At 60.2% G+C, this 230686-nt stretch carries 216 protein-coding genes and 11 pseudogenes (1 of these 227 cut by a window edge); 119 read left to right on the top strand and 108 right to left on the bottom strand.

Annotation, left to right across the window (positions count from 1 at the left end):
• A protein-coding gene (locus EEB12_RS29235) for an SDR family NAD(P)-dependent oxidoreductase (RefSeq protein ID WP_141489100.1) crosses the window boundary here: on the bottom strand, positions 1-629 show its 5' portion. The gene continues 145 nt to the left of window position 1, outside the view; the window shows 629 of its 774 coding nt (coding positions 1-629); its start codon is at positions 627-629; the stop codon falls past the left edge of the window.
• 87 nt (positions 630-716) lie between these two features.
• Here EEB12_RS29235 and EEB12_RS29230 point away from each other — a divergent pair, with 87 nt between their 5' ends.
• Positions 717-1316 (top strand): TetR/AcrR family transcriptional regulator, encoded by a 600-nt coding sequence (locus EEB12_RS29230; RefSeq protein WP_141489099.1) that lies wholly within the window; start codon positions 717-719, stop codon positions 1314-1316.
• 357 nt (positions 1317-1673) lie between these two features.
• Here EEB12_RS29230 and EEB12_RS29225 read toward each other — a convergent pair whose 3' ends face one another.
• The gene (locus tag EEB12_RS29225) at positions 1674-2390 is read right to left on the bottom strand and encodes a TetR/AcrR family transcriptional regulator (RefSeq protein ID WP_141489098.1); all 717 of its coding nucleotides are present in this window, start codon (positions 2388-2390) and stop codon (positions 1674-1676) included.
• Positions 2391-2614: 224 nt separating this feature from the next.
• Here EEB12_RS29225 and EEB12_RS31010 point away from each other — a divergent pair, with 224 nt between their 5' ends.
• From EEB12_RS31010 to EEB12_RS29210, 4 genes are all read left to right on the top strand, one after another.
• Positions 2615-3085, top strand: a complete 471-nt coding sequence (locus EEB12_RS31010; protein WP_258537455.1) for an ice-binding family protein — start codon at positions 2615-2617, stop codon at positions 3083-3085.
• Positions 2997-4019: an ice-binding family protein gene (locus tag EEB12_RS29220; protein WP_258537454.1), complete on the top strand. Its 1023-nt coding sequence runs from the start codon at positions 2997-2999 to the stop codon at positions 4017-4019. The genes EEB12_RS31010 and EEB12_RS29220 overlap by 89 nt, the downstream gene beginning before the upstream one ends.
• Positions 4020-4673 (top strand): class F sortase, encoded by a 654-nt coding sequence (locus EEB12_RS29215; RefSeq protein WP_141489097.1) that lies wholly within the window; start codon positions 4020-4022, stop codon positions 4671-4673.
• A gap of 260 nt (positions 4674-4933) precedes the next feature.
• On the top strand, positions 4934-6091 hold the full coding sequence (locus EEB12_RS29210) for an alkane 1-monooxygenase (protein ID WP_141489096.1): 1158 nt from the start codon (positions 4934-4936) through the stop codon (positions 6089-6091).
• Here EEB12_RS29210 and EEB12_RS31005 read toward each other — a convergent pair.
• The 6 genes from EEB12_RS31005 to EEB12_RS29180 all read right to left on the bottom strand — a co-directional run bounded on the left by EEB12_RS31005 (position 6046) and on the right by EEB12_RS29180 (position 12218).
• On the bottom strand, positions 6046-6627 hold the full coding sequence (locus tag EEB12_RS31005; RefSeq protein ID WP_258537453.1) for a hypothetical protein: 582 nt from the start codon (positions 6625-6627) through the stop codon (positions 6046-6048). The two genes, EEB12_RS29210 and EEB12_RS31005, sit on opposite strands and share 46 nt — an antisense overlap.
• Position 6628: 1 nt before the next feature.
• Positions 6629-7021, bottom strand: a complete 393-nt coding sequence (locus EEB12_RS29200) for a recombinase family protein (RefSeq protein ID WP_258537452.1) — start codon at positions 7019-7021, stop codon at positions 6629-6631.
• Positions 7022-8159: 1138 nt separating this feature from the next.
• Entirely contained in the window at positions 8160-8756 is a 597-nt protein-coding gene (locus tag EEB12_RS29195; protein ID WP_181447608.1) for a VOC family protein, read from the bottom strand.
• Positions 8753-9673 carry a TIGR03619 family F420-dependent LLM class oxidoreductase gene (locus EEB12_RS29190; protein ID WP_181447607.1) on the bottom strand — a complete coding sequence of 307 codons (921 nt, stop codon included), beginning with the start codon at positions 9671-9673 and terminating at the stop codon, positions 8753-8755. Before EEB12_RS29190 ends, EEB12_RS29195 begins: the two co-directional genes overlap by 4 nt.
• Before the next feature lie 184 nt (positions 9674-9857).
• Positions 9858-10664 carry an SDR family NAD(P)-dependent oxidoreductase gene (locus EEB12_RS29185; protein ID WP_141489093.1) on the bottom strand — a complete coding sequence of 269 codons (807 nt, stop codon included), beginning with the start codon at positions 10662-10664 and terminating at the stop codon, positions 9858-9860.
• Positions 10665-10733: 69 nt separating this feature from the next.
• Complete coding sequence (locus EEB12_RS29180) at positions 10734-12218, bottom strand: aldehyde dehydrogenase family protein (protein ID WP_141489092.1); 1485 nt, start codon at positions 12216-12218, stop codon at positions 10734-10736.
• Between the two features lie 871 nt (positions 12219-13089).
• Here EEB12_RS29180 and EEB12_RS29175 point away from each other — a divergent pair.
• From EEB12_RS29175 to EEB12_RS29160, 5 genes are all read left to right on the top strand, one after another.
• Positions 13090-14448 carry an MFS transporter gene (locus EEB12_RS29175; protein WP_141489091.1) on the top strand — a complete coding sequence of 453 codons (1359 nt, stop codon included), beginning with the start codon at positions 13090-13092 and terminating at the stop codon, positions 14446-14448.
• 364 nt (positions 14449-14812) lie between these two features.
• A complete protein-coding gene (locus EEB12_RS31095) occupies positions 14813-15217 on the top strand; it encodes an alcohol dehydrogenase catalytic domain-containing protein (RefSeq protein ID WP_306461762.1) in 405 nt (134 codons plus the stop codon).
• Complete coding sequence (locus EEB12_RS31090) at positions 15214-15729, top strand: zinc-binding dehydrogenase (RefSeq protein ID WP_315985412.1); 516 nt, start codon at positions 15214-15216, stop codon at positions 15727-15729. The genes EEB12_RS31095 and EEB12_RS31090 overlap by 4 nt, the downstream gene beginning before the upstream one ends.
• 270 nt (positions 15730-15999) lie before the next feature.
• The gene (locus tag EEB12_RS29165; RefSeq protein WP_181447606.1) at positions 16000-16704 is read left to right on the top strand and encodes an IclR family transcriptional regulator; all 705 of its coding nucleotides are present in this window, start codon (positions 16000-16002) and stop codon (positions 16702-16704) included.
• Between the two features lie 296 nt (positions 16705-17000).
• Positions 17001-17708, top strand: a complete 708-nt coding sequence (locus EEB12_RS29160) for a hypothetical protein (protein WP_141489089.1) — start codon at positions 17001-17003, stop codon at positions 17706-17708.
• Between the two features lie 449 nt (positions 17709-18157).
• Here EEB12_RS29160 and EEB12_RS29155 read toward each other — a convergent pair whose 3' ends face one another.
• Positions 18158-18523 carry an ArsR/SmtB family transcription factor gene (locus EEB12_RS29155; RefSeq protein WP_258537451.1) on the bottom strand — a complete coding sequence of 122 codons (366 nt, stop codon included), beginning with the start codon at positions 18521-18523 and terminating at the stop codon, positions 18158-18160.
• A 151-nt stretch (positions 18524-18674) separates the two neighbouring features.
• Here EEB12_RS29155 and EEB12_RS29150 point away from each other — a divergent pair, with 151 nt between their 5' ends.
• Complete coding sequence (locus EEB12_RS29150) at positions 18675-19676, top strand: zinc-dependent alcohol dehydrogenase family protein (protein ID WP_141489088.1); 1002 nt, start codon at positions 18675-18677, stop codon at positions 19674-19676.
• A 330-nt stretch (positions 19677-20006) separates the two neighbouring features.
• Here EEB12_RS29150 and EEB12_RS29145 read toward each other — a convergent pair whose 3' ends face one another.
• Entirely contained in the window at positions 20007-20441 is a 435-nt protein-coding gene (locus tag EEB12_RS29145) for a cupin domain-containing protein (protein ID WP_141489087.1), read from the bottom strand.
• Positions 20442-20857: 416 nt separating this feature from the next.
• Between EEB12_RS29145 and EEB12_RS29140 the strand changes: the two genes are divergently transcribed.
• Both EEB12_RS29140 and EEB12_RS31185 read left to right on the top strand, forming a co-directional pair.
• Entirely contained in the window at positions 20858-22324 is a 1467-nt protein-coding gene (locus EEB12_RS29140; protein WP_141489086.1) for an aldehyde dehydrogenase, read from the top strand.
• A 226-nt stretch (positions 22325-22550) separates the two neighbouring features.
• A pseudogene (locus EEB12_RS31185) lies at positions 22551-23482 on the top strand (integrase core domain-containing protein).
• 76 nt (positions 23483-23558) lie between these two features.
• Here the strand turns inward: EEB12_RS31185 and EEB12_RS29135 are convergent.
• From EEB12_RS29135 to EEB12_RS29100, 8 genes are all read right to left on the bottom strand, one after another.
• A complete protein-coding gene (locus EEB12_RS29135) occupies positions 23559-24182 on the bottom strand; it encodes a hypothetical protein (RefSeq protein WP_141489085.1) in 624 nt (207 codons plus the stop codon).
• 61 nt (positions 24183-24243) lie between these two features.
• Entirely contained in the window at positions 24244-25281 is a 1038-nt protein-coding gene (locus EEB12_RS29130) for an ABC transporter permease (protein ID WP_141489084.1), read from the bottom strand.
• Positions 25282-25357: 76 nt separating this feature from the next.
• The gene (locus tag EEB12_RS29125; RefSeq protein ID WP_141489083.1) at positions 25358-27907 is read right to left on the bottom strand and encodes an ATP-binding cassette domain-containing protein; all 2550 of its coding nucleotides are present in this window, start codon (positions 27905-27907) and stop codon (positions 25358-25360) included.
• Between the two features lie 31 nt (positions 27908-27938).
• Positions 27939-29222 (bottom strand): substrate-binding domain-containing protein, encoded by a 1284-nt coding sequence (locus EEB12_RS29120; RefSeq protein WP_141489082.1) that lies wholly within the window; start codon positions 29220-29222, stop codon positions 27939-27941.
• 237 nt (positions 29223-29459) lie between these two features.
• Entirely contained in the window at positions 29460-30311 is an 852-nt protein-coding gene (locus EEB12_RS29115; RefSeq protein ID WP_141489081.1) for a mycofactocin-coupled SDR family oxidoreductase, read from the bottom strand.
• Positions 30312-30412: 101 nt separating this feature from the next.
• Complete coding sequence (locus EEB12_RS29110) at positions 30413-30937, bottom strand: cupin domain-containing protein (protein WP_141489080.1); 525 nt, start codon at positions 30935-30937, stop codon at positions 30413-30415.
• 612 nt (positions 30938-31549) lie between these two features.
• On the bottom strand, positions 31550-32278 hold the full coding sequence (locus tag EEB12_RS29105) for an IclR family transcriptional regulator (RefSeq protein WP_181447605.1): 729 nt from the start codon (positions 32276-32278) through the stop codon (positions 31550-31552).
• Between the two features lie 1102 nt (positions 32279-33380).
• Positions 33381-34133 (bottom strand): SDR family NAD(P)-dependent oxidoreductase, encoded by a 753-nt coding sequence (locus EEB12_RS29100; protein ID WP_181447604.1) that lies wholly within the window; start codon positions 34131-34133, stop codon positions 33381-33383.
• 742 nt (positions 34134-34875) lie between these two features.
• Here EEB12_RS29100 and EEB12_RS29095 point away from each other — a divergent pair.
• Positions 34876-35952: a substrate-binding domain-containing protein gene (locus EEB12_RS29095; RefSeq protein WP_181447603.1), complete on the top strand. Its 1077-nt coding sequence runs from the start codon at positions 34876-34878 to the stop codon at positions 35950-35952.
• Positions 35953-36068: 116 nt separating this feature from the next.
• Here EEB12_RS29095 and EEB12_RS29090 read toward each other — a convergent pair.
• From EEB12_RS29090 to EEB12_RS29075, 3 genes and pseudogenes are all read right to left on the bottom strand, one after another.
• Positions 36069-37218 (bottom strand): annotated as a pseudogene (locus tag EEB12_RS29090) (IS3 family transposase).
• Between the two features lie 921 nt (positions 37219-38139).
• Positions 38140-38601, bottom strand: coding sequence for a nuclear transport factor 2 family protein (locus EEB12_RS29080; protein WP_141489075.1), 462 nt, complete (start codon positions 38599-38601; stop codon positions 38140-38142).
• Positions 38602-39486: 885 nt separating this feature from the next.
• Entirely contained in the window at positions 39487-40515 is a 1029-nt protein-coding gene (locus tag EEB12_RS29075) for an SDR family NAD(P)-dependent oxidoreductase (protein ID WP_220095789.1), read from the bottom strand.
• 64 nt (positions 40516-40579) lie between these two features.
• On the opposite strand from EEB12_RS29075, the gene EEB12_RS29070 reads away from it, so the two are divergent.
• A complete protein-coding gene (locus EEB12_RS29070; protein WP_141489074.1) occupies positions 40580-41134 on the top strand; it encodes a TetR/AcrR family transcriptional regulator in 555 nt (184 codons plus the stop codon).
• A 102-nt stretch (positions 41135-41236) separates the two neighbouring features.
• Here the strand turns inward: EEB12_RS29070 and EEB12_RS29065 are convergent.
• The 3 genes and pseudogenes from EEB12_RS29065 to EEB12_RS31180 all read right to left on the bottom strand — a co-directional run bounded on the left by EEB12_RS29065 (position 41237) and on the right by EEB12_RS31180 (position 43269).
• Positions 41237-42324, bottom strand: a pseudogene (locus EEB12_RS29065) (IS3 family transposase).
• A gap of 67 nt (positions 42325-42391) precedes the next feature.
• Positions 42392-42856, bottom strand: coding sequence for a hypothetical protein (locus tag EEB12_RS29060; RefSeq protein ID WP_141489073.1), 465 nt, complete (start codon positions 42854-42856; stop codon positions 42392-42394).
• Positions 42857-43062: 206 nt separating this feature from the next.
• Positions 43063-43269: a LysR family transcriptional regulator gene (locus EEB12_RS31180; RefSeq protein ID WP_141489072.1), complete on the bottom strand. Its 207-nt coding sequence runs from the start codon at positions 43267-43269 to the stop codon at positions 43063-43065.
• Between the two features lie 18 nt (positions 43270-43287).
• Here EEB12_RS31180 and EEB12_RS29050 point away from each other — a divergent pair, with 18 nt between their 5' ends.
• Positions 43288-43734, top strand: a complete 447-nt coding sequence (locus EEB12_RS29050; protein WP_141489071.1) for an NAD(P)H-dependent oxidoreductase — start codon at positions 43288-43290, stop codon at positions 43732-43734.
• Between the two features lie 378 nt (positions 43735-44112).
• Here EEB12_RS29050 and EEB12_RS29045 read toward each other — a convergent pair whose 3' ends face one another.
• Positions 44113-44754, bottom strand: a complete 642-nt coding sequence (locus tag EEB12_RS29045) for a cysteine hydrolase family protein (RefSeq protein ID WP_141489070.1) — start codon at positions 44752-44754, stop codon at positions 44113-44115.
• The gene (locus EEB12_RS29040; protein ID WP_181447600.1) at positions 44751-45881 is read right to left on the bottom strand and encodes an alcohol dehydrogenase catalytic domain-containing protein; all 1131 of its coding nucleotides are present in this window, start codon (positions 45879-45881) and stop codon (positions 44751-44753) included. The genes EEB12_RS29045 and EEB12_RS29040 overlap by 4 nt, the downstream gene beginning before the upstream one ends.
• Positions 45882-46018: 137 nt before the next feature.
• On the opposite strand from EEB12_RS29040, the gene EEB12_RS29035 reads away from it, so the two are divergent.
• Positions 46019-46861: an IclR family transcriptional regulator gene (locus EEB12_RS29035; protein WP_181447599.1), complete on the top strand. Its 843-nt coding sequence runs from the start codon at positions 46019-46021 to the stop codon at positions 46859-46861.
• A 13-nt stretch (positions 46862-46874) separates the two neighbouring features.
• Here the strand turns inward: EEB12_RS29035 and EEB12_RS29030 are convergent, their stop codons facing one another.
• On the bottom strand, positions 46875-47360 hold the full coding sequence (locus tag EEB12_RS29030; RefSeq protein ID WP_181447598.1) for a MarR family winged helix-turn-helix transcriptional regulator: 486 nt from the start codon (positions 47358-47360) through the stop codon (positions 46875-46877).
• Between the two features lie 120 nt (positions 47361-47480).
• Between EEB12_RS29030 and EEB12_RS29025 the strand changes: the two genes are divergently transcribed.
• The 8 genes from EEB12_RS29025 to EEB12_RS28990 all read left to right on the top strand — a co-directional run bounded on the left by EEB12_RS29025 (position 47481) and on the right by EEB12_RS28990 (position 57907).
• Positions 47481-48326, top strand: a complete 846-nt coding sequence (locus tag EEB12_RS29025) for a p-hydroxycinnamoyl CoA hydratase/lyase (protein ID WP_141489067.1) — start codon at positions 47481-47483, stop codon at positions 48324-48326.
• 11 nt (positions 48327-48337) lie between these two features.
• The gene (locus EEB12_RS29020; RefSeq protein WP_141489066.1) at positions 48338-49810 is read left to right on the top strand and encodes an aldehyde dehydrogenase family protein; all 1473 of its coding nucleotides are present in this window, start codon (positions 48338-48340) and stop codon (positions 49808-49810) included.
• A 12-nt stretch (positions 49811-49822) separates the two neighbouring features.
• A complete protein-coding gene (locus EEB12_RS29015; RefSeq protein WP_141489065.1) occupies positions 49823-51370 on the top strand; it encodes a class I adenylate-forming enzyme family protein in 1548 nt (515 codons plus the stop codon).
• A 147-nt stretch (positions 51371-51517) separates the two neighbouring features.
• The gene (locus tag EEB12_RS29010; RefSeq protein WP_141489064.1) at positions 51518-52723 is read left to right on the top strand and encodes an FAD-dependent monooxygenase; all 1206 of its coding nucleotides are present in this window, start codon (positions 51518-51520) and stop codon (positions 52721-52723) included.
• Positions 52720-53796 carry a maleylacetate reductase gene (locus tag EEB12_RS29005; RefSeq protein ID WP_141489063.1) on the top strand — a complete coding sequence of 359 codons (1077 nt, stop codon included), beginning with the start codon at positions 52720-52722 and terminating at the stop codon, positions 53794-53796. The genes EEB12_RS29010 and EEB12_RS29005 overlap by 4 nt, the downstream gene beginning before the upstream one ends.
• Complete coding sequence (locus EEB12_RS29000; RefSeq protein WP_141489062.1) at positions 53793-54686, top strand: dioxygenase; 894 nt, start codon at positions 53793-53795, stop codon at positions 54684-54686. Before EEB12_RS29005 ends, EEB12_RS29000 begins: the two co-directional genes overlap by 4 nt.
• A gap of 36 nt (positions 54687-54722) precedes the next feature.
• Positions 54723-56555: an acyl-CoA dehydrogenase gene (locus EEB12_RS28995; protein WP_141489061.1), complete on the top strand. Its 1833-nt coding sequence runs from the start codon at positions 54723-54725 to the stop codon at positions 56553-56555.
• 50 nt (positions 56556-56605) lie between these two features.
• Positions 56606-57907, top strand: coding sequence for an MFS transporter (locus EEB12_RS28990; RefSeq protein ID WP_181447597.1), 1302 nt, complete (start codon positions 56606-56608; stop codon positions 57905-57907).
• A gap of 1067 nt (positions 57908-58974) precedes the next feature.
• Here the strand turns inward: EEB12_RS28990 and EEB12_RS28985 are convergent.
• The gene (locus EEB12_RS28985) at positions 58975-59859 is read right to left on the bottom strand and encodes a helix-turn-helix transcriptional regulator (RefSeq protein WP_141489059.1); all 885 of its coding nucleotides are present in this window, start codon (positions 59857-59859) and stop codon (positions 58975-58977) included.
• Positions 59860-60038: 179 nt separating this feature from the next.
• Here EEB12_RS28985 and EEB12_RS28980 point away from each other — a divergent pair, with 179 nt between their 5' ends.
• The 7 genes from EEB12_RS28980 (at position 60039) to EEB12_RS28950 (ending at position 66005) form a co-directional block, all read left to right on the top strand.
• Complete coding sequence (locus tag EEB12_RS28980; RefSeq protein ID WP_141489058.1) at positions 60039-60878, top strand: SDR family NAD(P)-dependent oxidoreductase; 840 nt, start codon at positions 60039-60041, stop codon at positions 60876-60878.
• A gap of 30 nt (positions 60879-60908) precedes the next feature.
• Positions 60909-61667 carry an SDR family oxidoreductase gene (locus EEB12_RS28975; RefSeq protein WP_220095788.1) on the top strand — a complete coding sequence of 253 codons (759 nt, stop codon included), beginning with the start codon at positions 60909-60911 and terminating at the stop codon, positions 61665-61667.
• Positions 61668-61772: 105 nt separating this feature from the next.
• Complete coding sequence (locus EEB12_RS30995) at positions 61773-62162, top strand: aldo/keto reductase (protein WP_258537449.1); 390 nt, start codon at positions 61773-61775, stop codon at positions 62160-62162.
• A 56-nt stretch (positions 62163-62218) separates the two neighbouring features.
• Entirely contained in the window at positions 62219-63217 is a 999-nt protein-coding gene (locus EEB12_RS28965; protein WP_141489056.1) for an aldo/keto reductase, read from the top strand.
• A gap of 45 nt (positions 63218-63262) precedes the next feature.
• A complete protein-coding gene (locus tag EEB12_RS28960; RefSeq protein ID WP_181447596.1) occupies positions 63263-64051 on the top strand; it encodes an SDR family NAD(P)-dependent oxidoreductase in 789 nt (262 codons plus the stop codon).
• Positions 64052-64145: 94 nt separating this feature from the next.
• The gene (locus EEB12_RS28955) at positions 64146-64913 is read left to right on the top strand and encodes an SDR family NAD(P)-dependent oxidoreductase (RefSeq protein ID WP_141489054.1); all 768 of its coding nucleotides are present in this window, start codon (positions 64146-64148) and stop codon (positions 64911-64913) included.
• A gap of 648 nt (positions 64914-65561) precedes the next feature.
• Complete coding sequence (locus EEB12_RS28950) at positions 65562-66005, top strand: nitroreductase family deazaflavin-dependent oxidoreductase (protein WP_141489053.1); 444 nt, start codon at positions 65562-65564, stop codon at positions 66003-66005.
• Positions 66006-66273: 268 nt separating this feature from the next.
• Here the strand turns inward: EEB12_RS28950 and EEB12_RS28945 are convergent, their stop codons facing one another.
• The 6 genes from EEB12_RS28945 to EEB12_RS28920 all read right to left on the bottom strand — a co-directional run bounded on the left by EEB12_RS28945 (position 66274) and on the right by EEB12_RS28920 (position 75160).
• Positions 66274-67296, bottom strand: a complete 1023-nt coding sequence (locus tag EEB12_RS28945) for a zinc-dependent alcohol dehydrogenase family protein (RefSeq protein ID WP_141489052.1) — start codon at positions 67294-67296, stop codon at positions 66274-66276.
• Positions 67297-67511: 215 nt separating this feature from the next.
• On the bottom strand, positions 67512-68984 hold the full coding sequence (locus EEB12_RS28940; RefSeq protein ID WP_141489051.1) for an aldehyde dehydrogenase: 1473 nt from the start codon (positions 68982-68984) through the stop codon (positions 67512-67514).
• Positions 68985-69149: 165 nt separating this feature from the next.
• On the bottom strand, positions 69150-70571 hold the full coding sequence (locus EEB12_RS28935; RefSeq protein WP_306461760.1) for an aldehyde dehydrogenase: 1422 nt from the start codon (positions 70569-70571) through the stop codon (positions 69150-69152).
• A 729-nt stretch (positions 70572-71300) separates the two neighbouring features.
• Entirely contained in the window at positions 71301-72149 is an 849-nt protein-coding gene (locus EEB12_RS28930) for an alpha/beta fold hydrolase (RefSeq protein ID WP_181447595.1), read from the bottom strand.
• 104 nt (positions 72150-72253) lie between these two features.
• Positions 72254-73423 carry a thiolase family protein gene (locus EEB12_RS28925; RefSeq protein ID WP_141489048.1) on the bottom strand — a complete coding sequence of 390 codons (1170 nt, stop codon included), beginning with the start codon at positions 73421-73423 and terminating at the stop codon, positions 72254-72256.
• A 159-nt stretch (positions 73424-73582) separates the two neighbouring features.
• On the bottom strand, positions 73583-75160 hold the full coding sequence (locus EEB12_RS28920) for an AMP-binding protein (protein WP_181447594.1): 1578 nt from the start codon (positions 75158-75160) through the stop codon (positions 73583-73585).
• Positions 75161-76182: 1022 nt separating this feature from the next.
• Between EEB12_RS28920 and EEB12_RS28915 the strand changes: the two genes are divergently transcribed.
• From EEB12_RS28915 to EEB12_RS30645, 7 genes are all read left to right on the top strand, one after another.
• Positions 76183-77511, top strand: a complete 1329-nt coding sequence (locus EEB12_RS28915) for an MFS transporter (RefSeq protein WP_141489046.1) — start codon at positions 76183-76185, stop codon at positions 77509-77511.
• Between the two features lie 90 nt (positions 77512-77601).
• The gene (locus EEB12_RS28910; protein ID WP_141489045.1) at positions 77602-78015 is read left to right on the top strand and encodes a VOC family protein; all 414 of its coding nucleotides are present in this window, start codon (positions 77602-77604) and stop codon (positions 78013-78015) included.
• An 85-nt stretch (positions 78016-78100) separates the two neighbouring features.
• Entirely contained in the window at positions 78101-78667 is a 567-nt protein-coding gene (locus tag EEB12_RS28905; RefSeq protein ID WP_141489044.1) for a carboxymuconolactone decarboxylase family protein, read from the top strand.
• A 112-nt stretch (positions 78668-78779) separates the two neighbouring features.
• Positions 78780-79655, top strand: a complete 876-nt coding sequence (locus EEB12_RS28900) for an SDR family NAD(P)-dependent oxidoreductase (RefSeq protein ID WP_222839062.1) — start codon at positions 78780-78782, stop codon at positions 79653-79655.
• The gene (locus EEB12_RS28895; RefSeq protein ID WP_306461759.1) at positions 79652-80749 is read left to right on the top strand and encodes a CaiB/BaiF CoA transferase family protein; all 1098 of its coding nucleotides are present in this window, start codon (positions 79652-79654) and stop codon (positions 80747-80749) included. The genes EEB12_RS28900 and EEB12_RS28895 overlap by 4 nt, the downstream gene beginning before the upstream one ends.
• Positions 80750-81165: 416 nt before the next feature.
• Positions 81166-82224 (top strand): hypothetical protein, encoded by a 1059-nt coding sequence (locus tag EEB12_RS30650; protein ID WP_181447593.1) that lies wholly within the window; start codon positions 81166-81168, stop codon positions 82222-82224.
• Positions 82181-83068 carry an IclR family transcriptional regulator gene (locus EEB12_RS30645; RefSeq protein ID WP_258537448.1) on the top strand — a complete coding sequence of 296 codons (888 nt, stop codon included), beginning with the start codon at positions 82181-82183 and terminating at the stop codon, positions 83066-83068. The genes EEB12_RS30650 and EEB12_RS30645 overlap by 44 nt, the downstream gene beginning before the upstream one ends.
• 334 nt (positions 83069-83402) lie before the next feature.
• Here EEB12_RS30645 and EEB12_RS31175 read toward each other — a convergent pair whose 3' ends face one another.
• From EEB12_RS31175 to EEB12_RS28870, 4 genes are all read right to left on the bottom strand, one after another.
• A complete protein-coding gene (locus EEB12_RS31175; protein ID WP_369021483.1) occupies positions 83403-83681 on the bottom strand; it encodes a PaaI family thioesterase in 279 nt (92 codons plus the stop codon).
• A 753-nt stretch (positions 83682-84434) separates the two neighbouring features.
• Positions 84435-85868 carry an MmgE/PrpD family protein gene (locus EEB12_RS28880; protein ID WP_141489040.1) on the bottom strand — a complete coding sequence of 478 codons (1434 nt, stop codon included), beginning with the start codon at positions 85866-85868 and terminating at the stop codon, positions 84435-84437.
• Positions 85869-85959: 91 nt separating this feature from the next.
• Positions 85960-87390: an MFS transporter gene (locus EEB12_RS28875; RefSeq protein WP_141489039.1), complete on the bottom strand. Its 1431-nt coding sequence runs from the start codon at positions 87388-87390 to the stop codon at positions 85960-85962.
• Positions 87391-88680: 1290 nt separating this feature from the next.
• Complete coding sequence (locus tag EEB12_RS28870; protein WP_141489038.1) at positions 88681-89661, bottom strand: threonine/serine dehydratase; 981 nt, start codon at positions 89659-89661, stop codon at positions 88681-88683.
• A 131-nt stretch (positions 89662-89792) separates the two neighbouring features.
• Between EEB12_RS28870 and EEB12_RS28865 the strand changes: the two genes are divergently transcribed.
• The 6 genes from EEB12_RS28865 (at position 89793) to EEB12_RS28840 (ending at position 95990) form a co-directional block, all read left to right on the top strand.
• Positions 89793-90206, top strand: coding sequence for a RidA family protein (locus tag EEB12_RS28865; protein WP_141489037.1), 414 nt, complete (start codon positions 89793-89795; stop codon positions 90204-90206).
• Complete coding sequence (gene argE, locus EEB12_RS28860) at positions 90203-91408, top strand: acetylornithine deacetylase (RefSeq protein ID WP_141489036.1); 1206 nt, start codon at positions 90203-90205, stop codon at positions 91406-91408. The genes EEB12_RS28865 and argE overlap by 4 nt, the downstream gene beginning before the upstream one ends.
• A gap of 13 nt (positions 91409-91421) precedes the next feature.
• Positions 91422-92732 (top strand): MFS transporter, encoded by a 1311-nt coding sequence (locus EEB12_RS28855; protein ID WP_141489035.1) that lies wholly within the window; start codon positions 91422-91424, stop codon positions 92730-92732.
• Positions 92733-92801: 69 nt separating this feature from the next.
• Positions 92802-93359, top strand: a complete 558-nt coding sequence (locus EEB12_RS28850; protein WP_141489034.1) for a helix-turn-helix domain-containing protein — start codon at positions 92802-92804, stop codon at positions 93357-93359.
• Between the two features lie 374 nt (positions 93360-93733).
• On the top strand, positions 93734-95098 hold the full coding sequence (locus tag EEB12_RS28845; RefSeq protein WP_258537447.1) for an amino acid permease: 1365 nt from the start codon (positions 93734-93736) through the stop codon (positions 95096-95098).
• A gap of 163 nt (positions 95099-95261) precedes the next feature.
• On the top strand, positions 95262-95990 hold the full coding sequence (locus EEB12_RS28840) for a metal-dependent hydrolase (RefSeq protein WP_141489032.1): 729 nt from the start codon (positions 95262-95264) through the stop codon (positions 95988-95990).
• A gap of 480 nt (positions 95991-96470) precedes the next feature.
• On the opposite strand, the gene EEB12_RS31170 is transcribed toward EEB12_RS28840, so the two are convergent.
• Entirely contained in the window at positions 96471-97037 is a 567-nt protein-coding gene (locus tag EEB12_RS31170) for a transposase (RefSeq protein ID WP_410055720.1), read from the bottom strand.
• Positions 97038-97463: 426 nt separating this feature from the next.
• Between EEB12_RS31170 and EEB12_RS28825 the strand changes: the two genes are divergently transcribed.
• Positions 97464-97847, top strand: coding sequence for a hypothetical protein (locus EEB12_RS28825; protein ID WP_141489029.1), 384 nt, complete (start codon positions 97464-97466; stop codon positions 97845-97847).
• Here the strand turns inward: EEB12_RS28825 and EEB12_RS28820 are convergent.
• Complete coding sequence (locus tag EEB12_RS28820) at positions 97823-99097, bottom strand: sugar ABC transporter substrate-binding protein (RefSeq protein WP_141489028.1); 1275 nt, start codon at positions 99095-99097, stop codon at positions 97823-97825. The two genes, EEB12_RS28825 and EEB12_RS28820, sit on opposite strands and share 25 nt — an antisense overlap.
• A gap of 561 nt (positions 99098-99658) precedes the next feature.
• Here EEB12_RS28820 and EEB12_RS28815 point away from each other — a divergent pair.
• Positions 99659-100405, top strand: a complete 747-nt coding sequence (locus EEB12_RS28815) for an IclR family transcriptional regulator (protein ID WP_141489027.1) — start codon at positions 99659-99661, stop codon at positions 100403-100405.
• Positions 100406-100734: 329 nt separating this feature from the next.
• Here EEB12_RS28815 and EEB12_RS28810 read toward each other — a convergent pair whose 3' ends face one another.
• Positions 100735-101397: a cupin domain-containing protein gene (locus tag EEB12_RS28810; protein ID WP_141489026.1), complete on the bottom strand. Its 663-nt coding sequence runs from the start codon at positions 101395-101397 to the stop codon at positions 100735-100737.
• Positions 101398-103299: 1902 nt separating this feature from the next.
• Here EEB12_RS28810 and EEB12_RS28805 point away from each other — a divergent pair.
• The 3 genes from EEB12_RS28805 (at position 103300) to EEB12_RS28795 (ending at position 107622) form a co-directional block, all read left to right on the top strand.
• Positions 103300-104793, top strand: a complete 1494-nt coding sequence (locus EEB12_RS28805) for an aldehyde dehydrogenase family protein (protein WP_141489025.1) — start codon at positions 103300-103302, stop codon at positions 104791-104793.
• Between the two features lie 192 nt (positions 104794-104985).
• On the top strand, positions 104986-105999 hold the full coding sequence (locus EEB12_RS28800) for an NAD-dependent epimerase/dehydratase family protein (protein WP_181447590.1): 1014 nt from the start codon (positions 104986-104988) through the stop codon (positions 105997-105999).
• 255 nt (positions 106000-106254) lie between these two features.
• Positions 106255-107622, top strand: coding sequence for an MFS transporter (locus tag EEB12_RS28795; protein ID WP_141489023.1), 1368 nt, complete (start codon positions 106255-106257; stop codon positions 107620-107622).
• Between the two features lie 291 nt (positions 107623-107913).
• Here the strand turns inward: EEB12_RS28795 and EEB12_RS28785 are convergent, their stop codons facing one another.
• Entirely contained in the window at positions 107914-108042 is a 129-nt protein-coding gene (locus EEB12_RS28785; protein ID WP_258537446.1) for a hypothetical protein, read from the bottom strand.
• A 145-nt stretch (positions 108043-108187) separates the two neighbouring features.
• Here EEB12_RS28785 and EEB12_RS28780 point away from each other — a divergent pair, with 145 nt between their 5' ends.
• A complete protein-coding gene (locus EEB12_RS28780; protein ID WP_141489021.1) occupies positions 108188-109258 on the top strand; it encodes a YhcG family protein in 1071 nt (356 codons plus the stop codon).
• A 142-nt stretch (positions 109259-109400) separates the two neighbouring features.
• Here the strand turns inward: EEB12_RS28780 and EEB12_RS30705 are convergent, their stop codons facing one another.
• From EEB12_RS30705 to EEB12_RS28760, 4 genes are read right to left on the bottom strand one after another with little or no spacing between them, the layout of a single operon-like run.
• Positions 109401-110198, bottom strand: a complete 798-nt coding sequence (locus EEB12_RS30705) for a hypothetical protein (RefSeq protein ID WP_141489020.1) — start codon at positions 110196-110198, stop codon at positions 109401-109403.
• Positions 110198-112132 carry a hypothetical protein gene (locus tag EEB12_RS28770; RefSeq protein ID WP_141489019.1) on the bottom strand — a complete coding sequence of 645 codons (1935 nt, stop codon included), beginning with the start codon at positions 112130-112132 and terminating at the stop codon, positions 110198-110200. The genes EEB12_RS30705 and EEB12_RS28770 overlap by 1 nt, the downstream gene beginning before the upstream one ends.
• A 52-nt stretch (positions 112133-112184) precedes the next feature.
• Complete coding sequence (locus EEB12_RS28765) at positions 112185-112487, bottom strand: type II toxin-antitoxin system PemK/MazF family toxin (RefSeq protein WP_141489018.1); 303 nt, start codon at positions 112485-112487, stop codon at positions 112185-112187.
• The gene (locus EEB12_RS28760) at positions 112488-112709 is read right to left on the bottom strand and encodes a hypothetical protein (protein WP_141489017.1); all 222 of its coding nucleotides are present in this window, start codon (positions 112707-112709) and stop codon (positions 112488-112490) included. It lies immediately after the preceding gene.
• A gap of 103 nt (positions 112710-112812) precedes the next feature.
• Here EEB12_RS28760 and EEB12_RS30985 point away from each other — a divergent pair, with 103 nt between their 5' ends.
• Positions 112813-112944, top strand: a complete 132-nt coding sequence (locus EEB12_RS30985) for a hypothetical protein (RefSeq protein WP_258537445.1) — start codon at positions 112813-112815, stop codon at positions 112942-112944.
• A gap of 186 nt (positions 112945-113130) precedes the next feature.
• On the opposite strand, the gene EEB12_RS28755 is transcribed toward EEB12_RS30985, so the two are convergent.
• The gene (locus tag EEB12_RS28755) at positions 113131-114495 is read right to left on the bottom strand and encodes a GTP pyrophosphokinase family protein (RefSeq protein WP_141489016.1); all 1365 of its coding nucleotides are present in this window, start codon (positions 114493-114495) and stop codon (positions 113131-113133) included.
• Positions 114496-114734: 239 nt separating this feature from the next.
• Here EEB12_RS28755 and EEB12_RS28750 point away from each other — a divergent pair.
• Positions 114735-115061 (top strand): annotated as a pseudogene (locus tag EEB12_RS28750) (ATP-binding cassette domain-containing protein); the annotation flags it as partial.
• A gap of 280 nt (positions 115062-115341) precedes the next feature.
• Here the strand turns inward: EEB12_RS28750 and EEB12_RS28745 are convergent.
• The 4 genes and pseudogenes from EEB12_RS28745 to EEB12_RS28730 form a co-directional block, all read right to left on the bottom strand.
• Positions 115342-115842 carry a TetR/AcrR family transcriptional regulator gene (locus EEB12_RS28745; protein WP_258537443.1) on the bottom strand — a complete coding sequence of 167 codons (501 nt, stop codon included), beginning with the start codon at positions 115840-115842 and terminating at the stop codon, positions 115342-115344.
• A gap of 255 nt (positions 115843-116097) precedes the next feature.
• A pseudogene (locus EEB12_RS31085) lies at positions 116098-117118 on the bottom strand (DUF2637 domain-containing protein).
• Positions 117119-117752: 634 nt separating this feature from the next.
• Positions 117753-117905 (bottom strand): hypothetical protein, encoded by a 153-nt coding sequence (locus tag EEB12_RS30970; RefSeq protein ID WP_258537441.1) that lies wholly within the window; start codon positions 117903-117905, stop codon positions 117753-117755.
• A 158-nt stretch (positions 117906-118063) separates the two neighbouring features.
• A complete protein-coding gene (locus tag EEB12_RS28730) occupies positions 118064-118846 on the bottom strand; it encodes a ParA family protein (RefSeq protein ID WP_141489163.1) in 783 nt (260 codons plus the stop codon).
• A gap of 3096 nt (positions 118847-121942) precedes the next feature.
• On the opposite strand from EEB12_RS28730, the gene EEB12_RS30965 reads away from it, so the two are divergent.
• Complete coding sequence (locus EEB12_RS30965) at positions 121943-122077, top strand: hypothetical protein (RefSeq protein WP_256670376.1); 135 nt, start codon at positions 121943-121945, stop codon at positions 122075-122077.
• A 1043-nt stretch (positions 122078-123120) separates the two neighbouring features.
• Here EEB12_RS30965 and EEB12_RS28725 read toward each other — a convergent pair.
• The 5 genes from EEB12_RS28725 to EEB12_RS28705 form a co-directional block, all read right to left on the bottom strand.
• Positions 123121-123378, bottom strand: coding sequence for a hypothetical protein (locus EEB12_RS28725; protein WP_007733695.1), 258 nt, complete (start codon positions 123376-123378; stop codon positions 123121-123123).
• 777 nt (positions 123379-124155) lie between these two features.
• Positions 124156-125103 carry a phospholipase D family protein gene (locus EEB12_RS28720; RefSeq protein WP_141489014.1) on the bottom strand — a complete coding sequence of 316 codons (948 nt, stop codon included), beginning with the start codon at positions 125101-125103 and terminating at the stop codon, positions 124156-124158.
• Positions 125104-127215: 2112 nt separating this feature from the next.
• Entirely contained in the window at positions 127216-127530 is a 315-nt protein-coding gene (locus tag EEB12_RS28715) for a hypothetical protein (RefSeq protein ID WP_141489013.1), read from the bottom strand.
• Positions 127527-128024 carry a hypothetical protein gene (locus EEB12_RS28710; RefSeq protein ID WP_141489012.1) on the bottom strand — a complete coding sequence of 166 codons (498 nt, stop codon included), beginning with the start codon at positions 128022-128024 and terminating at the stop codon, positions 127527-127529. The genes EEB12_RS28715 and EEB12_RS28710 overlap by 4 nt, the downstream gene beginning before the upstream one ends.
• The gene (locus EEB12_RS28705) at positions 128021-128848 is read right to left on the bottom strand and encodes a hypothetical protein (protein ID WP_258537440.1); all 828 of its coding nucleotides are present in this window, start codon (positions 128846-128848) and stop codon (positions 128021-128023) included. The genes EEB12_RS28710 and EEB12_RS28705 overlap by 4 nt, the downstream gene beginning before the upstream one ends.
• Positions 128849-129139: 291 nt before the next feature.
• Between EEB12_RS28705 and EEB12_RS28700 the strand changes: the two genes are divergently transcribed.
• The gene (locus EEB12_RS28700; RefSeq protein ID WP_258537439.1) at positions 129140-129586 is read left to right on the top strand and encodes a helix-turn-helix domain-containing protein; all 447 of its coding nucleotides are present in this window, start codon (positions 129140-129142) and stop codon (positions 129584-129586) included.
• 203 nt (positions 129587-129789) lie between these two features.
• Entirely contained in the window at positions 129790-130158 is a 369-nt protein-coding gene (locus EEB12_RS28695) for a helix-turn-helix domain-containing protein (RefSeq protein WP_141489010.1), read from the top strand.
• Here the strand turns inward: EEB12_RS28695 and EEB12_RS28690 are convergent.
• From EEB12_RS28690 to EEB12_RS28680, 3 genes are read right to left on the bottom strand one after another with little or no spacing between them, the layout of a single operon-like run.
• Entirely contained in the window at positions 130155-130757 is a 603-nt protein-coding gene (locus EEB12_RS28690; protein ID WP_141489009.1) for a phosphatase PAP2 family protein, read from the bottom strand. The genes EEB12_RS28695 and EEB12_RS28690 overlap by 4 nt on opposite strands.
• On the bottom strand, positions 130754-131836 hold the full coding sequence (locus EEB12_RS28685; protein ID WP_141489008.1) for a hypothetical protein: 1083 nt from the start codon (positions 131834-131836) through the stop codon (positions 130754-130756). Before EEB12_RS28685 ends, EEB12_RS28690 begins: the two co-directional genes overlap by 4 nt.
• A complete protein-coding gene (locus EEB12_RS28680; protein WP_258537438.1) occupies positions 131833-132321 on the bottom strand; it encodes a hypothetical protein in 489 nt (162 codons plus the stop codon). The genes EEB12_RS28685 and EEB12_RS28680 overlap by 4 nt, the downstream gene beginning before the upstream one ends.
• Before the next feature lie 160 nt (positions 132322-132481).
• Between EEB12_RS28680 and EEB12_RS28675 the strand changes: the two genes are divergently transcribed.
• Positions 132482-133522 (top strand): DUF3068 domain-containing protein, encoded by a 1041-nt coding sequence (locus tag EEB12_RS28675; protein WP_141489007.1) that lies wholly within the window; start codon positions 132482-132484, stop codon positions 133520-133522.
• Positions 133523-133646: 124 nt separating this feature from the next.
• On the opposite strand, the gene EEB12_RS28670 is transcribed toward EEB12_RS28675, so the two are convergent.
• From EEB12_RS28670 to EEB12_RS28635, 8 genes are all read right to left on the bottom strand, one after another.
• Positions 133647-134243, bottom strand: a complete 597-nt coding sequence (locus EEB12_RS28670; RefSeq protein WP_141489006.1) for a hypothetical protein — start codon at positions 134241-134243, stop codon at positions 133647-133649.
• A 15-nt stretch (positions 134244-134258) separates the two neighbouring features.
• Positions 134259-134843: a hypothetical protein gene (locus EEB12_RS28665; RefSeq protein WP_141489005.1), complete on the bottom strand. Its 585-nt coding sequence runs from the start codon at positions 134841-134843 to the stop codon at positions 134259-134261.
• A gap of 204 nt (positions 134844-135047) precedes the next feature.
• The gene (locus EEB12_RS28660) at positions 135048-136655 is read right to left on the bottom strand and encodes a peptidoglycan DD-metalloendopeptidase family protein (RefSeq protein ID WP_141489004.1); all 1608 of its coding nucleotides are present in this window, start codon (positions 136653-136655) and stop codon (positions 135048-135050) included.
• The gene (locus EEB12_RS28655) at positions 136652-137479 is read right to left on the bottom strand and encodes a hypothetical protein (RefSeq protein WP_141489003.1); all 828 of its coding nucleotides are present in this window, start codon (positions 137477-137479) and stop codon (positions 136652-136654) included. Before EEB12_RS28655 ends, EEB12_RS28660 begins: the two co-directional genes overlap by 4 nt.
• Positions 137479-139662 carry an acyltransferase gene (locus EEB12_RS28650; RefSeq protein WP_141489002.1) on the bottom strand — a complete coding sequence of 728 codons (2184 nt, stop codon included), beginning with the start codon at positions 139660-139662 and terminating at the stop codon, positions 137479-137481. Before EEB12_RS28650 ends, EEB12_RS28655 begins: the two co-directional genes overlap by 1 nt.
• Complete coding sequence (locus tag EEB12_RS28645; protein ID WP_141489001.1) at positions 139659-142733, bottom strand: ATP-binding protein; 3075 nt, start codon at positions 142731-142733, stop codon at positions 139659-139661. Before EEB12_RS28645 ends, EEB12_RS28650 begins: the two co-directional genes overlap by 4 nt.
• On the bottom strand, positions 142730-143128 hold the full coding sequence (locus tag EEB12_RS28640) for a hypothetical protein (RefSeq protein WP_058037157.1): 399 nt from the start codon (positions 143126-143128) through the stop codon (positions 142730-142732). Before EEB12_RS28640 ends, EEB12_RS28645 begins: the two co-directional genes overlap by 4 nt.
• A gap of 33 nt (positions 143129-143161) precedes the next feature.
• Complete coding sequence (locus tag EEB12_RS28635) at positions 143162-143470, bottom strand: hypothetical protein (protein ID WP_141489000.1); 309 nt, start codon at positions 143468-143470, stop codon at positions 143162-143164.
• A gap of 1134 nt (positions 143471-144604) precedes the next feature.
• Between EEB12_RS28635 and EEB12_RS28630 the strand changes: the two genes are divergently transcribed.
• The 6 genes from EEB12_RS28630 to EEB12_RS28605 all read left to right on the top strand — a co-directional run bounded on the left by EEB12_RS28630 (position 144605) and on the right by EEB12_RS28605 (position 151124).
• On the top strand, positions 144605-146761 hold the full coding sequence (locus EEB12_RS28630; protein ID WP_141488999.1) for an FtsK/SpoIIIE domain-containing protein: 2157 nt from the start codon (positions 144605-144607) through the stop codon (positions 146759-146761).
• A 41-nt stretch (positions 146762-146802) separates the two neighbouring features.
• Complete coding sequence (locus tag EEB12_RS28625) at positions 146803-147150, top strand: hypothetical protein (RefSeq protein WP_141488998.1); 348 nt, start codon at positions 146803-146805, stop codon at positions 147148-147150.
• Positions 147151-147152: 2 nt separating this feature from the next.
• Entirely contained in the window at positions 147153-148553 is a 1401-nt protein-coding gene (locus EEB12_RS28620) for a ParA family protein (RefSeq protein WP_141488997.1), read from the top strand.
• Positions 148554-148655: 102 nt separating this feature from the next.
• Positions 148656-149840, top strand: coding sequence for a hypothetical protein (locus EEB12_RS28615; RefSeq protein WP_058037162.1), 1185 nt, complete (start codon positions 148656-148658; stop codon positions 149838-149840).
• Between the two features lie 22 nt (positions 149841-149862).
• Positions 149863-150576 (top strand): hypothetical protein, encoded by a 714-nt coding sequence (locus EEB12_RS28610; protein WP_141488996.1) that lies wholly within the window; start codon positions 149863-149865, stop codon positions 150574-150576.
• 23 nt (positions 150577-150599) lie between these two features.
• On the top strand, positions 150600-151124 hold the full coding sequence (locus EEB12_RS28605; RefSeq protein WP_141488995.1) for a hypothetical protein: 525 nt from the start codon (positions 150600-150602) through the stop codon (positions 151122-151124).
• A gap of 160 nt (positions 151125-151284) precedes the next feature.
• Here the strand turns inward: EEB12_RS28605 and EEB12_RS28600 are convergent, their stop codons facing one another.
• Together EEB12_RS28600 and EEB12_RS28595 are read right to left on the bottom strand one after the other, a co-directional pair.
• Positions 151285-151974, bottom strand: coding sequence for a hypothetical protein (locus EEB12_RS28600; RefSeq protein ID WP_141488994.1), 690 nt, complete (start codon positions 151972-151974; stop codon positions 151285-151287).
• Entirely contained in the window at positions 151971-152228 is a 258-nt protein-coding gene (locus EEB12_RS28595; protein WP_141488993.1) for a helix-turn-helix transcriptional regulator, read from the bottom strand. Before EEB12_RS28595 ends, EEB12_RS28600 begins: the two co-directional genes overlap by 4 nt.
• 198 nt (positions 152229-152426) lie before the next feature.
• Here EEB12_RS28595 and EEB12_RS28590 point away from each other — a divergent pair, with 198 nt between their 5' ends.
• The 13 genes from EEB12_RS28590 to EEB12_RS28535 all read left to right on the top strand — a co-directional run bounded on the left by EEB12_RS28590 (position 152427) and on the right by EEB12_RS28535 (position 159772).
• Positions 152427-153014, top strand: coding sequence for a hypothetical protein (locus EEB12_RS28590; RefSeq protein ID WP_141488992.1), 588 nt, complete (start codon positions 152427-152429; stop codon positions 153012-153014).
• Between the two features lie 48 nt (positions 153015-153062).
• Entirely contained in the window at positions 153063-154082 is a 1020-nt protein-coding gene (locus tag EEB12_RS28585; RefSeq protein ID WP_141488991.1) for a DUF3560 domain-containing protein, read from the top strand.
• A gap of 152 nt (positions 154083-154234) precedes the next feature.
• Positions 154235-154444 carry a hypothetical protein gene (locus tag EEB12_RS28580; protein WP_141488990.1) on the top strand — a complete coding sequence of 70 codons (210 nt, stop codon included), beginning with the start codon at positions 154235-154237 and terminating at the stop codon, positions 154442-154444.
• A 49-nt stretch (positions 154445-154493) separates the two neighbouring features.
• Complete coding sequence (locus EEB12_RS28575; RefSeq protein ID WP_141488989.1) at positions 154494-154967, top strand: hypothetical protein; 474 nt, start codon at positions 154494-154496, stop codon at positions 154965-154967.
• Between the two features lie 75 nt (positions 154968-155042).
• Positions 155043-155567, top strand: a complete 525-nt coding sequence (locus EEB12_RS28570; RefSeq protein WP_141488988.1) for a lytic transglycosylase domain-containing protein — start codon at positions 155043-155045, stop codon at positions 155565-155567.
• 231 nt (positions 155568-155798) lie between these two features.
• Positions 155799-155984 carry a hypothetical protein gene (locus tag EEB12_RS28565; RefSeq protein ID WP_076949232.1) on the top strand — a complete coding sequence of 62 codons (186 nt, stop codon included), beginning with the start codon at positions 155799-155801 and terminating at the stop codon, positions 155982-155984.
• Between the two features lie 94 nt (positions 155985-156078).
• On the top strand, positions 156079-156525 hold the full coding sequence (locus EEB12_RS28560; RefSeq protein ID WP_258537437.1) for a helix-turn-helix domain-containing protein: 447 nt from the start codon (positions 156079-156081) through the stop codon (positions 156523-156525).
• 231 nt (positions 156526-156756) lie between these two features.
• Complete coding sequence (locus EEB12_RS30635; protein ID WP_181447589.1) at positions 156757-156903, top strand: hypothetical protein; 147 nt, start codon at positions 156757-156759, stop codon at positions 156901-156903.
• A 160-nt stretch (positions 156904-157063) separates the two neighbouring features.
• Complete coding sequence (locus EEB12_RS28555) at positions 157064-157381, top strand: hypothetical protein (protein WP_141488986.1); 318 nt, start codon at positions 157064-157066, stop codon at positions 157379-157381.
• A 178-nt stretch (positions 157382-157559) separates the two neighbouring features.
• A complete protein-coding gene (locus tag EEB12_RS30960) occupies positions 157560-158075 on the top strand; it encodes a hypothetical protein (RefSeq protein WP_258537436.1) in 516 nt (171 codons plus the stop codon).
• A 364-nt stretch (positions 158076-158439) separates the two neighbouring features.
• Positions 158440-158850: a DUF3846 domain-containing protein gene (locus tag EEB12_RS28545; RefSeq protein WP_141488985.1), complete on the top strand. Its 411-nt coding sequence runs from the start codon at positions 158440-158442 to the stop codon at positions 158848-158850.
• Positions 158850-159053 carry a hypothetical protein gene (locus tag EEB12_RS28540; protein WP_141488984.1) on the top strand — a complete coding sequence of 68 codons (204 nt, stop codon included), beginning with the start codon at positions 158850-158852 and terminating at the stop codon, positions 159051-159053. Before EEB12_RS28545 ends, EEB12_RS28540 begins: the two co-directional genes overlap by 1 nt.
• A gap of 314 nt (positions 159054-159367) precedes the next feature.
• Positions 159368-159772, top strand: a complete 405-nt coding sequence (locus EEB12_RS28535) for a hypothetical protein (protein WP_141488983.1) — start codon at positions 159368-159370, stop codon at positions 159770-159772.
• 191 nt (positions 159773-159963) lie between these two features.
• Here the strand turns inward: EEB12_RS28535 and EEB12_RS28530 are convergent, their stop codons facing one another.
• Complete coding sequence (locus tag EEB12_RS28530) at positions 159964-160248, bottom strand: hypothetical protein (protein WP_141488982.1); 285 nt, start codon at positions 160246-160248, stop codon at positions 159964-159966.
• Positions 160249-161002: 754 nt separating this feature from the next.
• Between EEB12_RS28530 and EEB12_RS30955 the strand changes: the two are divergent.
• The 3 genes and pseudogenes from EEB12_RS30955 to EEB12_RS28510 all read left to right on the top strand — a co-directional run.
• A pseudogene (locus tag EEB12_RS30955) lies at positions 161003-161335 on the top strand (type II toxin-antitoxin system HicB family antitoxin); the annotation flags it as partial.
• A 326-nt stretch (positions 161336-161661) separates the two neighbouring features.
• Positions 161662-162079: pseudogene (locus EEB12_RS28515) on the top strand (hypothetical protein); the annotation flags it as partial.
• Between the two features lie 90 nt (positions 162080-162169).
• Complete coding sequence (locus tag EEB12_RS28510; RefSeq protein ID WP_141488979.1) at positions 162170-162592, top strand: DUF6924 domain-containing protein; 423 nt, start codon at positions 162170-162172, stop codon at positions 162590-162592.
• Positions 162593-162608: 16 nt separating this feature from the next.
• On the opposite strand, the gene EEB12_RS28505 is transcribed toward EEB12_RS28510, so the two are convergent.
• Complete coding sequence (locus EEB12_RS28505) at positions 162609-163238, bottom strand: hypothetical protein (protein ID WP_141488978.1); 630 nt, start codon at positions 163236-163238, stop codon at positions 162609-162611.
• A gap of 41 nt (positions 163239-163279) precedes the next feature.
• Here EEB12_RS28505 and EEB12_RS28500 point away from each other — a divergent pair, with 41 nt between their 5' ends.
• Positions 163280-163846: a hypothetical protein gene (locus EEB12_RS28500; RefSeq protein WP_141488977.1), complete on the top strand. Its 567-nt coding sequence runs from the start codon at positions 163280-163282 to the stop codon at positions 163844-163846.
• An 84-nt stretch (positions 163847-163930) separates the two neighbouring features.
• On the opposite strand, the gene EEB12_RS28495 is transcribed toward EEB12_RS28500, so the two are convergent.
• On the bottom strand, positions 163931-166105 hold the full coding sequence (locus EEB12_RS28495; protein WP_181447654.1) for a hypothetical protein: 2175 nt from the start codon (positions 166103-166105) through the stop codon (positions 163931-163933).
• Between the two features lie 610 nt (positions 166106-166715).
• Between EEB12_RS28495 and EEB12_RS28490 the strand changes: the two genes are divergently transcribed.
• Positions 166716-168704: a cutinase family protein gene (locus EEB12_RS28490; RefSeq protein ID WP_141488975.1), complete on the top strand. Its 1989-nt coding sequence runs from the start codon at positions 166716-166718 to the stop codon at positions 168702-168704.
• A 35-nt stretch (positions 168705-168739) separates the two neighbouring features.
• On the opposite strand, the gene EEB12_RS30630 is transcribed toward EEB12_RS28490, so the two are convergent.
• Positions 168740-168976, bottom strand: a complete 237-nt coding sequence (locus EEB12_RS30630) for a hypothetical protein (RefSeq protein ID WP_181447653.1) — start codon at positions 168974-168976, stop codon at positions 168740-168742.
• Between the two features lie 49 nt (positions 168977-169025).
• On the opposite strand from EEB12_RS30630, the gene EEB12_RS28480 reads away from it, so the two are divergent.
• Both EEB12_RS28480 and EEB12_RS28475 read left to right on the top strand, forming a co-directional pair.
• The gene (locus tag EEB12_RS28480) at positions 169026-169760 is read left to right on the top strand and encodes an HNH endonuclease family protein (RefSeq protein ID WP_141488974.1); all 735 of its coding nucleotides are present in this window, start codon (positions 169026-169028) and stop codon (positions 169758-169760) included.
• Between the two features lie 36 nt (positions 169761-169796).
• Positions 169797-170324: a hypothetical protein gene (locus EEB12_RS28475; protein ID WP_141488973.1), complete on the top strand. Its 528-nt coding sequence runs from the start codon at positions 169797-169799 to the stop codon at positions 170322-170324.
• On the opposite strand, the gene EEB12_RS30625 is transcribed toward EEB12_RS28475, so the two are convergent.
• Positions 170304-170756, bottom strand: coding sequence for a hypothetical protein (locus EEB12_RS30625; protein WP_141515924.1), 453 nt, complete (start codon positions 170754-170756; stop codon positions 170304-170306). The two genes, EEB12_RS28475 and EEB12_RS30625, sit on opposite strands and share 21 nt — an antisense overlap.
• A 310-nt stretch (positions 170757-171066) precedes the next feature.
• On the opposite strand from EEB12_RS30625, the gene EEB12_RS28465 reads away from it, so the two are divergent.
• From EEB12_RS28465 to EEB12_RS28410, 13 genes are all read left to right on the top strand, one after another.
• Positions 171067-173220, top strand: a complete 2154-nt coding sequence (locus EEB12_RS28465) for an ADP-ribosyltransferase (protein WP_141488971.1) — start codon at positions 171067-171069, stop codon at positions 173218-173220.
• Positions 173221-173277: 57 nt separating this feature from the next.
• Positions 173278-173451, top strand: a complete 174-nt coding sequence (locus tag EEB12_RS30620; RefSeq protein ID WP_168798851.1) for a hypothetical protein — start codon at positions 173278-173280, stop codon at positions 173449-173451.
• Positions 173448-174527, top strand: a complete 1080-nt coding sequence (locus tag EEB12_RS28460) for an ADP-ribosylglycohydrolase family protein (protein WP_141488970.1) — start codon at positions 173448-173450, stop codon at positions 174525-174527. Before EEB12_RS30620 ends, EEB12_RS28460 begins: the two co-directional genes overlap by 4 nt.
• Positions 174528-174742: 215 nt before the next feature.
• Positions 174743-175366, top strand: coding sequence for a hypothetical protein (locus EEB12_RS28455; RefSeq protein ID WP_141488969.1), 624 nt, complete (start codon positions 174743-174745; stop codon positions 175364-175366).
• Between the two features lie 507 nt (positions 175367-175873).
• Positions 175874-176701 (top strand): DUF6884 domain-containing protein, encoded by an 828-nt coding sequence (locus EEB12_RS28450; RefSeq protein ID WP_141488968.1) that lies wholly within the window; start codon positions 175874-175876, stop codon positions 176699-176701.
• A gap of 176 nt (positions 176702-176877) precedes the next feature.
• Complete coding sequence (locus EEB12_RS28445) at positions 176878-177414, top strand: hypothetical protein (RefSeq protein WP_141488967.1); 537 nt, start codon at positions 176878-176880, stop codon at positions 177412-177414.
• A gap of 181 nt (positions 177415-177595) precedes the next feature.
• Entirely contained in the window at positions 177596-177937 is a 342-nt protein-coding gene (locus EEB12_RS28440; protein ID WP_141488966.1) for a hypothetical protein, read from the top strand.
• A 207-nt stretch (positions 177938-178144) separates the two neighbouring features.
• Positions 178145-178474 carry a hypothetical protein gene (locus EEB12_RS28435; protein WP_136471764.1) on the top strand — a complete coding sequence of 110 codons (330 nt, stop codon included), beginning with the start codon at positions 178145-178147 and terminating at the stop codon, positions 178472-178474.
• A 25-nt stretch (positions 178475-178499) separates the two neighbouring features.
• Positions 178500-179018, top strand: a complete 519-nt coding sequence (locus EEB12_RS28430; protein WP_141488965.1) for a 3'-5' exonuclease — start codon at positions 178500-178502, stop codon at positions 179016-179018.
• A gap of 185 nt (positions 179019-179203) precedes the next feature.
• Positions 179204-179461 carry a hypothetical protein gene (locus EEB12_RS28425; RefSeq protein WP_136471768.1) on the top strand — a complete coding sequence of 86 codons (258 nt, stop codon included), beginning with the start codon at positions 179204-179206 and terminating at the stop codon, positions 179459-179461.
• A 105-nt stretch (positions 179462-179566) separates the two neighbouring features.
• A complete protein-coding gene (locus tag EEB12_RS28420; RefSeq protein ID WP_141488964.1) occupies positions 179567-180193 on the top strand; it encodes a TetR/AcrR family transcriptional regulator in 627 nt (208 codons plus the stop codon).
• Positions 180194-180498: 305 nt separating this feature from the next.
• Entirely contained in the window at positions 180499-181164 is a 666-nt protein-coding gene (locus EEB12_RS28415) for a hypothetical protein (protein WP_141488963.1), read from the top strand.
• 118 nt (positions 181165-181282) lie between these two features.
• A complete protein-coding gene (locus tag EEB12_RS28410; protein WP_141488962.1) occupies positions 181283-181612 on the top strand; it encodes a hypothetical protein in 330 nt (109 codons plus the stop codon).
• Between the two features lie 54 nt (positions 181613-181666).
• Here the strand turns inward: EEB12_RS28410 and EEB12_RS28405 are convergent, their stop codons facing one another.
• The 5 genes from EEB12_RS28405 to EEB12_RS28385 all read right to left on the bottom strand — a co-directional run bounded on the left by EEB12_RS28405 (position 181667) and on the right by EEB12_RS28385 (position 185000).
• The gene (locus tag EEB12_RS28405) at positions 181667-182245 is read right to left on the bottom strand and encodes a hypothetical protein (protein ID WP_141488961.1); all 579 of its coding nucleotides are present in this window, start codon (positions 182243-182245) and stop codon (positions 181667-181669) included.
• A gap of 244 nt (positions 182246-182489) precedes the next feature.
• Positions 182490-182900 carry a hypothetical protein gene (locus tag EEB12_RS28400; RefSeq protein ID WP_141488960.1) on the bottom strand — a complete coding sequence of 137 codons (411 nt, stop codon included), beginning with the start codon at positions 182898-182900 and terminating at the stop codon, positions 182490-182492.
• Between the two features lie 2 nt (positions 182901-182902).
• Positions 182903-183289 carry a hypothetical protein gene (locus tag EEB12_RS28395; RefSeq protein WP_141488959.1) on the bottom strand — a complete coding sequence of 129 codons (387 nt, stop codon included), beginning with the start codon at positions 183287-183289 and terminating at the stop codon, positions 182903-182905.
• A gap of 41 nt (positions 183290-183330) precedes the next feature.
• Entirely contained in the window at positions 183331-184575 is a 1245-nt protein-coding gene (locus EEB12_RS28390; RefSeq protein WP_141488958.1) for a lipase family protein, read from the bottom strand.
• A gap of 230 nt (positions 184576-184805) precedes the next feature.
• Positions 184806-185000, bottom strand: coding sequence for a hypothetical protein (locus EEB12_RS28385; protein WP_141488957.1), 195 nt, complete (start codon positions 184998-185000; stop codon positions 184806-184808).
• 98 nt (positions 185001-185098) lie between these two features.
• Here EEB12_RS28385 and EEB12_RS28380 point away from each other — a divergent pair, with 98 nt between their 5' ends.
• Complete coding sequence (locus EEB12_RS28380; protein WP_258537555.1) at positions 185099-185740, top strand: RNA ligase family protein; 642 nt, start codon at positions 185099-185101, stop codon at positions 185738-185740.
• Positions 185741-185950: 210 nt separating this feature from the next.
• Here EEB12_RS28380 and EEB12_RS28375 read toward each other — a convergent pair whose 3' ends face one another.
• Genes EEB12_RS28375 through EEB12_RS28360 form a run of 4 tightly spaced genes read right to left on the bottom strand, consistent with a single transcriptional unit; the run spans position 185951 to position 189039 of the window.
• Positions 185951-186244, bottom strand: coding sequence for a BMC domain-containing protein (locus EEB12_RS28375; RefSeq protein ID WP_141488956.1), 294 nt, complete (start codon positions 186242-186244; stop codon positions 185951-185953).
• Entirely contained in the window at positions 186241-187059 is an 819-nt protein-coding gene (surE, locus tag EEB12_RS28370; RefSeq protein ID WP_141488955.1) for a 5'/3'-nucleotidase SurE, read from the bottom strand. The genes EEB12_RS28375 and surE overlap by 4 nt, the downstream gene beginning before the upstream one ends.
• The gene (locus tag EEB12_RS28365; RefSeq protein ID WP_181447652.1) at positions 187056-188042 is read right to left on the bottom strand and encodes an HAD family hydrolase; all 987 of its coding nucleotides are present in this window, start codon (positions 188040-188042) and stop codon (positions 187056-187058) included. The genes surE and EEB12_RS28365 overlap by 4 nt, the downstream gene beginning before the upstream one ends.
• A gap of 1 nt (position 188043) precedes the next feature.
• On the bottom strand, positions 188044-189039 hold the full coding sequence (locus EEB12_RS28360; protein ID WP_141488953.1) for a hypothetical protein: 996 nt from the start codon (positions 189037-189039) through the stop codon (positions 188044-188046).
• Positions 189040-189339: 300 nt separating this feature from the next.
• Here EEB12_RS28360 and EEB12_RS28355 point away from each other — a divergent pair, with 300 nt between their 5' ends.
• The 8 genes from EEB12_RS28355 to EEB12_RS28320 all read left to right on the top strand — a co-directional run bounded on the left by EEB12_RS28355 (position 189340) and on the right by EEB12_RS28320 (position 197482).
• Positions 189340-189621, top strand: coding sequence for a EutN/CcmL family microcompartment protein (locus EEB12_RS28355; protein WP_141488952.1), 282 nt, complete (start codon positions 189340-189342; stop codon positions 189619-189621).
• A gap of 61 nt (positions 189622-189682) precedes the next feature.
• Positions 189683-190006 (top strand): BMC domain-containing protein, encoded by a 324-nt coding sequence (locus tag EEB12_RS28350; RefSeq protein ID WP_141488951.1) that lies wholly within the window; start codon positions 189683-189685, stop codon positions 190004-190006.
• Positions 190007-190058: 52 nt separating this feature from the next.
• The gene (locus EEB12_RS28345) at positions 190059-191435 is read left to right on the top strand and encodes an aldehyde dehydrogenase family protein (RefSeq protein WP_141488950.1); all 1377 of its coding nucleotides are present in this window, start codon (positions 190059-190061) and stop codon (positions 191433-191435) included.
• Positions 191435-192241 carry an ethanolamine utilization protein EutJ gene (eutJ, locus tag EEB12_RS28340; protein ID WP_220095798.1) on the top strand — a complete coding sequence of 269 codons (807 nt, stop codon included), beginning with the start codon at positions 191435-191437 and terminating at the stop codon, positions 192239-192241. Before EEB12_RS28345 ends, eutJ begins: the two co-directional genes overlap by 1 nt.
• Positions 192238-192873: a hypothetical protein gene (locus EEB12_RS28335; RefSeq protein WP_141488948.1), complete on the top strand. Its 636-nt coding sequence runs from the start codon at positions 192238-192240 to the stop codon at positions 192871-192873. The genes eutJ and EEB12_RS28335 overlap by 4 nt, the downstream gene beginning before the upstream one ends.
• Before the next feature lie 368 nt (positions 192874-193241).
• Positions 193242-194201, top strand: coding sequence for a malate dehydrogenase (locus EEB12_RS28330; RefSeq protein ID WP_258537554.1), 960 nt, complete (start codon positions 193242-193244; stop codon positions 194199-194201).
• The gene (locus EEB12_RS28325; RefSeq protein ID WP_141488946.1) at positions 194198-195235 is read left to right on the top strand and encodes an alcohol dehydrogenase catalytic domain-containing protein; all 1038 of its coding nucleotides are present in this window, start codon (positions 194198-194200) and stop codon (positions 195233-195235) included. The genes EEB12_RS28330 and EEB12_RS28325 overlap by 4 nt, the downstream gene beginning before the upstream one ends.
• An 81-nt stretch (positions 195236-195316) precedes the next feature.
• Positions 195317-197482, top strand: a complete 2166-nt coding sequence (locus tag EEB12_RS28320) for a helix-turn-helix domain-containing protein (RefSeq protein WP_181447651.1) — start codon at positions 195317-195319, stop codon at positions 197480-197482.
• A gap of 87 nt (positions 197483-197569) precedes the next feature.
• On the opposite strand, the gene EEB12_RS28315 is transcribed toward EEB12_RS28320, so the two are convergent.
• From EEB12_RS28315 to EEB12_RS30950, 12 genes are all read right to left on the bottom strand, one after another.
• Positions 197570-200077, bottom strand: a complete 2508-nt coding sequence (locus tag EEB12_RS28315) for a pyruvate, phosphate dikinase (protein ID WP_141488944.1) — start codon at positions 200075-200077, stop codon at positions 197570-197572.
• A 5-nt stretch (positions 200078-200082) separates the two neighbouring features.
• Positions 200083-200703, bottom strand: coding sequence for a hypothetical protein (locus EEB12_RS28310; protein WP_141488943.1), 621 nt, complete (start codon positions 200701-200703; stop codon positions 200083-200085).
• A gap of 83 nt (positions 200704-200786) precedes the next feature.
• Positions 200787-202223 (bottom strand): hypothetical protein, encoded by a 1437-nt coding sequence (locus EEB12_RS28305; RefSeq protein ID WP_141488942.1) that lies wholly within the window; start codon positions 202221-202223, stop codon positions 200787-200789.
• Between the two features lie 29 nt (positions 202224-202252).
• A complete protein-coding gene (locus tag EEB12_RS28300; RefSeq protein WP_141488941.1) occupies positions 202253-202669 on the bottom strand; it encodes a PEP-utilizing enzyme in 417 nt (138 codons plus the stop codon).
• Between the two features lie 128 nt (positions 202670-202797).
• Entirely contained in the window at positions 202798-204363 is a 1566-nt protein-coding gene (locus tag EEB12_RS28295; RefSeq protein ID WP_141488940.1) for a class I adenylate-forming enzyme family protein, read from the bottom strand.
• Entirely contained in the window at positions 204363-205493 is a 1131-nt protein-coding gene (locus EEB12_RS28290; RefSeq protein WP_141488939.1) for an NAD(P)-dependent alcohol dehydrogenase, read from the bottom strand. The genes EEB12_RS28295 and EEB12_RS28290 overlap by 1 nt, the downstream gene beginning before the upstream one ends.
• Positions 205493-206953, bottom strand: a complete 1461-nt coding sequence (locus EEB12_RS28285; protein WP_141488938.1) for an aldehyde dehydrogenase family protein — start codon at positions 206951-206953, stop codon at positions 205493-205495. The genes EEB12_RS28290 and EEB12_RS28285 overlap by 1 nt, the downstream gene beginning before the upstream one ends.
• Before the next feature lie 833 nt (positions 206954-207786).
• Complete coding sequence (locus tag EEB12_RS28280) at positions 207787-208023, bottom strand: hypothetical protein (RefSeq protein WP_141488937.1); 237 nt, start codon at positions 208021-208023, stop codon at positions 207787-207789.
• Between the two features lie 614 nt (positions 208024-208637).
• Complete coding sequence (locus tag EEB12_RS28275; RefSeq protein ID WP_141488936.1) at positions 208638-210332, bottom strand: hypothetical protein; 1695 nt, start codon at positions 210330-210332, stop codon at positions 208638-208640.
• Entirely contained in the window at positions 210332-210664 is a 333-nt protein-coding gene (locus tag EEB12_RS28270; RefSeq protein ID WP_042953673.1) for a helix-turn-helix domain-containing protein, read from the bottom strand. The genes EEB12_RS28275 and EEB12_RS28270 overlap by 1 nt, the downstream gene beginning before the upstream one ends.
• A complete protein-coding gene (locus EEB12_RS28265) occupies positions 210661-211641 on the bottom strand; it encodes a tyrosine-type recombinase/integrase (protein WP_258537553.1) in 981 nt (326 codons plus the stop codon). Before EEB12_RS28265 ends, EEB12_RS28270 begins: the two co-directional genes overlap by 4 nt.
• Positions 211642-211644: 3 nt before the next feature.
• Positions 211645-211779 carry a hypothetical protein gene (locus EEB12_RS30950; RefSeq protein WP_258537552.1) on the bottom strand — a complete coding sequence of 45 codons (135 nt, stop codon included), beginning with the start codon at positions 211777-211779 and terminating at the stop codon, positions 211645-211647.
• A gap of 174 nt (positions 211780-211953) precedes the next feature.
• Between EEB12_RS30950 and EEB12_RS28260 the strand changes: the two are divergent.
• Positions 211954-212223, top strand: a pseudogene (locus EEB12_RS28260) (ATP-dependent DNA ligase); the annotation flags it as partial.
• 343 nt (positions 212224-212566) lie between these two features.
• Here the strand turns inward: EEB12_RS28260 and EEB12_RS28255 are convergent.
• Positions 212567-212758, bottom strand: coding sequence for a hypothetical protein (locus EEB12_RS28255; protein WP_141488935.1), 192 nt, complete (start codon positions 212756-212758; stop codon positions 212567-212569).
• 100 nt (positions 212759-212858) lie between these two features.
• Between EEB12_RS28255 and EEB12_RS28250 the strand changes: the two are divergent.
• A pseudogene (locus EEB12_RS28250) lies at positions 212859-213131 on the top strand (SOS response-associated peptidase family protein); the annotation flags it as partial.
• 326 nt (positions 213132-213457) lie between these two features.
• Here EEB12_RS28250 and EEB12_RS28245 read toward each other — a convergent pair.
• Together EEB12_RS28245 and EEB12_RS28240 are read right to left on the bottom strand one after the other, a co-directional pair.
• Positions 213458-214000: a group I truncated hemoglobin gene (locus EEB12_RS28245; RefSeq protein ID WP_141488934.1), complete on the bottom strand. Its 543-nt coding sequence runs from the start codon at positions 213998-214000 to the stop codon at positions 213458-213460.
• Between the two features lie 12 nt (positions 214001-214012).
• The gene (locus EEB12_RS28240; RefSeq protein WP_141488933.1) at positions 214013-215026 is read right to left on the bottom strand and encodes a carbon-nitrogen hydrolase family protein; all 1014 of its coding nucleotides are present in this window, start codon (positions 215024-215026) and stop codon (positions 214013-214015) included.
• 233 nt (positions 215027-215259) lie between these two features.
• Between EEB12_RS28240 and EEB12_RS28235 the strand changes: the two genes are divergently transcribed.
• The gene (locus EEB12_RS28235) at positions 215260-216174 is read left to right on the top strand and encodes a helix-turn-helix domain-containing protein (protein WP_141488932.1); all 915 of its coding nucleotides are present in this window, start codon (positions 215260-215262) and stop codon (positions 216172-216174) included.
• A 217-nt stretch (positions 216175-216391) separates the two neighbouring features.
• Here EEB12_RS28235 and EEB12_RS30945 read toward each other — a convergent pair.
• The 3 genes and pseudogenes from EEB12_RS30945 to EEB12_RS28220 form a co-directional block, all read right to left on the bottom strand.
• Positions 216392-216571: pseudogene (locus EEB12_RS30945) on the bottom strand (transcriptional regulator); the annotation flags it as partial.
• A 56-nt stretch (positions 216572-216627) separates the two neighbouring features.
• On the bottom strand, positions 216628-217203 hold the full coding sequence (locus tag EEB12_RS28225) for a DUF6262 family protein (protein WP_141488931.1): 576 nt from the start codon (positions 217201-217203) through the stop codon (positions 216628-216630).
• Positions 217200-219203 carry a site-specific integrase gene (locus tag EEB12_RS28220; protein ID WP_181447650.1) on the bottom strand — a complete coding sequence of 668 codons (2004 nt, stop codon included), beginning with the start codon at positions 219201-219203 and terminating at the stop codon, positions 217200-217202. The genes EEB12_RS28225 and EEB12_RS28220 overlap by 4 nt, the downstream gene beginning before the upstream one ends.
• Before the next feature lie 99 nt (positions 219204-219302).
• On the opposite strand from EEB12_RS28220, the gene EEB12_RS30615 reads away from it, so the two are divergent.
• Complete coding sequence (locus EEB12_RS30615; RefSeq protein ID WP_181447649.1) at positions 219303-219452, top strand: hypothetical protein; 150 nt, start codon at positions 219303-219305, stop codon at positions 219450-219452.
• Between the two features lie 235 nt (positions 219453-219687).
• Here the strand turns inward: EEB12_RS30615 and EEB12_RS28215 are convergent, their stop codons facing one another.
• Positions 219688-220827: a tyrosine-type recombinase/integrase gene (locus EEB12_RS28215; RefSeq protein WP_258537551.1), complete on the bottom strand. Its 1140-nt coding sequence runs from the start codon at positions 220825-220827 to the stop codon at positions 219688-219690.
• A 103-nt stretch (positions 220828-220930) separates the two neighbouring features.
• Between EEB12_RS28215 and EEB12_RS28210 the strand changes: the two are divergent.
• Positions 220931-221380: pseudogene (locus EEB12_RS28210) on the top strand (SOS response-associated peptidase); the annotation flags it as partial.
• A gap of 29 nt (positions 221381-221409) precedes the next feature.
• Here the strand turns inward: EEB12_RS28210 and EEB12_RS28205 are convergent.
• Entirely contained in the window at positions 221410-221697 is a 288-nt protein-coding gene (locus tag EEB12_RS28205; RefSeq protein ID WP_141488929.1) for a hypothetical protein, read from the bottom strand.
• Between the two features lie 190 nt (positions 221698-221887).
• On the opposite strand from EEB12_RS28205, the gene EEB12_RS28200 reads away from it, so the two are divergent.
• The 7 genes from EEB12_RS28200 (at position 221888) to EEB12_RS30610 (ending at position 224585) form a co-directional block, all read left to right on the top strand.
• Positions 221888-222358, top strand: a complete 471-nt coding sequence (locus EEB12_RS28200; RefSeq protein ID WP_141488928.1) for a DUF1272 domain-containing protein — start codon at positions 221888-221890, stop codon at positions 222356-222358.
• A gap of 14 nt (positions 222359-222372) precedes the next feature.
• Entirely contained in the window at positions 222373-222858 is a 486-nt protein-coding gene (locus EEB12_RS28195) for a hypothetical protein (RefSeq protein WP_141488927.1), read from the top strand.
• A 27-nt stretch (positions 222859-222885) separates the two neighbouring features.
• Positions 222886-223089: a hypothetical protein gene (locus EEB12_RS28190; RefSeq protein WP_141488926.1), complete on the top strand. Its 204-nt coding sequence runs from the start codon at positions 222886-222888 to the stop codon at positions 223087-223089.
• Positions 223086-223352 carry a hypothetical protein gene (locus tag EEB12_RS28185; RefSeq protein WP_141488925.1) on the top strand — a complete coding sequence of 89 codons (267 nt, stop codon included), beginning with the start codon at positions 223086-223088 and terminating at the stop codon, positions 223350-223352. Before EEB12_RS28190 ends, EEB12_RS28185 begins: the two co-directional genes overlap by 4 nt.
• Positions 223337-223648 carry a hypothetical protein gene (locus tag EEB12_RS28180; RefSeq protein ID WP_141488924.1) on the top strand — a complete coding sequence of 104 codons (312 nt, stop codon included), beginning with the start codon at positions 223337-223339 and terminating at the stop codon, positions 223646-223648. Before EEB12_RS28185 ends, EEB12_RS28180 begins: the two co-directional genes overlap by 16 nt.
• Before the next feature lie 119 nt (positions 223649-223767).
• Entirely contained in the window at positions 223768-224379 is a 612-nt protein-coding gene (locus EEB12_RS28175; protein WP_141488923.1) for a hypothetical protein, read from the top strand.
• Positions 224380-224420: 41 nt separating this feature from the next.
• Positions 224421-224585 carry a hypothetical protein gene (locus EEB12_RS30610; protein WP_181447647.1) on the top strand — a complete coding sequence of 55 codons (165 nt, stop codon included), beginning with the start codon at positions 224421-224423 and terminating at the stop codon, positions 224583-224585.
• A 67-nt stretch (positions 224586-224652) separates the two neighbouring features.
• Here the strand turns inward: EEB12_RS30610 and EEB12_RS28170 are convergent, their stop codons facing one another.
• A complete protein-coding gene (locus EEB12_RS28170) occupies positions 224653-226908 on the bottom strand; it encodes a hypothetical protein (RefSeq protein ID WP_141488922.1) in 2256 nt (751 codons plus the stop codon).
• Between the two features lie 60 nt (positions 226909-226968).
• On the opposite strand from EEB12_RS28170, the gene EEB12_RS28165 reads away from it, so the two are divergent.
• Complete coding sequence (locus EEB12_RS28165) at positions 226969-227148, top strand: hypothetical protein (protein WP_141488921.1); 180 nt, start codon at positions 226969-226971, stop codon at positions 227146-227148.
• 182 nt (positions 227149-227330) lie between these two features.
• On the opposite strand, the gene EEB12_RS28160 is transcribed toward EEB12_RS28165, so the two are convergent.
• Entirely contained in the window at positions 227331-227537 is a 207-nt protein-coding gene (locus tag EEB12_RS28160; RefSeq protein ID WP_141488920.1) for a hypothetical protein, read from the bottom strand.
• Between the two features lie 50 nt (positions 227538-227587).
• Positions 227588-228454 (bottom strand): hypothetical protein, encoded by an 867-nt coding sequence (locus EEB12_RS28155; RefSeq protein ID WP_141488919.1) that lies wholly within the window; start codon positions 228452-228454, stop codon positions 227588-227590.
• A 407-nt stretch (positions 228455-228861) separates the two neighbouring features.
• On the opposite strand from EEB12_RS28155, the gene EEB12_RS28150 reads away from it, so the two are divergent.
• Positions 228862-229578, top strand: a complete 717-nt coding sequence (locus tag EEB12_RS28150; protein WP_181447646.1) for a YfbU family protein — start codon at positions 228862-228864, stop codon at positions 229576-229578.
• Positions 229579-229726: 148 nt separating this feature from the next.
• Here EEB12_RS28150 and EEB12_RS30605 read toward each other — a convergent pair whose 3' ends face one another.
• Together EEB12_RS30605 and EEB12_RS30700 are read right to left on the bottom strand one after the other, a co-directional pair.
• Positions 229727-229900 carry a hypothetical protein gene (locus EEB12_RS30605; RefSeq protein WP_181447645.1) on the bottom strand — a complete coding sequence of 58 codons (174 nt, stop codon included), beginning with the start codon at positions 229898-229900 and terminating at the stop codon, positions 229727-229729.
• 536 nt (positions 229901-230436) lie between these two features.
• The coding region (locus tag EEB12_RS30700) for a hypothetical protein (RefSeq protein ID WP_222839061.1) at positions 230437-230686 on the bottom strand (250 nt) is incomplete at its 5' end.

Here is a 230686-nt window from a genome sequence, read left to right as displayed (position 1 = left end):
TGCTGCAACTCGACGTCGTTATGCTTGCGCTGCAGTTCTCCCATTACATAACCGGGCATGACCCCGTTGCAACGGATACCTTTCGGTCCCCAGTTCCGTGCGATGTGACGGGTGAGAGAGTTCACTCCGGCCTTCGATGCCGAGTACGCCGGACGTTTCCCGTCTGAGCTGCTAACTGCCGCTCCCGATGAGGTGTTGACAATGCTTCCGCCACCTTGATCGAGTAGATGTGGAAGCGCCGCACGGCAAGTGCGTACGTATCCGACGACGTTGACATCCATGGTCCGTGTCCAGACGTCCAGGTCGGTGTCGACGAGGGTTTTGTCGCGCCCGAGATTGTTCGGGGACAAGTCGGCACCGACGTTGTGGAGTCCATGTAACCCACCGAACTCTGCTACGGCTCGCGCGATGAGTTCTCGGACGGAATCGTCGTCTGCAAGATCGAAGCCGACAGCCAGCGCAACGCCGCCGTTCTCTCGGATCTTCTCCGCCGTCGCTACTGCGCCGGTGATATTGATGTCACCGATCACGACGTTGGCGCCTTCCTCGGCCAATCGTTCCGCGGTTCCGGCTCCGATACCTGTAGCTCCTCCGGCGACGATGAACGTCTTGCCTGCAAGTCCACGCATATTGAATCTCCAATTCTAGTTTGACACTCAGTATCATCATAGGTTTATCGTTTCTCGCTTGCAAGTGTTGGTCGGTATGCTGACGCGATGCCTGAAGACATCACTCCAAGGAACTCGATGCGCGACGTCGCTCGAGCTGCGGTCCGTGCAGAGCTGGCGAAGTCCACTGTTGATCTGATCCTGCGAGAGGGCTACGAGGCAGTGACGGTGACGGATCTTGCAGCCGCTGCCGGAGTCTCCCGGAGTACCTTTTTGCGCTACCTCGGGAGTAAGGAAGCGGCTGTCGTCGATGCGCTCATCATGCAGCGGGACAAGTTGGCCGAGGACGTACTTGCGCGTCCTGCCGACGAAACAGCTTGGAATGCTGTCACCAGGTCTCTCGCTGCAGCGACGGAGAGATACGAAAACGAGCCTGTGAACGCATTGAAGCTCGCCCAATTAGTAAGCAAAATAACAACACTCAAAGCGGCAACGCTTGAGCGTCAGGCTTTGTTGCAGGCAGAGATTGCGGCAGCGTTGATGTTACGGCCGATTCCGCCTCCCTCGCGATTGGCGGCCGATTCCATTGCTGCTGCCGCGGTCGCATGTTTTGCTGTCGCACTGGATCATTGGATGACAGCGGAAGCTTCTGTTCCGATGCGTGACTTCTTCGAGGATGCTCTGGCTGCGCTCGGGCATGGTTCCTGACTCTCCGAGTGTCGAGTCGGACGCGGAGTCCAGGCCGGTTCAGTTGCCAGTTGGTTGCCGCTTCGTTAGCAGTGCGACGTGACGGAGGAGTTGGAGGCCGACCACGGCCCAGGGCTGCCTTGCGGAACTCCAGTGATACGCCGCGCCACCCCACTTGAATGCGCATCCCAACCTCGAAGAACACAACTCGCCGAAGTCCGACGCACCAATACAGAGCTACGACAAGCGCATGCGCGGGAGCATGCCAAATGGCCCGCCCACGGGCGAATGGCCGCCATCCATGCATGTGTGTGCATTTGTCAGCAAACCTGAAAGCCATTGCAGATAGAGTGCAAACTCTCTTCCGGATCTGAGTGGTCAGGCTTCTGTACCCGACGGCGGCGAGGCCGTCGCCAGACCCTCCAGAAGGATTGCCAGTCCGCGTTCGAGTTCGTCCTGACCGTCGTAGTGAGCCATGATCGTAGCCATCGACCGTAGCCTCGGGAACTCGGCGAGCGGAAGCCGGTGCAGGCCGAGCCGTAGGAGATCGTCGGTCTCCTCTGGGTTTTCGACAATTTCTTGAAGCTCGTTGAGTATGTGCCCGTTGAGGAAACCGAACACCGCTCTGTAGATGTGCAGAGCGTCTTCGGGGGTGAAACCGGCGCGTATCAACAGTTCGAGAATCGCCTCGAGGTAGCGCAACGTCCCGGGAGGACGCAATCCGAGCGGCGTCGACAACGGCCGAGTGACCAGCAATGGAACCACGTTGGGGTGCGCGAGCGCGAGGCTGCGATACCCGTACGCAACCGCGTGCAGTTGCCCTCTCCAGTCGCGATCGGACGGGTCGACGACCAGTTGTTCGAGCACGGTCTCCACGACCCCGTCCAGCAGTGCCGCCTTGTTTGCCGCATACCGGTAGAGGGTCATGGGATTTCTGTCGAGCGCTTTCCCCAGTCGGCGCATGGAAAGGCCTTCGGCACCTTCCTCGTCGATGATCGCCAGTGCCGTCGAGAGCACAAGTGCCCTGGTGAGAGGCTCCTCGCGGTCCGCGGCGGGAATCAAACCCTTAGTGCGATCTGGCGAATGTCCGGTCATTCACAGAACATACATCGTATGCCTACGCATTGACAGAACCGCACGGCTGGTTTACTGTTCGAAGACGCCTGATATATACAACGTATACACACATCGTATACCCGGAATGTCCGGATCTACGCAGGCGCTCATCGATACGTCCTGGCGCCCGGAGTCGGCGCGGACGTACGGACTCACTTTCGTCGCATGAGTCCCTTCTTCAAAGGATCGAAGATGAACAGAATATGACAGCACCTACCGCAACACGACGCTCGCGGTTCTTTCAATTCTCAGGTATTGCAACGATTTCCGTTTTCTCTGTCGGCCTTCTCGTCCTGCCGGCCGGCACTGCCGGCGCGGAAGCGACTGCTGTCGGACTCGGCACCGCTGAGCCCTTTGCAGTCCTTGCCGGAGCGGGAATCACCAACACCGGACCGACAACACTCGGAGGCGATATCGGCACGTATCCGACGCCGACCATCACCGGTGTATCGGACCTGACGATCACCGGCACCAATCATGGTGGCGACGCGGTATCGCAGGGAGCGAAACCCGACGTGTGGACTGCCTACAACACTCTTGCCGGTCAGGGACCCACACAACCGACGGGAGCCGACGGGAGCCGACTTGACCGGTCGGACACTGGTTTCGGGTGTCTACAACTCCGGTTCGTCGATCGCACTGTCGGGAACCGTCACCCTCGACGCGCAAGGTGACCCCGATGCAGTCTTCGTCTTCCAAGCCGGATCAACACTGATCACATCGTCGTCCAGCACCGTTGCACTGATCAACGGGACGCAGGCGTGCAATGTCTTCTGGCAGGTTGGTAGCTCCGCCACTCTCGGCACCAACTCTGTGTTCCGAGGAAACCTCCTGGCGCTGACAGACATTACTGCCACAACCGAGGCAACCGTCGAGGGTCGACTGTTGGCGATCAACGGCGCGGTCACTCTCGATACGAACACCGTAATGATCCCCACCTGCGCACCTCCGGTCACAACTACAACCCCGACTGCCACTACGACGACTACGGTTCCGCCTGACACGACGACAACCACGACGGCGGTCCCGCCTGAGGTGACCACAACCACGACTGGCGCACCGGCGGAAACAACGACCACCACGGCGGTCCCGCCTGAGGTGACCACCACCACGGCGGTCCCGCCTGAAGTGACCACCACCACGACAGCCCCACCCGAGGCGACCACAACCACGACTGGCGCACCGGCGGAAACAACGACCACCACCGTCCAGTCCGGCACGACCACGACCACGACGACGACCACGGTGGGCGTACCTCCGGTCATCACGACCAGCCGAAACATTCCGTCGATACCCGTGATTCCCGGTTTACCGCCACTACCGGGAACGCCTCCGACTGTGCCCGGGACAGTAACCATCTCGTCTCAGGTGCCGACGACCTCGGCTTCTCGAACGAGTGTCCCGACCACTCAACCTGTAGGACCGGAATCCCCGACTGGCCGAACCCCTCAGGTGCCGCAGGTACCTCGAGGCTCGGTCGACACCGGCGACGGAAGCACTCGATCGCAAAGTGCCGGGCAGTCGAGTGAAGGGTGGATTGCCTTGCTGGTCTGCGCCTTCGCCGTCGTGGCAACATCGGTCCTCGTCATCCGTCGGACCAGTCGATAGATGAAAGACAGCAACTTCGTGATGGCTCCGCGATCTCGCCGAGCCATCACGGCTATCGCCCTTGCTGTTTCGGCACTCTTGACAGTCGTCGGATGCGCCGGCGGACAGGTCGACGCCGGAAACTCACAACCTCACCCGCCGTCTCGACAAAGTGCCCCATCCGCGCCGAGCGCCCCTGATTCTGTACAGCTGGAAAAGGTGCCGGTAACGGCAGCACAGCGCCCCGTGCGACTCGAAATCCCGTCCATCGGCGTCGACACCATCATCATCGATCTCGGACTCGATACCGATGGAACCCTCGAAGTCCCACCGGACGGGAAGGCTGCAGGGTGGTACACCGGGGCTCCCGCTCCCGGCGAGGTCGGACCAGCGATCATCGCCGGCCACGTCGACTGGGAAGGCGTAGACGGGGTCTTTTTCGATCTGAGGAATCTCGAACCAGGAGCCGACATCATCGTCACCCGCGGAGACGGAAGTCGCGCAGTGTTCACCGCCACCAGCATCGAGCACTTCCCCAAAGAGAACTTCCCCACCAACGTCGTATACGGCGACCTCGACCATCCCGGACTCCGGATCATCACGTGCGGTGGATCCTTCGACGAAACCGCCCGCAGCTACAACGACAACAACATCGCATTCGCCGACATCGCCTGATCAGGACGATTGCCGCGCATCATCACAACGTCTCCGTTGCAGGCCACCGCCAACAGTGCCCAGAGCACGAACGCACCACAATCGGATACGTCACTCTCACAAAGCGCAGCCGGAATGAACAGCACAGCTACATGTGACTCTGGTTCTCTGTAACTTATTGCGGTAGAACGCTATACACATCTCGTACAGACGACTAACCATCGAGAGAACGTCACAATGCCTTTGCCGCTGCTCCACCCGCCCGTGTCTGTGGTGTGTTCATGACCGCTGTCAACCGCGCCCACGACAACCTCCACCCCGAATCCGGTCGCGTTGCGCCTACGTGGCGGGATCGGAAACGTTACTTGTGGCCGTTGGGATTGCTGATCCCGCTGAGCCCCTTCCTGTCCTGGCTACTCGTCGAACATTTGCACCTCGGCCTGTTCTGGGCGACCGGTGCTTGGATCCTGATTCTCGTCATCCCGATTGTCGACCTCGCAGTCGGCGCCGACGGCCACAGTCCGCCCGACAGCGCGATCGCGGCATTGCAGGATGACCGCTACTACCGATGGTGCACCTACCTGTTCGTGCCGCTGCAATACGGGGGCCTAGTCTTCGCCGCCTGGTGCTGGTCGTATGCCCCGATGGCAACTGGAGAGAAGATCGCACTGGCGATGACCGTCGGAGTCGTGGCCGGTGTCGGTATCAATGCCGCACACGAACTCGGCCACAAGAACAATCGTCACGAGCGACGATTGGCGAAAATTGTTCTTGCTCAATCCTTCTACGGACACTTTTACATCGAGCACAATCACGGTCACCACATCAAGGTCGCGACGCCTCGCGATCCGGCCAGTGCCCGTTTCGGGGAATCTTTTTGGATATTCCTGCCCCGCAGTGTGTTCGGAGGTCTGAGGTCGGGTTGGCGGATCGAATCAGCACGTCTGCGCCGACAAGGTTCACCGGTACTGTCGCCTCGGAACAGCATCATGCAGGCGTGGTCACTCTCGGCCGCTCTGTTCGGGACGTTGATCTCCGTGTTCGGGTGGCAGGTACTGCCCTGGCTGTTCCTGCAAGCCTTGGCTGGGATAACTTTCCTCGAGGCGGCCAACTACCTCGAACACTACGGATTGCTCCGTGCGCGCAGAGAAGACGGCAGCTTTGTCAAGGCCAGGCCCGAAGACAGCTGGAACAGCGATCACCTCGTGTCCAACTTGTTCCTGTACCAGTTGCAACGACACAGCGACCATCACGCGAATCCGCGACTACGCTACCAATCCTTGCGCAGCGCTCCCACCGCTCCGCAGTTGCCGGCCGGGTACGCGGTGATGATCGTGTGCGCTGCCGTACCACCGTTGTGGAGGCGGATCATGGATCACCGTGTCCTCGACTACTACAACGGCAACGTCGAGCTGATACACACCAAGGCCACCGTATGAACAACACTGCCCGAGAAGATGATCGCAGCGACGGGCATTACACCGCCATCGGACCGCTCCAGAACGCCCGAGCCGATTACCAGCCGGCCCGTACCCGATTTGAGCGAGCCGCACCGAGTCCGGAGGCCGCCGCCGCCGCAGAGTACCTCTTGACCTAGCCCGACGCATACCTCCATCGCCGCGGCTACCTCGACCTGATCACCCAAACCCCCGGCCCCGGCCCCGGCCCCGACAGCACCATCAACGATTACACCGCCGCCGAAAATTAGCTCCTCACCACCGACGCGAAACCACACCGCCAAGCACACACCGAACCCTGACGCCTCATTCACAAAGACCAGCGAACGAATCACGAGCACGAAGAACAGCAAAACTGCGGTGCACACACCGCCATCATCGACCCCTCGGTTCGTGACCAGGAAGTAGATCTGTTGAATGGCTGTCAGGAGTGCGCGGCCGACGGAGGATCGACCGACGCCGAGTGTCGAGGCGATGGCTTCGAGACTCTTTCTTTGTTCGCGGAGGGGTGCGGACAAGTTAGGTGCGTTCGGGGGCCATGCCGGTGGGCCGGCCGCCGTGTCGGCCTTGTCGGCGGGCGGCTTCGAGGCCGGCGTAAGTGCGTTCGACAATCATGCGGCGTTCCATTTGAGCAAGAGCTGCCACGATGTGGAAAAGAAACTCGCCACCTGCGGTGGTTGTGTCGAATCCTTCGGCGAAGGAACAGAATGTGATGCCGCGTTCACCAAGGGTGTGGACGGTATCGATGACTTGGCGGACGGATCGTCCGAGTCGATCGGGTTTCCAGACGACGAGGACATCGCCGTCATTCTCGCGTAGGTACGTCACGCATTCGCTGAGCTGTGGAAGCTGCGTTTTCAAGCCGGATTCGTAGTCGGCGAAGATACGGATCGCTCCGGCGGATGGCGACATACCCCGCTGCCCCGGACAACGGGGTGACTTAAAGGTTCCTGTTCTCGCGGATCGACCGAAGCAACGGCGCCCGTATGGTCACACCGGGAATGCTGCCGCGGCACACATGCCCTTCGAAAGGATCGGCTTTCGTCAGTGTTCGGATGACACCTATACGTCCGCCGGCATCGAACGGCCACCACGACCTGCGCTCACCCGTGCCATGTGCAGAGGGTGGGCAGTGCTCGTGGCGGGCGGCGAACGGCAGAGCCCAGACTGTGCCGGTGCCGTCCTGATCAGTTTTCGAGCGCCGCAGCCGAACATGCGCACCGTCGAGTCGATCGAGTGTGACGTCCCCGCACTGTAGTGCGACGAGTTCACTGTGCCGGAACACCCCGGTGTAGCCGATCAGGATCAGGGCTCTGTCGCGGCGTTCGAGAATCTCGCCCGCCCAGCCCGCGGCAGAATCTCGAGCAGCGGTGATGATTGTCCACCGAATCTCACGTACACGTCCACATCAGCCTCCCCAACTTCCCCGATGAATGATATTCGGAGGTCGTTGCCGCCCCGAGTTGCGATACCACGAGATTGCGTCAGAATGTTCGGCGAAAATCAAGCGTTCAAAATAATTTCAGTATATTCGAATTCACTTGCCAACGTTGATAATTGGGATGGGCATTGCAAACAAAAGTAGCCAGGCGCGATTCGACGGAATCCCTGAGCGCGGAGACCTCATTGAGGGTCGGCCTCGGTCACGTGTAGCGACTCCGGCCCACATGCGGCCTTTCGGCTGGTGGCGTTTCCTGTTGCAAGTCGAGTCTCACCCATGCGCCTGAAACTTTCACAATGGGCGCTGCCCGATCCATTCTGGCCTGCCGTCTCCACCTCGGGTGGGTGTGCAAGCTTCAGTTGTGCATCCGTCGAAAATATCTTCCACGGATGCGTGGTTCCTCCTTCAGTCACGGGGGAGTCGAAGCTGCGTTGACCATCCGAGAACGCGCCTGAGACACCATTATGAAGCCGAGTACCACGTTCCGACGTGTAGAAATCCTCCAGGAGAGACGAGTTCGACATCGAACGAACAGGTTTTCCGGTCGGCGGTTTACCAGCGATCCGCACAAGCTGACTGAATGTATCCCGAAAATCAGAAACGTACCCGCTAAACTCGACAGAGTTCAGAATTTAAGAAATCTTCGCGCGTAGCAAAGCGCCATACAGGCTTATTTCCGTCCCAGTCTTCAGAGAGCTTTTTAATAGCGCCTAGATACATTCTCCTCATTGGAGTCATAGGCGTAATCTCGAACACTGTTCCTATGTGATGCGGACTTCCATAGTAGCTAGCATTTTTTGAACCGTCGCTTGCCAGAATATAACTAACTTCTTCGAACCCCATGGTTTTCAACCTTCTGCACGTCGAATCATAGTCGTCAGGCATGAAAGCAACATGTTGAAGCCCTTCGCTTCCGCGCGCGTAAAACTCGGCGTAGGGCGATGGCTCAGAGTTCAGCTGGCAGATCAGCTCGATCTGAACGTCGCCAAGATACGCGAGCGCTAGAGACATTTTAACCTCAGATACTTTGCCTCGGTGAATGAATGGTCGATCTCCCAAGGAATCCTCCATGACAACGAATGGACCAACATCAAGAGATTCTGTCCAGAAATTCAACGCTTCTTCGAAATCTCTGACAACGAAGCTCAGCTGTGCAACCTTTCCAAGAAACGTTGGATACTTCTTGATATCAAATTGGTCACTCAACGAGATCTCCTGACACTTGGGGGGTGAACTTCCCCGAACTCTTTCGGTTCCAATCCAATTTCTTTCGCTACCGCCGTCAAGGAATCGAGCCGCGCATCTAAGGATAAATCTGCGCTGATAGCGGGGTGAATTGCCTCGAACGGTATGACCAGGTCTTCGAAACCCTCCGCACGATATCGGTCCAAGCTTTCCGCAATGGGACGGCCAGTAATCCTATTGTAATAAGAGAATGGCAGGTAGTCACGCCCAGCTTCACGCCTGAGCCGCTCTATTTCGTCGCGGATTCGAACAGTTTCCTCCAGTGGCACAGTGGTGCCGTACCATCCGTCTCCGCGCCGCGCAGCTCTACGAATGGCAGGGCCTTTCGTTCCACCCATGACCATGGGCACTTGGATGGCTTCGTTGATCAGCGCAAGAAGAGGGAAAGAATAGAAATCGCCTTTGTGCTCGACTGGGCCTCCACGGAAGAGTTTATCTAATATATCTAAACACTCGTCGTAACGTCTCCCTCGATCTTTGAAGCTCACACCCAAAGCTTCGAACTCGGTCCCCAGCCACCCCGCCCCTACCCCGAAGACGAACCTACCGTTCGAAATCTGTTGCGCCGTTATACACGCCCTTGCAGAAATAATAGGATGCCGAAGAGGCAATAAGGATATCCCGGTAATTATTCGAGCATTGGTGGTAGCTGCGGATATCGCACCGATCATCGTCCATAGATCATACATGCGCTGGTCTGCGCTCACCACCGCAGGTTTCGACCATCCGCCTTCGTAGGGATGCTCGGCATTCATTACTTCAGGTGCAACGATGTGCTCACCCACCCAGATGCTATCGAATCCCAGGTCGTCAGCCAACCGAGCAATTGGAACTAGAAAGCGCGGATCACTACCGTATAACGAAATTCCAAGCGACACACTCACTCCATTCCGGTATGGGAATAAACTAGACAAGATCGAGCAATGAACTCGCTGTCAACCGAACGCCTCGGCCGCTCCCTCGTCCCCTCTGCACCGACCTGCACTCGGCTGGTTCAGTCCTCGCACAACCGAGCAATCAGGCAGCATGAGCAGGATCACATTGACTGTTTCAACATGCGTCTCAGGAGCTGTGGGCTGCGCCCGAATTCCGCGGCGCACTGTGTCCTGAGGACAAAGCAAGCTGTCCACCATCCATGTTCATGATGAGTCCACTCGCGTAACTCGCATCCTCGGAAGCGAGGAAGAGCGCTGCTTTGGCCTGGACTTCCGGCTGCGCGGCCTGCCCGAGCGGGATGCGACTTTCGCGTTCAACGAAGTGGTCTGGGTTCTTTATCACGTCGGCCCTTGAAAGTTCACTCCCCCATGTCATTCCAGGGCAAAGTGCGTTGACCCTGATGTTGTATTTGCCCCAATCCACGGCCAGGATTTTGGTCAATCCAATTACGCCGTGTTTAGACGCGACGTACGGAGCAGCCGTGGGAAACGCCACAATTCCGCCGATTGAAGCAATATTGACGATAGAGCCCTTGAGGTTAGGAATCATTGACCTCACCGCCACCGCCTGCGCCCAGTAGAATGGACCGTCTAGGTTCACAGTCAGCACCCTTCTCCATGCGTCTCGTGGCATTTCCTCAGTCGGGGCGCGATGCATTATTCCGGCATTATTGACTAGGACGTCCACCCGTCCGAATCGGTCCATAATTTCTTCGACGTTTGCATCCACGTGGGACGGATCGCTCACGTCGCCTGTAAGACCGAGTGCGTGACCTCCTTCCTTATCAACTTGGCGAACTGCATCTGCCACCGAATCGGGTTTCAGGTCAGTAATGACTACCTGTGCGCCCTCACTCGCGAACGCTTTTGCAGTGGCTAATCCGATACCTCCCGCAGCCCCGGTGATGACGACGACTTGATTTCGAAAACGCATGTCTTAGATTTACCTTTCCGTTGAGATGCGAAATAATATCAGCGGCAACGCAACGTTGTTTCGAATTAGCTACTCCACATTCATATAAAGCGCTTTCTCATACAAGAAACTTTGCACATGCTGAGCACCGCCTTTCCAACCGTACCCGCTCATTTTATAGCCCCCGAATCCCACATTGGCATCCCATGCTCCGTAGCAATTAACCCAGACGGTTCCAGCTTTTATGGACTGGACCATTCTGTGCGCTGTTGACAAGTTTTTCGTCCAAACTCCGCCCGCCAATCCGAAGTCCGTATCATTCGCCAAGCGAATTGCCTCGTCCTCGTCTTCGAAAGGAATTACGGCAATGACAGGACCGAATATCTCCTCTTGCGCAATCTTCATGTTGTTTTTAACGTCAGCAAAAACCGTCGGCTCGACGAAGAACCCATTTTCAGCCTCGGCTACGACCTTTTTCCCTCCACAAACTAGACGCGCCCCTTCGCACTGTCCGATGTCTATGTACCTCATCACGCGATCTAACTGCTTCTTTGATACAAGTGGACCGAGATCGACGTCGTCGAGTCCATTTCCAACTGTCAATGTCCGACTGAAGTCTGCGAGCCTTTTAACAAATTCATCGTAAATACTTCGTTGAACCAATACTCGCGTACCCGCGATGCAAACTTGACCACTGTTCGCGTAGACACCCATTGCTGCTCCGGGGACAGCCTTGTCAAGATCGGCATCCGCAAAGATAATGTCCGGCGACTTCCCGCCTAGTTCCAGTTGAACCCGCTTCATATTGCTTGCGGATGCTTGCACGATTTTTCGGCCAGTTTCAGTGGACCCGGTGAACGAAATTCGATCAACGTCAGGGTGCTCGGCCAGTGCAGCACCAGCGGTTGTTCCGTAACCGGTCACGACATTCACGACACCGCTCGGCACCCCGGCCTCGACCAGCAGTTCAGCAACTCGCAGAACAGCAAGGGACGCGTCCTCCGCAGGCTTCAAAACAGCAGTGCATCCTGTTGCCAGGGTCGGGCCCAGGATCCACCACTGACTGACCAGTGGTCCATTCCACGGGATCACTCCCCCAACGACCCCAACCGGCGCCTTGAGAACAGCATTGAACTGACCCGCTATCGAGCTTTGGAGGGTTTCAGTGCTGGCTACGGCCGTTTGCGAGGCGTACAGCTGGATTACTTGCGAGACAACATCTTTCAGCGCCGTTGTGCGAGCAAGAGGAGCTCCCATATCCAAGGTCGTCAGGAGCGCAAGTTCATCGAAGTTGGCCATGATGAGATCGTGGATTCGCAGAAGGAGCTGCCGTCTCGAATGAGGTGTCCATCGGCTCCAGTCACTGTTAAAAGCGCGACGTGCAGCGAGCACTGCCAGATCTACGTCTTCGCGCTGACCGGAAGCCAGGCGGGCGATGACCTCACCGGTGGCTGGATTAACGGTCTCGAACTCCGCCGACGACATCGCCGGCTGCCAACGACCATCGATCAGCATCTGCTTAGAACGATTATCGAGGAAGCCGGTTAGTGCGAGCGAATTGCTGGTCACGGACATCAGGTTCCTCGTCTCTGTGGCGTCTGACTACTTGCAGTGTCAACGGCCGGCTCCGCGCTCGCTCCTCGATGGGGCCGGCTCACCGTTAACGGAAATTCCGAATTGATTCACGCGAATCTGCGCAAATGAACGGCATTACCTGCGTCCTGCATATAGGACAACTATCTGTAATGTAGGACACAATGACCCTACGATAGTGGTTTCTGCCACGTCAAGCCATCCGCTCGATCTGCGTTCTTACCGGGCCCTAGGCCCTAGGCCCTACACCCTGACTTTGAAATCGGCGACACACCCGAAAGTGCACAACGTCGAACCGAAAGGCGACCGCATCCAGGAGACAACCGTCGGGCAGTATTGCGCCCACAATCAGCCGTAGGGCGGAGTGATCAAGCCGGACTGCTTCGCTCACCACCTCGCCGAGCCGCTCAGGCGAGCGCCTCTCGTGCCAAAGCCGCGTCCTTGATGCTCAAGCAATGACCACTCTTGACGTGATCTACGCCACGTTCTAAGGTCTATCTGTCCAATAACACGGACTTTCGTCCGCGATGCAAGACGCATTGCGTATCGACACCCCGTCATCACCCGTCGCTCCAACGGTCGCGAAGCCTCCATAGGCGGTCCGAAGCACAGGCAACCCAGACTGTGCGTCTTGGTAACGCGTCGCGCCAGATTGGCACCGCTACCACTTCTAACATCCATCGTGCACTTCAAATTTCCGCGTGACCGTCGGAGATCGAACCGGTTCTCCACAGGAAATTGAAGTCCGGTGAGGTTGTACCGCTCTCTGCGAACAAATTGAGATGACGAGCAGTCTGCTGGCAAGCATCACGCTCTTGACGAGAAATTCGATTCAACGAATACAGGAGGCAACATGCCGGACACACAGGACAGCGCCATCACCGAATCACCTCATGTTCTGGAACCTGCCACGCCATCCCCCCACCGGCCATCTGAGCAACATAAGCCTAAGCTCAACAGGAGGGTCGCTTTTTCCAGTCTTGTAGGCACTTTTGTCGACGGCTACGACCTTGTGCTGTACGGTCTCGCCGCAGCACTTGTATTCCCCCAGGTGTTTTTCCCAGCCCTCGGCGAAGCCGCCGGAATCGTTGCCTCATTGGGCACGCTTGGCGTAGCTTTCGTGGCCAGACCATTCGGAGCGATCATCTGCGGCCACTTCGGTGACCGCTACGGCCGGAAGCGAACATTGGTGGCAACACTACTGGCCATGGGAGTTTCGTCGACCATAATCGGCCTTGTTCCATCAGCAGCTCAGATCGGCGTGGCAGCACCGATCCTTGTCGTCATGATGCGAATCGTCCAAGGACTAGCAGCAGGTGGCGAATGGGGTGGTTCGACATCGTTCGTCGCCGAGCACGCGCCCCCTGGCCAACGCGGACTTTACGCAATGTTCCCGCAACTCGGTCACGCATTGCCCCAAACTGCCGCCAGCGCGTTGTTCCTCGTTCTTGGACTGACCATGAACGACGATGCATTCCTCAGTTGGGGCTGGAGAATACCTTTCGTGCTCAGTATCGGTTTGATCGGAATCGGACTATACATCCGATTGAAAGTGGAAGAAACACCGGTTTTCAAAAAGGCGGCGCTCCACGGAACCTCCACCTCACCCCTGCTAGAAGCATTTAAGACGCAACCTCTTGCGATGGCCAAGGGTGTCGGCGTATCTCTGACGATGTTTGTCCTCTTTTACCTCGCAACCTCGTACCTAGCTGTATATGGCACAAATACCCTCGGTTTCTCGAGGAATCAAGTATTGGTCGTCGGACTGCTCGCCGGAGTCTGCTACGCCGTCTCGACAGCACTTAGCGCGATATACTCTGACCGTATCGGTCGACGACGGCTTATCGGACTAGGGCATATCATCGGAGGTTTATGGATTTTCCTTCTTTTCCCGATACTGAATTCTGGGCTGCTCGTTTGGTATGCAGTGGGCATCTGCTTAACAACCACAATCGCGGGCATAGTACACGGCCCGATTGCCGCCTTTCTTCCAGAACAGTTCCATACCCGATACCGTTACTCTGCAACAGGTTTCACTTACAGCATGACCGGCGTCATCGGAGGCGGACTCGTCCCACTGTTAGCTCCGATCATTATCGAAACGGCCGGCACCGTCGCCTTCGGCACATTTGTGGCTGCATTGCTTTTTGCAGCGGCAGCCTGCACATTCTCACTCCGCCAAACACAAGAACAAAACCTTGATTCGGTTTAAAATCAAGACTCCTTCGAATTAACAGGCACGCAAACATTGACCGGATCCGATTCCCACCCACGTCTGGATCACGAGAATAGCGAGCGTCTGGATCACGAGAATAGCGAGAAAAATATTGACGGGCCGGCCTCAGATTTCAAGCAAGACCTGAATTTCTCGATATCTCCCAGCAGAAGGACTCCTGAAGGAAACTGCATTCACGATACTATAAAATCGTTTAGCTATCAGAATACCCGTCCCATTCGACATTGGAGAAGATATTAAAGGAATCGTCTTTCTCGGAGATCGAAAGCTGGAGCTTCGCGAATTCCCGGATCCGGTGCCTGGTCCCGGAGAAGTCGTAATACGAGTACGCGCATCTGGGATGTGCGGCAGCGACCTTCACTTTTACAGGGACGGCCCAGCTGGGCCTGCTGGATCGACCATTCAAGGCCATGAGCCCTGCGGGGAGGTTCACGCGCGGGGTGCTGGTGTAACGAACGACGTCGCAGTGGTTGGTGACCGGGTGATGATTCACCACTATTGGGGCTGCAGTTTCTGCGAAGAGTGCAGATCTGGCTGGCCCCAGCTGTGCCATCGGATAGACATTCATACTTTATGCGTCAATGCCCACGGCGGGCACGCGCCCTACCTCGTCGTGCCTGCACGTACCCTAATCCCCTACCGGATTCACTCAGCTTCAAAGCTGGGGCTGCCATCGGATGCGGGACTGGTACTGCATGGGGTGGTCTCAAGAGGCTCGGCGACATCGGGGGTTCAACCTTGGTGATATTCGGGCAAGGGCCTGTCGGCGCGTCGGCAACAATATTGGGCACGGCACTGGGTGCGCGTGTAATCGCAGTCGACATCGAGAACAGTCGATTGGCAGCTGCACGCAAATTCGGTGCAGCTGCCACCATCAACCCGCGCGAGCTCGATGCAGTCGACGCCGTTTACGAACTGACCGGCGGTCGGGGAACGCCGCTGGCACTCGAAACGTCCGGAGCAACCATCGCTGCCCAGACAGCACAAGATGTCCTGGCCACGTGGGGGCGGGCATGCTTCATCGGTTTGGGTTCGGAAGTCAGCTTCAGCACCGCTCAGTCCTACAAGCGCCAGATGACGCTCCTGACGTCATGGACTTTATCCATAGTAGAACAGAAGCGCTGTGCAGATTTCATTGCGGATAGAAATCTTCCAATCGACGACCTCTACTCGAATAGCTGGGCACTCGACGACGCGATTGCCGCCTACGAGTGGTTCGATAAGCAATCAGAGGGAAAAGGAGTCTTCATATTTTAAAACTCATGGTCAATGTCTTGTCCACGGAGAAGAATCAATCAGCTAGGCACCCATGAGACATGGATGCTGGCCGGTGTTTAACTATTTACGTAAACGGCCCTGTTACCTTGAGCTCGAATTCGAGTCTCAAAACGCGGCACCGATACTCTTCAATGTCAGTTTCGGTGGAAGATGCTTGCGATGCACCCGACTAGTCGGGTGCATCGCACTACCCGTGGACGAATGATTTGCAGCAGAGAAGGCGGGACGTTGGCAAACTCACATCCGACTGTGGACCGCATAGCGACGATCCTGGAGGCCATCGCACTGGATCCGAAAGGCACGTCCGTCTCCGGCCTTGCGCACCTTATCGACCTCCCCAAGTCCACGATCTACTCGCTGGTGCATGGCCTGCTTTCTGTTGGTCTTCTAAAGGAGGAAGCGGGCCTACTCACCGTCGGCCCCACTGTGGCACAGATTGCCTCGACACAGAAAAGGCGCAGGCTAAGTCAACTAGCCCACCACGAACTTTCCACTCTGGCGGCCCAGACCCAGGAAACTGCACAACTCTGTGTAAAAGACGGCTATAACATCTTTATCGTCGAACAGGTCGAATCAGGGGAATCTATCCGCTGCTCAATTCCTCTTCGCACGCCTCGCTCCCTGCTTAGCAGCGCGTCTGGAAAGCTATTTCTCGCAGAGATGGAACCGTCTGAGTTGGAGAGAGTGCTCAAGCATCTCGGCCAGGCGGCGTCGAACGCCGCCAACACCATCAGATCTCAACGCCTTACCATCCGGCAGAGCGGCGTCGCATTCAATTGCGAGGAGACCCTAGTGGGCGTTACTACTCTAGGGGCATCCGTCCGGGGTGGCAAAGATACACTTTTGGCAGGCCTCGTTGTTGCTGGGCCGACGGAACGCATGCACACGAAGATCGATCGAATTGAACATTGCCTATATGCCGCCGCACAGAGGCTTCGCACAAGGTTGTACTGATCGGACGCTGTTACAGCATCCGACGTGTGTCCGACACACCGCGATGCGGACAACTTGAACCGTCCGGACTGGTGGAGAGCGCGATCCCACACCATTCGCGCGCCGAAGAAGCGACTTTCTGTTCACGTGAAACACGCTTGGTACACCAGTCCGATGCCAGATCAAGATGCACGCTTCGATCTGCTACCTATCAGCCGCAATCTCCAAAACAAGTACCTTCAGCAACGCGCCACCACCACCGAGGCGTGGCTCGAATCAGATCTTCGTAACCAAACACGTCTGTAGTTTGTCAATGAATGTCTTTGAAAGCAGGTCTTGCGTGGCTGGATGTGAGAGTAAATGTGCTCAGTTTGCACGCTTGCCGATTGTGGCGCTGGGCGCGTCGTGTTCCGCGAGCACGTTCCGTCGACGAACCCGTCCGCACCACCCGCGCGGCAGTTGGCCAGATAGTCAAAGCGGCGGGCGTCGGCGGCATCACCGACAATGAGACATTGCACCTGTGTGTCAGGGCCTCGACATCGAAAGTTCTTGGCGAGGAGGGCGCGGCGGATAATTCATTGCCAGCGGCGAAAAAATGGATGGCTCGCATGCGGCGGGTGCGACACGGCTTGGGCGAGAATCGGCAAGTCAGTGCGGTTCGCGAACACCAGCAGATCCGCCATCAGGACGTCAATCAGCTGCGGTGGCGGGCAAGAACAGCGTGTAGGCGCTGCACCCGATCCAGTTTCCGCCCCTCGCAGACGGCACTGGCAATTGCGGAAGACGTAGAAGTCTGCTCCGGACAGCAGGCGGTTGGCATCTATCCGGGTGGCCAGCACGATCACGAGGATCGCGGCGCCGGCGGCGCGATCCTCGTGATCAGCGCATTCACAGCGGCGAACTGGGGCTTGACCGCGGCACCGGCCTTCCGCCGGCCAGAGCCTTGCCAGCCTGCATCGATTTGCTCGATTGTCGACGACGCCACTGACCCTCTGCGCAGCAGGAAACCTGACGGTGAAATATGAAAGTCGCTAAGACAGAACTGAAGAGGTGGCAGTATCGGTTCCAGCGGCGCCGCCGGAGGCTGATTGGGAAGGTCGACATTTCACGCCAAAACACCGTCCGCCACTGCCACGCCGGGTGGACTCAACACTTCGATGAACCGAATCCACGTAGTCAGACAGGAACCGAACCGCTCGTCAGCGGGTTCCGGCGCGCAATAGCGGATGCATCCAAGCCAAACACTCACCGGGAAGCCCTTGAACTCGGCTCCCGCAATGGCCCGACCCTGGACGAACGGACCACTATCTTCGACTCGTGGCGCACAAACTGAGCAAGTGGCGCACTCACGCGCACTGCTCGGTGTGATCCAGGCGAGAGACAGCGGTGGTCGTGGCCTGTCATCGCTTTCCCGATTCAGCGCATTTGCAGCCTCGACGGTCTCAACATTTTCCCAAGTCGACGAACCGTTGTGTCAGCGGACCGGTGAATCCCGCGGCACAGCCTTCAAAAGTGCGTCGAGCAAACCCGGAAACTCGCGATCAAGGTCCGCGCGACGCAGCGTGTTCAGATGCGACGTGCCACGGTAGTACTGGGAGATTAGACCGGCTCTACGCAGAACCTTGAAATGGTGGGTCGCGGTCGATCGTGCTACGGACAGCACGAAGTCACCACAGCTGATGTCCTCCCCGCGCACGGCGAGTTGGTGCACGATGCTGCGGCGTACCGGGTCCACCAGTGCTTCGAGAAGCCTCTGAAGATCGAGCTCGACCAATTCGACCACAGATTGGTCGGCCGCCCTGGGCCGACTACGGGTCGACACCTTCACTTCTTCTGCCACGACGCAAAAACTAGCACTAAGACCGTATTATGTCGATCGCGATCAAAGTTTGACAGTCATCGAAATATCGCGTGAGATTGTCAGCGCGATCCCTGATCGGCGTCTGGGCGGATATTGCCCAGGGGCCGGATACCCACGAAAGTAGGAACACATGAGCAAAGCTGTCCGCTTCCACGCCATCGGCGACCCGGAGGTCCTGAGCATCGATGATGTCGAGGTGCCCGCTCCTCGCGAGGGTGAAGTTCTTATTCGCACCAGGGCGCTGGGACTTAATCGCGCCGACGTGATGTTCAGAACCGGCAACCATTTCGCGGAACCGACGTTTCCCCAGGCCTTCGGCCTCGAAGCGGCGGGAACGGTCCAGGCTGTCGGTTCCGACGTGACACACGTGACTGTCGGCGATGCGGTGAGCGTCGTACCGGCCACGCCGTTGACGGAGTATCCCCTGCACGGTGACCTGGTTCTCGCGCCAGCTCGCGCCGTGGTCAAGCATGCGTCCACACTGTCCTGGGAAGCTGCCGCCTCTCTGTGGATGGCGTACGTCACCGCATACGGCGGTCTGATTGACCTCGGCAATCTCCAGAAGGGTGATGCTGTCGCTATCACCGCCGGTTCGAGCAGCGTCGGCCTCGCTGCGATTCAGATCGCAAACATGGTTGGTGCGAAGCCAATTGCCATTACGCGCTCGGCGGACAAACGGCAACGCCTTCTGGACGCCGGCGCTGCGGGCGTGATCGCCACCGAGACGGAGGACGTCACCGCGACCCTGAACGAGCTGACCGGTGGAACCGGTGTAAAGCTGATCTTCGATCCCGTCGCAGGACCGCAGGTCGAGCAGCTGCTCGGGGCGACCGCGCCCGATGCTACCGTGTTGATCTACGGCGCCCTTAGCTCCGAACCGATCACTCTTCCGGTCCTGCCGCTGTTGAAGAACCGCTTGACGATTCGTGGATATGACATGGCCGCGGTCACCACCGACGATGGGCGCCTGCAGAAGGCAGTGTCGTTCATCAACGACGGCGTCGAGCGCGGCCTGCTGGCCCCGATCATCGACAGGACATACACGTTTGAAGATGCCGTCCAGGCCTACCAGTATTTGGAATCGAACGTCCAGTTCGGCAAAGTTGTCATGACTGTGCCGCAGTCCACGTAGTCGAAAGCCACGAACTCCGACCGAGTCGCCATACCCGCTGACTCTGTGGCCACAATGCGGGGTTGGGTGCCGAGGCTGACTCGGTCGGTGTTGTTGTTCAGGCTGCCCCTTCCGGTTGGGGGTTCCGCCGGCCGAAGTTCGCCGAACGAAGACCTTGCTCTCGCCACACAAGAGCAAGGTTTGCAACCGGTCCGAACGAACCTTCCTCGGCCTTCGACGTCTGTCGACATCAGGCAGTACGGGCGGCGACCTCAACCACTCGCTCGGATGTGCCGACGCCGAATAGCCACACCTACCGATAGAGGGCAATGGTAGGGGCCTCGCTTGTTCTCACACCTGCGTGGTCTCGTCCCAGGACCGCCGCCGCGGGCCCGTGTACTCGGCATCGGACACAGGTTCACCCCACTCGACCTCCGGGCCCGTCCCTGGCTCGGGCGCTTCGGTCACACTCAAGTGCGTCATGTATCGATCGCTCGCTGCCCCATGCCAATGCCATTCGCCGGGCGGTGTGTAGATGGTGTCTCCGGGGTGGGCCTCGATCACCTCGCCGCCGCGACTCTGAACCAGCGCGATACCCTGCAGAATATGAAGGGTCTGTCCGACTGCGTGGGTATGCCATCCGGTCCGCGCACAGGGCGCGAAGTGGGCGATGACAGCTCGTACGCGAGACGGTTCCTCGCCCTTGACGATGTTGTCGAACCACACGTCTCCGCTGACGATCTCCGAAGGACCTTTCGCTGACGGCTGGCTGGGCAGAATCTCCATGATGTGTCCTGTTCTTTGCTGGTTGTTCGGTTGTCCACAGGCGAGCTCCTGGGGCAAAGCGCGAGACCGCACCTCTCAACGAAACCGTGGACACAAGATACAACTATCTGGACAAACATCTTGCATTCCGGACGGCCTCCTGAGGCTAGGTCGACGATTGAAGTCAGTCAAGAACCCATAAATTTCGCAGTAGCCCTCTATATGCGCGATTTGACCGCAGTTTGGGCCGCAATACCTGGCCAGTCTTGACTGTCTATCGACGAAACACCTAGTATAATTGTGTCGCAATACGGACAGTCGTCCAATATAATGGATGTGCCATTGAGTCTGCACAAGGACAGCAGCCGTGAGAGCAAGACAACTCGCGCACTCGACCCGTCGAGCGAAAATCACCGTCACCGGCAGGAGAACCTCACATGGTCTGGCAAGGCAACTACTCGCAGGTTTTCATCGGCGGCCGATGGATCAACTCGGATTCCCGCGACACGCTCGAGGTCGTATCCCCGTTCACCGAACAGGTGATCGCCACGGTGCCGGCGGGTTCAAAAGGCGACATAGACGCAGCGGTGACCGCCGCGCGGACAGCCTTAGAAACCGGCCCGTGGTCCAGGTCAACAGTAGAGGACCGGATTGCAGTGCTGCAGCGGCTCAGCTCCCTCTTCGAAAGGAACGAAGACCTGCTGGCCACACTCGTCACTGATGAGATGGGCTGCCCCATCACGTTGTCGACGACTTTGCAGTCGCGAGGGCCGCGCAACAATATCGACAACTACATAGACGTGGCTCGAACCTACCCGTTCACCAGCCTGACACGTTCGTCGAACGGAAACGCACTGGTGGTGCGAGAGCCAGTCGGAGTGGTTGCGGCAGTCATTCCGTGGAACGCCCCGCAGCTGGTCGCCACGCAGAAAATCATTCCCGCGTTGCTTGCCGGTTGCACAGTCATCCTCAAGCCTTCCCCCGAAACGCCGCTGGATTCCTATTTGCTCGCTGAAATGGTGGCCGAAGCGGGGTTCCCGGACGGTGTCGTCAATATCGTTCCGGCCGACCGAGATGTCAGCGAGTACCTCGTTTCTCATCCGGGTGTCGACAAGGTTACGTTCACGGGCTCTACCGCCGCCGGCCGACGGATTGCCTCGGTGTGCGGTAATGACCTCCGTCGCGTCACTCTGGAACTGGGTGGAAAGTCGGCTGCCGTCGTGCTGAACGACGCGGATCTGGACACGACCATCGAGTCCTTGCGGACGGTGTCTTTCCGCAACTCCGGACAGATTTGTAGCAACAAGACACGCATCATCGTCTCGAAGTCGCGAGAGTCGGAGCTGCTCGACCGCCTGAGGGCCATGGTGGAGTCGTACGTGGTCGGGGATCCGACCGACCCGGCGACTCAGATCGGTCCTCTCGTCACCGCGACCCAACGCAGCCGGGTAGAGGGCTACATCGCAAGTGGACGGTCGCAAGGTGCCACGCTTGTGGCAGGCGGTGGGCGGCCAGCGGGTCTAAACACTGGCTGGTTCGTCGAGCCGACCATCTTCACCGGTGTAGACCCATCCATGGTCATCGCTCGAGAAGAGATCTTCGGCCCGGTCGTATCCGTGTTGACCTACGAAGACGAGGACCAGGCTGTCGCCCTGGCCAACGACTCAGACTACGGACTGAACGGATCGGTCTTCACCACCGACATCGACAGAGGCCTTTCCGTCGCTCGCCGGCTCCGCACTGGAGTCGTGGAGCTGAACGGACACCCCGCGGGCATCAACGCTCCCATCGGTGGTTTCAAATGCAGTGGCATCGGTCGCGAACAAGGATCCGAGGGATTCGGTGCATACACCGAGATCAAGTCCATCGGGATATCCCAGGCCCTTGCAGACACATACGCCTGATCAACAGACACGAACGCCGCGGTCCGGTTTCCCCGGACCGCGGCGTTCACCGTCGAGCGCGGGAATCGACGCTCCCACAAGTGATTCAAATGCAGTGGCATACGTCGCGAACAAGGATCCGAGGGATTCGGTGCATACACCGAGCTCAACACCTAGGTGTTGAGATATAGACGTTGCTGACGCGGGACTGAAGGGGACGGGCTGCTCCTCAGCGCGAGAATAGGAATTGCGGTTTCACGACCGCTCGATCGCCCACGAAGACGCCGAAATGGGTGGCTCCCGCCAATGCGCCTCCCCCTGGTCAACCGGTACCGCAAGTACGGTGAACTGGGACTACAGGACCCGATCGAGCACACCGAAGCCTCAACCGACCGTCACAGCAGCAGAGATCGTGGACGAGATCGAATCGATCCGACGAACTCGGAGATGGTCGGCCTCGCGAATCATGTTCGAACTACGCATTGACGGCGCCACTACTGCTCGTCGAACGTCACCAACATCCTGGGGATCCTCGGTCTGCATCGTCGCCGGTTCATCGACCCGAATGGCGAAACCAATCGTAAACCGCAGTTCATCGTGCGAAGCGACCGGGCCAGATGGTGCACGTCGACGTGAAGAAGGTCGGCCGCATCATTGACGGTACGGTTGGCGCGCCCACGGCTCCGAGCAAGCCAAACGATCACAGCCCCGCAAGACCCGAGCGAAGCAACCCCGGATCGGGTGCACCCACCTGCAATCCGTTATCGCCGGTAACACTTGTTTGGTGTACACCGAGGCACGTGACAACGAAACCGCATCAACATCGATTTCATGAACACGCCCGAGTCTTTTTCGCGGCGCACTGCATCACCCGGATCGAGCGCGTAGTCACCGACAACGGATCATGCTACCGGGCAGCATTATTTCACAGCTTCACTCGAAAAAAGCTCGCCACCAACGGATTAGGCCGTACACACCGAAACACAACGGAAAAGCCGAACGCTACAGCCGCATCCTCGCCGAAGAATTGTTGTATACCAGCGAGCAAACCCCGCTCCGCCGTCGAGATCTGGAACATTCACTACAATTATCACCGACCGCATCCAGTACACGGAGGACGATCGCCCGCCGCTTTACCGCCGGCACTGCGTCACCAATGTCCGTTTCTCATACCCCTAGGCCTAATCAACAGAAACCAACGCCGCCGCCGGCTACTCCGGACGGCGGCGTTGGACAACGAGCGTAGGAACGGAATCTACGAGTTCGGGCTCGCTACCGGGACGAAGGTTTGAGCGAAATCGCATTTATCGCTGTCCGTGTCGAATCGACCGGCGCTCGTAACGTCGACGGGTAGTGCGATGCTGGACTCGACAACCGCGACGTAGTCGAAGCCCACGCCGTTCTCGCCGACGAATAGGCGAATTCTGTCCACTCCTGGCACATCTTCCACCGCTGATTGGACTACCGCCGCGTGAGCACGGTCACGGCGTTCCGAAACTCCCTGCCATCGCACCATCAAAATCTGCACGACATTCTCGTGGCTGCCAGCAATCGGTTCATCGGGGCTCTCCGGTGAGCGGATACCGGTGAACCGCCAGTGTGCGCTGGAGACCGCGTTCATTCGACGCGACCAGGGCGATAGGTTCGCGCCCGAGACCGCTGCGTACTCCGGCCCGCGCAGCACTGAAATGTCGTCGACGTCGTACAGGCAGAGAGACTGAGGCGTTCCCGTTTTGTTCTCGTACCGAAGTGTCGTCTGGAATCCCGAAATTCGAATACGCTCCGGAAAATGTTCGTCGTGAATCCAAGCATCGAACTCTGCGTCGCTGATACCGTCGGGAGTCCGCATACTGAGCAGCAACGCCGTGGCTTCGGTCATGTTTTCGTTTCCTTGTCGCATTTGGGTATTTGTTCGACTTCGCGCAAAGTCTGCGTGCGGCCTACTTGCCTCTGAGAGAACCAAGAGATCTCAGGCGTGTGAAACCAGACCGCCCGAATTGCATGAGCGTGTTCGCCGCGACTGCCAGGATGAGCACCACCCCCTGAACCATGAGTCGTACTCCGGGGCTGAAGTTCTCGATGGCGAGCGCCTGATCTAGGACCTGCAGCAGCAGACATGCCGCGATCAACGAGGACACGCTGACCGGGCCACCGGCGAACACTGCACCTGCCATGGCCACCGTGGTAACCGTCAAAAGCATGTACGGGGTACCCAGATCCGCGTTGGGGACTCGAACGAATCCGGCAAGCAACGACCCCGCCACGGCGTAGAAGGCGCCCGCCGCAACAAATGTCAGCAGAGACAGTCGGTTGATCCGAACACCCAGAACATGCGCAGCGCGACGGTTGGCGCCCGTGGCCACCAAGCGGCGGCCCGCCCGGGTACGTCCGAGGAAGAACGCGGTCGATACGGCAAAGACCACTGCGACGACGAAGATCGCGCTCACGTTCCATTTGTAGCTTGTGGCTATACTGCGCAGCCACGGTGGTGCCTGCCCGTCGGTGGAGAATGTTTGACCCATCCACAGCAGTAACGACGCGGAGACGATCGTGTTCATCGCTAATGTCACGATCAACGAATTCAGATGGAAGAAAGTGATCAGCACGCCGCTGATCAGGCTGATTCCCATACACATCGCAATAGCCAGGGCGAACGAGCCCGCACTCCCAAGCGAATCGAGGTAGTGCACATTCACCGCTGCGGCGAGCGTGATCATCGAGGCGACCGACAGATCGATCGCCCCCAGCATTACCAGCAACAGTTGACCGATGCTCGCCAGCACCAGCACCCCCGCTATGGCCGTGATCAGGCTGACCGAGGGTCCAGCAAATGTGGCCGGTTGCATCACCGCAACGCCGGCACCCACTGCGATCAAAGCGACCCAACTCACAAGATACCGGCTCGGGAACCTGTACTTCGCATCCACGATCCAATTGCCCCGAGGCGCCATCACGGCGTCTGATTCGAGAGCCGTCATAGCAAGTCTCCAATTTCGGTTCGCAGTACAGGGAGGATGCCCGTCGGGTAAGAAATGCACGTGAACGGGTCCATGGTCATGCCCGCCGCGCAGCGAGGGCGTAGGTGGCAACGGCAGCGAGGAGGATGCCGCCGTACATGAGTTGGCTCGTCTCGAACGGCACTCCCAGGAATTGGGTCGCGTTGCTGAGCACGGTAAGGAAGAGTGCACCGAGCATTGCGCCGAGAAATGTTCCGCGCCCGCCGGTGAGCGTGGCGCCGCCCAGGAAACATGCTGTAAAGGTCGGCAGAGCCAGTCCAAGCGCCACAGCGTTGCTACCGATACCAACCTGCGTCGACAGAAAGATGCCACCCGCGGCAGCACCGACCGCTGCTGCGATATAGCCGAGTGCCTTGGTTCGGTTCGCGCGCACCCCGATTCGATGACTTGATTCGTAGTCCAGCCCAACCGCGCGCGCGGCCAGTCCCGATCCGGTCCGATGCAGCCAGAAGTCGAGCGCGATGCCGATGACGACGATCCCGATGAAGACGTACGGCACCGGTCCGAGACCGGTGTATGTCGCTTCGGACAGCTCCGGCGCAATTGTCCCATCTGGTCGAGGTCGCAGGAGGACCGCTACGCCCGTGAGAATTCCCATCGTGGCGATCGTGGCGACGATGGGGTTGACGTTTAGTACCCGAGTAAGAAATGCGTTGAGAAGGCCGACGGCGATTCCGACGCCGAGAATGAGTAGCACGCCGAGGATCAGATGGCCGGCTACGAAATCCGAGAGGACGAATGATGCGATACACACCGCTACCGTCATGGACGCGCCGACGGATATGTCGAACTCTCCAGTCAGCAGGGCGAATTGCTGTCCCAGGGCAACGCAAATCAGCGGTAAGGCGAGAACGAGCATGTTTCCGACGTTGAAGGAACTCAGGAAAAACGGCACGCTGGCCGTGGTGATAATGCCCGCCAGTGCGATGAGGGCGAGTAGTACCACGACGGGCACCTGAGGGGATGCTAGCGCACGGGCCACCCGACTGGTATCCGGTTTACGTTGTGGTGCACCGATTCCCGCATCTTTCTTGCTGTTGTTGCTGACAAACCGCCGGACGATGTCGGCCTCGTTGATTGTCCCGGTGCATTCGTCGATGACCACACCGTCGGCCATAACGTACACGCGGTCGCACAGCCCGGCGAGCTCGGACGAATCCGAGGAATTGATCAACACCGCGACCCCGGCATCAGCGGCCTCGACAAGAGAGGCGTAGATATCGAGTCGAGCGCGCGCGTCGACACCCTGCGACGGTTCGTCGACGATCAAGACTTTGGGTCGGCGCTGCAGTGGGCGAGACAGGACGATTTTCTGCTGGTTGCCGCCTGACAGAGCAGCAATCGGTTGGTAAGGCGACGCCGCGACGATGCCGAGCTTTGCTACCGCTGCACGAAAGCGCGGCAGCATAACCTTCGGCAGAGACAACCCGGCAGGGCCGGCCTCCCGACCCTGCTGCAGCATCCCGTTGTCCATGATTGACATGCTGGGGAACACCGACTCCGCTGACCGATCGCCGCTCTGGAAACTGATGCCTGACCGCAGAGACTCCGTCGGCGTGGCCGGATGTACGGGCCGGCCGGCGAGATGGACCTCGCCGGATCTGCGGTTCAATCCAATGATCGCCCGGAGTAGGTTACGCTGCCCGCTCCCTTCCGCCCCCGCGATGCCCACTATCTCGCCAGGGCCGACGGTGATGGACACGGGACCGACACCGTGGCCCTCGATGTCCCGCACCTCCAGAAGCGGAGCGCCCCCTGATCCAGCGGCCGTGCGCTGCGGAAACTCGAGATCGACCGGAGCACCGACCATCAACTCGACGATATCCTCGATCTCCCAGTTCATCTGGGCGTGCGTGCCCTGAATGACACCGTCCCGCAGCACCGTCAGTCGATCGGCCAGCCGGCGTACCTCCTCGAGTCGATGACTCACGTACACGATGGCCATCCCCGAGTCTCGTGCATCGATAATGAGGTTCTGTAGCTGCTCAGCCGTCTGCATGTCCAGCGCAGCGGTCGGTTCGTCGAGCACCAACACTGACGGTGAGTGCACCAGTGCCCGAACGACTTCGAGCATGGCTCGGCCACCGGGGCCGAGCGATTTGACCGTGTCGTTCGCACGGAACGGCAGGTCGTATTGCGCGAGAATCTTTTTGATGTCCCCAGGCGCGCGATCACCGTGCGTGTGAAACGACAGTTCGATGTTCTCGGCGACTGTCAGCTCAGCAACCAACGAGGTGTCCTGATATGCGGTCATCAGTCCACGTCGGCGGGCCTCGCGCGGATCACCCCCCCGGATTGCGGTCCCTCCAATCTGCACCGTGCCCGCGTCCGGGACGAGAACTCCCGCAGCCACTTTGATCAAGGTCGACTTTCCCGACCCGTTTTCACCGACCAGGGCGTGCACCTCGCCGGCGCAGCATTCGAAGTCGATATTGTCGAGTGCAGTGACACCTGGATAGGTCTTGGTGACTCCAGAGAGGCTAAGTGCAACTTCACCGATATTCGCGGTGCGTGCACCCAACGACTCAGGAACGACCATGGGTTCAGGACCGGTTCGCCCTGGTGAGGATGCGTTGTCGATAGTCATGTCAGGCGCCTTTCGCCGTCACGAGAATGGGTCAGTTTTCGAGCGCCTCGACCTGGTCGGCACTGTCTATCAGGGTGCCGTTGATGGCGACGTCCGGAAGCGAGAGGTCCGACTGGTCGAGAACGTCCGCAGCGGAGACGATGCCCATGGGATAGTCGAGCACGGGAGCCGACGGTTCCCGGCCGTCCACGATCTCGAGCGCGGCTCCGAGCGCGGCTCCGTAGAGCCAATGGGTACCGGGCATCATGAACACATCGGCGTCGTAACCGTCCTGCTCGGCTTGGTGGTACGCCTTGAGAGTTCCGAGAGTGGTGCTGCCGGAGAGCATCAAGGTGGGGATGTTTCGGTCACCGGCGGCGATATATGCGTTGAGGAAGTCAGCAGCCGACTCGTCGTAAGCGATCAACGACGGATTCTTGCCCGATGCGCGCAACTGACCGGCGGCCTGCACGGTCCCTTGCGGAGTCCAGTCCGTGGTGCCGTCGTACACCTTGGTGAAACCGGCAGCATCGAGCGCTTCCTGTGCGCACGGTTGCCATGTAGGGGCGTACACGTTACCCGGCACGCCGGTGAACATCGCGTATGTCGCGTCGGTCTGGCCCTTTTCCTGCAAGTGCTGCTTCAGAATTGGCGCTGCCGACTTCCACATCCCACAGAGGTCGAACTTGATGTTGACGGACAATTGTTCGGATACAGCGGGATCGAGTTGAACGGCGCCGTTGATTATCGGGATACCTGCGGCCTTGGCTTGTGCGATAACCGGTCCCAGTTGATTGCCCACCGCGCTGAATTGCGGTGCGATCAGGTCTACACCCTGCCCGATGGCCGTTCGCCAGTCGGTCATGTGACGCTGAACGTCCGCGCCACTGTTGGAATACGTGATTTTGGCGATCTCGCCACTCTTGATGGCGTACGACACTATCTCCGCGCGAGCGATCGCGCTGAATGAATGCACCAGGTCAGACAAGATTGCCAAAGTGTACGAACCCTGGCCTGTTTCGCATGACGTGTTCGCCATACAGTCGTCGAATATGGTGCGCTGAGCGTCTGTGAGAGGAACCGACCCTGCCATCAGTGCGGTTTGTAATTCCGGAGCGAGCGCGCTGGGGTCGATACTCGGATTGAATACCTTCTTTGCCATTGCCGTGAGCGTGGCCGGGTCGGTGGCGGGAATAGTGCTGACTACAGTTCCGTCCCCACCATTGGATGATCCGGCGCGAGTGCCGGCACTGCACGCCGACACCGACATGGCTAGCCCGACCACAGCCAACACCACGGCGATACAATTGGGGCGGAACGACTTCGAGCTGAACACGAGCAGATCCTTAGAGGTCGTCTACTTCACCGGCGTGGAGTCGGTGGAGGAGTGCCGATGAGGGCGAGCAGAGTTTGGTTGCACGCCGCGCGAGCCGGATGGAACCCGGCGAGCTCTAAACCATGCGAGGCAAAGAGGGCGGCGCGTGTGACGAACCGACATCCGTCGGCGGTGATGGCTGAAAACAAGTTTGACTTTGGCCCGGTGGGCCGACAGCTCACCGCCGACGGTGCCGATTTATGCGGGGTTGAAGTTGTGTCCGCGCAGAAGCATGTGACCGGCATCGACAGGAAGGGCGACGCCGGTGATGTACGCAGAAGCATCCGAAGCGAGCCAGAGCGCAGCTTCAGCCATTGCCTCCGCCGGGATTGCGGCGACACCAGCGAGAGCATGGTCGTGCTTGGATGCGTCCAAGAGGTGTTGCCTCGTTCCCCCCGGGTGCCCGGCGTACATGTCGTACGCCCCTTGCCAGTTCAGCATCGGCGTGTCGACGATGCCGGGCGAGATTGCATTGCAGCGAATGCCGTACTGGCTGAGGTCGAGTGCCGCGCCCTTCATGAGTCCGATCACTCCGGCCTTGGACGATGTGTAATGCGAGTAGTGCAGCCCCGGCTGTTCGCCGTTCATCGACGCAGTCACGACGATGGCGCCGCGCCGTGCATCGATCATCGGCTTCGAGACGGCGCGAATGGTCCGGAAAACGCCGTTTAGGTTCACGTCGTGAACGTCGAGCCACTGCTGCTCGGTCATTTCCCAGATCGGCGCGAGCTGCCAGATGCCTGCATTGGCAATGCAGATGTCGATACTGCCCAGTTCGGACAGACCGCGCGCAACTGCGGCGTCGAGTTGCTCTTGCGACCGCACATCGGCTTGCACGGCGATGACTCGCCGCCCGAGGTCTTTGACCAGGCGTTCGGTCTCCTCCAAGTCCTCAAGTGTTGCCATCGGGAACGGAACCGTGTCGATCTGATCGGCGATGTCCAGAGCGACGATGTCCGCGCCCTCACGCGCCAATGCCAGCGCATGCGCTCGGCCCTGTCCTCGTGCCGCTCCGGTGATTAGAGCGACCCTTCCATCCAAGATTCCCATCGAAATTCCTTCTGATAGTTAAAGATCGGGATTTTGCGTCCGAGGCCGAACCGAAAGGAGCCGCGCTACGCAACCTCCCTGGCGCTTCCAGCGGAGGCGATTCAGCGCTTTGCGGGGATAGTGCAAGCGACATACGTGGCGGGAATATTGCCGCGGTTGCTCCAGCTGTGCTTCCCGCCGCGCTGAACGAAGGTGTCTCCGGGGCGCAGAAGGGTTTCGGTGGTTTCGAGAACGGCGTACAGCTCACCGGACAGCATCGTGATTAGGTCAATGCTGTCGGTCTGGTGGAGGCCGGCGATTTCGCTGTCGGTGTCGTGAGAATCCCCGCTCTCTAGGGCGCTCAGCGACTTTTGGTAGTCCGCGGAGTCCCATTCGCTATCGGGGGGGAAGCTGGCGATGCGGTAGATCAGGCTTCCCATGGGCGGCATGAGGGTGACCTGTCCTAGCCCGTCCTCGTCGTCGACGTGAACAGGCAGTTGGTCGACCTGCCAGAGATTCATGACGGTGAAAGTCGGTGCGGCAACACGTGCAGTGGTGTTCTCGTCGCTGATGATGGTGGACTTGCCGTCTGCGTCGAGGCCAGCCACGACTCGGCGTGCCTGGGCGTTGAGATGTTCTCCAGTCAACTTCTTCTCCGTTGGTCGATGACGTCGGCGATTCCAACGAAATTGCGCCGATCGTCTGTTGGGCGATGTGTCGTCGTGATGCGCTCTGTAGCTACACCTCTAGGCGTCCAGTATTCTAAACACGCGTCCAGATTGCGACACAGGTCATGTTATGTGGGTCACTGTCGGCGAGTCAAGTGTCGAGGGTCATCGAATTTCGATACACGAAAAGCGCAGGTCCGCGATGCGACCCTGCAGGTAAGGCTTCACTCAGCGGACGCACCAAACATGGCTGCGCGCACCGCGGCCTCGATGCGTGATCGAGCCTCACATTCGTGCAGGATGCTGGCCACGTGAAATTTGACGGGCGCCGACGAAGGTCAACCGATTTACTGTGATCTCCGGACTAACCTGAGCCGCTTCGGACCCGAGAGAATTCATGCGCACGTGGGCATGAAGGCGTGCACCTCGAAACATCAGAGACGTCTCCCGCGGCACTCGCGGATGACGTTGATTGGGATTTACTTCCACCGAATAGACCGAGCGCAGTCACGGAGATCCGAAGCATCGTTACTCTAATTATTCGAGGATCGAGGCAAGAAGCAACCGTCAGCACGAGGTCGCAGGATGTCGCTAACGCAGCCGGTCCGACAGTCGCTGCGCCGCTTGCCGCAACATGGGCTCGATCTTGTCGAGCTTGGGGCGCACCCGGTCCGCCGGTCCTGCCACTACCAGCCCGCCAACCAGCGAACCGCTTGCTCCGCGAACGGCCGCCCCGACGGTGCACACCCCAGACACCGACTCCTCGAGGTTGTAGGCCACGCCGCGGCTACGGATGTCGTTGCGTTGTTCTCGAATCACTGCGCCGGCTGGCGATTTCGTCTGTCCCAGATCCGCTAGAACGGTCTCGAGCTCGGCCGGGCCGAGCTCGGCCAGAAACAATTTACCGGTCGACGTGGTCAGTAGCGGACGTGGCGCACGTAGAGCTACGGTGTAGCGAATCGGCTGTGTCGACTCCACCTGGTCGATGATAATGACACTGTCGCCGGCCCGAATGGACATATGCGCGGTCTCGTCGGTATTCGCGGAAAGCGTCAACAGCTCTTCGTGAGCAAGGCGACGCAGCTGCTGATGACCACCACGGGACGATGCAAGCTGCTCTACGGCCGGCCCCAACGACAGCAGGCCAGTCTGCTCCTCGAGAAAGCTAGTCGACAGGAGCCCATTTACCAACGTGTGCACCGTGGACTTAGGTACATCGATATGGCGAGCGAGCGCAGACAGGGTCAAGCCGTTGGGTTCGGCCGCAACGGTCTCCAATATCAGCACCACCCGGTTGACGGTTGGATGCGGCTTGGGCAACGGTCCTCCTCCTCGCGCACGTAGACCGGTTCGGTCGAGAATATTGATCCTCATTCGCCCGGTTCCCGAGCGATCATACGGTTCACCGATCTCAAGTGAACCGTATACCTGTCACCGCTTTACCGTGGTCTCCTCATATGTCGATCAGGTTCAACCCAACGTCCCTACTTCATACGATGTCGAAGGTCGGCAATAACTGTCTGTATGAATAGACATACTAGTACTATTATGGACAAACAAGTCCTGCTATTTCGTACCGGGCATGTCGAGCCGACTCCGAACAGCACCTCGGAATGGATCGTCGCAGCTCGGAATCAGTCTGACAGATAGCCTCGCAGGCGTGGCTACCCCACAAGACCGATTCAATACCCGCCCATCCTCTGCTGCGCGCGATATGAACAGGTCGCCGACCAGGAGCGGTTTGGATTACGATCGGGGTACTCGAAATCGGTGATGCTCTTCGACCGAAAGCGCGCACTCAAACAGTTTCAAACCAGTCGTAGCACTGCCCGGCGAACTCGGCGGTTGCTAGCCAACGGAGAATTCCATCGAACTCGGCCGTGCCGGGCGGACTAAAGTACGGTCAAACATACTGTAACGGAATGGATTTCATTGCTCACGTCGTTGCCTTTACTCCTCCGGACCTACGAGACCGGCGTCGCGGAATTGTTCGCAGCACTCGCTTAGATGGAAGCGTCGAGTGCAGATCTGGCAGCTGCCAACCATATTGATGAGCACATTGCGACGTCGGGCTGGCCTACTACCCGCACACCCACAGTCCATGACATCAAAGTCGCTGTTCGCCAAGCCACCGACTTTCATCGGACGATACTCCACGGCATTGGAAACCAGCTTGCTCCCCATTCCTGGGTCACCTGTGTACCAAGTACTTCCCAATACTTCTTAGATCCCGGGTGCCCCAGCTATCACCTCGGCACTCGACCATCACGCCCTCATCTATCCGAATCGGACAGCGCGACCGCCGGACGTACGAGAACGAACACCCACGCGAGTGAAACGAACCGTCACCCCAACCAACCCGTCAGGCCCCGTATCGCCGACGCCGAACTGCCGACGACCGCCCACCGGCATCTTTCCGGTTTCACCAGGCAGTCCACCCACCCTCCACCGGGACGACCGCACCTGTCATGAACGACGATTCGGCACTCACGAGGAAGACTATGACGTCGGCGATCTCGCGGGGATCAGCGTAGCGCTTGAGCATCTGCCGACCCGCCAACGTCGCAATCGCCTCCTCACGGGTGGAAAAACTCTTGATGTGTTCCTCCGCCATCTCCGTCTCGATGCCTCCGGGACAGATAGCGTTCGCACGAATGCCGGGAGCGTGCTCCAACGCGAGTGAACGGGTGAACCCCACCACAGCCGCCTTCGATGCGCAGTACACACCAACAAGCGGAATCGCGGCCAACGCGCCAATCGACGCGACGTTCACAACTGAGCCACCTCCCGATTTCAGCATCTCTGGCACCACGCGTTTCGCTGTGACCAGGCAGGCCATCGCGTTGACATGCATCAGTCGATCGAAGTCCGCCACTGTGTGATCGAGAATCGGTTTAGCGATTACGATGCCCGCGTTGTTCACCAAGCCGTCGACCCGACCGTAATTGTCTAAGACCTTGGTTGTCAGCGCATCGATAGTGCGCTCGGAAACGATATCCCCCGTCTCAGATACCACTTGGCCCCCCGTATCACGGACTAGCGCTACAGTTTCCGACAGCGCAGGCCCGTCCAGATCCGTCAAGCCCAGTCGCGAACCTTCCTCCGCAAGCCGGAGAGCGGCTGCCCTCCCCACACCGCCGCCCGCCCCGGTGACGATCGTGACGGCGTTTTCCAATCGAGTCATGTGTCTCTTTCTTTTCCGGATGGTCAAGCTGCTGCGAGCGTCGAGATGTCGCGCGAACCAGCACGAATTTCAAGTTTCGATGATCATCAAACTATCAACCCGGACGACTATTTATCCGCGATTCGACGAAACGCATCGGAGCAGCTGCATCACGGGTGCAGTCGACAACCGAAAGTCTCTATCTCAGAGCAATTTCGACAACCACGTCGTCTCAGACGCCCACTCACCCTTCGACACAAGCTGACACGCAGATGCTTCATTAATGTCTGACAATGTCCTGGACAAGCAACTGCGACGCTGATAACGTCCCGATCGCCGCACAGTTCGGCTCGCCTTCACCACCCGGTAGACCTGGTGTGAGTCCAGATTCTTGGCGGGATGGTGCCTGTTCTCGCGACGCACTCGATTTACCCGCTTGCCTCAAGCTTGCAAGCACACGAACATATTTCGGCCCTCAGGCCCTTCTTCGTCGGATGCGGTTATGTACACCCGGAACTGCGCCGACAGACAGCGCACCACTCAAACAGGAGAAAACTCTATGTCGGTAACTCCACGCGGTCGGGGCCTCGCCTTGGCCCTCGCCGCAGCCACGATGGCTCTATCCGTCACCGCATGCGCAGCCGAAACATCGTCCGGCGGCGACCGCAACGCCAGTGCGAACAGCACTATCCCCGCGACCGACACTGCGACTCTCAAACAGATGGCCACAAAGGTCCTGAACCCTGACATCGACGTGGACGCACTGGCGCCAGAGTTTCAGAAAGTGTTGATGGCCGGTTCGGTCCCCCTCACCGAAGCCCAGCGCGCCATCTTCAACGATTGCATGACGAAGACGACATGCGAAACTGGCCAGGGCACGCACACTATCGCCTTGCTGTCCGATCTGGTGCACCCGTATTGGTCACAAGCACGCGCGGAAATCGTCTCGTACGCCATCAAAAGCGGTGAGGTCGCCAAGATCACGTACTCGGACAGTGGCGACGATGTCCAGCGACATATGACCAACTGGCGCAACGCAATCGGACAGGGTTCCGATTTGCTGATTCCGTGGTGGAGCACTGTCGGCAATCAGCTTGGCCCCGTGATCGACCAGGCCAAATCGGCTGGCATTCCGGTGGTAAACAGCTTCGTCAGCCTCGAGCCTGCCGTCGCGGACAAGTTGACCGTCGAGATCAAACTGGACCTGTGCGGAATGTGGGAGTCGGCAGCTTCGACACTCAAGCAGCACCTCGCCGATAAGGGCGTCACCGATTTCACCTACGCCATGTTCACGGGCGTCCCCGGCAACACCTACGCCCCCACGTGGCAGCCCTGCGCGCAGGAAGCGCTGGACGGCGCGGGCTTCACCAAGGTCTACGACGGGACCACTGACTGGTCACCTCAAGGGACGATCCAGGCTGCCTCAGCCTTGCGCGCCTCCGGAAGGAAACCCGCCTTGATTGCATATGACGAGTCGGCCGCAGACTTCATCAATGCGTATACCGCCGCGGGCGATCGGGACATTCCGACCATCATGCTTACGGGCAGCACCACGCTCGGAACACTCAACACGTATCAGCGAGCAAAGACGGAAGGGTTCGAGCCGGACGTGTTTCTGCCGCCGAGTCACGCATGGATCAACGCGGTGCCCGTCGCTGTAGGCCTTGAAATCAAAAATGGCGGGAAACCATCGTCCGATACCCTCGAGTATCCGATGGGGATCGTCAATGCTTCCGATATTGTTGCACAGTCTGATCTTTCATTGCCTGATGTGGCGTGCAATGGGTCGCTGCTGGAATCTCGCGATACCGTCGAAGCTCTGAAGAACTGAGCTTCAAATGACGTGTGAGTAGGGCCGCAACTACGTTGGCCCTACTCACACCGAACCGCTCCTGCGAGCCCGGAGACTGATGTTCCCCGAGTTTTGTGGAGTCGTCATATTTGACTTCAGGCTACGGGTTGACGTGTGAAGTGTACGTTCTCGAACTCGATCGGTGTCAGCATCCCTAGGGCACTGTGCCGGCGTTGCCGGTTGTGGAAGATCTCGAGATACTCGAACATGGCGTTGGCCAATTCGATCCTCGTTTTCCATCGTTTCCGGTTCAAGAGTTCGGTTTGCATTCTGCCCCAGAAAGATTCGATCACGGCGTTGTCATAGCAATCACCGATCGATCCCATCGACGGGACCAGTCCGGAGTCGTGTGCCCGGCCGGTGAATGCCCACGATGTGAACTGCACTCCGTGGTCGGAATGAATCAAAGCACCGGGCGTTGGGCCTCGATTCGAAATGGCCATTCCCAGAGCGTTTGTCACCAATCTCGCAGTCTGCGAGCTGTCGATCGACCAACCGACGACTCGCCTCGAAAACGTATCCAGGACAACAGCGCAATATATTTCGCCTTCACGGGTGGGATTTTCCGTGATATCTGTGACCCACAGCTCGTTCGGCTCGTCGCGGGTGAATTTACGGTCGACGAGATCGTTCGCGGTCGGGGTTTGATGCTTGGAACGTGCACGCTTGTTTCCCGGAAGTCCTTTCACACCAGCAGCTCTCATCAACATTTCGATGCAGCCGTGCCCAACAGCAATGCCGTGGCCAAGGGTGAGTTCGGTGTGGACCCGGCGGGCACCGTAGGTGCCATGCGAGGCGGTGTGAACCTCGGTGATCAGCTGGGTCAGCCAGCATGACGTAGTGAGCGTTCCGAGGGTGGGCGATTGCGCCACTCGTAGAAGCCGGACTCCGACACCTCCAGAACGCGACATGAGGTCTGTACTGCTAGTCCCTCCTTGGCCATCACCTCGATCGCTTCGAACCGCCTTTTGGGAGCACCACCGACTTCAGCAATTCCGTGGAGCGCGTGGCTATGGCGAGCTCGGTCTCCAACTCGGCGATACGACGGCGGGCAGCGGCGAGTTCGGCGCTCTCGATCGAGCTCAGCCCCGGCTTCTGGCCGGTATCGATGAGCTCCTGGTCACGCCAGTTGTAGATGGCCTGTTCGGTTACATCGAGACCTGCGGCGACCTCGGCGACCGTGCGTCCTGACTTCAACAGATCTAGGACTTTCCGGCGGAACTCGGGCGGATAACGTCGGGGCATCGTGAACCTCTCTCGGGTGCATCAATGCCTGAAGTAAAACAAACGAACTCCGGAAAACTCGGGGAACATCAGAAACTCCGGTGCGATTCACACTGTCGCGTGAGTCGCGGAACGGACATACCTGACCATTCGGTCATCAAACACGAAACGCGGTGTGCCGTCTTCTTATCGACATGACGACATACCGCGTTTCGTTCTACCGTACGTAGAGGTTGCCGCGGACGATAGTTACGCGCCGGACCGGTCTCGCACGGCGGGGATAGTGAGAGTGACAAACGTGACAGGCTCACCACTTCGGTTGCTCCAAGTGTGATTACCTCCGCGCTGAACGAACGTGTCACCCGGGCGTAAGGCCGTTTCTCCGTTTTCTAGGACCGCGTACAGTTCGCCGGTCAAGACCGTACTGATATCGATGCTGTCCGTCGCGTGAAGACCAACCACGTCGCTCGAGTCGTCCTGGTCGCTCGAGTCGTCCTGACTGTCCCCTCCCCCGATTGCCGCCAAGGACTCTTTGAATCCAGCCTCATCGCATTGGCCGTCCGGCGGGAAGGTAGTGATTCTGTACATCGCACTTCCCAACGGCGGTAACAGGGTCACGGCGCCGAGCCCATCGACATCGTCGAGGCGGGGCGGCAGTCGGTCAGTCTGCCACAGGTTCATGACAGTAAAGGCCGGGGCGGCCACTCTCGCGCGGGTGTTCTCATCGCTGATGATCGTCGATCTACCATCGGCATCCAGACCCGCAACTACACGTCGCGCCTGAATTTTCATGTGTTCGGCGGTCAATTCGCACTCCGATCGGTCAAGAATGTATGACATCGTCCTGCTCCACACTCGAGCCATACCAATGCGTCATCCATACCAACAATTTGCACTTCGTTCTCGACGGGTCCGAAACTCGGCCGTCGTGTTGCCGCACCACTATTCAAGAACGATGATGGGCAGCAAAGCGGTCTCAGCGAGCTGAGTATCCATGAACTCGTTTGTGCGACAGATTTTCCCATCGCGGAACCGAAAGAGATGAAGGTATTCGTTGTTGTACTCCAGCCCATTGACGAGCGTGCACGTGACCCTGGACTCGCAAGCGACACGGTCTCCTTCCGCAGTCATACTCAGGATTTCGAAGTTGAGGCCCGTGACGAACATTTTGGGAATCGCTCGTACGAAGGCGAGGTGCTGTTCACGGCTGAGGGTCCCCGAAATCTTGCTCTGTCCAGTGAGGATCACCTCGTAGTCGTCGGCCAAAGTCGTCTCAAACAAGTCGACATCTCCACGGCCGGCCATCGCACCGAGGTACGTTTTGGCCACAATCTTGTTTATGTCGACGGGAAGAATTGCTTCGATACCGCTTGACCTGCCAGTTGCTTTCATGGACATCGTCATGACTTTCCTCTACTGAGACGGTGAGATTCGGGTTCGACTGCACTCCGAACGGTGCTGCGGTGCTCGATCGGCGCGCCAGGCCAAGCTGGATTTCTTTGGTGCTCTGTCACCGCACCAGCCCTGAGGACGACCCCTGTCCCATATTTGCGACGATCGTGCAGCATTCAAGATGAAGACTAACAGCGAGGGCGTATTGTGTCTACAGTCACAGTTCGTCCATCTCATGTTCCATCCCATACACAAGAAGGCATAGGCGTCCAATCAGCAGACCCGAACGTCGCCGCTTAGGTGGCGGCAGAACCGGACCCGCGAGAACACAAGCCGCGTGCACGACAGGTGGAATTACGCGAAGGAGCGTGGTCCCGCGACAGTCTCTCCCGCTTCAGCTGACGCACACGTGCGAGGCACATCTCGTGCCCGACCGCATCGCCCACCGAGCAGCGTACCCAGATGCAGGAAGGCGGGATTGACCGGCGAAGGCAGAGGTCCTCAAAATTGTTCGACACCATGGAAAATCCGGCTATGGGACTTTTCGCGCAGCACATTTGCGGTGGTCGTCGTGCCTCGGACCAATGCTGACCACGGCACCACCCCTGCAAGACCAACGAAGGGCGAAGTTGTAAAAGGCGGCCGCAAACTATCTAATCGCGTGTGCGCGACAGTCCTCGGGTGAGGCACGTCAATCAACGTTGATCAGCCCGATCGAACCTTTCGACTTTGATCGGGTGCGCTCGATGCGACTGGGAAAAGCGCAATTGTTGGACCGACCTCGCCCGTCGGTGCACATAGGTCTGCGGTCAGCGAAGGCCCAATCTCGGCCCGATCACACCACTACGGGCGCACGTCTGCCGCAATCCGCGATCGACCAGCATCTTGGCGCCTCGCTCAGAATTCTATTCGCTCGGCAATTGGGCGGTACCCCGTAAGCAGGCGCGCTGGCACTGCCGATCGAAGATCACTAAATGTCCATGGGGCGCCGCGCTTTTCGATATGTGCAATGTGTTCGAGCTCGTTGTACAAAGCGATGTCGCCGCCGCCTGAGACCGAAAACACTGCACCGTTGATGTGCGACGCTTCGTCCGATGCGAGGTACGCCAGCATGGTCAGGTTTTCCGCCGGACCGTGCGCTTCCTCGGACCTACGCATCCGGTCTTCATCGACCTTGATCTCAATACCCTGCCTGGCCAGCATCATTTTGAAAGCGGCGTTGAAGCTCATATGGCCTGGAGATGCGGCCTGTGGACAGAAGGCGTTTACCGTCACTCCGTGTCGATCAACCTCTTTCGCAACCGATTTGGTGAGCGCGACGACGGCGGCGTTCGCTGCAGCATACGGCGCCATCATCGCAATCCCGGTCAAAGCGTCGGACGAGGCGTTAAGGATTCGGCCTGATCCCCGCGCCACCATGAGTGGTACCGCATGCGACATACAGTTGTAAGTACCATCCAGTTTGGCCGATACCTGATATTTCCAGTCGTCGGGCGTTAAGGAGACAAACGGCCCGAAGCCGAGCCCTGCCGCATTGTTGACCAGGATATCGATGTGCCCGAAAGAATCGACAGCCGTATGAATCAACCGGCCAGCGGCATCATGATCCGTCACGTCCGCATAGAGCGCCACGGCCTCACCACCGAGGTCAACGATGGCTTGCGCTGTCGTGTCCGCATCCCCTTGCGCAACGAGGTAATCCGTCTCTTCCTCAGCACTCATTAAAGGGGCGTCGCCGGCGAGTGCCGTCGCCCGAAACTTCATGTCCACCTCGTCCGTCGAACGGGGCTTCAAGTCGTTGGTGATGACCTTCGCGCCAAAGCTCGCGAGCATCAATGCAATACCACGCCCTATCCCCTGGCCTGAGCCAGTGACGACCGCGACTTTCCCTGCGAGAGGGCGTATTTGTTCCATTGCTGTTCCCATAAAATAAACGTACATCACTGTCCGCTTAGGGCGGGCCTCCCACCGAACTTGGTAATCTAGACGAGTGAAGCCTTCAACGACACAGCGTCAAGACGCTTCTCGAAACCGTGAACAACTCATGATCGCGTCGCGGAGAGTGTTCGCACGGGACGGTGCCAACGTCTCGGTCGGCAAGATCGCGAAGGAGGCGTCGGTGAGCAGAGCGACCTTCTACCGGAATTTCGCTACGCTAGATGACCTGGCTGCCACGCTGATGGAAGACAATGTCGAACTCGTCGAACAGTTCGCTTCCAAAGAGCCGGATTCGATGGCCACCCTTTACCACCTGTTGCTCGACATCGCGCTCAGAGACGGCCTCATCGCGAAGATGTTCGCACATAGCCGTTCCCCTCGATTCAAAGAATACGCGGACCGCCTTGACGCCGCGATGACGCCCGCCCTAGAGCGCGCACATGACGCAGGCCAGGTGCACGCAGGTGTAACTGTTCGTGATGTCATGTCCACACTACCGATGGCAGCAGCGGGGAAGGCAGAAAATGAGTCGGCCGGTCGCAACGACGGCGACACCCGCATCCATCAAATTTTTCACCGAGCATTGTTCACGACGACAGCTCCCTAGAACCCTCGCCACGGCAAGCGCGTTATTGCATCACGACGAAGACACGTGCAAGTACAACTATGGGACTGCACCCACTTCAGTTGACACGTGGGGTTGATAGTTTCAGGCCGCGAGGGCGGTCTGATTGATTGTCTCAAACTCGATCGGGGTGAGTTTCCCGAGGCACCGTTGTCGGCGTTTGCGATGGTAAGTCTTCTCGATCCAGGTCACGATCGCCAGCCGTAGCTGTTCCCGAGTAGACCAGCATTGTCGGTCAAGGACGTTCTTTTGCAACATGGAACCTTGTAAACCGTTGTCGGACAATGTTTGTACGAATTTTCTTGACCGAAATTGGCTACCCCGGCCGCTGTGAACGATGGTTCCGGTCGGATCCCGGAGAGCGACGGCATTGGTCAGCGCGCGGACAGCCAGCGACGCTTTCATTCGCAAGTCGATCGAATAGCCGGCCTTGTTCGAGTGCACGTCCTTGATCGCGCACAGGTACAGCTTTCCGGTGTCGGTCCAGCGTTCGGTAATGTCGTTGAGCCACAACTGGTTCGGCTTCTGTGCCGTGAACTTGCGTGCCACAAGATCGTCGTGAATCGGTGGGCCCGACTTCCTGTTCAGTCCTTTCTTCTTCGCAAACACCGACCAGATACGTTGCTGCGAGCACAACCGGGCGACGCGATTCTCGCCGGTGATGATGCCTCACCCAGGTAATTCGTCGGCGATGAATCGGTATCCGAAAGCCGGGTCGTCGGCGCGAATGCCGTAAGCGGCGTTGATCAGATGCGCATCGTCCCAATCCCTTTGTGTCACAGGGCTATCACGCCATTTGTAGAATGCTCGTGTGGAGAAACCGAGCACCCGACAGGTCACCGTGACCGGAATTCCGTCGCCAGCGAGGTCGCGGACCAGCGGGAACATCATTTTGGGTTGCCGTCCCGAGACAGGTAGGCGACAGCTCGTCGCATCACTTCCGCTTCCTGCTCGAGCAAACGAATTCATTTCTTGGCTTCGCGGAGTTCGGCGGATTCGTCCTTGGTCATTCTGGGCAGGTTGCCGTCTTCGATGTCTGCTTTCTTGAGCCAGTTGTGCAGGGTCGGCTCGGAGATCCCGAAGTCTCTCGCGATCTGGGTCAGCGGGGCTTCACGTTTGCGGGCAACCGCGACCACGTCGCGGCGGAACTCCTCGGGGAACGACTTCGGCATAGCAGGATCCTTTCACCGTGAGGAGCGATCCTCACAGGTTAGGTATCAACCAAACCGAGTGCAGACCCTATTCACTAGCACCAGTCGTCCCTTGTTCTGCACCTCCGCCGTTGCATCGATCTTCAACACGCGGGTAGGCATACGACACACGCCGCGCGGCAGTAACCAGAGCGCGGCAATGCGCATTCACCGTTCGAGAGTCCATGGCGAATGCAAGGCGAATCGGCGGCGCGTCGAGAATCGACACCATTTCAACCCCAACCCCGACTCGATCGGCAATGTCACCGGTCGCCAACACGACCGCCTTTTGAAGTGCAACAAGGTCGATGAGCTGATCGAGGGAGACTTCGGGATATCCATGACGAAAGCCCGGCAGACGCTCTACCTGTTGCAACGTCAACGCGCCCACGCTGATTCCGACACGGCGGGGCACCAGCGTGACGGTAGTCAGTTCCATCAATTCTTCGACCTCCAAGCCGAGCAGGTTCTGATCCCCACACACCAGCGCCAGGTCGGCAATACCCTCTTGCACAACAGATTCCGGCGAGAGACTGAACCGCACATCCACATTCACCGAACCTGATGTCGCAGCGTAGGCGGTGAGAACGGTTCGCAAGAAACCTGAGCCAGTCCTCGGGCGAGCAGCGAGAACAATCGATCTCGCCGCCGCTCGGCGGCTGAGCTCGTCTAGGTCGCTAAGAATTCTCCTACTCCGCTCGACGACCTGGGCTCCTTGTTCTATGACACGGACACCCCTTGTTCTGTGACACGGACACCCCGACTAGTTCGATCAAATAACCTCACACCAAGACGGCGTTCAAACCGGCTGATTGCTCGCGAGAGCGGAGGCTGAGCTATGCCGAGCCATGCCGCCGCCCCAGTGAAACTTAGATTGTCCGCAACAGCGATCACGTACTCGAGTTCGCGGACTTGGGGACGCTCCATACTCAAGGGCATAGAGCAATGCCTATGTGTGCATCGCGCATCTTCGAGAGTGCCTGCACACTCGGGGTTGTCACAACTACTGCGAAGGTAATCATGAGCACTCTTCTTCACATCGATGTCTCACCGAGAATCGATCAATCCGTTTCAAGATCAGTGGCTTCGGCGTTTGTCGCGAGCTGGCGAAAGGCGAATCCTGATAGTGAAGTCATGACTCGCGACCTAGCCCTGCATCCGATCCCTCACGTGGGCCTCGAACTCGTCGACGAGTCAATCCGGAAAGACGTCCAACCTGGCAGCCCGGACGCACTTCGCAATGAACTGATCGACGAGCTCACCTCCGCTGAAGTCATGCCAGAGCAGGCCGAACTCATTCCGCTCGCCACACAGTCCTTAGAACACGGATACGCAGCGGCAGCGCACCACGGACTCAGATCTGGACCCCGACAATCACCAAAGCCCGCCTGACAGGCTGCAAATCGCCGTCGCCCCGGCTTCACCCAGATATCCACCACACAGAAAATTTCGGCCTCCGCGTACGTACTAAGGCCTAGATCCTGGTCGACGACTACGCCTCCTATGCCGGTCTCGGAGATACGTCGGCTACTGGCGGAGGCATCGACACCTCAGTGGGTGCCGCGAGGACGCGAATCTTACTAAACCGTCGCCGTCCCCTTGAACAAGATATCTCGATACCTCACGGGGAACTCAAACATCGGGTTCGGACGGCTCAGATCCAGTCCGGGACGGCTAGCGCAGGTCGATGGACTCGGCCTCAAGACCACATAGCTGCAACTCGTGGTTTGATCAGGCGTACGCGCTCGATTCGTCAGTTCGGCGACTACGTCAGCTTTGACTCCTCGCCTGGTGCAGAGGTCCAGTGAGAGTCGCGGTCACCTCGGAAGCGGTCAAAACACTCCCAAGAAGCCTGAAGGTCGACAGAGTCGCTTCGTGTGCGGCGTCGGAGTCGGCGGTGCAACCATCCGACACAATCACAACTTTGTAACCCAGGTTAAGCGCGTCCCGTGCGGTCCCTTCGACTGTCACATTGGTGGATACGCCGGTGAAAACTACAGTGTCAATTTCGCTTCGGCGCAGAATTGAGTCCAGGGTGGAGTCGGGGAACGCCGAAGTGCCTGGGTGACTGACGATGGGCTCGCCGAAGGCGGGTTCGAGCTCGGGAATGATTGCTGCGCCGGGCGAGCCCTCGACCAGTGCTCCTAGTTTTTTGATGGCGACGTTCAATCCAGTGTTGAGGATCAATTCGGGGTAGCCGGGTTGAAATGCTGCGCGGGCCCACACGACGAGCGAACCCGTTGCGCGAAAGTGCTCTACCAGTTGAGCAGCGACGTCGATGACGCCGTGCTTATGGACCTGCTCAGCGAAAAACGGTGCGAATGCACCCTCCTTGGTGACGATGTCTTGTTGCCAGTGCACGTTCATCAGAGCTGTTGTTGCCGGGTTTAACGCCGAAGCGGGGCTATTCACGAGTGGGTTTCCTCGGGGTCGGTTGGTGTGATGACGAAGTTGGTGAAACCGCCGTGCCGGTTCTCGATGCCGGTGATCGCGTCGTTGACATTTGCGAGGGGGAAGTTGACGTTTTCGAAGATCGACAGGTCGACTAGGCCTGCTTCTGCCATCGCCGCCATGTCTTGGCCTTCGCCGGCTGTGAACCAGCATGAACCGAGCAACCGGATCTGTTGGTCCATGAAGTGGTGAACGTCGATGGGGACCTCGCCTGAGGTCGCTCCGACATTGACCGCGCAGCCGCCACGGCGAACCGCGCGCAGACCCTGCTGGAACGGGGCATGCGGTGCACCTGGGCCCAGAGCGTCGATGAAGACGTCGATGCCGCCGGGAACGGTGTCCTTGACCCATTCATCGATGTCTCCATCGTGGGAGGAGAAAACATCGATTCGAGTCGGTGCCAGCGCTTTCACTCGTTCCAGCAGTGCCCGGTCGCGGCCCGTCCCGAGGATAGTCGTGGCCCCCATGGCGAGTGCATAGAGGGCAACTCCGAGTCCGAGTGTTCCGCTGATTCCATTGATCAGGACTGTTGTATCGGTGCCGACGTGCGCTTTCCGCAAGGCAGCATACGCGGTTCCGAGATAACCGAAGCGGGCCGCGACGTCGAATCCGATGGAGTCGGGCAGTTTCACGAGTGCGTATTGGGGTGCGAGCGTGTATTCGGCGAGCCCTCCATAGGGGTAACGGTCGAGCATGTTCGATGAACTGGCCGTGAACCCGAAGTAGCCGGCGAACGCGAAGCTGGTGCAGTTGATGTGTTCGCCGCGTCGGCACGATCGGCAGTCTCCGCAGTGACGTCCAGGGTTGACGTAGACACGGTCCCCTGGTGCAAATCCGTGCACATCGCTACCTACCGCGTCGATTACGCCGGCGGGGTCGAGACCGAAAATGGCGGGAAGTGCAGGCAGCGGATTCTGAGGGAACCACGTGGTCCAGTTCGCCAGAATATTTGCGAGGTTCGGGACAATGTTGCATGCGTGGACCGCAACTCGGACATCTGTCGGTCCAGGTTCCGGTAGCGGAACCTGCTCGAGCACCATCGGTTCTCCGACGACGTGCATGCGGGCAGCGAGCATGGTGTCAGACATGTGAGCACTCCTGTTCATACGGCGGTGGGTGTTCTTCGCCCGCGTTCTATGTAAGACTCTCTTATGTGACTGGTAACACAAGATTCCCGCTCAGTGGGCAACGAGTGTCAGTCAAGGACGAGGGAGCAGGAGGTGACATGTCGGGCGGAAACTCGACAGCCGGGCGCTCGGTGACCGAGAAATCCCTGGCCATTCTCGACGTCTTCGCCGGCGAAAGAACCGAACTTACGATGTCGGACATCGCGCGCGCCACGGGCCTGCCCTCAAGCACCACCCACCGTCTGATTCAAGAGCTCGAGCGGTGGGGCGGACTCGAACGCGGCACAGACGGTCGCTACAGCATCGGGTTGCGATTATGGGAAGTTGCCGCCCGTTCACGTCGAACGTACGGGATGCGCGAGAGCGCTCTGCCTTTTCTGCAGACGCTGTGGGACCTCACTCGTGCACACGTGCTGTTCGCCGTCCTGGACGGAAGTGAGGCCTTGTTGATCGAGAAGATCGCCGGGACGAAGGACGTACCCAATGCTGGCCGCGCCGGCGGTCGACTGCCATTGCATGCCAGCGCTGTCGGCAAAGTACTACTGGCGCATGCAGATCCGACTATTCAAGCCCGAACAGCGAGCGGTGAGCTCCTTGGCTATACCCCGACTACAATCGTCGACGCCCATATTCTGCGCGCCGAACTCGCACGCGTGCGACGCGAGGGATACGCCACCTCGCGAGACGAACTCACTGCTGGCTCCACATCGTGCGCTGCTCTCGTTACCGCCCGCGACGGCACCGGGGCTCCGACGATTGCGGCTGTTTCAGCACTCGGATCGACCGGTCGGCGCGATATGCACGAAATGATTGCCTTGACCCGCTCCGCCGCGCAGGGCATCACCCGCGCTTTAGCTGATCGCAGTGCCCGCCATCCCATCAGTCCGGTCCTGCCACGGACGGCGAAACGTGCTCGCACACAAAGCATTCAGGGCCATTAGCCGTTCGCCTGGATTACAAGGTCTCTGCACTGGACAGGTTGTGTACGCACTGTGACATGACATCTCGAAATCCCGCGATTTGCGAGGCGGTCAGACCGGACAGCATGCGTGCTTCCATTCGGTCCGCTTCCTCTTCGCATCGCCGGAGCACCTCAGCACCCTCGGTCGTGAGGTAGTTGCACAGGATTCGCTGGTGGTCGGGGTCGGGCCGGCGTTCGACATAGGCGTTGCGAACGAACGCAGCCACCATTACCTGCATCGACTGCGCCGTGACGAAGGAACGCCGGGCCAATTCGGCGGACGAGAGGCCCGGGGTACGGGCGAGGATGCTCAGCGCGGCGTACTGCGGGGTGGTCAAGCCTTGCGCCTGCATGCTGGCGTCGAGGTCACGTCTGACGGCGGACTCGAGCCGCTTCACCAAGTAGGTCACTCTCGCCACCGCCCCGTCCTGTCCGTCGGCATGCCCAAGCGTGTCGTCATCGCCGACCTCTACCGTCATGGTTGACATCTTATCAGAGTCACTGATATTTTCAGTGTCAGAGTTTCTGATACTCAAGAGTTCGATTCGACCGACGACATCCCCGGGCGACTTTTTCGTTCGGGTGAAATGGAGACCCCCATGACCGAGAACACGCCGGAGTTCCAGGGCGAGACGATTCGCGTCGAGATCGACGAGAACCGCATCGCGTGGCTGTACTTCGACCGGCCGGACAAGCGCAACGCGATGAACCCGACATTGAACCGGGAAATGTTCACCGCCCTCGAAGCCCTCGAAACCGACGACCGCGTGGCCGTCGTCGTGCTCACCGGCACCGGCGACGCGTTCTCCGCCGGAATGGATTTGAAGGAGTACTTCCGCGAGACCGACGGCAAGCCACGCTCGGTCCAGCACAAGGTCCGCGCCGAGGGAACTAACTGGCAGTACCGCAAACTCCTGAACTACGCCAAGCCCACCATCGCCATGGTGAACGGATGGTGCTTCGGCGGCGCGTTCGTACCGCTTGTCTCCTGCGACCTCGCAATCGCCGCCGATAGCGCCACGTTCGGTCTGTCCGAGGTGAACTGGGGCGTCACCCCAGGAAACCTGGTGACCCGCGCGCTCGCCGAGACCATCTCCACCCGCGATGCGATGTTCTACATCATGACCGGCCAGCACTTCGACGGCCAGAAAGCATCGACGATGCGCCTGGTCAACGAAAGCGTCCCCGCCGACCAGCTGCGCGACCGAGTGATCGAGCTGGCGTTGCAGTTGACCAGCTTGAGCCAGTGGGTCGTACGCGGGGCGAAGATGGGTTTCCGGCACTCGCGTCTGATGTCCTGGGAAGCAGCCGAGGACTACCTCTACGCGAAGCACGACCAGGCGATTCTGTTCGATACCGACGCCCGCGAACAGGGCATGACTCAGTTCCTCGACGACAAGACCTACCGCCCCGGACTGGGCACCTACGCCACCTCCGCAGACTAGGGACCACAGCTATGACTCTCACCGACACCGGTGTCGCCACCGTCCAGCTCTCCATCGGCGGCGCAGCCACCGAACCAGCCACCGGACGCTACATCGACAAAACCCGTCGACTGACCGGCGACCGACTCTCCCGTGTCGCCGCCGCGACAGCCGACGATGCCCGGCGCGCTGTCGATGCCGCCGCCGCCGCCGCACCGCATTGGGCCGCCACTCCCCCCGCGGCCCGACGGCAAATACTGGAAAAGGCGGCGGCCCTGTTCGACGAACGCAGTGACTCGCTCTCGGCGACGATGGGCAGAGAAATGGGAGCGGCATCGTCGTGGTGCCACTTCAACGTCATGCTTGCCGCAGGGATGCTGCGCGAAGCTGCCGCCCAGGTCTATTCCACTGTGGGACAGGTCATTCCCTCCAATGTTCCAGGACTTACCGCCCTCGCGGTTCGCGAACCGGTCGGCGTCGTGGTCGGCATCGCACCGTGGAACGCACCGCTCATCCTCGGGGTGCGGGCCGTGGCCATGCCGTTGGCGTTCGGCAACACGGTGGTCTTGAAGGCCTCCGAAGAAACCCCGGCCACCCACGCCGCGATCATCGAATGTCTCGTCGACGCGGGAATTCCAGCCGGGGTCGCGAACCTGATCACCAATGCCCCTGAGGACGCGGCCGGCGTAGTCGACGCCCTGATCGCCCACCCGAAGACCCGGGTCGTGAACTTCACCGGCTCGACCAAGGTCGGACGGATTATCGGCGAGACGGCCGGTCGCAATCTGACCCGCGCCGTCCTGGAGCTGGGCGGTAAAGCGCCCTTCGTCGTTCTGGCCGACGCCGACCTCGACGCGGCCGCGGCAGCAGCCTCCTTCGGTGCCTTCATGAACCAAGGCCAGATCTGCATGTCCACCGAACGGCTGATCGTCGACTCCTCGGTCGCAGCCGAATTCACCGAACTCTTGGCACGCCGCGCGAAAGCTCTGGTGGTCGGTGACCCGGATGATCACACGACCCAACTCGGGCCGATGGTTCACCAGGGCGCCGTCGCACACCTCGAAGCGCTCGTCGCCGACGCAGTCGAGCATGGTGCGACGGTCGTCACCGGCGGCACGTCCGACGGCCTGTACTACCCGCCCACCGTGTTGACGGGTGTCACCTCGACTGCGCGTCTCTACGCCGAGGAATCGTTCGGACCCCTGGCCCCGATCATCACGGTCGACGGAGTCGACGAAGCAATTCGTGTCGCCAACGACTCGGAGTACGGACTGTCCGCGGCCCTGTTCACCCGTGACGTAGGAAACGCGTTGACCTTGGCGCAGCGAATCGTCTCCGGCATCTGCCACATCAACGGGGCGACAGTGCACGACGAGGCTCAGATGCCGTTTGGCGGAGTGAAATCCAGCGGCTTCGGCAGATTCGGATCCACCGCTTCACTCGAAGAATTCACCGAGCTGCGTTGGATCACCGTCTCCTCCGCCGACCGCCACTACCCGATCTGACCGGAGACTTCGATGGCCACTCTTTCACCCACCGCAACCAATGCCGCCGCAGCTACTGTCGGTGTTCGCTACGGGGAACTCGTCGAGCGTCGCGCCCGCCGTCAACCGAACCGAACCGCATTCCTTTTCGGCGACAGCTCGATCACCTACGGCGAACTCCTCGGTCGGATCTCTTCTGCGGCGACACGGTTGGTCGAGAGTGGTGTCCAACCCGGCAGCCGAGTGGCGTGCTGGTCGGAAAACCGGCCAGAGGTGCTGATCGCCCTCTACGCATCCTCCCGGGTAGGGGCGATTTTCACTCCGATCGGTATCGCCGCACCGCCGAGCGACGTCGCCTTCATTCTCGACGATCTGGCGGCGACCACCTTGCTCGTCTCCGATCAGACCGCGCGATCGGTCGGCGACGTCGCTGGGATCGACCGAATCGAGGTGGTGACCCTCACTACCTTGACCGCGGCACTTCAGGGAGATTCGACGCTACCGCTCGCCGAGGTACCGGAGGTGACGCCGGCGCCGGGCAGTGAGGCGCTCGTGGTCTACACCTCCGGGACGTCGGGCCATCCGAAAGGGGTCGTGCTGACCCATGAGGCACTGTTCGCGAACAGCATCAACACCCTGATCGGCCTCGACATCGTCTCCGACGACGTCACGTTGGTGAACACTCCGCTCTCCCATGTCGCCGCTCTCAACACCCTGGCGGTCAACACCCTGCACAAGGGCGGCACCGTCGTCATCGACAGCAAATTCGACCCCGCCCGGTGCCTCGATCAGATCCGGGATCACAAAGTCACCACCATGTTCGCAGTCCCCTCGATGCTCACACTGCTCGCACGCGAGCCGGGCTTCGAGACCGCCGACATCTCCAGCGTGCGGTGGATCCTCGGCGGCGGCGCTCCGATGCCGCCCGCTCTCGTCGCACAGTGGTCGAGTCGAGGGGTCCCCGTCCTGGCCAGCTACGGACTGACCGAAGCCGGCCCCTCGGTCAGCTTCCGGCGAACGACCGATGCCGCGGATAAGCCCGAATCTTCCGGTGCCCCGGCGATGTTGACCGATGTCGTCATCGTCGACTCGACCGGAGCCGAACTGCCAGCAGGAACGGTCGGGGAAATCCGGGTCCGCGGACCCCACATCGCTGCCGGGTACTGGCACAACGACAACGCCACTGCCGCAGCATTCGATCGTGGCTGGCTCATCACCGGTGACCGCGGACTGATCGACGACGACGGTGACCTCCGGATCACAGGTCGATCCAAGGACATCATCATCACCGGAGGTGAGAACGTCGATCCTGCCGAGGTCGAACACCTCCTCGCCCGGTACCCGGACGTGGCCGACGTCGCTGTCATCGGACGACCCGACCCGGTATGGGGCGAGATCGTCGTCGCCGTCGTCGTCTCCGATCGCCCGATCGAACTCGGCGACCTGCAGGCCTTCCTGCGCCCGCATCTGGCCAAGTACAAGATCCCCCGCGCAGTCGAAAGGCGAAAAGCATTGCCTCGCAGCCCCGTCGGTAAACTACTCAGACGCGTCTTGACCGCTCCGACCGAACCTGTCGGCTGAGCAGAGGCGGCGCCCCGAGCCTGCAAGCGCCCGACCGACGGCGCCGCTACCGCACCCCACCGACTTCTCGGCTACCGCGTCGACCCCCTCCCTCGGCCCGTTTATGGACAACACCCCTGCACCACCGATGCAGAAAGGCCCCAGATAATGCCTCCCTTCCCCACCACACCGAGGATCGCCGTTGTCGGCGGCGGCATCGGCGGCCTCAGTGCCGCTGCGTTTCTGCACCGCGCCGGCTTGAAGGTCACCGTCTACGAGCAGGCGTCCCAGCTCGGTGAGGTCGGCGCCGGCCTCGTCGTCTCACCCAATGCAGTACGCATGATCAGGCGCCTCGGTCATCTAGACAGTTTCCTCGACAAAGCCGTTGCGCTGGAGATCGGTTGGGAGTTCCGGCGGTGGGAAGACGGTACCGTTCTGTCCTCGGAGCAGTTGACCGACAGGTGCGAGGCCCTCTACGGCGAGCGGTCCTACGTCGCCCACCGCGCGGATCTGCTGGACGCCATCCGCGCCGCGGTCCCGGACGACCTCGTCCACCTCGGGGCGCGTTGCGAGAGTGTCGAGGACAACGGACGATCGGTGACGCTACGATTCGCCGACGGCACGAGCGCCGAAGCCGACGTCGTAATCGGCGCCGACGGAATCCACTCCGCGATCCGCGGCGCCATCACCACACCTACTGCCGCCGAATACTCCGGGATGTGCGCCTACCGGGCCATCGTTCCCGCCGCCGATGCACCTGAGTTCGCCCGCCGTCCGGTCCAAACCCTGTGGATCGGGCCCGACCACCACCTGGTGCACTACCCGATCTCCGGTGGCAAATCCGTCAACATCGTGGCCTTCGCTCCCGCCGGAGATTTCACCGACGAATCGTGGAGCGCACGGGGCACCGTCGAGGAACTCCTCCACGAATTCGCCGGCTGGGATCCTCGGTTGACCGCGTTGATCGAGAAAGCCGGCACACCCGGCCGGTGGGCGTTGCTCGACCGAGCCCCACTCGAGCGGTGGACCCACGGCCGAGTTGCTCTGCTCGGCGACGCCGCACACCCGATGTTCCCGTTCTTCGCGCAAGGGGCCGCCCAAGCCATCGAAGACGCTGCAGCGCTCGCACAATGCTTATCGGCGGACACCTCCGATCCGGAGGCCGCGCTGGTCCGTTATGAGGGGATACGGCGCCCTCGAACCACCAGAATCCAAGAACTCAGCCGCGGGCGCAAAGACATCAACCACCTGCACGACGGTGACGCGCAGACTGCCCGGGACAGCACGCTCGGTCAAGGGGATCCATTGCTGGAGAGCGGATGGCTGTACGGCTATGACGCCGAATCGGCAGCACTGGAAGTGAGTGCACAGTGACCGCCTTCGAGCACACCACCCTCGCGCAGCGAGTTGTCTTCGGAACAGGTCAGGCGCGCAGCAACTTTCGAGCCGAGGTAGAGCGGACGGATGCACGTCGGGTGATGGTCATCGCCGCACCGTCGGAAAGCGATCTGGCGCAGACGATCACCGCCGAGACCAAGGTCGTCCTGCACTGGGACGACGTACTCCCCCACGTCCCCATCGACAAGGCCGAAGCCGCTCGCGCCGCAGCAAAAATCCATGATGTCGACCTGGTCGTCTGCATCGGCGGCGGGTCGACAACCGGCCTGGCCAAGGCTGTCGCCTTGACCACTGGACTGCCCATCGTTGCGATACCGACCACGTACGCCGGGTCCGAGGCCACGAACGTGTGGGGTCTGACGGAACATGCGCGGAAAACGACTGGCATCGACGACCGAGTGCTCCCCCGCACCATCATCTACGACGCCGAGCTCACCGCTACCCTCCCCAGCTCGCTGTCGGTGGCCTCCGGGCTGAATGCGCTCGCGCATTGCATCGACTCGATGTGGGCACCCCGCACCGACCCCATCGATCAAGCTTTCGCCGCCGAGGGAATCCGCGCTCTCGGACAGGGCCTACCGGCGATCAAGGACGCCGCCGGGCTCACCCTGGACGGACGAGAGGAAACGCTCTACGGCGCGTACCTCTCTGCAGTCGCGTTCTCCTCCGCCGGATCGGGAATGCACCACAAGATCTGCCACGTGCTCGGTGGGGCCTACAACCTGCCCCACGCACAGACCCACGCCGTCGTCCTGCCCTATGTGTTGGCCTATCTCGCCCCCGCTGCGCCCGCCGCGGAAAAACGAATCGCCGGCGCCCTCGGATCCGCGACCGCCGTCGACGGTCTCAACGACCTGCGTCGCCGCCTCGATGCGCCCACCGCACTGGCCGACCACGGCTTCGCCGAGGAATCGATCGAGGAGGCCGTCGAGCTGATCCTCCCGTCCATCCCCGCATCCACACCCCGCGCGGTCACACCGTCCGACCTTCGGACACTGCTCCGCGCAGCGTGGTCGGGCGAGTACCCCTCGACAGGACTCTTCTCATGACCAGCCACCTCCCCTCCGCCGAACAAACACGGCGAGAACACGACCTGACGCAGACCGTCATCGCGAGCTTCGGCGACACGGACAACCCACGCCTGAAGACAGTCCTGCAGTCATTGACCACGCACCTGCACGCCTTCGTGCGGGAAGTCCGTCTCACCGAAGCCGAATGGAACACCGCCATCGCCTTTCTCACCGACGTCGGACACATCACCGACGACAAACGGCAAGAGTTCATTCTGCTTTCCGATGTCTTCGGGGTGTCCATGCAGACAGTGACCGTCAATAACGAAGCAGCCGGCACGGCCACCGAGGCGACCGTGTTCGGGCCGTTCTTCGTCGACAACTCCCCCCATCTCGAACTCGGCGGCGATATCGCCGGCGGCGCTGCAGGGCAACCGTGCTGGGTCGAAGGGTTAGTCACCTCGACCGACGGCACACCGGTCACCGGCGCCCGTGTCGAAGTGTGGGAGGCCGACGAAGACGGCTTCTACGACGTTCAGTACGACACTGATCGGCTCGCCGCCCGCGGTCATCTTTTCACCGACGAGAACGGCCATTACAGCTTCTGGGGTCTGACACCGACCCCGTACCCAATCCCACACGACGGACCGGTCGGAGCGTTGTTGAACGCCGTCGGCCGTTCACCGATGCGCGCAAGTCACCTGCACTTCATGGTCACCGCGCCCGGGTACCGCACCCTCGTCACCCACATCTTCGTCGAGGGCGACGAACTCCTCGGCTCCGACAGCGTCTTCGGCGTCCGGAACTCGCTCGTCAAAGTCTTCCTCGAGCACCCGGCCGACGAACCCACCCCGGACGGCCGTGATGTCGGCGACCGCACCTGGTCCCGCACACGTTTCGACATCGTTCTCGCACCCACTGATGCCTGAACACCTCGCCCACTCGATGGCACCGGAAAGGTCACGATGAGCCACTACCGCAGCAACCTCAGAGACATCAGATTCGACCTGTTCGAGCTTCTCGAGCGGTCGGATGTGTACGGAACCGGCCTGTTCGAGGATATCGCCCCCGACCAAGCCGAGACCATTCTCACCGAAGCCGAGCGGTACGCAACCAACAAGCTCGCCCGATCCTTCTCGGACGTCGGACGTGACCGCGTCGAATTCGATCCCGCAACGAACTCCGTTCGACTGCCCGAGAACTACCATGTCGATGCAGCCGACTACCTGAACTCCGGCTGGCTCGATCTGGAATTGCCGCAAGCGTTGTCTGATCAAGCCGTCCCGCCGAGCCTGAAGTGGTGCGTGAGCGAACTGATGCTCGGCGCGAACGCCGCCATCCCCCAGGGACTCAACGTCATCCCTCAAGTCGTCCGCCTACTCCATCAGGAAGGAAACGACCAGCAACGCAGGCTCGCGGAAATCATCACCGAACGCAAATGGATGGTGACGATGATCCTGACCGAGCCCGACGCCGGTTCCGATGTCGGCGCCGGCCGTACCCGCGCGGTCCCCCAAGCCGACGGGACCTGGCACCTGAACGGAATCAAACGGTTCATCACCTACGGCGACCACGACCTGACCGAGAACATCATCCACCTCGTCCTCGCGCGGCCGAGCGGAGTCGACGACGTCGGTGGACCCGGGACCGGTGGCCTGTCGCTCTTCGTGGTTCCGAAATTCCATTTCGACGCGCAAACCGGTGAACTGGGCGAACGCAACGGTGTCTTCGCAACCGGTCTCGAACACAAAATGGGAATCACCGGCAGCCCCACCTGCGAAATGACCTTTGGGGGCACCAACCGGCCCGCCGTCGGATTCTTGCTAGGCGACAAGCACGCTGGAATTCAACAGATGTTCGAGATCATCAAACACGTCCGCATGCTCGTCGGAGTCAAAGCGATGGCCACACTGTCCACCGGCTACCTCAACGCCCGCGCCTACGCGATCGACCGGGTGCAGGGACAATCGCTCACCGATCCGGCCGCCCGCGGCCCGGTGTCGATCATCGAGCACCCGGACGTGCGGCGGTCGCTGATGACCCAAAAGGCGCATGTCGAGGGAATGCGCGCGATGATTCTCTACACCGCAACCCAGCAGGATCGGATCGAGCTCTCCCGCGCATCCGGCACGATCGACCCGGACGCCGACGCCCGCCACCAACTGATGCTGCCGATCATCAAGGGATTCTGCTCCGAAACCGCATGGCGGCTGCTCGGTCAGGAATCCCTTCAAGTTTTCGGTGGGTCCGGCTACCTGAAGGACTACCCCCTCGAGCAATACGTCCGCGACACCAAAGTCGACACCCTGTACGAGGGAACCACAGGGATCCAGGGGCTCGATCTGTTCAGCCGAAAGATCCTTCGCGACAACGGCGCTGCACTCGAACGACTGCTGATCGAGATGGACACGACCACAGAGGCAGCCGGCGAGGCGTTTGCGGTCGAGCATGCATCTCTGACGGCCGCAACCGCCGCCGTCCGCGACATGGTTACCTTGATCACCGAGCAGTGGGGTGGCCGCGGAGACAAAAGCACCCGCGCACTCGCGGCCCAGAGCACCACCAAACTCCTGTTGACGCTGGGAAATTTGGTGAGCGGATGGCTGCTCCTGCGTAGCGCCGAGATCGCTGACCGAAGCCGCCAGACCTCGACTGGAACTGATCTCGATTTCTACATCGGGAAAATCGCCACGGGCCGGTGGTTCGCCCGTCACATCCTGAGCACCATCCCCGGTGAACTTATCTCGGTGCGCAACACCAGCGCCGAGTTGACCGAACTGCCCCATTCCGCATTCTGACCAGAGAGCTCCCACACATGGATCTGCGTGAAGCGATCAGGACCCAGCCGATGCAGCGGTTTCAGATAACAACCATCGCCCTCTGCTTCGTCTTGTGTGTCATCGACGGATTCGAAATATTGATGATGGCCTTTGTCGCCCCCTATCTCGGGCGGGATTGGAATCTCGGTTCAATCGAACTCGGCTACCTACTCAGCGCGAGCATCATCGGAACGGCACTCGGCGCGATCGCTGTCAGTCCGCTCAGTGACCGAGTCGGCCGCCGCAGACTCATGATCTGGTGCCTCGCGGGAATCACGCTGGGCATGACACTCTCGGCACTCGCACAAGATATGCAGCAGTTGCTCATCTTCCGGGTATTTACCGGCTTGGGTATCGGCGGCATTGTTGCCAACCTCAACATCTTGGTGTCCGAATTCAGTTCGGACAAACGCCGTGGAACGGCCCTCGGCCTGTACGGGACAGGCCTGCCGTTGGGCAGCGCGCTCGGAGGGCTCGTCACCACGCTGCTGAGCACACACTTCGGGTGGAGAGCACCCTTCGTCTTTGGTGCCATCGCCACTGCGGCCCTGTTTTTCCTAGTCATTAAGGCTCTGCCCGAATCCGTCGACTATCTCATCGAAAAGAGACCGAAAAACGCCTTGGCACAGTACAACGCAATAGCCAGTCGCTTAGGACACCCCGCGTCCACCGCTCTACCCGCAGCCGCTCCACGTGCACAACACTCGATCCGGACCGGCATCTTCTCCGGCGTGATGCTGCGCCGAACATTCTTCCTATGGAGCGGATACTCGTGCCTGGTAGCCGCGTTCTACTTCGCCAACACGTGGACGCCGAAACTGATCACCGATTCCACCGGAGACGTCAACCTGGGGTCCACAGCAGGAATACTGATAAGTGTCGGCGGCGTCGCAGGTGCCCTGGTATTCGCCGCCCTCTCACTCGTCATTCGCCCTCGCCACGCCTTGATCATTCTGATGGTCGGCGGAGCTATCAGCTTCGTCGCGTTCGCTAACGGCTACCACGTCGTGGCAATGGCGATGGTCCTGGCCGCATGTGTCGGAATGTTCACCACAGGAGGAATGGCCGCGTACTACGCCATAAGCCCTCCGGTTTACCCCGCCGCCACCCGCGGGACCGGTGTCGGTTGGATGATCGGTTGCGGTCGGACCGTTGCGATCGTGGCCCCGATCCTCACGGGATACCTGCTCGATGCGGGATGGGCGCCCAAGAACCTTTACCTGCTCTTCAGCGCGGCCATTTTCTTTGCCGGTGTCGCCGTGTTTCTCCTGGACCTGAGCTTCCGAACGCGTGTCGAAAGACATGACCAGACCGAGATGTCCTCGACCTGAGTCCCTTCGAACCAAGAGCATCTCGGCGAAAAATCTCGCTTCGCTGATCACGGGTGTTGACTGCCGAAAGATCAACGAGCCCGAGCTCAACATATCCGGAAGGCACGCGCTGATGCCGCATACCGCCATCGAATACACAACCAATTCTGTCGGCGTAGTGGCTCCCGGTCGACTGGCACGACGCTGCCCAAAACATCGGCGTGTTCCCCACCCGGCGCGGGCACCTCATCACCCGACTGGAGTCTGGCAAGGGCAACTGCTGCGCTACGCCACGATCTGATCCTCGTTCCACGGATAAGCCCCTCGCGGCGGCGCTATGAGAGGCGTCGACTAGATGCTCTAGGCGGTGTCGCTGTGGCGAGTTCGAAAGCAATCGATCCCACGCGCGTGCACGCGTCATTCGGCCGCGATTCTCCAATTTCATGTCGACAGGTGTTCCCGCTGCAAGCGCCGAATGCATCGCGGGAATAGGACGAGAGTCGACCGAACGATATGGGCTCACCACGGAACTCGCTGCCGCCGCTCCTGCCTAAAGTCTCCCACCTGCCACTGCGCACGATGGTGCCGATCGACGTCTCATCGGCGCGATTTCCTTCGTCGTAGTGCCGGCCCGGCAGCAGCAACTTCGACCTGGTCGTTAGAGTGACAGAGCACAGCGCCGTTTCGCTCCGTGAAAATCCAACGCTAGCGCGAACTCGGTGTCTACCTGCTGAACTCTTGCACTGGAACCACGGAGCCGATCGACTTCGGCTGAGGCACAGTAATGGGGACGAAGCAATTGGCAGACACTCCTCGCGCGGCTCCCGTATTCGCCACGCCTGCATTACCGCCGGACACAGCAACGACCATCGGATAGAGCCCCCCGCTCTCGTACCACCAACACTCGTTTGAATGCGCCGTGCGCCTTGAAAACGCGGGTGGGTCGGGGAAACTCACCTTCACAGAAGCCGTCGGAGGAGTCCGCTCCAAGTAGCGGGGCAGCGCACCAGTCCTTCGATTCGCTCAGCTGTCTCACGGACACATCTACACGCTTGAGATTGACACGCGGCAGTCCCCTCAGCAGCAATCTACCTGCGTTCAGCGGACTCGTTGTCGATGTCGAGCGCGGGGGCAGCCCAACTCGCAAGCATGGCCATAGCGTCGGCCGAGGGACTGTCGGGCTCTGCGCTGTAAGTGGTGATGTATTGGCCGGGGTCCGCTGGGAGGTCGAGAACATCGAAACAAACTTCGATCAAACCCACAACCGGGTGATTGATCTCTTTCTTACCGGATTGATGAAGCACGACATCGTGCGCCGCCCAACGGATTCCGAATTCACTGCTCTTGGTAGCGAGTTCCCCGACAAGATCGGTGAGACTGCGGTCATGGGTGTTGCAGCCGGCCTCGGTGCGAAGCAATGCGACTACCCCGTCGGCAGCACCCTCCCAATCCGGGTAGAACTCGCGCGCCCGCGGATCTAGAAAGGTGAACCGCCCAAGATTCGGAGGTTGGACAGGATCGTCGAACAGTGGTGCGTACAGCGCCTTGTACATATCGTTACAGGCGATGACGTCGTTGCGGGCATTCCTGACATAAGCCGGCGTCCCGATCATCGATGCCAGAAGCCGTTCGACGCTGGGACGGATCGTCGTGCGCGCAGCCCGCCGCCGTGCACCGATTGGCCGCTTGGAGGCTCTGGCAAGGTTGAACAAGTGCGAGCGTTCGGCGTCGTCCAGACGCAGTGCACGTGCGACGGCATCCAATACCTCGTCGGAAACGCCGCTGATGTGGCCCTTCTCCAACCGAACGTACCACTCGGTGCTCACCCCTGCGAGAACTGCAACCTCTTCTCGCCTCAAACCTGGTACCCGCCGGCGGGTACCAGGAGGTAGACCGACTTGTTTGGGTGTCAACTTCGCACGACGGGTCGCGAGGAATTCGCGAATCGCGTCGCGGTTGTCGAGCTGGTCCATCCCTTGAAACTACCGGGTCTGTCGCTGTTAGGGGGGTTGCGTTTATACCCCAATAAATTAGCTCTCCCGCGTACGTAAGGGCGTTGCTTAGCTGGATGAAACGAGCGGACAGTGCCGTAGATGGGCGTGATCGCGAACGCATCGACGGCGCTTAGCCGCGAGCGGAAAGGAATCCAGGCATGGCTCAGAACGTATGGTTCATCACCGGGGCCGGCCGCGGCCTCGGCGTGGAACTCGCACGCGCAGCATTGGACACGGGACATTCCGTCGTCGCAACCGGCCGCGACGCCGCCCGCGTCGAGAGTGCAATTGGGCCGCACGAAAACCTGTTGGCAGTTGACCTCGACATCACCGACCCTGCAGCTGCAGAGTCGGCTGTTCACACCGCGGTGGGACACTTCGGCCGAATCGACGTGCTGGTCAACAACGCCGGCAACTTCTACGCCGGATTCTTCGAGACAACCAGTCCAGAACAGTTCCGTGCGCAGATCGAAACCAATCTCTTCGGCCCGCTCAATGTCACCCGTGCCGTGCTGCCAGTTCTGCGGGAGCAACGCTCGGGACAAGTCATCACTGTCACCTCGCTTGCTGGTCTGATCGGCGGCGCGTTCACTGGTGCCTACGCTGCATCGAAGTTCGCTCTCGAAGGATGGATCGAGTCATTGCGCCCCGAAGTCGCACCGTTCGGCATCGAGCTACTCGCGGTCGAGCCTGGAATGTTCCGCACCGAACTGCTCGTTGAAGGCTCATCGACCAACTGGCCGGAATTGAACATCACGGACTACGCTGCCCGCACCGCCGCGACCATCGACGAATGGAAGAGTTACAACGGCCACCAAGCCGGCGATCCCACCAAACTTGCCCACGTACTCGTGACGCTGTCCGACTCGGGCGAACTGCCGCAACGCTTCGTCGCCGGCTCGGACGCATTCGACGGAGTGCAGAACAAACTAACCATCCTCCAGCGACAGCTCGACGCACTCCGCGACCTGTCGACCTCACTGTCACACGAATCCTGATCAACCCGACATACTAAGGAACGTCCCATCGTGGCACCACTCACCGGAACCATTGCGATCGTCACCGGAGCCAGCAGCGGCATCGGACGTGCCACCGCTCAACGTCTGGCGGTCGAAGGCGCGACCGTCGCGGTCGTCGCACGCCGCGCCGACCGCCTGGTCGTCCTCGTCGACGACATCCGCAAAGCCGGAGGAACGGCATTCGCCGTCGAAACCGACATCACAGACCGCAACCAAGCTGAGAAAGCTGTGCAGACTGTCGTTGACACATACGGGAGACTCGACATCCTCGTCAACAATGCAGGCCTGATGATCCTCGGCCCATTCGCCGAGGCCAACGTAGATGACTTCGAGCGGATGATCGACGTCAACCAAAAAGGCCTGCTGTATTTGACCAAAGCAGCGCTGTCGCACTTGACCGAAGCCGTATCGGACAGCCCGCGCGGTGTCGCGGACATCGTCAACATCTCCTCCATCGCCGGCCGCGAAGCCTGGGGAAACTTCGGCGCCTACGCGATGACGAAGTTCGGTGTCAACGGTTTCACCGAAGCACTCAGGCAGGAGATCACACAAAGACATGTCCGGGTCGGTGTCATCGAACCCGGCGCCGTCGACACCGAACTGCAGTCCCACAACACCGCCGAGGTGCAGGAGAAGTACGCAGCCTTCCCAGCGGACAAGCAGCCACTGGGACCCGAGGACATCGCTGACGCCGTCGCCTATATGACTACCCGACCCGCTCACGCATCGATCAGCGAGATGTGGGTTATGCCCACAGACCAGGTTTGACAAAGGACAGGTCGGCATGGAGCACGTAAACCTGGTAGGCCCCAACGTCTCCCGCATAGGCCTAGGGACGATGACTATAGGTGGGACGTAACCAGCGAGGGCGCGTTGGATGACGAAGCAATCCGGACCATCCACCGCGCACTTGATCTTGGTGTCACACACATCGACACCGCCGAGGTCTACGGCACGTTCGGCAGCGAGACCATTGTCGGGCGCGACCGTCGGACGCCGCGACGACGTGGTGATCGCGACGAAGTTCGGTCTCGTATCCCACTCGGGCCCGCAGAGCCGCGTAGTGGACCGCCGCCCGACAAATATTCGCACTGCAGTCGAAGGATCCCTCGACCAGCGTGTACCGCCGATCCCCGGTACACGCCGAGAGCACCGCGTCAAGGAAACACCGCCGCCGACAGCATTGAGCTCACTACCGAACAACTGTGCGCCTCGATGCCCTCGCGCTGGCGGCCGGCGCACGCCACGACGACAAGAACATGACCAATATCGACCACCGGCAGTCACACCGTTGTATATAGCCAACCAAGGAGAGCATTGTGGAATACACCCGATTGGGCTCATCGGGGCTGAAAGTCAGCCGGATAGGGCTCGGAACAATGGGCTACGGCGATGGTTCCGATCCGTTCTGGAGTTGGGCAGTCCCTTACGAGCAGGCAGCCCCCTTCTTCAAACAGGCGTTAGAAATGGGCATTAACTTCTGGGACACGGCCAACGTCTACGGCAGGGGGTCATCCGAGCTTATCGTCGGGCAGGCGATCAAGGCATTCACCCGCCGCGACGACATCGTCCTGGCCACGAAGTTGAATAACCACATGCATGACGGGCCTGGTGGTCAGGGCTTGTCACGAAAAGCAATCATGGAGCAAATCGACGCCTCCCTGACACGACTGAACACAGACTATGTCGACCTATACCAAATCCACCGATTCGACAAGAACACCCCGGTCGAAGAGACGATGGATGCTCTCAACGATGTGGTCAAGTCCGGCAAGGCTCGATACATCGGTGCGTCGAGCATGTTCGCGTGGCAGTTCGCGAAGATGCAGCACGCAGCGGAAACGCACGGGTGGACAAAATTCATTTCCATGCAGAACCAGTACAACCTCGTACAGCGAGGGGACGAATTGGAGATGTTCGGACTCTTGCAGGACCAAGGCGTCGGGAGCATCCCGTGGAGTCCACTAGCCGCCGGAGTTATGGCCCGACCTTGGAACAGCACCGGCAGTGTTCGAGGGAAAACAAACCCGCGGACGGATGAGGTGGGACGACCGCTCTGGTACGACAGCGATCAGGGCACCGTCGATGCGGTAGAAAAAATTTCATCCGAGCGAGGCGTCCCTATGGCCGCCATCGCTTTGGCATGGGTGCTGCACAACCCTGTTGTCGACGCTCCGATTGTCGGTGCGTCCAAAGAGAACCACCTCGTCGACGCCGTGACGGCACTGACAATCGAACTCACCGATGCCGAAGTCAGGGCATTGGAAGAGCACTACACCCTCCGTGTACACACCTACTTCGACTACCCGGAAAAGTGAACATCACATGCGTTACGGAGGCCCAGAATGATTGAAGGTAACGCCATGACATCGAACTCACCAGTTTCACTGCACAGTCGGCTCAAGGGTAAGACTGCCATCCTCACCGGGGCCGGCAGTGGCATCGGACGTGCCACAGCTGTCCGATTTGCTCAGGAGGGCGCACGACTCGGTCTTACAGACATCAACGTAACTGGACTGGACGAAACCGCCCGCATCGTGCGGGGCCTTGGTGGCGAGGTGATCGCCCGAGCTGGAGATATCGTGGACCCTGCCACAATCGATCAACTCGCCACCGACGTAGCCACGACGTATGGCGGAATAGACGTTCTCGTCAATATTGCCGGCATCGTAGTCGCTAAACCGTTTCTGGAGCAGACAGCCGAAGACTTCGACCGGTTGATGCGCGTTAACGTGCTGGCTGCCGTGCTCGCCAGCCAGCGTGTCATCCCCGAAATGCAGGCAGCCGGGCAGGGATCTATCATCCACTTCGCATCGGTCGGTGGTCTAATCGGCCTGCCCGGACTGAGCCTTTACAACGCTTCGAAGGCGGCGGTTATCGGGCTCACTCGTGGGATGGCACTGGACCAAGCTCCACACATTCGAGTGAATGCAGTCGCCCCGGGTGGGGTCAAGACCCCGATGTCAGAGGAGCACATCGCGAGCTTCCCGACGCGGGAAGAAGCCATGAACCAGCTCGCTGGCAGACAGCTCATCAAACGATTCGCCGAACCTGAAGAGGTGACTGGCGCAGTCGTATTCTTGGCCAGCGATGACTCGGCATTCATGACCGGCGCCGTCATCCCGGTCGAGGGAGGCTGGACGGCGTGGTGAGAGCGATGCATCCAGGCGTAGTTGCTCGCCGCACCGCCGACCACCAGCGGTCGTGGGGACGATCCAGCTGCCCACCGAACTGCAGGAGAACCTGATGACCAGGAAGCTGGACGGATCGGTCGCGATCGTTACCGGAGCCTCCAGCGGGATAGGGCGCGCGACTGCAAAGCACCTTGCAGCCGCAGGGGCTACTGTGGCTACCGTAGCCAGGCGCAAGGATCGTCTCGACGTCCTCGTTGCTGAAATCATCTCCGCTGGAGGGTCTGCATTCGCTGTCGTCGCCGATATCGCGGACCAGCAACAGGCCGCTCAGGCTGTTACGCAGACCGCAGAGCAGGCGGGCAGAATCGACATCCTCGTCAACAACGCCGGATACATGATTCTCGGCGCGCTCGAGACCACTGAGCCGCAATCATGGGAGCAAATGATATCGGTGAACCAACTCGGCGTGCTCTACATGACCCGGGCAGCGTTGCCGCACTTACGACGCGCAGCTCAGAGTGACATGCGTGGGGGTGTCGCAGACATCGTGAATATCTCCTCGCTGACCGGTCGGATTGCGATGCCCAACCAGAGTGTCTACACCATGACGAAGTTCGCGGTGAACGGCTTCACCGAATCGCTCAGACAAGAACTCGCTACCAGTCACGTGAGGGTCGGCGCGCTCGAACCCGGAGTCGTGGAGAGCGAACTGACCTCCCACAACACCGACCCTGCTGTGAAGAAGCAGATCCAGGATTTCGCTGGCACCATCCGAACACTCGACCCCGAAGATATCGCCGAAGGCGTGACGTTCATGGTCACACGCCCGTGGCATGCCGCCATCGGGGAGCTGTGGATCATGCCCACTGAAGAAGCCTGACCGAAAATCGACTGCTGCGCCGATGTCCTGGCGATTTCTTCGCTGTCAAAACTCGACGTCGATGTGAGTGTCGTGCCGTCACACGAATAGTGTCGTGCCGTCACACGAATACAGACCTGTAGTGAGTGCCCAAGTTTGATTTCATGTCATCGGTGTCCCGAAGACCCGTCGATCGATTAGGTCGACTTGGTCGCCGCTAACCACGATGAGGGACGGATCCGCACCATAGCATCGGCACTGAACCGGGCAGGCGTGATGCTCTGAGTGGGGAAATACTCTCCGAGCCCCGACCGTCTCCAGATCGGGGTGTGTGAAATGGCAGTCATACCGACCGCGATCATGGAAAGGGAGCGGAGTCGATGTCATTTCGACCCTGCCGTCAGCTCCCTGATCGCCGCTCTCGCGGCTACTCACACGTACGCCCGCGTTATGATTGACGAGGCTCTCTCGGCTACTCAGATCTCGCAACCGGTGTTGACCATGGTCGAGAAAAAGCTCACTGTCCGAAGATTCGACGTAGTCGAAATTGTCGGTGACGGAACCGTGGCAGACGCGGTTGGGATTCATCAACATTGGTGTACCAAAGTCGTCATCTCCGTCTTTCGCCCCGACTGCAACTAACTCCCACCAAGACGCTAAGGATGTACTGTGCCCCTTTCCGGAGAATATGAACCGAGCGCATCGACGTTCGCGCGCGAGCAGGCTGAGACTATCGAACGCACCAACGGAGCCGAGGGGAGTACCTGGGAGGGGCATCGGGTCGTCGTTCTGACCTCGATCGGCGCCAAGACCGGGAAGCTACGTAAGACAGTCCTGATGCGTGTCGAACACAACGGTCAGTATGCCGCTGTGGCGTCCAGGGATGGTGCTCCCAAGCATCCGGTCTGGTACTGGAATCTCGTGAAACATCCACACGTCGAATTGCAGGACGGAGCAGTTCGACAGGACTACATCGCCACACTCACCGATGGCGCAGATCGAGAGTTTTGGTGGGAGCGCGCGGTGAAGGCCTGGCCGCTGTATACGGACTACCAATCCCGAACGACGCGTTCGATCCCCATCTTTCTGCTCACACCGTTTCGAACCGAGTAACGGGAGGGCGCTTCGACCTCGTGGACAAAGAAACTGTGAACACGCGTCAAGTAGGGGCACCGACGCCAGACGCCGCGCCGAACGGTACAAACGACCAACGGCCACACCATTTCACTTCGGCCACACCATTTTACGACGGGTGTGGCGACTTACGGCGGGTGTGGCGACGGGACCGTTCGGCACGGCGCAGTCCGATGCATGGGACGGAAAACAGGCTGCACGAGGTGGTTCGGCCAGTACTACGAGACAGGCCCACTGACCTGGTGAGTCAGAACTCGAAAACGCCCTTACCGTCGGTCTGCTTATCGAACCATTCATAGGCTTCTGCTGCCTCGGTGAGAGACCAGCTGTGACTATAGAGCTTGTCGACTGGGAGTTTCCGTTCGGCGACGAAGTCCGCGCAGCGCTTCTGCTCGATGATGGACATAGTCCACGAAGTCATCAGCGTCATCTGTCTTTTGTACGACCGAGTGGTATTGAACTCGACGTCGGCGCCGAGGCCGATGAAACATGCGCGCCCCCAGGTGGCCAGCATGTCCTGCGTGGCCTGAGCAGCGACGGTAGCGCCCGACGTTTCCAACGCAAACAAGGTGCCACGCCCCCCTGTTAGTTCACGCACAGCACCGACGGCGTCGTGTTCCATGGGGTTGACAGTTTCCGCTGCCCCGAACTCCTTCGCCTTGGCCAGACGAGAGTTTTCGATGTCGACAGCGATGACTCGTGCGCCCATGGCAGAGGCAAGCATTGTGGCTGACATTCCCACTGGCCCCTGACCGGAAACCACCACCGTCGATCCGCCCACGTCGCCGAGCCTCTTGAGGCCGCCCCACGCGGTTCCTGTTCCGCAACCGATGGCGGCTCCCGCCTTGAAGCTGAGTTCGTCGGGAAGTGGCATAAGGGTGTTAGCTGGAACCGCGACATAGGGGGCATGGCCACCGTGGGCATTGACGCACAGGGTTCTGACCTCGGTTTCGGTGCACAGTTGTGGCCAACCTGATCGGCACTGCTCGCAGGTATTGCAGCCCCAGTAATGATGGATCATCACTCGGTCGCCGACTTTTGCCATCAATTCGTTGACACCCGTTCCAACGGCGTGTACTTCTCCACATGGTTCGTGACCCTGGATGAATTGGCCAGGAGCCGCTGCAGGTCCACCGCGATAGAAATGAAGATCACTTCCGCACATGCCAGATGCTCGGACGCGGACGATGACCTCCCCTGGGCCGGGTTCAGGTTGTGGGAACTGCTTAAGTTCGATTTCACGGTTGCCGAAAAAGACCAGCCCTTGCATGTGTGTTCCTCGATTCAGGCATTGTTGGAGTGATGAGGCTGGACCTGTCGCAACCTCGGGTCAGACAGGAAATCCGGCGGTTTCAGTCGTATAAGGATCGGGACCGACGCGTTTTTCTCTCCGAGTGCGTACAACCAAGACTGGATGCACGACGGCACTAAAGAAAGGAGCACCGAACAGTGTTGGAACCGTGAGCAACGCTGTCACACGTGCTCTTAGACGTCGTCGGCAATGACGGTCTTGAGTTCAGTGTAGAGGCGGAAAGCTTCCCTCCCACCTTCCCTTCCAATCCCTGATTGTTTATAGCCGCCGAAAGCTATTCCGAAATCCCCACGCACCGCGTTGTGTCCAACCGTTCCCGATCGCAGCCGGGATGCGATGCTGCGGAAGCGATCTGGATCGTCGGTGAAAATCGATGCGTTCAGTCCGTAGACTGTGTCGTTTGCGATGCGGATGGCGTCGGCCTCGTCGGTGCTCGAGATGACACTGACAACGGGCCCGAAGATCTCTTCTTGCGCGATGGTGTCACCGCTGTCGACATTTGCGAATACAGTCGGCTCGACAAAGAACCCTCGATCGAGGTGTTCCGGCCGTGCACCTCCTGTAGCCACCGTTGCTCCCGCCGCAATACCTTTACCGATGAACTCCTCTACACGATCTCGCTGGCGCGCGGTTGCCAACGGCCCCAAGTCCATGTCGGTGTCGAACGGGTCTCCGATCCTGATCGAAGAGAACGCAGCGACTAAGGCGTCCACCACCTCTTTCTGGCGGCGCCCGCTCACGACAACTCTGGTCAGTGACGAACAAACCTGGCCAGAATTCGCGCACGCCGATGTCACCAATGAAGCGACAACTTTGTCGAGGTCGCCGTCATCGAGAACAAGTGCTGCCGATTTCCCGCCGAGTTCGAGGCTGCACCGAGCTATACGCTCACCACACAGCGCCCCGATTCTGCGACCGACAGCAGACGAGCCAGTGAATGAAATCTTGTCCACGCGTCTATCGCGGACAAGCATTTCCGATACTTCACGTTCAGCGGTGACCACATTGAGTACTCCGGGAGGCAACCCGATCTCTTCCGCGATCTCGGCAGCGATCAAACCTTCGCCCGGCGCCTCAGGTGAGCATTTCAGAACTACGGTACATCCGGCTAACAAAGCCGGCGCCACTTTGTGCGTGATCATCGGCAATGGTGAGTTCCAAGGGATGATGGCGCCGACCACTCCGACCGGCTCAGCGACCAGCAAGCCGTACTCACCTCCTCGCGTAGTGGGTACACGCCTCTCGAATGAATATTCATCCGCCATATCCGCATATGAAGCGAATTCTGTTGCCGCACGGCGGGAGAACGAGTCGGCAAGGGAGTAGAGAGCTCCAGATTGCCGCGGCCACAACTGTCGAACATCCTCGATGCGGGCCATCCATCCTCGTGCAAACGCTCTGACGTATTCCGCACGCTCCGCATGCTGGAGTGCGGGCCACGGCCCGTAGTCAAAGGCACTTCGCGCAGCAGCTATCGCTCTGCTCATGTCCTCGGCGCGCGCCTCAGCCACCTGTAGGAATGTCTGTTCCGTCGCCGAATCGATCACGTCGATCGTCGATGACGTCGATGGCTCGACCCATGCTCCGTCGATGAATAGGCGGCGGGGATTGCGCAGTGGAATCTCGGATTGCTTCATGTATGTCATCACACACTCAATTCGTTTCCAGGGCATTGATCGACCGCACCACGCAGTTGTGCGGCACTTCGCGTCCAAATGGAATGACTGTCTGACCGCAACGGACGTCAGGTGAGCCCAGACGTACGCTGGCAGGCTCTCGAATGGGAATCTCGCTGAGGTCCGCTTCGGGCCCTAGGAAATCAACTTCTCCGCCAGCACTGAGGGCAGCCCGATGGATTTGATTTCTGTATAGGCCGCGAGTCCCTCTGGCCCCGACTCCCGTCCCAGCCCGCTGCTCTTGAATCCACCTAGAGGGGCGTTGAGCCCGACGAGACTGCCGTTGAGTTCTACCGTGCCTGTGCGGATGCGGCGCGCAATGGACAGCCCGTGGTCGAGATCACCGGTGAACACCGCTCCACTGAGGCCATATTCGGAGTCGTTGGCGAATTCCACAGCCTGATCCTCGCTCTCGCACGCGAGCACACTGATAACCGGTCCGAAAATTTCCTCTCGTGCGATCGTCATCGACGGTGTGACACCTGAGAAAACCGTGGGTTCCACGAAATATCCGTGATCGAACCCCTGAGGACGTCCGCCTCCTGTAACGACCGCTGCACCTTCAGCGACACCGCTCGCCATATAGCCTTCCACACGACTTCGTTGGCGTGCACTGACCATGGGGCCGATTTGAGTAGCGGTGTCGCCAGGGTCACCGACCGGCATGGACTGAATCAGTGAATCGAACCTCTCGAGAAGTTCCCGCTCGCGGGATTTCGACACGATGATTCGAGTCTTGAGGCTGCAGACCTGGCCGGAGTTCCGGAACGAACCTATTCGCAGCGATTCGACAGCAGCGTCAAGATCCGCGTCGTCGAGGATCACCGCCGCCGACTTACCGCCTAGTTCGAGCGTGACTCGACGAATATCGTTGCCGCACAGCGCGGCTATGCGTCGCCCTGCGGCCGTGGATCCAGTGAACGCCACTTTGTCGACTCCTGGGTGCGTGACCAGGTACTCACTAACTTCTCGCTCGGCAGGAACAATATTCACCACACCTTCCGGCAAGCCAGCGTCTTGAAGCATTTCTGCCAGGAGATATGAGTCCAGTGGCGTTTCCGGAGCCGGTTTGAGAACAACGGTGCATCCTGCCAGCAGTGCAGGCGCGAGTTTGATGATTGTGACCAATTGAGGGGCATTCCAGGGGATGACTGCTGCGACCACTCCTACCGGCTCATGCACGACCAATGCGTTGCCGTTTCGTGACTGTCTGACGGCGCTGAAAGGAAACGCGCGCGCCACTTCGATGAAGTTGTCGATATGCTCCCGGGGCAGCCCTGATTGCATCGTCCTCGATAAACTGATCGGACAGCCCATTTGCTCCGTGACCAGTGAAGCGAGCAAGTCAGCGTTCTTGTCGAACGCCAAACTCAGGCGCTGAAGAACTTCGATTCGGTCTTCAAGCGACGTACGAGACCACGGTCCCGAATCGAACGCTTGACGCGCCGCTGACACTGCTTTGTCGACGTCGGCCTTTGTTGCCGAGGGCACAGCCGCGAGGACTTGCTCGGTGTATGGCGAGACAACCTCGATCGTGTCGTTTGAGGTGCTACTCACCCACTTCCCTCCGATGAAAAGTTTCGAGAAGTTACCTTGCCACGTCATCAATTTTCCTCAATACCATTTAGGGGCTAGTAGTTCTATCTCCTGGGTGATGCAAATGTCTTCACCGAGCGGGAGTGCTTTTCATAGGAGCGAACAGTCCTGTGAAATCGCAAGAATGAAGCGTCGTACTGTAGATGTCAGGATCGGATAGGGGCGGATCGAAGGACGTAGTCGACTCGGCTATGCCGGCGTAGTCGACCGAACCGTCGGTGTTGTCGCTTACAAAGATCCGCGTTCGCGCTATACCGGCTTGGCCTCGGAGACCCTCCTGAAACGTGGCACTGAGCACTTCGTCGGATCTCGTGGTAACACCGCGCCAACGTACTAATAGCAGTTCCCCCACGGAATTGGTTGTGTCCGTATTCTCCCGGTTCGTCCAGGAGGCGATGCACAACCCTGTGAAGCGCCACCTGTGGGTTGCCCCGGACGATATTCGCTTCGACCACGGTGAGCTGTTATCTCCGGAGATCGCAATGTAAGAAGGCGACTGAAGCACGGAAAGATCGTCGAGATCGTAGAGATTCAGAAAGCGCGGGATCGACTTAATGTTCTCGTACCGCATTGCGGTCCTAATCCCGGGCACTCGCTCGCGTTCGGGGAGGTGCTCGGTATCCGCCCAGTCGTTGTATTCATCGGCGTCAGCGGGGTGCATCATGGCCAGCAGGAGTCCTTGTGCCTCCGTCATTCGTGGCCGCCGAAAAATTCGGACAGCGTCGCTGCCAGTGCGGACGGAGCCTGGACCGATGGAATATGGCCGCCTTCGATGACGCGGTGTTGGGCACCGGGAACTTGCTGCGAGATGACGGCGATATCGGCTGGAGGTCGGACTAGATCGTATTTACCGGAGACAAAGAGCGTCTTCGTGACGATGTTGGGAAGCGTCTCTCCTAGATCTGAAACGGAGAGAGCCCGGACGATGTGAGCGTAGCTCGTCGGGTCGTTGGTCAGAAAGCGTGCAACGTATGCGTTGTAGTCATCCTCCGGTTCGCGGAGGTTCTCCGGGTAAGAGCGTGCCAGAGCTGCGTCGACGATACCGCGCATTCCGAGCTTGTCGGCCGTATCTGCTCGCGCCCGAAGGATTTCACCGCTCCGCCCCGAGGCGTTCGTCGGTGGATTGATTGCAGCCAGACGGTGGACGCGATCGGGATATCGAGAGGCCAATACCAGACCAATACAACCGCCCAGAGCCACGCCTGCGACGTCGACTGGGTCCTTAATTTTCAAGTTGTCGAGCAGCGCAATGATGTCCTCTACTAGAACATCTACCGTGACCGTCGATCTGATCTTCTCAGAGCCGCCCGAACCACGTGCGTCACATCGGAGTACGCGACGATCCAGAGCCATTTCGGCCAGTACAGGGTTCCAACTTTCGAGAGACCCGCCCATCTCGTGGAGGAGCAGCAAGGGCCTTCCGCCGCCACCAGAATCCGTATACCTCAATGAGACGTCCGGCAGGCCCGCCCAGAGAGGCGTGGAGCCTTCAGCCGTGCGCTCACTTTCGGACAGTGTTGTTTCTTCGGTGAGGGTCATCGATGTTCCTTGTCTCATGGATATGGCCGTAGTCGGGCGGACGGAGCGGCCCGGACGCAGTGCGGACGCAGTGCGGCAGTTCTGCTCAGTCGAGGAGTTTCTGCTCAGTCGAGGAGTTCGAAAATTGAGGCATTTGCCGTGCCTCCAGCCTCGCACATCGTCTGCAGTCCGTATCGAATGTTTTTGTTACGCATGTGGTTGATCAACCGTGTGGTCAAAATAGCGCCGGATGCCCCCATCGGGTGACCGACCGCTATCGCTCCACCGACAGGGTTGAGGACTTCTTCGTCGACGCCGAGTTCGGCCTGCCAAACCAGTGGAACTGGTGCAAAGGCCTCGTTTACCTCGTAGGCACCGATATCAGAAGCGGACAGGCCACTTTTTTTGAGCACCTTCTGCGTGGCTGGAATCGGTGCAGTTAGCATCAACACCGGGTCCGCGCCGACAACCGCACCGGAGTGATAACGTGCGATCGGTTTAAGGCCGAGCGCTCGGGCTTTCTCAGGCGTCATAATAAGAACTCCCGCTGCGCCGTCCGATATTTGACTGGCGTTGCCAGCGTGAATGACGCCATCGACATCGAAGACGGGTTTGAGTTTGGCCAGCGTCTCCGGTGTCGTACCGCGGCGGAGGCCCTCGTCGGCGGTGAAGTCCGGCAGTCCCGGAATCGCAATCAGCTGAGAGTCGAATGCGCCAGAATCAACGGCGGCAGCGGTCAATTCGTGACTACGCGTGGCATATTCGTCTAGCCTGCGCCGCGATAAGTTCCATTGTGCGGCGATTCGCTCGGCCCCGACGCCTTGGTTGAAGTCCTCGTTCGGAAACGAGCCGCTGGTCAGCTCATTCGCGTAACGCTCGCGAACGAGCGGCCCGAAGGGTCGTCCGAGCTCGCGACCCGCGCCCAGCGGTACGCGGCTCATCATCTCAACTCCGCCTGCGACGACGATGTCGTATTGACCGGACATCACCATACCTACGCCAAAATCCAAAGAGGACTGGCTGGATCCGCACGCACGATTGATCGTGACACCGGGGACTTCTTCGGGCCATCCCGCGGCGAGGACTGCGTACCGTCCGATTTGGGCGGCCTGGTCCCCTACCTGGGTAACACACCCCCAGAGAACATCGTCGATCAGCGATGGATCGAGTTCGGATCGCTCGGCTAGTGCCCGTAACACGTACGCCGAGAGGTCGACGGGATGAATCTGGGCGAGAGACCCACCGCGCTTACCGATAGGTGTGCGAACTGCGTCGACGATTACTGCATCAGGCACGAGCGCTCCTTGATGGAAGTGGATGTCCCGCCGGCGGACGGGAAGAGGCGTGGACGGTACATTGCCGATGATTCGGTCAACGGCCCTGCCCAGTGACTACTGACGACGATATATAGCGCTCGTCATCCGAGAGTATCGATGGGGCAATGGGATTGCATTTCAGCGCACTCCCCTCCCCTCGTTGACCCAATGAGGGGCACGCAACGCCTTCTTGTCAGGCTTTCCGAGGGGTGTCAACGGGAGTGATTCAACGAAATAGACTTGTTTGGGTGTCCAAGCAGTGCCCTTGATTGTTTTGACATGCTTACGCAAGTCAGCGGCGTCCGGTTCCTGTTCGTTGGTAGTCGAGCGTCGCACCACGTACGCAATCACTGCCTCACCCCAGTCCGCATCCGGGATCCCGATTACAGCACTTTCGCGAACACCAGAGTGGGTACTCAACGCCCGCTCGACGTCACCGGCGAAAATATTGAACCCGCCCGAAACAATCATGTCTTTGCGCCGATCTCGGATATGCACAAACCCGTCATCGTCGCGGAACCCGATATCACCTGTGCAGAGCCAGCCATCGCGAAGCGCGTCCGCCGTGTTCTCGGGGTCGTCGAGGTATCCGTCCATGACCAGCGGCCCCCGAACGCATATCTCACCGGACTGCCCTGGACCCAGGACCGAACCGTCATCGCCCCTGATTTCGAGTTCGACCATCGCTGTGGGTTTCCCGCATGAGGCCAGCCGATCCAAATCGCCAGTGACGTGGTCCCCGATCCGAAGTACTGAAATGCAGTTGGGTGCTTCGACCTGCCCGTATAGCTGCATGAAAATCTGCCCCCACCGTCCTAGCGCCTCGGAGAGGCGCTCCGGTGAGATGGCCGAGGCTCCGTACAGAACTAGTTCGAGGTCACCCAGGCTTCCCAGTGTGGGCTCGGGCTCGTTGAGCAACCTGTAGATCATTGTCGGGACCATAAATGTAGCCGTAATACGTTCGGCTGCAATGGTTTTATGGATCTCATCCACGTCGAATCCTGCGTGGATGTGAACCGTTCCTCCGCGCAATAGGACCGGCAAGCTCATCAACCCTGCCGCGTGACTGAGCGGTGCCACGGTGAGGAAACGCAACTCGATTGGCCACTCCCACTCGGACAGCATCGTGAGAATGGCAGTGGCCATCGTACTTTGAGACCGGACCACACCCTTAGGCTTTCCTGTGGTGCCACCCGTGAACGAGATAGATGCCGTGGCCGTTGGATGACTTCGTGCAATGGTTGCCGAGGACGAGAAGTCAGCGAGACTGGCAGCATCGCTGCCGTCGAGGACCGATGCATCGAGTGCGAGCAGACGCGTGGGCAAGGACTCGGCAAGATTGGCGTCGATGTGTTCGACTACCGTGCTGTCTGCGCCGGGCGCCACAACGAGCACTTCGGGGCGGAGCTGATCCAGGATCTGAACGATCTCGGGTCCGGATGCCATCGGGTGAAGACCTGTATATGTTGCACCGATCGCCGCGATGGCAAATTGTGCGGCAAGGTAATCGGAACTGTTAGGACCGTACAAGGCCACCCGCGACGAACCGTCAATTCCGTTCAAACGCAGATAACCCATGAGGGCGGCAACCTGACGATGCAGGTCGCGACCCGTCAGACGAGTCGCGCCACAGACGACCGCGGTTCGTTCGGGGAACCGGGTGAGCGCCTTGAGGACCAAGTCCTGATAAGTGGGATAGGTGGTTTGAGCGTTCACGCGGCTGACCACGTCGTTACCTACTTTCCGTCATTTGTTCGACGACACCCAACTCTCGTCGGATGTGGTCATCGCAGGTGAAATTCATGTACACAAACCCGCACCGCCCATAGATCACGGCACGGGAGCCGCCCGTCTAGTCAAGGCGAGTTCGACGTTCTTGTCGCCGGAGAAGGAACGTCGACTCTCACTTCCACCGACTTCGAAAGACATCTCGTCCGTCCAGCTAGTTTCTGATGGACGGCTCCGAACGCCATGAGCAGCAAGTGTTCATAATACTGTCCCTGGGTCTGTTATATGGGACACATTGACGATAGGGGGTCACCGGCCTGGGAGTCAAGGGCCCTCTTGCAGCACCCACAGAAAGCAGCGTCAAAATTTCGCCGCGACAGTGAGTGCCATGGGCCGTTCGTAACGACCGACGGCAAGCACCTGATCCGTGTTGCTGACATCCCAGCTCGATCGAATCGCAACACCTCCGACGGCTCCCGCTGCACTCCAGGAAAGAGGCGGTGAAAGAACTTAGCCGCGGCACGGGTGCAACCACCCTGATCAAACTTGGCGAGTCGCACCGTTCCCTGCGTCGCAGGTAAGCCGCATTTTTCGTCGGGCCTGTTCGTGATGACTTGACGTGATCCAGGACACGATCTAAGGTCATCACGTGTCCCATATGAGAGACAATAGGACATAATGATAGACATTTGCTCGAAAGGGCTCTTGAATGTCGGCAAGAAGGGCATCCACTTGCGCGGGACTGTGATGTCGAACAAACCGCGGAACCACATGCGTTCAAGCCTGACCGAGGACCACCTGGGCCGTCCGTTCTACTCCCTAAGCGGCCCAGGTCCCGCGCTAGGGCATCACCGCTCCAGTTGGTACAAAGCTGCACAGCGAGCTTCGTTCCAGCCGCCAATGGACGCCCATTACCCACACTTCATAACTGACCAGCCCGCCGTGCACCCTTCACTCAAAACTCGCTTCAAACATCCAGAGACGGGTGCACTGACAAGAAGAAGGCAACGATGTCGACCAATCCCGACAGCGTCACCGTCCAGCCGCCGAGGGCACCGGACCGTCCAGGATCGAAAAATACAAACACACGCGTTGCGATCGCAAGTCTCGTGGGCACCCTCGTCGAGGGGTACGACCTCGTGCTGTACGGACTTGCAGCGGCATTGGTGTTCCCGCACGTATTCTTCCCCGCCCTCGGTCAAGCGGCAGGCACTGTAGCATCGCTTGCCACACTCGGGGTAGCGTTCGTTGCTCGCCCTTTCGGCGCGTTGCTTTTCGGGCACTTCGGCGACAAGCTCGGACGCAAGAAAACGCTTGTTGCTACGTTGCTGATGATGGGCCTGTCGTCGGCGATCATGGGTATGATTCCGTCGGCAAACCAAATCGGTGTTATTGCTCCAATCCTCATCGTCATCCTGCGCATCTTCCAGGGACTAGCCGCAGGCGGAGAATGGGCCGGCGCGACCTCGTTCGTGGCCGAACACGCGCCTCCAGGCAAACGAGGCTTCTATGCGATGTTTCCTCAGTTGGGACATGCTCTGCCTCAGGCAGTTTCGAGCGCCACCTTTCTTCTCGTCGGTTTGACGATGAGCGAAGAGGCCTTCCTCGGGTGGGGATGGCGTCTTCCTTTCCTGTTCAGCATCGTGCTGATCGGAGTCGGCCTCTACATCCGTCTCCAGATCGAAGAAACCCCGGTCTTCAAGAAAGAAGCCGGGCTAGGCACCTCGAGAAGGCCGATCGTCGAAGCCTTCAAGACGCAACCTCGCGAGATCTTCAAGGGTATCGGTGTAGCACTCACGATGTTCAGCTTGTTCTATGTGGCCACCGCATTCCTAGCTGCCTACGGCACCAACACGCTAGGATTCTCACGCAACCAGGTACTCGTTGTCGGTTTGCTTGCAGGTGTCTGCTACGCCACCGCGACAGCGGTGAGCTCGGTAATGTCTGACCGAGTCGGCAGGAAACGCATGCTCGTGGGTGCCCAAATCGTCGGCGTGGCATGGGCGATGCTGCTCTTTCCGATCATCGGAACCGGATCGTATGTGGGATACGCCGTCGCAGTGTGCATCACCACCACAGTAGCTGGCTTCGCGTACGGCCCTGTCGGCGCGTTCTTGCCCGAGCAGTTCCATACCCGCTACAGGTACTCAGCCACTGGATTTGCCTACAGCCTCACTGGCGTGGTGGGCGGCGGAATAGTCCCACTACTGGCACCGATCATTATCGGCTCGGCAGGCACAATGGTATTTGGGGTATTCCTGGCCATGCTGTGCGGGATCTCGGCAGCATGTACCTTCTCGCTACGCGACATTGGCAATGACACGCTCGATAGTGTTTAACGCCTTCCAGGAACCTACGAACGGCTTTATCCGTATTCGGTTTCATAGCAGAACTTTCCGTCCAAATCCATCTCATATTTAGGAGAAAAAATGGGAAAAATTCAGCACCTGGCCTTTGCCACGCAGGATCCAGACAAGATGCGTGACTTCTTCGAGACCTCATTCGGTTTCGAGACAGTCACGTTCCATGACAGTGAACGGGCCACGGGATACATCATGACCGACGGCTCGATCAATATCGGAGTATTCACGTTCAAGTCCGATCAACTTGGCAAGGGCATGGACTACGTCGGGTTGCATCATTTCGGCGTCTTCGTCGACGATGCTGACGAGTGTGTAGAACGTGTCCTGGCTCAGGGATCAGAAGTATTCGTCGACGAAGTTGAGCTTTCACCGCTCACCGATGGCAGGGCGAAGCGGCCGGACAAATTCCGAGGAATCGAAGGCCTGGTTTTTGATGTCGCGGACAAGCCCTGGCCCGGCGCAGCAGCACCTGCTGAATGAATCAACGACCACTCGCCCTACCGCAATACACACCACCCGTCCGCAGTCGATCGTGACCATCGGGCGGTAGGTCAGGAAGGAAATCATGAGTGAGCTACGGTTCCCTCCGATCGGCGCAACCGAGATGACGCCTCGGCAACTGGAGGTAAACGAAGCAATCGCTGGTGGCCCCCGGGGCGGTCTGCGTGGTCCGTATCTTGCACTGATCCATCACCCGGATCTCGCAGACGTCGTACAGCAGATGGGGGCGCACCTACGGTTCAAGTCGGCTCTGCCCCTCCCGCTGATCGAGCTGGCCATCCTGGTAGTAGCCCGACACTGGACTTGCCAATACGAATGGGTGGCGCACGAACGCGTTGCGCGCACCACAACCGATCTCCCGGAGCACATTATCGAGGCGATCCAGTCCGGGACAATACCTGACCCGATGTCCGACGAACAGCGGATAGTTCACGATTTTGCAGTGCGCACAATCAAATACGGCGAACCGCGCGACAGCGTGTACGACCAAGCGGTGGAAAAATTCGGTCGAGATGGCGTATTGGATCTCCTCGCGACATGCGGGTACTACAGCATGATCGCGATGCTGCTGAACACGACGAGAGTTCCCCTGCCCTCTGGAACGTCAGCGCCGCTGCCAGAGAAAATGTGAGAACAACCGACCGGCGTGCGGCAGTTCCGCTTACGGACGTCGGATCGAAGCCAATAAATCCAAGGACCGTGGCCCGATTTCGAGGCAACTACCTCGAAATCGGAGGAGCCTTGTGAAATTAGACCTGCTGCCGTGGGTACGCAGGATCTTCAACGGAGGAATAGTGCGTTTCAAAGATCAGATCGTGGTTGTGACAGGCGCTGCCGGCGGATTGGGCCTCGCCACCGCAAAGCAATTCGCACACGAAGGTGCACAGGTCGTCATCACTGATTTGACGGAAGAATCGGTTTCCACGGCTGTGCGTGAGATCGAGAATGACGGCGGCTCTGTCCTCGGCCTGACAGGCGACGTGAGCGATCCGCAGCAGGTTGCCGACAACGTGGACGCCATTCTGGCCGCATTCGGCCGTATCGACGTACTGGTCAACAATGCTGGCATCATTGGTCGCGGACCGACCGAAACACTTCCCATCGCAGCGTGGCAAAAGGTCATGACAGTGAACCTGGACGGGGCCTTCTTCTGGGCTCAGACTGTCGCCTCACGCTCGATGATCCCACGTCGTGCAGGCACAATCGTGAATGTTGCCTCTATCGCTGGTCTGGTTGGATTTCCACATGCAGCCTCGTACGTCGCGTCAAAGCACGGGGTCGTCGGATTGACCAAAGCCCTCGCCGTGGACTGGGGACAGTACAACATTCGAGTCAACGCACTATGCCCTGGAATGACCTGGGGAAGCAATCTTTCTCAGGCAGACGTAGCCAAGAACCCTCGACATTTCATCGACCGAGAGTTGCGGATTCCGCTAGGTCACGCGGGCCAACCCGACGAGCAAGCCAGCGCTGTACTTTACCTCGCATCAGGTGAAGCCAGTTACGTCAACGGTCTCATCATGAACGTCGACGGCGGACAGATTGCCCTCTCCTCCGGACACAACGCTCCGCGAGATGGCGCTGTGACCAACGACGCAAAGCAGAAAGGCCAACAGTGATAACTCGTTCAGGACCGCTGGTCGGAGTGAAAGTCATCGAATTGGCAGGTCTTGGTCCAGGACCGCACGCAGCAATGATTCTGGCTGATCTGGGAGCAGATGTGGTGCGCGTGGATCGTCCTAGTGCGGACGGATCGACCACAGACAAGGCGCGCAATCCGACCCTGCGCGGCCGACGCACCGTGTCGGCGAATCTGAAAGAAGCAACAGGTCGCGAAACGGTTCTGCAACTTGCTGCCCGCGCCGACATCTTCATCGAAGGGTTTCGACCGGGCGTCACCGAACGTCTGGGTGTGGGACCGCAAGACTGCCATACCATAAACCCCAAACTGGTATACGCACGTATGACGGGCTGGGGCCAGGACGGACCACTGGCGCAGCGGGCAGGCCACGACATCAATTACATCGCGCTGACCGGTGCACTGCACGCGATTGGCCGCAAGGGGCAGCGCCCTGTGCCGCCGCTGAACCTCATCGGGGACTTTGGCGGTGGATCGATGCTGCTGGTAATCGGCGTGCTCTCGGCTTTGTGGGAAGCCGGTCGCTCCGGTAAGGGCCAGGTCGTCGACGCAGCAATGATCGACGGCGCCTCTGTGCTGAATCAATTGTTCTGGAGCCTTCTGGCCCGTGATTCGTGGATCGACGAACCCGACTCCAACCTGTTCGACGGACATGCACCGTTCTACGATACCTACGAGTGTTCCGACGGCCGTCACGTTGCGGTCGGCGCTCTCGAACCGCAGTTCTACGCAACACTGATCGAAGGTCTCGAACTGACCGATGCAGATCTCCCTTCACAGATGGACCGCAAGCGTTGGTCGGAGTTGCGGCGGAGGATCGGCGATGTATTCGTCACCAAAAGTCGCGACGAGTGGTCCAAAATTTTCTCAGAGACGGATGCATGCGTCACCCCTGTTCTCGCATTCGGAGAGGTCGCAAACCATCCGCACGTATCCGCGCGCAGCACTGTAATCGAGAACGGCGGGGTATGGCAGGCGGCTCCAGCACCACGTTTCTCCAGGACCGGAACTTCGATAAATCCGGTCATTTCAGAGGTTGAAACGATCGAGGAAGTGCTCGCAGCCTGGTCATAACCGGCCGATTGCTAGGCCTGGACCGCACAAAACCAATGATCCACAAACCCAATGATCATTGTGAGCACAAGCGATAACAAAGCCCGGAATACCGGCGTGACCGCGAACTTTGCCGCTCGATATGTTCCCGAGGATGTCGAACGCAAACGAAAGGGCCCCGAGGATGTCGAACGCAAACGAAAGGGCACTGCGTGGTAAATCGGTCCGAAGCTGAACACCGACCGAAGGCAACGAAATTTTTTGCCGCAGCAGTGTCTGTAGCATTCTCCGCCGTCATGGCTGGGACCAGCATCGCCAGCCCGATATTGCCCCTCTATCGGGAGAGTTTAGGGCTGTCGGTGTTTGCAATCTCGACGATGTTCAGTACATACCTGATCGTCCTCGTGGCCTTCTTCTCGGTCATGATGAGCACTAACATGACACGGATTTCTTGGCTACTGCTCCCTAGCGCGGTCATGCTACAAATTTTCTCCAGCGCTGCCATGTGGTTCGGAGCTGACCACTCCATCTGGCTTTTCGTCGGCCGCGGTATCGCTGGCGCAGCGGTCGGTTTGGCGACCGGGTCCACCGCGACTCTCGTTGTGGCAGCAATCGGTGAGAGCGGACGGACTGCTGTGGCCACCAGTGCAATTGGGGGGTCGGCAGTAGGATTGCTGACGGCCACTGCGGTCACCGCTCTCTCAGAGCAGCCAGATCACCTCGCCTATCAACTCCATATGTTCGTCCTTGCCGTAAGCCTCGTCGCGCTGGCTGCGACGACTGTTGCGGCCCGCCCGATGCTTCGTCGCTCTTTTGCCAAAGCGAGGGTTGATCCCCCTCCTCGTCGTGATGCGACGACTGTCGTCCCACGACGACAACGATTGGCGGCCCTCGGCATTGGAGCAGCAGGCTGGGCAGTCGGTGGGCTGGCGGCCGGCACAATACCCAGCATAGTCAAAGAACAGTTCTCGACCGATTTCATCCTCGTCGTGATGGCTGCGCCGTTGCTGCTGATGAGTGCGGCATGGATTAGTCCGAGGCTACTTCGCGCTGTGCGAATCGAACTCGGCGGCGGAAAAGCATTGGTGCTCATAGCATTGGGCGGCGCCGCCCTAGCGTGCGCAGTCGGCTTTCAACAACTTTGGCTCATTTTAGTGGGCGGTCTCGTTTGGGGGCTCGGTCAAGGATCTGCGTACGCGTATGGTCTTTCTGTGCTGACGAGAGGGCTACCGCCAGTTCAGCAGGGACGCACAGCGTCAGCGTATGCCGCCTGCGCCTATGCATTTACAGCGATTACCGTTATCACGACCGGGGCTGTTTCCTCGTTGGCGGGAAATACCGCCGGAATGGTCTACGCCGCAGCATTGTTGGGCGCACTCTGTCTGGCAGTGGCCTTGCTCGGCTACACCGGCGCGTCACCGGTACCGATCTATCGCGCGGAAATCACCACCGGTGAGCTTGCATCGCGCGCGCCAACCCGAGAGTCTTTGCGGTGACGGGGTTCGAAAGAGACATTCCGTCGAATGTGGTGTGCGTCGATGGGGTGCGTGGTCGGTAGCCGCGGACGCTGCCGCCCGATCCAAGTGGCGGGTTCTACACAGGAGAGGGTCTGACAAAGTGCCCAAGCCACACCCAACCGTGAATCGCTTGGTGACGATCTTGGAGACCATCGCGGCAGCACCCGGGCTAACCGTATCTGCACTGGCTCGCCACGTCGCGGTTCCAAAGTCCACAGTGCATACTCTCGTTCAAGGTCTGCTGGCGACTGATTACCTGGAGGAGGAAGCGGGCGTGCTGTCTCTCGGCCCCGGAGTCGAGTTGCTTGCCTCTACCCGCGGAGGTCACCAGCTGCGCCGCCTGGCACACGACGAGCTGATGGCCTTGGCTGGGAGTACCAAGGAGACCGCACACTTGTCGATAAAATCCGGTCACAATGTGATCATCATCGACCAAGTCGAGTCACTGCAACCGATCCGCTACTCAGTTCCACTGCGGGTGCCTCGCCCCTTACTGACCAGCGCGTCGGGCAAGTTGTTTCTTGCCGAGCTCGATCCGACAGAGCTTGAGGCCCTACTTTCCAGCCGGAACGAGTCCGAAGGCACTGCGTCAGTAGCCATTCGCAATCAACGCGAATGTATCCGATCCAACGGCATCGCCCGCAATCTCGAGGAGTCTCTAACCGGTGTCTGCACCATCGGTGCGGCCGTTCGTGGTGCCGGCGGTGCTCTGCTGGCGGGACTGATCATTGCCGGCCCCGCTGAACGTGTCCGGCCGAAGCTAGACCAGATCGAACCGTTGTTGCGCGACTCCGCGAGAAGGTTGTCAGAGCGACTGCAGTGAGGACTGATCCTCGTTGAGGCCGGGTCGGATAATTCCTGGGGCGTTCGGCCCACATTCAGGAGAGGAAAGATGAAGCTCGAACATCGGACCCGCATGAATTGCGCTTTGCTAACCGTCCTAAGGCCCGCCGCCTGGTACCAGTCGGCGGGCCTTGCTGAGCACGAGCATGATTTACGCCGAGTTGCGCAATTCCCGTATTCACGAGACCTCATGCTGTCTACTGGGCGTGAATCGAGCTTTGTTGGCAGCTCTGACGGTATGAGGACGGATCATTAGGCGTGCAGAGCACTAAATGCGCTCATCGCGCGGGATCAGAAGCTGCCGCCCGAGAGATCTATGGGGCCTTTTCCATGGGCGTGACGGTCTGCTGAACGAATGAACCAGTAGCAACGAGGCGTTCACCCTGCGTGATTTCTGCACGGACAAACGAGGTTCGTCTACCTGCGCTCAGTACTGTCGCAGAAACTTCGAGCTCTTGCGTGACATCGCCAGCGGCAAGGAAGTCGACGTGCCCTACCTTGACACGCGATGGGCCGCTAGTTGCGGCACTTGCCCCCCTCGCGGCTAGAGCGAACAGCAAGCCTCCTTGAACGGTTCCGAATCGGTTCGCCATGAGGGGGGTGGCTTGAAAGCGTAGGGATGGCGACCGGAGGGTGGCGGTGTTGAGGATGAAGTCGCCCCAGCTTTCGCTTTCAGCCGCCATTACTGTTTCAAACATCTGGAGTTCGGGGCCGCATAGGTCTTGCTTAAGCAAGGGTGCGACGGCCTCACCGCCAGATTGCTCCCACGGGAGGCGAGGTGCCTGGGCAGAACCAACTGCAAAAGCTGCTGTGCAATGGCCAATCACCGTGTGTTCGTCACGAAGTGCACCTGCGGTCGAGAGGAACCGGTCATGCACCGCTGGTGTGTCGGTAGTTACTTCGATTCGCCCTGGTGGCGGTAGCGGACGGGCAAGTTGGATTGTCATACTTAACGTCGGCATCTGTTTGTCGGCGCCACCTTCGGCGCGGGCAGACGCACCGAGTGCGAGATCAGCGAGCACTGCGATTTCCAACAGACCCGTTGGAGAGGACCATTGGAGGGGAACATCGGGAAACCCTAACCCGCCGCGTGGCGTGCGCCCTACGCCAGCAATACAGGCGAGCGCGGGCGCACCCGTTTGCCGCGCAAGCGCGAGCGCCTGCAGAAGGTGTTGCGTCGTGGAACTACTCACAGCTTAACCTCCAGCATAAGTCGGCACTTGAAGTTTTCAGTTGTAACGATCGAATTGGTGACCTCATCAAAAGGACGCCCTTTCCTACTGTCGGATGTCTACCAACGTTGGGACGACGGCGCCCTCGGCAGCTGTCGACACGTGGGCTCATGATCAACCAGTGAACTCGACCACCACCGAAACGTCTGGCAGTTGATCCAGATTCTCAATAGCTTCGATGACCTGCCCCCGGGACTGGGGACTTATCTCTTTCACCGCATGGGAGGCGCAGTCGTCGAACTTGGTCACCAGATCCGACCAACTGAGCGGCCGTTTGGCGCCGCCTGGTGCCTGATCGTGGGGCGCCTCAGCGAATAGAGTTTCACCGTTTCTGAGGGTGATCCGCACGGCGCCGGAAGGAAGCGCGCTACCCGCCCAGTTGTATTGCGGATCGTCGACAAACTCGATTTTGTCCGCCATGGCTGTGACCTGCGGGTCGCGGCGTCGTTCTTCGGAGAAATCACCGACGCCTACGGTGCCACGGACCAGCCCGAGAGCCACTGTGTACGGGAGGCTGAACTTGGCGTCGTTGGCAGTAGGAGGCCTGCGACGTAGGGCAACCGGTTCGGTGAGTCTCTTGGCGAAATCACCCCCGAACACCTCAACTTTGTCGATTTCCTCGGTACGCCCCGGAGAGCCCATCAGCCGAAGCGCAGTATCAATGTAGCCGTGAGTGTTGGCGCAACTCGGCCAGAGCTTGTAGATGATCGTGCTGCCTTCGAAGTGCGTACCGAGGCCTTCCAGCATGGTGGCGCGATCCCATTGCCTGTCGAAGTAGACCTCAAAGAAACCCGCCTCACCTTCGAACGGCTCGGTCGTTCCCTCCACTCCTGCCTCAGCTAGGAGAGCGGAAAACAGGCCGGCTTTGGCTGCGAACCCCGCATACATTCCCCTCAAGTCACCGCCCGTGCCGTAAGCCATCTGCATGGTTCCTGCTGACTGGCAGGTCGCAATTCCGAATGCATCGACGATTTGATTCTGTTGCAGTCCAAGAAGTTTCGCGCACGCAGCGGCGGCTGCGAAAGTTCCGAGAACAGGACCGAGAAGCCAATCCTGTTTCCAGGTCAAGCTCTTCCTCAGTCGAACGAAGAGGTCCTGGCCAAGTGCAAGCGCGGTGATGAATTCCTGCCCTGATACTCCACCTTTGCGCTGGGCTGCGGCGAACAGAGCCGGGATCAGCGGACTAGTCGCGTGTTGCCCCTCAGGAAGGCTGTCATCGAAGTCGAGTCCGTGCGCCATCGCCCCGTTGACGAATGCCGCATCGACTGCCGGGACCTTTCCGCCGTACCCGATCAACGTACTCTCAGGTTTTCCACCTGAGTCGCGCACAAGGCCTACCACACCAGGCATGGCTTTCATCAACCCGCTCGCGCCCAAGATCACTCCAATAGTGTCGAGGGTGCTGTACTTGGCTGACCGGACAGCTTCCGCTGTCAGATCCGAAAAATCGGTGGTGCAGATATGCCGCGCCAGCGTCAGGCCTATTTCCTCTTTCGCGGTTTTCGCGTTGGTCATTTGGTTCCCTTTCTCAATGAATTCATTGAACATCCGGGTGAGTGGCTGCGTGTGCGTGCCACCTAGGTCGTGTCCTGCAATGCAGTCGAAGGTCCACACCAGTGACGGTTCGGGTCGAAGAAGGTCACCGAGAGCTCGGACGAGCTGCGGTCCGCCTGTGATCAGGCTTGTCGGCTAGTAGTCGTTTCAGCTGGTTGATTGCAATTGCGGTAAAGACCAAGAAACATCCGATCGCGCCGAGAGCAAGGCTCAGATTTATTGCCGGGCCGGTCGGTCGCAGATCGGGTGCGATGTGGGCGGCCAAGATTGCGCCCGACAGCGCACTTCCGAACGAACCGCCGACGGTACGCAGCACTTGATTGAAGCTCACTGCGCTGCCGATCTGTTGTGCTGCTACAACTCTGGCGATGAGCACCGGCATTGCAGCGTATGTCATTCCGACTCCTACTCCGAATGACAGCATCCATATCATGATCTTCCACAGCTGGTCGTGAGCGATCCAAAGTAGGAAGGTGGACGCCGTGACCAGGAGGATGCCCAGCAGAAGTAGGTTCGGCATACGGATCCAGACGGCTACTCGTCGCACGAGCCGGTTCGCGACCAAACTGCCCAAAGATAATGGGAGCATAACGAATCCGGCCCAAAACAAGGGCAACTGCAGGCCGTACCCGGTCGGCGTCGGAGCTTGTGCGATCAGGCTGATGATGGAGAGCGTCATATACATGGTGGCGCCCAACCCGATCGCGGTTGCATTGGCGAGCAAAACGTCGCCGTTGCGGAGTACCCGCAAGTTGACGAGTGGTTGCGCCGACCGCATCTCCACCGCAGTCCACAGTGACAGGAGGATGGCGGAACTCGCGAACAAGCTTGTCGTCCCCGGCGAGCCCCAACCCCAGTTCGACCCTTCGCTGACAGCGACAAGTAACGTTGCCAACCCACCGCCGAGTAACAGCGCGCCTGGAAAGTCGAAGTGCGAAGTCACCGCGGTTTCATCAGGTCCTGTCGGAACTATCAAGCACACCGCGGCGATGGCGGTGACCAAGAAAGACGCAGAGAAGGCAAAGGCGGATCGGAATCCGAAGAGAGAAGCCATGATTCCGGTCAGGGGGTATCCGAGCCCCAATCCGGTTGATACTACGACTGATAACCCGGATATTCCTGCGGATACTTTGCTCTCCGAGAGGTATCGCCGTGCAAGAGAGATTGTCACCGGGGCGATACCGTAGGCCAGCCCTTGTAGGGCGCGACCGACCAGAAACACCGTGAAGTTGGGTGCCGCCGCCGCAATGATTGATCCGACGAGAACGATCACCAGCGAGCTGAGGAGAAGCCGTTTTTTGTGGGGCCCATCGCTCAGGCGCCCCATTATCGGAGTCGCCACTGCTCCTACAAGCAGGTTTATGGTCAGCATCCATTGCCCGGCACTCACCGGGATGTCCATTTCCTCGGAAATTGTTGGCACCAGCAACATACCGAGGGAACTAACTATTGCACTGGTCAAGGTGGCATACATCAGCACTGGCAGTAGACGAGAACGTCGAGCGGTGAGTTTCATCCGCTCCGCGCCCATGGATTTATCACCCCGCATGGGACACGACCCGCTCACTCGTAGCGCCCGCCCAGTCCGAGCGCCAGCCCGGCAGCGTTGCGGAGCGTTCTTTCAAAAGGATGGCGACACCTTTCGGGATGAACCATGCGACGTCAATGTGGGTCACAGGCCCGGTTGACTGTTGCACAGGCCGACGCGGCCCAGCCTGCCGTGCCCACCGAAACAGCTTCTAACGATCTGGTGATGGTCGCCCATCGTTCCACCCTAAAACAATCGTCTTGAATATAGTACTCACGTCCCGAATTATGGACACTGGCAGTCAGGGGACACTTGGCATCGATCCCGCCACCTGGAGCCTTGACGGGCAGACGATGACATCGAGGCGAACGTGGCAGGAGCCACAAGCTAGCGCAATTACCAGAAGGTGCATCGTCTCTAATAGTAGACAATTGTCAACGACAAATAGACGAATTCCCTGCGCGAACCCAACCTTAAGCGTCGTGAACCTCGTGGGCGCGGCAAGCTTGAAGCAAACGACCGAAACACGAAACAATCGGGATAGATCACCCATAGTGCGGCGCGTCAACCCTCGGCCAGCGCGGTTCAAGATTCTTCACACGCTCGGATTAAGCCTTGATCGTGCACGCCGATCGACGACACCGAGTTGGTCAGCCGGATACGGTCGAAGTCAATCACCTCCGGGTGTCACATCGCCCTCCTGAAAGGACCCTGCCCGATACACCTACTTGTTCGGAGATTTTGCGCCACTCACTGCCGATTCTGCTCCCGCCTCTTCCGAAGCCGAAAAGCGCGCGCAATAGCCCAAGGAAGGCCTGATCTCGATGCGTTTTCGACAAAACGAATCACTCAAATGTGTAGTGCCGATTCGGCATTGATCAAGAATCTCGAACTCTACAACAGTTTAGAATGGTGCATCGAGGTAATCGAGCGACCGCCAGAGCGAAGCCGCCACAGCCAGTATCTTCTCTGCACGCGTCGAGCAGATAGGCGGCACTTCGCCTCACATGGCCCACAAGTGCCTCAGACACTTGCTGCTATTTCAAGTCCGAGGCCTCGACGCCCCTATGATACTTCTCCAGCTGCCAATTCCCATCGTGCACAATCTTTCTCGCCGGATGGAGATTGCATGTGGAATCAGCACCACGTCGACGGGATCGAAGTTCGACGATGACTTCGCGCGGGGAAGTTTCGAGGACTGGGCGAAACTCGGCGGCCTCGCAGTCCATCGGAAAGAGCGGAGCTGAAGTTCTCTTACCGATAACGGATATCCTTCCATCACAAACGATTCGGGGCGATGAGAATCTTTTCCCTGACGTCGGCCGGTGATGAGTTGAGCGTCGAGGGGTCGGTGTTGGCGCCGCAGACCACAACGCATACCCGTTCGCCGGCCGAAGGTTCGTAGGCACCTGAAACCAGTGCCGCGTACGCGGTAGCCGCCCCGTATTCGGCGGCGATGCGGTACTCGCTCCACAACCGAATCCGCGCGGCAGCGATGTCTGCGTCGTCGACCAATACACTCGTCACACCCATTTCGGTGGCGGTGACGAATCCGACGTCGCCGATGCGTCGAGCGCCGAGTGAATCTGCCGCGACACCCGAGACAGCAATGTCGACAGGTCGTCCTGCGGCGAGGGCGGCGTGCAACGTAGGGATGGTTCGCGGTTCTGCGGCGACCACGCGGGCTCGCCCGTCGGCCCCGGCGAGGACGCCGGCGAGGAGGCCGCCGCCGCCGACGGCGACAATCAGGGTATCGATCGTCGGCTCGTCATGCAGGATTTCCTCCGCGAGGGTACCGGCACCGGCCGCGATCTCGAGCTGGTCGTAGGCGTGGCAGAAGACGGCGCCGGTCTGTGCAGCGTATTCGGTGGCCGCTTCGAAAGCCTCGGCGTACTCGGCCCCCACCTGACGCACGTCCGCACCGTACTCACGGAGCCTGGAAACCTTGATCAGTGGTGCTGTTCGAGGCACGAATACCGTGGCCGGTACCCCGGCGCGGGCGGCAGCGTAGGCATTTGCCATCCCGGCATTTCCGCCGGACGCAGCCACGATGCCCACCATAGGGTCCAACTCCCCCCGCTCTTTGGCGGAGAGCACACGATTAAATGCCCCGCGTGCCTTGAACGAACCCGTGTGCTGCATGAACTCGCATTTGAGCCACAACGGTCCGGAGCCGCTGGCGATCCGGATGAGCGGGGTGCGGCGAATGTGCTCGCGGATTCGGACGTCGGCGGCGAAGACATCGGGATGGGTAACCACAGCATTTCCTTTCAGATCGACTGTTAATTCGAACGAAACAATTGGGTCTAGCGAACGAGTTCTTCAAAACATACACTTCGTTCGTAACATCGAACTAGTGGCGGCGGTCACATAGCCGCCGAAGGAGTGTCATGCCCAAGCAAATCGTCCCTGTCCCGGTTCTGTCGGAGGCCTTGTCACACGCGCCGCTCTCACTCGTCACCCGAGCCGGGAACTTCGTCTACGTCTCCGGAACGCCGCCGTACTCCCACGTAACGGGCGAACTCGTCATCGGGGATATCCGAACCCAAACCCGTGAGGCCCTCGCGTCCTTGGAAGCGTGCCTGACCGCGGCAGGTGCCACGAAAGCCGACGTCGTCAACGTGCGAATCTACTGCGCAAACGCCGGGTGGTACTCCCTGATCAACGAGGTGTACGCCGACTTCTTCGGTAGCGACTTCCCCACCCGAACCTTCGTTCCCGTCGCATCCTGGCCGGCACAGTTCGACCTCGAAATCGACTGCGTGGCCTATCTCGGCGACTCCGACCAGGACCACCGGTCATGACCGGCAACAGCACAGCTCCGCGCACCCTGGACACGATCGTCGACCTCCTCGCCCTCGACACAACGAGTAGTCGAACGAACGTCCCATTGACAGCCCGGATCGCGGACATCCTCGAGAAGGCAGGCGTGCCCGTGGTAATCCAACAGAGTCCCGACGGCTACAAGGAGAACCTGCTCGTCACCATTCCCGATGCGGACGGGAACACCGATGGAGGAGTGCTGCTGGCCGGGCACCTGGACACCGTCCCGGTCGAGAGACAGAACTGGACCACCCCGCCGTTTCAACCACAGGTACGGAACGGTCGCCTGTACGCGCGCGGAGCGGCAGACATGAAGGCGTTCTGCGGATCGGTGCTCGCCCACCTGCCGGCCTTCCTGACAGCACCCCTGTCGGCACCGCTGAAGGTCGCGTTCACCTATGACGAGGAAACCGGTTGCGCCGGCGCCCGGCAACTGCTCGACTTGCTCACCGCAGACGGCACACCACGAGTGGGGATCGTCGGCGAACCGACCTCCATGCGCCCGGTCGTCGGGCACAAGGGATGCCGCCGATATCGAGTGGACTTCCGCGGCCGCGCGGTGCACTCGTCGCTGGCACCGACCGGAGTCAATGCCGTCTCTTACGCCGGACGCCTGGTGACCTTCCTCGCAGACCTGTCCGACCGCCTGCCCGTCGAGGGTCCGCTGTCCGATCATTTCGCCGTCCCCCACACGACGGTGAGCGTCGGACCGATCCACGGCGGAACTGAACCGAACATCGTCCCGAACGACTGCACAGTCCACCTCGAGATCCGCCCCGTTCCCGGCCACGACGCCGACGCCCTCGAACGCGAGATCCGATACCAACTCACCGCATTCGAGCGAGCAATGCACCGGATCGATCCACACACCGGAATCACCATCGAACGGGTCGTCGACGTGCCCGCGCTGGCACCGGCCCCAGCCCGGTCCGCACTAGCCTTCCTCAGCGGCCTGACCGACGACGCACCAGACGGCGGCTGGGTGTCCTACGGCACCGAGGCCGGCATCTACCGGAGCGCCGGCATCGACACGGTGGTCTGCGGCCCCGGATCGATCGAGCAAGCACACATTTCTGACGAGTACATCGAACTCGACCAGATCCGCCGATGCGACGAGTTCCTCGACCGCCTGCGAAATCGCATGCAATCCCGCACGCCCCACCCCGCTCTCCTCTGTCACTGAAGGGTTCCCGACTATGTCGCTCCAATCGCACACCTCCTCCGCGCACACCGACGTGCCCCAAACACCCCCCTCGGCTCAGGCAGTCCGCGATGCACGCAAAGCCGTCGTCGCCGCCTCAGTCGGCAACGGTCTGGAATGGTTCGACCTCACTGTCTACGGAACATTCGCGGTCACCATTTCGGCGCTGTTCTTCCCGACCGACAACCCCACCGCCTCACTGATGCTGGCGTTCCTGTCTTTCGGGATCTCGTTCATCATGCGCCCCATCGGGGCCGTCGTCATCGGTCGCTACTCCGACCGCAAGGGCCGCAAGGCGGGCTTGATGTTGTCGATCGTGCTGATGTTCGCCGGCACCCTGATCATCGTGATGGCACCCACGGCAGCTACGATCGGCGTCGCCGCCAGTGTCATTATCGTGTTGGCTCGACTTCTGCAGGGATTCTCAGCCGGAGGAGAATTCGCCAGCGCCACCACCTTCCTTGTGGAATACGCGCCCAACCGTAAGTCGTTCTACGGTAGTTGGCAGGTGGCGACTCAGGGCGCGGCGATTCTGCTCGCCGGTCTGTTCGGCTTCGTCTTGAACAACTACCTCTCCGAGCACTCGCTGGAGAGTTGGGGATGGCGGATTCCGTTCATCTTCGCCCTACTCATAGGCCCGGTCGGGATGTACATCCGCAACACCATGGAAGAAACCCCGGAGTTCCGCAGCACCACCCCTTCCAAGGCCCCGGTCATCGACACTTTCACCACCAACCGGGGCCGGATGCTGACAATCGTCGGAATCGTCGCCCTGTGCACTGTGTCGGCATACATGGCGTTGTACATGCCTACCTACGCGATCCGCTCACTCGGCATGGCCCCTGCGGGTGCCTTTGTCTCGACGCTGACCTTCGGGGCGGTTCTGTTCGTCGCCGCACCACTGTTCGGCATCGTTGCCGACCGGATCGGTGCCACCCGGGTCATGCTCCCGGCCGCCGTCGCGAGCGCCGTCGTCGCCATACCCCTGTTCGCGTTCATTGCAGCCGTTCCACATCTGGCGGTGATGGTGGGCATCGAGATCGTCTTCGGTGTGCTTGCCGCCGCCTACTTCGGGCCGGTGCCCGCCCTGATGTCGGCAGTCTTCCCCGCCGCATCTCGAACCACGGGTCTGTCGATCGCCTACAACATCGGTGTCACAGTGTTCGGTGGTTTTGCTCCCTTCATTCTCACCTGGCTGATCGACGTCACCGGCACCGTACTGGCCCCGAGTTTCTATCTGCTCGCCATTGCTATCGTGTCGGTGTGCAGCACCGTAGTAATCCGACGCCGATACGCTCAACGCTGATCGCAGGGCGAGCAGAGGCGCGGCGATGATCTACGACGTGCAGGAAGGCGCCTTCGGGAGGGTCAACCAATGGACCCGGTGAACGAACGTGTGGGCGCCGCAATCGGTCCCGAGCTCAAACGGCGACGCGAGCAACGTGGCCTCTCCGCGGCCGAACTCGCACGACGAGCAGGCATTGGAAAGGCCTCTCTGTCGAGCATCGAAGCCGGCCGGGGCAACCCGACTATCGACACACTCGCCGCGCTCGCCGCGGCTCTGCACCTGCCCCTCACCGATCTGTTCGACGACCCCGTCGCCTCAGGTACGGTCCATAGGCTCAGCACAGCACAGCCCGACGGAGAAATCAGCCGTGAACTGCTACGCCGGGTCAGCGTCGGGCACAGCACGGAAATCTGGCGACTTCGGATGCCCGCCCACACACGCATGGACGGCATCCCACACGCGTCCGGGACCACCGAGCATCTGCTGGTCGCCAGCGGCCAAGTCCTCGCCGGGCTCCTCTCCGAACCCGTCACCATCAAAACCGGTGACTTCCTCAGCTTTCCCGGCGATCTCCCACACCGCTACGAAACCTTCGACAGCGAAGCAGACGTCACCGTCTTTCTTGTTTCACCCTCGCTGACCTGACCGAACCAGGCCCCGGACCACCTCGAACGACCGGGCACCTGACGGACACATTCGCAAAATTTCGGTAGCTACCGACCATTCGCGTCGACGCGCGCAACGGGAAGCCGTTCACACCCTCCGACCCGTGCACCATCCCGTGTCGGCGAACCGAGCCTAGTCGGATCCCAACCCACTTCAACCGTTCGTGCCGAGCGCCGGTCGCGAGACGGATCGACTCCGGCCACCCAAATATCCACAGAAAGAGCAGTCCGATGACGAGACCGACCCCCCCAGATCCCAGCGCACCAAGAACAATCGCCTCCGAACACTTGCACGGACGGTTCGCACACGAGGAGCAGGGGTACCAGAAGGCCCTTCGGCCCCGACAGTTGCGGATGATCGCAATTGGCGGCGCCATCGGTACGGGCCTGTTCCTCGGGGCCGGAGGACGGCTGGCGACGACCGGCCCGTCATTGATTTTCATCTACCTGCTGTGCGGGGTCTTCGTGTTCCTCGTCCTCCGCGCCCTCGGCGAGCTCATCATGCACAGGCCGACTTCAGGATCGTTCACCTCGTACGCGCGTGAATTCTACGGCGAGAAAATGGCTTTCATTGCAGGCTGGATGTACTGGGGTACATTCACCCTCGCATGCATCATGGATTCTACCGCCATAGCCGTGTACCTGAAATTCTGGGCACCGCACTGGAGCCTGCTCGCGGACACACCCCAATGGATACTGGCGCTCGGCGCCCTCTCGCTTGCCTACCTCGTCAACATCCTCAGCGTCAAAGTCTTCGGCGAACTCGAATTTTGGTTCTCAATCGTCAAGGTTGCCGCGCTGGTGATCTTCATGATCATCGGCATCGCCTTCCTCGTCCTTGGTGGAGAAACAGACATGGGAGCAACGGGTTTCAGCGTAATCAGCAGCAACGGCGGATTCTTCCCAGGTGAGCTCCTGGCACCCATGCTCGCCCTCGCCGGCGTCGCGACATCCTATGGGGGCAGCGAAATGATAGGCCTCGCCGCCGGTGAAACGACCAACCCGCGCACGGTCGTACCCCGCGCAGTCAACTCAGTCCTGCTCCGCATCGCCTTGTTCTACGTCGGGTCAGTGGCCGTCCTCACGCTACTGCTGCCTTACTCGGCGTATTCAGGCGATGAATCCCCGTTCGTCACATTCTTTTCCCACATTGGCAACCCAAACGCCGCCGCCACCGCATCCTCGATCATGAACGTGGTCGTTCTCACCGCCGCTTTCTCTGCGATGAATGCTGCTATGTACTCCAACGGTCGCACTCTCCGCTCGATGGCACTCAATGGGTCCGCCCCCAGCTTCACAACCGCGATGACCAAACAAGGCGTCCCCGCCGCCGGTATCACGTTCACCGCCCTCATCAGTCTTCTCGGCGTTTTGGTCAACGTGTTCTTCCCCAGCAAAGCATTCGAAATCGTCTTCGAGACAGCGGCTATCGGAGTGATGGGCTCATGGTCGGTCATCGTGCTATGCCAGATCAAGCTGCATCGACTTGCCCGATCCGGGAAGATCACCCGCCCGACTTTTCGCTTGATAGGAGCCCCGTTCACCGCATACCTGACACTCGGTTTCCTCGTGCTTGTATTTCTCTCCCTGGCCCTATCGGAAACCGGGCGGTGGGTCCAGACCATTTTCGTCTGCGGCGTCGTTCCGACGATGATCATCGGCTGGTTTCTCTCGCGAAAGAAGATCGCCGCCATGGCACAGGCTCGGCAGCCTCATTAAAGGCGGCTTCGCGATTTATCGCAGCGGATAATTGAGCTCAAGTCATCGTCGCGCTGGTAACCGGCAAGACTCCTCACCCGAGATATCGCGCCACTACACCGCAAAGAATCCGCCTCCATCAGCCCAAGTTTCGCCAACTGTTACCACCACGAAAGCAAGCACCATGCCAATCACACCACCGACCGCGCAACCGCCCCGGCAACAGGCCGGCCAGGACTGCATCTACCTCAAGGATACCTATCTCGATCACCTCGACACCTTCATAATTGCGCGGGGATCACAACTTGGCCGCCCATGGATTGCCGTGGAACAGTGCATCTTCCACCCGCAAGGCGGAGGACAACCGGCAGACAAGGGCTGGCTCGACCAGTATGAAATCGTCCCGTTCCTCGACCGGGACACCGGACTTGTCCTCGCCTCGTTCTTCGGCGACGGCTCCGCAGCCGAAAACTACCGGATAGGCCAACGCGTGCGCACAAATATCGACCTCGCGCAGCGAATGAGCAACGCGGCCCATCACACCGCCGGCCACGTTATCGAGGCCGCTGGCCGAACGCAGGGATGGACCCTGGCTGCAAACATCCACTTCCCGGGTCAGTCCCGAATCGAATTCACGTCTTCAGACGCACGACTTGCCGACGACGCCGGACGGATCCACGCGACCGAGGCACTACGCGAGGTCGTCCAGACCACGATAGGCAGCGACCTTCGAGTAGATGCCGACGTCGACGAGTCGGGCCTGCGGACTGTTCGTATCGGAGAACTCCATGCCGCGCTGTGTGGAGGAACCCACCTACGCCGACTCGGTGAACTTGGGAACCTCACGATTCCCACCATCAAAATCAAACGTGGCCGGATCCGCGTCTCCTACGCAGCAGAACCTACTCACTGAACCAGGCCGGATGTCTTGCCGCCCCCCCTGCTGGCGGCATCTCCGGCTGGAGTATCGATACTTAAAAGTAATAGTAATAGATAGCCTCGAACTCGTGGGGAGTGACATAGTCCAAGGTGCTGTGCAGGCGACGGGTATTGAACCAGTCCACCCACTCCATCGGCCAAGAATTCGATGTCGCGATCGTCTTGATCGGTCCTTGCAGAAACGGACTCCTCTTGGAGACTTCAACTGTCTTGCACAGTCCGATCGTCGACTCCGCAAGGGCGATATCGCGCCGACACTTCCGATTGAAGCTGCAATCCACTACTGCACAAGCGTTTCCGCGAAAGCGATATACGTACGTCGACTGCCGACCTCGCTGTGATGGATCAGCCAAACGCTAGTCGTGCGATTACCCGTGATCGCGTCGCCACAACGCCATCTTCAACGTAGTGACCATTGCCGTGTCCTTCACTTTCAAGGCACGCCACCCTACGATTACCCAGCGAACAAGCTCCATCCGTCAAGGTGTTTGCCAGGGTCCATCAGGACGTGATCTGGGAAAGACAACAGATCGGCAGCAAAGCACGTTCCTTTCTCCACCAATGCTTTCCGGCATTTATCGAAACATTCGCCGACCTGATCACCATGGGTGCGCGCGAGGCACTCCGACTGGCATCCACCCTGGCCACCGCTCGCGACGTGGTGGCCTTTGCGGCGCAGGTGAGCGGTGATTTCTCGGCGGCTGTACAAGTCGTTGGGAAGCCGCCGACGATTGTCATTATCGGTGCGAAGGATGTTGGCCAGTATCATCGCGTCTGCGGCGTCGCTTTTCGTTCGACTCGGCGAATAGCGGTCCCGATATCTCGAGACGGACAACGGGTTGATCGCGAACACTATCGGCGCCGGCGGCGCGAAGCGACGAGTAGGCCTAGTACCGTTTCGATAGCGACGGGCAGCTCGTCGAGTCCGTCCTTTCGTAGTTCGAGGATCACTACCAAGTCGGTCGACGCCTGCGACGTCATTCCCTTCTGCCCAATCGATTCCCCACCACAGCTGAGCCATCTCGTCAGTGCTGGCCTCGCCCGGGAATGCGGCCAGCAAGCCGCACCACGTTGGTCGAACAGGGAAGGTCGACCAACGCATTTATGAGCAGGCCTCGGGCCGCCATCGCATCTACCGTGATCTCCTGCCAGCGGATCGGGTGTCACGCACTGCCGTCAGGACTGAACGTCCCGCTCGGCGAAGTGATCACCTGTCGCGGCTCGACACTTGACTCCGCTTTCGACAAGGACAGGATGGGGTTACCCGCGCCGATGTGAGCTACGATCTGCCAAGAATGAGTTCGAACTCGGATCGAGTCGAGAAGTCCGGTGCTGGCATGGTTACCGATCTCATTAGATCGACTCGACCCTGAAATCTTGTGCACTCATGTCGTCGATGAGCTGGACTATTCCTCAAGCATCTGGCGCCGGGGGTACCCTCACGGCGGTGAGAGTCGAGTTCCCTCGCGAAGAAATTCGATGCCGACTTCAGAATTTTGTTCGCTTTTTTGAGATCCTTGATGCGTTGTTGTTCCGCAGAAGTAGCGTTGACGGTTTGGCCGGCATCGATGCGCCCCGGGCTGGCCCGGTTTCGCAACTATTCGGCACCGATACCGAGTTTCAGGTCGATCACCAGACATGCGGAGTAGACGGATCGACATTCGCCGAGGTGGTCCAGAACCATCCTGACGGCTCGCTAACGCTGCTCTGGCGGGCAACGATTGGGCATGATCTGCATCCTTCGCAAGAGGAAGCGGCATCAAACCCATCACGGTTCAGCGACATCATCTATTCGATCAAAATGCATCAGTTGTTGAGCACTGCAACCTGATCCGCCGGATCCAGCAGGACTCCGTTGAGTGCGGCCTCGGGCAACGACAAATCGAGTTGCTTGATGGCTTCGTCAGCGCTCGCAATCCCCATCGGATAGACAATGAGGTCGGAGGAAGGTTCGAAGCCGTCCTTGATTTGGATCCCTACAGCCACGGCAGCGGCATTGATCCATGCCTGCCCCGACATGAGAAAGACATCGGCGTCAAAGCCGCCTAAACGAGCTCGCTCGACCGCCTGGAGTGTGCCAAGGGTCGTGCTCCCGCTCAACGCTATAGTTGGGACGCCCTTATCTCCCGCGGCGGTGTAGGCATTAATGAAGTCGGTCGCGGACTCGTCGTAAGCGATCAAACCCGGCGCCTTACCCGAAGCACGCAGCGCGGAGGCGGCTTGCACTGTCCCCTGCGGTGACCAGTCAGTAGTCCCTTCATAGACCTGTCTGAACCCTGCTGCGTCGAGTGCATCTTTCGCGCAGGGCTGCCAGGTCGGGGCATATGCGTTACCAGGTATGCCGGTGAACATCGCATACGTCAAGTCTGAGCCTTTCTTCTGAAGGTGCTCCTTGAGTCGTGGTGCGGCACTCTCCCACATTCCACACAGGCCGAGCTTGATCCTCCCGCTGAGCTGTTCGGCTACTGCAGCGGCAGGCAGATTAATGCCGTTCACGACCGCGATACCAGCTGCAACTGCCTGCTTTACCACCGGGCCGACCTGGTTACCGACCGTGTTGAGCCAAGGAACGATGATATCAACGCCCTGCGCGATCGCAATTCGCCAATTCATAAGGTGCCGCTGCAGGTCTGGGCCGCTGTCCATGTAAATTATCCTCGAAATCTTGCCACTCTTGATCGCGAAGGACGTCATCTCCGCGCGGGCCTGCGACCAGTAGCTATGGTCGAGGTCTGACATGAGGGCGAGCGTGTAGGCACCCTGTCCGGTCTCGCACTCTGTCTTGGTCATGCAGTCCTCGAAGACTTCGTGCTGTTCTGCGGTCAATGGAACAGAACCTCCCATGAGAACACGCTGCAACTCGGGAGCCAAGGCGTTCACGTCGAGTTCAGTGTTCAGCACTTTGGCAGCCATCGCCTTTAGAACAAACGGATCGGAGTCAGGAATGGTACTTAGCGAAGTGAGGTTCGGGGCAACCGATCCGCCTGTAGCGCCCCCACAGGCCGTTATCGCGAGGGATAACGCTGCGACCGACACTAGGGCAATCATTTTTCGCCGCGCGCGTGCTGTTACAGAAAACATGGGCAGTTCTCCTTTGATTTTTTTGTTTGATAGACAGCGGACAATGACGAGAGGGATTTCTGCCTTACCTGAGGACCAGCTGGCGAAACCAATGCAATAATCAAAAGACAAGCAATTTAACAACTACTAAAAAGATTCTTCGACGCGACAAATTAGAAGATTCACTTTGTTCTGTCCGGTGCGAATGCAGCAGATAAACCCAAACTCTGGCACGTCTTTTGACTCAGATTAGGGTCGAGAGCGAGTATCGCGGGCGAGGCCCCGTCAGGAGTTTCGCACGGGGTTGGTGAGTCGCATCACGGACGTTCGCATATATGAACGGCGGTTCGGATTCAACGTGTACTATGTTATGTGACCCGAAGCACAGCGTCAACGGGTCTGCCAAATGTGGGGGCTCTCCGCAGACCGTCCTCACTGAAGATGCGCCTCACGTAGCGTCAGGCGTGCAGGCATGCTGGCACTTGTACGATGTCCACGGCCCGCTGACGCGCGGGCTACCAAGGTCATTTCTTTCGAAGTCATTTCTTTCGAACAAGACGAGCTCGTCGAAAGCAGGAAAAGATGCCACTTCAGGTCGCCTCATCGTCCGCCGTGGAGCACCGCACAGTTTCCCGGATTATGGGACTGGTCGAAGCCGTCGTAGCCAGCGAACCCACTGGTCTTCAACTGTCGGAACTTTCGAGGTCGGTTAACGCACCGAAGACCTCGGTGCACGGCCTCGCCAAGGGACTCGTGGCACTCGGTTACTTGCAAGAATCGTCAGGCCGCTACGTCTGCGGGCCGGCCATCGCGTCCTTGCTCGGACCAGCCATCGAGCACAGACGATGGCGGTCAATCGGAAACGAGCTGAGCCGACTGTCACAAAGGTGGAATGAGACTGCGATGATTGGGGTTCTGGTAGGGGATTCAGTTGTGTACGTGCAATCCGTCGAATCGACACACTCGCTGCGCGCAGCGATGCCACTGAACACCAGGGTTGAGCTATGGCCAGCCAGTAGCGGCAAATGTCTGTTAGCTTTCATGTCAACTCGCCTCCGAGACAACTACCTCGCCAAACTCGGCATCGTCGATGACGCCTATCGAGACGCCTTGATGGAGATTGCGAAAATTCGAGAGCAGGGAGTCGCGGTTAGCATCGGTACCGCAGCCCCTGTTGGAATGTTTGGTATTTCAAGCCCGGTTGTCACGCCGGGCGGGCCTGTAACCATGACCGTCTCTATGACCGGCCCCGAGGTTAGGCAGATCGAAAACTTGGACGACATCGCAGAGGACGTCCGAAGAACCGCAGCGTTGCTGGCGGTCAGCTGATCACATGATTCGTGGACCTTAATTGCGGTACACAGTGGCGGGCGGTCCTCCTTAGCAGGGCTGAATGTGCCAGGGGTAACTGTAGTGAAAATTCCGGGTCTCGATGGCGGCGCGTCGTTGGCGTGCGCTGACATATTTTCCGCTGATGCATTCTCTAAAGTAGAGCAGTTCTTCGAAAAGAATGCGGTCGAATCTTTCGATATTCTCACTGCTTTTTGGTACGCTGGAAGCTCGTTTGCATGAGATGCCCATTTCGACATTGAAGCCTATCATTAATAGTGTGAACTTATTACAGACTCCACAGCTCACCTATTTCGACTGTGCAGAGTTTACAATTTCGATACAGGAATTACAACGACAACACAACTTACGTCCTCCTTCCCCCTATTGCTCCATGAGTGCTTTCCTCCACGCTGGATAAATGTTTCCCCACTACGAAGCAGGGTTTCGGTCGTCTCAAGAACCGCGTAAACCTCACCGGAAATAACGGTAACTATATCTATACTGTCTGTTTGGTGAAGTCCAGCAATATCGTTCGCTTCAGAAACAAGCGCATTTTCGTCTCCAAATAATTCAAGAGAATTCTTATATGCTTCGGGTCCGATAGCACTGTCGGGAGGAAATGTTACTATTCTGTATAGTGCACTACCGACCGGAGGCAAGAGGGACACCGTACCCGAAGGGATCCCAATTTCATCTATACCCGGGGGCATATTATCTATCTGCCATAGATTAATTGTGGTATATGCTGGCGTAGCTAGCTTTGAATCCGCATTTTTGTCGATTAATATTGCCGACTTCCCGTGTTCATCAAGCCCTGCAACAACAAGGCGCGCGTCAGTCAGTGAACGATTATTGCCCATTGCGATTTGTCCGATCTTTTCATGCTCGTAGATGACAAAAAATTTGAGATCTTCTCCAACTTGCCCGGTAAGAAACCCTCCATTCCTCCATTTTCTTGTGATATTGTGGAAATATTCCAGGACACTCACGGATCTGCATGCTAAAAATAACCTCGTGTGGGTGCACCCACACAGAATTTCCGCCCGATTCTTACATCATGGACCATATTTGAGCTCTATAAATTCGCACCCAAATATTTCCGTAAACGAATGTTAGAACAATTGCGGCGCTAATCTCACCGCGGGATTCACAACCCCTCTCATAGGGCGGCATGGGAATTCTCTAAAAACAAATGCGACAGGAAATGCCTAACTCGCAGCATTTCCATCCCGATCGTTCCTATTTAGGAACGATCGTTCAGCATGGTGGTCTGACTGTAAGTTGGATCACGAACGCTGTCAACGGGCAATTTCGTGACGGTCGACGTTCACCCTGGTCCGGGCCTTTGACAGGGACCGTCAAGTTTGCTGATCCGACAATGTGGGACTATGACGCCGTTACGTCGTCCCGTTCTCCGGACGGACATCTCTTGAGGTGCGACTACGCCATCGAAATGCCCATACGGGAGGATCAAGTTCCAGGCGGGCGAGCGCCGGGAGTCAAGGTTACGATTCGGGCCTGGAATGCGAGATTGAGTCGCCGGCAGCTGGACGCAGAGCGCTCTGAACTCAGGACTCGTGGTATCCGGCCAAAAGACCGCGGCACGATCAGTGGGGTCCGACAGCCCTGGCGGCTGGCAGTCCGCCAACGCGAGCGGACGATGAATAGGCCCCCTCAGTCGTTGCAACACAGGGCTTCTCGTCAGCGCTCAACAAATCCCTAAGCGTCAAATTGCCTGATCATCGTAGTCCTGTCCGGCCATCAGATCGAGATGCGTACTCAATTCCAGCCTTGGGATCGATGTCACCGAACAGAACCCGGCAAGCCTGAACGCCATTCGATGCGATGCCCTGGCACCCCCGAAACTGCCGAAACCCAAACAACTTGACAGCACCAACCGAACGCCCAACTCTGGATTCTTAACCACCACAACCGGATCGGGCAGATTCCCATTGCGACTCTACGCCGGTGCCACCGCAAATTTGAACTCCGCCGTGTTGATCGGCTCCGCAACACGCACTCAAGGTGGACGCTCTGGAAGGTGGTCGTTTGGTGAGCCACTCGGCATCAGAACACTCACACCAAAGCCGTTGTACCTTCGCCCTATTCTCTTGATCACCCGGCCGGCGGCACGCAGATCGGGCCAGGCTTGTCAGACACCCCTACACGATTGGCTCTGACCCAGTCACGCAATCGCGCCCGCAGATCGGAATGCAGCGTAACTTCGTGAGCTCCTGTGTGCGGCGGTTGGACCGCGTTTTTACCCGACGCCCCTCCGGGGCGAAACACTACGAAAGTCCTATCGTTTCCTACAAGCATGACAAACAACGACTCGCTCCGCGGGCAGGCTCAGACTTGCCCTTTGCGATCTCCTTGAGGGCCGCCTTGTCTAACTCGGTGTCGGCGACGAATTCTGGAGCAGGGCGTTCTCGTTCTCGAGCTGCTCGAACTCCTTGGCTCCCTCGGGTTTCAAGCCGCCCTACTACTCGCATCGGTCGTCGGGGTGTCGATCCAAGATATTGGGTTGTCCAGCAATCTCCTCGACCTGGGCGATCTTGGCTGCGAGTTCGACGTAGGCGGATGGCCTGTTCAGGTATGTGCCGTCTCTTCTAGTCCTTGAGTTGGAGCTTTCATGGCCTTGATCAGGACGGAACGGCGTCTCACACCCTGTGGGGCACTCGTCGGGAAGCAGACCAGATTGAGGGCGAGAGATCAGTTTCCGTTCGTGCGGCAGGTCATTGACACTATGCCCCCCGTCACATACGGTCAGAACGAGCGAATCCGAATCGTCGTTCGTATATACGAACATGAGGTGATCGGTGTGCTTGCTGATCCTCGCGCCGAGGCGCAAACAGGACCCAGCCCATATTCGCCCCTTGAGTAAGGAAGTTATGAATCCCATTGAAACACTGGGCGTCTCCACGCCTTCATTCGTCAGCGGTTCGAAAAAACTATTCATTGGAGGTGAATGGCTCGAACCGGCTTCCGGTCGCGAGTTCGGCGCTGTAAATCCCGCTACCGGTGAGGTCCTTGCGCACATCGCTCAAGGCGACGGCATTGATGTGGATCGCGCAGTCAGAGCTGCGCGTCAGGCTTTCGAAGGGGAATGGAGCAAGTGGTCACCTTTCGATCGTCAAAGGTTGCTACTCCGTGTCCATGACGTAATTGAGAAAAACTTTGACGAACTGGCATTAATCGAAACATTGGATATGGGATCCCCACTCTCGCGAACTAGAGGGCTTAAGAACTGGGTCTCACAACTAATTTTGTTCTACGCCTCGCAGACTGGATCAGCGTCCACAGAGAGCTTGCGAAGCTCGATCGGCGGACAGTTCACAGCGAAAATTAAAGCTCCGATAGGGGTCGTTGGCGGGATTATTCCGTGGAATGGTCCTATCATGAGCCAGTGGTATATTCTGGGTCCCGTCCTCGCCACTGGATGCACGGCCGTACTTAAGCCGGCCGAAGACGCTTCACTGACGGTATTGAGGGTTGCAGAATTACTGACAGAGGCTGGCGTGCCTGACGGAGTTGTTAACATTGTCACCGGCTCTGGAGCAAGCGCGGGCGCTGCGCTTGCTGCACACCCTGATGTCAACCGATTGTCTTTCACCGGCTCGACAGAGACCGGGCGAAAGATCATCGAGGCTTCGGCGGGAAACATCAAGAGAATCCAACTTGAACTGGGTGGCAAGTCGCCAGATATCGTCTTCGGCGACGCAAACCTCGACATTGCTGTGCCAGGAACAGCCATGGGCGTCTTCGGAAACAGTGGGCAATTTTGTACAGCAGGAACGAGGCTTTATGTACAAAATAATATTCATGATGAATTTCTGGATCGACTTCAGGTTTTCAGTAATAGCCTCAAGACTGGAAATGGTCTAGACGCCGACGTGGACCTCGGTCCCTTGATTTCTCAAAAGCAGCTCGACCGGGTGTCTCGGTATATCGAAATCGGCCAGCGAGAGGGTGCGAAACTGGTTACCGGCGGCAAAGTAGAAACGGGCATCTCCGCAACAGCAGGCGGATTCTTCGTCGAACCGACCGTATTCTCAGGTGTGGAAAACAGTATGACAATAGCGCGTGAAGAAATATTCGGTCCAGTCATTTCGGTGATACCGTTCGAAGACGAAGAAGAAGCACTCCGTCTGGCCAATGATACTGACTATGGTCTCGCGGGCGGAGTTTGGACTGAGAGTTTTTCGACCGCGCACAAAATGGTGGAAGGTATCCAGGCCGGCACGATTTGGGTAAATTGCTATGGCGCGCTAGACCCCGCCGTCGGCTTCGGAGGCTACAAAACCAGCGGCTATGGATGGAAAGGTGGACCAGAGCATGTCGAGAGCTTCCTTTACCAGAAGGCCGCTTACATGAATATCGGATAAAAATGAGACAGGCTAAACCGGGTCCATAAGCGATCTCTTACGTATATTCAGGGAAATCGCTGCCAATTGATAACCCGACATACGACCGCATCGGAACTACTCATGCCATTTGCAATAATCAAATTGCATCGAATGGCAATTTCTAATTCTAATCTTCACGAGCGAGTACGAATAACCACACGAAAGGACATAATGCCTAATATTGCGGATGGAAAATTTGTTGTCGTAGGTGGAGCCAGCTTGCTTGGCTCGCATATCGGGGAGCAACTGCTTTCCGAAGGCGCACGCGAGGTGATTCTGGTCGACAATCTTGCACTCGGTGTGACTCAGAACATTGAACATCTGGTCGAAGATAAACGTTGCACATTCCTGCGAGGGGATGCACTTCGGTTGAACGAATTATTTGATCCCTTCACTGCTACGGATGGCGTCTTCAACCTAGCGGGGTTCCTGACCAAACCGATGTCTGCGAATCCTTGGTTGGGCATCGATGTCAATATTCGCGGCGCCCAGAATATCCTCGAAGCATCACGTATTCAAGGCGTAAAAAAAGTGATATTCAGCTCGACAACGGGTGTATACGGCGCAGCAGGAGACGCCCCCATCAGTGACGACACCCCACTTCGATGGCAAAACCTTTCACCAAGCCTAATTTTGTATTGCACCTCTAAGATCATGGGAGAGGGGCTTGGACGAATGTACAGCGAAGCGCACGGTGTTGACTTTTTGGCGCTTCGGTACTCCGCAGTTTACGGAGAGCGTCAGCATAAAAGAGCGCTCGACGCGACGCGAATGGTTGATGCATACGAGCGCATTCGCTCCGGCGTGCCGGCAATAATTGAAGGTGACGGAACAGGAGTTCAGGACTACGTATACGTTGGCGACGTTGCCCGCGCAAATCTGCTGGCTATGCAAAGCAGCGCGACTGGCGGTGGTATTAACATCGCGACGGGCGTAGACACTACTCAGCGGCGGATCATCGAGCTAATCACTAAGGCATGCAACTCCGACCTTGCGCCCATCTTCAAGAAAAACCCCACGCAAATTGCGATGCCCACAACGAATAAACATCCATTCGAAATAAGCAGCGCAGAACGACTAATCGGATGGGCACCTACGATTTCCATCGAAGCTGGAATTGAACGGCTTGTGAGCTGGCTCGACCAGCAGGATTACCAACATCCGACTCCGACTATCCAGCCGTAACCGAGCGGCGCCCCGAAAAATATCGGGGCGCCGCGTCCCCTCATGCGACAGAACTGATCGACGTCGAGGTTGTCAACACCTATCGACCATGCTTATCTAAAAAATAGCCGCGCCTTCTGGTCGACCGTAACTTACGAACAAAAATACACTGAGGGTTGGACATCTTTACTTGCAAAAGTCTAAACTGGGTGTAACACTCAACTCTCTTTGATTAATAATTGGGATTTTCTATTTCGGCTCAGGATTAGGATTAGTATGGAAAACTCTCGCGAGATTGTCCGTGATCCTGCTGTAGTTTCAGCAGATTCACAATCTACTGATGGCCAAAAAAGATCGTTGCGGCGAGTAATCGGATCCGCGACCGCTGGAACTTTCATCGAATACTACGATTTCGCAATTTACGGTGCGCTAGCCCCGGTGCTCGCACATGTTTTCTTTCCAAATGCCGAACCCGTTGTCGGCCTGCTGAGCACCTTCGCTGTGTTCGCTGTCGCATTTGTGGCAAGGCCGCTCGGAGCTTTCATTTGGGGTCCGGTAGGCGACCGGATCGGCCGAAAGAAGACACTTTCTTTCATTATATTGCTAATATCGATAGCCACCGTACTGATCGGGTTGATACCAAACTACGATTCTATAGGTATTATTGCACCGATACTTCTTATTGCGTTGCGCTTGATACAAGGAATATCTGCGGGCGGTGAGCTAGCCGGTGCCGCTCTTTTCGTAGCGGAACATGCCCCAGATCGAAAGCGGGGATTTCTCGTCAGTTGGCTGCAGGTTGCTACAACTGCGGCATACATATCAGGAATTTCAATTGCTGCGTTGGTCGCAACCCTGCTGCCCGAGGAATCGATGCAGTCCTGGGGATGGCGGATACCATTCCTACTGGCCGGCCCTGTTGGCGTAATAGGTCTGTATATACGATTAAAAGTGGACGAGTCACCCAGCTTCGAGTCCGCAAAAAATGGTTCGATAAATTCGAAAGAAACACCATCGCGACGTTCAGAGAAGACACTAAAACCGAAGGTTTGGGGCGTAGAAAATGTCCGAGATATGGTTGTTGCCGCGGCTTTCTACATGCCAACGATGGTAAGTTTCTACTTGCTGATGACCTTCATGCCCACATTCCTCAAGAAAGAGATGAATTTTTCAGCGGCAACTGCGCTGTCTATGATTTCTATTGCGGGATTGATTCAAATGGTAGCTATTTTGCTATTTGCGATCGCATCCGATTCAATTGGCCGACGCATGATGCTGCGCCTCACAGCGGGGGGATTCGCCCTCCTAACATATCCAGCTTTTCTGTTATTGGAAAGCGGTGAATTCGGAAAAGCCATTATGGGCCTGATTCTCTTGGTAATTCCGACGGCTGCCGCCTCGGCAAATAGCCTCACTCCGGCCCTTGAGCGGTTCCCTACTCGTATCAGATTCACCAGTTCGGCTATTACTCTTGGTCTGTTGGTAGCGATCTTCGGAGGGACAGCGCCTTACATATCACTATTCCTTACCGAAAAAACAGGTAGTCCACTTGCTCCGGGATTTTACCTAATATTGACCGTGATTCCATCATTGGTTGCGTCGTTCTTCGTTCGAGAAACGGCCAACCGACCTCTGGTTGCCTGATCGCTCTGACCGGACGGTTATTGGGCGCCCCCACTCCTAGCCTTCCGTTCGATCGACCCGCAGGACCGGGAGCGCCAAACGAACGGGCACCAGTAATATGACTGGAGTCATCGCTGCCAACATAACCGGCGAAGGCGGTGAACTTGCATAGCGTTCCGATTCCGACGTTGCCTGATTTGGATTTTTCAATCCCGCTGATTGCTGCTGTCGAGACGGATACGTTGAGGCCGTCCAAGCCTACGGTTTTTTGGGCGGGTTTGGTTGATCGTGGTTTCGGAAGATGCAGGGCCACTATATGTTTCCTTCATCTTCGTCGGTGAACGCAGCTTTGAGTGCGAGGTTGATCTCGTGGGTGTCGCGGGCGTCGGTTAGCATGACGGTGATGTCCTCGGTGAGCGGGGCACGCTTTTCGAGAGTCATTTTCCCGAGTGCGTCACTGTCGTCTGCGATGTCGATGCCCGGGGGCAGGGGGTAGACCCAGGAGTCGGTGCGCTCCTGCGGGCGTAGCTGTCCAGTAGGGCATGTCCGGTGGGCGTTCCCAGCAGTGCTGGGTGAAGATGGATGGGTGAATGCTCCAGCCGAACTGCCCGCCGACTATGCCCAGCTTCTCGATCATCTCAAGTCGCAAGTTCGGCAAGCGCGTGTGCGCGCCACCCGAATCGTCAACACCGAACTGCTCACCCTCTATTGGGACATAGGGCACGCAATCGTGCAGCGCCAGGAGGCCGAGGGCTGGGGTTCAAAGGTGATCGACAAGCTCGCCGCCGATCTTCGATCAGCCTTTCCCGACATGCGTGGGTTGTCGCGGACCAATCTGAAGTACATGCGGCAGATGGCGAGCATCTGGGGTCGCGATGCAATTGGCCAACAACCTGTTGGCCAACTGCCGTGGGGTCATGTGACGGTATTGCTCGACAAACTCGATAACCGGTCCGACCGCGACTGGTATGCATCGGCCGCTGCGGAACACGGATGGTCGCGCAATGTACTGCAAAATCAGATCAACAGCGGTTTACGGCGCAGGATCGGTGCGGCACCGTCGAATTTTCAGGACCATCTTCCGGCCGAGGATTCCGATCTCGCTCAACAGTTGGTGCGTGACCCGTACGTCTTCGATTTTCTCGATATCACCAAACGTGTCGCGGAGCGGGAACTGGAGTCCGCACTGATGCGTCGCCTGGAGCAGTTCCTCCTTGAGCTGGGACACGGGTTCGCTTTTGTCGGGCGCCAATACCATTTCGAGGTCGGTGATCAGGATTTCTATATCGACTTGCTGTTCTTCAACTGGGTGCAAGCGAGGTTTGTTGTCGTCGAGTTGAAGGTAGGCAGGTTCGAGCCGGAGTATGTCGGGAAGCTCGGCTTCTACGTTTCGTGGATCGACGACAACCTCCGCAACAAGGACGTCCACGCACCGACTGTGGGGATCTTGCTCTGCGCGGGCCGCAACGACAACGTCGTCCGGTATTCACTTGCCGGGACAACTGCACCTCTCGCGGTAGCCGACTACACCTATGAGACTCTCCCCTCCCAGGTTCGCGATCTCGTCCCTACCGACGACGAGATCGCGGCAGCTGTGGAAGCCACCGTCTCCGAACTCGACTCCCAACTGCCCGTCAAACCTGACAACTCCGGCTGAGAGGCGCCATTCGATTCCGAACCTGGCCGACATATCCTCTGGTGCCGAGAACCCTACCGATGTTTCGCACGAGGATCTGCGAACGAGATGCCTTGTCCTGCCCGGTGCGTCGAGGGGCAGGGCAGTTCTATGTCCAGCAGTTCTATGTCCAGTCGATGTGGACGGATTCGATGGAATCGAAGTGAAATCCGAAAGTGTCGCCGTACTGGTCGAATCCCTTGTTTTCAGGGTAGTCCATCGTGGCGTGACGTTCGAGGATGGCAACCACCCGGGCGTGATCGTCGTTGGCCAAAGCCATGGCGAGTTCTCGTGTTTCGTCGAGACTGAAGGGGCTGTCGGAGTTCGCGAAGTCGAGGGTGCGCACTCGATAGTCGTAACCTTCTTCGGAACCGTTGCGGACGGACACTCCCCCACGGACTCGGATGGTCGCCTTTTTGGGTTGTCCGTCGGGTCGCAAGACGCCGGCGCGGTCCATGATGTCGCGGGCTTTGACGTTCTTGAGTTTCTTTTTCGCGTCCGCACGTAGTTCGTTGGTTTCCCCGGAGCGGTAGCGAGAGACCGCTGATCGTGAACGGCCGATTTTCTTTGCGACAGCGTCGATTCCGCCGAGGCGTTCGATGGCTGCTCGCCGTTGTGCGCGTTCGGTGACGTCGGGGTGTGGGATTCGTCCTTGCTGCGCCCAGCGGCGCAGTGTTCGGTCTGAGGGGGGTTTTCTTCCTGCGTCGACAGCTGCTTGCCGTAGGCCTTCTTTGCCGATTTCGGTACGAATCTGGCGTACGGAGACTTTGCTGGTGAGTCCGGCCAATCCCCCGCTTTTGACTGATTTGGATTTTTCGATACCGTTGGTCGCTGCTGTCGAGACGGATACGTTGAGGCCGTCCAAGCCTACGGTTTTTTGGGCGGGTTTGGTTGATCGTGGTTTCGGAAGATGCAGGGCCACTATATGTTTCCTTCATCTTCGTCGGTGAACGCAGCTTTGAGTGCGAGGTTGATCTCGTGGGTGTCGCGTGCGTCGGTTAGCATGACGGTGATGTCCTCGGTGAGCGGGGCACGCTTTTCGAGAGTCATTTTCCCGAGTGCGTCACTGTCGTCTGCGATGTCGATGCCCGGGGGCAGGGGGTAGACCCAGGAGTCGGTGACGGTGCGCAGTGGCCATCGGCCGGTTTCGCGCGCGATGCGCATTGCGACGCGGCGGCCTCGCCAGCGGCAGTGTGCGATGATCGCTGCTCGCCAGAGCGGTTGGTGGTGGTGTTGCATTTGTTTGGCGGTCCACATGTCGGGGTTGACCATTCGGCCGATGTAGCCCTTGTAGCAGGCGCCGATGAACCGTTTCATTGCTGTGTCGCCGGTGTCGACGGCAACTTTGCGGGCTTCTCTCAAGATTTTCGCCCACTTGTCGAGGGCTCGACCTTGTTCGGGGTAGACCCATGCTTCGGTGATGTCGAGGTCGTCGAGTTCTGCGCCGATTCCGCCATCTGCGATGGACGTTTGCAGTGCGTCGAGGCTGACGGTGGTGATCCAGGTTTGCACAGGTTGGTCGGCGAGCATGTGTGGGTGAGGCAACGGCAGAGCGGGTGGGAGCGTCAACGTGTCACCGGGCGGGAGGGTTACACGCCAGAGTCCGAACGGGGTTTTCGATCGACGGGCAGCGTCGAGCGCGTTCTCGCCGCGAAGATGTCGAGGTTTTCCGTAGCCGAATTCGAGCATGCCAGCGGAAGCGAGGTACGCAGCTCGTTGATCTATCGATACCAGTTGTGTTGCGTCGGAAAGTTCTTCGAGGTCAGGGATGCGGGTCCATCCGACTGCAGGTTCAAGATCTCCGCGAGGTTCACCGTCGAGGGGTGGGACGGGTCCACGGACGGTGACGACGATTCCTTTACCGCTGCGGGTGCGGTCGCGTTTGATCTTGTCGACGATGGCGGCACCGGTGCGTGCTGGAGTGGGGCCGGGTAGTACGCCGAGGTACTGTGTGCACCAGGCGAGTCGGCGTCCCAGTTCCTGCGCAGCGGGGAGGTCGTCGTCGGGGAGGTAGGTTCCGGCGGTGGGTGATCCGAGGATTCCCATGTCTCCCACGCGATTGCCCCATCCGAAGTCTTTGTTCCAGTACGTCCACACGTAGGGTTCGATGAAAATGTCGACCATGGATGTGAAGTTCCCGGTGGTGCGGGAGAGGTGAACGACGTGGCCAGGCTCCCCGCGGAGCTCCCATCCTGCGGTCAGCATCGGGGTCAGTGTGGCATGGAGGATCGCTGTGAGTTCTACGGCGGCGCGTGTGCGGAGAATTTCCATATCGTCGACGTCATCTTCGCTGCCTGGGTCGATGATCCATCCGAGCATTTCGCAGGCTTCGATTCCGACGATCCAGATCTGTGCCGGTGCGCCCAGTGGGGTCAGGGTTGCCCATCTGATCAGTTTGTCGAGTTTTTCGATGGAATCTACTGGGCCGGTGAGTGTGTGGCCGGATGGTGTGTAGGTGCCAGCTGCCGTGACAACGACGGCGTGGCCGTCTGCCGACTCGCCGGCGGGAGGTAGGGCGACGGGTTCGGTTGTGTCGAGTTCGGACGCCTGGGTGGGTTCCGAGTCCACTTCAACAGCGGATTTGCCGTGGGGAAGATTAGGTTCAGTGTCTGAGGCCGGTGTCGATGGCGTGTCCACACCTGGGCAGTCTGGATCGACGCTTTCGCCAGTTGCCGTTTCGGCTTCTACCGTCACGTCGAGGCGATCGGCCACAGTCGGTGCTTGGTCGTCCATGTCAGCATCGGATTCCGGCGTTGCGGCCTCGTCGAGCTCGAAGAGGGCTTGCTCAGTGTCCAATTCAGGGCCATCTGCCATTACCTTGTGGTCTGGAAGAGCATCGAGGTCGAACAAGGGCATCTGCTCCCACTTTTTCACCGCCACAGCTGCCCCATCCCCGCTACTGACGTCCTCATGATTCGAGATCGAATGCGGATCGCAGCGCCCTGCTCAACAACACTTCCTGAGCTGGCAGCAGAAATCCTCGGTTCGCACCGAGTGCGGAAACAGGGAGCGTCGTTATAGCGTCGCAGTCGGCAACCGATCCGTCCTCGACGCCGTTGCCTTCACCGAGGGACAGTTCCGTCGACAACCCCCGCCCCTTCGAACGAATGGGGGCAACAGTGACCGTCGCGAGGTGGGGCCGAACCAGCTCCCTTGTCAGAACCAAAACCGGCCAGAGCGTTTCGAGCTGTGCGTCATGAATTGGGCGCACTCAGTTCTTCTTCCCATGCGCGGCGGCGATATTCACATCGCTACTCGTTTCGGTGCCATCAGACAAGATCTCCACATCTCGGACCGCAAGCTGTCGACGCTGCTCGCGCTCCAACGCTCGAAGTACTACTTGGGCACGACTTTTCGCGCGCCCGCCGCTGACTTCGCTGTCGAGAAAGGCCACGATTTCCTCGGGTAGGCGTACCGCGATCTGCGTACTCATAGCACGATGATACCAATTCGGGATGCATATCGGTACCGGTTGCACGCACCCATCTGTCGACTCGACCAGGAGACTCGTCTCGACCGACAGTAGCCTTGCCGCCATGGCAGACGACGCACGAGCGCGCTTGAGCTCGATCGGCTTGTCGGCATTCGTTTACTGGCACGCTGCGGAGTGTCGTGACTTGGGCGCGGAATGCTCGGCACGGGCGTCGTGGGCGTTGCGGCAGGGTTGATTGCGCGCATCCCGAGCTGCTTCAACGGCGTGGTCGGCATCGCTCACGCGGAGGAGGATCGCGGCACTGCTCGATCAGCAGTACGAAAACCTTGCGATAGTCAACGACTAAGGTGACGGTCTCCACGCAGCCGGCACGACTCTCAGAGAACTGCCGGGCGACGACTACTGAACCTTATCGCTCGAATCAGGGTCGTCGCTGTCTCCTGTTCTTCACTCCGAGTTCAATGCTTCGCGTGAGGTCCCCCAACCGCGAAGCGGCTTCCGTCAAGCGTTGAGTGGGGACATCGCCTCCCCGTCCGTGAAGGACTCGATTTCGCATTTCACGCAACATTTGCAGCTCCTCAGACTGCTCTTCCGACACCAACTTCGTCTCGACGAGCCGCCTTATCAAGCCCGGCAGCGGCTGGGGCTTTCTGCCATCGGACTCGTCTAGGTCGTTGAGTAGCGACTCAAGCACCACCCATGCGGTGACGAACCGACCAAGGGCCAAAGTCTCGGGAGAGTTTTCCTTCACATCCGATAGCGTCGTCCCTCGGAAATTCGACGCGTGTCGAGATCCCAACATCGCCCTGGAATATGCCCTGTACCTAGACGCGTCACCGGAGAGCATCAAATCTGCGAGCTGGTCAGCAACCGGTCGACGTTCAAAATCCTGCTCCAGCAGATCCAAGTAGGGCTTGATGGACCCTGCCGTCGCCGATTTCTGGTCGGCAAGAAAGGTGAACAACACGTCGACCCGCCCCAAAGTTGCGTCGGTGGGGTCGATTCCCGATGCCGCGAGACGCGTCCGAAGAAACTCGGCAAGTTCGTAGTGATCTCGAAATGGCGTTCGTGCACCAGCGACCCGCTGATCTCCTGCCATTTGAAGCTGTTCAAGCGCAATTTCCCCTGCCAGAACAAGACCGTTGAGCTGATCGAGGAGCCCATATTCCGACGTCGACAGCTCGCCCTCCAGCGGTTTATACACGAGATCGTGTTCCACCTCGGACCACGCGTGCATGAGGACGGAGGCAACTTGCACCTCGATCAGAGCGGATGCGTATCTTTGCTGCTCCGCGCTCAGTCTTGATGACGGAATGTGAACGCGAAAGTGTCTTGCGCCATAGCCCGAGAACCTCGGCGGGCGCACTGGTGTGGACGCCAAGGGTAATGCCGCACCGCCGCTTGTAGCAGACGGGGTGATCCCAATTGGATTTCCCGTCGAAGCGTGCTTAGAAGGGAAAGCCTTCGCGTGATGCACATCCAATACCGATCGAATGATCTGCTCTGCCTCGTCCATCTGCCCGGGGAAATAGAGGGCGACACGCACGCCAGCCAAGTCCACGATGTCCTTCTGAATATCAGCGGCAGAATCGTATGAATTGTCCAGGTTTCGTTGCCGGAGCTTGTCGAGCAGTCGGTCGACAGACTTGGCCCGGCTCGTGACAATTGCCCGGAGACCGGAACTGCCCAGCTCAGCCTCCAGCAGGCTACGCGCTGTACGGGCCGAGGCTTCCCAAAAGTCGAACTGCCGCTCGTACTCTCCCACGAAGTCTTCGATGACTCCCATGTCCGCCTCTCTGCAGTCGCTACCTATGCCCCAAAGTCTATGGTTCGAGGCCGCGCCCACCCTCTGATGAGTCAGCTATCGCTGGCCTGCGTCGACCTGCATTCGGCAGCAGGCCCATGCCTAGCCCTCGTGGGCTAGTCGGGTTCCGGAGAATCTGTCGCCGGACGCTCTCTGGATCCACTTCGCACCATCGGCCGTGAAGTGACGGAACCCCTGTCGAACCCGAACGTGCCGATGCAGCAGCGGAACTGCTGTGTAGCGTCGGCGTCCCAGATGCTGTTTCTCGTATGTCGTCGTCCCCACACGAACTCTCCGGTGCCCTCCGGCAGCGCGCGCTCCTCGCGTCGGCGCTGGCCGCCACACCTAGGATTCTGATAGTCGACGAGCCGACGACGGCCCTCGACGCCACAGTTCAGGCACGCAACCTCTCACATCTCGGCCGACTGCGACAAGACGGAACAGCGCTGCTGCTCATCCGCCACCACCTCGCCGTGGTGGTAGCACTGGCCGGCCGCATAGCCGTCATCCAACACGGGCACATCATCGAGCAGAGCGCGTCACGGTAGATCTTGACGGCACCTGCTCACCCGTACACCTGAGCCCTGCTCGCGGCCAGCCCGAGCTCGCACACTCGCGGTCGACGGCTCACTGGCGAAGGGACAATCGCGTCCGAAGATACTTCTGCCGAACCGGTCCTGCCCCTCTCTGGAGTCGAGAACTCAGCTTCGGACCGGCACGCTGTCACCACGACGGCCCGACTTCCTCGCTGACGTCGAGAATTGCAGTACACCGTGTACACGGTTGGCAACGTCACCTCGAAGATAGAGTCCGGTTCCGCTCCCCTACTCACGACCTCGCCAGTGCGCGGACTACGCATCTGAGATCAAATACGCTTTCACTAGGTCGTCGATGCGCGAAGTGAAATCTCCTGGGTCCCCGAGTACCTGCATCACTTGACCCGCGCCGATAAATCCCGCACAGATTCGCTTCCAGACGCTGGGCGGCGAAGGCGGGAAGCTGTCCGTCTGCCATCGCGGTATTGACGAGTCGACTGACGAGTTCCACCCACTCACGGAACGCGGGCCGGGCGGTATCGAGACTTGCTTCTGTCGTGAGCCTGAGGCCAGCCCGGGCCAGGGCATCGTCAACTATAAGTGCCGCTGAATCGTTGAAGAATGCAGCCAGCTGCTCGATCGCCGGTATTGCTGATTCGTCGGTTAATTGTCGGGTTCGGCGGAGCGCGGTCAACCAGTGGTTGATGAGTTCTCGCGCAATCGCTTCCTTGGAATCGAAGTGGAAGTACACCGCTCCTTTCGTGGAGGCAGCCTCCGCGATGATTGCGTTCAACGAGATAGCGGCATACCCATCGATCGAGAAGGTTCGTGCAGCTGCCCTGAGGATCTTTACCTTCGTGTCGTGCCGCTCGTTGTTGTCGGGGTCGGTGACGTTGTGCGGACGGAACGATCAAGTGGAGTCGGTCGTCTGGGTTAGTCAATGCGGGTTCTTCACCTGCAATCTGAGGAGACTCTGCTGTGGTCACCCTCCATGATGGCGCGTTTCCTGCCCCTCGGAGACTTTGGCGCTGCTGGGTTCCGGCGCTACTCACGCTGTAGTGACGAGTTGGTCGGTGAACTGGGTATCGGAGGCTCGCATGTCGATGAGCGGCGGGTAGTCGAAGCCAGCAGCTCGGGCCGCGGTATCGAACTTTTCGTATCGACGCCACGAGGTCGATGTTGCAACAGGCGGGTTGGATGTCTGGGCGATCATCTCCCAGGTGAGAGTCGGGTCCGCGAGCTTGCGTCGTGCGGTGTCCTTGACAGCGTCGGGCAGGTCCGATGTGGCAATGAATCATTCGAGTTCGGCGTGCGCCACCGCCTCTGGGTTCGACGGCTCCGGGTCCACTGAGGACCCCGTTTGTTCGGAGGGGCTCGGATGCGGAGCGCTTTCCGGCGCGCCATGCGTTTCTACGACGCCTAAAGAATGCTGGGCTCCTACAGCTGTTTCGCTGCGCATGACGACGCTTTGCGTAGCAACCGCACCCACACCCACACCCACACCCACACCCACACCTGCGGCAGCATTGTCGATCTCGATCTTGTAGTCGGAATATGCATACCCGTTGCTTTGATCAGGATTCCCAGACCGTGCGTGAAGGCGAGTACGAGCACCGGCGGGATGACCGCGATCATGGCTGCAACGGCTGGGGCGAGAGGCGAGTAGCCAATACTCTGACCTGCCGCGACGGCCTGTTGCGCAACTGTTGCAGAGTGGAACGCATGGTAGGCGTTCCCGAGGATGCCGATCGCGACCACCGCAACAGCAACAGCAACGTAGAAGTACTTGTCGCGCCGATGCATCTTCAGTTTGCTCAGAATGACGATGGCCACGGTGGATCCGAAGATTGCACTGTCAACGATGACGGGAAGATCCACGCGAGGTTTTCGGGGATGGTTCCTTGGCGCGCGAGGTCCCGCTGAACTGCAAAGGAAAGGACAAATGCGCCGGCGGTGATTCTTATCGCGATGAAAATCGCGATGAAAATCGCGATGAAAATCGCGATGAAAAGTGAGGCGATCAGTGCTCCAAGCTGGATCCGCGCTGCGCGCAGACTAAAATCACCCATGATCGGGTTTTCCTTCCTGCAAGGGGGGTTCTCGGTCTGGAGTCCCGCTGGTTGCCGCCGGCGGGACTCCTCCTGGTTTCGGAAGATTCTTCTGGTTGAACTCCTGCGTTTCGTCCGCGTTGCGCACGGAGAGGGTTGACAGCGATTTCTAGTGGTCGCATCCGAGCGTCGACTAATGCTTTCTGCGTCGCACTTAAAGCACACGTCGGGGATGTCGTTCCAGCTGCGTGCGTGTTGATCTCAGAGGGACGTGGGGTGGTCTGCAATTTTGCGTGAGAATTGCGTGACTGCAGCGGATTGTTCACGCAATTTGCTCGAGGCTTTGCGCTGCCAAGGCTTCCGAGTTCTACAGAACGGAATGTCAGCAGATGGGAGGGACGTGGCATTGCACGCACCCAGCAAGGACTTCCCACCAGGGGCGGTTCGCTTCCCGCTCGCGCTCGATGGCCGGCCATATCGAGGTCCTTGGAATGCCTCCCGCGTGCATAGCCTATTCGGCTGTCGCGGTAAGCGCCTCTAACTAGGTCTTCCAGCCGACACACAAGATGCCCTCGCCCGTGACAGGACTCCATAACCAAGAATCAAAGACAATCTACGATTGCGTGCACGCAGTGCACTGCGTGCACGCAATCCGCTACAGTCCCCTGACCTTCAAGTATTCGTCCAGCGCAGCCTCGGTCATCGATGCCTCACTGATTTCGCGATCGCCAGTCTCGTACCGCAATTTGTCGACACCACGTCGGAGGCGATCTTTGGTCGATGGTTTGATGCGCGTGTTGTGGGTCATCGACAGCTTCTCCTCCTCATCTTTGCGGGCGCTGAGATCCGCTGAAGGCGATGGTGGCGTAGCTGCAGGTGCCGCAGGGGTCGCGTCTCCCCTGGGCGGACGTTCCGGGATGAGTTCAGCCGGATGTGTCTTACGAATGGCAGGTTCCCGCTTCACGCTCATGCCGGGGCTCCGATCACGATGGGCAACTCAGCGAGCAAGTCACTGTAGGCAAGTTGCAGCGTCAATGCTTTCCCGCCCTTGAACTGGTGGATCGGAGTGCGATTCGAGTGCGCGTCCTGGCGGGCCGCGAGTTCCGGGATCGATGTCTTGGCGACGAGTGAGCCGTAGGTTTCCCGGAGCTCGCTCTCTCTGAACTCATGTTCGCCGGTGGATCGCTTACGACTGATCACGATCTTGTCGAATTCCAGTTTCGGATTTGCCCGTTTACGAACGGTGTCGATTGTCTCTTCGAGCTTCTGAACGCCGCCGACACTGTCGATTGTGGGTTCAGTGATGGCGACGACGCCATCTGCTGCAATAAGAACCGCGAACAGCACCTTGCCCATATTGGGGGGGCAGTCGAAAAGCACAGCATCGTAAGGAGAAAGGTCGAGCCCTTCGAACGCAACGTCTAGGCGAAACACCAAGTCATTCGACCCATCCGATTCGATTTTGCCGAGCTCTTCGTCTGCGGGAATGAGGTCGACGCCATCCCATGGGGTGGCAATGATCGCCTCGGCTGCAATGCCTTCCCTGGTCTGGTTCATGAGGTGGTAAGCCGTCATCATGCCCTCTTCGAGAGTGACGCCAAGGCCGCCGGTCGTATTGCCCTGTTGGTCCATGTCGACGACAAGTACTTTTCCGCCGATCGCGGTGATGGCGCTGGCAAGCCCGAGAGTGGAGGCGGTCTTGCCTACGCCACCCTTCTGGTTGCCGAGTGCGATTTTGCGTGGCTGCATTGCGGACCTTTCATCGAGGGCGTTGACATTTGCGAGGCGTGCATTGCGTGTAATCCACGCGCTGCATGCAATATGTGCATTGCTTGCTGTGTGCGCAATCCACGCTGTACGTGGGTTGCATGCAGACTGTGCGTTACAAGCAATCTGAGCACTGCATGCCGCGTCTGCTCCGCTCGCTAACCACGCACACTGTGCATTACGTGCGCGCGTAGCGTAACACGCGTGTAATGCGTGACGTTCAAGCATTGCACTCTGTGCGTGTCTTGCACGATTTGCGTCGGGTGCACGCCTTGCGTCCAACGCGTGCAATGCGGACTATGCGTGCAGCGCACCCCGTGCATGTCGTGCTCGACATGCTATTCCTGCTCCGCATGCATGCCCCGCATCCTTTGCACGCAATGCTTACCTCGCACTCCAAGCACACATTACATGCAACGCACGGCATGCAATGCACGCACTGATCGCGGCGCTCCCTCCGCACGCACGCGGTGCTTTGCATGCGGTCCACACAACGCATGCAAAGCACGCACCGCGTCTTATACGAAGTATTCACGCATACCACGCAGCGCTAGCCGAACACGCCTTGCATGCATTGCACGTCTTTCACTTCTGCATGCAGTGCACGCAGTACACGCATTGCGTGAAAATGCAAAATAGCAGGTCAATGCGCTCACTGGCATCGAACGAATCGAAACATCACCCGCGCGCGACACACATTGTTGCGAAAGCTCGGTCGACCGAGAGCAGCTTGGCTGCCACGATTACCAGATAGCGCGACGTTCCAGACACCGAATCGAAACGTGTGACAGTCCGTCGCCGTCAGATTTTCGCGGAAGTCGAAGGGACGCTAATGCGCAGCCAACTGACTAAAGGCGGATTTGTCGGAATCGGCAATCTCCGATGTGCGCGCAGAACAAATTGCTCAACCGTCGCGAGCGGTCTTGCCCAGCCATCCGCCAATGCATCGCCCTTGCAAGGATGGAAGGAACGGGCCAACCTCGCGAGGCAGGTAAGACAGCCTGCCACTTCAGAAATTTTCTGATGTCCGCGCCGGGGGCACGTCAATGGAAGCCTGTACCCCGCCGAAGGCCCGAACATACTTCATTCCATCAGGGTCCGAACATCGAGGCCAGAAGGACTCACATGAAGCGCACGGATCGTGAAGTGAGACATGCATGGGCCGAACAACCGCACTGATCGAGGGGGAGGGGGCCCAATTCTATTGAGAGATACAGCCGATTCACTGCAAGTCGGGGTGGTCATCCAACTCACGGAAAACATTGCGGAATCATCTCAGGACACAACGGGGCCCGCGGCGAAACGAAAGTTTTGCGCGAAAGGTAGGTCGCGGTGTGAACCCTGAGGTGTAAGGGAAGGGACGTGTCGAGATCCGGATCAGTCGAAATTCGGCCGAGGTGGAATGACCGAAGCGAGTCCGAGCAGGCATTAAATTTACGTCACAGTGACGCAATTAGGCTTGGGGATTGGGTGGGAAGAATCAATTCCATCAGGCTTGATTTCGCCGCCTTGCGCGCAGAACTTTTGGGTGGGCACATGTCGAATACAGCGACGCGTGAATCGCTACGCCCAAACACACGCACTTCTCGACCGAGTGGGGGAGGGGATGGAGACAGCTTCCCATCTACAAGTATCCCGTGCAGCCCGCCGGCTCTGCCGTGTCGACGGCTACGAACGACACAAGGTGGCCCACCGTTTCACGCAACAGCGTTGCCATACATGCAATGCATGCCTTGCAACGCACGCATTGCATGTATGGCATGCGCGACCAGAATGCCTCGCAAAGCATGCGTCACACGCTGTGATCGCACCATCCTTCTCTGCACCAAAAGCCGCTTACCTGCGCAAATCAAGTTTCTCAGTCAGGTAAATGTCTCGGAGAGATATGACCGATAGACGATCCGAATACCTACGGACGCGTCTGTATTGGAGGAAACGGCAGTCGTTTGGACCTCTTCTCGAATGTTGAACCAGTACCAACGCACCGTTCTTCAAGCGCAGAGAAGCGGACCGCCAGCCCGCCATTGTCTGGTTCGGGCAGGGTCAGTTCTCCGAAAATGGCTGTGAGCTCCGCGTATTAGATCAAAATGTTGACCTCTTGGATCTTTGTGTCCCGATCAACCTCGCCATGAGTATTTAGACCCCGTGGCGATCAGGGTGCCGTGCCACGGACCGCAACACTTCTCGGCAACGCAGGTCGATCATCGTGAGGCGTGTTTTTCGGACGCGTATTGCTTGGCTGAATTGGGGCCAGGAAAGCCTCAGTGTTGCTGCTTGCATGTCAGATGTGCCCGAATGCTGGCTAGGATCTTGGCGCGGTGCTCCGGGTTCGCTGCCATTTTCGTACGCTGAACATGTGAGTTTTTAAGTAATTCTTGTTCCCTCTTTCGCGCCAGGTCGGCTGATTTACGCTGTTCACTGGGTGATTCTCCGGTCCAGTCGATCCCATCGAGCCTGCGTCTGAGGTATGCCACCGGTGAGATCAAGCTTGATCTTGTTGGCCAGATCCACCCCCGATCTGCTGTGTCTCGGGAAAGCGTCTGTGCAATGTCTCGTCCTGTCCATCGCGTCGTATCGATCTTGACATCGCGGAGAAGATCACAGATTGCACCGATATGTCCGGTCGGCCTGAGAGCAGGCGCGTGGTTGACGAGTTCGGCTGCAGTCCTCTGAAGTGCCAGAGGCCGGGGTGTGATCCGAGAAGTGCTTCGTTTTTTTGTTGTGAGCTGGGCTCGCGCGTGCGCGCGTTGGTGAGTTCTTCCTAACGGAAGAACTTCGAAAGATAAAAAACCAACACTAGATAGGGTGTCAGTTCCTATCGGCCCTGGTCGACTGCTGTGGGGCTGATCGACGCGATTGACGTCGGGCCTCAGAGAGTTGCGAGCTCTGTGGCGGGTTGCTCTTTCAGAGGCGCGAGACGGTCGCGTCTTGGCGAGTTTGCGCTGAGGTGTCGTTGCCACGATTGTTCGAGGGGATGACAGTGACCATGTCGATGCTGCGCGGTGCTGTTGACCCCCGTGATGGGCTTCAGCAGCCAGAAATTCCAGGGTTTTGAGGTTCCGTCCCCGGACGTGTTCGATGCCCATTCCCAGAGCGATGAGCACTCGCCTGGCGCGGTTGACAGAGGATTCGCTGACTTTGGCGCGGGCAGCGATCGTCGATTTCGCTGCGGAGACCCCGCGGCCGGTGTGGGATTCGGCGAAATGTGCGTGAGCTTGTGCCACTGCGTAAGCCTTGTCTGGCTTGATCAGGTTGTGCGCGCACAGCGCCTTGCCGGCCGGGCTGGTGGTGTGATGCCGGAATTGGCGGAGCCATTCCCTGCGTGATGTCCACACTGGAACGCGTGCTTGTTCCGTTGGTTCGACAGGTAGGGACCAAGACCGTCCTCGCTGGTCAGTGGACTCGTTGAGTTGCCGTGTAGCGGATTCGAGGCGCGCGATACGTGAGAGGGCATCGTCGACTGCCGCTTGCCATTCGTCGACTTCTGTCGATTGAGGGACCGTGGATTGGGTGCCGATGTGCGACACGCCGAAGGTTGGTGATATGGAATGAGTTGGGCTGTATTCAGGGTATGCGCTACCCTGAGACGTACCTGCCATAGGTAAGTCCCTTCCAGGGGATGCAGTACGAGCAGAGAAAGCGCTAACTTTCGAAGCTCACCTCTCGAGAATGTTCGAGAACAGATGTCGGAGAACCTGCCAGTTCTCAGTCGACGTCAAGGACCTGCCAGTCCTTATTTCGCCGCGATGCGGTCCGCTCCCAATCACCCCCTTCGGGGGCCTTTGTGCTTTTCAAGAGGTCTGCGCTGTTTAGTTAGGTATCGGGGCACTTCGTTCGTTTTCGGCTAGGGGCGGCCTCCCTGTCTGCGGATCCGCTGTACGCGCGTTACGGCCGCGGTTGTTCGGGAGGTCTGTTCGATCCGGCGGCCGCACATCGGTACCGCCATGGGTACGGTGCTGGCTTGCTCGGATGGGACATTCGGGACGCAGAAGTGTGATCCGGTCGCCATGAAAGCTGAAATGTGATCTGGACGTGCCAAAAATGACACCGTGAACACGTCCGCGAGTATGGCGGAATTGCGTTTCTGCGATAGCATCGAGTAAGCACCGCCTCTTCCTTTCGAGGTAGTGGTGGTCACCGCCTCTTCCTTCACTGGGTTAGTGGTGGTCAGGGAGCTGGGAAGCTCTCACAACCGCATAAACGGACAGCCCCCGATGCCGCCAAGCCCTGGGGGTTGTTCGCTGTCTAGGGATAGTTCATGCGCCGACCGCAAGTTGCTCGATGCGACGTAGTGATCCAGCTGCCTCGACCTCGAGAAGTCTCAGCTGGTCCGGATGCAGTTTGTCGATGATGTAGTCCGGGATGTCCAGTCCGTGGGTGATGGCCAATATGAGCACGGAGTAATCCCCAGCAGGGATTCCGAGTTCGGCGGCCCGATCCTCGTACACCTTGTGCTGCTTGAGGGGAGCACGAGTCGCGATGTGTCCGCGAGGTCCCTTGTTGTGCTGTGCCATGAGGAAAGACTAGAACCAATCTGTAACTGATACGGGTAGGCGCGCTTGTTCGGTGTGTCGCGTGTGGTTGATGTTGCCATGGAGTTCTGAGTGATTTTGCGGCGGCCCGCCTCACAGCCCGCCGCCGGCCCGACCAGGGAGGGGCTTGACGGACCACCTCTGCGGCTTCGCTGAAGGTGGAGTTTGGGTGCGTTGGCGGTCGGCGGTTCGATGATGGGTCTAGCGTCGGAATCGGGTTGGATTCTTCGGGAGCGGATGGAGATGCTGGCTCTCATGCTGCCAGACGCCGGGGAGGTTCATATGCGGCTGAAGGCGGGGGAGGGGTTACGTAACGCGCGTGTTGGACGGCGCTTCCTCGGCCTGCTGCCGTGTGTCGCGGAGATGGATGGCGACAGGGGGCCTGTGGACAGTCAATGGTGCGTCTGTGAGCTCGATTAGCTCGGGTCACATGTCGAGAGGAGCACCTGAAAGATCCGGGAAGGCACCTCAACCTGTCAATTGCCGAACGTGTGTTTCCGGCGGGGAGGGTTTGTGCGTTCGTGTTCGCCTGCGAATCGTGACAGGACTTCGGTTGGGGTGTGGTCGATCCGCGTGCATTGTCGCGCTGAATGTTCTTTATCGCAGTTGCGCAAAGGATTTCGTTCACCGGATTCGAACATTAGAGTCGTGCGTCGTTCGACTTCCGTGAGTGCATTGCTCGGATCGACAAATCGTCGGTGCGGTCTTCGCGCACTCGAAGGAATACTTCGCATTCCGTCAACATTCGTTTCTCAGGACTCAAAGGTTCCACAACGCCAACAGTTCGGCCCGAAGACGGAGCGAGCGAACGTAGTGGTTGGACCGCAGTTGTGCGCTGGGGTACCCGACATCGACGAGATACCTCTCGGTGTCTGCCATAGGAAGCGGTAGCAGGTCGTTGCGAACGCGGAGAAAGAACTGAAATTGACTGGTGGAGTCAGGTATTCGATCCTGGTTGGATATCACGACAGCGGGTGGCAGTACCAATTCGTTGTCCGTGGAGATGCGGATGACGACGTCCCCACGAGCCATGCTGCTTGGTTTTCCGAGTCTGAGTGTTTCGAGTCGATATCTCACGCTCGGATTGACCGAAAGATGCTTCGTTGAAGTCTGTTTCACAGCTGCGATGCGCACGGAAGAACGGTTCTTGTGATCGCTGACTTGCCTGATAAAAACTCGATTGGTCGGAGTCGGAAGAAAGTCGTTGTCGGGGTTCTGCGTTCGGCCGGTGATGCCGGGTATGGGTACGGCACGCCCGATTGCCCATTCGCGCGCGGCGTTGTCGATGAATATCTGGTCTACAGAAGTGGTTTCGTCGATATCGTTGATGAACGCGCGACCGTCGGCAACCACTTGAGGATCATCGGAAATGACGACCGCTTCATGGGTGAATGTGGAATTCTCAGAAGCATTCGCCGAGCCGATTACAGCTCGTTGGTTCGTCACGATGACCTTGGCGTGCAGTGTTGACGACGACAGGATGCGAACGCCCTTGCTGAGGTAGTGCGCAAGAACGGCAGGTGAAGTGGCGTGGGCGCGGATCGCCGCGGTAGAAGCATTGACGATCAGAAAGTCTCCACTGCGAAGTGGAAGTAGTTCGGGCGCAAGGTGTCCGAGATAGGGGATAGCGGCATAGCGCGGGCCTCGCGTTCGGATCGCACGAGTGATGTGTGGCCACGGGTTCGGTCCGTGGAAGCTGGTCCCCATAACCTAGAACGGTAGCGCGAAACGGCCCCGATCAATCACGCCGATCAAGTCGACAACTCCGTCGGGGCGGCCCTCAGCTGTGAACATAGTTTCGCCGGGAAGCGGGGAGGTCGCTACCGTAATCATCACGATGGCCGAGATCCTTCGATTCGGACCGGTGGGTCGTGCTCAACCGAGCGCGCCGCAAATCGATCCTCAGTGTTCGGATAATTTCAGTTCGGGTTGTTTCGGTGGCGGCGCCTTCGTTGCGCGCGCGTAGTTCCGCGTGGCGGGTGAGCTGTTCTTCGCGTCGGGAACGATCGTGATTGTTTTTCTTTTCAGAGTGGGTGGTCGTGGACCAGTCAATTTGGGCTAGTCGCCAGCGCAAGAATGCGGCTGGTTGTGGAATATGGTTCGGCCAGGTCCAGCCTCGGTTTTGGGTGTCTGTGGTGAGTTGGTGTGCGATGTCGCGGCCGGTCCATCGGACAGTGTCGATGGAGGTTCGTTGGAGGATGTCGCAGATTGTTCCGATGTGGCCGGCTGGTCTGAGTGCTGGTGCATGGGCGACGAGTTCAGCGGCTGCGCGTTGGAGATGGATTGTCCGGGGTGTTGTGGGTGTTGTTTGGCGTGTTGTCGTGCCCGCGCGTGTTTGTGCGCGCGTTGGTGAGATCTTGAAAGCAAGAGCTTTAAGTGCAAATCCCCCGGAGGGGGATAGGGGGTCACGGTGGCCAGATTGTGGATGGTTCCGTGTGGTGGTTCTGGATCGGCGTGCGGCGGTGCGCAGTGTGGCTCGGGAGGGTCTTCTGGGTTTCTTATAGGGAGCGGTGACAGTCGTGGTTATGGAGCGGGGTGTGGTGAGTGCCCAGGTGGATGCTGCACGGAATTGGCGGTGGCCGTGGTGTGATTCCGCGGCCATGGCTTCGAATCGGTTGAGGTAGCGACCGCGGACGAGTTCTACCGCGACTCCGAGGGCGGTGAGGACTCGACGGGCGCGCTTGAGGGTGGAGGTACTTACTCCTGCACGGCGGGCGATTGTGTTGCGTGAGGCGGTCACTGAGCGTCCGGTTGCGCTTTCGGCGTGGGAGGCGTGGATGACTGCGACGGCGAAGACGGCTTCGGTGCTGATGGTGTGGGTTGTGCAGAGTCTCCTCCCGGTGGGGGAGTTGAGGAGGGTGCGGACTTGATGTTGCCAGTGTGTGCGGCTGGTCCAGGTCGGGGTGTGGGCGTAGGTGCCGTCGAGGATGGGGAGGGACCAGGAGTTTCCGCGTTGGTTGCTGGTTCGGTTAAGCGTTTCGATATGGGCGACGTTTTCGGTGGCTTGTTGTACAGCTTGTGCCCATTCGTCTTCGGAGATGGGGGAGTGGAGTCTTGACGCCAGGCTGTAGCGGGTGTCGTTTGGTGGAAGTGTTGAGGCTGGTTCAGGGTGTGCGTTACCCTGAGATGTACCTGTCACAGGTAAATCCCTTCAGTGAGTGAAGAAGAGCAATACAGAAGGCGGAGCGGCTACTTCGGCTTCATAAGTGACAGCGAGCCCGGCATGGCTTTTGCTGTTGATTTAGCTCAGTGTGTGGCGAACCCCCGTGAGGGGGTTTCGTCGTTTCTGGACTGCTTCTATTGAGTTGTGTGTCAAGGTCTTTCGGAATTAACGGTGGGTGGTAGCGGGGTTCCTTCCGGCAGTGCTCGAATCGGCTGGGCGTTGATCGAGAACAGTTTGCCGCCATCGGTCTGTGACGACGTCCCCAGCCGCGATGTGCGGATCCATCTCGTCCGAGTGTCAGGAACGTGTGGCGCGAAGCGAAAACACCGCTCCCGCAACACCTGCACACCCCAACGCGACATCGAGTAGGAGTGCGATCACGAATGATTCCTTCGCGCGGGGATGTACAGATCCAGAAGGCCATGCAGTGCAACCGCGACCTCGTAATCTGATCGGCCGAGGCAGCGAGCTCAGTCCTATCGATCAGATTGTCGCGCTTCCCTCAGTCGGGTTGCGCGGAAGCGAATTCGTCGGGTGGCTCAGATCCCGATACACAGATGGGATGCATATGAGGCCGTTCGCTCGGTGCCTCCTAGTGAAAGTTGCCATTCCAGCCAGCTCGATCAGGCCTATGACAGTCGCCAGAATCAGAGATGTCATCGATCACCTACAGGTGCATTCCCGTGACGATCGAGGATCCCGCGCAGAACCGACGCGACGACGCGGATCTGCTCGACCGATGCAGTTTCCGGATCGGATGCGACGAGATCGGCGGTGTCGAGGACCGGTACGTATCCGTTGCCCTCGTGAGTGGGTGAGAGGATCAACGGGCCGTATGTGTTGACCACCTCGTCGAGTTCCATCGCGGCGCGGGGTGCTGTTCCGGTGAGTAGTCGGGCTTTCATGGCGTTACCGACACTGAGGATTGCCCAGGTGCGCCCTTCGAGGTCTGATGCAATCTGGTGGCTCATGCTGCCTTCCGATCACGTGATTCGAGCTGGCGTGCCCATGCGGTGCCGGCCTGGTGGACGTAGGTCGCGGCATCCTCTTCGGGATGGCTTTCGAGGATCGCTTCGAGGGCGGCGAGGATGACCTCGAGCCCTCCGAATTCGCGTCCCGCGAGGTGGTCGCGGGCATCGACGCAGGTGTCGGCGAGTGCGGTCCACACCAACTCCAGGGCTCGTGAGTGTGCCGAGGCGAGCCCGGCAGCGGAGAGGGTTTCGATGGCGGACCACTGCTCGGCTGTCGCTGTCTGTGTGGCCATCGCGCGGCAGGCGTTCGCTGCCTGATCTGCTGCGATAGGCGGGAAGTCGGGTATCGCGGTTGCCAGGCCCCATGCCGGGTCGGCGTAGAGGTCGGCGAACCAGGACCACCGGTGTGCCGCTGCGTGAGCATCGCTGGCCGGGGGCTCGAGGATGCCCTGTGCGTATGCCTCCAACAGTGCGGAGGGGGAGTAGTTCGTCATGCTGCCTCGAACAACGCGAGCTGCACGGCAGGTCGGGCCGGTGCGGGCACAGGGGCTGGGGCAGCAGTCAGGATCGCTGCCTTCGGCTTCACGCACGCTCGGCGTGTACTTCTGGGCTTCTTGGATCGTTTCGTGCGGCCTCGCGCGACAGCGAACTCCTCGACCTTTTCAGGCGGAACCTCTCGCCCATCGACGGTGAAGAGTCTGGCTGCCTGAATCTGCTCGCGGACCGTTTCGCCGGCGGCGAGCCTGTTCTCGAGGTCAGCGGTGCACTGGGCGAGTAGCGGGCAGACCGAGCATGCAGCCATTGCTCGTTTCCACGGGGCGGACTGATTGCCGTTGACTGTCCAGCCCGTCCCTTTTCCTGCGCACAATCCTTGATCTGCCCGCGGCTGAGTCATCGGCGCACTGCCACGGCTTTCCAGCTCTGTGGCGATGTTGCGCAATGTCGGGCAACGACGCATCTGAGCTGAATAGACGAAACCGCACCGTGCGCAACGACCTTCACCGGTGTGCGTGTTGGCCATCGCCCGCAGCTTCGCAGTCGAGCAGCGGGCGAGAGGCGACGTCTTGGTATGCGGCCGGGTATCGCCGATGGACAGCTCGCGGAGAGCTTCGGCGACGGACGGGCACAGAGGGAGTGCCGGGGTGTAGGTGAAGTCGCAGGCCGTGCACGAAGTGCGGTCTGTGTTTGGGCGATGTGCGGCAAGAATCTCGCGGGGATGGCCGCCGGCAACGAGGTCGGGGCTGTCGATTTCTGCTCGTGGGGCATGGAATTGGGCGTCAGCTAGGCGAACAGCCCTAGCACCATCTAACGTGTTCATTGCAGGTCCTCACATATCTGCATGGGATTGTCGGGGGCTAACCCTTCAGTCCCGCTGGCTGATCCGACTGTGGCTAAACAGTTGGCGGCTGGACGGTCCCCTGGCTGCGGCTAACAGTCAGGGGACCGATCACATCAGTGCATTCCGCTCCCCCCTCTTGCGCGTTTAGGCTTGATTGCTGTGATCATCACGTTTAAACCTAGATGACATTGTTAAGTTATGTGCGAATGCTAATGCTGGGAGTGCATGGTGTCTAGTGAATCTGTAAGCGGTGCGATGAAAAGGGTGAGCGTGAGTCGACGTGTACTGCGTGGCTTCCAGCCGTCGCTCCTGGTCAAGCTCCGCGAGGCTGGGGGTCTGACGCGTCCCGAACTCGCCCGCCTCGCCGATGTGTCCTTGCAGACCATTCACAAATGGGAATCCGGCAGTCAGTCTCCCCAGATCGACGTCTTGATGCGTGTCGTCGGCGTTCTGGGGACGACGGTTTCCGATCTTGTCGATATCAGGCCGGAGGATCGTTACCCGGGTGACTGGCGCGTGATTCGGGGTCTGACGCAGCCTGAGTTGGGTGCGCGAGCAGGTATCAGCACATCTATGGTCGGCGCGATCGAGCGCGGTGATTCCCGCCTGACCGACCACTTCGCGGAGAAACTCGCCGAGGCTTTGGAGATTCCGGAAGCCGAGCTTCGAGCGAGCTTCGAGCGGGTTCGCAGCCGTCCGCCGGGAACTCCGGCGTAAGTACGCTGTTCCCTCCGGTGGCCGTCCCACTGCACGCCTTTCTTGCCGAAATTCCCGCCCTGACGGGGGCAAGCGTAAGTCCGGCAGCTTTCAATCGCAAGTTGCTAACGTTTTTTTCGATTGCGAGGATAGATGGGTGTGGGGATGGCTTAATGGTTTCGCCAAGTCGGCGAGGCACCGAGACTGAAAGGTTGGGCGGCGTAATGAGCAGCACTTTTGCTGACCGGCTCCGTTACCTGTTCGAGAATGTTCACCCGAGAAGTCGCGGACCGTACTCGCAGACAGAGATCGTCGACATGCTCCGTTTCGGCGGCAGCAAGATGACCACGGGGTACATGTCGCAGTTGCTCAGCGGCAAACGAACCTCGCCTGGGTTGGACGTAGTTCGAGACATCTGCGGAGCATTTCGCGTGCCGATGGACTATTTCGGTGACGAAGAGACTTACGAAGCGGTCAAGCATCAGATTTCGTTCATTCAGGGTCTGCGTGATTCGACTGACGGATACGTCGCTGCCCGCACTTACGACCCGTTCCGCAGGTTGGCCAGTCGAGACAGTGAAGACGACGACTAAACGATCGCGATGTACGTGAGTCCTGCTGCGATTGCCCCTGCGATAGCTCCTGCAACGACCTGACTCTTTGTATGGTCCCCCAGGTGAATCCGAGACCATCCGATCACCGGTGTGAGCGCCAACGCCAAGTACCACCATGGCGAGACCGACAGAGCAAGGACCACTGCAATCGCGGCTGAGGCACCGGCATGGCCACTGACTTTCCAATGAAAAACGCTCGTGATGACGGCTGCGACGGCCAACGCGGCCAGTCCCGAGGCGAGGAACGCAATCATCTCGATCGGTGCGCCAGCGACGATCTGAACGACCAGGGCACCTCCGGTGACTACCAGCAGCGATGCAATCAACATGTGGCGTTCGTTGATTCTGGTGACGTGATGATCGCTGATCTTGGCACGGCGCATCCCTACGAGGATGAACACCATCGGAACGACCCCTCCGAAGATCGCAACGAACACTCCCCAGCCGGGTGCACCGACAGCTATGCCGATGATCAGCGAGGCGACAATGTTGAGGACCCACGGCGCCCCGACCTCGGTAATTGCGCGCGCGGCTTTGTCGGCCGTGGTGCGAGGTTCTTGGGTGGCGATCTCTGTCATTGTCCTGCGCCCATCTTTCGTTCGTTCTCAATTGCAATTTGATATGCGCGGCCTAGCGTCGCTGCCCAGTCAGTATCAGTGGTCTCAGACTCAGGGAAGAAACTGTTGTACCCGAGGCCGTCGGCGACACGTCCGTTGACGAGCCAGTCCGCGATTGCCGGTGCTGCGATTTCTGGTGGGAGTTGCGTGCCGGCCGGCAGCGAGCTGTGCTCGACCTCCAGGCTTAGTGCATCGAGGACTTCGGCAGCCTGGTCGTCGGTTCGCTCTCCAGCGCTGCTGCCTGCGGGGGATCCGCGTTCCGCACCGGGCCACCGCCTCAGCATCTCCGTACGTAAAGGCGTGAACTGTTCGAATGGGCGCTTGGCTCCGAGCCAGTTCAAGATCAGTGCGCCGGCCATTCCGGTGCCGAGGAAAAAGACGCCCGACACGGCGAGCAACCGAGCGATGGCGAATGGTGTGGGTGTCGGCTCGATGAATCCGTATCGCGCGGCGACGAGGTATCCGATCCGCACCGCGGCGTAGGCGGTGAGGATGGCTGCGCCGGGAGTGACCAGGAGTAATGCTCGGCCGGTGACAGTTCGCCAATCCGCCTGGCTGATGGCGACGACCGTGATCATCAGCGCGACGAGGAACGGGTAGGCCATCCCGAGGATCAATCCTTCGGCGAAGCCCGGAAGGTATGCGTACTCGTTGTCGAAGGTGAGAGCGTCGACGTCCGCCGGCCACGGCCGGCTGAAGAAGAAGATGTACGCCAGAACTGTGGTGATCAGCGAGACCGTGACGTGCCAGCGAACAAGCGTTTTGCGGTGTCCGGCTTTGCTTGTCACATCAGTGAAGCCGATCGCGCTGCCGACGCAGATCCCGCAGACCATCAGCATCTTGATGGCAGCGGGAGCGCTGTCGCCGAATGTGTCGGCGACGAAGAGTTCCACAGATCGGGTGTTGAGGAGCATGTGGATCGACATGCAGGACAGGCCGATGAAGGCGCCTATCAGGGTCAGTGACCGGCGAAACCACCATCGGTGGAGCCGTGTGGCCGCGACGATGGCCAAGAGCAGAGAGGCGAGTGCAGTGATCAACCGAACGCCTCGTCGAGACGCGAACGGATTCCTGGGCTCCGGTTGGTGTGCCGGCCACCTTTCAGTCGGCGCAGGAGAAGATTTCCGAAGGCTTCGGCATCGGCTTCCTCCTGAGACCTCGTGTCGTCGCAATCACGCTCGAGCATCAGTGTCGCGAGGCCGTGGCTTTCTGGGGGGAGTGCTTCGATCGCGAGGTCGATCGCGGGCCTCCCGATATGCCCGAGAGCGATGTGACCCAGCTCGTGGGCGATCGTTCGCTCTCGCGCGTGGACCCAGCTGGCGAATTTCACTTCGTCATGGTCGGGATGTCTGCACCATTGGCCGAAAACACGGGCGGGTAGATCCGGGCCTTCGCTGATGATCAGAGGGCGACCGCGGTCGCGTGCGAGTGCTTCGGCCAGGCCGGTCAACGACCGCAGTTCGTCGCCTTCTGCGATGCGGAACAGACGGTCGACCGCGCGAACCACCGTTGAGTTATCTGTCACTTCACGAGCCTCCTGACAGTCAGGCAATCTGTCGCCGACTACGTAACGGTAGTGGTCGGTTTGTGAATTTCGTAGTCGGGGTGGACCTCTCGGAGGCTCGGCTGCCCGCCGCGGAAGACGCCATACCGCGTAGTTCGTTTGACGCACTAGGGTCTACGCAATGTCGATTAGCTTGCGTCCATCCCGCCGAGGTACAGCGTGTGCAGTCATAGCGGCAGGTGCTTTCTTGCTGACGGCCAGTGCACTCACACCGACCTACGTTGCGAACCAGCTCGTGAAGATCCCGCTGAGTATCGAGGCAGCCACCGTCTCGACCGGCACCGCTGAGTTGCTCGACGCCGGCGCCCTCGCCAAGGGAAAGCTGGTCATCGACCCGGCTGTGCCGATCACCGTCAACCAGCTCGTCACCGTTCAAGAGCCCTCGAACGCCGACGTCGTGACACTGCAATCCGCGGTGCAGATGACGCGCGACGACCGGTCAGGGCAGGCCGCGATCGTCAACGCGAGCGTCGACCTGGTCACTGTCGATCGGCGTACCGCAACCGCCGTCGACGAGCCGGTCGGCTCCATCCAGGGTTCGGCGGACAAGCCCGCAGACCCGGTCGAACACGAGGGCTACCAGTTCAAGTTCCCCTTCGACACCCAGAAGCAGTCTTATCCCTACTTCGACACCACGTTGCGCGAAACCCGCGATATGGATTTCGTCGAAGAGGCTGAGCTCGAGGGGTTGCCGGTCTACCGATTCCATCAGGAGATCGAACCGACCTTGATCAGTGGAACGGTTTCCCTACCTGCCTCTGATCTGGGGCGGGAAGGTACCGCGCCGGTGACGTTGAAGCGTTTCTACGGCATCACCCGCGACCTGTGGGTCGAGCCGGTCACCGGAGGTGTGGTCCAGGTCGAGCAGCACTACCGCCAGTACCTGGGCACCGACGTCAACGATCCGCAGGCGATCACCATCATCGACGTAGTACCGAACTTCGACCCCCAAACCCTCACTGAGCAGGTCGCATTCACATCCAAGTACAAGCGCCTCATCCAATGGGGAACCGTGTACGGTCCGATCCTCGGTGGCGTGACGGGTGCACTTCTCCTCGCGGGCGGAATCTACCTCGGGGCGACATCGGGAAGGCGCCGGGAAACCCCGACGAACGAGCCCCGGCAGACCTCGCAGGAGTTGGCCGACGCGACGTTGTCCTGACTCGCCACGTTCGCCAATGCCCGCCCCGAGTGCTCGGGGCGGGCGTTTTGTGTTCAGCTCTCAATGACGTCGAAAAAATATGGGTCTACCTGGTAAGACGACACGTCCCCCTCGGGTGGATCTGCTATTGGGTGTCTCGCAGCTCTGCATACGCGGCTTGAGCCTTGGGAAGGGCTGCTGCGTATTCGGAAGCCGACGTCTCCCCGTTCTTGTAGAAGTGCTCTTTCTCGTTGTAGCCCCGCGGATCTGCATGCTGAACGGCCAACGCGTACGCGACCGAATCGCTGGCGGGGGTCGAGATTGCCGCAGTGTTGTCCATGAAGGTGTTCGTAGCAGCGCGGACGGCATCGGCGGAGTCAGCTCCGGTGTTGTACCGGAAGCGCCAACCGAAGATGTCTCGAATGTCCGTGGCCGGCGCGGCCATCGACAACCCCGAGGTCCAACCGGTTTCTGCTGCACCCGCGAGAAGGGCGGCGCGGGCCTGATCGGGTGATCCGCCGCGGCCCTCCACCGTCGCAACGATGACTTCTGCGTTGTCACGTTCGATCTTGGCGCCGAGATCGCTGATTGCCTCGGCGCCGAACGGTGAGACTGTGGTGGTCGGCGCGCTGGTCGAGGTGGTCGACGGTGTGGCAGTGGGCGACTCGTCACTACCGCACGCCGTCAGTCCGACGGCGAGGCCAGCAGTGATCAGCGCTGCGATGACGCTCTTTCGGTACAAGGGTCCTCCAGTGAATCAGTAGCGGATGTCGTCGATGAGCCAGCGGTCGCCTTCTCTGACGAGGGTGACCCAGACCGTGGTGTCAGGTTCGACCGTAGTGGTGTTGGTTCCTACGATCGCGGTCTGTTTGACGGTGGCCACTCGCTGGACGCTGGTGTCGGTGTCGTCAGGGCAACCGGAGCATTCGACACTGACGTCGGCAATGATCTTCGCTTCCTGCCGGCCCCACTCCGCCCACTGCACGCTCGGACCGCGTTCGGTGTGGGCGTCGATGATCATGCGATCGGCGAGCTTGTCCGTCAGCCAGGACCGTGCGCGTCCGTAGGCGTCGTTCTGCGTCGCATCAATGGACGGGTACCAGGTGAAGGCCACAGTCAGACCCTGGCGGGCGACTTCTTCCGCCACATGAGCCGCAGCCGGCCGTTCGACGGTCTCGACATCGGTTGGCACCGTGGTGGTCGCGGCGCCCGACGACGTCGTCGACGGTGTCGGCGTTGTCGGTATGGCTTCACCGTCACTGGTCCGGGAAAGGAACGAATAGACCACAAGACCGACTACGGCGACCACCAGCACCGCCACGACGAGCTTTCGGACTGTCATCTGCCTCTTCTTCCTCATGAAATATGCCGTTTAGCAGGGTAAATGACACGTCCCCTCAATTGCGAAGGGGTGTCCGGCTTGAAGAGCGCGCCGCCTAGCAGTGCCGAAGCTGAAGCGCTCAGGCGGACGCACTCAGTGGTGACGGTCTGCCGGCGGTAGCGAAATCCTCTCGATGTCGACCAACAGGGAAGACGACACGTCCCCTTACATCACGCGACGTGCCTTCATTCCGGACTGGAGGGGAGCTTCCTTCACGACATCACCGGTCGTCGGAGCGTGAACCATCTGACCGTTACCGGCGTAGATTCCCACGTGACCGGGACCGCTCGCCTCCCACCCTCCGAAGACCAAGTCCCCGGGCTGAGCCTGGTCGATCGGGATCTCGACGCCGACCGTCCACTGCTGTTCAGAGGTCCGGGGGAGTGAGACCTTGCCCGCGCTGGCCGCATAGACCGCGAAGGACGTCAGGCCGGAGCAGTCGAACCCACCACCCGTCGGTCCTCCAGTGCCACCGCCGCCCCACACGTACGGCGTACCGAGATACTCCCGCGCCGCACTGACTACCTGCGCATTTCCGCCCGTCGTCGTGGGGACGAACCGGCCGCGGGAATTCGGATTGGTAAAAGTCGCACGAGCTGCGGTGATCTTGGCGACGTAGTTCTGGGTCTCGGCGTACGGCGGGATTCCGTTGAACTGCTGAACGGCTCCGGGGCCGGCGTTGTAAGCGGCGAGCGTCAACTCGATCGGGTCGCCCGGGATCCCGGACACGTCCTTGTGAAGTGCGCACATGAACTCTGCCTGCGACATGACCGCATCGCCGATCGAGTTGGGGTCGATCTTCCCGTCTCCGTCGTGATCCTTGCCCCACGTCGCCCACGTACCTGGCATGAACTGAGCGGGCCCCATCGCCCCGCTGGGAGATACAGGGGCGCTCGCTCCGTGGCGGAATCCGTTCTCCTGCTGGAGCTGTGCAGCCAACAGAGGAGAGTCGATCTCCGCGCACACACTCCCAGCCTTGCGAAGCCAGGGCTCGAACTCGGGCGGCACGATGTTGAACGCCAATTCGCCGCCGCCGGCCACACCGAAGCCAGCGCAATCGGCCGAGGATCGAGCCGAGATGATCTGCACATTGCTGCTGCTGGCGACATCGGCGACCGGGGCACCGCCGTCGCTGCTCTGTCGGGCGATGTCAGGAAGGACACTGACGGGGTCGAGTGCGGTCCCGCCCTGCATCTTTCCTCCTTCCCAATACTCGAAGTGCAGATGAGGCCCTGTCGACGAGCCCGCGTTTCCGATGTTGGCGATGTGATCGCCGGCCTTGACGTGCTGGCCCGTTTTGACGAGGACACCGTCGGCGAACATGTGGCCATAGACCGTGCTCACAGGTTTGCCGCCGACATTCGAGTCGATGACCACCCAGTTCTCGAACCCGACTCCCGGCCCCTCCCCGGACGATCCCGCTGCAACGACATTGCCGTCGAGGGCAGCGAGGATCGGCGTGCCGACGGGGCCGGCCAAGTCCACCCCGCGGTGCTGCGCGTTCCAGCGCTCACCGAAACCCGAGGTGAAGGTAGCGGTGCCGGGCTTGACCGGCATCTGGATCGTCCCGGCCACCGCCAACTCTGCACCGCCAACGGCCGGCGCACCGTCGCCATTGCTCGATCGGGAACCGCTGTCACTGCTCGTCGAGGTGGCGCTGCGGCAGGCATCGCGCGGAATGACCGGCGCTCCCGCAGAACATGCAGAGGTGCCGACGACGACGGACGCGGCGCCGACCAACAGAATCGCCCGCTGAAGGCTGCTCGTCTTCACAGTCCACCCGGAATCGGGGTGTCGAGGTCCGGGATCGGAATCGGACCGGGCACCGGGGTCGGCGCATCGGCAGTGGTGGGCGCCGGCTCGTCGAGATCGCGAGTCGGTGTCGGCGTGGATGTGGCAGGAACCGACGACGAGGACGGTTGCGGCGCTGTCGTTTCGCTTTGTCGTGTCGTCGACGGCGATGTGCTCGGCGTGGCCGTGGACGTTGCCGGGGTGATTCTCTCGACCTTGGACAAGTCCAGCGTCGGAAGAGGGGATCCGACCACCCACCGCTTGCCTCCGCTGGTCTCGTCGACAGCGAGTGAGATCCGCATATCTCCGGCTTGCGTCGGAACGGTCACCTCAGCGGTACGCGCACCGTCCGGACCGTCCGAGAGTGTGCTGACCGTCGGGCCGGTGATGACAACGGGTGTTCGTGGCCGCGCAGCCACGACGTACTCACCAGGCTTGGTGGATGTGTAGCGCCCGATCGCGCTGGTCCACTTCGCATCCGAGGCGGTGATGTTGACGAACTCTCGTGCGTACGCCATCGCGGTTGCCGGCGCGTTGGCTGCCACCCAGGTTGCGCTTTTGGCGGCCACGAGAGATTCGCTCACCTCGATGAGGTCGTAGCTGACCGAATCCGCCTGCGCGACAGGTTCAGTGGAGGTCTTTGATTCCTGCGCTGCCGTGGCAGGTTGTGGGTTCTCTCCGAACACCGCGCCCAAGGCGAACAGAAACGCCAGAGCGGCGATCACGGCGATTGCCAGATTGGTGCGGGAGTAGAGCACCCACCGGCGGATCGGCGCGAGGACAGGATTGGTTCCCGACTGAGACATCAGATGTACCGGTCTCTCGTAGGTGTCTCTCGTGTGGTCGTGCCGGGCGCAGCAGCGTTCCAGACCCTCGCGTTCGGTGCCGAACTCGTCGACCGATTGCGGGGGGCTGAGGGGGCGGTCTGGCTCGTCGAATGCTTGTCGCGGGCGGGCGGTGTGTAGACCTTCATCGGTGCGATGGCTGAGCGGTCACCACCGTCCCAGCGTTGTCCGACGCTGGCGGTCAGAAGATCCTTGCGCGCCTTGCGTTCTTGGAGCTGGCTGTTGACCTCGTCCTGGTCGAGGATTCGCCACGCACTCGCGCCGGCCCTGACTGCGCGGTCGGCGTCTTTGCTGTCCACGCCTCCCTTGGCGCCGTTGCCTCGCGCCAGGTCGCGGCTGGCGACAGCCGCAATCCCGGCGATCCGGGCATCGCGTTCTGTTGCGGTGTTGGCCGCCTGACCCAGACGACCTGCCCGGCCCAGACCCTGAGCCTTCCTAGCGTCTGCGCGGGACTGCGTCAGTGCCTGCTGTCGACGGTTGTTGAGCGCGCGGCCTTCCGGTCGAGCCACCGACGTCGACGTCGCATCCCCCGAGTCGTCCTCGGCGCCACGTCCGCCGCGGCGCGCGAAACGTTCGGCGGCTTTCTCAGCGATGGCCTGTGTCGGCCCCCCGACCGCGAAACTCGCAGCGTTGAATGCCTTGTGTTTGAGGGACTTCTTCGCGTTGCGGGCCTTGCGGTTGACCATGCTCGCGCTGTTCTGCGAGAACGTCTGACTCATGCGTTTGAACGGACGCATGATTGCCCAGCAGACGACGGTGAGGATCACCATGAACCACAACCGCCAGGACCCGTCGACCGAGCCGTTGGCCTTGACGTACAGCTGGACCAGAGCCATCAAGTACAGGGCGACAATGACGGACCCGGCGACGCCCCACATGTAGGCCGTGCCGAGCATGCGCAGGATGCGGGCAAGCCATCCGGCGGCAGCGATCGCAAAGGGAATCCACACGGGGGAGAACAACACTGCAAACCGGATCGACAGCAGCGCTACCAGTTTCAGGAGAGATGCACCGATCCACAGCAGCGCCGGCATGCTCATCTTGATCATGGCCATGAAGCCGGTGGACGTGCGGCCGGAATCCTTACCTTGGAACTGGCGATAGGAAAGCTGATAGTCCGAGTCCAGTTTCTCGACGATGTTCTCGAACTTGTCGGCTTTCTCCTCGGCGAGTTTTTCCTGTGCCTTCGGATCGTCCTTCACCTCTTGCTGCTGCTCGTAGGTGAACGCCAGAGCGTCTCGTAGATCGGGCCCGAGCTTGGCCGTGTCCTCCGGGTCGTAGTTCGTGCCGAACCAACCCTTGCGCCAGTCCGGGAGGAAAATCTTGTCGATCAGTACGTTTCGCGGATCGGTGCTACCTCCGGCCAGCGTGCCGCCATCCGACGAGTCACCGAACTGCACCGAGAAAATCTGATCCTGGGTCTCAGTGATCAAGGAACCGAAGGTGTCGTCTGCCACCTCGAGTGCCTTCTGGGGAGCGCCGACCATCAGAGCGCCGAGAGCCAACCCCGCAGCCGCGATACCCACAGTTTTGGTGACGCCGGCAGCATCGGCGCGCAGTGCCTTCCACAGGATCATGGCGGTGACCAGAATCAGAGCGATTCCCAGCCACTCCCCGTAAATGCCCCGCATGCCTTCGGTGATCGCGAAAACGATCTGATCGAACTTGCCTAATGCCGATTCGACGCCGGCATCCTCAGCGGCCTGCCCGGTCTTGGTCTGGTCGTCGAGCCAGAACGCGGCGGCTGCCATCGACTTGCCGATCGTCAGGAAGGTGTTGCCCAACGTGGTGTCGCCGACAGCGCCGGGAGCGCGGACCAGGTCTTCACCGCAACCGAGGTCATAGGTGTGCCACTTGAGCCCGGCCCACCCGTACGTTTCGTAACCCGTCCCACCAGAGGACGAACGTCCAGCGCTGGTCGAATCGAACGTGGTCTCGAGGACCTCGTTCGGAAACTCCGGTGACGGAACGTCCTTGCAGTCGAAACCGCCGGCGGACGCGATGCCACCACCGAATCCGATCAGGGAGACGGACGCGAATATCAACACCACCAGAACACGCCCCACAAGCCCCGTACGCCACCCGGAACGGCGCGATGCCGTAGACCTCCCGGACTGCACGCTCCGGCGCTTCAGCGGGCTCATACCGCCGTCCCCATCGCTGTGCGAGTGGCGCGAGAATCGAGTGCCTCGAAGACGTGCGACATATGCACGAAATGCGTCCAGTCCGAGCGGATCAATTCGATGTCGTCGGCCATCTTCACGATGAAGCGGCGCGCCTGGTCCAAGTGCTCGGTGTTCGTGTCCTCGTCGAGGGTGTCCTCGCCGCCGCCGCCGAGATCAGCCAAGAGCGCCTCGTAGCCCTCTCCGGCCGGAAGGTTCAGCAGTTTCAGCGCGCCCTCGATGGCGTGAGCGTTGCCCCCGAGGTCGCCGATGATGACCTCGTAGGTCAACGCCGATTTGTCGTCGCTGCCATCGACTCCGAGGTAGTCGTCGGGAAGCTGCGAGCACACCAGCGCACGAACCTTGAACTTTCGGCTGTCACGCGCAATCCGCAGGTTCAGAGTGCGGCCGGCACCGGTCTGCTCGAGATATTTGTTCTCGTCGAGGAAGAGCACCTTGCGCTCGTAACGCGGCAGCTCGTAGACGAGACGGTTCGCAAGCCACGCAGCCATGTGCATCAACGGCCCAGCCATCCGCTGTTGCGGAGTCCACTGCGAGGCATCCGAGCCCAACGGCGGAAGTTGCAGACCAGGCATCGTCAGCACCGTGAGGCGAATCTTGTCGTTGACGAAATCGTCCACGTCGCCGACCGTTCCCTCCTCCGGGAACAACACGCGGGCCTCTGACAGGTCGGACATCATGGCCAGGTCCTGGTGCACGCTCTTCGCGCACGAACGCAGATCGACGTTGTCGTCATCGCGGCCGATGAGGTCGATAGCAGCGAGAACCTCGCGCAGGTTGTGGTGCCGCTCGCCGCCGACCATGTTCGCTGCCGTCTGGAGCACCGTTTCGGTCCACTCGTGTTCGAGTCTGGCGGGGGTGAGCATCATCTTCAGGACCGATACCGCCACCGAAATTCGCTCGGCAGCCGCGGCCCGCACATCGGCGTCGTACTGCCCCTGGGCTGCGGCCACCGGATCAGGGTCGTCTTGGTAGTCGACGCTGTGCGGGTCGTACTCCGGATCATCGCGCCGCGGATCGAGGATCACCCGGTACGGGTTGAGCGAGCCAGGACGCGAGGTGCGGCCGGTGAGTGCCTGGACCTCCGCGATGCCTCGAAACTCGGGCAACTGGGCGAGCTTTTTGAGCGGGCCCGAAGGGTCGAGCACGACGCCGTAAGCACCGGCGCGCACCGCTTGGTAGACGAGGACACCTGCGAGGAACGTCTTACCCGATCCGGGCACTGCGACGATCGGGGTCAGGCCCGACTTGTGCTTCTTCTCGTGCGCGGCGAACAGATCCCACACCGCCGGCCGCGGTGCGATCGACGCAGTCTGACCGACCACGACACCGGTACGGTCGCCGATGCGGTCACCGACTGCGGCCATTCCGGCAGAGAGAGCTTCGACGCTCATCCGCCGACAGTGGGCGATGTTGGCCAGCGGCTCACCCGGAATGAACTCGCGTAGGAGCTGGTACTGGCCGTGCTCTTGTTCGAGGCGGATACGCGGCGCGTACATCTCCTGCAACATCGAGACCTTTTCCTTGGCCTCTTGCGGTGTCGAACCGACCACGAGAACCCGGTACCAACCCTCGGTGCGCACCGACAAACCCGAGTGGTCTTCCTCGATGTCGGAGATGACCTGCCGCGCGCGTGCGTGCTGCTCGGCCAGTTCCTGCGGCGGGACCTGATCGTGCTCGATTGTGTAGTGGTCGAACTGTGCTTCGATCTTCGACGTCAACCGCCGAAGTCCGCGCACCGTTTGGCTCTTGGTCTTGAGCTTGATCCGCTCCGACCACTCCAGCGGTTCACCCAACGGGTCGCCGAGCACCTGCCACGGCAGCATCTTTTCCGGGATGGGGAGCGGTGCCATACGCCCGACGGTGAGAACGATCGCGTATCCGGTGTAGTCCCGACCGCCGACCTGACCGCGCACCGTCGTGTAACCGTCGCCGGGAGTGAGAGCGAGGTTGGTGAGGTCTTCGAGCGTCGCGACGTCGGATTCTTCCCAGTTGCCCGCACCGGCGATGATTCCGTCTGCGTCCAGTGGCAGGCCGAGCGATGCCGATCGCAACAACAGGTAGTCCATCTCAGCCGGTGTCGCGGGCTTGGCGTTGACGCCTTGGCCCGACAGATGCCGTTCGATGGTCGCGAGGTGATCGGCGATCGCCTTCTGCTCGTTGAGGAACGCATCACGCGCCCACTTACCTACGAGCTGAGCGATCTTCCCCAGGAGGGGCACGTCGATCACCGGAACAAGCCAGCGGCCGAGCCAATCGAGCCCTTGCGCCATCGCAGAACGCGGAGGCAACTCGATGCCCCAGTAACGGCCCTTCTGCGTGGGGTTTCCCCACAGCATCGCGTGCTGCTGCCCACGCAGGTAGTCCGCCCACGACAGCGCGCCGGGGACGTCCGGAATCGGTTCGGCCCATGCATCATGCTTCTGCGCCCACTGGCGCACCGGCCAGGGCGTGCGCACGAGGCGTCGATGCATCCCCGTCACGCCGGACTCGGCGAGGTTGGCCAACACCATGCCCTCGTTCTGGATGTAGCGCTTCTGCCTACCGACCGGACGCATGTTCCACGGGCCGGGCGGCTGGACGAACCATGCCGTCGATTGACGGCGCGTCCGGGTGACGTTGCCTTCCACCCCAACCAGCTCCAGGCGCACCGTTTTGCGGTCCTTGTCGGCGCGCTTCTTCGCCGCAGCGGTTTGCCGGTTGAATTCCCCGTCGGTCGCGGTGTTCTTGGTGCGTTTCTTCCCGCGTCGTTTGCCCTTTCCAGCGGGCGCCGGCTCTGCTGGCGGTGTAGGGGAAAAGACGGGGGCGGGCGTTGTGATTCCAATGTCGGGAGCCTGCGACCAGGCCAACTCCCGTGGCGGTGCAATGGCCGAGGTGTCGGAGTTCGCGGCAGTCGCGTTGGGTGTGCGATTTGCCGCCATTGCTGCCGCCCACGAGGGAGGCAAAGCACCCGGCGGGACGATGGCCGGTTCGGGCTCGTCGAAGTTCGGATCGAACAGTGCGGCGATTTCGTTGTCGGGCTGCAAAGTCATCGGGAGGACTCACCTTCGATTGGTGTAGCGGCGTGCTTGCGTCCGGAGGCGCTGGAGATGGCGGGGAGGCGAAGCGTGACGGTTTGGCCGGCCTTCGGTGGGCGCGGTGCGTTCAGGTCGTTCCACGCCGCTCGAACCACGGATCGGACCGGGCGATCCGCGTTGACGACCTTGGTCACTTTCGCGGTCAGCACGACGACGATTCCGATCACCACCACGAGGGATTTGAAGCCGAGCGGAATGTGCACGATGCCGCGCGCGATGACGAAGACGATCACCATGAGGGCCGCTCCGAGTCCGAGCGCTGCATAGCGAATTCGGAACGGCAGGGTGAGCCCGGTCGGACCGAGGTAGTGCTGATCTACGCGGTGAAGCAAATCGTCGTTGTCGATCACGGTCGGCGTTCCTTCGCTCGTTGGGTGGGTGGGTCAGACGTGGATGCCGAACAGGCCGAGGATCCAGTTGCCGATGCCGGTCGCGGCGTTCTCGCTTTGGGCGATACCGAGAAACGCCAGGCCCACGAGGGAGAGGCCACCGACGGTGAAAACCTTCGAGAGGTTGCCTCGCAGACCGCCCATCAGGACGACGCAGGCGATCAACGCGAGGATCGTGAAGACGATGTTGTCGCCGATCCACGAACGCACACCTGTTGTGCTGACATCGGTTTGTTGCGCGAGCACATCGACGGTTCCGGGCGAATTGGTCGCCAGTTCGAGAACGGTGAACGTGAGGGACATGAGCACACTCCATTGTTGAGTTCGTTCTGTGCATCTGAATGTGGATGCGCGCGACCGTAAGTCGATTGCGGTTTTGATCTCAACGGGGTGTCTGCCACTGGAGGGGCGATTCGACGACGTTCTCCGGCGCTGCGGCGGTCAGAAACGGTCCTCTGTGAGGGTTGCACGCGTAGCGGTTGACCGGGGACTGTGCAGCATCTCACTAGGGATTCAGCAACCGCGCTGTGCGCGAAAGAGATTCAGGTCGGTGTTCAGGCACACGAAAAAGCCCCGCACAGTCGTGCGGGGCTTGCGTTTGTTATCCGATGTTGGGAGACGTCGCACACAGGTCCGATGGAATCCGAAGCGAAACGGTCGATATGACGCGCTGACAGCGCGCTCCGTGATCGCGTTGTCGGGGCAGTGGCCGAAGGCGGTGAGAAGAAGGTGGTCGAGATCTGGGGGAGAGGGGTACGCCGGGAACGCGCTCAGATGCGCGGTGAAAACAGCGTCGGATTCAGAACCGATATTCGGCGGCGATTTCGAGCGCTCGGAAAAGCGCTCCTCGGACCCATCCCCTCCGGGGCCACTCCCCCCCGGCGTTCCTTGGGGGGGAGTGTACTTCAGAATTACGCTCAGCGCCAACGCATTTCGCAACACCCATGTCGAACGCTATATGCACCGCTCGACCTCGCGTACCGAGGACCGTTCACCGTTCATCGGCCGATACGGGTTCGGTGACGCTCACCGTACCGCTGGGAGCGCCGAAAATTTCAGGCGCTCGCCACGCTCATTGGAGCGCTGAAATGAGCGGTCGAAAGAGCGTGCGAAAACACCGCTCAACAAAGCGTTCGAGACGCTCCGAGGTGAACGCTCTTCCGAGCGCTCGCGAACACGGCCCACCGCTCTCCGATGGAGCGCCGCGCGACCACCGTGATCAACCGTCGACGACAGCGCCGCACGTGCGCTCTGCCGAGCGCTCACCGTGGCGTGCCATCGAACGCGTTGGTAGCGGCGGCAACTGAGTGTGATCGGAAAGCGCGAAGGAAAGGGGGGACACCCCGTTGAGAAAAGTTGGGGGTTTCTGCCACTGTGCACGCAGACGCCACCCGGACGGCGTTGCGAGAACGTCGACACGAGCGAAAGGCGCAGGCGGTGAACGGAAATCAGGACCCACTCAAGGACTGGCTGGTATCGACATACCGTGACGTCTTTGGTGATCCGAACAACGGCAATCAAGTAGGTGAAGACGGCAAGCTGACGCGCATCGGCCGCTTCACTCCGTTCTCACCGTTCGTCGCCGTTGTCGCGGGCGTAGCCCTCTTCGCCCCGCGCATCATGTCGGCAGTCGGCAACGAGACGGTCGTCGACGTGCTGGGCGAGGTTCACGGCTACCGTGTTCTGCTCGTCGTCGCCGCCGCTGTACTCGTCGTCTGCGATGTTCTGAGATACAGCACACACAAGTGGACTCAGATGCTCGAATCGGTCGTGCGGCAGGGCACCGGCAACCTCCCGAAGAAGACCACCGTCAGCTTCCCTCCGGGGACACGAGTGATCCGCCGCGCAACGATCAAAATGCATCGCGGCACCGTGATTCGGCCGAAGCAATTCGAGGAGCTGTCCCGCGCGATTGAAGCGGCGTTCCCCGGCAGTGCGAAGTGGGAGGTCAAGGTCCGTCACGAGGCGCACCAGGACCGCATCGTCGTCCGGCGGGAAACGATCACCCCGGACACACGCTCGGACCGCCAGAAGGTTCTCCAGTCGGCGCTCGAAAGCGCCTCGATCTTCAAGGACCCGAAGGTGACCGTTTCGGCACGCGATCAGGAAGGCGTAGAGACCGGATACCGCATCTCCTACGAGAAGTCGATGAACGCTGGCGCCAAGGGCTTTCAGATCAAGGTCGAGGAAGCTCTCGCCTCTCTCGCGGGTCAGCACGAGTCGGGCCGCAACTGGACCACCGATTGGTACCCGGACAAGGGATACCTGACCATGCGGCTCGTTGCACCGATGCCCTCACGCGTCGATCACCCGCTCGATCTGGTCGACGAGAACCTGCGGCACCTGCCCTATGCGACCGGCATCGCCGATCGGACCATGTACTGGGACGTATCCACCAGCTCCAACAAGCCGCACTGCTTGATCGTCGGCCCGACCGGTGGCGGTAAGACGTCGGTGATCCGCACCCTGCTCACCGAAGCGGCGCGGCGCGGCATCCCTTTCGTCGGTGTCGATCCGAAGATGATCGAACTCGACGGACTCGAGGGTTACCCCGGCTGCGGCGCGATCATCTACGACGCGCTCCGCGCAGCGATGTTCGTACGTGCCTTGCACACCGAGATGATGGCCCGCAACGCCTACATCCACCAGATGAAGATCGAGGGCTCACAACTGCCGCTGATGATCGCGGTCCTGGACGAGTTCTTCATCCTCTCCGGCAAGTGGCAGCGGCTGATGAAGACCGGCGACGACGAGACCAAAGAACAGCTCAAGACCCTCGACCCTCTCGGCGCATGGGCAGACCTCGCCGTCCTCGCCCGCTCCGCCGGTATCCGCCTACTACTCGGCGTGCAGCGCCCCGACGCGTCATTGTTCGGCGGCGCGTCCGGTAACGCCCGCGACAACTTCGGCACCCGCATCAGCCTCGGCAACCTCTCCCAAGACGGTGCACTGATGATGTGGGGAGACTCCACAGTCGGCCGCGAAGTGGACACCTCCGTCAAGGGCCGCGGCATCGCACTCGGCGACGACGGCAACCCCGTCGATGCCCAGATGTGGTGGACCCCGAACGTGGACCGTCACCCCAACAAATGGAACCAGCTCGCCGCGAGCGAGAAGGACATCATCGAGGGCCTCGCTCCCGCCGAAGCTCCACAGTTCACCTGCTACTCGTCGGAGTTGGCTGCGTTCATCGAATCCGAACGCGCACTGGCCAAGCGAGCCCGCAAACACGGCAACGCACCCGAACCGATCGTGATCGGTACCGGCGACGACGAGAACATCGCTGCGCCAGCTCCGGATTCGGCCGCAGAGTTCGTCGCAGCCGCCAAACCCGAACAGCCGATGGACGACGACTTCGCGGACGTCATTCCCGCATCTGCTGTCGAAGCCGGAATGACCGTGCTCATCGACGACGAAAACGGCGAACTCGTGCCCGTCACTGTCGATTCGGTCGATGTCTCCCGCAACACGAAGGGCGACGTCACCAAGACGGTCCTGACCGTCGGTAGCGGACGCGTGAAGACCCGCATCACCTTCGACCCGACAGGCGTCGTCGTCCTCCCCGAACCCGACGCCGCAACAGCGCCGGTATGACCCCCTAGTTGTCCGCTTCACCACCACCGAAAGGAACACCAATGACCCGCCGAATCTCCCAGTCGATCACCCCGACCTCCGAGGACGTCGCCGCATTGCGCGGACCGTTCGTCGCCAAGGGTGCAAACGACCCGATCATCAAGATGCTGAGGGACTACTTCAAGGATTCGGCCCCGGCATGGCTTCCCAAGCTCACAGAAGGGCAGGAGCTGACCAGCGAACGACTCGCAGAGATCCGCGAAGCCTCGACCAAGAAGCGCATCGTCATCGAAGCTCTGCCCGAAGGCAGCGCCCGCGACAAAGCGCTCGCCGAGCTGGACGCGACAGACGCCGTCGTTACGGACATGGACAACGCATTGGCCGGCGCCAGTGCCTTCGGAGTCAGCTAACGATGACGACGCTGACCGTAAATGTCGAGATCACCTCCAAGTCCACCGCCCGCGCAACTCTTCCGGATGTCAATGTCGACCCGATGGTGCTGGAAGCGACCGAGGCCAAGACGCTCTCTGCGGTGGTGCACGAGTTTCTGTCCAACATCGCGAAGGAACAGAACTCGGCCGTCGAGGTCGTCTACCAAACCGGTAAGGACACCAGGTTCCTGACGGTAGGCCCGGACGGCAAAGCGGTAGAGCGTGCGCCGAGCGCACCCTTGCCGATCGTTGAGAGCCCGATTGAACCGGCGGTGGAGACCCACTCTGCACCGCCGGTCGGTCCGGTCGTCGTAGCCACTGAGCAGATCGCATACGAGACGGCCCCTCATCCCGTCTCAGCGCCCGCTCAGCCGAAACCGCGGCCGATGCCTGCCCCCGCGCCTGCGCGTTCGGCAGAACCGATTACAGGACCGCTGACCGGTCCTCTGCCGACGCTGTCGCAACTGTCCGCGCCGCGCACCAACGCGGCGGAAAGTGAACCCGCACGGCTCGGTGTCCGAGGTCGTCTCAATGCCGTTCTCGGGCTCAAGCTCGTACCCAAGTCGGACTCGCCCGAGATGCGGTTGCGCGGTGCCCAGTCGACGATCGCTCGCGCACTCCCCGAGGGCGCGATGATCACCTTCGCCAACCTCAAGGGAGGCGTCGGAAAGACCCCGATGTCGATCAGTTTGGCGGAGGCGTTGGCCGAGCACCGCGGTCCCGCAACTGTCACCTGCCTGGACCTGGGTGAGGTCGGTGGCAGCTTCGCCGATCGCGTGGCTGTCCCTCCTCCCGTGGACCAGGACGTGGTCAGCCTGCTGGGCGCTGTCGATGCCGCCGCATCCGACGTCCCGCCGTCCCGTGTGAAGCGGTTTCTGACTCGCCAGCCAGGCGGGTCGGACATCATTTCCGGGAGGGCGGGCGTCGACGCAGCGTTGACCTACGAGGAATCGGAAGCGCTCGGCTCGATTCTCGGTCGGCACCGCGATGTGCTCGTCGCCGACACCGGCAATTCCAGCCTCTCGGCGAGCTGGCAGTGGGCGATCCGGGCATCGCACGTGGTCGTCGTTCCTGTCCCGCTGCGACGCGATGCGGCAGTGGCCGCGCAGCGCACGCTCTCGGCGATCGCGGCGGTTCGTCCGGATGTTCTCTCCCGCACGATCGTCGTCATCACCGACGGTCCGGGAGACGCACCGATGGTCGAAACGGAAGCCGTCAACGCGTTCTCCGCGCTCGGTGTCGCGGTGTGCCGGATGCCGTTCGAGCCGTTGTTCGCATCCGGCGAGCGCATCGCACTGAGCCAGCTGCGACGCGAGACGCGGGACGCGTTGACCGTGCTCGCGGCCAAGGCCGTCGACCTGATGGCGGGTGCCGTGGGCTGATGCGCTGGCACCGCCCACATCGGGCGTGCCCGTCCTACTTCGATCCATTCGACGAAGATCCCCGGCCTTCTGAGGCCGAACCCAGATGAAAGGCGATGCTCGATGAGCAACGACATCACTACCGGTAACCGAGCTGCCCGCCGGAATTCGGGTGGTCGACACCGCAAAGTTCAGCGCCAGGCGACGAGCGCGTTGGTTGTCGCCGCAGCCCTGTCAGCCGGGATTGTGTTCGCACCGATGGCGAATGCAGCTCCGACGCAGGGCGGCACGACAGGTGGCGGCACTCAGGGTGGAACGTCGACCCAGGCTCCGCCTCCGGCTCCCGTTCAGACGGTCCCCGAGGCCCCGGCAGAACCGATCTACTGGACGGCACCGCCGGTCCAGCAGCCCACGTACGTACCCAAGCCGGGTTACGACTACGGCAACGGTCAGTCCGTCCCGCAGCAGAACTATGTGCCCCCGATTGATCCTTCGACCTTGCACGCACCGGTGTGGGTCGAACCGGCCCCGATGTACATCGCGCCTCCCAAGACCCTGATGATCGGCGATTTCCACTTCAACCAGCCGAACTGGCTCACCGACGAGGACCTCGAGCGCACCAACAACACCTCCGAGCTGATCCGCTCCGGTGTCTCGACGATCTACCGCTCCGTCGGTGTCGAGCCCTCCCGCGCTGACCGAGTCGCTGCGGGTCAGATCACCGGCACGGTGGCGGGAGCAGGTGCCGGCGCCCTTGCGCTCGGTGTGCCCGGCGCATTGCTCGGCGGAACCATCGGTGGCTTGCAGGGTGCCGCACTCGGCGGTGTGATTCCGCTCCCGATCCCGATCCTGCCGGAGGTCACCACAGGCGTCGCCGGAACCGCGATCGGCGCCGGAATCGGCGGGCTCGTGACGGCCGTGCCCGGCGCGATCGGCGGAGGCGTCATCGGATTCGCTGCAGGCACCGCCTTCGGTGCCGGTGACGACGAAGGCCAGCCGATCGAGGTTCACCTCCCCGACGTCGACCAGCCCGTGATCACCACCTCGACCGAAGACACGCTCTCCAGCTGGGAGCAGTCGGGCCCTGTCGGTCAGGGTGCTGCCGCCGCAGTTCGTGACGTCGTCGAGGTCGCTCCGTCCATCGACCAGCAGGCCCGTGACTGGGCTGCCGAGCAGCCGGGTGGCCAGCAGGTCGTCGAGGCGATCGACAACACCCTCGAAACGTTCTTCGACGGTTCGGCAGGCACCGCTGCACAGCTGATCTCGACCGCATTCGGCCAGGGCGCTGGAGCCCCGGCCGCTGTCTGACCCTGAAAGGTGGGTGTACACCATGAAGCTCAGTAAGAGACCCCAACGGCACCCCGCTGTCGTCGACCTTCTCGGTGGCACGCCCACCACCGCTCGGCCGGGCGGAGCTGCAAACGCAGCTTCGCCCGGCGGCTCGGTGGCCCCGAAGCTCCTGGCCGCGCCCCAGATCGCTCCAGGGGCGGAAAGCCCGCAGGACCCGCGACGGTGGAACAAGAAAGCCGTTATCGGTGGTGTGGCCGGACTCGCGGTCGTGGCAGTGATCGCCGGAACCATGTTGAACGGCGGGGGAGACCAACCCGAGAACACCGCAGCCGCGGCCACCACCACAGAGTCGGAATCGGACACCCTGCCGATCCTGGACCTGCCCGAGACGAGCACCACCCCCACGCCCGCATCTTCCGAGGTCGACGACGAATGCCGCGCTGACCGTGGGGATCAGAACAGCGGAGCGGGCGTGATCGCAGCGTGGAACCACGCCTACTACATCCAGCGCAACGCAGGCGCTGCCCGCGCACTGGCCACACCGAATTCCTCCGTCGTACCGGCCGACCAACTTCAGGGGTTCATCGACTCCGTACCCGTCGGCACCAACTACTGCATGCGCGCCAAGGCCCTGTCCGAAGACGTCTACCTCGTGGATCTGTCCGAGCTACGACCAGAGGGCGCAGAGCGCATCACCCAAACCGTCACCACCAAAAAGATCGACGGCAAGTGGTTCGTCGACGTCTTCAAATGACCGGACTCGCTAAGGAACCCCGAATGTCTCTCTCACACAACACCTTCACCAAGACCGCTGCCGCCGCTGCCGCTCTCACCGCCGCCGTGGTCCTGGTCGCCTGTGGAAGTGACGATTCCCGCGAGGCAGCCTCGGTCAGCACCTCGACCAGCGGCACCATCGTCACCGACACCAGCACCGACCTCGGCAGCATCGTGATCGGTTGGGGCGAGCAACATTCCGACACCGAGATCACCACACCCAAGCCCGAAGACGTCACCGCACGCTGCACCGGACGCGGCGACAACCTGGCCGTCGACATCACAGCGCCCCACGGATGGAAGATCCACGCAAAACACGGATCCCAGACCCTCACCATCGAGAACACCGACCAAAACCTCCCCAGCGCGGACATCGACACCACCAACAAGTTCCTCGACGTCCTCCAGTCCGTCGACTGGACCGAGGCCGACCAGCTCGACATCGCCGCGACCACCGATGCACCTGCCGACTGGAAGGCCACCCACAGCGGACGCGTATATCTCTCAGTCCACGTCGACTGCCGCTGACCAGCAAAAACGACACGTCCCCGCGCCCACTGACCTGACCAACTCAAGCCCTCGCAGGGATCGAACGAAAAACGCCCCCGCTCCGAACATCGGAGCGGGGGCGTTGCACTATAAAAAGCCTGTGACCAGCGAAGATGACACGTCCCCGGCAGGTAATCCCCTAGGTGGGGCAGAACAGGGAACGCGCCGGCCAATTCTCCTGCGGAAGATCCTCAACTCGAAGACGGGCAGAAGCGTCGGGGTCCGTTTCCAATACGGTCACCCGAAAAAAGCGGTTACCAGCATCATTCGCTGCGACGACGGCCCGTTCACCTACGTTGAGATTGCTTGACGTGCAGGAAGTTGCGTCCGTCGTGATCGTGAGCGCGACGAACGAAGAGAAGGTCATTTGATTGGCAAGAAGGAGTGCGCTGTCAAAGAACTCGGCGGACTTTGACACGTTGATGACTTGTTCTTCTGGGGGGAGTGGAGGTCCTGCCGGTGTCGGCAGAGTCGACGTCGGGGTAGTCATCGGCGGCGGCGGCGTCGTTGTCGTCGTAGTCGGCCGCTCGCTCGTCGTCGCGCTGAACGCGGTTGGTTCATCTGAGTCACTGGGATCGTTTATCAAGCCGACGTACACAGCGACGACAACAAAGATGGTTGCCACGGCGATGCTGGGCCACCTGATCAGGGCTTTGCGTTTGAAGAACGCCAACAAGGCTAGGGAGCCCGCCAGGAGCAGAAGAAGTAAGACGGAATAGCCGACGCCCGTGGACGCCGTCATTGTTGCCAGAGCGATTGAGATTGCAATCCACGCGCCAAACGCGCAAATGGCCCACGCGGTTTGATGTCCGCCGAACGACTCGTTCATTCGGTGTCGGTGTCTTTCGGGCGTCGACGAGTCTTACGCAGATCGGTACGCGCGCCGCGACCTGGCCGGTTCTCGGCCCACTTCTCGATTTCGGTGCGCTTCCACAACGGTGTGTTGCCGATCTTCTCCACGGGTTTCGGTGCGTGGCCACGGGCGACGTAGGAGTGGAACGTCATGGGTTTGATCTCGTCGCCGGTGAGTTCTTTGAGTAGGTGAACGGACTGTTGGGCAGTGAGGCGGTTCGGGTTTGCCATGTTCTCGCCTTTCGGTTCTCGGGGGCACTGCCGTCGTCGGTGTGCCAGTTCTCTGATGTCAGAGACTTTACATACCTGCATTGCTTTGTAGAAACCTTTAGCGGGATCGCCCGGCAGCTTGCGAAGTTACAACAATGCAAATGTGTATTGTAATGTTGCGTTCGGAAGTTCCGTTACTGGAAAGGGAATCGAATTTTGATGTTCTTCGCTCTCGCTGCACTCGCGGTACTCCTCGTCTGGAAGATCGGCGCACCGGTTGCCCGTTTCGGTGGCGCACTCATGGTGGTCAGCTCGTTGGTGTTCATCGTCGCCGGAGATCTGATCGGACCCCGGTTGGTCGTGCTCGTCGCCGGTGTCGCGCTCTGGCTGGCCGGTCACTTCCTTGCCGCCTACAAGGGGCGATGCTGGCGTTCACGCCTGGCGGAGAACCTCGTCGTCCATACCCCGCTGTGGTACATCGACCCGGTCAACGGCCGGGAGTGCCGCCAGAATCGACGTGAGGCCTGCAACGAGGCCGCTGAGCCGGAACGCGAGCCCAGCAGGGAGGCGCGGCGACCTCGGGTCGACCACTTCGCCGAGTGGGAACGTGAACTGGACTCCGACTCTGCCCCCGCTCCGGTCCAGTCTCGACGCTCGGCAAACAGGCCCAGGGCACGCGCGCGATCTGCACGGCCCTCGCGCGGTGTCGTCTACGGCAAGCGCGCCGCCATGCTCGCGGCCACTGTCGCCACCCGCACCGTCCCAGGTGCTCGGATCGCCCGCTCGGCGCTGCGGTTCCTGCGCTGACTCCAGGGCCACCTCTGCCCAATCTCTGACCGAAAGGACGGACCGCGTATGTCCGTATTGACCATCACCCACACTCCCGAAGAAGGCACGCTGATCGACGGCACCGCGAAAGGCGACGGCACCGGTGTCGTGTTGAAGGCCCAGCGTTGGCGTTGGTCCCGAAACATCGGCTTCTGGTACATCCCGCAGTCTCGCGACCGTGCACCCAAGCTCGCCCAGATCCGCGCCACCGCCACCGCGCTGCGCGCTGCCGGGTTCACCGTCGAGCTCGACATCGACGCCAGCTACCGGACCACTTCGGAGGTCGAGGCCGACAAGATTGCCCGTCAGGTCGACCGTGTCGTCGCTCTCGACGCCAAAGCCGATGGCAAAGCCGGTGTCGCCGAAACTGCATGGAACGCCGAGCGGGCCGCGTACCGGGCGCTCCCTGAGGGCGGGGAGCCGATCAAGATCGGGCACCACAGCGAGCGGCGACACCGCAACGCGATCGAGAAGGCGTGGAACAAGTTTGGGAAGGCGGTCGAAGCGGAGCGCGAGGCCACCGCAGCTCGTGGCCGTGCCGACGCTGCCTCCACGACCACCGACGCCCGCTACGGGCCGATCACGGTCGCGCGCAGGATCGAGCGGCTGGTCGCTGACATGGCCAAGCTCGAGCGCAGCCGCGACGGCTACACCAGGACGCTGTTCACCAACCAGCAGACCGGGCAGAAGCAGGTCGAGACCCACGGGGCCGCTACCGGTGCCTATCGCGAACAGTTGCTCGTCGAGATCGACCACCTGGCCGATGAGATCACCTATTGGAAGGCGGTCCGCGAGCAGCAGTTCGCCGACGGGAAGGTCACTCCGTACAGCCGGGAAGTTGCCGTCAAGGGTGACCACGTACGCCACGGAGGTAGTTGGTACGAGGTGGTCAGAGTCAATGCGAAGTCGGTCAGCGTCATGTCCCGCGTGGGCGGAGACTGGACCGATAGGTTGGCGTACAACGCGATTCGCGGTCTGCGCACCAGCAAGAGTGAGCCCGTCGCTGTCGTCGACGGGCAGCGTGTCGTCGAATCAGGTGCCGCCTGACTGGTCCTTCCGAGTTGGAAAAACCTACCCTGAACTGCGTAGATGACACGTCCCTTGCAGTAGCCGGCCCCCACTGAGCAGTGATGTCGAGCATCGAGGCAAGCCCTCGGTGCTCGACATTTGTCGAAATCATCTGATCGAGGAGCAACAACATGGCTAAAACAACTGTCGCAGAATTGATTACCACCATGATCACCGGCGAAACGATCCGGAAGAACGTCGTCGAAGTTGTCGACTTCACGATCGACGATGAGCGCAGAATGCGCCTCGACGTGATCCTCGAAGGCGGGCGGCGGATGAGCGATGTCGATGCACTCGATGTCTTCCCCCGCGTCGCGGCACCTGTCGGCGTCGCAGCCTGAGCCTGACTCGACGTATCCGAACCATCCACTCGCACACAGGAGGCCGCCCATGACCGGAACTGCACTCGACACGCGGACAGGATTCACCACCGTCGTCGACGGTGTCGACGCGCTCGTCGTCGGCTACGTCTACAGCTCGCCCGGGCACCCGCGCCCGGGTAGTTTGATTCAGCCGTTCGCCGGTGCGGACGTTGCGGCGGGGGAAACGAGCGCAGCACCGCTCTACGCCCTCGTCTCGGTGGTCTGGGCAACCCCGGTGACCATGATCGAGAGCGACGGAACCGCCGTGACCAGGAACGTCAAGGGATGGATCGGCACCCCGCAGGGCATCACCTGGTACCTGTATCCCGCCGTCCATAACCCGGGGCTCGGACTCTGCACCCTCGAATCCGATCGCAGCTACTCGGCCAGTGCCGCCGAGGCCGACCTTCCTGTGCCTGTGCAGGACGCCGTGCGCGAATGGGGCTTCGGCGGTATCGGAGGCGTTCCCGCTCGGGTCCAGGTCCACAACTTCCCCCGGTAGACCACCCGGTGGAGTTTGAGAGCTGAATTGAGCGAAGCTGGCCCGTCCTGTCGTCCGTTACCCGAAAGGAACTGCATGTTCACCCTCACCCATGCCGCCAAGCGGGCCGTGCTCGTGGCAGCGGTGACCGGCGTTGCTGCTCTTCTCGCAACGCCCGTCGCCGCGAGTGCCGCCACGATTAATTCCGGCGTACTCGCCCGTGTACCTGCCGAATTCACGCCGTGGATCCACGCCGCTCCCGCCACATGTGCCGCTGCGCAGATCACCCCCGCATTCGTGGCCGCACAGATCGAAGCGGAATCGGACTTCGACTCTGCTGAGATCGGGCAGCTCGGTCAGGCGGGCGCGGCTCAGCTCTTCCCCGTTGTCGCCGCCGAGCTGCGCGATGAGGACGGGAACGGACTCGCGTCACCCTTCGACATCGGCGACGCCGTTCATGCGCTCGTGCGCATCGACTGCCGTCTCGTCGACGAGCTGACCGCCGCAGGGAAGCCGACCGACCCCGAGACCATCGCGGCGGCATACATCGCAGGTGTCAGCGACCACATGGACCTGCCCGCAGTACGCGAGTACGCGCGAAGCGTCCTCGACCGCATCTAACGCGGAACCGAATCAGCAGGGCTCCCCTCATCGGGGAGCCCTGCTGTGCGTTCCGGGCACGCTGGCGCGCCTATCTACGGACGCAGGTCCTCCGCAAAACCGCCGTTCAGAGGATTGCAACATCAAAAGGGTTGTCAATTGACAACCTATCGGTTACGATTGGGTTGTCAATTAAATAGAGAGGTGCGAAGATTGCCACAGAGATTCAGAGGAATCGACCAGGACACGAAGGTGATCCTGAAGGCACTCGAGAAGGCCGGATTCGAGATCCGCGCCACGAAAGCGGGTCACCCGATGGTCTACAAAGACGGTCAGATGATCACGACGTTCTCGAAGACGGCTAGCGACCGTCGGGCCGTGAAGAACGCACTGGCGCAGATCAAGCGCCAGACCGGGTTCCAGTGGCCGCCACGCTAGTGGGTGCATGAGAAAGGGTCGGGGATGTAGAAGGCATCCCCGACCCGGACTCATTCAATCAAACCTCGCACCGCAACAGGAAGGATCAAGACCAGTGACCGCACAGCCGTACAACGTCGTCGCCGAACTCGACGTACCGTTTGACGAGGAAACCGTCGAGCAGTTGATCGACCCCATTGTCGACTACGGCGGTGCAGTGGGGCGTTCTGAACTCGGCCGCACCGAAGTAGTTTTCACGCTGCCCGCCGACTCTGTCCGCCAGGCCAACTCGACCGCGTTGGCGATCCTCAAGCAGTACCCGTCGACGCTGTTGTCGCTGCGCGTACTGACCGCCGCCGACTTCGACCGGCTCACTGAAGCGGCCGAGCTGCCTCCGCTCGTGTCCGTCAGCGAGGCTGCAGAAGAGTTGGGCGTAAGTCGTCAGAGCATCTTGAAATCCATCAAGTCGGCCAAGCTCCCGGCTACCCGCGTGGGCGACACCTGGGCTGTTCGGAAGTCGGTCGTGCAGGCGCGAGCACGCGATAACGCCAAGAGCGCATAGGGGTCGAATGCGAGAAGCTCGGCCTGCGTCATTCAATGACGGCTGGACCGGGCTTTCTGAGTCAAAAATGCCTTGACCTGCGCAGACGACATGTCCCTGGTGTCGGAATTGTCTCCGCGCCGAAAGCGCCGGCGCTTTCTCGGCTTCCGTCTGATCCAGGAACAACTTTCGGGTTGACACTTTGCAAAAGTATTTTGTATAGTTGTGTCACACCAACGGAGGGAGAAGGACATGGAAAACACCATCGAAGCAGCTCGGGCGCGTTACTTCACGGCCGTCACGGAGGGTGATCACGACGAGTTCGTGTCCGCCAAGGTCGCGCTGGTGGAACTCTCCACCGGCCGCAAGTTGGGTGCGGAGGAAATTGCCTACATCTAGGCGAAAGCGCAAGGGCCTCACCGAAAGCGGTGGGGCCCTTTGCTGTTCTGCCCGCTGGGGGTGCACCTGAATCGCTCCCGTTTCGGCGTGTCTCGCGGGTTGAACTATGCAATGGTCATATGTAACGTTAGCAATGTTGAAACGACGAAAGGAATCATCCATGACAGTCGCCGAGCAGGCATTCGTGCATCCCTCCGAGCAGGCCGAAGCGCGCGGAACTCACTACATCGAAGAGGGCGTCCGGGTCTACCTGATGCGCGACCTCAGTGGCACCGACACGTGGGTCGTCGACCCGTCATCCTTCGGCGAGTCGTTGTGCTCGGATTACGAGGATCTGGAGAACGGCAACTGCCTTTGTGGCAAGCCCGACGAATGCGAAGCGATCAAGGGTCGTATGGCGATGGTCGATCTCCCGGACGGTGAAGAGCTGATGCACATGCTCGCGGATTCGCTCGGCTACACGGTCACCAAGAGCTGATCCGCACACGTCGGGGCCGTCACCTGGACGGCCCCGACGTGCTTGCCCACTCACCCTCGATCGAAGGAAGACCAATGACCAAGACATTCGCTGCCCAGATCGCAGAAATCCGCACCGCCGCCCAGCTCGCGCGTACGTCAACGCCGACAGCGACGATCTGCCGCGCCCGGAGGTCGATGTGACCGACCCGATCGAATCGCGCGCCGTGCGCGCGCTCAGCGTGGTTCCTGCCCTCATTCCGTACGTCGAGGAGGCAGAGTCGGACGACAATTTCGAGTCTGCGATCTCCGACCTCGTCGGCGACCTGCGGCACCTCGCCGACCACCTCGGCGTCGACTGGGATGCAGTCGACCGCCGGGCCGCGAAGTATTACCGCGAAGAGTTGGCGCTCACGACCGACGGTTGCCTTCCTGACGCGAACGACGCCCGCCCGGCTCCCACGCTCGAGTTCGTCGTCGTCCGCGATCCCGACGGAGGGACGGACGTCGATGCGTTTCTCGACGGCGAACCGATCATCGGCGCCGAGTACACGATCGACGCAGGCGCAGGGGCCAATTGGGACGGCTGGAAGAGCATTCGCGACGAGAACCTGGCTGCCGCATCGCCCAACGTCCGAACTGCGCTGATCGCGGCCTACGACGACCCGCCCGGCGGTCAGTACATCGAAGGCCGCGAAAATGAACCCTGGATCTAGTCGAGCCAGTAAAAACAGGCTCTGACCAGGCAAGACGACACGTCCCGACGATTTGCCCACGCGGTGAACTCGACGAAGTGAACAAGTGTGGACCGGCCCGCAGCAACCGGGCCGGTCCACACGGTCATTGTCGGCCATCACCGAAAACGGCACTCGCCCGGCTCCGTCTCCACGTAGTCAGGCCATTTTTATGCCTTGACCAGGCAAGACGACACGTCCCGTGTCGGGGCTTCGCGATCGCAGGCAAGCGGAAGCGTGCCCACCGCTTTAACTTTACAAAAGTGTTGTGTGAAGTCGGACGGGTTGAAACGGTGAACTCGCACCGGAAACACCCGCCGAATCTGGTGGAAGAGAAGGGGTTCAGATGACGAACACGGTGACAGCAGTCAAGATCGACGTGAAAGGGCAGGCGACAATCGTAGAATTGCAGGCGGACGGGCAGGGGGTCGGCAAGGCGTTCCGTGAGGCGCTGGACTGCCGCAACTTCGACGTCGTGCGTTTGGCTCCCGGACTGGATATGTGGATCGACGATGAGGGGCTGTTCACGGACGATCCGGAAGTCAACCGCGTCGCGACCCGCATTGCCAGGTCCTACGGCCTACGCTGGCAGCCTTATGTGGGAACGGTGGTGTTCGCCTCCAGTGGCCAGGAAGGCGAAACTTGGAGCCTCTCGGAGGATCAGGTCGCCGCGCTGGTGAACACCGCCGACTTCGGGGGGTTGCTGGTGCTCGATGCCTCCCGCGACGCCACCAACGGCACGGGGGTGGTTGCGTAATGCGAACCGTGACAATCGAATGGGTGGAGGTATCCACTCATCAGGCAATGGTGAACGTACCCCCGGACTTCGATCCGGAGCGCGCTGACCTTGCCGACGCTCTCGCGGCGCTGGACGGATTCGTCGGCGTCGAACGGAACGAAATCTCGGTGACGGCCCTCGACGCGTTCGATGCCACCGCCGAAACCTTCGCGCCGAGCTGACGCGCAACCCTCCGCAGCACCTCGAGATGGTGACCGGCCCGCAGCAACCGGGCCGGTCCCCATCTCGGGTGTCGGAGCCTAAGCCATCTGACCGGCGGAAACGACACGTCCCGCGTCCGGCGATCCGTCCGCCCCCATTCGCCTGAAGCTCGGGGCGGATCCCGATTTGCCACTATGCAAAAGTCGATTGTATAGTTACGGAGTGTTCGGCGATGAGGACCGCGGAGAACAACCCGCCCTCGCGAAGCCCCAATCATCCTGACGGGCAACCGCATAGCCGAACCAAACCCATCCGATCACCTCCAGGAGGAAATATGAACACCTACGCTGTCGACATTCAGGCCGCTGCCGCAGTGGCCCCCTTCAATGTCGCCGTCACCGCGCCGGAAGGCTTCGATCAGGCCGTGCGCCGCGCGCTCCGCAAGCTGGAAGACAACGGCGCGTACCGCGTTCTCGCGGTCCGCCCCAACCCTTCCGAGTGCGACTCGCACGCGTACGAGGTCGAGGTTCAGGCCACGGCGGGAGTCGAGTTCAAGGACGACGTCTTCACCGTAACCGTCGCCGCGCCCGAAGGATTCGACCAGGCCGAACGCCGCGCGATCCGTAGGGCCGTGCTGCGTGCCGGTGAATGGAATGCAGCGAACGCCGGTGGGAACTTGCCGCACCGTTCGGAGAGCAAGAGCGACTACCGGGTTGTGTCGATCGGTTTGACTGTCTGATCGAAATGGTCCGGCCCGCAGCAACCGGGCCGGACCTTTCCAGTTTGTGTGGTCCTGAAAGGCCCCTCACCGTCCGGTGAGGGGCCTTCTCGGGTTTCTGTGGGGGTTTCCCGTCCGGTTATTGGTGGTGGATGAGGTCTGGGAGGGTCTGGGCCATTCGACGCAATGAACGGCATGCGTGGTTGCTCGGCTTATGGTGCTTGGGTGATGACATGCGGGGGAGGGGCGCGGGGGCGTCGGTGGGTGCTGCTCGGTGTGGGCTTGGTGTTGGTGATGGGGGCGTTCGGTGCTTTCGCGTTCATGGGGGCGGGGCGGTCTTCGTATGAGTTGTGTGCTGCCGATTCCGCTGTGGCGTTGGAGAGTGCGTCGAGGGTGTGGCTGCCGGTTGTCGGATCCACGTGTACGTATGCGCCGTCCGACGACGTGCGCGAGGGGCGGGTGGTGTTTGACGGTGCGGCGTCGGCGTTCGCTGTCATCGGGCGGGTGCTGATCGGTGCGGCGCTTTATTCGAGGCGGCGACAACCACCGCCTGAACCCGAGTGGTCGATGCCGGTTGATCGGGGGTAGTGGCGTGTTCTCCTGGCGTGTGGCCTGGTGGGGGCTTCGTGTCGTTTTGGGGGGGTGGTGTGTGTTCTGACGTTGGTTACCTGCGCTTTCGTGCTGTTCTCTGATCGGTTTGGGCTGTCGTGGCTGCCGTGGGTGGAGACCGTTGTGATTGTGGAGTTGATGGCGGTGTTGGCGTGTGGGGAGCGGCGGGCTTCGCGTTCACGTTGAGGGTGGTGTCCTCGGTGTGTGCTGGCGTGCGTGTTTTGTGGCGTTGACCTGCGGTGACGACACGTCCCCGGGGTGGGTGTTGGGAGGTGTGTGGGGTGCCGGCCCCTATTCTCGAACGGACAGGCGGTGAGTGTGGCGCCTCACGCGAAGTGGGCACTATTCAGATCGTCCGGACGGAGTAGTATCATGGGTGATACCGTCAGCGCGTGTCGAAAGATTTGAAGCTGATAGCGAGAATGCGAGATTCTCCACAGAACGTGACCTACAAGGAGCTACTCAACTTCTGCCGGAAGCATTTCGGTCCACCTCGAACCTCCGGGAGTAGCCACGCAGTCTTCTCGATGCCGTGGTCAGGTGACCCGCGCGTGAACATCCAGGACAAAAAGGGAAAAGCGAAGCCGTACCAGGTCGACCAAGTGGTAGCCGCGTACGACAAACTGACGAAGGAGGAAGACAATGGCTGACGCCGCGCACTACACATACCGCGTCGTGTGGTCCGAAGAAGACGACGAGTTCGTCGGAACCGTCGCCGAATTCCCCTCGCTGTCGTGGCTCGAAGAAGACCAGGCTGCTGCCCTGTCCGGGATCACGAACCTTGTCGAGGAGGTCCTCGAGGACATGGACAAGTCCGGAGAAACACCGCCTATCCCGCTGTCCGAACGCAACTTCAGTGGAAAGTTCGTGGTCCGCACCTCTCCTTCCGTGCATCGCCGACTGGCGGTAGAAGCGCATGAGCAGGGCGTTTCCCTGAATATGCTGATCAATCAAAAGCTCAGCAGCTCAGGCGGAGTTCGGCCCGAGTACGACATGTTGCCTGAGTACGACATGTTGAAAGCGTTCGCAAAGTTTTCCGGAAAGTCGTTTTCGACTCTCTCTGTGTCCGATGTGATCAGGAATGTTCCATTGCCGCTCAATTTCGATATCGTCAAGCCCCTAGCGGACATCAGACCGTTGGCTGATTTCGAAGTGCCGGCCGGGCTCACCCTTGGTTGGTACGTCGACGAGAGCAGCGAGGAAGATTCGGCCAGCTGAACGTTGGATGCGCGCCGCCTAACGCGGTAGCTGCAAACATGTGACCGTAGACCCTGCTCACGGGCTTGCCTCTGTTCCGGCGCTTGTCGCGGTACCGGTCAGGGAAGACGAACGATCTGCGCGCCGATGCGAAGAAGAAACTCAAGAAGGTCAAAGCCGACGACGTCATGAAGCGCGCCGGCGCTCTGCGCCCCGACGGCACCCCGAAAAAAGGCTACAATCCGCGTCAAAGGCGGAGTCTCGGTGCGCAACGGGTCGGAAGAGGGCTACGACTACCGCGTCCGCACACTGGACTTCGCGAACTCCGATGTCCCGTTCACCGCGGAAGAGTCACGCGAACTCGCCGCCGCCCTCGCCAACGACGATCACGCACGCGTCGTCGCACTGCTGGAGCGTCACGCGACGTTGGACTACCCCGAGAACAAGGGATTCGACCAGTACAGCGATGAATTCGGGTTCCACTTCGACTCGATCGAATCCGTCCACATCGACTGGAACTAGAGATTCTCGAATAGGGCCGGTGGGCGTGCAGAAGATTGGTTCGGGCGCGAAGGTCGGTCACCCATCTCAAGCGGACGATACGGTTGCCAGATGAGTAGACAACTCCCGGAGATCTCTGAATACGGTGGAACGGTATGGCGGACGGACTTCAGCGACGACCGAGCGTGGGATCTGCTCAAGTCGAAATGCTCAGCGGAGTCAGAAGAAGGGTTCTTCGCCGACCTGAACTACGTCAGCGATCCAGAACTGGCAGGACTTACTGTCCCGGAGCTGGTCGAACTAGCTACTGAAATGCCCCCGTATTTCATATTTTTAGCCGACGACGTGACTTTCTCTCACGCTGACAGCCCGCTGCTGGCTGTCGATCTTTCGGATGAGCCAGGCCGTACGGTCCGTGTCGTGCCTTCGCAGATGGCGGCAATCGAAAACAATCTGTCATTGGCAAACATGGATTTCGCTGAGTTTGCAGACACCGCAGATGAGCAGGACGACAAGATATTTCGAGGCTTCTAGCCGTAGCAGGGTACGGCTAAAAGTTTCTTTTTCCGGCGTGGGTTTGCCGTTCATAACGCACTCCGAATAGGTAGAGAACTAATGCCACGACCAGGCCGGTAGCTATTCCTGTCAGTGTGGAAGTCAGGTAGGGGGCAGGTACGTCAAAGTGGATTGCCAGCCGAGTGGGGGCCTCTGGGTCGCCGCCAATCGGTCCGGCAGTGACGATCATGGCCGGCAGTCGAGGTGGATGCAGTGCACCGATCCAGGCCGTGGCGGCGCCGACCAACCCGCCAATCAGCCCAAGGAACGTGAAAAGAGGGACAGGGCTGGACCGCGAGTGGCGCGCGAAACGCCATGCGAAACGCGCCATCACGAACTGAACTACAAGCGCGATCAGCAGTCCCAGTGCGGGAAACACCAGAGCGAAGGGAAACCACTCAGGATCCGGCTGATAGATGAACCCGTCGTACGAAATGATCGCGCCGGTCTCCCCGTTTGGCCCCACCGGCGCGAGCCCAGCGATTTTGGGATCTTCGGGCGTACCCAGCGGTGTCGCGTATCGCCAGGCGAGGATTCCGGCTGCGCCGAGTCCTATCCCCAGGATTCCAGGGACAACCCCCGCGACGGATCGCCGGTTTCGGTACTGGTCAGGGAGACTGGACACGTTGTCCACGACCTTTCGCTGGTGACGGTATTTTGGTGGTTATGACACAAACCTGGGGAGTCATCAAGGTCGAACAAGGGAAGTTTGTGCTGTCTGAGGCCGGCACCCGCGACCTGACAGGAAGCGCCTCAGGTCAACTGTTCGATGTGGGTGACGGGTTCATAGTGATCAAAACCGGCATCGAAAGCGGTCCGATTGTTCTCACTCTCGAAATTTCGGAATCTCGACCCGAGATATCTGAAGATGACCTTTGGGAAGTGATAAGTGAGGCTCCCCTCGAATTCAAGGAGCCCATATCCCTGTCGGCCCCAGGTAACGGGGACGCTGAAGGATTCGGCGATCTCAAAAACTTGGAACCGGGAACCTTTACCGTGCGGGTTCACGCACTGGGGCGTGCCCTTCGGGCCGGTCAGAACGTATCCGAACCCAGCGAACGATACCTTCTTCAGATATGGCCCAGTAGAGATGATGATTCATCTAACGGCGATGTCAAGAATGTAGAGGACACAAAAACTGACCGAGGCGACGGGGGAGCCGACCCGTTCGGGAAGCTGGCGGAGGATGCGACTATCGACCTCTACGGTCCGACGATCAGTAAGGGGTATTGACGTCGCGTCCTGCTTGTCTGGTCGTGAGGTGCAATGCTTGTGGGGGCGAGAAACTCGCCCCCACAAGCATCTATTTCACATCAGCTATCTCACATTGACCCAGAAGGCATCCCCATCCATGATTCGCTGTTTCGCATAGAACCACCCGGCCAACGATCCGGCTCGGCTGTTCTGTTCCTTCGGAATCATGCAGACGCTGTAACCAGGCCAACCACGCGCCGTTGTTCCCACCACCTTGATCCCGCAACCTGGGTAGGTACGGCCCGAGTTCGGTTGTGACGCTGCGGAAGCGCCTCCCTCACCGGTGCTGGCGAACGGGTACTCGTCACACGAGGTGCCGGCGGGGCGGCCACCGGTTATCTTGCCGCAGGTAGCGGCTCGGTTCGCTTTGATCGTCGGTTGAGACGTCGTGCGGTGGAGCGCTCCCGCATTGTTTCCCTTATAACCAGGCAATGCGGTGTCCTGCGCTTGACGTACGTGATTGTTGTACGACGAGAGACTCGAATCGCCTGCGTAGTTGAGGGTTGGTGCAAGTTGGTAGAACGAGCAGCCTTGCGTGTTCCTCAGCCCAACTGCTGCATCGCAGCGAATCTTCGGAGGCGATCCGGTGATTCCGCCGCCATCAGTGAACTTGGGGGCGGTGGACTTGAAGCTCCAATTGTCCGTTCCGGTGACGTAACTTCCGCCTGGTGCGATCATTCCCTTGCGATCGAGTGTCGTGAATCCGACCTGCATTGTTGAAGCAGGCATCGGGCCGATCTGATCGTATCCACCGTCGGAGTAGCACACGCATGAGTGCTTCCAGGTGATCTGCGTGGCTTCAAGAGCTGCTGCATACTGCACGTTTGTTGGTTCGATGGATTGCACGCGAACAGAGATGACTTCATCCCATGCGGTGTTGTTCCACGCCAGCTGAATGCGGCGCTTCTCTTCGATGCGAATCGTGCCGGCCATCGTGAAGGTTTGGCGATCGAGGAAAACGAGCGGGAGAACTCGAATTCGGCACTGGAACATGCGATCGCCCATCCAGTCGTTGTACCGGAAATCGGTGCCACCAAATTGGCAGAACGCGGGGTTCTTCGGCTCGGTCGGTACCAGTGCCCGCTTAGGGGCGCCGCGCCGATCGCCGAGGAAGTTATCTGCCCCACCCTGTGTGGGAGTTGCAGTGGTCGACGTGCTCGCATCGCCACACAGAAGCGGTTCCTCAGTTTCCTCATCGTTCGGTGACGAGGCTGTTGTGGTTGTCGCACAAGCAGTTTCAGGATCGGTGGTCGTTGTGGGCGCTGACGTGGTGGTCTGGCCAGGCCCTGTAGTCGACGGTGTTTGCGTCGACGGTGTCGTGGTCTCTGCGGGTGTGGATTCCGTGGACGGAGTGGCAGAAGGTGACTGCGTAGCGCTCGGTGTTGTCGACTCCGTCGTAGGCATGATCATCGCTTCGGGATGTGTTTCCGCGAAATTGTCGTACCTGTCGATGCACATAATGCCGGATCCAGCTGGTGCATCCGGTTCCGGGACGCCCGGCAGTTCATCGCAGAAAGACGTTCCTTCGTCTGCCTCCAGATCGTTGGCGGCAAATGCTTGCCTGTCATCGCCTTCAGTGGAGCGGAAAAGACCTGCGGGAGGGCTGATTTGCGGTCCCCCCAGCGCGATGGTGGCGTCTTCCGCACATCCACTACCGCAGGTCGGGACGTAATTGGTGTCGTCACCTTCCCAATCCACGGGGAAGCCTTCCGGCTGCCACTCCATGTACTGCCCGTTTTCGAAGAGTTGGCGCTTACCGGCACCCCAATCCTCTTCGTTGCCGATCGGGAATCCGTATTGGCTCTGCTCGTAACCTTCCGCAGCCCAGTTTTCGAGGATGATTCCCCAAACAGGATGAGCGCCAGTGGAGGGGGACCAGTAAATGACGCCGCCCTCGAACCGGTTGAGTTTTCCCTGGCGAGTTACGTCAGTTTCTCGTTCGGTGGGGTACTTCAGCGGTCCGACTTCGTAGTCCGTTGCTGCCCACGCGTCGAAGATCGCGCCTCCGATTTGCCGGCCCCGGTTCGGGTCGATGCGCGCATGCCAATAGATGTTGTTGTTGCCCTGGAACTTTTGAAATTTTCCGCCGCCGCGGTCGTCGGTTTCGTCGCTTTCTGCGTTTCCGGCGGGCCTCCCGATAGCAATCAAAGCGTTGTATTCGTTGAGGATCGAACCTCCGACGTTGTGGCCGTTACTGATGATGTCCGCCGAAGCAGGTCCTGCGGAGAAGGCCGACATTAGGCCCACCATCAGAGCGACAGCGATCGGGAAGGTCAGTAACTTCAGGGAACGTTGGGTGAGCCGTCTGTATCGTCTTGGTCTCAATTGCCCTCCGACACTTAGAGGTAACGCTAGGTTGCGTCACAACTCACAGCAGCCTCACACCAAACCCTCAGGTTTGTTTCAGGATGATGTTTCGGTTAAATGACGATCCACCAAAAAGGTTTGATTCTCAGAGGACCAAACGCGCAGACCGGACATAACGGGCGCACTGGCATCCAACGGAGATGGTGGTGTGCACGCCTCGGGTCGATCCAGAGAGAGATTCGACCAGTACAGCGATGAATTCGGATTCCACTTCGACTCGATCGAGTCCGTTCACATCGACTGGCACTAGCCTCGCCGTCGTCTCGATCGACGGCGAGTAATCCACAGTGCACCCGTTTTCAGGGTTCACAACGCAGAGAACCCATTCAGTTCGAAATGAATGTCAAACGCCATTCGCGGCACTGACACTGCTGGTCAGTGCCCGTTTGAGGTAGCGGAAACGTCGCGACACCCCGTTGAGATGAAACGCCGAAATAGGTGAACGTAGGCACCTGTGTCCGTTTCGGCAATCGAGGTGCCAATGCCCGCAAGACGTTCGAGATCCCGCCGTACCGTCGCACTGATCGTCACTGCGACCGTCGCCGGCGGAACAATCGCGCTCACTGTCCCTGCGATTGCCAACGCAGCGCCAGCGAACTGCGCGGCGACGTTCAACCTGTTCATCCCGGGGACCTGGGAGACCAGCGATACCGCCGATCCCGATCAGCCCGTGGGCATGCTCAAACCCGTTGCCGACGCACTCAAGAGCGAACATGGTAAGCAAGCGGAGATTTACACGTTGCCGTACATGGCCCGAGCCTTCGACAACGGCCATACCTACGCAGACAGCAAAGCCGACGCGATCGCGAAGTCGAAGCAAGTCCTCTCGGAGATCAAGAACTCCTGCCCGAACACGAAATTCACCATCATCGGTTACTCGCAGGGCGCGGACGCAGCCGGTGACCTCGCGTCTGAGATCGGAAACGGCAAAGGCCCCGTCGACGCGAGCCAAGTCCTTGCCGTCGGTCTACTCGCCGATCCTGGCGCGGGCACCAAGGGCTCTGCGGTTGTCGGCCCCCGCACCTCGGGCCAAGGCATCGCTGATCCGAGACCACAAGGCATGGGTGCTCTGTCCGGCCGGGTCGCCTCGATCTGCGATCCAGGAGACTTGTACTGCTCGATCGAGAAGGGCTCCAGCCCGTTGCTCGGATCGCTCGGCTCGATCCTGAGCAAAAGTCCGAGCGGTGTCGACAGCAGCGGAACGGCCGGCGGGAACAGTCAGCTCGCTTCCGCGTTGACGTCGGACTTCTCCGGTGCGGACTTGCCTGCGTTGGGAACGAACGTCTCCGCGCTCGGCCAGCAGCTCTCCGAGCCGACAGTCGACATCAAGAAAGTGGCCTCGACCGCTACGTCCATCGCGAAAACGCTCGCCCCACTCACTGACCTGCTCGATTCGGGAGCTGCGAACCCGTCGGCGAACGGACAGCTCGCGGCAGCGCCGGCCGGTACCGCCGAGCACAACGCGTCGGAAGTCCTCACCAAAGCCGGACAGTCAGACCTCACGACGGCCCTCGACACGGCAACGAAGCTCGCCAACACCGCAAACAAGCTCACCGGTGGAGATTCTCTGAGCCTGCCGTCGACCTCGGCAGAGGTGCAGACCTTGTCCAAGGCCGCGGACACCCTCGGCGTCCAGGTGGCCCCCGTCGCGTCGACGCCGACCGACGCACTCAGCTCAGCAACCAGCGTGCTGTCAGTGCTCAAGCCGACCGTGGTGGTCAACCAGGTCCTCAACGTGGCCACCGGCGTCACCTCGCTCGACATGCCAGGCATCCTGAACAACCTGACTTTGCTGCCCCAAAAAGTCGCCGCACTCGACGCGCGAGGCGCCCACGACATCGCAGGCCAGCTCAACAATCAATTCTCTCCACTGGTCAAGATGGCCGCCGCTGTTGATCTGAAATGGGTTTCGCAGGTGCTCTCGGTCATCCCCGATCCCTCGGGCAGTACCCAGATCGCAGCCCTGGTCGCGTCGATCCTCGCCAATGTCGATGTCATCAAGCTGGCGAACATCGTCGGACAGATCCAGGAAATCGCTTGGGCCGCTGTCGAAAAGCTCCTCCCACCGCCCGGACAGATGCCCGACCCGCTCGGTGCAGCCGCAGCGATGACCGGCCTCGTTCCGGTCGGCCTGGATCTGGCATCAGTGGCCATGAACATGTTCTCCGGCAAAGCCACCAAGACAGCACCGGCTCTGCTGGGCAAACAGACCAATACGGTCTCGACGAACATCACCACCCAAGCCGAGAACCTGGACCTGCCACAACTGTCGAATTACCTGGTCAAGCTGTCGCAGTCGCAGGGTGCCGAAGACCTCGTCTCGCTGGTCGGTGAAGGTCTCAGTGCCGCGAACTTCTTCACCTCCGGAGCCCACACCAATTACAACGCCCTCGTCGTCGACAACGCCGGCCGCAACGCCATTCAGTGGCTCTCGGACTGGCTCAACCTTCAGATCGGACGTGCCGCATGAGCCATCGAGCCCACAACCCTTCTGCACGCTGGACCTCATGCGAGAAGTGCGGCCACCGCGGCTATCACACCAGGGGAGATGCGAAGACTGTCCGCAAACAACACCACGGAGACAAAGGAATGTCCGTCTTCGCGTGCCCGCACACCGAAGGCATGTTCCATGTCGGACACCGCCCGAACGCATTGAGCCACGGCAACATCGACCGCCGCCGGTTGCGAGTGCAGGCCCGGCAATCCGTCGCAGCAATGGGGGAGGGGCAATGGTGAGCGCACGTACGACCTCCGCCGCCCACATGTCCCGGCGCGAACCAGAGGAGAAACGATGAAACGAAAGATCGCTACATCCATCGCCGCAGCCGGGCTGCTCATCACCGCCATTTCCGGATTCACTGCAACCAGAGGGCTTGCCCCCTCCAGCCCTGCTCCCACCGCCGCGTCGTCGTCTTCCCTGGCCACGCAACCAGACGGCGCGATCCCCGGTCTCGACAATCTGATCGGAACACTGACCGTCGTCGACAAACTGCCGAACGTGACCGGATACGAACGAGAATGCACCAAGGGAAAATCCTGTGTCTTCGGCACCTCGTGGACGGACAAATACGACGGCGCTCTTGCCCGAAACGGCTGCGACACACGCAATGACGTCTTAGGAATACAGCTCGTCGACGTCGAATTCAAACCCGGAACCCGCGACTGCAAAGTAGTGGCCGGCACTCTCCACGACCCCTACACCGGCACCGACATCGCGTTCTCCACTTCCAACCCGTCCGCGATCCAGATCGACCACGTCTTCCCACTCTCGCGGGCATGGGACGCAGGAGCGGCGACGTGGACGCTGGAGCAGCGCGTGAACTTCGCCAACGACACCGACATCAACCTGATTGCCTCCCAAGGCAAAGCGAACCAGTCGAAGTCAGACGAAGGCCCCGATACCTGGCTCCCGCCCAACGCCGCATTCCACTGCGACTACGCCACCCGTTACCTCACCGTCGCTGCGAAATACCAGCTCGCCGTCACCTCAGGCGATGTGCTCGCCGCCCGCAACTCGTGCTCCTGACCGAACGCCACCATCACTCACACCGAAGGAATCGACATGCATAGTTCCGTCACCGATTCACTGCTCGACCGGAATATCGACTCGACTCGTTTCGTCCTCCGATTCCGCAACGGCACCGTCAGTCATGACACGTTGCTCGCGAGGTACCAAAATGTGCTGACCTCCCCACATGCGTCAGAGCAGACCGTTGTACTGAAGAAGATTCACCGCAAGATCGCGAAATCGTCGCTCTCGTATCAGCGCTCCCGCGTTGTCGCAATGATCGTTGCTTTCGTCGCCCTGGTCGCAGCGATAGTGGCGCGCAGGTTTGCCGATGAAGATCCGGTCACGGCTGGGACCTATGGCGGACTGGTTGCCGCGGTCGTGCTGGTGGCATGCTTTGTTCCTAACGCGTTGCGCATCTGCACTGAAGGGTGGGCAATGAACAATGCGCAGGTCGCCGACCGGCTGTTGGCGAATATCGAATCAGCAAGTGGCGCTGACGTCGACGCAATCGACTCCTCGGCGAATGGTGAAACGCCGCAGATTCGGGAGGATGGGGGATCAAGTTCGATGTTGCGTTAGCTGCGCTTCAATGAAGCTGTCCGTACAGGCGCCGTCACGGCTGCCGGCCTGTATGACCGTTACCTCGATCAGCTCAACCACGATGACAGCGCCGACAATGCTCGAACGCTCCGCGCGATCCGTCGTCATCTCGCCTGGACCGATGTTGATCGTCTCCGCCGAGTCGTAATCGCTGCTTTCGCAACGGTTTCTGTCCTGTTCGTGACGACGGAGGTACTGGCGGGTCAGTCGGCGATCTTCTCCCTCGCCGCGGTAGCGGTGTGCGGATTGGTTCTGGGCGTCTTGATGCGCGTCGAGTTCGGAAAGTCGCCCCTCACAGGGTTCGCGACAGCCCTGGCGATCGGCCAGGGACGACGTGCCGACGCGCAGCTCCGCACCCTCGAAGAAACGGCGTAGAAGCACAGTCACCTTCACGCTCTCACCCGCCTCCACGCTCAGCGTTCCACGCAGCGCTGAGAGTGGAGGCGGAGTGCTTTCCGGTTGTGTGCTTAACATTCCCACTTGCAACAATGCAAATGCGTATTGTAATGTTGAATAGTGAAATGGCTGGTGGCGTGACCATCTGCCGCGGCTGAGGAATCGAATTGGCCAACATCGGGCGGGCGGAGTGATCGGAATGAGCGACATGCCTCGCGGTACCGGCACACCGAGCCTTTTCGTTCTGTCAGCGGGTATGAAGTGCATCCGCGAGAGCTGGGGGATCGACCGAGGGGACATGTCGTCTTCCCAGTACGATCCCCCTATGTGTCGCTCAAAAGGTCACGGAACTGCCGGCCGTCGCTGCCCGGGATGCGGAAGCTACAAGGCCGCGGCAAAGGCCAACGGGAATCGTCGGCTCGGCCGCGAGGCTCGAAAGAAGGTCGTCGACCACCTCAAGGAGCAAGGGCTCGTCGAGGCAGCTGCTGCGATCCAGGCAGCGCCGCCGAGTGTGCTCCAGGAGTTCATGGCAGGTCTGGGAATCGACTCGGAGGTCCTGGGGAAGACCCCGATGCCCAGTGCTCACGCGAATCCGCCGAGCGCCAAACTGCTGATCGCACAAGCGAAAGCGGAGCGGGAGAAGCTGGCCGGGCCGAAGACCACTCCGGCACAAGATGCGCTCGAAGCCGCTCAGGCGAACGTGGAGTCGGTCGACGACGCGGCCAACGAGGCGCGAAAGGCTGTCAACCGGTACCGGTCTCGCCTGCGTAAGGCCACGAAAGCGCTTGAAGAAGGTACCGGCACCGCCGAAGCCGTAGCCGAGCAGCAGAAAGCGCTCGACGATGCCAAAACCGAGTACGTCGATGCTCAACGCCGGCAGAGCGAGGCCCGAGACGACCTCGCAGCAGCCAAGTTCGGAATGCGCGCCGACATGGCCAGCGACGAGGAGCGAGATGCCTACTACGCTTCCCTCTCCGACGACGACGTCGCCACGATCAGCAGGTCACTGAACCGTAAGTATGCGGAGGAAGCCGCCACGGCTTTGGCGGAAGGACCTGTCATCGGTCCCGCCGGCATCGACCGTGACACCACCGTCTACAAATCCGGAACCATCCCGATGGAAACCGGCTCCGGAATCGAGGAGGTCGAAGGGCGCTACCTCGACGGAGGCACCGCGATTGTCCGCAGAGGGTCCGGCGATTTCGTCGTCCTCCAACGCAAGGGCGACTCGTACCGCCCCGTCGCAATTGCCCACGGCAAGAGCGATGCGCTGACGAAGGCGAACCGCATCCCGATCATGGTCGATCCCGGACCACTGCCGGAGAACGCCACCGAGATGCAGAAGCAAGCGCACTCCGTGAAGGGCGACGTGCTGCTCGAAGTTGCCAGCGAGGCAGCTGCGGGAAAGGCATCGACGGCGGCAGCGCAAACGAAGATCATCAACGACGAGTTCACCAGTACCCGCGACAAGATCGCCGATTCAGCCGGCGCCGGACCTGCCCGGGCCGACATCTACGACGGCGTCAAACGGCACCAGAAGCGCGTGCGCGAGATGGCCGCAGCAGAAGCGGGGGAGAAGGCCCGCGCCGCGGCACTGGCAGCCGGCAAGACGCCGGCACAGGCTGACGATGCATACGCTCGAGCTCACCGGCGCGCACTCGGCACCCCGACCAAGGGCGGCGGTGTGATCCCGCATTTCGAGCACAAGATTCCGCCGGACAGCTTGGGAGCCGAAAAGCACGCTTCCCTGTACCGCAGTGGTATTCGCGCGTTCGGCAAGGAAACCGCCGACGACTACGGGATCATCCACCAACGCGCCGGCAACCTGCACGCATGGGGCTTTGCTGTCAGCGGCAACAACGTCCAGACCGCGAACATCAGCGCGCTCACCGACACGAACTCGACATTCGTGAAGAACGTTCTCACCAGTAGCGAGCGAAGTGCGCTGACCACCTACACAGGTGGCAGCTACCAGAGCATCAACGCTGCTGTGACCGGCCGCGACCCGAAACCTTCCTCACACATCAAAACCGTTGTCTCGGGAATCGACTCGGCGTTCGACAAGTTCGACGAACACAACCCGAACAACACGCCGATGACCGTGATGCGCGGTACACGAACACCGAGCGGGTGGAAAGGCAGCAGCGCCGAGTACATCGACGCCGCGTTCACGGTTGGATCGAAGGTGCAGATCGGCAAAGTCACCAGTTGCACAACCCGGCAGCAGACAGCGACGTCGTTCGCGGGTTACTCCAACGGGCCCTACATGATGGTCATCCGGACGCGGAACGGATTGCCGGTCAAATCCATCTCGAACTTCAGCTCGGAAGACGAAGTCATCGTTCCCACCGGAACGAACCTGAGGTGCGTGAAGGTCGACCCCAACGGCATCGGCGGCATGCCGACCGTGTGGCTCGTAGCCGAGGACCTCGTCGCCGAAGCGGAGGGCACCCCCTCGCCGCTGAAGGCTGTTGCATAGAAAATAGCGATTTAGCTGGTTAAACGACACGTCCCCTCAATGAGAAAGAAGCCAACCATGAGCGACAAGCTGACCCAAGAACAACTCGACGACATCCGTGCACACCTCAAGGAAGGGATGACCCCCCGCGCCATCGCGGACTACTACGCCCGCATCGCCGACCTAGACCTCATCGAGGTCCAACGGATCCGCACAGCCGCCAACGAGATCGAGCAAGAGGAGAAGCCGTGAGCGCACCTGTCGCCAGCGATTCCGCCGCCCAGATCGCCCGCTACGACAACTCCCTCATCGGTCTCGCAGCTGGTGACGCCTGGGGTTTCCAGGTCGAGTTCCGTAAGTACGTCGACATGCCGGCCTACCCGGTGCCGGCGCCTGCCGGCGAATGGATGATCAGTGACGACACCCAGATGACTCTCGCGCTGCACGACGCGCTCGTCGAGGTCACGGACTTCGGCGACATCCCCGCAGTCACCGACTCGATCGTCCGACACTTCATCAAGTGGGAACTCGATCCCGAGAACTTCCGTGCCCCAGGCATGACCTGCATGGGCTCATTGGCGAATCTGCGCGGCGGCGCCAACTGGTACGACGCAGGCGGAGCACGTAAGTCCGCCGGCTGCGGTGCAGTCATGCGATTGGTGCCCGCCGCATTCGCGCCTGATCCCTATTGGCGGGGCCTGACCGCCCTTCAAGCGGTGATCACCCACAAACACCCGCGTGCGATCGTTCCCGCGCTGCTCCTGGCCGATGCCGTCCGTCACGCACCCGAGCGGCACGGCCGGTTCCTCGAATTCGCTCTGGCCGAGGCAGGCCGAATCTACGAAGGCGTCAGCGAATGGCTGAGCGATCCGTACCTTGCAGACGTCCTCGCCCCGTACCGAGGGGACGTGTCGTCTGTACTGGTAGACGGACTAAATGACGACTTTGTGGACATCCTCATCGCAGCAGCTGAGACCCGAGACCGGCTCGACCAGATCCCGCCGTCCGAGTTCGGCGACCCCTGCGCCGGCATCGGAGAAGGGTGGGAATCCGCCAGTGCCACAGCCCTGGCCCTGCTCGTCGCTGACATGGCCACAAGGCCCGACAACGTCCTCGCGCCGCTGACTGGTCCGCAGGCCCTCGCCTGGGCGTCGACCAGCAACGGAGACTCCGACTCGATCGCCTGCATGGCCGGCGCGCTCATCGGAGCCGCGCACAACGAGCCCGACTACTGGAGCAGAAACGGCCTCAACCCGACGTTCGAGCCCCGATACGCGCAGGAATTGGACAACGCCCACTACGACGGCCTCGTAAAGACGTTGGATTGAGCGGGCTCGCCATCAGGCGATTGAATTCACCGCCGACCCCCTAAGACTGGGCCCGCCGCTGACACATGCCCGCGCGAACAGCCCAGTAAAACGGGAGACACCCCCTACCGAAAAATTGGCTTGAACAGCGAAGATGACACGTCCCCTCTTGCTCGTCCTCCGCGAGACAGAGGACCTGCCTCAGCGCAGTACATGCCACATCGGAAGGGGAGAAGATGCAACCCGCAGTCATGGGAGCCATCGGGGCCGCAATGGTCATCGGGGGAGTGCTCGCGATCATCTGGTCACGCCGCACGGAGGTGCGCCGCGGGCGCCCCGACACGATCTTTCGCTACGCATGGTCCTCGGTGATCATCTGGTTCGGTGCACTCCCGATCGCCGCAGCAATCGTCGACGGCGCCCACCTGTCGGCCAAGCTGCGTGATGTCGCGTACGCGCTGGTGCTGGTTGTCGGTCTCGCCGCCACCGTGTGGTTCGTGGGCGCAGGTATTCGCGCCCGGCGTGCGGAGTTCCGTGAGCTTCAGCGTGAATTCCTCGACGACGGCCGAACGCCGCCGAGATACTTCTGGACTCCCTGGGCGATCTTCGGATGGACGCTTGGATTCGGAGCGGTCCTGGTCTTCGGTGGCGGTCTCGCGGCCGGGTCGATCATCGGCGCTTTCCTCGACGGTCTGACCGCTGACGATGTCGACCGCATCGCACAAAATCTCGCAAATATCATCGCCGCCAGCGCTTTTGCGTTGCTGCCGATCTCCGCCGGGGCCGGGCTCTGGCGGTGGTGGCGTGTGCGCGCCGAGCTGCGCGATCAGCAACTAGAGGAAGTTGAACCGGCGAGCTAGTGGCGCGGACCCGATTTCGCGAAACCCGCCATCGGAGCTATCTACAGGCATGTGCAGCCCGCACACCGCAGATACAACGAGGAGAAGTGAGTTGCTGTCCCGAACCGCGCACGACCGGTGGGTCGTGCAATCCGGTCACCTGATGCTCATCGTCCCCTACGCGCATGTCTCGGAAGAGGCGGTCATTCGGAAATTCTGCATCGGCCCCGGTGCCAGACGGAGAGCACACCGATGGCTGCGGCTCGCCCCCTTCGGCTCTCAAAAATAGGTTCTACCTGTATAGATGACACGTCCCCTTCGATGTCCCGTGCTGTCGAGCGCACTTCTCCGGCGCGTGGAGCACGGGCGAGGCGAAAGCGACGCGGGAACATGTGCACACCTGTGTGAGGCCGGATACGCGAATACGGCTTAGGTTCAGAGAAAGTCAGTTGCAACAATGCAAATATGTATTGTAAAGTCTGAAATCTCGAACCCAGCAACACCAGCGATGAAAGGGGGACCGCCGAGATGCCTCCGCTCTACACCTCGACCTATCACTACGACGACCACACCCTGACCGCCCCAGCGCCCGGACGTGCATTGATCGAAGAAATCGACCTGGTCGAGTCCCTTCCGGGAATCGGACCGAAAGGAGGTGGCCGGTACATCGGAACCGTGGTCGCAATCGGGCCGAAGCACACTCGAATTCACCGCCCCTATGACGGCATCGAGATGACTCTCCCCAATGCCGACATCAAGCCGTGGACGGCACCGTTCGAGACCGCTGCGTTCGCCGCCGGTTGCTACGGTCCGCTTGCGGAGCTGCCAGGATGGCACTGGTTGCGTTGGACCGTCGCCCAGCACCTCGCCCACGACCTCACGGTAGGGGCAGTTAATGACGTTGGAATCGTTTCGGGCACAGAAACATCCATGACGAAGTCTCTCGTTGTGGTCCCGTGTGGCTCCACTAAGGCCGCTGTCCCCTCACCTGCCGGACAGCTCTACCTCGGTACCTATCACCGGCTGGGCCTGCGTGCCGCCACCGCTCTGACCGGCCCTGATTCAATCCGAATCTTGTCCGCGCGTCACGGACTTCTGCCTCTTCACCGCCAAATCGCGCCCTATGACCTGCGTTTGGGGCAGCCCGGTGCAGTCACCGCCACGACGCTGCGACAGCAGGCAGGCGAGCAGGGCTTCCTCGATCACCCTGACGTCGTGCTTTTCGGTGGGCGTGCCTATGTCGAACTGGCCCGCCAGGTCTGGCCCCACGCTCGGACTCCGCTGGCGGGAACCAAAGGGATCGGCGAACAGCAGCAGCGTTTGGCCGGCATCGTGTCCGCCGGCCACCTGAACTAAGGAACGCCGGAGATCGCTGCCGTGCAATCGCGGGCTCCCACCTGCCCTGTCGACCAACGAGAGCCGCGCATCATAGCGAAAAACGGCCGTGCATATGGCGAAGTAATTCGGCGAGATATTCGCTAACGTCAGCTCCAGCGAGCACACACCATTCACCTACGAGAGGTACGCAAAATATGTTTCCGACAACATCTTCCGAAGTTGCCGTGTCCTACTACCCCGGGTGGTCGTGGGTTCCGTTGACGTTCGTGGTCCTTGCGCTCGCGCTCTCGATCGGCCTGGTGTTCATCGGGGCATCGGCATGGGCGCGGGAGCGTCACGACGATGATCCCGCGGCGCTGATGGTTTGCATCGGGTGCGGTGTCCTCGCCACCCCGGTGTTGGCCATTTCGCTGTGGCAATCGGGTCGTCACACTGAAATGTTCAGAATCGTGATCCTTCTGGCGCTTGTGATCATCGCGGCCGTCGCGATAGCGGCGCACTACGGTTTTCGCGCCCCGAACACCCAGCTCCGCGGACTGGGGGCGTCGGTGCCAGGTGAGGTTGTCGCGGTACCCGCAGCGATCGCCGGGGTTGTCGCGGGTGGTGTTCTGATCGGCGACGGACTCAATCGAGCGGCGGCGTGGGTTCCGACTACGGTGGCGACTTTGCTGATCGTGGTTGGCGGCTTACTGCTGTACGGATTCCTTTCGGCGAAATCTTCGCGATCCTGACTCTTTGGAGTGTCAGCAGAACTGCGGCGACGTGTCAGGATCCGCGACGGAATTTGTGCTGAAAAGCGCAGGCGCACAGACCTTTGAGTGAGAGTCCAGTTCGGACCGGCTTGTAACTATGCAAAGAAGCCTTGTGTAGTTACAAGCCTGAACGGACTTGGCCTCCACGAAAGGTGTTCCAATGGCGATACTTACGATCCCCGAACAGTTCGAGCGCGCATTCATCGCTGCTGCAAATGCTGCAAACGACTTCCCCGACGACCTCGACCTGTCCGTCGACGCCGCGCGAGAACGCATCTACCTTTCCAACAATTTTCCCGGATATTGCCCCTACCTGCGTCTTACTGCCCGCGAAGGAGACGAGGTCACCGTCGAAATCTGCTCCATCACGAACATTCGCCCCGATGTCGAAGGTGGCGAATGGAAGCACTTCGACGGTGTCGAAGCGGCTGTCGCCGTTAATCTTTCCGACATCGACGTGGCAGCCCAGACCGCGGTCGAACATTGGATCACCACCCTCTGATTGGCTTGCTGCGCAATGCGGGGAAACAGCGTTTGACGTGCGGAGATGGCACGTCCCCGCTTCCTGGTGGTCAACGGTTCGCCGGCCAGACCCCTCCGGCAAGTTCCTGGTCTGGCCACGACGCCTATCGAGATGTCGGAGTGTCCCGGCATTATCAACACAATCTCGGCGGCATCCACGCGATGTCGCCCATGCAAGGAGAGAACAATGAGCGAAAGCCTCCACACGATTGCCAACCTCGACGACCCCGACCACGTCAGCCGAGTCCGCCGAACATCCTGGAGGGTATGCGGCGCCCTGATCGTGGCCTTGGCGCTGGTGGGCGCAATCGCCCTCACCGCCAGTACCCGGAATCTCACCTGGGCAGTGGCAAGTTTCGGATTGGTCCTGGTTATTGCATCGGCCGTCGCTGCGACTCTGTACGACGGACGAACCGCCAGCCTTGCTCAGAGACTGCTCGCGCCGCTGTTCGGGCTGGTCCTGCTCGGCGTGGCAGTAGTGATGTACCTCGACGGCACGTTCAGCGCGTTCATGTGAGGAGTTGGACCGAACGGAGACGACGATGAGAGGGGCCGAGGTCGACGTCCGCGAGTGGGCCCGACACATGCTTGCTCCCGGCGCGGCCTGCATTCTCGACACCGAAACCGCTGACCTCGATTCCGCGGTAATCGAGGTCAGCGTCGTCGACGCCTTGACCGGCGCCGTTCTGCTGGACACTCTCGTCGACCCCGGCGGAATCGAGATCCACCCCGATGCCTACTCCGTCCACGGGCTCACCCTCGACGACCTCGTCGACGCACCCCGTTGGCCGATGGTTCTCGACGCCTTGATCGCGGTCACCGCTGGGCGAATGGTGCTTGCGTATAACGCAGACTTCGATCGCGCACGCATCCTCGACGACAGTCGCCGCCACGACGTACCCGCCGAGCACTTGGCCGATGCCGGCCGTTGGGATTGCATCATGAAGCGCCGAGCCGAAGCCGAAGGCGTCAACCGCTACACCCGCCTCGGCGCAGCCCATCGAGCGCGCGGCGACGCAGAGGCTGCCCGGAGGATTCTTCTCGAACTCGCCGGGCACTGAATTCATTCCACAAATCGTCGGCCCGGTTTCAGCTGGACCGGCCGACCTTCGTGGAAACTGTTCACCCGTCGCGCTATTCGGCGCAAAGAGTCGACTCCTGATCGCCACCAATGACGCTGGTCTGAATTGCACAATGCAATGATGCATTGTATTGTTAGGTCAACGTCAACCGAGAGGCTCCGAAAATGACCGTCATCACCGCCGAGATTGTGGAAACTGCGTTCGGGCTCGGAAACGACAGTGGCGATGCCCATCTGGTACTCGTCGGTGACGTCGTCAAGGTCCTTCCCGCGCGAGAAATCGACCGCTCGATGCTGCTCCTCGCCCCCTGGGAGGTGCTCGTCGAGATCGGCGAATACGCCACCGACTACGCCGCGGTCGCTGACGAACTCAACAACGACCCCTACCGTGGCAGGTACGCGCTCCCCGAAATCGCTTCGTGAGCTGCGAAATGTGGTGACCGAGCGCACCGGAACCTGCAACCCGAAGATGCCCTGACGGTGGGCAAACACCGCCAGGGCCGACAGTCACAGACAGGACCCGCGACCATGAACAATGCTATTCGCCCACACATCGGCCGACCCGCCGGCAGCCTGCAACGCCAGCGACAGCCGCGCGCCATCGCCACCCGGCGCGCGATCTTGGAGGCGTCGGCCGCGACATTCGACACCGAGGGCTACGCCGCAGCCAGTATCAACACGATCATTGCCAACTCTCGCATCACCAAAGGCGCACTCTATTTCCACTTCGCGTCCAAAGGATCCATCGCCCACCAACTCATCGAGGACTGGGACACCGTAGTCGCACAAGCCTTTTCCTCCGCGGCGGAAACTGGCGAACCGGTCGTGACACAACTGCGATCCATCTTTGCGACCCTCGCCCGTCAGGTCGACGAAGACCGGACGGTTCGCGCCGGAATGAAGCTCACCCTCGACCCGTCCGTCGAAGGCGCGAACACGTCGTACCGACGCTGGATCGACAACACCAGTGACCTCGTCGAAGTGGCGATCGCATCCGGCGCGATCAAAGACACCTCGCATGGCCACCGTCTCGCCTGGAATCTCTGCGCAGGCTTCTCCGGGGCGGCCAACGCTGTCGCAGTCCTGCGAGAAGACCTGGACCTTCCGACCCGAGTCGACGACCTAGTCACAGTGCATCTGAATCTAGTCGAGTGAACTGAGGGAAAAGGGTAGCGAGGCAACGAACTTGGAACGTATGAGGGCGTTCCAGCCCTTAAAGCGCAAGTGGCCCACCCCCGGCGAGTACACAGCCGGTTGGCGGGCCATTATGCGTTGCGGGTAGAGATACCCCTTCGATACTCGCCCCTCCGCACTCATACGATATGCCCCGCCGAAATGATGCGGCAACCACTTTCTGTAACACCTCAGCATCGGTCTTTGTGCAGCTCACCCCACTCAATTTCGAAAGTATGTTCGACTATGGTGGTGCGATAAGGCTATGACGGAGGAGGTCAGCACCTGTGACCACCGACCCGGACACGCTCGCGGAACTGTCTCCCGCTGGCCGCATCGAGGCACTACGTCGACGCATGGCCTCGATACCCGCACGCACCGACGGCTCCGCCGCCCCCGCCGTACCCACGGAACGGGCCGAAGCGCGATTCGAGACGCGCCCAGAAACGATCACCGAATCGGCGACCAGTGTCCTCGAAGTCCCGTCGGCGATCGCCACACTTCTCCCCAGACGCGGACTCGCACGCGGGTCGGTCGTGGCCGTCGACGGAGCGTCATCGGTCCTGCTGAGTCTGCTCGCCTCGGTGACCGGCAGCGGCAAGCATGCTGCGATCATCGGCCTACCGAAACTGGGTTTGCTTGCTGCGACGGAAATGGGGGCGGACCTGTCCCGATGTGCCTTGATTCCCTCCCCAGGTTCTGCGGCGATCGACGTGGCAGCGATCTTGCTGGACGGGATGGATCTCGTTGTCCTCGGCCTTGCCGGCGCGGTCGTTCCGCCGACCCGAGCACGCGCTGTGGTTGCTCGTGCGCGCAGCAAGGGCGCGTGCCTTGTAGTCACCGACGGGCGGTGGGATGGAGCAGACATCCGCATCGACTCGCATGTGGCCGGCTATACCGGATCGGGCAAGGCTACGGGCGCATCACAGGCATTTCCGTCGATGTCGAATTAAGTGGCAGGGGAGTGCGCCCAAGGTCCGCCAGATTTGATCTGAGCGCCACAGATGGCGTCGTGGGATGGAACCCTCACACGCCCGAACAGTCCGCACCGCTACCGCTTCCACACGCACTATGACCGCTCCCGATTTCACCGGCTGTGAACCCTGGCCACTGACCCCCACGCTGCACCAGCTCGCCGAGCCCAAGTCGGTCGTGGTGGAGATGAACCGTGCCCTGCCGCTGGCCAAGAACGCGCAGCGACCCGACCGGCTGCCACTACGAGTGCTCGCGGGCGGACTCCGGTTGGAGGGCACCATGCCCGGTGACCTCTATGCGTGGGCACGGCTCAGCGACGGACAGTGGCTCTGTTGTGTGAAGATTCACGCCACGACGGGCGACGGTAAAACAGGATTGGACCTGTGGTTATGGGTTACCTCCGATGCGGTCAGTGCCGCACAATAGAAACTGCCCGCACGGCGCACCGTGCGGGCAGAGAGTGCGCTGTCGATCAGAGGGTCAGCGGTTCCCGAACAGGGGTGCGGTCAGGCGCTGCCACAGGCTGCGCGGTGCATTCGCACGAGCGATGGCGTCCGCCTCGGCTTGTTCCGCCGCCTCTTGGGCAGCGATGCGGGCACGTGCTTCGGCGCGATTTTGTTTCATCCTCTCGGAGTGATCGTTGACACTGCCACGCGTGTTTTCCACGACTCGCTCGGCGAGTTGAATCAAATCCGGGCTTGCCCCGTACGTGGGCGTGTTCCGATTGGTCATCACTAGCGGCGAATTCTCGTCCCAATCACCGGTTTCCAGGTCTCGGATGAGAACACCATTGAAGAGCGCATCCTTGGTCGCCAAACTAAAGGCCCATCGCTCGGCCGGACCGTCTTCGTCCTCGTGGACGTAACGAAGCCTGTGGAACCTGGCGGCGAGGCCGCCCTCATCGAGGTAGCTCTCGACGAGCCTCCACTCTCGGTGTTCTGGTGAGACGTCCTTCAGTTCGAGTCTGTTCTCTTCGAGCACCTCGCGGACTTCCGTCAGCGTCTCGAAGTAGCCGCTGACCAGCGGGTGCATCACCTGATGGTGGTAGACATCTGACATGTAGTGCTCCCCCTTGTGAATGGCCGTCGATGCCACTGTGCCACGAACTCCCGGTCAGGCAGCGGGAGCGACGCGCACGAGTCCGGGGCGTGCGTGCGGTGCTCTGCGGTCCGCTGACCTGCACGTGTTCCGGTTTTGCACAAAGATACGAGAGTCCGGATACGGCGATGCCCCGACGACGTCGCCGGGGCATCAGGAGGTGTTCAACTGCCGACTCGTCAGCAAGTTAACGCCACGGAATCGGTCAATCGCGCATACGCCTGGTCTCGGCCTCGCGCCGGATTTCCGGCGCGCAGAGAATGACCAACGCGACAGCGGACACCACGGCCAGACACACACCGCAGGCGACACCAGCAAGGTACGGGGTGAAGGCGAGAAAGATGGTCGCGAGTGCGAACCCGCCCGCGATGCCGGCCACTCCTGCCCTGATCGTTGTTTCGCGCACTCGCCGAGTTGCCTTCGGAATCATGGGTTCGGCGCTTCCATCGGTGCCCGGCCAGGTCTGTGACCGAACATCAGCGCAGATAGGGCAGTAGCTTTCGTCCCTGGCCTGCGTCCACCCTCGTTCCAGGCTGGATTCGGTTTCAGCGCAACCGTTTTCGTTCTCCTCGGTGGTGATTCCACACCCGTTGCAGCTCAGATATGGCGACGTCATCGTCATCGTTGCTCGCCGTCGACGCTCGGCGGACTCACGGGCAGCAGTACCGCGGCGATGCGCGTCCCTTCCCATCGCGATGGCCGGCGGCTGACTTCCGATCTTCCATCGACGAGGTCGTGCAGCGATCGGGCTATCTGATCGTCGGTTTCGTAGCCGTTCCCCCAGATGCTGGCCGGTCCTCGAACACCGCGGTTGTTGTCGATGACTGTGTAGACGACGCCCTCGCCTTCGGGGTTCGGCCTGGTGAGGATGACGAATTGGTGGTCGTCGGATACTGCACGGACGGTCCACCACAGGTCTGCCGGTTGAACGAACTGCACACGGTGCCCGGCAGTGAGGGAACATGCCGTGATCGTAGAGGGTGAGGATCGTGTTGCGATGCTCATGATGCGCTCTGCTCTCTGTGGTGGGGGATCGGAGATGGGTGTCAGCAGTTCGTGGTGGGAGCGATGCCGGCGAAGCGGTCGTCGAGGAACTTGAGTGCGCCGGGTAGGCCGATTACCGCCGCCGAGAGGTGGTCGGGTGCGGAGACGACATCGGAGGTGACCGGCAGCCCGGCTTCGCAGTATCGCGCCATTGTCGAGTCGATCGCCTCGACCGGGATCAGGACGTCGGTTCCGGAGTGCCACTCGTACACAGGGGCATTGGGCACCGAAGAAACGTCTTCGACGCTGTTGTCGGCGAACACGGCCTGAATGCTCGTGCTGTCGAGCAGCGCCATGCCGACATCAGGATCCGCGACATCGGCAAGGGATCGGCCGGCGCCGTACAACATGATCTCGTTGGTGCAGGCATTCGCGATCTGATCACGCAGCTGCTGCCCGGCACTATTGAGCTGACTCGTGATCGGCATACGGTCCGGGTATTCACGTTCGAGGCCGAGCGCGGCGGCCATAGCCAGCCCGAATGCCGGGTGTTTTTGCTGGCCCAGGGCCTTGGCCATCTTGTCGATGTTCATCGGAGCACCGCCGTAGGCGCTGCCCGCGAGCTCGAGTTCCGGAGCGTAGGTCGGGGCGATCGCCGCGGCCATTGCCGTCGCCATTCCGCCGCCGGAGTAGCCGGTCATCCCAACGGGGCTCGCGCCTAGGCCGAGCGCGTCGAATCGTTGCGCGGCGCGGATGCCGTCGAGGGTGATCTGTCCACCGAGCTTGACCGCCCCGTAGGCGCTGGACGGGCCGAGATGGTCGGGGATGGCCACCGACCATCCCTTCGCGATGGCGACATTGAGGCCAGGGGCTTCGCGGATCGCCAGCTTCGGATCGTCGGTGTACATCGCGGTCGACGGCGCACAGCCGAGCCCCAGAGCATTGATGATGTGCTGATAGGACAACAACGGCCGACCCGGCGCGGCGCCGCGAGGTGAAAGCACGGTGGTCACCGCAGCAATCGGGTGACCCTCGGAGTTCGTCGACCGGAACTTCAGCTGCACCGCATCGGTGTTGAGAAAGCCTGCCGGCGCCGATACTGGGCGCGCCGCGAGCACATCACCAGGTCGGTGATCGGCCAGATCGCCGGGTGAGGCGTAGAAGCTGTCGGTCAACGCGGCCGGGTAGATGATCGGCGACGCACTCGCTGCCGGGGCGAGGGCAACGACCGCGGCGGTGCCGGCAGCACAAGCGGTCAGAAGAGCAGCGATAGTTCGGACGTGTGATCGCGGGGCGATGGGGCGCATTCCTCAGCTTTCGTCGAAGTCCAAGCGCAGTGCATCGCTCACGAGCGCGACTGGCCGGGTGAGTCACCGAGCGGCTCGATGACCTGCGCATCGTGTCCGAAATCGGGCGTTGAACTCAACGGGGTGTCCCCTGATTCGGAGGGCGAGCAGGCGCCCGCCCGGCCGACCTTTCGAGGAGCGAGGGGACGTGTCGTCTTCCCAGGTGAAAGGCTATTTATAGACCTCTAGGATCAGCGATCCGGACGATCGAACCCGGCAGAGCTGTCCGGCGGTGCGTCGCGCTCCTCCGGTTTCTCCACGATGAGTGGCCTCACCCCAGCCTTGTACCGAAACCCCCACCAGCCATTCGGCAAAAGAACCATTCCGGCCTGACCCTCGTCAGGCGGCGGACTCCAGCCCTCGTCCGGGGCAGGGGTTCGAGTCATATCGACAGTGTCTCAACCTCCCGAAAACAGCCGCGAAGCAGGACAAACCCGCGCACAGTGGACAGATAAGTCCCGCCACGGGAAAGCCAGTGCCGCCGATGCTCGCCACACTCGGCAATCCACCCACGGGGGAGCGCTGGGCATTCGAGTCGAAATGGGATGGCCAAAGAGCAATCGCCACAACAGGTTCCAAGGACCCGGCGCTCTGGTCGCGAAACGGAAACGACATCAGCGCCTCGTTCCCCGAGATTCTCGACGCACTCAGCGCGGTTCTCGATCACCGTGAAACCGTCCTCGACGGCGAAATCGTCGCACTCGGACCCGACGGTGTGCCGTTCTTCTCCCTTTTGCAGCGCCGGATGCACGTCCTGCGGCCCACCGCTCAGCTCCGCAACGAGGCGCTGACCTCGTACTATGTGTTCGACATCCTCGACGTCGACGGCACATCGACGACCGAGCTGCCCTACCTCGAGCGCCGTGAAGCGCTCGCCAATCTCAGCCTGCAACATCCACGCATCAAAGTTCCGCCGCACTGGCTCAATGTCGACGGACCGACCATGTTGGAAGTTGCAAAGAAGCACCATCTGGAAGGTATCGTTGCCAAAAATATTTCCTCGATCTACCAGCCCGGCAAGCGATCTCGGGATTGGTTGAAGACCCCGTTGAGGGCTAATTGTGAGGCCGTTTTGTGCGGATTCATCCCTGGATCGGGTGGCGCAAAGGCGGAGTCGGTTCGTTGATCCTTGGGGCCCACGACGACACTGGTAATGCGCGATAACCGAACGTGCTGAATTGTGCGGAGTTCGTCGACTTGGTAGAAACTTTGCCGGATTATATATGAAGCGGTTTCCTGTTAATAGGGGCGTGGCCCGCAATTTGGATGCGTCGGTGTGGGATCGGCCTGGACCCCGAGCGTAGGAGATATTCGATGCGCCCTCCTCTAGTCGCCACTAGACAATAGGAACCGAAATAGATTCCGCCAAAACATGTTCGGTCTCTGAATGCGGTCGCGGGATGACCTGAGAGGCCGCAACTGATCCCGCGCGCAGTGCCGCTACCTTCCCCGCGTCCACGGAGGCAGCGACGGCGCCGACGTCACCACGGACCATTACCGTGACGAGACCATTTCGTAGTGTCCGGCAACCGACCAAGGTGACATTGGCGGCCTTCACCATCGCATCGGCGGCCTCTATTGCTGCAACAAGACCTTCGGTTTCGATCAAACCGACTGCTCCACTGCTCATTTCAAATCCTCTCTGAAATCCGACTGTGCAATACCAAGGAGGGAATCGGTATCCCCATATGTAAGGCCGATCAGGGAAACACTCGGCCTGCCACTGCTGACGATGTCGCGGTCGCTTCCCTGCAGAGGCTGTTTCGCTCGAATTTCTGACGTACTAGCGACCAACCCCGATTCCGCCACCTTCAATCGATGTACAAACGGCACAATCGACGGAACCAGACCGGTCGATGTTCCCGACGACAATGCTGGCGACAGCAGCCGATCGATCGGAGCATTCGGAACATTGAGGTTTATTGCGAACCCCGACTTCAGTGCATCCCCCGCGTGATCGATCATGCCAACGGCTGACTTCGCTGCGGAGTCCCAGTGCAGTATGTCGTCCACGTTGCCATTGTCTTCGTCTTCGAGGCACAGCGAAACAGCAATCGCGGGGATCGCGTGCATGACTGCGGTTAAGGCTGCGCCGAATGTTCCCGAGTGCACGACGGCAGTACCGAAGTTGGATCCGAGGTTGATTCCGGACATCACCAGATCCGGGGGCGGGCCGAAGCATCCGAGTACCGACCACAATACGATCATGGCCGGCTCGGCTGCTACTGCAAGGTCGTCTGTTCCGAGCCCGAGATCACGGCGTTCGACCATCTCGTGGACTGAAACGGTCAGTGCTGCGATTCCCGCACCCGCGCCGCTGGCCTGTACTGTCGGTGCGATCACGCGGACAGTGTGACCCGCTGCAGAAACAGCGGCGGCGAGAGTGTGTAGTCCGGGTGAGTCGATACCGTCGTCGTTGGTGACGACTACATTCAGCTTCTTCACAGCACGGCCTGCTGTACAGCGGCGAGCAGTTCTGCACTCGGGGTTTCGAAGTCCGTCGTCACTGACACCCGCTCCGGACTCACGACGCGAGGGGAGTTGGGGCGGGAAATAGTGCCACGTGGATCACTCGATAGCGAGGCCGAAGAACTAACAGACACAATATTTTTGAGCGCTGCGGCGCCAGATATTCTCCGGGCAATACGAGGCGGCACCGTCGACGTTGGATTTCGTGCTGTCGAAATGGTGCAGGCACATTGTGAATCGTCGATCTCAGTGTGGGTCGATCCTTGAAAGAGATGCGCGATGATCTCCTGCGGCCAGATCGCCACAAACTCGGCGCCGGCTGCGACCAACTGCTCTTCGCTGTGCATTCCCCAGGCAACGCCGACCGCCCGAATTCCAGTCTTGCGTGCTGCCTCGACGTCGCCGACCGTATCGGTAATGATCACAGTCGATCCTGGTTCAGCGATTTCTCTGACGCTGCTGCTCTCGTCGAAGTACGCCGAGCACAGCCGTCCTGATCCGCGCGCGGCGTCACTCTGGAATCGCTCGATGCCACGCGCTTTGTCTGGTTCGACGTCTCCGCCGAAAACATGTCCGAAGCAGTAGGCAAGGCCGTTCTGCTGAAGTATCCGGCGGATGACCTCGGTGGCGTTGGACGACAACACGGCAAGGGTCGAATGCGGTACCAGAGAACGGACTACATCGATCATGCCTGGGATCATCATCGGCGCGTAGTCGACTTTGAGCGCCGCCATGAAGTCGTCCTCTACGACGCTTGCCTTCACTTCATCCGCGCACACCGATCGCAGCGATGCAAAGAAGTTGTGCGCGAACAGTTCATAGAACTGATCGGGTGTGGAGATCGGGATGTGGTGCTTTGCGGCGATCTTCTCGAAGACCCGCCACGATGCTTCACGCGTCTGTACTAGCGTTCCGTCGAGGTCGAAGATCACCGCTCCCGGTGGCTGTGGGGCGCACACCTCACACCCCGCGAGCGTGGGGGTCGGCGTAGATCTTGCACAAGGTCTGCGGCCCGATGAAATCTTGGATCTCGCCCCAGCCTTCCAGTCCGTCATGACGCCACTCGGCGAGCACGTTGTAGCCGACGGTCCCGGGGCCGGCCTGCCAAGGGAAAGACGTCCTTCCCAGTCCTGTCAGCGAGTATGCGCGTCCATCGCCGTCCACGAGTTCGAGTTCGACGGCCTTGGCGAAAAATCCTTGACGAACTGTACGTCCCCGTCCTGCCGCCAGCCCGCGTAGTCGACCATGGTCGACGATGTACCCGTGCTGGAGGGTGAGCTCGGTAGGTGCATCGGGTCCGCCACTCGGGTCGAAGTCGAAAATCCCGTGGAACGCAAGATCTTTCGAGAAATGTGCGTGCAGCCAACTCATGGTGTGCCCCTGATGTTCCGACCTCAGGCCCCAACTGTGATCCATTGTGGAGATGCAATCGACCGGGAACTTCTGACCGCGAAGGTTGACCTCACCCTCGAAATGTCCGGTCTGGTCGAAATGGCCTGCATAGGCTTCGCCCCACGCGAAGACGCCATCATCGGCTTGCGCGGCGACGATGGGATCTTGCTTCGGATCGTGAATGTCGAAGGCTTCGGACAGCGCCGTGTATCGGAATGCCAGCGATACGCCGTCGCCGTTGTCGAATTCGACGTCCCAAACCCGGTTCGGCTCAGGCGAACTCACGTGCAGGCCGTTCGCAAGGGTGTAGTCCCGCAGATTGCGAGGCTCCGGAATGGCAAGGTGGTGTTGCGCGTCCCAGTACTCTGCCTGCCAGGGTGCCTCGACGAACTTGGAGTTCATCGCGACCGTGGAGATCACCACACCCGCATTCGGGCGGAAGAGTGCGTACACGCCTACATTGAGCGCTGCCTCGGGTACGTAGAAACCGAAGAAATTGGTTTCCGCCCACGTCGGGTCGTCGCTGGTGGGCGTGTGGAAGTCCGCATCGACATCCTTGATCATCTCGTCGATCCTCCTGCTACTGCGCGCTGTTCAAACGGCAATAGTCGTAGTTCTCTCAACCGGCCGGTCCGGGTGATAGTAACCAGCGTGCCGGGCAACAAGAGTCGTGCACCACATCGCAGGGAGACAATCCCGTCAGGCAGTTCTATCTCTTGAAGATAACGCGCGTGTGGGCGGAGTCGCCGTAGCGTCCTGAGCAGGGATCCTGTCTCCCACAACAACTGTGACGCGACGAAGCTCCCGCACGGCGGCGCGGATTCGCGCATCGTCTGATCGACCTCAAGGAAGGCTGTACCGGACATGAAGCTTGCACGAGTCGTCGGACAAGTCGTCGCCACCGCGAAAGCACCCCAGCTCTCCGGTATGACGATCCTGCTTGTCGAAGATTTCACAGACAACAGTGCAACGGGACAGTACGCCGCCGTAGATCTGATCGGCGCAGGTCAAGACGAGATAGTGCTGGTGGCCACCGGAAGCGGCGCACGAATCGCTGCGGGAGCCGAGACCGTTCCCACCGATGCCGCCATAGTCGCCATCGCCGACACGATCATCACGCACGGCTCGGTGAGCTACTCCAAGTAGCGACCGACCGACGACCATCCGCTCGAACCCCCACCTGAACGAAGACAACACGGAGGACACCATGGCAACAACACCGAACACCTTGCCCGCTCGCGGCGCTGGCGCACTCGGACTCATCGAAACGAAAGGACTCGTCGGAGCGATCGAAGCCGCTGACGCCATGGTCAAAGCGGCCAATGTCCAGATCCTGGGTCACCGCGAGATCGGCGGCGGTCTCGTCACCGTGATGGTTCGCGGCGACGTCGGAGCAGTCAAAGCCGCCACCGACGCTGGGGCAGTCGCTGCAGGCAAGGCCGGCGAGGTCGTTTCTGTCCACGTCATCCCGCGTCCCCATGACGAGACCGAGTCGATCCTCGCCACCCTCACTCGTCCAAAGGGAGCGTAACTGCAGTGTTCAGCCTCATCGCCCGCGCTGAACCTTCAGGAAGGAGTTCCCAGTGACAACCGCTTTGAATGCCGACCTGGAAGCAATCGCAGATGTACGCGCCCAGGTCACGGCAACACGACGTGCTTTCGAAGCAATCGACGGCGCCGACCAGGACTGGCTCGACAACATCGTGCGCGCCATGGCTAAAGCTGGGTACGAAGCGTCCGAAGAATTGGCTCGGATGGCCGTCGACGAGACCGGATACGGCGTCTACGAGAACAAGATCATCAAGAACCGATTCAACACCGGTTACGTCGCCGACTGGATGCTCGAACGGCGAGCCGTAGGTGTCCTGTGGGCCGATCAGCAGAACAAGGTCACCGCGATCGGATCCCCCATGGGAGTCATCGCCGCGATCATTCCGGTTACCAATCCGACCGCCACAGTACTTTTCAAAAGCCTCGCTGCGGTCAAGGCGGGTAACGCGATTGTTCACGCACCTCACCCGCGAGCTGTGAAATGTTCGGCGAAGGCCGCAGAAATCATGGCCGACGCTGCGGTCACGGCCGGCGCACCCGAACATCTGATCGCATGTCTGACGCAGCCGACACTCGAATCGACCCGCGAGCTCATGCGTCACACCGACGTCCAGTTGGTGTTGGCGACCGGAGGGCCCGCCATGGTCGCTGCTGCATACTCGAGTGGCAAGCCGACGATCGCTGTCGGTGCCGGGAACGTGCCCGCCTACGTCGACCGAACAACCGCTGATTTGACGGAAGCAGCGACGATGATCGTCACCTCGAAGGCGTTCGACAACGGTACGGCGTGCGTTGCCGAGCAGTCTGTCGTGTTGGACGAGAAGATCGCCGATGTCTTCGTCGCAGAGTTGACCTCTGCAGGAGCAGCATGGCTGACGGCCGATCAGCAGAAAGCCTTGGTTGCCACACTCTTCGACGAGCGCGGTGGACTGCGGCCGAACGCAGTGGGCCAGTCGGCAATCCGACTGGCAGAGATGTCCGGCTTTGCCGTGCCTGGCTCAACCAAGGTTCTCGCAGCGGCAATGACCGAAGTCGGAGACCACGCACTTCTGTCACGGGAAATTCTCGGCCCGGTTTTGTCGATCTACCGCGAACCCGATTTCCAGTCGGGCTGGCGTCGGTGCCGAGAAATCCTCGCGCTCGGCGGCGAAGGGCACACCGTTGCCGTGCATGCCACCAACCCTGACGTTATCGCGAAATTCGGTCAGTTACCTGCCGGCCGGATCGTCGTGAACACCCCGGCACTCTTCGGCGGAATGGGCTATTCGACCAATATCGATCCGTCCTTCCAGATCGGTACCGGAACGTGGAGCGGTTCGATCTGCTCCGACAACGTCACGCCGCTGCACCTGGTCAACATCAAGCGTGTTGCACACGAAGCGAGGCCATGGCGAGGGGTGTTCTCCTGATGGAGACCATCGATGTCGCTGCCGTCCTCGAAGACGCTCACAGCTGCATTCGGTCGAGCCGCCAGCCGGTGGGGCGTCTGCGGACGGGAGTGGACTTGGGGACCGCTACCTGCGTCATCACCGTCATCGATGACGATGACCAACCTGTGTGGATCGACTTCGACCGTACCGCCGCCGTGCGCGACGGAGTGGTTGTCGACTTCGCTGCAGCAGTGAACGCAGTTCGGCAACTGAAGGCTCGCGCAGAAGACGAGCTAGGCCGCGAACTGCTCACTGGAGCAACTGCCTTTCCACCCTGTATCGGTGAAGCGGACAGTCGTGCCTGCCGATTCGTGCTCGAAGGCGCCGGGTTCGAAGACGTCGCCCTTGTCGACGAGGTCACTGCCGCCAACAACACGCTCGGCATCAAAGACGGTGTCGTGGTGGACGTGGGTGGAGGTTCTACCGGCGTGGGAGTCCTACGTGACGGTGAACTCGTCGCGTTGGACGACCGCGCCGGTGGCGGCCATCATCTCGATCTCGTTCTTGCCGGCGCATTGGGTATCGATCTCGCTGAGGCGGAGAAACGAAAAAGGGCAGGACACCACGATTACTTGGCCATCTTGCGCCCTGGAATCGAGAGAATCGCCTCCTCCATCCGCGATTTGACTACTGGCGCAGATGAACTCGACGTGCATCTAGCCGGAGGCGCGCTCATGTTGCCTGGTGCGGACACCGTCATCAGCAAATTTCTGGGCAGAGAAGTGCGTTCCTACCCGCACGCTCTGCTCATCACCCCACTCGGAATCGCGAGGTATGCGTCATGACAGGCACAGCAACACTACGGACCTACGCGTTCATCGACCGAATGCAGCCGCAGTGCGCGGCTCACATCGCGGCCACCAGTCCCGGAGATCCGCCCCTTGCCGGGATGGCCGAGTTGTTCGTCGAAATGGCGCCGGGCAACGAAGTGTTCAAGGCCGCCGACATCGCACTGAAGGCGGCCGGAGTGCGTCCGGCACTGCAGATTATCGAGCGCGAGTTCGGCCTCCTCGAAATTCACTCGGAGCATCAAGCCGAGGTTCTCGCTGCCGGCGAGGCGATGCTCGGATCGCTCGGGATGAAAGAAAGTGACCGCATCAAACCGGTCATCGCCTCGACGCAGTTCATCACCAATGTGCACGGGTATCAAGCGCAGCTGATCAACAAGTGGCGCAAAGGCACACTGTTGATGCCTGGTTCGAGCCTTTTCATCATGGAAGTTGCACCCGCTGCATACGTCACTCTGGCGGCCAACGAAGCAGAAAAAGCTGCCGACATCGATGTCATCGAGATTCGTGCTGTCGGTCGCTTCGGCCGAATGTTTTTGGCCGGCAACGAAAGCGAAGTTGCTGTTGCCCGCGATGCCGCGGTAGCAGCCCTGGAGGCCCTCGACGGCCGGGAGGAGGCACGTCGATGACCGTCTTCGGCGTAAACGACGTCGAATCAGCGGCGTCGAACACGAACAGACTCGTTGTCTCCCGGCGCGACATCGTGACACCCCTTGCCCGCGAACTTGCTCGCGAGCGAGGAGTCGTCATCGAGGTAGCAACGAACCCTGGTACCTCTCAGACAGATTCGAATGTATCGACGTCCAGTCGCGATGCCACGTCTCCTTCGGAGGCCGTGAAGCAGTTTCGGCCCACTTCGTTTTTGGAACAGAAACCGCCAGCATATCTCAACCCGCCCTCACCTGCTTTCTATCGGCGCGGCGGTCCGTTGAATCCGGCTGTTGCACCCGCAGCTCTCTCGTCGGGGACAGACTCTGGGAGTTCATCGCCACATCCCGTGCGAGGTTCCGCTCGCGTCGAGAAAGTAGTCGTTGTCGGAGCCGGCCACGTCGGGATGATCACCGCACTCAAACTGGCCGAAGCCGATGCTATCGACGAAGTCGTCCTGGTCGATATCAACGAAGGGTTGGCAGCAGGGGTCGCGTTGGACCTCACGCACGTCACCTCCTTACTCGGTGTTCGCACGAAGATCACGGGTGTGGGTTCGATTGCAGCCGCAGGCCGCGCCGAGTACGTCGTGATAACCGCTGGGCGGGCCCGCCAGCCCGGGATGACGCGCGGCGATCTAGTCACCGTCAATGCGGAAATCGTCGGCACCCTCGCGAAAGACGTTGCTCGCACGTCGCCTGACTGCGTCGTCGTAGTCGTGACGAACCCGTTGGACGAGATGACACATCATGTTTGGGCCGAATCCGGCTTCCCACCCGAACGTGTCCTGGGCATGGCCGGCGTTCTGGACAGTGCACGATTCGAAGCGCTTGCAGCTTTGTCGGCGGGAGTGTCTCCGACAGAAGTATCCGCTCTCGCTCTCGGCAGTCACGGCGATGAAATGGTCATTCCGCTCTCCCTGGCAAGAATTGGAGCAGAACCGATCACGCGGCGCCTCCAAGCCTCGATTGTCGACGGTCTCGTCGACCGCGCACGAAACTCCGGCGCCGAAGTTGTCGGACTACTCGGTACCGGCAGTGCCTTCTTCGCACCGGGTGCCTCGGCAGCGAAGATGATTCTCGCAATGGCGACGGACTCGTCGGAGACCATCGCTGCCACAGTGCGCGCGGACGGCCAATATGGGATAACGGGGACGTTCGTGGGGCTCCCGGTTCAGCTCGGCCGCAAGGGACTACGGCGCATCGTCGACCTCCCCCTCACCGAGACCGAACGTGCCCAGCTGAAGATCGCGGCAGAGAAAATCACCGCGCGCGTAGCCGATCTCGATCGGACGGTGGTACGCGCATGAGAGCTGTCGTGTTCGCAGGCGTCAACGATGTTCGAGTCGCCGAAGTGCCGGATCCGGTTCTCGAAGCACCGACCGATGCACTTGTCCGGGTTCGACGTGCCGCCGTGTGTGGGACGGATCTCCACACGATTGCTCATCCGGACGGTATTTCCGCCGGATCGATACTCGGACACGAGTTCTGCGGTGAGGTGGTCGCCGCCGGGTCCGCGGTCAGACGGTTTGTGCCGGGTGCTCGTGTGAGCGGCGCAGATTTCACTGCTTGCGGGCAGTGTTGGTGGTGCCGCGGTGGCCATCAATGGGAGTGCGCCGAGCGGCAATTCTTCGGCACAGGAGAGGCCTTCGGTTCTGCGTTGGCTGGAGCGCAGGCCGAGATGGTGCGAGTGCCGTTCGCCGACAGCGTACTCGCACCCATCAGTTCGGGTGTCGGGTGGGATGCGGCGTTGTTCACCGGGGACATTCTCGCCACCGGATACGCGGCCGTTCAACAGAGTCGGATCTCACCAGGCGACACCGTTGCAGTGATCGGCGGCGGACCGGTCGGACAGTTCGCAAGCTTGTGCGCGCAGGCCTGCTCGGCTGGTCCGGTCGTCCTGATCGAACCAGTCGAGGCGCGTCGTACGTTTGCGCAGGAACATGGAGCTGTAACGGCAACACCGGAGTCCGCGCGCTCGGTGCTCGATGCGCTGACCGATGGCCGCGGCGCCGATGCGGTCATCGAGGCCGTCGGTGGCCCGCGAGGACTCGATACCGGATTGTCTCTGGTTCGCCGCTGCGGGACCCTTGTGTCGGTGGGTGTACATCCGCAGCCGACCTATCCCTTCCCGGTCTCGAGGGCTTTCGCTGACGAGCTCACGATCAGTTTTGCAATCGGCAATGCGATGCGGGACCGCGACCGGATCGACGGCTTGGTACGGTCGGGAGCAATAGACCCAACAGTAGTCATCGACTACCGGACCGACCTCGCCGGCGCCCCCGGTGCGTACGCCGCAATGGCCGAACGGCGAGTGATGAAGGCCGTAATCGACATTCCGTGACAATCTTGGTTCACAGAGCGCAATCACTGTTCACCGATTGTCACTCGATGAAACGGGGGGATGACCGGAAGGGCGATAGTGATGACACCAGCACGTGATTCCGCCGAGCGACTGCGCGCATTACTCAGCCGAATTCCTGACGGCTTACACGATGCGACACGGTCGCTGGTCATCGCGGCAGGATCTGGCTGCCCCCTTCACGTGTTCCGCCGAGATGACCTCGAATGGACCGTTGCCGATGGTGACGTCGCCGAGCTGGATCAACGAGCATTGACTGCCCTGGAAGTCAATGCCGGCATGCTGCTACCCCGCGGGGTCGCTGTCGGGCGCACTGCAGTGGTGTGCACTCAGCCACCCCCTCCGGAGATCTCTTTGGATCTTCTTCGGCAAGCGTGTGTGTGGGTGGAATTGATCGCCAGAGAAGGAGTAGCGGCGGACGAGATCGCCTCACTCGACGACGAGGCCGATGTGATGCGAACCGTCGCCCAGCAGATTCTGAGTGCGCGAGATCTCGATCAGGTCTTGTTGGCTATCACCAACCACACACTACGTATGTCCGAATCCGATATCTGTGGTGTCTTTCTGCGGGACGGCGATCTTCTCCACATGCGAAGCTGCACCGGCCACCGAGTCATCGACACCGCACGCCTGACAATGGGGCGAGGGCAGGGTGTAGCAGGGTTGGTGTTCGAAACCGGTCAGGTCGCCAAAGTTGATAGTTACCTTCAGGATTCGACTATCAGCACCGACTTCATGTCCTTAGCTGTTCAAGAAGCCACACGGTCAGCTCTTGCAGTTCCTCTCACCGTGCATGGAGAACTCATCGGTGTCCTCGAGGTATGGAGACGTCGATATTCCTCGTTCACAGATCGAGATGTTCGCCGGCTCATCTCGCTCGCCGACCTCGCGACAATTGCCATCGAGAACGGTCGACTCTACGATTCTCAGCGGGCGATGGTCAGCGAACTCGATGCCGCCAAGATGTCGCTCGAACGACAATTTGCGCTCCTGAGCAGAAGCTCGGAACTGCAACAGAGCCTGCTCGATATCGTGCTGAGCAACAACGCGATCGAAGGTTCCGTCGCTCGTACTTTGGGCACCGAACTCGGGTGCGACGTCGTGATCGCCTCAGCCTCGGGCGATATCGACGCTCATTACCCGCGGGCCCTCGATGCCGTAGCGATAATTGCAGCGGCTACCGGCGAAAGCGGAAATCTGCCGCAACGCGCGCATCGGGTGGATATCGAACACGGAACCTCGATCTGGGCGCATCCGATTGTTGCAGGAGACGCCCAGTATGGTGCCGTGTTCCTACACGGGGACAACACCTCTGCCGATCTCATGAGCATCGCGTGCAGTCAGGGGGCGATGGTGTGTTCGCTGGCGCAGTTGCAGGCCCGAGCTGCAAGTGCCGCGCGAGCCGAGGCGCTCGATCAACTGTTGTGGGACCTGCTCGATGGAACCCCCGAGCAGCGATCCGCTGCACGTACCCGCACGCACCAGATGGGGGTAAGGCTCAAAGGCGCACACCGTGTGGCCTATGGGGTCATCGACAATGCCGAGGCTCTCGCAGACCGCGAGGGCTGGAGTACGTCGTCGCTGGACCAAGCGCGGCGTAGCATTTTGGACAAGATCCGGGCGTGCTCGTCCCCGGCATCGCCCACCTTGTCCGCGATCCGCGGCAACTGGATCGTAGTCCTTGCGCCGATCAAGGATCGCGAACGCGCCCGCCTCCAACTGGACAAGTACCGCGCGCTCGTCACGGGCGTACATGCAGATTTCTCGGTGTCATGGGGAATGAGCTCCGTCCATGATGATCCGAGCGGTTACCCCACTGCCTTCGACGAAGCACGAACCGCGCACGCGGCCGCGCGGCGTCTTGGCGCCGTGTCGTTGTACGACGAACTCGGCATCGTGCGCCTCTTGCTCGGCAGTGGCGACAGTCCTGATCTCGCAGCTTTCATCGACGAGATCACCCAGCCACTGACCGAGTACGACCAAAAACACGAGGGAGCTCTTCTCCAGACGCTGCGGGCCTTCTTCGACGCGAATTGCTCGCAGAAAGCTGCTGCCGAGAGACTCTATGTACACCCGAAAACGCTCTCGTACCGGCTGGAGCTGATCCGTAAGCTGACCGATCTCGACCTGTCCCTGCACGCTGACCGTATGCGCGCTGATCTGGCGTTACGGCTACTCGATGTTGCAGATGCTGTTCGCCTGCCCACCCTCGGACGCCTCAGCGACTGACCCGCAGTCCAGACAGGGCAAGATCGCAAAACGGCGATTGTCGGCCAGGATCTTCGATCTTGGCCGACAATCGTCACTTACACACAATCACGCTCGCACATTGGACGCGCGCCCGAGGGCAAGCGTCGCGGTGCGCACTTCGTCTGCATCGACAGCGAGACGCGTGAACCCGGATCTGATTATCTTGTTCACCAACTCTGCAGTGAATGGGCCAGTCAGCCGAATTCCGATTCGAGCACCGTCGTCTGCACTGGCCGCTGCGGCGTCGAGCGAGAGTTCGACCCGCGGATCGAGATCGCTGCGAGGGTCCACATCCAAGAGTCCTCGTCGCACGTACGAATCCAGCGGCTCAGCAGTATGCAGATGGCGGGTCGGGATCCCCAGCACGGTGGCCTGCAGTTCTCTCAATTCGATCCAGAGTGCATGGGTGGAGCGAGCGAGCGCGGGAACCTGTGTGGCTCCGAGCATCGTCGCGATGTAGGCGCCCATCTCGACAGGAGCGTAGGCGGCAGCGCGGGCGGATTCCAGCGCCTCCACCTCCGCGACCTCATTGATCTTGCGGACGGTGAAATGCACAGTCGGTGCATGATCGACCTTCTCGAGCGCCTTCGCGATGCCGCGGATCTGGGCTTCGAGCAACTCGACAGAGCCGAGCGGAAGTGCCAGTTCGGGGTGAGCGATAAACAACTCGTACGATCGCAGCAGCTCACTTGATTCGTCAGCATCGAAATCGATTGCACGGACTCCAAATTCGACCTCTCCAGAAGCAGCGAAGATCCTCGAGAATTCCTCGGCGACCGCCCGTTCGAGCAGAGAGGCCGCACTTCGAGCATCGTGCTGATAGATCGTATTCAAGATCGAATCGAGGCGACCGGACGCAGCAAGAACGGAGTCGATCCCCGCAACGAAGCCAATTGCGCCCGCAGCAGCGGTACGCGTCACCTGATCCACTGTCGTCACCCTGGCGAACAACTCCACCGTCGAGCGCGAGCGCGCGATGGTCAACAACTCAGCCAAATAATGGTCCTCCGCTGCTGGTTCACTGAGTTCCACTGCACCGGAGAGTATTTCACCACTGGTACCGTCGAGCGAAACGACGTCACCGGCGTTCAGTGTCACCCCCGCTGCAGTCAGCGTCCCCGCTGCGGGGTCGATATCGAGCGAGCCTGCACCGACAACGCACGTTGTTCCCAGTGCGCGCGCGACCACCGCCGCGTGGCTCGTCGACCCACCTGTTGCGGTGAGAATTCCGGCGGACGCGATCATGCCGTGTAGATCGGTGGGGCTGGTGACCGGACGGGCGAGAATGGCCGTGCGCCCGTTCTTGGCGGCTTCTTGGGCCGCTTCGGATGTGAAGTAGAGTTCGCCGACCACGTGTCCGGGCGCAGCGCCGACGCCTTTGCCGAGTACGCGTCCGTTCTGTCGGGCTTGCTCGTAGGCAACGGGATCGAATCCGGGACGCTGGACCTGTCGGATCTGATCGAGCGAAACCGCGTCCAGTGCCGCTTCCGGCGTGATCACCGCTTCCTGCAGCAGATTGGCTGCGATTCGGATTGCGGCCTGGGCCGTACGCTTGGCGTTTCGAACCTGGAGCATGTACAGCACGCCCCGTTCGACGGTGAACTCGATGTCGAGAACGTCTCCGCGAGTGCGCTCAAGCCCCGCGCAGGTCGACGCGAGCTCCGAGAACACCTCCGGGAGTTGATCTTTGAGTGAAGATACGGGGTCCGGGGTCCGGGTTCCGGCGACCACGTCCTCACCCTGACTGGCTGCAAGGTATTCGCCGAACAAGCCAGGCTCACCGGTGACCGGGTTGCGAGTGAACACCACTCCGGATCCCGAGCTCTCGTCCAGGTTTCCGAAGACCATCGTTTGCACTACGACCGCGGTACCGATACTGTCCGGAATTTTGTGCAATTCGCGATATTTGATGGCGCGCTTGGTGTTCCACGACCGGAACACTGCCTCTACAGCACCCAGGAGTTGCTGTATGGGTTCACTGGGCACTTGTTCGCCCAACTCGTCCTGCAGGAGAGTCTGGCAGTGAGACCACACCGTGTCGTAGACCTCACCCGCCGACGCCGAGTCGTCCAGTTCACCGAGTAGCGATTCGAGGTCGCCGTGGTCGGGGGTTTCCAGCGCGCCCAATACGGTCTCGGAGTACATAATGTGGAAGCGGAACAAGACATCTGCCATGAAGTGAATGTCGCCTGTGGACTCTGCGAGTGCGATCGCAGCCTCACGGTTGAGCCCCAAGTTGAGGATGGTGTCCATCATCCCCGGCATCGAGATCGGTGCGCCGGAGCGTACCGACAGCAACAGTGGATGTGGCCCGCCCCCGAAACTCTTCTGTGTCAGTGTTTCGAGATCGGCCAACCGGCCTGCAATATCGATCTGAAGGTCGTCCTCGAGTTCGCCGCTCGAGAGGTACCTGTGACAGGCCGAGGTCGAAACGATGTATCCGGGCGGCACGTTGAGGCCGCTCTGGGTCATTTCGACCAGTCCATAGCCTTTACCGCCCAACAATTCTCGGTCGACGGGCCCGGTTTCGTTGAAGGACCTGGTCAAACTGGACGTGGTGATTGCTGCACTCATCTCGCTCATTCCTTGCGCGCGCGGCCGAGCGTGCGCAGCAAGTCCTCGTGGAACTCGAACCACACGTTGTGGACGGAATCCTTGGTGGGGTCGGACACGAAGGAAATATCTCCTTCGTCGACCTTGTCCACCGAACGGTCGAATCTGTTGATGTAGTGGGCGAATCGCGGATCCTTCTCGGCGAGTGCTTGCAGCAAGCCTTCCAGTCGTGCCACCAGCTTTTCGATCGTGACGATTACCTTCGCGTCGTAGTCTGCGTCGGTGTGATCGTTAGCAAGTTTTCGGCCACCGACTTCGATCTGTTGCCACGATGCCATGGTCTTGAGGAAGCGAGAGTTCACATCCTCGAACTTGTCGGCCACGGTCAGCACGTTGGGGTCGACGCGCAGATCGGAGTAGATCTGTGATGCCGAGTCGATCAGTACCTGTGCGGAACCGTCGGTGGGCATCGCGGTGTCGCCGACCAATGCGATCAGGTTCCGCTCTTGTAGATCGGCGAACGAATCGGCAACGTCGTCGATCTGTTGGCCTGTCGAATCGGCGACAGCCGAGGCGGATGCCATCTTTTTCAGTGCTACGGCGTTGAGCACATCGTAGAGGTCTTTGTTCAAGAATGTCTGAGTCATGTTCGTCTTTCGATGAGTGAAACCAGGTGAAGGACATCAGGGTTGGGCCTGTGTCCTTCACCTGGTGACGGGGCGATCGAATGTCAGAGCCAGCGGCCCTTCGATTTGCGTAGATCGGCTCCCTCGCCGAACGGTAGGTAGCCCTTGCCCGAGAAGATCTTGTGTGGGACTACTTCTTGGGCGAATCCGCGTTTGCCGATGTCGTAGTAGTAGTTCGATACGCGCTGGTCGATCTCCCAGAGCTGGTACTCGTTGCAGGCTTTGTCGTATGTTCCCGACTTTCGTAGGTAGGGAAGGATCATGTCGACGTAGTAAACGTACTGGCCTGCCCAGATCAGGTCGCGGCGGCACATTCGTGAGACCTTGCGGTACATCTTGAAGGTGGCATCTTGCACCTTGGGTAGCTCGGCATCGAGTTCGTCGATCGGGATGTGGCGGACCTCGGACATCGGGGTGTCCCACTTCTCACGCGCGAAGACCGCGCCGCCGACTATGCCGGGGATGTAGTTCTTCGGGCGAGTGAACGTGGTCGAGATGTCGTTGACGCGGATCTCCTGCAGTCCCAGTGCCTTCGGATCTATCTCGATGGCCATGGTGTACGCGTGTGGGAGGCCGGCGTCATCGCATACGTCGCTCCAGTGGAAGATCTGCTCGTTGACGAACAGATCGCGCAGAATCAACACGTTGCCGTTCGGCAGCTCGTACGGGCCTGTGTCGCCGAGTCCGAGCCGGCAGTCCATGTGGTCGAGGAAGGACAGGAGTTCTGCCGCGGCATTGAACCGTGTGAACTTGCTCTGCTTCGGGCTCTCCGGCTCCAGAACTTCGAGCTGGCTGATGATCGTCTGCAGGAAGTCGTCCTCGTGGATCTGGCAACGGTAACGATCCTGCGAGTTGAGGATGTACCCGTCCTGGCGTTTACCGAACTCGATGCGTTGCATGAACTTGAGCATCGTGTTGCTCTCTTCGACGTAATCGTCGGGCCCGATTGCCTCGAGCGCGAGCAACCCACATCGACCCATACCGAATCCCACGGCACCGAGGGACCAGTCGTGCACCGAGTTGATCTTGGTGCCGATCTCCCGACGAGCGGTGGCTCCGATGTCGAGGACTCCCTGTGCCCCGACCTCGTCGGTCATCATGGTCATGATCTCTGGCCAGCGGTAGAACTCGTGCATGAACGCGAGGATCTCGTATTCCTGGCGTGGAATCATTCCGGACACGCCCTCGGTTGCGCGCATCACCAAGGTGTCCCAGATGTTCCAGGCCAGGTAGTTGTTCAGGTCGTTGAGCTCGTCGAGTGTGAATTGTTCTTCGAGGACGTCTGCTTTCGAGACCTTTTCGAGGACTTTGCTCTTGGCGCGCTGCTTCTGGACCTTGTCTCCGAGGATGCCGTCACGCAGTGGTTCCTGACCGACGAAGTTTCCTTCGAAGGTCAGCTCCTGGAAGCGGAGTCCGTCGTCGGCCGGCTCGTAACGCTTCTTGTAGGTCACGGTCAGCTCCGGTGTGGATTCGATAGTCATTGTGTACGTCTACCTCTCGGGTCGTCGGATCAGTCGACAATGCTGATGCGGCCGACCTCGGAGTCGTCGCAGTGAAGTTGGACAGTCTTACCTACCAGGCTCTGTGCGATTTCTTCGAAGTGAGCGTCGTCGGTGTTGCCGACTTCGTACCGTGAATCGCTGCTGGTCAGGTGTGCGGTCATCACACAGGGGATCTGGAACTCGCGGGAGAGGATTCCGAGGTGAGATTCGGGGGCGCCGGACATGGTGATGACGCCGCTGGCACCCATGCTGAGAGCGGGAGTGAGGAAGGTAGTGGTGCCCCCACGGACGAGGAGGATGTAGTCGGCGAGCTTGCCGGATTGAACTACCTCGATGACATCTTGAGGTGATCCGAGGTACTTGACCTCGCCGGTGGGGGTCTTCTTTGTCTCGAAGGCGTTGAAACCTTCCGCGACGACCTGCATGGGTGCTCCTGTTCTGGGTGTCCGAGCTGGCTTCTCAGCAGCCCGTACTTTCAATTGTTGCCGCAATCACAGTCCCTCATCGGATGTGATCTGCGCTTCCATGGTGGAGATAGTTGTCGGGGACTTCTTTATCTCTGTCGGACAGGGGTGGGGACGGCTGCTCGAGGGTGAATCTCACTGAGCTTGCGGCGCATCAATTTGCCGGAGGACGTTGTCGGCAGGGATCGCACCACGATGACCTCCCGTGGGCGTTTGTACGCTGCCAGGCGATCCTTGCAATATGCGAGGACAGCATCGGGGTCCAGTTCGACCTGGTCGACCGCCACCACGTAGGCGACGGCGATCTCGCCCTTCACGTCGTCGGGGAGGCCGCCGACAGCGACCATCGCCACATCCGGGTGCGATCCGACCACTCGCTCTATCTCGGCCGGATAGACGTTGTAGCCGCCGGTGATGATCATGTCTTTGAGTCTGTCCACGATGAAGACGTGCCCGGTGCGGTCCCGATACGCGACGTCACCCGTGCGTAGCCAGCCGTCGGACGACAACACTTCCGACGTCGCATCCGGCCGACCGTGATAGCCGAGCATCACCAGGGGTCCTCGTACCGTCAGCTCACCGTGCTGGCCAGGGGGAACTTCCGTTCCATCGTCGAGCGAAATAATACGCAAATCCATGCCGGGGAGCGCGACCCCGATGGATCCGTTGACCTGAGGTGCGTGCAGGGCATGGGTAGTGCCGAGACCCGATATTTCAGTCATTCCCCACAGCTCAAGAAGCGGCACCGGTGCGCGGGTGTTCCACCGACGAATCAAGTCGGGTGTGAAGGTCTGGCCTCCGATGGTGCATTTCTCCAGCGACGACAGATCGGCGGCGACGAATGCCTCTGATGCGACCATCATCGAGTACATCGCCGGAACGCCTTCGAACATCGTTGCTCGTTCACTTTCGAGCAGACTCAACGCGCCGGCTGTGTCGAAGCGTTCCATCAATACGACGGTTCCGCCTGAAAGGAACGTGGAGTTGATGGCAACATTTCCGTACACGTGGGGAGCTGGAAGTGCTGTCACTGTCACATCATCCGCGGTCCGACCGTGCATCGCCGCGGTCAGCGCACAGTTGAGCAGAATGGATTGATGTGACTGCATCGCTCCCTTCGGATGTCCGGTAGTGCCAGAGGTATATCCGATGCTGCACAAAGCTGTGGGGTCCGCAGGTTGCAGATCGAATTCTCGTCCAGCGCCGATCGCGAGCAGATTCGCGAACGGGACCGACTGTGATCCGCCGTCACCGAAACTGAAGATCGACTTCAATCCCGTCAGTTGGTCGGCGACAGAATCTACGACCTGCATCTGCGCACCGCCGGCGAAAACAGCCTTTGCCTTGCAGTCGTCGAGCACATAGACGAGTTCGGTACCGGTCAACATGACGTTGACGGGGTTGACGACAGCTCCCGCTTTCAGGATGCCGTGGTAGGCCACGATCCATTCCCAGCAGTTCTGTGAGTACACCGAGCACACGTCGCCTGAACCGATGCCGCGCTCGTGCAAGCCCACCGCGACCGCGGTAGACATTTCGTCCAGTTCTCGGTAATTCAGCCGAGTGTTCGCAACGACCAGAGCCGTCTTGTCCGGAGTCCTCGATGCTGTGAACGGGAGGATTTCAGCAGGACCGAACGCGGGGCGGGCGAGCACTAAACACCGTCCATCGTGAGTACAGCCTTGATGACCGAGCCTTTGTGCACAGCCTCGAGTGCGGCGTTGATCTCTCCGAACGGAAAGGTTTCGATCAGCCGATCGAAGGGAAACTTTCCGGCCTGGTACAGCGAGATCATCCGGGTGATAAATTCGGTCGGCACTGCATCGCCCTCGATGACGCCCACCAGAGTGCGGCCGAAGAGTAAGTGGCCCTGATCGATCGTCACATTGTTTGTCGCCCCCTGAAAACCGACAGATGCGCAGACGCCAGGAGACTGCAGACACTCGACCGCGGCTTTGACCACTGCGGGAAGTCCAATGCACTCCACCGAATAGCGCGCACCGTATCCACCTGTCAGAAGGCGGATTTCGTGAACCGGATCGGTCGTGCTGGAGTCGATGGTGTGTGTTGCACCGAGTTCGCGTGCAGCCTCCAACCTGCCATGATCGATATCGACAGCGATGATTGTCGCGCACTCGGCCACCACGGCACCGAGAATTGCAGCCATTCCGACCGAGCCGGCGCCAAAAATCGCGATCGATGAATCCGGTTCGGGATTCAGTGTGTTCAGTACTGCCCCCGCGCCGGTCTGGATACCGCACCCCAGAGGTCCAAGCAACTCCAGTGGCAGGTCCTTGTCGACTTTGACGCAATTCCACTCGGTGGTCACCACGGTGTGTGACCATGAGGATTGACCGAAAAAGTGGCCTCTCACCGGGTCTCCCTCTTCTGTCGTCAACGGGGTCGACCCGTCGACACGCGACCCGGTGAGGTTGGAGGCGACAAAAGTTCTGCAGTGCCCCGGGACGCCGGCGACACAGTTGTCGCAGGTGCCGCAGTGGTTGAACGAGAGTACGACGTGATCGCCCGGGTTGAGCGTGGTGACATCGGCTCCGATCTGCCGAACGACTCCAGATCCTTCGTGCCCGAGAACAATCGGTCCGGCGTCGTCGGTCGCTATCACGCCGAGGTCTGTATGGCAGATACCCGACCCGACGATGTCGACGAGAACTTCGTTCGCCCTCGGCGACGCGATACTGAGAGCCTCGAGTGAGAGCGTCGTTTCGCCGGATCGGTGCACGGCGGCGAGCGTTTTGACCGGTTCGGTTTCATTCCCGTCAGACATCACGCCACCGAACCCGGAACCTTGTTGAGTGTGATCGTCTGATAGTTGGTGTATTCAGCCAGTCCGTGAAGCGAATTTTCGGCTCCGATCCCCGATTGCTTGTGCCCACCGAACACCTGATGTGGTGAGTATTGGTGCACTTCGTTGAGCCACACGGTGCCGGCATCGAGTTGTCGCCCTATGCGTTCGACGCTTGCGAGATCGTTGCCCCACACAGTCGCGCCCAGGCCCCACACCGTGTCGTTGGCTCGTCGTACGACGTCGTCTTCGTCGCTCCACTTCAGGAGAGGGAGAATAGGTCCGAACGGCTCTTCCACCACCAGTCGAGAGTCTTCCGGGGGATTGTCAACGATGGTGACGGGTACGAACCACCCTTGAGTACTGTCGTCGATCTCTCCACCGAGTGCGAACGTGTATCCGTTTTTCGCGCAATCGTCGAAGTATTCCTTGACCTTCTCGAGCTGAGGGGCATTCTGGATCGGTCCGAGTTGCGTCGCCTCGTCCGCCCCATCCCCCACCACCACGGTCTTCGCGTATGCGACCAGTTCGTCACGAAATGCGTCGTACACCGAATCATGAATGTAGATCCGCTTCGCGGCATTGCAGAACTGAGCATTGTTCTGAAACGCAGCCCAAAATACTTGTGGCGCAACCTTGATTGGATCCACGTCACCCAGAACGATCGCTGGGTCGTTGCCGCCGAGCTCCAACGTGACCCGCTTGAGTGTCTCTGCCGCCGAACGCATGACGTGTTTTCCGGTTTCTGTGCTGCCCGTGAAGGCGATCTTCGCGATACCCGGATGCGATGTGATCCACTTCCCCAGTTCGTCGTCACCACTGACAGCACTCAGAACACCGGGAGGAAGCAGATCCTGGACCATTTCAACAAGGGCCAAATCACACAAGGGCGTGAACGGCGACGGCTTGACAATCATCGTGTCTCCGGCGACCAATGCGGGGGCAATCTTCCATACAGCCAAGAGAATTGGGAAATTCCAGGGGACGATTGCCCCAACAACTCCGAGCGGGGTGTGCCTGCTGATGACACGACGCTCCGGGGTGTCCTCGAGCACTTCCTCGGGAAGTGACTGCTTGGCGATTTCACGGAACCATGCCACCGAGCCGTAAACTTCCCACTCGGCCATCGCTCTCGGCTTACCCTGCTCCAGGGTCAACAACTCCATGAACTCTTCCGCTCGGGCTTCGAGTCGATCGCCGATCGCGGAAACAGCGGCTTGCCGTTCAGCAATCGGTCGTCTGGACCAGTCGTCGAACGCACGGGAAGCCGACTCAACTGCCCTGTCCAGAACTTCACGGGTCGCGACCGGAACATGAGCAACCACCGACCCTGTGGCCGGGTTGTAAACAGGCGCAACAGAAACGCTGGTAACGGACTGCCCGTCAATAGTCATGACGAAGGAATGGTCCACCAGACTTTTCGTCTCGGCGATGTTGGTCATTAGGAATCTCCTCGAATAATGCGCTGCATGGTCAAGCGCCCACTACTGCGGAATTGGTGTCGGCAACGGTGCGTAGCGAAGCCTTCCCCATGTCTAATGCGAAAGGGTGAGATGCGCTTCACCTCCACGGGAGCATCATCGCCCCAAATGTTGTCCCCACAAGAGTAGTGCGAGCGAGTGATCTACAACACGATAAAGAACCGATCGCCCGATACCCCAAGCACTCCGCTCGCACCACATACGTCCCCCAAGCCCGTAGGGATACTCTTTGATGACCAAAAGCGAAACAGCCTCCGAATCGCGCCACCAGATCGAAAAACGATCACCGACAGCAATATTCGATCACTGGATAGATACCCGTTGCGAACCGACGCCGACTCGCCAAGAAAGTGAAGACGACTACCTCGTCAGGTTCTTCGCACGATGGGCAGAATTCGGAGGTGGTGACGAAGTCGATATCATGACTCAATTCGGAATCGCCAAGGACTGCTACCTATCCCGGCTCCGATCTCTGGCGCTCAGTACCAGAGCAACACGGTTCCCCGACGAAATTCAAAAGTTGCTGTTAACTCTTGCAATGTCCTCTTCCAACGCGGTGCAGTCACACTCGCGACTATGATCTGCGAAGATCCACTCGTATATTCGAGGCCGTTGGTATCCGACCACTGCCGATAACACTCAGGAATCGTGACTTGTGATGCAGGACATCGAGGGCAATGAGTTCTGTCTCGACTGAGTGGAAGCGGACGGACGCTTTCGTGAATTGGTTGGTGACGGTGGTTTCGGTTGAACGGCTCTATCGTGCATGGGGATCGAGGGCCCGAACATTGTGATCAGGGATTGGCTTGTTCGCTCGGAGGTCGATGCCTTCTGGCGATGTCGGCGGCGTAGGCGCCGTTTTGGCCGACTTCGGTGACCCAGCCTTGGGCGGTGGTTACTTCGATGCCGAGAAGTGCGGCGAGTACCGCTGCCGGCATCTGCGCGGCGAGGTCCATCAACGCTGCAGTACGTGCGGGCTGGGCTGAAATACCTACACGGTTGAAGCGGATATTGAGGTTTTGGCTGCTCATCGGGCTTCCTGCGCGTACTCCCGGGAACAGCCAATCGTGATCGCTTGTTTGGGCGAGTGCGGCGCGTCCGCGGTATCTGTTGACGACCAGGTCGAGTGCCAACTGACCTATCAACGTGGGGAGGATGACGGGTTCGGTTCCAAGCGCAAGGCTGACGGCGCGGTTGTCGATGCGTTGAGTGATGGCATCGGTGCGCAGTGTGACTATGCGCCTTGATGGTTGAGCGAAAAGCAAAAGTAGCAGCCCTGCGAACCGGTCGCAGCGGTCGATGCTGTTGTCGTGCAGTAACCGGCGAGCGTGCGTCCAGCGTTCGTCGTCGGTCTGGTGCCGGAGCCGTGGTGACGAGGACGAGGTGCGAGGAGCAGGTCGCGTTGAAAGTGTCGGCGTGCGGTAGCCCACTGGAAGAAATCACGAGCACGATGCGCCTGAGTGTTCGACATTTGCCAGCGGTCGAGGTCGTGCTGGTCCGCTTCCTCGGGCTGTCGGCCGTGCCGGCGCAAGTACTTCAGAAGATCCGCCGCGATCGACAATTTGAGCAGGGCATAGGTAGCTTGTGGTCGGGTGAGCGGTCGACGTGCTTTCGTCCGGAGTTGGTGTAACAACCGCCAGGTGGCTTAGTTGCGCAGCAGCTTTCGATCTTCCTCGTCGTCGATGTCGGCGAGGAAACGGTGAAGTTGTTCCTCGAGGGTGTGAAGGATCTCGTCGCGCGGTGCGAGTGCACCGGCGCAGACCAACGCGTCCCGTAGCGGACGTGTATGCGGCAAATTGCGATACTCGTCGAGCAGTTGGTGAGTGACGGGGCGGCCGGTCTCGCGGAGCTGGTCCAGCAGCTGAGAGCCACCCCCTTCGAGGTAGGTGAGCGTGCTCTCAAGCGATGAACGAGCGAGCGCGTCGTATACGGGCTGGAGTCGAGGAATGATGTTCGTGTCATCACCGAGCGTGTTCCGCAGCTGAGCGATGCAGGCACAGCCCCTGCACAGGCCGAAATGATGGAGATGCTCCAGTTTTCCGCACTGTCGGCAGGGTTTGAAGGAGTCGGGGTGTCTGCGATAGCACGCCTTGCATCGTGGGCCGTCGGGTAGCCATGCGCGTACGGTCATGACCCGGTGGCAGCTGTGGCACAACGCTTTCGGTAGGCCGCAGTTGTTGCAGACAGGTGCGCCGTCGGCGGTGCGGGTGCGCACGATACGAATCTGGTTGCAGACCGAGCAGGGCTCGCGGCGGAGCAGTTTGCTCGAGCACGGCTCGCAGCGCGGCGTTACGGTGTCGGCGAAATAGCATTCTTTGAGCTTCCCGCAGAACGCGCAGATGGTTATGGGTGATCGCTGACAGCGGCGACAGCGCGGTTGCTGACCCGCGAGCCGATACAACCGCGCGCGCTCCCCGCACCCCAGGCACGTGTCCTGGTTTTCGGGCTGGTGGTTGTGGCAGCTTCGGCAAATCGGTGCGCCCGAGGCGTTCCTACTGGCGGCAGGGCGGGCGGCTCCGCACCCTGCACAGACTTGGGCGTGATGCTGCTCGTAGCAACGGCGGCACGAACGGAGCCGTTCGCGCACCGTGGTCAGTTCGACTGCACGGTTGCAGAACGGGCAGGGTGGCATGACGAACCCGCAGATGTCTGCGTTGACGAGTGCGCGGAGTAGACCAGTGGTTGCCGCTGTGGCGTGTGCTGCTTCAGTCGTCAGCCGCAGTGGATGCTCCGCGAGTTCGTCTGCGATTCGTCTCTGATTGCCTGCCTTGGGAAGCTCACGTTCGACGATCTCGCGGAGGAGGCCTGTGTCGACGCCTGCGTTGATGATCGTGATCTGGTTGACGAGCCGATTCAGTTGATCGACTTCCGATATCCGGCGCTCACACGCAGCGCAGAGTGGGCGTCCTTCCCAGTCTCGGTAGCGAGTAAGCGTTGATTCCCCACAGGACGTGCAGGATTCGATGCGTTTGCGTTCTCGGCTGTAGCAACTTCCGCAGATCCGTAGCGGTCCCTGCCGATTCGTCAGATCGACGCCACGATGGCACACGCCGCACAGGGGGAGTTCGATGCCCGCTGATCCGTGGCCCTGCAGCGCTTTGATCAGTCGATCCATGGCGGGTGGGCCCAGCGGTTCCCGGCCTGTCAGCAACTCCGGATTCTCGAACAGTGCCTGGGCCAGCCGACGCTTGACGGTGATCGAGGGTGCCGCCTCAGCGAGTGCTGCCGACAACACCGAAGCCGACAGTGTGGGGTCGGCACGTTGCACCGCGGCGTGGATGATCGACAGCGGATCAGTCAGCACCGCTGCGGCGTACCCAGAGACTGTCCGGTTCCCCATCAGGACTCGTTTGTGCCGATGATGCGGGCACGTTTGGGGCGGTGGTCACCGACAGACCCGGTTTCGTTGGCGCCGGCGGCTTTACGTCGTCTGGCCGTGGCGGTGACCGGCTCGATCAGGTCTTCCATCCGGCAGTCCAGAATGTCCATCAATGCAACCAGTGTGTTCAGGCTCAACCGTTCGGGCCGTTCGACGACCAGTCGATAGACCTGACTGGTGGACAGAGCAATGCCGCGGTCGGCGAGTAGTGGCTTGAGGTCGCTGGTGGAGAACATACCGCGGGTGGCCATGAGCGTTCGCAGGTGCCAGCGGTAGTCGAGTTTGCTGTTCAATCCATCCACTCCTCGTCTGCGGAGAGTCCCCGCTCCAATGTTCGTCGCATCATCGTGTTCATGAAGTCTCCACTGACCGCGGTATAGATCGCCGTGGTGGACGCAAACCGATGACCGACCTGTTCCTGCACGAACTTCGGATCCGCGCCGTCTTCGATCAGGTGCGTCACGTAACTGTGTCGAAGGCAGTGCGGGACCAACGTGCTCGGTAGATCCAGGGCATCGCGATAGTCGGCGAATCGCGAATCGATCTCCCTTGGTTGGAGCCGGGTGCCGCGTTCGGTCATGAACAGCGGTCCATCTGCTCGGTCTGTGAATCGAGGGCGGATGTTGGCCACGTAGTCTTGCAAAGCTTCTACTGCCCAGGGCATTACGCTCGCCACCATTCGCCGTTTGGGTGGCGAACCTCGACTGGCTTTGCCCCATCGAATATGCAATTGCCCGAAGCTGCCCAACTCCGGGGCGGACGGGCTTCGATAGCAGTCGGTGGTGTCGAGTCGGGAGACCTCCCGAGCGCGCAGACCCCAGCCATACGCCACTTTCAGCACCGTCGCGTCACGGTGGGCGGTCAACGCGCCTTTCCGTCCGCGCTTGACCGCCAACTCCACCTTGTCGTCGGCGTAGTCCAGGAGTTGTTGCAATTCAGTGCGATTCAACGGGCGGCGGTCCGGATCGCCCTCGTAGTCGACGAGGTGACCGACCGTGTTCCACTCGTGGCAGATCTGTACAGGATGAGTACCGAACCGGTTTTCGCACTCTTCCGGCCACTTGTATTGTGGCGAGGTCAGATAGGTGCAGAAGTCTCTCACCGCGCCTTGATAGTTCCGCAGCGTCGACTTCTTACGCTGTCGAGCGCCGACCAACTCCGCCATCCACTCGTCGAAATGGGCAGCAGTCCACAACCATGGATACTCGTCAGTGAAGGCCGAAAAACGGTTCACAGTCCCCAGATAGGCGCGGACTGTCCGCTGGGCCATCCGTCATCCCCCGAGCAATTGCTGCTCCCAGCCTCTGAGCATCGCGCCGAGAACGGCATCTTCGGGATGCAGCAGCGAGACGCCTTCGACAAGTTCGAGCCGCGCAGAACCGGGCAACTCACGATACTTGTCAGCCACCGCTGCTGTCTCCTTCTGGTGCACGTATATTGCGTTAGATGCAATATAAAGCCGTGAAGGCCTGATCAGCAAGGCGCGATACACTCGCGTTGTCGTTCAAAGCGCCCCGGATTCGCCAGGGAGAATCCTCGAATCGCGTGCATCCGATGCAACTCCACCAGGTTCTCAGGATCGCTTGTCCATATCGGAAACGTTGGCACGGGCCTGACGGATCGACAGCGCCGCGAACTGCGAGAGAAGCTCGTCGAACTCGAACAGCCGATCAGCCCGTTCGCCATCGAGCCGCCGAGAGTCGTGACCCGCAATGCATCCTGGTCAAGGCCATTTTTGGTGTGCGACGTGGAGTACCGGGAGTTCACTGGCGGTAGCCTGCGGCACCCATCCTTTCGAGGGCTGCGCGACGACAAGACTGCTGATGAGGTCGACCTCCCCGGTCGTCACTGATCTGGATCAGGAACGTATTCGAGGAGGCTTTCAGATGATCGCAGGTGGTTGGATCTGGTGGCTTCCACTGCCGTGGGAATGGCGGATAGCTCTCTCCGAGGTGACTCCGTGCGAGTTCGGGGGCACACAGTGTTACTGAAGCCCCGGTAGATATGACGAAACCGCCGGAACCTGAAGGTGTCCAGCGGCTTCACAGGGTCGGTGCCCGTCTTGCGCCTCTCGGCAAGTGGCCGCTCGAAGCGGCATTTCTGGGGTGGTACCCGGGGCAAAGAACCGAACACCGACAGCCTCTACAACGAACACCGTCGCAGAGTTATTCCGATCCGCTGACCAGCGCCGTAGCTCATTTTCTGGTGATGATCGTCCGCAGCACGAAGCGGAAGACCACCGCGGTGCCGGCTCCGACCGCGATGCCGGCCATCACGTCGGCGAGGAGGACCCCGACGGTGGTACCGAGGACTGTGGCCGCTGCGATCGCCAATGCAACATCAGCAGATGCCGGCCGAGGACCGTTGATCGCAGAACCCCTCTCCATGCTGCCGACGTGGTCATCGAGATCATCACACGCCGTTTGAAGCGAAAGTCGGACCCACGCTGTTCAATGGGACAGGAACCGACAAACAGGAGGTCAGGCCATGTGCGGGCGCTATGCCAATCGAAGCTCAGATAAGGAATTGCAGTCCTTTTTCGACACCATGCAAACCGTCGGCGACGAACTCCCACCGTCCTACAACGTCGCCCCCACACAGCCCGTCCGTGTGATCCTCGAACGAACCCCACGCGAGGAACCCGACTCCGAACCCCAGCGCCAGCTCCGGACCGTCAGCTGGGGTTTTCTCCCTGCCTGGGCAAAAGACCGAAAGATGGCGTCCAAACTCATCAACGCCCGCAGCGAAACCGTCACGGAGATTATCTACCCTGCGGAGGCGGTTGCAGTCGTCGACGAGCGGGGTTGTCCAGGGTGGATCGTGTTGTCCTTGCGCGGCGCGAAGTGTCTGCGACGTGAGTGACCGGGGTGTCCGTCCGGGTCGCGGAGGGGTAGGGCTTTTCGACGACCCGAGCTCGTCGAGGGGCGGCTTCGAGGCCACTCCAGCGGTGTTAGCAAAGTCCTCGGTGTCTCTCAAGGATGGCCAGGATGTTCGCGGTGGGTCTCCCGATGACTGGTGCAGCCGCCGAAGACAGCGGGGCTCGGCGGCTACACGACTACATCATCAGGTGCGTCGTTCTTGTCGATTCAGTCTGGCAACACGTTGGCTGCCGCTGCGGCAGCGGCATCCTTTCGGCTTGGCCACATCACACCGACGCTCTTCATCCCCTTGGTGACATCGATCTCGGGGTGTTCGAGAACGACGTCGCGGTAAGAAGGACTGCCCACGATGGCGGGTTTGTACTTGTTGAACGACGCGTTGATTTCGTCTCGAAGTTCTTGCGGCAGGCCGAACTGGTCATAGCATTCGTAGAGACAGTCGAACATGGCATTCCAGTGCACCTCGGTTAAGCCCATGCCGCGGTGGGCGGTGAGCATGTCTCGCCCGCGGTAGCGGACATTTCCACCCCACTGTGCGGCGAGGAAATCGACGAAGTTGATGTGCTCCTTGTAGAACGTCGACTCCGACATATGCGCCCAGATGTGGCCGATATCGGGATGCGCCATCCCCTTTTTGAGGGCTTCCGCGGCGAAGATGTAGATGGTGTCGTATCCACCTAACCGTTCGTAAAGTGACGGCTGGTCTTGTGGTGGAACAGATTCGGGCTTTGGTCCATTGTCCTGTGTCATGGTCGCGTCTTCCTATCCTTCGAGGATCGTTGCTAGTTCGGAATCGACTGGTTCGGCTGTTGGTGACAACGGGCGATTTACGACTCTCGATTTGCGTGTGTTGTCGAAGTACAACCGGAACACGTCGGGGCGGGAGTAGTGGCCTACCGGATCTGCCGCGTTTTTCGCTGTGAGGATTGCGGTGTAGTCGATGTCTGCGTAGAGGATGCCTTCTTCGGTCGGGGCCAGCGGTTCGGCGAGATCACGGCCGTCGGGGCCGAAAATGCGGGCGTATCCGCCTCCGAGTGCCAAGAACTGCTTTTTCAGTTCGGTGTCGGCCACGAGGGTTTGGCCGGCTTCGCCGATCAAACCGGTCGGAGAGAGGACAAAGGTTTGGCCCTCAACTGCGTATTGTCGGGCTGCTCCGACGTTGACCTCTGGGCCCAGGGCGTTCACGGCCCCCTCGAAGATCGAGAAACTCGGCCATGCCGCTATATGTAGCTGCTCGCCTTGAGAAAACATCGCGTACTTCGCCAGCGGCTGCAGATGTTCCCAGCAATTCAGCGCACCCACCCGACCGAGTTCGGTGTCGATGACCTGGATGTCCGATCCGTCGCCTTCGCCGAACATCGTTCGTTCGACGTGCGTAGGCTTGAGCTTGCGGCGGACGGTAGTGGTCACACCATGCTTGTCGATGAACGCCTGAGAGATGTAGAGCGATCCGTTTTCACGTTCGCTGAAACCGAGTGAGATCGCGATACCGGCATCGCGGGCAGCCTTCTCGATACGCGCGAATTGACTGCTGCCGACTTCGATGGAGTTGTTGACGTAGGGCAGGATGAATTGCGACTGCCACGCAACCGAATCGAGCCACAGGAACCATGGGTATCCCGGAATCCACACTTCGGGAAAAGCGATGATGTCAGCGCCTTCGGACGCTGCCTGCGAGACCAAGGCGATGGTCTTGTCGATGCCTCCGTCGATGTCGTTCCAGACCGGTTCGGCTTGCACAGCGGCTGCTCGGAATGTCTTCGTGTAATCGGACACGACTGCCTCCTTCGAAAGGGATGTTGCGCGGTCGGTGCACCGTGCCTGTTTCGACCATAGAGAGCGAACGATGCTCGGTTCTCGATGTTTCCTGCATCACATCCGGCGTTTTCTGCACTCCTTCGACCTGCAAATTCGACTTTTCATGCACTCGACATCGCAGGACCTCATCGGAAACGCATCGGTAACATAACCGCCCTCTTGCGTCAGTTGCGAGTGCCTATGCTTGGGCCATGGCTCAGGTGCGCGCGAGATCGGCGGTCGAGTGGGCGGAGGCCTGCAGTAGTGCCTTCGTGCCGCTGCGGGTTCGGGCTGCTGGAGACAGGTTCACTGCAACTCTCGATCGTGTAGAGCTCGCCTCGGGCGTTTCGGTAACGCGTGTGGCCAGTGAGGGCTCGGAAGTGGTCCGATCTGCGAATACCATCGCGCATCACCCCCGAGATGATCTGTTACTTTCGATCCATCGAATCGGTCGTGGGCGCGTGTTCCAGCACGATCACGAGGCGATCCTCAACAGGGGACAGGCCTCCTTGTACGACGCTTCTTCGCCCTACTCACTGTCGTTTCCCGGTCGTATGAGCGAAATCGTGCTGCAAATTCCGCGTAGAACAATCCCTACCACCGGGCAGGCGTTTGCGCGTATCACAGCCTCAGTACTACCCCCGTCGACGAGTTTGGTCGCGCTCCAGAGTTTGCTGCTGTCCGTCGATCCATTGACACCGCCGCGAGAGGGTTCGATCGAAACCGAGATGCTGGCAGATGCAGCCACCACGTTGCTTCGAGCGGCTCTGCTTCCACTCGATCAGGCGACGCCTCTCAGGCTCGAAGGTCACGCACTGGCCGTCGCTATGCGTTCCTATATCGACGACAATCTGACTGACCCGTCACTGACAGTGGAAAGCCTCGCGCACGCACTGCATGTCTCTGTTCGCCTGGTATACAAGGTCTTCACCGAGCATGTGAACGAATCGCCCGGCACCTATATACGCCGCAACCGGCTTAGGCGAGCCCACGGTGAACTCACCACCGGACTCAGCGTTCTCCAGGCGGCACTCTTAAGCGGTTTCACAGATCCGGACACGTTCACCCGAGCTTTCAAACGCCAATATGGGTTTCCCCCGTCGGCCTTGAAGCACCTACGGGAATAGCGATCACGACAAGCTCGCAGCTCTCGCAATCGATTGGGTGCAGTACTGCGGCTAGTTGTTGCGGTATGGGTGTTGCGACGCGGAGGACGTTCGCGACGACGAATCCAGTGCCGGCGATCCATTCCAGCGAGCGGCTTGTCATTGATGCCGCGGAATCCGGTCGAGCCGGTGAGGTGGTATTTTCAGTCAGCTGCGCCACCCGAAGCCGAGGGCCCGAACAGGGCGTAGACCACGCAAGGTCGTTGGACAGAATCTGGTGCGTCACCCCGATCTTGCCCGCCAGTTCGGACGGGTGACCCGCATTTGCGCGCAGGCTTAGCAAAATCTGAGTGCGCGTCGAATCCGACAGGGCGTAACCGAACCTTGAGAGGGCATCGGCGTGGAGTGAGGTCTTCATGATTTCGATAAAGCAAGTAATTCTGTGTTCAGAAAAGTCTGTCTTTGGAAATTGAGTCAGTGGTCGAGGGCCGAGCTTTGTTCGCGGATCATTCGCCGTAGGCTGGTGCGAGCGGCGGCGAGGTCGTCCTCGGTGGCGCGTAGTGCGTGCTGTAGTTTGCTGTTTTCTTCTGTGAGGCTGCGGTTTTCGTCTTGCAGCTTCGAGTTGGCGGTGGTGAGGTCGTCGACGCGGGAGCGGAGATGGTGGGTGGATTCTTCGTCGAGTTGGCGGCCGAGATTGTGCCGCAGGGCGGTTTTGAGTCGGTCGACTTCGGAGCGGAGGGCGCGGTTGTCCTGGCGGGCGAGTTCTAGGTCGGTTCGTAGGCTGGCGGCACTGGCGCGGTTGCCAGTCACTGTTGCGCGGTCCGGTGCGGCGGCTTGGTCGGCGCGGGCCTGTTCGATGTAGTCGCGGATGCTTTCGGCGTAGACGAGCCAGGTGGACACGCCGGCGGTCTTGGCGACGGCGGTGAAGGTGATCGGGGTGGCGCTGGTTTTCATCTGGTCGACAACGGTTTTGACGTGTGCGCGTTTTCGTTGGGATGCTTGTCGGCGCGCTTGGACCAGGACATCGGCGGAGGTGCGTGAACTGCTCATGTTGCGGTGTTCTTGCCGATTACGTGCAACGGCAGTGAGCGGCCTGCGATGCTCGCACGTGATTTCCGCAGTACGGCAGAGGCTTCGTCGACGTGGGCTCGTTCGTCCGTGGTGAGGGTGTCGAGCCGCTCATTCATGGTCTGGTGCACGTGGGTGAAGGCGTCGATCTGTGCGGTGAGGTTCTCGACGACGAATCCGGCGACGTCCATCGCGTGGGCGGTTTCCCGGTCGGCTTTGAGCGAGTTGAGATGTTCTTCGATCGCGGGCAGGTAGGACGGATCGGGCCGGTAGAAGCCGCATCCGGCGCATTGGAAACGCACGGGGCAGGCTCCGCCGCCGGCTTTCACGTTGGACGGTTCGATGCAGTTGCCGAATGGGACCGAGACCGCCCGCGCCTCGTAGGTAGCTTGGTCGTTCATCGGGGCCGGCCGCCCGGCCCGGTCGACGGTGAATGAGGACACGGTCGCGACTGCTTCACGTTTTCGGCTGGTAGTGATCTCGTAGTAGATCGTGGTGGTGTTGATGTGTTTGTGGTCCATCAGGTCGCGCAGTACGTCGACGGGCACGCCGGCGTCGGCGTGCCGTTGCGCGTAGGTGTGGCGGAGTGTGTAGGGGTAAACCAGGGTTCGATCGAACGGGAGTGGGATGCCGTCGGGATCGACGGTATCGGAATCGAGCCGGTCTATCTGGTCCACCCATGCCCGCATCACACGGGAGATGTAGTGCGTGCGAATAAAAGGATCGCGCGCGATCGAAGACTTCGCGGGGAACAGGTACTCGCTGCTCGCAGGTGGTGTTGGCAGGGTCTGTCGGATTTCCTGCCACTCGCCGATCGCGGCAGCAGTTGCCCGGGTGATCGGTAGTTTGCGGCCGAGCCGTTTGGATTTGATGTTGTACCAATGCAGCGTTGGTTCGTCATTTCCGGTCACACAGTCCCGGAGCAGACTGGCGACCTCGAGTGGGCGTCGACCCGTGTCGCGCATGACAATGAAGATAGTTCGGAACATTGCGTTGACCTGCCCGGGGGTGAGTTCGCCGTGGCTGAAGCCGACACCGATACGGTCAAGGTTGGCATCAAGCTGCCGGAGAACCGAAGCAGGCAGTGCGTGACCAACTTCCTCCTCTCGGTCGCCTGTGAACGGAATCATGTGGAAGCGGTGCCGGTTGAAACCGGGACCGAGCCCGTTCAGCCGCCCGTTGATGCGGCCGTACTCGATCAGCTCGAAGAACCGGCGAGCCATGGTTCGGCGCCGGCTGACGCTCAACACTGCGCCGTCGGCGTGGCTGAGTGTGCGGAAAACCTCCACGACCTGGTCCATGTCGGCGCGCTCGAGGGCAGGTGGTCTCTCGCCGAGGTCGGCGCGTTGTCGCAGCGTTCGTGCGGCCAGAGTTGCCGCGCGCACCGTTTCGACCATGATCCTGCCCTCGGGCAGCTCCGTGCGTGCCCATGTACGGGTGAGTTCGCGCAGCCATTCGACCTCGATCTCCCCGAAATCTATGGTGCCGGCTCGACGACGCGGCCCACCGAGCATGGCGGGGTCGGGCTCTACACCCAACGTAACTAGATCCCACACCATCTTCTCGGTGTGCTCGATGCCGAGCATCTCGTCGTGTGCCTGACGCAACGAGCGCACGAACTCGACCAGGTGCGCTTGCACGCTCGAGGTTCCGCGGCTGGCGATGAGCGAGGGTAGATCCTTCTCCTCTATCGTCGCCACGCTCGGCACCCGCTCCAACTCCCGCACAACTTGCCGCATGACGCCAGGGGAGAGCCGCCCGTTGCGATGGTCCCGTTGCTGGACCGCGTAGAGCACTTCCCAACGAAGCTGCTCCGAGAGATGGCCGAGCGAAAACTGGTTCGCTCCTAGATACGGAGGTTGGGTGCGTGCAAACACCTCGACCGGAGTATCAGGCGTGTTGGTCTTGCGGCGGGTGTAATGCAACGGGCACAGCGGAATTGCCCCGCGTGGTGTCAGTAGACAGCCCAACACCAGGCACATACGTTCCTGTTCTGGACCCAATGGTTCGGCGACACAAGCGACCCAGCTTCCGAGTTCGGTTGCCGGATTCTGTCGTGAGTGTGAGCGCCACTCGGAGTAGTGACGTCGACACAAGCCGCGTACATCGAAGCGCCGAGCGCAACGTACACCGTTGCGCTCCACTCGGCATTGTTCTGTCCGCTGCCCGTACTTCGTGCGCGGCCGGTCGGGTACATGGGTGTCGATGAACTCGGCTCGAGATACACCTGACTTGCTCAGCGCGCGAACACAATGCGTGCACATACCGCGGTCGCCGAGTATTTGTGTGCACGCCCGGGTCACGCAGATGTCGACGGTGCTCTGCGGGTTGCCAGGGTCAGCGGTGCACAACCACAGCTCGTGGTCCCATTCACCTGGCCGCCAGCTCGTGTCGGTGTGTCGGCGCAACCACCGGATCCAGTCGGACTCGACACTCGGTGAGAACATCGACGCTGAGTGTTGCGAACTAGTCATATCCCTCCAGTCTTGCTGCCACTCGTTCCACCGCAGCACGTTTGGCTGTTTCTGGCGGGTGTAGGTACGGATCCATCGAGACCGACGACACGTGTCCGAGGAGGTGCTGCACGACATCGCGGGGCACACCATTCTCGATCCATCGGGTGGCGGCTGTGTGTCGCAGCATGTGCGGGCGCGCTGTGAAACCCGCAGCCGCGGAAAGCCGCGCGAACAACGATCGCACGTTGCCGTAGCGCATTCCGTCGCCGATCGGCTTGTGATAGAGGTTCACAAAGACCAGGTCAGCCTCCATCGCGCCCGCGACTGCAAACCGTTCGTGCTGGTACTGGGCGTAGAGGCCGACCAGATCGTTCACTACCGGAATCGACCGTGGATACCGGGATTTGGCGAGTGCGCCGTTGGCATTGCATCGTCGGCGCACATGGATGTGCGGGCCGTCGGTCGAGCATCCGACCAAAGCGCCACGAGGTAGCAGATGCAGATCCCCACGCCGTAGACCCAGCGCTTCGCCGACTCGGATCCCGGTGAGAGCCATCAGAGTTATCAGAAACCGGTCTCGTGTTCGCCCCGCCGCTGCAATCAGCTCGTCTACCTGCCGTGCGGTCAGGAACTCGATCTCGGGTACCGGCGCCGTCAACTTCAACGACTTCGCCCGGATGGAGGCGAATTGGCCCATCTCCCCGCTGTCGTGGCCCGGCAGGTATCGCAGGTCCTTTCGATGTGACAACCGTGGTATCAGTTCTGACGAGACCCAACCGTGCGTCGCGGCGAACCGTAAGAACTCGCACACCGACGTCATCACCGCGTTCGCTGTGCCCGCGCTGCGAAACCGCGTTGGCGAACTCGGTCGGCGCGGCGGCAACGGCTCAGCGACCAGCCACCGCAAAAAGCGCGCCAAGTCGCTGAACTGTATTTTCTGCCAATCGAATCCGAATCGCCCGCAGTAGCTCAGAAACAACGCTATACGGCCCGCGTATACCCGCTCGGTGTTCGGTGACCGGTCCAATGCGCGCAGCGCCGCTAAATACGCCGACGCTTCGGTGTGCACGCGGTACGTGCGATCGATCACGACATAGCGGAGTGAACCATCCGACGGCGACACTGCCCGCTCCGCCGCGAAAACGTCCACATGACAAAGCTAACCAACGTGCCAACCATGACCCTGATATCGAAAAGGAACGTCGCACGAACAACTGCCGACCAACATGCCTCGACCAGGTAACCAAGAGTAGATAACGGAGAAGCCGTCATTCAGAAGTAGCGCCGCCAAACGACGGGCCATCGTTCCCGCCAGCGGTTACTACGAATGGATGAAAAGTGAAGAGGGGAAGAAGATTCCGTACTTTCTTCACGGGGACGGCGACGTGATCGCGATGGCTGGACTCTACGAGTTGTGGCCCGATCCTGAACTGCCAGAAGACGATCCGAACAAGTGGGTATGGACCTGTACTGTCTTGACTCGGCCAGCTACGGATTCCTTGGGGCACATACACGACAGATCCCCGCTGATCCTGCCCGAATCGTTCTGGGAACACTGGCTCGATCCGAACCTCACCGACAAAGGCGAGGTCCAGGCCATGATCAATTCCGTTCCGGAGCCGCATCTCGAACCGTACGAAGTTTCGACTGCGGTCAATAGTCCGAGGAACAACGACCCGAGCTTGCTCGAACCGGTCCACTGACGCCGCGGGCCTTCGCGCTCGACGAGAGGTCAAGATTCCCGCATCGTCACTCGGGCGAGCATCTGCTCCATCTGCGGCCACCCGAGAGCGAGGTTCGATCCGTTCATCTGGACGCGTGTGTTCCACTCCGGAGCGAAGGCATCGAACATGATCCGAGCAGCAGGAGCGAGCACATCCCGCTCGACGGCAACAACGGTGTCGGCATCCCAACGCAGCTCCCCGTCGACGGAATCGGGTTCACCGAACACCGACGTCAGACGCTCGGACACATAGCCCAGATCCGCCAGCTCCGACGCACTGTAAAAATCCTTGCTCATTACTTCCTCCGAATCACCGGTCGACCGTGCACATCATCGTGCCGTAACACCGCGCCGGACGGGCCTCACGGACGCGTGAAAGTGGCCGGGAGATGGGTGTGTGACCCCGTAGGTCGAATCCGGGCAGGTGTGGTTCTCTGACGCTGACAGATGCACTGCGCCGGAAGGCGAGACGACTCCAGGAGCGGCGATGTTGGCGATGAAGACAATCTGCGAGAGGTGCCGCACCTCCCTCGACAACGCCTCCGCCGCAACAATATGCAGCTACGAATGCACCTTCTGCGTCGACTGCTCAGCGGCGATGGACAACGAGTGCCCGAACTGCGGCGGCGAGTTGACCGCGCGTCCTCGTCGCATCGCGCAAGGCCGAGTGATTCGTCGGGGATGGGCAGGTCGAATCGGTAACTATCTCGCCCAGCGCAAGCCCTCCGGCGTCCTCGAGCTCACCGATGCCGAGCGGTATCTGATTTCGCAGATCAAGGCCACCGACGGGGAAAGGTTGGCAGCGATCGAGGTGCGTCATATGCGTCCCGACTGCACACCGCGAGAAGCTCTCATCACCGTTCTCAACCTTCGCGGGGAAGACGTGTTCCGAACCCCTACCGACCACGCTGTCAGTGAGGACGCAGGTCGCGCCGACGGGAAACCGCAGGCGCTGTGACCGACGAGCACACCATGCCCGCACGCTCCAGATTCCGCGCAGCCGGAGACCGGGCAGCAGCGCGTCTGCGGAAACGAGCCGAGTGGGCTGCCGTCGCGGCGCAGCGCAGAGCCGCCCATGACCGGGCCTACGAACAGTGGGCCACCGGAGCGTTGGCCCCGTGCCGGATCACCCGCGCACTCGACGCCGCCGAGCTGTACGGCCCTGACGTCGACATTGCATGCGGGGCGCAGGAGCCGGCAGTCGACGAATGGGAGGCCGGCACCCGCTACCCCTCGTTCGAGCAGCTCCTCGCCCTGGCCGCGCTGACCCACCAATCCCCGGACTCGTTCACCGCACGCGAAGGCGACGAGGACCTCGACCTCCGAGACACCACGATGTGGTGCCACATCAGCAAAGCCGAGCGCGCCCGATGGCGACCCCCGATCACCGAATTCACCGCCGCAGCCGTCGAAGAATGTCCCGGTACCAACGATTACCGCGCCACTCACCTGTTCTGACATGCCCACACGAAACGGAGAAGAACCATGAAGCACCTGGCACTCGACGAAATCCAGATCACCCCCGCGACCGAACCAGCACCCGCGAGCAGCAGCGAGGTTCTCGCATTCATTGCCCGCGAAGGACGCAAACTTCAGATCAATCATTTGATCTGTGCGGCCTACGCCACACGAAGGGTTAACGGTGTGGAAGATTCTCGCAGCACTCCGAAGGTTCGGCGGGCGCGATGAGTTCCCCCACAGGGTTCGACACTGTCGCTCACTACGCGATAGTCGCGTCGACCGGCTCGGCATTGATCGCAGGTGCAGTCAACGACTGGTCTGCGGTGGTCATGGCTCTTATCCTCGTGCCGTTCGTAGTGATCGCGCTGCGGCCGAATGCACCCTCTGAGATTGTCTTCGGCGCCGCAGAGGCCGTAGACAACCTTCTCGACGCAATAAGGCCAACACGCGCGAGCAAGAGAACTGAGGACCCAGGATGGCCGGCGAAGTGATCGCGCAGATCCGGGCCCTCGTACTGATCGACGTCGTTGTGGTTGCTGCCTTTGCAGGATGGTTCATGCAGCCTCGCTACGTCCCCCGCGAACCAGTCCGCGAGTGCTACACCACCTTGTTGGGCAGCACCGGAGCACCACAATGCCCCACCGCGGCGCACGACTTCATGATGACCTACTCCCCAGTGATAATGGCGATTCTGGGCGGGCTTGTCCTTCTGTCCACTCATATTCGGGTATTCAGCGATCACCGGAACCGCCCCGCCCGCGAGATCCCCCAGGAGGAAAAAGCATGATCTTCATCGCGATGCTGCCGCTGACCGGCTCCACGAAGGTCCTCGAAATCGACTGGTAGATCAGGTTATTCCGGCACACACCCATCGGCGATCTGACTAGACGAACTACAGGGGGAATGATGGCCAGCTACGAAAGCGACTTCGACGCAGCACTGGGTCGCGGGCGCATTTACGACAGTGCCGAGCAATTGCGCGCTACTCCAGAGGGAACACCGATCACCGATGCGCAAGGCAGGCACTGGATCCGCGGGTTCAACGACCCAGCCGAACGCCGGTGGCGACGCCGAAAGGCTCCGCGGCTGATCTGGGTGGGCATTGGCGGCCATCACGACCGGTGCCCGTCTTCAGAGATCCTCCTCCCCGCTACACACGCGTCCACCGAGGACTTCTGGCCTACGACCCTCGTGGAGGGTTCGGGGACACCTATCTCGATCGGGTCGATCGCCGGTGGCTGCGTCGGTGGCAACCCCGGCCTCTCGCTGTGGAATGAGGCCGAGGCACGCGCCCGTGACTTGTTCTCAGGTGCAGGGAAATCGAACACGGATGGCGGCGGCAGGAACCAAGTCGACCCGACAGGCTGGATGTACGGCAGCGGCACCATGACGGTGCAGAACGCCCACTCTGCGGACTACCTGTCGACCCCGATCGCCGCGATACCGGCGAATCTCGCAAACCTCTTCACCGCGACGTCGGGGAATGAGACAGGCGGAAATTCGTCGGCGAGCAGCTGAGAAGATAGACAGTCATCGGCATCTCGATAGAGGAGAATTTCGTGCAGCAGGGCGACCACGTGAGAATCGGGACCGGAGGCGTCTCGGTGTTCACGATCGTCAGCGTCGACGACGACGCTCACACCGCAATCATCGAATCCAGCGTGGATGCCCCCGGCAAGTACCCCTTTCCGGTGAAGCTGGCCAATCTTGTGCCGGTTACCTGACGGCATTACCGGATCCATGTCGGGACGGATCTTGATCGAGCCATTTTCGGTGGAGGCGTCGGTCGGATCACGAACTCTTTCGTAGTAACCCGGTCACTCCGGCGAGAAGAATCGCCGTGAAGATCCACGCCAGGATCCGAAGGGCCGGTAGACCGAGTTTCATCCAGACGGGTGCGGTTGGGCTGACCTCCCATACTGGTCGGGTGATGCCTGTTGCGGCAGGGATGACGCCAGTGAGGGCATAGGTGAACGTATCCAGGCACGGGTGGGTCGGGTGTGAGGCGCAGTCGTCGGCACCTGTGACCGTCACCGGTTGTTCTTCGGTCTGCCCGGTGGGGGTGGCTTTGTTCCCTCCGGTCGCGTTGGTGGTGACGGTGTCGGCCACTACAACGGGGGTGGTGGGGACGAAGTGCGCGCGGTTCGCCCCCACGAGTGCGACACCTGCGATCAGGGCAATGATCAGCCATAGGCCGGCGCGAAGTGGATAGTAGCCGTGGCCTGCGATGAAGCGATAAATCGTGCGCAGTATTTTCGTGGGCAGGGGTGCGTTCTTGGTGACCTTGTTCGCGGCGGTGAACCGTAGTCGTCGCGCTTCGGCAGGGTGCCCGTTGCGTTCGTACACTGCGGCGAGTGCATGCCACGGCTGTGGGCTGGCGAGGGTGTGCGACGGGGGGAGACTCTCGTTCCGCAGTTGTTGCTCCTTGCTGATGCAGTTGAGCCAGCGGGTCGCGGCGTGGTGGTCGGTTCGGATAAGGCCGTCGATGTCGCCGATGGCCCACCCTGTCGCCAACACCGGGTATGAGGGTTCTCGGTCTGTCGGAGTGTTGAGGTGGGTGAGTTTGGCCAGGGACAGGTTGATCTCCGTCAAGGAGCTTTGCGGGAGAGTGAGTTGCTGCATCTCCACACCGCTGAAATCGACGGTCAAATGGCCCGAGGACGATGATGTCGCGAATCCGAGATCAACATGGCCCTCGAAGCCAGCATTACTGGCAGTGATGAGCCCGTCGGCCTTGAAGGTCAGCCACCTTGTTGCGGTGGCGAAATCGCCAGTAAACACGTCTCCAGTGATGTTCGCTCCGTCAAGGTCGAGAACCCATTGTTCTGGGTTGTTCAGATGCGCACCGTTCAGGTTGAGTTCGCCGCCGATGGTGGCTCCGACGGCGCGGATTTCGCCGTAGGTGGTGACGCCGCTGGTGTCGATATCCCCGGCGATTCTTGCTTGGTGGAGATCGAGAACAACAGATTCTTCTGGGTTGTTCAGATGCGCACCGCTCAGGTTGAGTTCGCCGCCGATGGTGGCTCCGACGGCGCGGATTTCGCCGTGGGTGGTGATCTGATCGGCGATGAGTCCGCCGGTGATAGTCGCGCCGTTGAGGGTGAGGATGTCTGCTCCGGGGTTGTTCAGGTGTGCGTCGGTCAGGGAAAGCTGCTTACCGATGGTGGCTGCGACGCCGCTGATCATGCCGTGGGTGGTGATCTGATCGGCGATGAGTCCGCGGGTGATAGTCGCGCCGTCGAGGCTGAGGACGTCTGCTCCGGGGTTGTTCAGGTATGCGCCGGTCAGTATTAGTTGGCTACCGATGGTGGATGAGACGGTGAGGATTTCGCCGTGGGTGGTGATCTTGTCGGCGAACAGGCTGCCGGTGACAGTCGCGTTGTCGAGGGCGAGGACGTCTGCTCCGGGGTTGTTCAGGTGTGCGTCGGTCAGTATTAGTTGGCTACCGATGGTGGCTCCGACGCCGCTGATCATGCCGTGGGTGGTGATCTGATTGGCGAACAGGTTGCTGGTGATAGTGGCGCCGTCGAGGGTGAGGACGTCCGCTCCGGGGTTGTTCAGGTGTGCGCCGGTCAGGGACAGTTGGCTCCCGATGGTGGCTCCGACGGCGCTAATCATGCCGTGGGTGATGATCCGGTTGGCGAAGAGGGCGCCCGTGATAGTTGCGCCGTCGACGGACAGGGACCGAATGTGCGACGCGGTGAGGTCAAGTTCTGCCAGTTTCGCGGCATCGAAGGCGATAGGCCGGTCGATACGGCATCGAACCATGTGCAACGGGTAGTCGAAGGTGATGTGAGCGAGGTCCACATCACCGGTGATCCGGGCTCCGGCGATTCGGAGACCGCGGGGATCGAAACCGGTGTGATCACCGAGCAAGACAGTCCGGAGCGCGCTTGCGGGGATACACCGCTCTGCCGGCCACTGATCGGCGGTGGCCGGGTTGTACTGCCGTATCGGGGCCCCGAACCGTAGATCCACGACTAACCCACCCATCGCCGCGTCGATCAGGCGGTTCACCCACATCGCGTGCTCACGCTGCTCGTTCATCCGCTCATCATCTGCGATCAGTTGTGATCGGCTCCGGCGAGCCCGCCCGCCGGCTACCTGATGGCACCGCCTGGCGCACCGGCAGAACGCGAAGTCATTCAAGCGAAGTACAGCACCAGTGAGCCCGGGATGACTTGGGCGATGGCAGCAGACGACTGCGGGAAGCCGGTCGCGATGGGCGAGACAGTCCGCCGCAAGCTCAAGAGGGAAGCGGCACGTGTCGAGCAGGTCAGCCGATGAGGGGCTGGAGTCCGGCCGATCGAGACTCAGATCCTCATGCGGATCGTCCCAGGTCAGACGTTCCTATGAAAAGAGTTGTTCCGTAGGACCTCGTAAATGGCGGCGAATAGAGATTGTCCGCTGGAAGGCCCGGCCTCGTCGAGTGGGCCTTCCAGCGATGACGGTCTGTCTGGGAGCGGCGCCTAGTCGACGGGAGGTGCGTCTTGGCCCGCGCACGCTGTGACGAAGCTGGCCATCGCACAGAATGCGGTGGCGACGAGACCTCCTGATTCGAGGTAGTAGTCGAGCAAAGGGATCGAGCAGACGAGCACGAGCACAGTGGTCAGGGGGTGGGCGTACCAGCGGAACAGCTTGTTGCCGCGGGAGCTGTCGCCATCGTTCGAGTTCAAGATTTTCTCCGGGAGGTAAGGACGTCGTCGGGACGCGCAGGACAGACAGGTCAGAAGAGGGAAGTTCGTTCGGAGCTGGGTGGAGGCCAGGCATTGTCGAAGGGACCTCGGGGCGAGGCGTCGTGATTTGTGGCGTGCGGAGCGCCCGAGGTGCGTGCGTATTTGGCAAGGAAGTAGCCGGACGGTGCGTCAAGGAGACCGTCGGCAACGAGGGGAATGATCTTCTTGTCGCGGTAGCGTTTGAGCCGTCCGGAGGCGGCGTCTTCGCTGATGCGAAGCTCGCGCGCGGCGTCAGCGAGGGTGAATCCAGCTTTCAACGCTTCGAGGATCGGCCGGACTTTCAACGGCGCGATCGCGATCTGCCTTGTCAGCTCCAATTTGGTCGCGGTGTGGTTCGCGATGTCTGGCGTCGAAGCGTCTGCGTCGTCGACATCACCACCTGTGGCGGCGAGCGGTAGTGCAGCTGCCCGGATGGAACGTGTGTCCTTCGCCCACTTGTTGATCACCTCGTACTTCCGCAGCAGACATGCGTTGAGGAAATACGTGTACAGGGAGGACTGGGTGCCGTCCCAGTCACCTCTCTCGATAGCTTTCTCCATGAACGCCGGGTAGGTCTTGATGATGAGGTCGCTGGCGACCCAGTGACGAGTCTCGTGATCGGCACGCAGCCATGAAAGGCTGCCCTCATCGACGTATAGAAATCTCGAATTCCGTGGACCCTGGGTCTGAATGGAGCCGTTGGCCAGCATGTCTTGAAGGACAGCAACCGCGTAGGCGTACAGCCGTTCTATCAACTTCTCTGCCGGCACACTCCACTTCCCGCTCGGCGTCCGAATTCCGGTGCGTCGCGTCTCTTCCGCCAGCTCGTGGAGCTGACGAACTTTGTCTTTGCGCTGCTCGACGGTCAAATTGGACATAACTCTCCTCGTTGCGTCCGCAGGCGCGATCTTCCGGTGCCCCTACGTGATTGATTTCTGGATCCCAGCGAAACCATTTACTGGTTATAAGGACATATGGGTGCTACGAGCAAAACACCGTCGCGTAAGTGATGCAGATCACGTTCAGCGCCGTCCTGGGTCGCGATCGTGGGGGCGTTGCTCCGTGCGCTATTGCGTTCTCAGTTCACGTACCGATTCCTGAACTGATTCGCTTTGCCTGCCGGCCGATTCGGAACTGTGCTCCCGAGACTTTTCGTCTTGGAATCCAGCGTTGGTTCGTGAACTACTGCGTCCAGAGTTTGTTGCGCGTTTACGTGAATCGCGTACAATTTGCGTCAGACAGTCTGACGCGTCGCGTCGGCCAAAGAAAGAAAGGGGTGGCTTTCATGCCTCCTATCACGATCAGAATCGACGACGAGTCGAAAAACGAGCTGGACGTGCTGGCCAAGTCCAGCGAGCAGACAGTAAGTGATCTGGTTCGTGGCCTCATCGACCAGAAACTGGGCCGCGGTGCTCGGTTCAGGGAAGGTGACTCACCTAGCTCACTCGCTCCAACCGAACGCCTGATGTTGGCCCAGCAACTAGAGATCCTCGCCGCGCTTGCCAAGGATCAGGACGACAAGACGTTGCACCTTCAGAGAGCAGAGGTTCTTCGCAGGGGTTATGCCGGTGAATACAGTCGTGTCTTCGCCGATCTCGACGAAGAACTGGAAATCGCAGAGTGCCGACGTGTGTGGGACATCCTGGACATGTTTAGAGTGCTCGGAGCCAGCGTCGACGTTCTGACAGAAGCCGATCTGGATCGGCTCGGTGATCGCGTCTCGTACACACGCTTCGCCGGCTTCGATCTCGCCGATCCCGTCGAAGGCAGGATGCTTGGGTATGTGAGGCATCTGGCGGAGACGGAGCGCTGGACTGAGATCGAGAAAAGGCTGGAAGAAATCGGGGACGACGGCAATTCCCACTCGCGCAGGCTGCCTGGGTACGACCGAATGGTCGAGGTATTCAAGCCGATCTGGTCCGAGGTCATCCGCAACGGGCCCGGTGACGACGGCTACGTGCTCACAGCAACGCAGGTCTATGAAGTCGTCGGGGCTCTATGAAAGTCGTTGGGGCGTGGAGACACTGATCCGGCCCTTGAGTTTTCTGCCTCTCCGATAGAGCGAGTTGTCGACTCGCACATATAAAAGCGCGCGAAAGAGCCCTCCACGGCAGGTGAGGGGCTCTTTCGCGCGGGGCGACCAGGGTTAGCTATTGGCTGTTCGTGATCGTCTGGTAGATCTGTGAGGCCCATTCGATGGCTCGGTAGAGGCGGTAGCTGTAACGGGCAATGTTCCACGTGCGGACAGCGATGGAGTGGAGCCTCTCGCGGCGATCCGGGTTCTGAGGTTCTTCGTTGTTAAACCACTGGTGCTGGTTGGGCATGACGCCACTCGTTTCCTTTGCTCCGGAGCAATATTTTTTGTCCGGCTACCAATTCCGGATGCAAAGTCGGTGGGTTTACAGCTTTTGGCAATCTCGTAAGTCTTTGACCTGGGGTGATGGCATATACCCTGGGGTGGTTGTTGGGGGTGTGTGGGGCGCCGGCGTTTTTGGGTGCCGGCGGGGGCCGGCGGGGTGTTCGGGTTGGGTGGTGTGGGGGAGTGGTGCCGGGTCGTGCGGGGGTGTTGTGAGGCTCGTTTTTTGGGTGTTTTTGAATGTTGTTGTGTGTCAGTAGGTTTCGGTATTCGGTTGGTGTTGGGTTGGTTTCGTGAGTTGTGCACGGTGATGTTTTCGTGAACGTCTAATTATGTTGCGGTGGTGAGTGTTTCGGTGTTCGGCGTTTTCAGGTTGTTTTGCAGTTTGGTGGGTGGGGGTGTATGATTGGGAGCATGATGATGACGAGGCAGTGGACGCGAGACGGGGCGCTTTTCGTGACCCTTCCCCTCCTCCCCAGCCTCGTTCGGGTGTCGGGTACCGGTTCAGACGTTGCGATGAATTTGATTGGCGAGAACCAAGATTCGGAATTCAGAGGAGCGAAGCGACTCGATCGACGGCAACGGCACTCGACCCACTGCGAGCCGCGCAGCGGCTCCCTGGCGGGGAGCGCAGCGACTCGCTCCCGTCTCCCGACGCGAAGCGTCGGGAGGAGCGCCGCGGTTGGTGGCTGGCGATCCGACGCCGAAAGTGCAGCTGGAAGGACTGCGGATCGCTTCGGAAGCGTTGTCTCCG

The organism is Rhodococcus sp. WS1, from assembly GCF_003797745.1.
Lineage (GTDB): Bacteria > Actinomycetota > Actinomycetes > Mycobacteriales > Mycobacteriaceae > Rhodococcus_F > Rhodococcus_F erythropolis.
The sequence above is the reverse complement of the archived record's forward strand: the minus strand, read 5'-3'. Positions and strand labels throughout refer to the sequence as shown.

What these genes read in the sequence shown, in the direction of transcription:
- EEB12_RS28705 (WP_258537440.1), bottom strand. Translation starts at nt 128,848, where the DNA reads ATGAACACGTTAGATGGTGCTAGGGCTGTTCGCCTAGCTGACGCCCAA.
- EEB12_RS28760 (WP_141489017.1), bottom strand. Translation starts at nt 112,709, where the DNA reads ATGAGTACGCAGATCGCGGTACGCCTACCCGAGGAAATCGTGGCCTTT.
- EEB12_RS28595 (WP_141488993.1), bottom strand. Translation starts at nt 152,228, where the DNA reads ATGGCAAACCCGAACCGCCTCACTGCCCAACAGTCCGTTCACCTACTC.
- EEB12_RS29200 (WP_258537452.1), bottom strand. Translation starts at nt 7,021, where the DNA reads ATGTCGCCATCCGCCGGAGCGATCCGTATCTTCGCCGACTACGAATCC.
- EEB12_RS28995 (WP_141489061.1), top strand. Translation starts at nt 54,723, where the DNA reads ATGAGCCACTACCGCAGCAACCTCAGAGACATCAGATTCGACCTGTTC.
- EEB12_RS30605 (WP_181447645.1), bottom strand. Translation starts at nt 229,900, where the DNA reads ATGCCCAACCAGCACCAGTGGTTTAACAACGAAGAACCTCAGAACCCG.
- EEB12_RS28850 (WP_141489034.1), top strand. Translation starts at nt 92,802, where the DNA reads ATGGACCCGGTGAACGAACGTGTGGGCGCCGCAATCGGTCCCGAGCTC.
- EEB12_RS29135 (WP_141489085.1), bottom strand. Translation starts at nt 24,182, where the DNA reads ATGACCGAAGCCACGGCGTTGCTGCTCAGTATGCGGACTCCCGACGGT.
- argE (WP_141489036.1), top strand. Translation starts at nt 90,203, where the DNA reads ATGACCGGCAACAGCACAGCTCCGCGCACCCTGGACACGATCGTCGAC.
- EEB12_RS29160 (WP_141489089.1), top strand. Translation starts at nt 17,001, where the DNA reads ATGTCTTTGAAAGCAGGTCTTGCGTGGCTGGATGTGAGAGTAAATGTG.
- EEB12_RS28205 (WP_141488929.1), bottom strand. Translation starts at nt 221,697, where the DNA reads ATGAGCAAGGATTTTTACAGTGCGTCGGAGCTGGCGGATCTGGGCTAT.
- EEB12_RS28375 (WP_141488956.1), bottom strand. Translation starts at nt 186,244, where the DNA reads ATGAGCAGTGGAGCAGTCGGTTTGATCGAAACCGAAGGTCTTGTTGCA.
- EEB12_RS28350 (WP_141488951.1), top strand. Translation starts at nt 189,683, where the DNA reads ATGGCAACAACACCGAACACCTTGCCCGCTCGCGGCGCTGGCGCACTC.
- EEB12_RS28725 (WP_007733695.1), bottom strand. Translation starts at nt 123,378, where the DNA reads ATGGCACAGCACAACAAGGGACCTCGCGGACACATCGCGACTCGTGCT.
- EEB12_RS28530 (WP_141488982.1), bottom strand. Translation starts at nt 160,248, where the DNA reads ATGACAGCGAACGCCGACGCCGCACCGTCAAACACCACCCGCCCCTCG.
- EEB12_RS28510 (WP_141488979.1), top strand. Translation starts at nt 162,170, where the DNA reads ATGAGTAGACAACTCCCGGAGATCTCTGAATACGGTGGAACGGTATGG.
- EEB12_RS28875 (WP_141489039.1), bottom strand. Translation starts at nt 87,390, where the DNA reads ATGAAACTCACCGCTCGACGTTCTCGTCTACTGCCAGTGCTGATGTAT.
- EEB12_RS28605 (WP_141488995.1), top strand. Translation starts at nt 150,600, where the DNA reads ATGTCTCTCTCACACAACACCTTCACCAAGACCGCTGCCGCCGCTGCC.
- EEB12_RS29125 (WP_141489083.1), bottom strand. Translation starts at nt 27,907, where the DNA reads ATGACTATCGACAACGCATCCTCACCAGGGCGAACCGGTCCTGAACCC.
- EEB12_RS28540 (WP_141488984.1), top strand. Translation starts at nt 158,850, where the DNA reads ATGCGAACCGTGACAATCGAATGGGTGGAGGTATCCACTCATCAGGCA.
- EEB12_RS28615 (WP_058037162.1), top strand. Translation starts at nt 148,656, where the DNA reads ATGAGCAACGACATCACTACCGGTAACCGAGCTGCCCGCCGGAATTCG.
- EEB12_RS28610 (WP_141488996.1), top strand. Translation starts at nt 149,863, where the DNA reads ATGAAGCTCAGTAAGAGACCCCAACGGCACCCCGCTGTCGTCGACCTT.
- EEB12_RS28450 (WP_141488968.1), top strand. Translation starts at nt 175,874, where the DNA reads ATGCCTCCGCTCTACACCTCGACCTATCACTACGACGACCACACCCTG.
- EEB12_RS28650 (WP_141489002.1), bottom strand. Translation starts at nt 139,662, where the DNA reads ATGAGCCCGCTGAAGCGCCGGAGCGTGCAGTCCGGGAGGTCTACGGCA.
- EEB12_RS28945 (WP_141489052.1), bottom strand. Translation starts at nt 67,296, where the DNA reads ATGCAAGGGCTGGTCTTTTTCGGCAACCGTGAAATCGAACTTAAGCAG.
- EEB12_RS28990 (WP_181447597.1), top strand. Translation starts at nt 56,606, where the DNA reads ATGCAGCGGTTTCAGATAACAACCATCGCCCTCTGCTTCGTCTTGTGT.
- EEB12_RS30970 (WP_258537441.1), bottom strand. Translation starts at nt 117,905, where the DNA reads ATGACCCACAACACGCGCATCAAACCATCGACCAAAGATCGCCTCCGA.
- EEB12_RS28720 (WP_141489014.1), bottom strand. Translation starts at nt 125,103, where the DNA reads ATGGGGACCAGCTTCCACGGACCGAACCCGTGGCCACACATCACTCGT.
- EEB12_RS28590 (WP_141488992.1), top strand. Translation starts at nt 152,427, where the DNA reads ATGTTCTTCGCTCTCGCTGCACTCGCGGTACTCCTCGTCTGGAAGATC.
- EEB12_RS31170 (WP_410055720.1), bottom strand. Translation starts at nt 97,037, where the DNA reads ATGGCTCAGCTGTGGTGGGGAATCGATTGGGCAGAAGGGAATGACGTC.
- EEB12_RS28820 (WP_141489028.1), bottom strand. Translation starts at nt 99,097, where the DNA reads ATGTTTTCTGTAACAGCACGCGCGCGGCGAAAAATGATTGCCCTAGTG.
- EEB12_RS29225 (WP_141489098.1), bottom strand. Translation starts at nt 2,390, where the DNA reads ATGACCGGACATTCGCCAGATCGCACTAAGGGTTTGATTCCCGCCGCG.
- EEB12_RS29140 (WP_141489086.1), top strand. Translation starts at nt 20,858, where the DNA reads ATGGTCTGGCAAGGCAACTACTCGCAGGTTTTCATCGGCGGCCGATGG.
- EEB12_RS29150 (WP_141489088.1), top strand. Translation starts at nt 18,675, where the DNA reads ATGAGCAAAGCTGTCCGCTTCCACGCCATCGGCGACCCGGAGGTCCTG.
- EEB12_RS28645 (WP_141489001.1), bottom strand. Translation starts at nt 142,733, where the DNA reads ATGACTTTGCAGCCCGACAACGAAATCGCCGCACTGTTCGATCCGAAC.
- EEB12_RS28420 (WP_141488964.1), top strand. Translation starts at nt 179,567, where the DNA reads ATGAACAATGCTATTCGCCCACACATCGGCCGACCCGCCGGCAGCCTG.
- EEB12_RS28385 (WP_141488957.1), bottom strand. Translation starts at nt 185,000, where the DNA reads ATGACTCGAACCCCTGCCCCGGACGAGGGCTGGAGTCCGCCGCCTGAC.
- EEB12_RS28855 (WP_141489035.1), top strand. Translation starts at nt 91,422, where the DNA reads ATGTCGCTCCAATCGCACACCTCCTCCGCGCACACCGACGTGCCCCAA.
- EEB12_RS28430 (WP_141488965.1), top strand. Translation starts at nt 178,500, where the DNA reads ATGAGAGGGGCCGAGGTCGACGTCCGCGAGTGGGCCCGACACATGCTT.
- EEB12_RS28495 (WP_181447654.1), bottom strand. Translation starts at nt 166,105, where the DNA reads ATGTCGGCCTTCTCCGCAGGACCTGCTTCGGCGGACATCATCAGTAAC.
- EEB12_RS30985 (WP_258537445.1), top strand. Translation starts at nt 112,813, where the DNA reads ATGGCAGACGACGCACGAGCGCGCTTGAGCTCGATCGGCTTGTCGGCA.
- EEB12_RS28575 (WP_141488989.1), top strand. Translation starts at nt 154,494, where the DNA reads ATGACCGGAACTGCACTCGACACGCGGACAGGATTCACCACCGTCGTC.
- EEB12_RS28545 (WP_141488985.1), top strand. Translation starts at nt 158,440, where the DNA reads ATGACGAACACGGTGACAGCAGTCAAGATCGACGTGAAAGGGCAGGCG.
- EEB12_RS29000 (WP_141489062.1), top strand. Translation starts at nt 53,793, where the DNA reads ATGACCAGCCACCTCCCCTCCGCCGAACAAACACGGCGAGAACACGAC.
- EEB12_RS28190 (WP_141488926.1), top strand. Translation starts at nt 222,886, where the DNA reads ATGAAGCACCTGGCACTCGACGAAATCCAGATCACCCCCGCGACCGAA.
- EEB12_RS29035 (WP_181447599.1), top strand. Translation starts at nt 46,019, where the DNA reads ATGTCGGGCGGAAACTCGACAGCCGGGCGCTCGGTGACCGAGAAATCC.
- EEB12_RS28435 (WP_136471764.1), top strand. Translation starts at nt 178,145, where the DNA reads ATGAGCGAAAGCCTCCACACGATTGCCAACCTCGACGACCCCGACCAC.
- EEB12_RS28690 (WP_141489009.1), bottom strand. Translation starts at nt 130,757, where the DNA reads ATGACAGAGATCGCCACCCAAGAACCTCGCACCACGGCCGACAAAGCC.
- EEB12_RS29175 (WP_141489091.1), top strand. Translation starts at nt 13,090, where the DNA reads ATGCCGGACACACAGGACAGCGCCATCACCGAATCACCTCATGTTCTG.
- EEB12_RS29025 (WP_141489067.1), top strand. Translation starts at nt 47,481, where the DNA reads ATGACCGAGAACACGCCGGAGTTCCAGGGCGAGACGATTCGCGTCGAG.
- EEB12_RS28480 (WP_141488974.1), top strand. Translation starts at nt 169,026, where the DNA reads ATGAAACGAAAGATCGCTACATCCATCGCCGCAGCCGGGCTGCTCATC.
- EEB12_RS28265 (WP_258537553.1), bottom strand. Translation starts at nt 211,641, where the DNA reads ATGGCCCAGCGGACAGTCCGCGCCTATCTGGGGACTGTGAACCGTTTT.
- EEB12_RS28815 (WP_141489027.1), top strand. Translation starts at nt 99,659, where the DNA reads ATGCCACTTCAGGTCGCCTCATCGTCCGCCGTGGAGCACCGCACAGTT.
- EEB12_RS28170 (WP_141488922.1), bottom strand. Translation starts at nt 226,908, where the DNA reads ATGAACGAGCAGCGTGAGCACGCGATGTGGGTGAACCGCCTGATCGAC.
- EEB12_RS28175 (WP_141488923.1), top strand. Translation starts at nt 223,768, where the DNA reads ATGGCCAGCTACGAAAGCGACTTCGACGCAGCACTGGGTCGCGGGCGC.
- EEB12_RS28180 (WP_141488924.1), top strand. Translation starts at nt 223,337, where the DNA reads ATGGCCGGCGAAGTGATCGCGCAGATCCGGGCCCTCGTACTGATCGAC.
- EEB12_RS31095 (WP_306461762.1), top strand. Translation starts at nt 14,813, where the DNA reads ATGTGCGGCAGCGACCTTCACTTTTACAGGGACGGCCCAGCTGGGCCT.
- EEB12_RS28185 (WP_141488925.1), top strand. Translation starts at nt 223,086, where the DNA reads ATGAGTTCCCCCACAGGGTTCGACACTGTCGCTCACTACGCGATAGTC.
- EEB12_RS29115 (WP_141489081.1), bottom strand. Translation starts at nt 30,311, where the DNA reads ATGGGAATCTTGGATGGAAGGGTCGCTCTAATCACCGGAGCGGCACGA.
- EEB12_RS31010 (WP_258537455.1), top strand. Translation starts at nt 2,615, where the DNA reads ATGACAGCACCTACCGCAACACGACGCTCGCGGTTCTTTCAATTCTCA.
- EEB12_RS28245 (WP_141488934.1), bottom strand. Translation starts at nt 214,000, where the DNA reads ATGACACAGGACAATGGACCAAAGCCCGAATCTGTTCCACCACAAGAC.
- EEB12_RS28310 (WP_141488943.1), bottom strand. Translation starts at nt 200,703, where the DNA reads ATGACTCAGACATTCTTGAACAAAGACCTCTACGATGTGCTCAACGCC.
- EEB12_RS28930 (WP_181447595.1), bottom strand. Translation starts at nt 72,149, where the DNA reads ATGACCCTCACCGAAGAAACAACACTGTCCGAAAGTGAGCGCACGGCT.
- EEB12_RS28195 (WP_141488927.1), top strand. Translation starts at nt 222,373, where the DNA reads ATGCCCGCACGCTCCAGATTCCGCGCAGCCGGAGACCGGGCAGCAGCG.
- EEB12_RS28155 (WP_141488919.1), bottom strand. Translation starts at nt 228,454, where the DNA reads ATGTCCAATTTGACCGTCGAGCAGCGCAAAGACAAAGTTCGTCAGCTC.
- EEB12_RS30620 (WP_168798851.1), top strand. Translation starts at nt 173,278, where the DNA reads ATGAGCGACAAGCTGACCCAAGAACAACTCGACGACATCCGTGCACAC.
- EEB12_RS28225 (WP_141488931.1), bottom strand. Translation starts at nt 217,203, where the DNA reads ATGAGCAGTTCACGCACCTCCGCCGATGTCCTGGTCCAAGCGCGCCGA.
- EEB12_RS28455 (WP_141488969.1), top strand. Translation starts at nt 174,743, where the DNA reads ATGCAACCCGCAGTCATGGGAGCCATCGGGGCCGCAATGGTCATCGGG.
- EEB12_RS28865 (WP_141489037.1), top strand. Translation starts at nt 89,793, where the DNA reads ATGCCCAAGCAAATCGTCCCTGTCCCGGTTCTGTCGGAGGCCTTGTCA.
- EEB12_RS28285 (WP_141488938.1), bottom strand. Translation starts at nt 206,953, where the DNA reads ATGACCAACATCGCCGAGACGAAAAGTCTGGTGGACCATTCCTTCGTC.
- EEB12_RS28585 (WP_141488991.1), top strand. Translation starts at nt 153,063, where the DNA reads ATGTCCGTATTGACCATCACCCACACTCCCGAAGAAGGCACGCTGATC.
- EEB12_RS28490 (WP_141488975.1), top strand. Translation starts at nt 166,716, where the DNA reads ATGCCCGCAAGACGTTCGAGATCCCGCCGTACCGTCGCACTGATCGTC.
- EEB12_RS28570 (WP_141488988.1), top strand. Translation starts at nt 155,043, where the DNA reads ATGTTCACCCTCACCCATGCCGCCAAGCGGGCCGTGCTCGTGGCAGCG.
- EEB12_RS28625 (WP_141488998.1), top strand. Translation starts at nt 146,803, where the DNA reads ATGACCCGCCGAATCTCCCAGTCGATCACCCCGACCTCCGAGGACGTC.
- EEB12_RS31175 (WP_369021483.1), bottom strand. Translation starts at nt 83,681, where the DNA reads ATGGCGAACCGATTCGGAACCGTTCAAGGAGGCTTGCTGTTCGCTCTA.
- EEB12_RS28785 (WP_258537446.1), bottom strand. Translation starts at nt 108,042, where the DNA reads ATGACTCTCGAAAAGCGTGCCCCGCTCACCGAGGACATCACCGTCATG.
- EEB12_RS28320 (WP_181447651.1), top strand. Translation starts at nt 195,317, where the DNA reads ATGACACCAGCACGTGATTCCGCCGAGCGACTGCGCGCATTACTCAGC.
- EEB12_RS28940 (WP_141489051.1), bottom strand. Translation starts at nt 68,984, where the DNA reads ATGACATACATGAAGCAATCCGAGATTCCACTGCGCAATCCCCGCCGC.
- EEB12_RS28380 (WP_258537555.1), top strand. Translation starts at nt 185,099, where the DNA reads ATGCTCGCCACACTCGGCAATCCACCCACGGGGGAGCGCTGGGCATTC.
- EEB12_RS28620 (WP_141488997.1), top strand. Translation starts at nt 147,153, where the DNA reads ATGACGACGCTGACCGTAAATGTCGAGATCACCTCCAAGTCCACCGCC.
- EEB12_RS28880 (WP_141489040.1), bottom strand. Translation starts at nt 85,868, where the DNA reads ATGTTCAATGAATTCATTGAGAAAGGGAACCAAATGACCAACGCGAAA.
- EEB12_RS28905 (WP_141489044.1), top strand. Translation starts at nt 78,101, where the DNA reads ATGAGTGAGCTACGGTTCCCTCCGATCGGCGCAACCGAGATGACGCCT.
- EEB12_RS29210 (WP_141489096.1), top strand. Translation starts at nt 4,934, where the DNA reads ATGACCGCTGTCAACCGCGCCCACGACAACCTCCACCCCGAATCCGGT.
- EEB12_RS28600 (WP_141488994.1), bottom strand. Translation starts at nt 151,974, where the DNA reads ATGAACGAGTCGTTCGGCGGACATCAAACCGCGTGGGCCATTTGCGCG.
- EEB12_RS28235 (WP_141488932.1), top strand. Translation starts at nt 215,260, where the DNA reads ATGGCTCAGGTGCGCGCGAGATCGGCGGTCGAGTGGGCGGAGGCCTGC.
- EEB12_RS29130 (WP_141489084.1), bottom strand. Translation starts at nt 25,281, where the DNA reads ATGACGGCTCTCGAATCAGACGCCGTGATGGCGCCTCGGGGCAATTGG.
- EEB12_RS28845 (WP_258537447.1), top strand. Translation starts at nt 93,734, where the DNA reads ATGATCGCAATTGGCGGCGCCATCGGTACGGGCCTGTTCCTCGGGGCC.
- EEB12_RS29180 (WP_141489092.1), bottom strand. Translation starts at nt 12,218, where the DNA reads ATGTCCGTGACCAGCAATTCGCTCGCACTAACCGGCTTCCTCGATAAT.
- EEB12_RS28840 (WP_141489032.1), top strand. Translation starts at nt 95,262, where the DNA reads ATGCCAATCACACCACCGACCGCGCAACCGCCCCGGCAACAGGCCGGC.
- EEB12_RS28465 (WP_141488971.1), top strand. Translation starts at nt 171,067, where the DNA reads ATGTGTCGCTCAAAAGGTCACGGAACTGCCGGCCGTCGCTGCCCGGGA.
- EEB12_RS29020 (WP_141489066.1), top strand. Translation starts at nt 48,338, where the DNA reads ATGACTCTCACCGACACCGGTGTCGCCACCGTCCAGCTCTCCATCGGC.
- eutJ (WP_220095798.1), top strand. Translation starts at nt 191,435, where the DNA reads ATGGAGACCATCGATGTCGCTGCCGTCCTCGAAGACGCTCACAGCTGC.
- EEB12_RS28985 (WP_141489059.1), bottom strand. Translation starts at nt 59,859, where the DNA reads ATGGACCAGCTCGACAACCGCGACGCGATTCGCGAATTCCTCGCGACC.
- EEB12_RS28335 (WP_141488948.1), top strand. Translation starts at nt 192,238, where the DNA reads ATGACAGGCACAGCAACACTACGGACCTACGCGTTCATCGACCGAATG.
- EEB12_RS29080 (WP_141489075.1), bottom strand. Translation starts at nt 38,601, where the DNA reads ATGACGATGTCCATGAAAGCAACTGGCAGGTCAAGCGGTATCGAAGCA.
- EEB12_RS28580 (WP_141488990.1), top strand. Translation starts at nt 154,235, where the DNA reads ATGGCTAAAACAACTGTCGCAGAATTGATTACCACCATGATCACCGGC.
- EEB12_RS28405 (WP_141488961.1), bottom strand. Translation starts at nt 182,245, where the DNA reads ATGTCAGATGTCTACCACCATCAGGTGATGCACCCGCTGGTCAGCGGC.
- EEB12_RS28395 (WP_141488959.1), bottom strand. Translation starts at nt 183,289, where the DNA reads ATGAGCATCGCAACACGATCCTCACCCTCTACGATCACGGCATGTTCC.
- EEB12_RS29015 (WP_141489065.1), top strand. Translation starts at nt 49,823, where the DNA reads ATGGCCACTCTTTCACCCACCGCAACCAATGCCGCCGCAGCTACTGTC.
- EEB12_RS28150 (WP_181447646.1), top strand. Translation starts at nt 228,862, where the DNA reads ATGCCTCCTATCACGATCAGAATCGACGACGAGTCGAAAAACGAGCTG.
- EEB12_RS28300 (WP_141488941.1), bottom strand. Translation starts at nt 202,669, where the DNA reads ATGCAGGTCGTCGCGGAAGGTTTCAACGCCTTCGAGACAAAGAAGACC.
- EEB12_RS28915 (WP_141489046.1), top strand. Translation starts at nt 76,183, where the DNA reads ATGTCGACCAATCCCGACAGCGTCACCGTCCAGCCGCCGAGGGCACCG.
- EEB12_RS28635 (WP_141489000.1), bottom strand. Translation starts at nt 143,470, where the DNA reads ATGTCCCTCACGTTCACCGTTCTCGAACTGGCGACCAATTCGCCCGGA.
- EEB12_RS28730 (WP_141489163.1), bottom strand. Translation starts at nt 118,846, where the DNA reads ATGCAGCCACGCAAAATCGCACTCGGCAACCAGAAGGGTGGCGTAGGC.
- EEB12_RS28165 (WP_141488921.1), top strand. Translation starts at nt 226,969, where the DNA reads ATGGCACCGCCTGGCGCACCGGCAGAACGCGAAGTCATTCAAGCGAAG.
- EEB12_RS29075 (WP_220095789.1), bottom strand. Translation starts at nt 40,515, where the DNA reads ATGGGAACAGCAATGGAACAAATACGCCCTCTCGCAGGGAAAGTCGCG.
- EEB12_RS28500 (WP_141488977.1), top strand. Translation starts at nt 163,280, where the DNA reads ATGACACAAACCTGGGGAGTCATCAAGGTCGAACAAGGGAAGTTTGTG.
- EEB12_RS29040 (WP_181447600.1), bottom strand. Translation starts at nt 45,881, where the DNA reads ATGTCTGACACCATGCTCGCTGCCCGCATGCACGTCGTCGGAGAACCG.
- EEB12_RS28410 (WP_141488962.1), top strand. Translation starts at nt 181,283, where the DNA reads ATGACCGCTCCCGATTTCACCGGCTGTGAACCCTGGCCACTGACCCCC.
- EEB12_RS28280 (WP_141488937.1), bottom strand. Translation starts at nt 208,023, where the DNA reads ATGAGCAGCCAAAACCTCAATATCCGCTTCAACCGTGTAGGTATTTCA.
- EEB12_RS28675 (WP_141489007.1), top strand. Translation starts at nt 132,482, where the DNA reads ATGTCGATTAGCTTGCGTCCATCCCGCCGAGGTACAGCGTGTGCAGTC.
- EEB12_RS28400 (WP_141488960.1), bottom strand. Translation starts at nt 182,900, where the DNA reads ATGACGTCGCCATATCTGAGCTGCAACGGGTGTGGAATCACCACCGAG.
- EEB12_RS28255 (WP_141488935.1), bottom strand. Translation starts at nt 212,758, where the DNA reads ATGGAGAGGGGTTCTGCGATCAACGGTCCTCGGCCGGCATCTGCTGAT.
- EEB12_RS28445 (WP_141488967.1), top strand. Translation starts at nt 176,878, where the DNA reads ATGTTTCCGACAACATCTTCCGAAGTTGCCGTGTCCTACTACCCCGGG.
- EEB12_RS28805 (WP_141489025.1), top strand. Translation starts at nt 103,300, where the DNA reads ATGAATCCCATTGAAACACTGGGCGTCTCCACGCCTTCATTCGTCAGC.
- EEB12_RS28355 (WP_141488952.1), top strand. Translation starts at nt 189,340, where the DNA reads ATGAAGCTTGCACGAGTCGTCGGACAAGTCGTCGCCACCGCGAAAGCA.
- EEB12_RS28360 (WP_141488953.1), bottom strand. Translation starts at nt 189,039, where the DNA reads ATGATCAAGGATGTCGATGCGGACTTCCACACGCCCACCAGCGACGAC.
- EEB12_RS28955 (WP_141489054.1), top strand. Translation starts at nt 64,146, where the DNA reads ATGACCAGGAAGCTGGACGGATCGGTCGCGATCGTTACCGGAGCCTCC.
- EEB12_RS28695 (WP_141489010.1), top strand. Translation starts at nt 129,790, where the DNA reads ATGAGCAGCACTTTTGCTGACCGGCTCCGTTACCTGTTCGAGAATGTT.
- EEB12_RS28425 (WP_136471768.1), top strand. Translation starts at nt 179,204, where the DNA reads ATGACCGTCATCACCGCCGAGATTGTGGAAACTGCGTTCGGGCTCGGA.
- EEB12_RS28795 (WP_141489023.1), top strand. Translation starts at nt 106,255, where the DNA reads ATGGAAAACTCTCGCGAGATTGTCCGTGATCCTGCTGTAGTTTCAGCA.
- EEB12_RS28710 (WP_141489012.1), bottom strand. Translation starts at nt 128,024, where the DNA reads ATGACGAACTACTCCCCCTCCGCACTGTTGGAGGCATACGCACAGGGC.
- EEB12_RS28665 (WP_141489005.1), bottom strand. Translation starts at nt 134,843, where the DNA reads ATGACAGTCCGAAAGCTCGTCGTGGCGGTGCTGGTGGTCGCCGTAGTC.
- EEB12_RS28910 (WP_141489045.1), top strand. Translation starts at nt 77,602, where the DNA reads ATGGGAAAAATTCAGCACCTGGCCTTTGCCACGCAGGATCCAGACAAG.
- EEB12_RS28755 (WP_141489016.1), bottom strand. Translation starts at nt 114,495, where the DNA reads ATGGGAGTCATCGAAGACTTCGTGGGAGAGTACGAGCGGCAGTTCGAC.
- EEB12_RS29230 (WP_141489099.1), top strand. Translation starts at nt 717, where the DNA reads ATGCCTGAAGACATCACTCCAAGGAACTCGATGCGCGACGTCGCTCGA.
- EEB12_RS30965 (WP_256670376.1), top strand. Translation starts at nt 121,943, where the DNA reads ATGCCCATTCCCAGAGCGATGAGCACTCGCCTGGCGCGGTTGACAGAG.
- EEB12_RS28960 (WP_181447596.1), top strand. Translation starts at nt 63,263, where the DNA reads ATGACATCGAACTCACCAGTTTCACTGCACAGTCGGCTCAAGGGTAAG.
- EEB12_RS28655 (WP_141489003.1), bottom strand. Translation starts at nt 137,479, where the DNA reads ATGTCTCAGTCGGGAACCAATCCTGTCCTCGCGCCGATCCGCCGGTGG.
- EEB12_RS28980 (WP_141489058.1), top strand. Translation starts at nt 60,039, where the DNA reads ATGGCTCAGAACGTATGGTTCATCACCGGGGCCGGCCGCGGCCTCGGC.
- EEB12_RS28555 (WP_141488986.1), top strand. Translation starts at nt 157,064, where the DNA reads ATGACAGTCGCCGAGCAGGCATTCGTGCATCCCTCCGAGCAGGCCGAA.
- EEB12_RS28390 (WP_141488958.1), bottom strand. Translation starts at nt 184,575, where the DNA reads ATGCGCCCCATCGCCCCGCGATCACACGTCCGAACTATCGCTGCTCTT.
- EEB12_RS28315 (WP_141488944.1), bottom strand. Translation starts at nt 200,077, where the DNA reads ATGAGTGCAGCAATCACCACGTCCAGTTTGACCAGGTCCTTCAACGAA.
- EEB12_RS30635 (WP_181447589.1), top strand. Translation starts at nt 156,757, where the DNA reads ATGGAAAACACCATCGAAGCAGCTCGGGCGCGTTACTTCACGGCCGTC.
- EEB12_RS31180 (WP_141489072.1), bottom strand. Translation starts at nt 43,269, where the DNA reads ATGGAGCGTCCCCAAGTCCGCGAACTCGAGTACGTGATCGCTGTTGCG.
- EEB12_RS28770 (WP_141489019.1), bottom strand. Translation starts at nt 112,132, where the DNA reads ATGCCCTTGTTCGACCTCGATGCTCTTCCAGACCACAAGGTAATGGCA.
- EEB12_RS29185 (WP_141489093.1), bottom strand. Translation starts at nt 10,664, where the DNA reads ATGCGTTTTCGAAATCAAGTCGTCGTCATCACCGGGGCTGCGGGAGGT.
- EEB12_RS28200 (WP_141488928.1), top strand. Translation starts at nt 221,888, where the DNA reads ATGTTGGCGATGAAGACAATCTGCGAGAGGTGCCGCACCTCCCTCGAC.
- EEB12_RS29145 (WP_141489087.1), bottom strand. Translation starts at nt 20,441, where the DNA reads ATGGAGATTCTGCCCAGCCAGCCGTCAGCGAAAGGTCCTTCGGAGATC.
- EEB12_RS29030 (WP_181447598.1), bottom strand. Translation starts at nt 47,360, where the DNA reads ATGACGGTAGAGGTCGGCGATGACGACACGCTTGGGCATGCCGACGGA.
- EEB12_RS28275 (WP_141488936.1), bottom strand. Translation starts at nt 210,332, where the DNA reads ATGGGGAACCGGACAGTCTCTGGGTACGCCGCAGCGGTGCTGACTGAT.
- EEB12_RS29215 (WP_141489097.1), top strand. Translation starts at nt 4,020, where the DNA reads ATGAAAGACAGCAACTTCGTGATGGCTCCGCGATCTCGCCGAGCCATC.
- EEB12_RS29010 (WP_141489064.1), top strand. Translation starts at nt 51,518, where the DNA reads ATGCCTCCCTTCCCCACCACACCGAGGATCGCCGTTGTCGGCGGCGGC.
- EEB12_RS28535 (WP_141488983.1), top strand. Translation starts at nt 159,368, where the DNA reads ATGAACACCTACGCTGTCGACATTCAGGCCGCTGCCGCAGTGGCCCCC.
- EEB12_RS28220 (WP_181447650.1), bottom strand. Translation starts at nt 219,203, where the DNA reads ATGTGCCTGGTGTTGGGCTGTCTACTGACACCACGCGGGGCAATTCCG.
- EEB12_RS28800 (WP_181447590.1), top strand. Translation starts at nt 104,986, where the DNA reads ATGCCTAATATTGCGGATGGAAAATTTGTTGTCGTAGGTGGAGCCAGC.
- EEB12_RS28715 (WP_141489013.1), bottom strand. Translation starts at nt 127,530, where the DNA reads ATGAGCCACCAGATTGCATCAGACCTCGAAGGGCGCACCTGGGCAATC.
- EEB12_RS28325 (WP_141488946.1), top strand. Translation starts at nt 194,198, where the DNA reads ATGAGAGCTGTCGTGTTCGCAGGCGTCAACGATGTTCGAGTCGCCGAA.
- EEB12_RS28290 (WP_141488939.1), bottom strand. Translation starts at nt 205,493, where the DNA reads ATGTCTGACGGGAATGAAACCGAACCGGTCAAAACGCTCGCCGCCGTG.
- EEB12_RS28440 (WP_141488966.1), top strand. Translation starts at nt 177,596, where the DNA reads ATGGCGATACTTACGATCCCCGAACAGTTCGAGCGCGCATTCATCGCT.
- EEB12_RS29050 (WP_141489071.1), top strand. Translation starts at nt 43,288, where the DNA reads ATGCCTATGTGTGCATCGCGCATCTTCGAGAGTGCCTGCACACTCGGG.
- EEB12_RS30650 (WP_181447593.1), top strand. Translation starts at nt 81,166, where the DNA reads ATGACACGGATTTCTTGGCTACTGCTCCCTAGCGCGGTCATGCTACAA.
- EEB12_RS28305 (WP_141488942.1), bottom strand. Translation starts at nt 202,223, where the DNA reads ATGACTATCGAATCCACACCGGAGCTGACCGTGACCTACAAGAAGCGT.
- EEB12_RS28475 (WP_141488973.1), top strand. Translation starts at nt 169,797, where the DNA reads ATGCATAGTTCCGTCACCGATTCACTGCTCGACCGGAATATCGACTCG.